General features: G+C 64.4%; 209 protein-coding genes, 1 tRNA gene, 1 pseudogene and 1 riboswitch (2 of these 212 only partly in view). Of the genes and pseudogenes, 122 read left to right on the top strand and 89 right to left on the bottom strand.

The window, feature by feature from the left end:
- Positions 1-72: riboswitch (cobalamin riboswitch) on the top strand (it extends 154 nt beyond the left edge of the window).
- A gap of 122 nt (positions 73-194) precedes the next feature.
- From N826_RS00255 to N826_RS00275, 5 genes are all read left to right on the top strand, one after another.
- The gene (locus tag N826_RS00255) at positions 195-857 is read left to right on the top strand and encodes an energy-coupling factor ABC transporter permease (protein WP_044425337.1); all 663 of its coding nucleotides are present in this window, start codon (positions 195-197) and stop codon (positions 855-857) included.
- A complete protein-coding gene (locus N826_RS00260; RefSeq protein ID WP_211099184.1) occupies positions 854-1,168 on the top strand; it encodes an energy-coupling factor ABC transporter substrate-binding protein in 315 nt (104 codons plus the stop codon). The genes N826_RS00255 and N826_RS00260 overlap by 4 nt, the downstream gene beginning before the upstream one ends.
- Positions 1,155-1,898 carry a cobalt ECF transporter T component CbiQ gene (cbiQ, locus tag N826_RS00265; RefSeq protein ID WP_044425339.1) on the top strand — a complete coding sequence of 248 codons (744 nt, stop codon included), beginning with the start codon at positions 1,155-1,157 and terminating at the stop codon, positions 1,896-1,898. Before N826_RS00260 ends, cbiQ begins: the two co-directional genes overlap by 14 nt.
- Before the next feature lie 34 nt (positions 1,899-1,932).
- On the top strand, positions 1,933-2,784 hold the full coding sequence (locus N826_RS00270) for an energy-coupling factor ABC transporter ATP-binding protein (protein WP_044425340.1): 852 nt from the start codon (positions 1,933-1,935) through the stop codon (positions 2,782-2,784).
- A gap of 83 nt (positions 2,785-2,867) precedes the next feature.
- Positions 2,868-3,392, top strand: coding sequence for an aspartyl/asparaginyl beta-hydroxylase domain-containing protein (locus tag N826_RS00275; RefSeq protein ID WP_044425341.1), 525 nt, complete (start codon positions 2,868-2,870; stop codon positions 3,390-3,392).
- Positions 3,393-3,553: 161 nt separating this feature from the next.
- Here N826_RS00275 and N826_RS00280 read toward each other — a convergent pair whose 3' ends face one another.
- On the bottom strand, positions 3,554-4,939 hold the full coding sequence (locus tag N826_RS00280; RefSeq protein WP_044425342.1) for an ATP-binding protein: 1,386 nt from the start codon (positions 4,937-4,939) through the stop codon (positions 3,554-3,556).
- 1 nt (position 4,940) lies between these two features.
- Positions 4,941-5,702, bottom strand: a complete 762-nt coding sequence (locus tag N826_RS00285; protein ID WP_044425343.1) for a response regulator — start codon at positions 5,700-5,702, stop codon at positions 4,941-4,943.
- A 192-nt stretch (positions 5,703-5,894) separates the two neighbouring features.
- Between N826_RS00285 and N826_RS00290 the strand changes: the two genes are divergently transcribed.
- The 6 genes from N826_RS00290 to N826_RS00315 all read left to right on the top strand — a co-directional run bounded on the left by N826_RS00290 (position 5,895) and on the right by N826_RS00315 (position 11,668).
- On the top strand, positions 5,895-6,455 hold the full coding sequence (locus N826_RS00290; RefSeq protein ID WP_044425794.1) for a Spy/CpxP family protein refolding chaperone: 561 nt from the start codon (positions 5,895-5,897) through the stop codon (positions 6,453-6,455).
- Between the two features lie 106 nt (positions 6,456-6,561).
- On the top strand, positions 6,562-7,119 hold the full coding sequence (locus N826_RS00295) for a septation protein A (RefSeq protein WP_084720368.1): 558 nt from the start codon (positions 6,562-6,564) through the stop codon (positions 7,117-7,119).
- A 16-nt stretch (positions 7,120-7,135) separates the two neighbouring features.
- Positions 7,136-8,047, top strand: a complete 912-nt coding sequence (locus tag N826_RS00300) for a heme-dependent oxidative N-demethylase family protein (protein WP_044425795.1) — start codon at positions 7,136-7,138, stop codon at positions 8,045-8,047.
- 145 nt (positions 8,048-8,192) lie between these two features.
- Positions 8,193-9,038, top strand: coding sequence for a PstS family phosphate ABC transporter substrate-binding protein (locus N826_RS00305; RefSeq protein ID WP_084720369.1), 846 nt, complete (start codon positions 8,193-8,195; stop codon positions 9,036-9,038).
- A complete protein-coding gene (locus N826_RS39550; protein WP_052830709.1) occupies positions 9,035-10,408 on the top strand; it encodes a sensor histidine kinase in 1,374 nt (457 codons plus the stop codon). The genes N826_RS00305 and N826_RS39550 overlap by 4 nt, the downstream gene beginning before the upstream one ends.
- Before the next feature lie 162 nt (positions 10,409-10,570).
- On the top strand, positions 10,571-11,668 hold the full coding sequence (locus N826_RS00315) for a CAP domain-containing protein (protein ID WP_052830710.1): 1,098 nt from the start codon (positions 10,571-10,573) through the stop codon (positions 11,666-11,668).
- A gap of 211 nt (positions 11,669-11,879) precedes the next feature.
- On the opposite strand, the gene ahcY is transcribed toward N826_RS00315, so the two are convergent.
- Entirely contained in the window at positions 11,880-13,184 is a 1,305-nt protein-coding gene (ahcY, locus tag N826_RS00320; RefSeq protein WP_044425347.1) for an adenosylhomocysteinase, read from the bottom strand.
- 270 nt (positions 13,185-13,454) lie between these two features.
- On the opposite strand from ahcY, the gene N826_RS00325 reads away from it, so the two are divergent.
- The gene (locus tag N826_RS00325) at positions 13,455-13,697 is read left to right on the top strand and encodes a hypothetical protein (protein ID WP_044425348.1); all 243 of its coding nucleotides are present in this window, start codon (positions 13,455-13,457) and stop codon (positions 13,695-13,697) included.
- 20 nt (positions 13,698-13,717) lie between these two features.
- Here the strand turns inward: N826_RS00325 and ptsP are convergent, their stop codons facing one another.
- The 6 genes from ptsP to N826_RS00355 form a co-directional block, all read right to left on the bottom strand.
- Positions 13,718-15,517: a phosphoenolpyruvate--protein phosphotransferase gene (gene ptsP / locus N826_RS00330; protein ID WP_044425349.1), complete on the bottom strand. Its 1,800-nt coding sequence runs from the start codon at positions 15,515-15,517 to the stop codon at positions 13,718-13,720.
- Entirely contained in the window at positions 15,507-15,818 is a 312-nt protein-coding gene (locus N826_RS00335; RefSeq protein ID WP_044425350.1) for an HPr family phosphocarrier protein, read from the bottom strand. Before N826_RS00335 ends, ptsP begins: the two co-directional genes overlap by 11 nt.
- A gap of 3 nt (positions 15,819-15,821) precedes the next feature.
- Positions 15,822-16,223 carry a PTS sugar transporter subunit IIA gene (locus N826_RS00340; protein ID WP_044425351.1) on the bottom strand — a complete coding sequence of 134 codons (402 nt, stop codon included), beginning with the start codon at positions 16,221-16,223 and terminating at the stop codon, positions 15,822-15,824.
- Between the two features lie 39 nt (positions 16,224-16,262).
- Complete coding sequence (rapZ, locus tag N826_RS00345) at positions 16,263-17,273, bottom strand: RNase adapter RapZ (RefSeq protein ID WP_244619406.1); 1,011 nt, start codon at positions 17,271-17,273, stop codon at positions 16,263-16,265.
- Positions 17,270-17,719, bottom strand: coding sequence for an HPr kinase/phosphorylase (locus tag N826_RS00350; protein WP_044425799.1), 450 nt, complete (start codon positions 17,717-17,719; stop codon positions 17,270-17,272). Before N826_RS00350 ends, rapZ begins: the two co-directional genes overlap by 4 nt.
- A 164-nt stretch (positions 17,720-17,883) precedes the next feature.
- Positions 17,884-18,147, bottom strand: a complete 264-nt coding sequence (locus N826_RS00355) for an usg protein (RefSeq protein ID WP_044425352.1) — start codon at positions 18,145-18,147, stop codon at positions 17,884-17,886.
- A gap of 342 nt (positions 18,148-18,489) precedes the next feature.
- Here N826_RS00355 and groES point away from each other — a divergent pair, with 342 nt between their 5' ends.
- The 6 genes from groES to N826_RS00385 all read left to right on the top strand — a co-directional run bounded on the left by groES (position 18,490) and on the right by N826_RS00385 (position 25,281).
- Positions 18,490-18,804 carry a co-chaperone GroES gene (gene groES / locus N826_RS00360; RefSeq protein ID WP_044425353.1) on the top strand — a complete coding sequence of 105 codons (315 nt, stop codon included), beginning with the start codon at positions 18,490-18,492 and terminating at the stop codon, positions 18,802-18,804.
- 52 nt (positions 18,805-18,856) lie between these two features.
- Entirely contained in the window at positions 18,857-20,491 is a 1,635-nt protein-coding gene (gene groL, locus N826_RS00365; protein ID WP_044425354.1) for a chaperonin GroEL, read from the top strand.
- Positions 20,492-20,707: 216 nt separating this feature from the next.
- A complete protein-coding gene (locus N826_RS00370) occupies positions 20,708-21,880 on the top strand; it encodes an acyltransferase family protein (RefSeq protein WP_280178415.1) in 1,173 nt (390 codons plus the stop codon).
- 92 nt (positions 21,881-21,972) lie between these two features.
- A complete protein-coding gene (gene epmA / locus N826_RS00375) occupies positions 21,973-23,028 on the top strand; it encodes an EF-P lysine aminoacylase EpmA (RefSeq protein ID WP_044425355.1) in 1,056 nt (351 codons plus the stop codon).
- A gap of 4 nt (positions 23,029-23,032) precedes the next feature.
- Entirely contained in the window at positions 23,033-23,371 is a 339-nt protein-coding gene (locus tag N826_RS00380) for a hypothetical protein (protein WP_147040085.1), read from the top strand.
- A gap of 566 nt (positions 23,372-23,937) precedes the next feature.
- Positions 23,938-25,281 carry a GntT/GntP/DsdX family permease gene (locus N826_RS00385; protein WP_044425357.1) on the top strand — a complete coding sequence of 448 codons (1,344 nt, stop codon included), beginning with the start codon at positions 23,938-23,940 and terminating at the stop codon, positions 25,279-25,281.
- Between the two features lie 91 nt (positions 25,282-25,372).
- On the opposite strand, the gene N826_RS00390 is transcribed toward N826_RS00385, so the two are convergent.
- The 3 genes from N826_RS00390 to N826_RS00400 all read right to left on the bottom strand — a co-directional run bounded on the left by N826_RS00390 (position 25,373) and on the right by N826_RS00400 (position 28,672).
- Positions 25,373-25,594, bottom strand: coding sequence for a hypothetical protein (locus N826_RS00390; RefSeq protein ID WP_044425358.1), 222 nt, complete (start codon positions 25,592-25,594; stop codon positions 25,373-25,375).
- A 121-nt stretch (positions 25,595-25,715) separates the two neighbouring features.
- Entirely contained in the window at positions 25,716-27,578 is a 1,863-nt protein-coding gene (locus N826_RS00395; RefSeq protein ID WP_044425359.1) for a DUF7024 domain-containing protein, read from the bottom strand.
- A gap of 353 nt (positions 27,579-27,931) precedes the next feature.
- Complete coding sequence (locus N826_RS00400) at positions 27,932-28,672, bottom strand: hypothetical protein (protein ID WP_147040083.1); 741 nt, start codon at positions 28,670-28,672, stop codon at positions 27,932-27,934.
- A gap of 139 nt (positions 28,673-28,811) precedes the next feature.
- Between N826_RS00400 and N826_RS00405 the strand changes: the two genes are divergently transcribed.
- From N826_RS00405 to N826_RS00425, 5 genes are all read left to right on the top strand, one after another.
- Positions 28,812-30,035 (top strand): putative DNA modification/repair radical SAM protein, encoded by a 1,224-nt coding sequence (locus N826_RS00405; protein ID WP_044425361.1) that lies wholly within the window; start codon positions 28,812-28,814, stop codon positions 30,033-30,035.
- A gap of 8 nt (positions 30,036-30,043) precedes the next feature.
- Positions 30,044-31,450 carry a UdgX family uracil-DNA binding protein gene (locus tag N826_RS00410; RefSeq protein WP_044425362.1) on the top strand — a complete coding sequence of 469 codons (1,407 nt, stop codon included), beginning with the start codon at positions 30,044-30,046 and terminating at the stop codon, positions 31,448-31,450.
- Between the two features lie 86 nt (positions 31,451-31,536).
- Positions 31,537-31,770, top strand: coding sequence for a hypothetical protein (locus N826_RS00415; protein ID WP_044425363.1), 234 nt, complete (start codon positions 31,537-31,539; stop codon positions 31,768-31,770).
- A 331-nt stretch (positions 31,771-32,101) separates the two neighbouring features.
- Positions 32,102-32,827, top strand: a complete 726-nt coding sequence (pcsA, locus tag N826_RS00420) for a phosphatidylcholine synthase (protein WP_044425364.1) — start codon at positions 32,102-32,104, stop codon at positions 32,825-32,827.
- A 47-nt stretch (positions 32,828-32,874) separates the two neighbouring features.
- On the top strand, positions 32,875-33,405 hold the full coding sequence (locus N826_RS00425; RefSeq protein WP_044425365.1) for a hypothetical protein: 531 nt from the start codon (positions 32,875-32,877) through the stop codon (positions 33,403-33,405).
- A 34-nt stretch (positions 33,406-33,439) separates the two neighbouring features.
- On the opposite strand, the gene N826_RS00430 is transcribed toward N826_RS00425, so the two are convergent.
- The gene (locus N826_RS00430) at positions 33,440-35,257 is read right to left on the bottom strand and encodes an IlvD/Edd family dehydratase (protein ID WP_044425367.1); all 1,818 of its coding nucleotides are present in this window, start codon (positions 35,255-35,257) and stop codon (positions 33,440-33,442) included.
- Between the two features lie 287 nt (positions 35,258-35,544).
- On the opposite strand from N826_RS00430, the gene N826_RS00435 reads away from it, so the two are divergent.
- On the top strand, positions 35,545-36,837 hold the full coding sequence (locus N826_RS00435) for a hypothetical protein (protein WP_244619405.1): 1,293 nt from the start codon (positions 35,545-35,547) through the stop codon (positions 36,835-36,837).
- 75 nt (positions 36,838-36,912) lie between these two features.
- Positions 36,913-38,589, top strand: coding sequence for a Na/Pi cotransporter family protein (locus tag N826_RS00440; RefSeq protein ID WP_244619404.1), 1,677 nt, complete (start codon positions 36,913-36,915; stop codon positions 38,587-38,589).
- A gap of 155 nt (positions 38,590-38,744) precedes the next feature.
- On the opposite strand, the gene N826_RS00445 is transcribed toward N826_RS00440, so the two are convergent.
- From N826_RS00445 to N826_RS00510, 14 genes are all read right to left on the bottom strand, one after another.
- Positions 38,745-39,122 carry an NUDIX hydrolase gene (locus tag N826_RS00445; RefSeq protein WP_244619403.1) on the bottom strand — a complete coding sequence of 126 codons (378 nt, stop codon included), beginning with the start codon at positions 39,120-39,122 and terminating at the stop codon, positions 38,745-38,747.
- A gap of 165 nt (positions 39,123-39,287) precedes the next feature.
- Positions 39,288-39,674 carry a hypothetical protein gene (locus tag N826_RS00450; protein WP_157599309.1) on the bottom strand — a complete coding sequence of 129 codons (387 nt, stop codon included), beginning with the start codon at positions 39,672-39,674 and terminating at the stop codon, positions 39,288-39,290.
- 160 nt (positions 39,675-39,834) lie between these two features.
- Positions 39,835-40,422: a glycoside hydrolase family protein gene (locus tag N826_RS39555; protein ID WP_169789264.1), complete on the bottom strand. Its 588-nt coding sequence runs from the start codon at positions 40,420-40,422 to the stop codon at positions 39,835-39,837.
- 276 nt (positions 40,423-40,698) lie between these two features.
- Entirely contained in the window at positions 40,699-41,388 is a 690-nt protein-coding gene (locus N826_RS00460) for a hypothetical protein (protein ID WP_044425371.1), read from the bottom strand.
- 79 nt (positions 41,389-41,467) lie between these two features.
- Positions 41,468-42,649 (bottom strand): polysaccharide pyruvyl transferase family protein, encoded by a 1,182-nt coding sequence (locus N826_RS00465; protein ID WP_044425372.1) that lies wholly within the window; start codon positions 42,647-42,649, stop codon positions 41,468-41,470.
- Positions 42,650-42,691: 42 nt separating this feature from the next.
- Positions 42,692-44,071: a glycosyltransferase family 4 protein gene (locus N826_RS00470; protein ID WP_244619402.1), complete on the bottom strand. Its 1,380-nt coding sequence runs from the start codon at positions 44,069-44,071 to the stop codon at positions 42,692-42,694.
- Positions 44,068-46,269 carry a glycosyltransferase family 2 protein gene (locus N826_RS00475; protein WP_044425373.1) on the bottom strand — a complete coding sequence of 734 codons (2,202 nt, stop codon included), beginning with the start codon at positions 46,267-46,269 and terminating at the stop codon, positions 44,068-44,070. Before N826_RS00475 ends, N826_RS00470 begins: the two co-directional genes overlap by 4 nt.
- Positions 46,266-47,585 carry a glycosyltransferase family 4 protein gene (locus N826_RS00480; RefSeq protein WP_044425374.1) on the bottom strand — a complete coding sequence of 440 codons (1,320 nt, stop codon included), beginning with the start codon at positions 47,583-47,585 and terminating at the stop codon, positions 46,266-46,268. Before N826_RS00480 ends, N826_RS00475 begins: the two co-directional genes overlap by 4 nt.
- Positions 47,582-48,448 (bottom strand): class I SAM-dependent methyltransferase, encoded by an 867-nt coding sequence (locus N826_RS00485; RefSeq protein ID WP_169789265.1) that lies wholly within the window; start codon positions 48,446-48,448, stop codon positions 47,582-47,584. The genes N826_RS00480 and N826_RS00485 overlap by 4 nt, the downstream gene beginning before the upstream one ends.
- Entirely contained in the window at positions 48,445-50,754 is a 2,310-nt protein-coding gene (locus N826_RS00490) for a glycosyltransferase (RefSeq protein WP_052830717.1), read from the bottom strand. Before N826_RS00490 ends, N826_RS00485 begins: the two co-directional genes overlap by 4 nt.
- An 82-nt stretch (positions 50,755-50,836) precedes the next feature.
- A complete protein-coding gene (locus N826_RS00495) occupies positions 50,837-51,712 on the bottom strand; it encodes a calcium-binding protein (protein ID WP_044425375.1) in 876 nt (291 codons plus the stop codon).
- Positions 51,713-51,981: 269 nt separating this feature from the next.
- The gene (locus N826_RS00500) at positions 51,982-53,238 is read right to left on the bottom strand and encodes a glycosyltransferase (protein WP_044425376.1); all 1,257 of its coding nucleotides are present in this window, start codon (positions 53,236-53,238) and stop codon (positions 51,982-51,984) included.
- A gap of 14 nt (positions 53,239-53,252) precedes the next feature.
- The gene (locus N826_RS00505; RefSeq protein ID WP_044425377.1) at positions 53,253-54,623 is read right to left on the bottom strand and encodes an HlyD family type I secretion periplasmic adaptor subunit; all 1,371 of its coding nucleotides are present in this window, start codon (positions 54,621-54,623) and stop codon (positions 53,253-53,255) included.
- Positions 54,620-56,356, bottom strand: a complete 1,737-nt coding sequence (locus tag N826_RS00510; protein WP_052830719.1) for a type I secretion system permease/ATPase — start codon at positions 56,354-56,356, stop codon at positions 54,620-54,622. The genes N826_RS00505 and N826_RS00510 overlap by 4 nt, the downstream gene beginning before the upstream one ends.
- A 497-nt stretch (positions 56,357-56,853) precedes the next feature.
- Between N826_RS00510 and galE the strand changes: the two genes are divergently transcribed.
- From galE to N826_RS00535, 5 genes are all read left to right on the top strand, one after another.
- Positions 56,854-57,879 (top strand): UDP-glucose 4-epimerase GalE, encoded by a 1,026-nt coding sequence (gene galE / locus N826_RS00515; protein WP_044425379.1) that lies wholly within the window; start codon positions 56,854-56,856, stop codon positions 57,877-57,879.
- A gap of 207 nt (positions 57,880-58,086) precedes the next feature.
- Complete coding sequence (locus tag N826_RS00520) at positions 58,087-58,782, top strand: MarR family transcriptional regulator (protein WP_308518100.1); 696 nt, start codon at positions 58,087-58,089, stop codon at positions 58,780-58,782.
- Positions 58,783-58,835: 53 nt separating this feature from the next.
- Positions 58,836-60,038: a DUF2336 domain-containing protein gene (locus tag N826_RS00525; protein WP_044425380.1), complete on the top strand. Its 1,203-nt coding sequence runs from the start codon at positions 58,836-58,838 to the stop codon at positions 60,036-60,038.
- 120 nt (positions 60,039-60,158) lie between these two features.
- Complete coding sequence (locus tag N826_RS00530; protein WP_044425381.1) at positions 60,159-60,848, top strand: gamma-glutamylcyclotransferase; 690 nt, start codon at positions 60,159-60,161, stop codon at positions 60,846-60,848.
- Between the two features lie 119 nt (positions 60,849-60,967).
- Positions 60,968-62,563, top strand: a complete 1,596-nt coding sequence (locus N826_RS00535; protein ID WP_044425382.1) for a GMC oxidoreductase — start codon at positions 60,968-60,970, stop codon at positions 62,561-62,563.
- On the opposite strand, the gene N826_RS00540 is transcribed toward N826_RS00535, so the two are convergent.
- A complete protein-coding gene (locus tag N826_RS00540; RefSeq protein ID WP_044425383.1) occupies positions 62,560-62,739 on the bottom strand; it encodes a hypothetical protein in 180 nt (59 codons plus the stop codon). The genes N826_RS00535 and N826_RS00540 overlap by 4 nt on opposite strands.
- Positions 62,740-62,936: 197 nt before the next feature.
- Between N826_RS00540 and N826_RS00545 the strand changes: the two genes are divergently transcribed.
- On the top strand, positions 62,937-65,423 hold the full coding sequence (locus N826_RS00545; protein ID WP_044425811.1) for a cation:proton antiporter: 2,487 nt from the start codon (positions 62,937-62,939) through the stop codon (positions 65,421-65,423).
- Positions 65,424-65,446: 23 nt separating this feature from the next.
- Here N826_RS00545 and N826_RS00550 read toward each other — a convergent pair whose 3' ends face one another.
- Positions 65,447-66,193, bottom strand: a complete 747-nt coding sequence (locus N826_RS00550) for an SDR family oxidoreductase (protein WP_044425384.1) — start codon at positions 66,191-66,193, stop codon at positions 65,447-65,449.
- A 100-nt stretch (positions 66,194-66,293) separates the two neighbouring features.
- Positions 66,294-67,250, bottom strand: a complete 957-nt coding sequence (locus N826_RS00555) for a helix-turn-helix transcriptional regulator (RefSeq protein ID WP_169789266.1) — start codon at positions 67,248-67,250, stop codon at positions 66,294-66,296.
- Between the two features lie 148 nt (positions 67,251-67,398).
- Here N826_RS00555 and N826_RS00560 point away from each other — a divergent pair, with 148 nt between their 5' ends.
- The 5 genes from N826_RS00560 to N826_RS00580 all read left to right on the top strand — a co-directional run bounded on the left by N826_RS00560 (position 67,399) and on the right by N826_RS00580 (position 70,649).
- Complete coding sequence (locus N826_RS00560; RefSeq protein ID WP_044425386.1) at positions 67,399-67,956, top strand: YbhB/YbcL family Raf kinase inhibitor-like protein; 558 nt, start codon at positions 67,399-67,401, stop codon at positions 67,954-67,956.
- Between the two features lie 173 nt (positions 67,957-68,129).
- A complete protein-coding gene (locus N826_RS00565) occupies positions 68,130-68,312 on the top strand; it encodes a hypothetical protein (RefSeq protein WP_147040077.1) in 183 nt (60 codons plus the stop codon).
- Between the two features lie 101 nt (positions 68,313-68,413).
- Positions 68,414-69,598: an acyltransferase family protein gene (locus N826_RS00570; RefSeq protein WP_169789267.1), complete on the top strand. Its 1,185-nt coding sequence runs from the start codon at positions 68,414-68,416 to the stop codon at positions 69,596-69,598.
- A gap of 181 nt (positions 69,599-69,779) precedes the next feature.
- Positions 69,780-70,235 carry a hypothetical protein gene (locus N826_RS00575; protein WP_044425388.1) on the top strand — a complete coding sequence of 152 codons (456 nt, stop codon included), beginning with the start codon at positions 69,780-69,782 and terminating at the stop codon, positions 70,233-70,235.
- Between the two features lie 108 nt (positions 70,236-70,343).
- Entirely contained in the window at positions 70,344-70,649 is a 306-nt protein-coding gene (locus N826_RS00580; RefSeq protein ID WP_044425389.1) for a hypothetical protein, read from the top strand.
- Between the two features lie 89 nt (positions 70,650-70,738).
- Here N826_RS00580 and N826_RS00585 read toward each other — a convergent pair whose 3' ends face one another.
- Complete coding sequence (locus N826_RS00585) at positions 70,739-74,467, bottom strand: vitamin B12-dependent ribonucleotide reductase (protein WP_044425390.1); 3,729 nt, start codon at positions 74,465-74,467, stop codon at positions 70,739-70,741.
- 487 nt (positions 74,468-74,954) lie between these two features.
- On the opposite strand from N826_RS00585, the gene N826_RS00590 reads away from it, so the two are divergent.
- From N826_RS00590 to N826_RS00605, 4 genes are all read left to right on the top strand, one after another.
- Positions 74,955-75,341: an NADH:ubiquinone oxidoreductase subunit NDUFA12 gene (locus tag N826_RS00590; RefSeq protein ID WP_044425391.1), complete on the top strand. Its 387-nt coding sequence runs from the start codon at positions 74,955-74,957 to the stop codon at positions 75,339-75,341.
- 50 nt (positions 75,342-75,391) lie between these two features.
- A complete protein-coding gene (mlaD, locus tag N826_RS00595; protein WP_044425392.1) occupies positions 75,392-75,961 on the top strand; it encodes an outer membrane lipid asymmetry maintenance protein MlaD in 570 nt (189 codons plus the stop codon).
- A 74-nt stretch (positions 75,962-76,035) separates the two neighbouring features.
- Complete coding sequence (locus N826_RS00600; RefSeq protein ID WP_147040075.1) at positions 76,036-76,809, top strand: class I SAM-dependent methyltransferase; 774 nt, start codon at positions 76,036-76,038, stop codon at positions 76,807-76,809.
- Between the two features lie 63 nt (positions 76,810-76,872).
- Positions 76,873-77,244, top strand: a complete 372-nt coding sequence (locus N826_RS00605) for a DUF2155 domain-containing protein (RefSeq protein WP_147040073.1) — start codon at positions 76,873-76,875, stop codon at positions 77,242-77,244.
- On the opposite strand, the gene aat is transcribed toward N826_RS00605, so the two are convergent.
- Positions 77,214-77,864 (bottom strand): leucyl/phenylalanyl-tRNA--protein transferase, encoded by a 651-nt coding sequence (aat, locus tag N826_RS00610; protein ID WP_044425393.1) that lies wholly within the window; start codon positions 77,862-77,864, stop codon positions 77,214-77,216. The two genes, N826_RS00605 and aat, sit on opposite strands and share 31 nt — an antisense overlap.
- A gap of 406 nt (positions 77,865-78,270) precedes the next feature.
- On the opposite strand from aat, the gene N826_RS00615 reads away from it, so the two are divergent.
- From N826_RS00615 to N826_RS00625, 3 genes are all read left to right on the top strand, one after another.
- A complete protein-coding gene (locus N826_RS00615; RefSeq protein ID WP_169789268.1) occupies positions 78,271-80,211 on the top strand; it encodes a methyl-accepting chemotaxis protein in 1,941 nt (646 codons plus the stop codon).
- Positions 80,212-80,382: 171 nt separating this feature from the next.
- Positions 80,383-81,879 (top strand): ATP-binding protein, encoded by a 1,497-nt coding sequence (locus N826_RS00620; protein ID WP_084720379.1) that lies wholly within the window; start codon positions 80,383-80,385, stop codon positions 81,877-81,879.
- Positions 81,880-82,010: 131 nt separating this feature from the next.
- A complete protein-coding gene (locus N826_RS00625; protein ID WP_044425396.1) occupies positions 82,011-82,787 on the top strand; it encodes a CatB-related O-acetyltransferase in 777 nt (258 codons plus the stop codon).
- Between the two features lie 18 nt (positions 82,788-82,805).
- Here N826_RS00625 and accC read toward each other — a convergent pair whose 3' ends face one another.
- From accC to N826_RS00650, 5 genes are all read right to left on the bottom strand, one after another.
- Positions 82,806-84,146: an acetyl-CoA carboxylase biotin carboxylase subunit gene (accC, locus tag N826_RS00630; protein WP_044425397.1), complete on the bottom strand. Its 1,341-nt coding sequence runs from the start codon at positions 84,144-84,146 to the stop codon at positions 82,806-82,808.
- Positions 84,147-84,158: 12 nt separating this feature from the next.
- Entirely contained in the window at positions 84,159-84,614 is a 456-nt protein-coding gene (gene accB / locus N826_RS00635; RefSeq protein ID WP_044425398.1) for an acetyl-CoA carboxylase biotin carboxyl carrier protein, read from the bottom strand.
- Position 84,615: 1 nt separating this feature from the next.
- Positions 84,616-85,080, bottom strand: a complete 465-nt coding sequence (gene aroQ / locus N826_RS00640; protein WP_084720381.1) for a type II 3-dehydroquinate dehydratase — start codon at positions 85,078-85,080, stop codon at positions 84,616-84,618.
- A gap of 157 nt (positions 85,081-85,237) precedes the next feature.
- Positions 85,238-85,729 carry a MarR family winged helix-turn-helix transcriptional regulator gene (locus tag N826_RS00645; protein WP_044425399.1) on the bottom strand — a complete coding sequence of 164 codons (492 nt, stop codon included), beginning with the start codon at positions 85,727-85,729 and terminating at the stop codon, positions 85,238-85,240.
- 284 nt (positions 85,730-86,013) lie between these two features.
- Positions 86,014-86,634: an HAD family hydrolase gene (locus tag N826_RS00650; RefSeq protein ID WP_044425400.1), complete on the bottom strand. Its 621-nt coding sequence runs from the start codon at positions 86,632-86,634 to the stop codon at positions 86,014-86,016.
- A gap of 130 nt (positions 86,635-86,764) precedes the next feature.
- Between N826_RS00650 and maiA the strand changes: the two genes are divergently transcribed.
- The gene (gene maiA / locus N826_RS00655; protein ID WP_044425401.1) at positions 86,765-87,403 is read left to right on the top strand and encodes a maleylacetoacetate isomerase; all 639 of its coding nucleotides are present in this window, start codon (positions 86,765-86,767) and stop codon (positions 87,401-87,403) included.
- Positions 87,404-87,493: 90 nt separating this feature from the next.
- Here the strand turns inward: maiA and N826_RS00660 are convergent, their stop codons facing one another.
- Complete coding sequence (locus tag N826_RS00660) at positions 87,494-88,249, bottom strand: DsbA family protein (RefSeq protein ID WP_044425402.1); 756 nt, start codon at positions 88,247-88,249, stop codon at positions 87,494-87,496.
- Between the two features lie 121 nt (positions 88,250-88,370).
- Complete coding sequence (locus N826_RS00665; RefSeq protein ID WP_084720382.1) at positions 88,371-89,756, bottom strand: M48 family metalloprotease; 1,386 nt, start codon at positions 89,754-89,756, stop codon at positions 88,371-88,373.
- A 76-nt stretch (positions 89,757-89,832) separates the two neighbouring features.
- Here N826_RS00665 and N826_RS42725 point away from each other — a divergent pair, with 76 nt between their 5' ends.
- Positions 89,833-91,203 (top strand): gamma-glutamyltransferase, encoded by a 1,371-nt coding sequence (locus tag N826_RS42725; RefSeq protein ID WP_044425403.1) that lies wholly within the window; start codon positions 89,833-89,835, stop codon positions 91,201-91,203.
- Between the two features lie 86 nt (positions 91,204-91,289).
- Positions 91,290-92,450: a pyridoxal phosphate-dependent aminotransferase gene (locus N826_RS00675; protein WP_169789269.1), complete on the top strand. Its 1,161-nt coding sequence runs from the start codon at positions 91,290-91,292 to the stop codon at positions 92,448-92,450.
- A 311-nt stretch (positions 92,451-92,761) separates the two neighbouring features.
- Here N826_RS00675 and N826_RS00680 read toward each other — a convergent pair whose 3' ends face one another.
- Entirely contained in the window at positions 92,762-96,502 is a 3,741-nt protein-coding gene (locus tag N826_RS00680) for an Rne/Rng family ribonuclease (RefSeq protein ID WP_084720383.1), read from the bottom strand.
- 4 nt (positions 96,503-96,506) lie between these two features.
- Complete coding sequence (locus N826_RS42735; RefSeq protein ID WP_157599310.1) at positions 96,507-96,644, bottom strand: hypothetical protein; 138 nt, start codon at positions 96,642-96,644, stop codon at positions 96,507-96,509.
- Between the two features lie 425 nt (positions 96,645-97,069).
- Between N826_RS42735 and N826_RS00685 the strand changes: the two genes are divergently transcribed.
- The 8 genes from N826_RS00685 (at position 97,070) to N826_RS00720 (ending at position 105,150) form a co-directional block, all read left to right on the top strand.
- A complete protein-coding gene (locus N826_RS00685) occupies positions 97,070-98,461 on the top strand; it encodes an N-acetylmuramoyl-L-alanine amidase (RefSeq protein ID WP_044425405.1) in 1,392 nt (463 codons plus the stop codon).
- A 161-nt stretch (positions 98,462-98,622) separates the two neighbouring features.
- Positions 98,623-101,115 carry a penicillin-binding protein 1A gene (locus N826_RS00690; protein WP_147040070.1) on the top strand — a complete coding sequence of 831 codons (2,493 nt, stop codon included), beginning with the start codon at positions 98,623-98,625 and terminating at the stop codon, positions 101,113-101,115.
- 149 nt (positions 101,116-101,264) lie between these two features.
- Positions 101,265-102,387 (top strand): peptide chain release factor 2 gene (gene prfB, locus N826_RS00695; protein ID WP_147040066.1). Its coding sequence is split into 2 segments (ribosomal slippage): positions 101,265-101,333 and positions 101,335-102,387, totalling 1,122 coding nucleotides; the frame shifts between segments, so codons are not numbered across the junction.
- Between the two features lie 31 nt (positions 102,388-102,418).
- Positions 102,419-102,916, top strand: a complete 498-nt coding sequence (locus N826_RS45145) for a peptidoglycan-binding domain-containing protein (RefSeq protein ID WP_244619401.1) — start codon at positions 102,419-102,421, stop codon at positions 102,914-102,916.
- Positions 102,917-103,079: 163 nt separating this feature from the next.
- A complete protein-coding gene (locus tag N826_RS00705; RefSeq protein ID WP_044425407.1) occupies positions 103,080-103,817 on the top strand; it encodes a class I SAM-dependent methyltransferase in 738 nt (245 codons plus the stop codon).
- 64 nt (positions 103,818-103,881) lie between these two features.
- Positions 103,882-104,196 carry a hypothetical protein gene (locus tag N826_RS00710; protein ID WP_044425408.1) on the top strand — a complete coding sequence of 105 codons (315 nt, stop codon included), beginning with the start codon at positions 103,882-103,884 and terminating at the stop codon, positions 104,194-104,196.
- A 129-nt stretch (positions 104,197-104,325) separates the two neighbouring features.
- On the top strand, positions 104,326-104,742 hold the full coding sequence (locus N826_RS00715) for an HRDC domain-containing protein (RefSeq protein ID WP_044425409.1): 417 nt from the start codon (positions 104,326-104,328) through the stop codon (positions 104,740-104,742).
- Between the two features lie 108 nt (positions 104,743-104,850).
- Complete coding sequence (locus N826_RS00720) at positions 104,851-105,150, top strand: hypothetical protein (RefSeq protein WP_044425410.1); 300 nt, start codon at positions 104,851-104,853, stop codon at positions 105,148-105,150.
- Positions 105,151-105,170: 20 nt separating this feature from the next.
- Here the strand turns inward: N826_RS00720 and N826_RS00725 are convergent, their stop codons facing one another.
- The 3 genes from N826_RS00725 to N826_RS00735 all read right to left on the bottom strand — a co-directional run bounded on the left by N826_RS00725 (position 105,171) and on the right by N826_RS00735 (position 108,424).
- Positions 105,171-106,295 carry an AI-2E family transporter gene (locus N826_RS00725; RefSeq protein ID WP_052830725.1) on the bottom strand — a complete coding sequence of 375 codons (1,125 nt, stop codon included), beginning with the start codon at positions 106,293-106,295 and terminating at the stop codon, positions 105,171-105,173.
- Between the two features lie 67 nt (positions 106,296-106,362).
- Complete coding sequence (locus N826_RS00730) at positions 106,363-107,463, bottom strand: AbrB family transcriptional regulator (protein WP_084720385.1); 1,101 nt, start codon at positions 107,461-107,463, stop codon at positions 106,363-106,365.
- A gap of 7 nt (positions 107,464-107,470) precedes the next feature.
- Entirely contained in the window at positions 107,471-108,424 is a 954-nt protein-coding gene (locus N826_RS00735) for a M14 family metallopeptidase (protein WP_211099185.1), read from the bottom strand.
- 275 nt (positions 108,425-108,699) lie between these two features.
- Between N826_RS00735 and N826_RS00740 the strand changes: the two genes are divergently transcribed.
- Together N826_RS00740 and N826_RS00745 are read left to right on the top strand one after the other, a co-directional pair.
- The gene (locus N826_RS00740) at positions 108,700-109,557 is read left to right on the top strand and encodes an N-formylglutamate amidohydrolase (RefSeq protein WP_044425413.1); all 858 of its coding nucleotides are present in this window, start codon (positions 108,700-108,702) and stop codon (positions 109,555-109,557) included.
- A 90-nt stretch (positions 109,558-109,647) separates the two neighbouring features.
- Positions 109,648-109,995 carry a hypothetical protein gene (locus N826_RS00745; protein WP_044425414.1) on the top strand — a complete coding sequence of 116 codons (348 nt, stop codon included), beginning with the start codon at positions 109,648-109,650 and terminating at the stop codon, positions 109,993-109,995.
- Positions 109,996-110,012: 17 nt separating this feature from the next.
- Here the strand turns inward: N826_RS00745 and N826_RS00750 are convergent, their stop codons facing one another.
- Both N826_RS00750 and moaA read right to left on the bottom strand, forming a co-directional pair.
- On the bottom strand, positions 110,013-110,795 hold the full coding sequence (locus N826_RS00750) for an NAD kinase (protein ID WP_186818056.1): 783 nt from the start codon (positions 110,793-110,795) through the stop codon (positions 110,013-110,015).
- A 48-nt stretch (positions 110,796-110,843) separates the two neighbouring features.
- Positions 110,844-111,887, bottom strand: a complete 1,044-nt coding sequence (gene moaA, locus N826_RS00755; RefSeq protein ID WP_084720386.1) for a GTP 3',8-cyclase MoaA — start codon at positions 111,885-111,887, stop codon at positions 110,844-110,846.
- Positions 111,888-112,210: 323 nt separating this feature from the next.
- Here moaA and N826_RS00760 point away from each other — a divergent pair, with 323 nt between their 5' ends.
- From N826_RS00760 to N826_RS00785, 6 genes are all read left to right on the top strand, one after another.
- On the top strand, positions 112,211-114,283 hold the full coding sequence (locus N826_RS00760; protein WP_044425416.1) for an AsmA family protein: 2,073 nt from the start codon (positions 112,211-112,213) through the stop codon (positions 114,281-114,283).
- Positions 114,284-114,333: 50 nt separating this feature from the next.
- Positions 114,334-114,693 (top strand): CidA/LrgA family protein, encoded by a 360-nt coding sequence (locus tag N826_RS00765; RefSeq protein ID WP_044425417.1) that lies wholly within the window; start codon positions 114,334-114,336, stop codon positions 114,691-114,693.
- Positions 114,690-115,418 (top strand): LrgB family protein, encoded by a 729-nt coding sequence (locus N826_RS00770; RefSeq protein ID WP_044425418.1) that lies wholly within the window; start codon positions 114,690-114,692, stop codon positions 115,416-115,418. Before N826_RS00765 ends, N826_RS00770 begins: the two co-directional genes overlap by 4 nt.
- 95 nt (positions 115,419-115,513) lie before the next feature.
- The gene (locus N826_RS00775; protein WP_244619400.1) at positions 115,514-116,515 is read left to right on the top strand and encodes a C-terminal binding protein; all 1,002 of its coding nucleotides are present in this window, start codon (positions 115,514-115,516) and stop codon (positions 116,513-116,515) included.
- Between the two features lie 55 nt (positions 116,516-116,570).
- On the top strand, positions 116,571-118,349 hold the full coding sequence (locus N826_RS00780) for a PHA/PHB synthase family protein (protein ID WP_044425419.1): 1,779 nt from the start codon (positions 116,571-116,573) through the stop codon (positions 118,347-118,349).
- 114 nt (positions 118,350-118,463) lie between these two features.
- Positions 118,464-118,937, top strand: a complete 474-nt coding sequence (locus tag N826_RS00785; protein ID WP_044425420.1) for a hypothetical protein — start codon at positions 118,464-118,466, stop codon at positions 118,935-118,937.
- Between the two features lie 201 nt (positions 118,938-119,138).
- On the opposite strand, the gene N826_RS00790 is transcribed toward N826_RS00785, so the two are convergent.
- Positions 119,139-120,938, bottom strand: a complete 1,800-nt coding sequence (locus N826_RS00790) for a PHA/PHB synthase family protein (RefSeq protein WP_044425421.1) — start codon at positions 120,936-120,938, stop codon at positions 119,139-119,141.
- Between the two features lie 316 nt (positions 120,939-121,254).
- Between N826_RS00790 and N826_RS00795 the strand changes: the two genes are divergently transcribed.
- From N826_RS00795 to N826_RS41440, 8 genes and pseudogenes are all read left to right on the top strand, one after another.
- Complete coding sequence (locus N826_RS00795) at positions 121,255-121,641, top strand: hypothetical protein (protein WP_147040062.1); 387 nt, start codon at positions 121,255-121,257, stop codon at positions 121,639-121,641.
- Between the two features lie 192 nt (positions 121,642-121,833).
- Positions 121,834-123,078 carry an LL-diaminopimelate aminotransferase gene (locus N826_RS00800; RefSeq protein WP_044425422.1) on the top strand — a complete coding sequence of 415 codons (1,245 nt, stop codon included), beginning with the start codon at positions 121,834-121,836 and terminating at the stop codon, positions 123,076-123,078.
- Positions 123,075-124,367 carry a homoserine dehydrogenase gene (locus N826_RS00805; RefSeq protein ID WP_044425423.1) on the top strand — a complete coding sequence of 431 codons (1,293 nt, stop codon included), beginning with the start codon at positions 123,075-123,077 and terminating at the stop codon, positions 124,365-124,367. The genes N826_RS00800 and N826_RS00805 overlap by 4 nt, the downstream gene beginning before the upstream one ends.
- A gap of 104 nt (positions 124,368-124,471) precedes the next feature.
- Positions 124,472-125,440 (top strand): class II fructose-bisphosphatase, encoded by a 969-nt coding sequence (gene glpX, locus N826_RS00810; RefSeq protein WP_147040060.1) that lies wholly within the window; start codon positions 124,472-124,474, stop codon positions 125,438-125,440.
- A complete protein-coding gene (recJ, locus tag N826_RS00815; protein WP_044425425.1) occupies positions 125,437-127,224 on the top strand; it encodes a single-stranded-DNA-specific exonuclease RecJ in 1,788 nt (595 codons plus the stop codon). Before glpX ends, recJ begins: the two co-directional genes overlap by 4 nt.
- A gap of 97 nt (positions 127,225-127,321) precedes the next feature.
- Positions 127,322-127,397, top strand: a tRNA-Glu gene (locus N826_RS00820).
- A 140-nt stretch (positions 127,398-127,537) separates the two neighbouring features.
- Positions 127,538-128,151, top strand: a pseudogene (locus N826_RS00825) (IS630 family transposase); the annotation flags it as partial.
- Between the two features lie 402 nt (positions 128,152-128,553).
- Entirely contained in the window at positions 128,554-129,501 is a 948-nt protein-coding gene (locus N826_RS41440; RefSeq protein WP_169789270.1) for a calcium-binding protein, read from the top strand.
- 112 nt (positions 129,502-129,613) lie between these two features.
- Here the strand turns inward: N826_RS41440 and N826_RS00835 are convergent, their stop codons facing one another.
- From N826_RS00835 to N826_RS00845, 3 genes are all read right to left on the bottom strand, one after another.
- A complete protein-coding gene (locus N826_RS00835; RefSeq protein ID WP_147040058.1) occupies positions 129,614-129,880 on the bottom strand; it encodes a hypothetical protein in 267 nt (88 codons plus the stop codon).
- Positions 129,877-130,902, bottom strand: a complete 1,026-nt coding sequence (locus N826_RS00840) for an aldo/keto reductase (RefSeq protein ID WP_044425428.1) — start codon at positions 130,900-130,902, stop codon at positions 129,877-129,879. Before N826_RS00840 ends, N826_RS00835 begins: the two co-directional genes overlap by 4 nt.
- A gap of 379 nt (positions 130,903-131,281) precedes the next feature.
- Positions 131,282-132,940: an acyl-CoA synthetase gene (locus N826_RS00845; RefSeq protein ID WP_044425429.1), complete on the bottom strand. Its 1,659-nt coding sequence runs from the start codon at positions 132,938-132,940 to the stop codon at positions 131,282-131,284.
- A gap of 216 nt (positions 132,941-133,156) precedes the next feature.
- On the opposite strand from N826_RS00845, the gene N826_RS44120 reads away from it, so the two are divergent.
- Complete coding sequence (locus tag N826_RS44120) at positions 133,157-133,399, top strand: hypothetical protein (protein WP_169789262.1); 243 nt, start codon at positions 133,157-133,159, stop codon at positions 133,397-133,399.
- A gap of 44 nt (positions 133,400-133,443) precedes the next feature.
- Here the strand turns inward: N826_RS44120 and N826_RS00860 are convergent, their stop codons facing one another.
- The 5 genes from N826_RS00860 to N826_RS00880 form a co-directional block, all read right to left on the bottom strand.
- Positions 133,444-133,944 (bottom strand): cyclophilin-like fold protein, encoded by a 501-nt coding sequence (locus N826_RS00860; RefSeq protein WP_147040055.1) that lies wholly within the window; start codon positions 133,942-133,944, stop codon positions 133,444-133,446.
- 155 nt (positions 133,945-134,099) lie between these two features.
- Positions 134,100-134,696: a (R)-mandelonitrile lyase gene (locus N826_RS00865; RefSeq protein ID WP_308518097.1), complete on the bottom strand. Its 597-nt coding sequence runs from the start codon at positions 134,694-134,696 to the stop codon at positions 134,100-134,102.
- 30 nt (positions 134,697-134,726) lie between these two features.
- Positions 134,727-135,956, bottom strand: coding sequence for an MFS transporter (locus N826_RS00870; RefSeq protein WP_244619399.1), 1,230 nt, complete (start codon positions 135,954-135,956; stop codon positions 134,727-134,729).
- Between the two features lie 159 nt (positions 135,957-136,115).
- Positions 136,116-137,024 carry a LysR family transcriptional regulator gene (locus N826_RS00875; protein WP_044425435.1) on the bottom strand — a complete coding sequence of 303 codons (909 nt, stop codon included), beginning with the start codon at positions 137,022-137,024 and terminating at the stop codon, positions 136,116-136,118.
- 39 nt (positions 137,025-137,063) lie between these two features.
- Complete coding sequence (locus N826_RS00880; RefSeq protein ID WP_052830727.1) at positions 137,064-138,044, bottom strand: LysR substrate-binding domain-containing protein; 981 nt, start codon at positions 138,042-138,044, stop codon at positions 137,064-137,066.
- 359 nt (positions 138,045-138,403) lie between these two features.
- On the opposite strand from N826_RS00880, the gene N826_RS00885 reads away from it, so the two are divergent.
- From N826_RS00885 to N826_RS00935, 11 genes are all read left to right on the top strand, one after another.
- Positions 138,404-139,255, top strand: coding sequence for a transporter substrate-binding domain-containing protein (locus tag N826_RS00885; RefSeq protein WP_044425436.1), 852 nt, complete (start codon positions 138,404-138,406; stop codon positions 139,253-139,255).
- 59 nt (positions 139,256-139,314) lie between these two features.
- Positions 139,315-139,986 (top strand): amino acid ABC transporter permease, encoded by a 672-nt coding sequence (locus tag N826_RS00890; protein WP_044425437.1) that lies wholly within the window; start codon positions 139,315-139,317, stop codon positions 139,984-139,986.
- 10 nt (positions 139,987-139,996) lie between these two features.
- Positions 139,997-140,713 (top strand): amino acid ABC transporter permease, encoded by a 717-nt coding sequence (locus N826_RS00895; protein ID WP_044425438.1) that lies wholly within the window; start codon positions 139,997-139,999, stop codon positions 140,711-140,713.
- Positions 140,714-140,796: 83 nt separating this feature from the next.
- On the top strand, positions 140,797-142,308 hold the full coding sequence (gene argH / locus N826_RS00900) for an argininosuccinate lyase (RefSeq protein WP_044425439.1): 1,512 nt from the start codon (positions 140,797-140,799) through the stop codon (positions 142,306-142,308).
- The gene (locus N826_RS00905) at positions 142,305-143,063 is read left to right on the top strand and encodes an amino acid ABC transporter ATP-binding protein (RefSeq protein ID WP_044425440.1); all 759 of its coding nucleotides are present in this window, start codon (positions 142,305-142,307) and stop codon (positions 143,061-143,063) included. Before argH ends, N826_RS00905 begins: the two co-directional genes overlap by 4 nt.
- A gap of 29 nt (positions 143,064-143,092) precedes the next feature.
- Positions 143,093-143,842 (top strand): amino acid ABC transporter ATP-binding protein, encoded by a 750-nt coding sequence (locus N826_RS00910; protein ID WP_044425441.1) that lies wholly within the window; start codon positions 143,093-143,095, stop codon positions 143,840-143,842.
- Between the two features lie 3 nt (positions 143,843-143,845).
- Positions 143,846-145,024 carry an N-methyl-L-tryptophan oxidase gene (gene solA, locus N826_RS00915; protein WP_044425442.1) on the top strand — a complete coding sequence of 393 codons (1,179 nt, stop codon included), beginning with the start codon at positions 143,846-143,848 and terminating at the stop codon, positions 145,022-145,024.
- 42 nt (positions 145,025-145,066) lie between these two features.
- On the top strand, positions 145,067-146,383 hold the full coding sequence (locus tag N826_RS00920) for an NAD(P)/FAD-dependent oxidoreductase (RefSeq protein WP_044425443.1): 1,317 nt from the start codon (positions 145,067-145,069) through the stop codon (positions 146,381-146,383).
- A gap of 358 nt (positions 146,384-146,741) precedes the next feature.
- A complete protein-coding gene (locus N826_RS00925; RefSeq protein WP_044425444.1) occupies positions 146,742-147,485 on the top strand; it encodes a metal ABC transporter ATP-binding protein in 744 nt (247 codons plus the stop codon).
- Positions 147,486-147,532: 47 nt separating this feature from the next.
- Complete coding sequence (locus N826_RS00930) at positions 147,533-148,357, top strand: metal ABC transporter permease (RefSeq protein ID WP_044425827.1); 825 nt, start codon at positions 147,533-147,535, stop codon at positions 148,355-148,357.
- 35 nt (positions 148,358-148,392) lie between these two features.
- A complete protein-coding gene (locus N826_RS00935) occupies positions 148,393-149,307 on the top strand; it encodes a metal ABC transporter substrate-binding protein (RefSeq protein WP_044425445.1) in 915 nt (304 codons plus the stop codon).
- 176 nt (positions 149,308-149,483) lie between these two features.
- On the opposite strand, the gene N826_RS00940 is transcribed toward N826_RS00935, so the two are convergent.
- Together N826_RS00940 and N826_RS00945 are read right to left on the bottom strand one after the other, a co-directional pair.
- Positions 149,484-150,524: a WD40 repeat domain-containing protein gene (locus tag N826_RS00940; RefSeq protein ID WP_044425446.1), complete on the bottom strand. Its 1,041-nt coding sequence runs from the start codon at positions 150,522-150,524 to the stop codon at positions 149,484-149,486.
- On the bottom strand, positions 150,521-151,480 hold the full coding sequence (locus N826_RS00945) for a CobW family GTP-binding protein (protein WP_044425447.1): 960 nt from the start codon (positions 151,478-151,480) through the stop codon (positions 150,521-150,523). The genes N826_RS00940 and N826_RS00945 overlap by 4 nt, the downstream gene beginning before the upstream one ends.
- 81 nt (positions 151,481-151,561) lie before the next feature.
- On the opposite strand from N826_RS00945, the gene N826_RS00950 reads away from it, so the two are divergent.
- From N826_RS00950 to N826_RS42755, 11 genes are all read left to right on the top strand, one after another.
- Positions 151,562-151,810: a hypothetical protein gene (locus tag N826_RS00950; protein WP_244619398.1), complete on the top strand. Its 249-nt coding sequence runs from the start codon at positions 151,562-151,564 to the stop codon at positions 151,808-151,810.
- Positions 151,811-151,839: 29 nt separating this feature from the next.
- Entirely contained in the window at positions 151,840-152,136 is a 297-nt protein-coding gene (locus tag N826_RS00955; RefSeq protein WP_044425449.1) for a hypothetical protein, read from the top strand.
- A gap of 267 nt (positions 152,137-152,403) precedes the next feature.
- Positions 152,404-153,387, top strand: a complete 984-nt coding sequence (locus N826_RS00960; RefSeq protein WP_052830729.1) for a C4-dicarboxylate TRAP transporter substrate-binding protein — start codon at positions 152,404-152,406, stop codon at positions 153,385-153,387.
- A 49-nt stretch (positions 153,388-153,436) separates the two neighbouring features.
- A complete protein-coding gene (locus N826_RS00965) occupies positions 153,437-153,955 on the top strand; it encodes a TRAP transporter small permease (RefSeq protein WP_044425450.1) in 519 nt (172 codons plus the stop codon).
- Positions 153,952-155,229: a TRAP transporter large permease gene (locus tag N826_RS00970; protein WP_044425451.1), complete on the top strand. Its 1,278-nt coding sequence runs from the start codon at positions 153,952-153,954 to the stop codon at positions 155,227-155,229. The genes N826_RS00965 and N826_RS00970 overlap by 4 nt, the downstream gene beginning before the upstream one ends.
- 360 nt (positions 155,230-155,589) lie before the next feature.
- The gene (gene dctP / locus N826_RS00975; protein WP_044425452.1) at positions 155,590-156,615 is read left to right on the top strand and encodes a TRAP transporter substrate-binding protein DctP; all 1,026 of its coding nucleotides are present in this window, start codon (positions 155,590-155,592) and stop codon (positions 156,613-156,615) included.
- A 75-nt stretch (positions 156,616-156,690) separates the two neighbouring features.
- Positions 156,691-157,254, top strand: a complete 564-nt coding sequence (locus tag N826_RS00980) for a TRAP transporter small permease subunit (protein WP_044425453.1) — start codon at positions 156,691-156,693, stop codon at positions 157,252-157,254.
- The gene (locus N826_RS00985) at positions 157,251-158,567 is read left to right on the top strand and encodes a TRAP transporter large permease (protein WP_044425454.1); all 1,317 of its coding nucleotides are present in this window, start codon (positions 157,251-157,253) and stop codon (positions 158,565-158,567) included. The genes N826_RS00980 and N826_RS00985 overlap by 4 nt, the downstream gene beginning before the upstream one ends.
- Before the next feature lie 181 nt (positions 158,568-158,748).
- The gene (gene gltS / locus N826_RS00990) at positions 158,749-159,957 is read left to right on the top strand and encodes a sodium/glutamate symporter (RefSeq protein ID WP_044425455.1); all 1,209 of its coding nucleotides are present in this window, start codon (positions 158,749-158,751) and stop codon (positions 159,955-159,957) included.
- Positions 159,958-159,969: 12 nt separating this feature from the next.
- Positions 159,970-161,475, top strand: coding sequence for a TAXI family TRAP transporter solute-binding subunit (locus N826_RS00995; protein WP_044425456.1), 1,506 nt, complete (start codon positions 159,970-159,972; stop codon positions 161,473-161,475).
- 198 nt (positions 161,476-161,673) lie between these two features.
- Complete coding sequence (locus tag N826_RS42755) at positions 161,674-161,889, top strand: hypothetical protein (protein WP_147040053.1); 216 nt, start codon at positions 161,674-161,676, stop codon at positions 161,887-161,889.
- 6 nt (positions 161,890-161,895) lie between these two features.
- On the opposite strand, the gene N826_RS01000 is transcribed toward N826_RS42755, so the two are convergent.
- The 3 genes from N826_RS01000 to N826_RS01010 form a co-directional block, all read right to left on the bottom strand.
- The gene (locus N826_RS01000) at positions 161,896-163,434 is read right to left on the bottom strand and encodes an alanine/glycine:cation symporter family protein (protein WP_084720390.1); all 1,539 of its coding nucleotides are present in this window, start codon (positions 163,432-163,434) and stop codon (positions 161,896-161,898) included.
- A 46-nt stretch (positions 163,435-163,480) separates the two neighbouring features.
- A complete protein-coding gene (locus tag N826_RS01005) occupies positions 163,481-163,912 on the bottom strand; it encodes a universal stress protein (protein WP_044425457.1) in 432 nt (143 codons plus the stop codon).
- Between the two features lie 206 nt (positions 163,913-164,118).
- On the bottom strand, positions 164,119-164,661 hold the full coding sequence (locus N826_RS01010; RefSeq protein ID WP_044425458.1) for a DUF421 domain-containing protein: 543 nt from the start codon (positions 164,659-164,661) through the stop codon (positions 164,119-164,121).
- A gap of 207 nt (positions 164,662-164,868) precedes the next feature.
- Between N826_RS01010 and N826_RS01015 the strand changes: the two genes are divergently transcribed.
- The 4 genes from N826_RS01015 to N826_RS01030 all read left to right on the top strand — a co-directional run bounded on the left by N826_RS01015 (position 164,869) and on the right by N826_RS01030 (position 173,136).
- Positions 164,869-165,987: an efflux RND transporter periplasmic adaptor subunit gene (locus N826_RS01015; RefSeq protein ID WP_044425459.1), complete on the top strand. Its 1,119-nt coding sequence runs from the start codon at positions 164,869-164,871 to the stop codon at positions 165,985-165,987.
- On the top strand, positions 165,984-169,094 hold the full coding sequence (locus N826_RS01020) for an efflux RND transporter permease subunit (protein WP_044425460.1): 3,111 nt from the start codon (positions 165,984-165,986) through the stop codon (positions 169,092-169,094). Before N826_RS01015 ends, N826_RS01020 begins: the two co-directional genes overlap by 4 nt.
- A 334-nt stretch (positions 169,095-169,428) precedes the next feature.
- Entirely contained in the window at positions 169,429-171,693 is a 2,265-nt protein-coding gene (locus N826_RS39560) for a PAS domain-containing protein (RefSeq protein ID WP_052830730.1), read from the top strand.
- A gap of 126 nt (positions 171,694-171,819) precedes the next feature.
- Complete coding sequence (locus tag N826_RS01030; RefSeq protein WP_044425461.1) at positions 171,820-173,136, top strand: short-chain fatty acid transporter; 1,317 nt, start codon at positions 171,820-171,822, stop codon at positions 173,134-173,136.
- 22 nt (positions 173,137-173,158) lie between these two features.
- On the opposite strand, the gene N826_RS01035 is transcribed toward N826_RS01030, so the two are convergent.
- Positions 173,159-173,455 carry a hypothetical protein gene (locus N826_RS01035; protein WP_044425462.1) on the bottom strand — a complete coding sequence of 99 codons (297 nt, stop codon included), beginning with the start codon at positions 173,453-173,455 and terminating at the stop codon, positions 173,159-173,161.
- 105 nt (positions 173,456-173,560) lie between these two features.
- On the opposite strand from N826_RS01035, the gene N826_RS01040 reads away from it, so the two are divergent.
- Positions 173,561-173,872, top strand: coding sequence for a hypothetical protein (locus N826_RS01040; protein WP_044425463.1), 312 nt, complete (start codon positions 173,561-173,563; stop codon positions 173,870-173,872).
- Positions 173,869-174,693 carry a hypothetical protein gene (locus N826_RS01045; RefSeq protein WP_147040051.1) on the top strand — a complete coding sequence of 275 codons (825 nt, stop codon included), beginning with the start codon at positions 173,869-173,871 and terminating at the stop codon, positions 174,691-174,693. Before N826_RS01040 ends, N826_RS01045 begins: the two co-directional genes overlap by 4 nt.
- On the opposite strand, the gene msrB is transcribed toward N826_RS01045, so the two are convergent.
- Both msrB and N826_RS01055 read right to left on the bottom strand, forming a co-directional pair.
- Entirely contained in the window at positions 174,675-175,121 is a 447-nt protein-coding gene (gene msrB, locus N826_RS01050; RefSeq protein WP_044425465.1) for a peptide-methionine (R)-S-oxide reductase MsrB, read from the bottom strand. The two genes, N826_RS01045 and msrB, sit on opposite strands and share 19 nt — an antisense overlap.
- Before the next feature lie 60 nt (positions 175,122-175,181).
- Entirely contained in the window at positions 175,182-175,808 is a 627-nt protein-coding gene (locus tag N826_RS01055) for a pyridoxamine 5'-phosphate oxidase family protein (protein WP_044425466.1), read from the bottom strand.
- Between the two features lie 348 nt (positions 175,809-176,156).
- On the opposite strand from N826_RS01055, the gene N826_RS01060 reads away from it, so the two are divergent.
- Entirely contained in the window at positions 176,157-176,630 is a 474-nt protein-coding gene (locus tag N826_RS01060) for a hypothetical protein (RefSeq protein ID WP_147040049.1), read from the top strand.
- A 69-nt stretch (positions 176,631-176,699) separates the two neighbouring features.
- On the top strand, positions 176,700-177,209 hold the full coding sequence (locus N826_RS01065; RefSeq protein WP_044425468.1) for a cupin domain-containing protein: 510 nt from the start codon (positions 176,700-176,702) through the stop codon (positions 177,207-177,209).
- A gap of 43 nt (positions 177,210-177,252) precedes the next feature.
- Here the strand turns inward: N826_RS01065 and N826_RS01070 are convergent, their stop codons facing one another.
- Together N826_RS01070 and N826_RS01075 are read right to left on the bottom strand one after the other, a co-directional pair.
- Entirely contained in the window at positions 177,253-177,573 is a 321-nt protein-coding gene (locus N826_RS01070) for a hypothetical protein (RefSeq protein ID WP_044425469.1), read from the bottom strand.
- Positions 177,570-178,421 (bottom strand): BtpA/SgcQ family protein, encoded by an 852-nt coding sequence (locus N826_RS01075; RefSeq protein ID WP_044425470.1) that lies wholly within the window; start codon positions 178,419-178,421, stop codon positions 177,570-177,572. The genes N826_RS01070 and N826_RS01075 overlap by 4 nt, the downstream gene beginning before the upstream one ends.
- A 183-nt stretch (positions 178,422-178,604) precedes the next feature.
- Between N826_RS01075 and N826_RS01080 the strand changes: the two genes are divergently transcribed.
- From N826_RS01080 to N826_RS01115, 8 genes are all read left to right on the top strand, one after another.
- Complete coding sequence (locus N826_RS01080; protein WP_044425471.1) at positions 178,605-179,492, top strand: substrate-binding domain-containing protein; 888 nt, start codon at positions 178,605-178,607, stop codon at positions 179,490-179,492.
- A gap of 70 nt (positions 179,493-179,562) precedes the next feature.
- Complete coding sequence (locus N826_RS01085) at positions 179,563-180,594, top strand: ABC transporter permease (RefSeq protein ID WP_052830731.1); 1,032 nt, start codon at positions 179,563-179,565, stop codon at positions 180,592-180,594.
- Positions 180,594-181,379, top strand: coding sequence for an ATP-binding cassette domain-containing protein (locus N826_RS01090; RefSeq protein ID WP_044425472.1), 786 nt, complete (start codon positions 180,594-180,596; stop codon positions 181,377-181,379). The genes N826_RS01085 and N826_RS01090 overlap by 1 nt, the downstream gene beginning before the upstream one ends.
- A complete protein-coding gene (locus tag N826_RS01095) occupies positions 181,376-182,572 on the top strand; it encodes a carbohydrate kinase family protein (RefSeq protein WP_044425473.1) in 1,197 nt (398 codons plus the stop codon). Before N826_RS01090 ends, N826_RS01095 begins: the two co-directional genes overlap by 4 nt.
- Positions 182,566-183,456 (top strand): phytanoyl-CoA dioxygenase family protein, encoded by an 891-nt coding sequence (locus N826_RS01100; RefSeq protein WP_044425474.1) that lies wholly within the window; start codon positions 182,566-182,568, stop codon positions 183,454-183,456. The genes N826_RS01095 and N826_RS01100 overlap by 7 nt, the downstream gene beginning before the upstream one ends.
- Entirely contained in the window at positions 183,453-184,355 is a 903-nt protein-coding gene (locus tag N826_RS01105) for a ribokinase (protein ID WP_044425475.1), read from the top strand. The genes N826_RS01100 and N826_RS01105 overlap by 4 nt, the downstream gene beginning before the upstream one ends.
- Positions 184,352-185,029 (top strand): TenA family protein, encoded by a 678-nt coding sequence (locus tag N826_RS01110; RefSeq protein ID WP_052830732.1) that lies wholly within the window; start codon positions 184,352-184,354, stop codon positions 185,027-185,029. Before N826_RS01105 ends, N826_RS01110 begins: the two co-directional genes overlap by 4 nt.
- Positions 185,030-185,225: 196 nt before the next feature.
- Positions 185,226-186,128 (top strand): hypothetical protein, encoded by a 903-nt coding sequence (locus N826_RS01115; protein WP_147040047.1) that lies wholly within the window; start codon positions 185,226-185,228, stop codon positions 186,126-186,128.
- Positions 186,129-186,173: 45 nt separating this feature from the next.
- Here the strand turns inward: N826_RS01115 and N826_RS01120 are convergent, their stop codons facing one another.
- Complete coding sequence (locus N826_RS01120; protein WP_044425477.1) at positions 186,174-186,917, bottom strand: sulfite exporter TauE/SafE family protein; 744 nt, start codon at positions 186,915-186,917, stop codon at positions 186,174-186,176.
- Between the two features lie 305 nt (positions 186,918-187,222).
- Here N826_RS01120 and N826_RS01125 point away from each other — a divergent pair, with 305 nt between their 5' ends.
- The gene (locus N826_RS01125; protein WP_147040046.1) at positions 187,223-187,420 is read left to right on the top strand and encodes a hypothetical protein; all 198 of its coding nucleotides are present in this window, start codon (positions 187,223-187,225) and stop codon (positions 187,418-187,420) included.
- A gap of 258 nt (positions 187,421-187,678) precedes the next feature.
- On the opposite strand, the gene N826_RS01130 is transcribed toward N826_RS01125, so the two are convergent.
- The 4 genes from N826_RS01130 to N826_RS01145 form a co-directional block, all read right to left on the bottom strand.
- Positions 187,679-192,136, bottom strand: a complete 4,458-nt coding sequence (locus N826_RS01130) for a tubulin-like doman-containing protein (protein WP_044425479.1) — start codon at positions 192,134-192,136, stop codon at positions 187,679-187,681.
- 40 nt (positions 192,137-192,176) lie between these two features.
- Positions 192,177-193,313, bottom strand: coding sequence for a hypothetical protein (locus N826_RS01135; protein ID WP_044425480.1), 1,137 nt, complete (start codon positions 193,311-193,313; stop codon positions 192,177-192,179).
- Positions 193,314-193,325: 12 nt separating this feature from the next.
- Positions 193,326-196,274, bottom strand: a complete 2,949-nt coding sequence (locus tag N826_RS01140) for a vWA domain-containing protein (protein ID WP_147040044.1) — start codon at positions 196,272-196,274, stop codon at positions 193,326-193,328.
- Positions 196,275-196,474: 200 nt separating this feature from the next.
- Positions 196,475-197,497: a sigma-54-dependent transcriptional regulator gene (locus tag N826_RS01145; protein ID WP_044425482.1), complete on the bottom strand. Its 1,023-nt coding sequence runs from the start codon at positions 197,495-197,497 to the stop codon at positions 196,475-196,477.
- A gap of 108 nt (positions 197,498-197,605) precedes the next feature.
- Here N826_RS01145 and N826_RS41450 point away from each other — a divergent pair, with 108 nt between their 5' ends.
- Positions 197,606-200,335 (top strand): metallophosphoesterase family protein, encoded by a 2,730-nt coding sequence (locus N826_RS41450; RefSeq protein WP_084720394.1) that lies wholly within the window; start codon positions 197,606-197,608, stop codon positions 200,333-200,335.
- A 48-nt stretch (positions 200,336-200,383) separates the two neighbouring features.
- Here N826_RS41450 and N826_RS01160 read toward each other — a convergent pair whose 3' ends face one another.
- On the bottom strand, positions 200,384-201,739 hold the full coding sequence (locus tag N826_RS01160) for an Nramp family divalent metal transporter (RefSeq protein ID WP_244619397.1): 1,356 nt from the start codon (positions 201,737-201,739) through the stop codon (positions 200,384-200,386).
- Positions 201,740-201,924: 185 nt separating this feature from the next.
- Here N826_RS01160 and mntR point away from each other — a divergent pair, with 185 nt between their 5' ends.
- On the top strand, positions 201,925-202,374 hold the full coding sequence (mntR, locus tag N826_RS01165; RefSeq protein ID WP_244619396.1) for a manganese-binding transcriptional regulator MntR: 450 nt from the start codon (positions 201,925-201,927) through the stop codon (positions 202,372-202,374).
- A gap of 57 nt (positions 202,375-202,431) precedes the next feature.
- On the opposite strand, the gene N826_RS01170 is transcribed toward mntR, so the two are convergent.
- The 9 genes from N826_RS01170 to N826_RS01210 all read right to left on the bottom strand — a co-directional run bounded on the left by N826_RS01170 (position 202,432) and on the right by N826_RS01210 (position 212,409).
- A complete protein-coding gene (locus N826_RS01170; RefSeq protein WP_044425487.1) occupies positions 202,432-203,196 on the bottom strand; it encodes a DeoR/GlpR family DNA-binding transcription regulator in 765 nt (254 codons plus the stop codon).
- A gap of 103 nt (positions 203,197-203,299) precedes the next feature.
- Positions 203,300-204,304, bottom strand: coding sequence for a 4-hydroxythreonine-4-phosphate dehydrogenase PdxA (gene pdxA / locus N826_RS01175; protein ID WP_044425488.1), 1,005 nt, complete (start codon positions 204,302-204,304; stop codon positions 203,300-203,302).
- Positions 204,301-205,554 (bottom strand): four-carbon acid sugar kinase family protein, encoded by a 1,254-nt coding sequence (locus N826_RS01180; RefSeq protein ID WP_044425489.1) that lies wholly within the window; start codon positions 205,552-205,554, stop codon positions 204,301-204,303. The genes pdxA and N826_RS01180 overlap by 4 nt, the downstream gene beginning before the upstream one ends.
- A 178-nt stretch (positions 205,555-205,732) precedes the next feature.
- Positions 205,733-206,332, bottom strand: a complete 600-nt coding sequence (locus N826_RS01185; protein WP_169789271.1) for a YoaK family protein — start codon at positions 206,330-206,332, stop codon at positions 205,733-205,735.
- 61 nt (positions 206,333-206,393) lie between these two features.
- Positions 206,394-208,268 (bottom strand): TRAP transporter large permease, encoded by a 1,875-nt coding sequence (locus N826_RS01190; protein WP_044425491.1) that lies wholly within the window; start codon positions 208,266-208,268, stop codon positions 206,394-206,396.
- Positions 208,265-208,915 (bottom strand): TRAP transporter small permease subunit, encoded by a 651-nt coding sequence (locus tag N826_RS01195; RefSeq protein WP_084720396.1) that lies wholly within the window; start codon positions 208,913-208,915, stop codon positions 208,265-208,267. The genes N826_RS01190 and N826_RS01195 overlap by 4 nt, the downstream gene beginning before the upstream one ends.
- Before the next feature lie 54 nt (positions 208,916-208,969).
- Positions 208,970-209,968 carry a dihydrodipicolinate synthase family protein gene (locus tag N826_RS01200; protein ID WP_044425492.1) on the bottom strand — a complete coding sequence of 333 codons (999 nt, stop codon included), beginning with the start codon at positions 209,966-209,968 and terminating at the stop codon, positions 208,970-208,972.
- Between the two features lie 72 nt (positions 209,969-210,040).
- Complete coding sequence (locus tag N826_RS01205; protein WP_044425493.1) at positions 210,041-211,177, bottom strand: iron-containing alcohol dehydrogenase; 1,137 nt, start codon at positions 211,175-211,177, stop codon at positions 210,041-210,043.
- A 143-nt stretch (positions 211,178-211,320) separates the two neighbouring features.
- Positions 211,321-212,409, bottom strand: a complete 1,089-nt coding sequence (locus N826_RS01210; RefSeq protein WP_044425494.1) for a TRAP transporter substrate-binding protein — start codon at positions 212,407-212,409, stop codon at positions 211,321-211,323.
- 144 nt (positions 212,410-212,553) lie between these two features.
- Here N826_RS01210 and N826_RS42760 point away from each other — a divergent pair, with 144 nt between their 5' ends.
- The 9 genes from N826_RS42760 to N826_RS01255 all read left to right on the top strand — a co-directional run bounded on the left by N826_RS42760 (position 212,554) and on the right by N826_RS01255 (position 221,307).
- Positions 212,554-212,757, top strand: coding sequence for a hypothetical protein (locus tag N826_RS42760; protein ID WP_147040042.1), 204 nt, complete (start codon positions 212,554-212,556; stop codon positions 212,755-212,757).
- Positions 212,758-212,896: 139 nt separating this feature from the next.
- Positions 212,897-213,913, top strand: a complete 1,017-nt coding sequence (locus N826_RS01220; protein WP_044425496.1) for an ABC transporter substrate-binding protein — start codon at positions 212,897-212,899, stop codon at positions 213,911-213,913.
- 62 nt (positions 213,914-213,975) lie between these two features.
- Positions 213,976-214,785, top strand: coding sequence for an ABC transporter ATP-binding protein (locus N826_RS01225; protein WP_044425497.1), 810 nt, complete (start codon positions 213,976-213,978; stop codon positions 214,783-214,785).
- A gap of 83 nt (positions 214,786-214,868) precedes the next feature.
- Positions 214,869-215,645 (top strand): ABC transporter permease, encoded by a 777-nt coding sequence (locus N826_RS01230; RefSeq protein ID WP_044425498.1) that lies wholly within the window; start codon positions 214,869-214,871, stop codon positions 215,643-215,645.
- Positions 215,642-216,580, top strand: a complete 939-nt coding sequence (locus N826_RS01235; RefSeq protein ID WP_044425499.1) for an acetamidase/formamidase family protein — start codon at positions 215,642-215,644, stop codon at positions 216,578-216,580. The genes N826_RS01230 and N826_RS01235 overlap by 4 nt, the downstream gene beginning before the upstream one ends.
- A 150-nt stretch (positions 216,581-216,730) precedes the next feature.
- Complete coding sequence (locus tag N826_RS01240) at positions 216,731-217,864, top strand: ABC transporter substrate-binding protein (RefSeq protein ID WP_084720397.1); 1,134 nt, start codon at positions 216,731-216,733, stop codon at positions 217,862-217,864.
- Between the two features lie 71 nt (positions 217,865-217,935).
- Positions 217,936-218,811 carry a branched-chain amino acid ABC transporter permease gene (locus N826_RS01245; RefSeq protein WP_044425500.1) on the top strand — a complete coding sequence of 292 codons (876 nt, stop codon included), beginning with the start codon at positions 217,936-217,938 and terminating at the stop codon, positions 218,809-218,811.
- Positions 218,808-220,589, top strand: a complete 1,782-nt coding sequence (locus N826_RS01250) for a branched-chain amino acid ABC transporter ATP-binding protein/permease (RefSeq protein ID WP_044425501.1) — start codon at positions 218,808-218,810, stop codon at positions 220,587-220,589. Before N826_RS01245 ends, N826_RS01250 begins: the two co-directional genes overlap by 4 nt.
- Entirely contained in the window at positions 220,576-221,307 is a 732-nt protein-coding gene (locus N826_RS01255; protein WP_044425502.1) for an ABC transporter ATP-binding protein, read from the top strand. Before N826_RS01250 ends, N826_RS01255 begins: the two co-directional genes overlap by 14 nt.
- Here N826_RS01255 and N826_RS01260 read toward each other — a convergent pair.
- Together N826_RS01260 and N826_RS01265 are read right to left on the bottom strand one after the other, a co-directional pair.
- A complete protein-coding gene (locus N826_RS01260; protein WP_044425503.1) occupies positions 221,277-221,864 on the bottom strand; it encodes a glutathione peroxidase in 588 nt (195 codons plus the stop codon). The genes N826_RS01255 and N826_RS01260 overlap by 31 nt on opposite strands.
- A 59-nt stretch (positions 221,865-221,923) precedes the next feature.
- Positions 221,924-222,667 carry a maleate cis-trans isomerase family protein gene (locus N826_RS01265; RefSeq protein WP_044425504.1) on the bottom strand — a complete coding sequence of 248 codons (744 nt, stop codon included), beginning with the start codon at positions 222,665-222,667 and terminating at the stop codon, positions 221,924-221,926.
- Between the two features lie 82 nt (positions 222,668-222,749).
- Between N826_RS01265 and N826_RS01270 the strand changes: the two genes are divergently transcribed.
- Positions 222,750-223,187 carry a DUF1810 domain-containing protein gene (locus N826_RS01270; RefSeq protein WP_044425505.1) on the top strand — a complete coding sequence of 146 codons (438 nt, stop codon included), beginning with the start codon at positions 222,750-222,752 and terminating at the stop codon, positions 223,185-223,187.
- Here the strand turns inward: N826_RS01270 and N826_RS01275 are convergent.
- The 7 genes from N826_RS01275 to N826_RS01305 all read right to left on the bottom strand — a co-directional run.
- Complete coding sequence (locus tag N826_RS01275; protein ID WP_044425506.1) at positions 223,138-224,328, bottom strand: amidase; 1,191 nt, start codon at positions 224,326-224,328, stop codon at positions 223,138-223,140. The genes N826_RS01270 and N826_RS01275 overlap by 50 nt on opposite strands.
- Before the next feature lie 37 nt (positions 224,329-224,365).
- On the bottom strand, positions 224,366-224,848 hold the full coding sequence (locus N826_RS01280; protein ID WP_044425835.1) for a GlcG/HbpS family heme-binding protein: 483 nt from the start codon (positions 224,846-224,848) through the stop codon (positions 224,366-224,368).
- A gap of 186 nt (positions 224,849-225,034) precedes the next feature.
- Positions 225,035-226,618, bottom strand: a complete 1,584-nt coding sequence (locus tag N826_RS01285; RefSeq protein ID WP_211099186.1) for an ABC transporter substrate-binding protein — start codon at positions 226,616-226,618, stop codon at positions 225,035-225,037.
- An 81-nt stretch (positions 226,619-226,699) separates the two neighbouring features.
- Positions 226,700-228,154: an amidase gene (locus tag N826_RS01290; protein ID WP_044425507.1), complete on the bottom strand. Its 1,455-nt coding sequence runs from the start codon at positions 228,152-228,154 to the stop codon at positions 226,700-226,702.
- A 53-nt stretch (positions 228,155-228,207) separates the two neighbouring features.
- On the bottom strand, positions 228,208-229,170 hold the full coding sequence (locus N826_RS01295; protein WP_044425508.1) for an ABC transporter ATP-binding protein: 963 nt from the start codon (positions 229,168-229,170) through the stop codon (positions 228,208-228,210).
- Positions 229,167-230,129, bottom strand: coding sequence for an ABC transporter ATP-binding protein (locus tag N826_RS01300; protein WP_044425509.1), 963 nt, complete (start codon positions 230,127-230,129; stop codon positions 229,167-229,169). The genes N826_RS01295 and N826_RS01300 overlap by 4 nt, the downstream gene beginning before the upstream one ends.
- Positions 230,126-230,686, bottom strand: the 3' portion of a protein-coding gene (locus N826_RS01305; protein WP_044425510.1) for an ABC transporter permease. 291 nt of this gene lie beyond the right edge of the window; only the last 561 of its 852 coding nucleotides appear in the window; its start codon lies beyond the right edge, outside the window; it ends in the stop codon at positions 230,126-230,128. The genes N826_RS01300 and N826_RS01305 overlap by 4 nt, the downstream gene beginning before the upstream one ends.

The raw sequence follows: 230,686 nt of genomic DNA on the forward strand, positions 1-230,686 counted from the left end.
CCGGGGCTGGGAAGGCGTGGCGACCGACTACGACCTGCGAGCCAGGAGACCTGCCGTCACCGGAAGAGCCGTATGTTCCGGGCGGGGTGCACCGGGAGGAAGGCCAGCCGGACCGGTAGCAGTTGAATGCCACCGCCGCCGGTTGTGCGCTTCATCCATGCATCCCCTTCATCGTCGAGGGGGAAATCAGTTTAATGCATATCATGGAAGGCTATCTGCCGCCCATCCATGCTCTGGCCTGGACGGTCGCCGCTGCGCCGTTCGTCGTGGCCGGCGTGCGCCGGATCGGGCGCATCGTAGAGGACCATCCGGAAACCAAGCTTCTGCTTGCCACGTCGGGCGCATTCGCCTTCGTGCTGTCGGCGTTGAAGATCCCGTCAGTCACGGGAAGCTGCTCGCATCCGACCGGCGTCGGGCTGGGCGCCGTGTTGTTCGGACCGAACGTGATGGCGGTTTTGGGCAGCATCGTGCTGCTGTTCCAGGCGCTTCTGCTGGCCCATGGCGGCATCACGACGCTGGGCGCCAACGCCTTTTCGATGGCGATCGTCGGTCCCTGGGTCGCGTGGAGCGTCTGGCGGATGACGTCCGGTTTCGGGCGGAGCGTCGGTGTGTTCCTGGCCGCGGCGTTGGGAAATCTTGCGACTTACTGTGTCACGTCGGTTCAACTGGCGCTGGCCTTTCCCGATCCGGCGACCGGGTTCGGCGGGGCGCTGGTCAAGTTCCTGTCGATCTTCGCCGTTACCCAGGTGCCGCTGGCGATCGTCGAAGGCATCCTGACGGTCGTGGTGGTCAACCTGCTGGCCCAATACAGCCGGGACGAACTCTCGGCCCTGGCCTTTCTGCGGGGGGCGAAATGATGGGGCGGAACGGCATACTGCTGCTGATCGCGGCGGCCATCGTGGTTTTGCCGCTGATCGTGAAAGGCAACGCGGAGTTCAGCGGTTCGGACGGTCAGGCGCAGGGGGTGATCGACGAAGCCGGATATCAGCCCTGGTTCGAGCCGCTGTGGGAACCGCCGAGCGGTGAGATCGAAAGTCTGCTGTTCTCGCTTCAGGCAGCATTAGGGGCCGGACTGCTGGGCTACTATGTCGGGCTGCGGCGCGGCCGCAGCGAAGTGCTGGGCGAGAAACGCGATCGGCAGCAGGGCGAGGTCCATGCTGGCGATTGACCGCCACGCCTGGACCAACCGCTGGAGCGACCGCCATCCCCTGGAAAAACTGGTCCCCGCCGGCGGCATGCTGCTGGCGGCCCTGGTCCTGCCGCCCTGGCCGGCGGCGCCGCTGATAATCGCCGTGATGCTGGTGCTTACGATCGTGGGAGCCAGGGTGCCGCCGAAGGCGGCGCTGGGGACTCTGGCGGTGCCGGTGGGCTTCCTGCTGACGGGAATACCGGTGCTGGCGCTGGCGGTGGATGTGTCCGTCGGGGTACATATCGGGCTGGCGCCGGACGGGCTGCGGCTGGCTGCGGAGGTCACGTCGCGGTCGCTGGCGGCGACGTCCTGTCTGGTCTTCCTGATCCTGACCACTCCGGTCGCGGAGCTTGTCCCGATGCTGGGCAGGCTCGGCGTGCCGAAGCCGGTGCGGGAACTTATCCTGCTGATCTACCGGCTGATCTTCGTCTTCCTGGAGCGGGCGGATGTCGGGCGGCAGGCTCAGGTGGCGCGTCTGGGCTACGACGGACCGCGCCGGAGCATCCGCTCGCTCGGCTGGCTGGCGGGAAGCCTGTTCCAGCGCTCGCTCGACCGGGGCCGGCGGCTTGAAACCGGCTTGGCGGCACGGGGCTTCACCGGTGACCTGCCGTACCTGGACAGCGACCGCGCGGCGTCCGGCGCGTTGCTTGTCGCGGGCGCCCTGCTGCCGGCGGCCGTCGTTGCGGTATCCATTGCATGGACCCTCTGAAAGTGCCGCTGCTGCGAATGGACGACATACGGCGATGGACGGCTTAGTCCTGGCGGCGGAAGCCGTGCGCTACGATTATCCCGGCGGGGTCGAAGCCTTGCGCGGCATTGACCTGACGGTGCGGCGGGGCCGCAATCTGGCGCTGCTGGGGCCTAACGGCTGCGGCAAGACCACGCTGTTCCTCCACCTTAACGGGACACTGAAGCCGCGCGGTGGCCGATTGCTGCTGGGAGGAGCGCCGGGCCGCTATGACAGGGCGGGCCTACGCGACTGGCGCAGCCGCGTCGGGCTGGTCTTGCAGGACCCGGACGACCAGATCTTCGCGGCGACGGTCGAGCGCGATGTCGCCTTCGGGCCGCTCAATCTTGGGCTTGGGCCGACCGAGGTCCGAGAACGGGTCGGCGGTGCGCTGGACGCGCTCGGCATATCCAGCTTGGCCGCCCGGCCCACGCATATGCTGAGCTTCGGCCAGAAGCGGCGCGTCGCCATTGCCGGAGCGCTTGCGATGCGGCCGGAGGTGCTGCTGCTGGATGAGCCGACCGCAGGCTTGGATGCCGATGGCGTGACGCGCCTGATGGCGGCACTTGAGTCGGTGGCTGCCCTGGGGACGACGCTGGTTCTGTCCACCCATGACGTCGATCTTGCCTATGCCTGGGCGGCCGAAGTCGCCGTCTTCGACAACGGATTGACGGTCGCGCAAGGGCCGGCGGCGGACGTACTGGCGGATTCTGGGACCTTGGCGAAAGCCCGCCTTCAGGCGCCGGTTCTCGCTGATCTGTCGCGCGCGATGGGTTTGCCCCAGCCATGGCCCAGGACGCGGGCTGACATGATCGCGGCGGTGGCGCGGGTAGCGGCGAACTCGGGGGATGGACTAGCGGTCAGATAAGGTTCGATCACGGGATCGTTTTTTGATATATGGTTTTCGCATAAAATTCTCCTTTCAGTATTTTAATTCTGTGAGGCGCAACCATGTTTCTCAACGAAGCGGACTTTCCCGCCGTCACCGCTCTGTCGGAGGTCTGGACGGACATACGGGCCGAACTGCTGGCATTGTCCGCCCGGTATTTCATCTCCTGGCCCGAAAAGAGCATCTATGACGGCAACTGGACCGTCTTTCCGCTCTACAAGTTCGGCGTGATGGACGAGGAGCACGCGGCGCTGTGCCCGAAGACGATCGCCGCGATCGAGCGCGTTCCGGGATTGCTCACCGCCGGCTTCTCCTCGCTGGCGCCCGGCACCTATATCGGCCCTCATTTCGGCTACACCAAGGAAGTGCTGCGGGCACATCTCAGCTTGCTGCCATCCGACGACAGCGCTATCCGCGTTGGACCGGAAACCAGGGGCTGGACGCCGGGCGGCGTGATGGTGTTCGACGACACCACGGAGCACGAGGCGTGGAACCGGGGCAAGGACACCCGCGTCGTGCTGCTGCTGGACTTCAAGCGCGATCCGGCAGCGGAAGTCCGCTATCCGGAGCACGTATACGCGTATTGACGGCGGCGTTGTAGAAGCGGCCTCCGGCCGCTTTCGAGGCCGCAAGTTGTTGGGCCACGGCCCAACCTACGAAGCAGAAGCCCGTAGGTTGGGCCGTGGCCCAACAAACACGTCCCCATAGGTCAACGTTTTAGGCCCTTGGTACTGCAAAATGACTGCCTTCAAACCTCCGCCAGGATCAGCGTGGCGCTCAGGCCGCCGTCCGGGCGGTTCACCAGGGTCACGTCGCCGCCATGGGCACGCGCAATCGTGCGGGCGACCGACAGGCCGAGCCCGGTGCCGCCGGTATCCCGGCTGCGGGAGCGTTCAAGGCGATAGAAGGGCGCGAACACCTTCTCCTGCTCCGATACGGGGATGCCGGGTCCGTCGTCGTCGATCCTGACGGCGACATATCCGGGTTCTTGCTGGTCGAGCAGCGCCACGCGGGCGCAGCCGCCGTATTTCAGCGCGTTGTCGATCAGGTTGCCGATCGCGCGCTTGAGTGCTACCGGACGGCAGGCGAAGGTCCGGTGCTCGGGACCGGCGTATTCCACGGTGTAGCCGGCGTCGCCCAGATCGTCGACCAGGCTCTGGAGCAGGGCCGCGAGGTCAATCGCGACGCGAGGCTCCTTCCTTGCATCGTCGCGGGCGAAGGCGAGGGTGGACGCGATCATCGCTTCCATCTCCTCCAGGTCGGCCAGCATCTTGCGCTGCTGTTCCGGATCGTCGACGAACTCGGCGCGCAGGCGCAGCCGGGTCAGGGGGGTGCGCAGGTCGTGGCTGATGGCGGCCAGCATCTGGGTCCGGTCCTCGACGAACCGGTGCAGGCGCGTCTGCATCTGGTTGAAGGCGCGCGTCGCCTGCCGAAGTTCGCGCGGGCCGGCTTCCGGCAGCAGGGGCGCCTCCCCGTCGATGCCGAGCCGCTGGGCGGCATCGGCGAAGCGCTTGAGCGGAGCGCTGAGCAACCGGCCGACCCAAAGCGACAGGCCGAAGATGATCAGGCCGACCAGCCCCATCCACAGCGCGAAGCGCAGCAGGCGGAAAGGGCCGTCGCGGTCGGGATCGGACCGGAAGACCAGCCACGTACCGTCGGACAGCGGCGTCGCCAGCTGGATCTGGTTGCCGAACATCCGGGCTTCCAGCGGCGCCAGCGGACCCGATGGAGCGGAGCGTGTCTTGCCGTGATGGACCTCGATCAGGATTTCGCGGTTGGGATCGTCCAGCGCCTCGCGCATGCGGCGGCGCAGCCCTTCGAACGGGAAACCGGTCTGGTTGTGGTGGAAATCGGGAGCCGTGGGCCGCCATTCGACTTCCAGCCCCGGTGCATCGACGGCGCGGACCACGCGCGGGCGGAACTGCGGCGGCGTCTCGTCGGCCAGCCGGATGATCGCGGAAACCCGCTCGACCATCTCTCTAGGGTTATGGCGCGGCGGCGGTTCTCCGCCCCTGTCGGTCAGGTAGACCAAGGCGCTGACGCCCTGGGTCAGCGCCAGCGCCATCAGGACGGTGAAGCCCAGACGGACAGCGATGCCGGACGAGAAGATGCGGGTTGCCAGGGCGGAGAGCATGTCAGGAGCCCGTATCTGCGCCCGTTGCAGCGCCCGCGACGGCCGGCGTGAAGATGTAGCCGCCGCTGCGTACCGTCTTGATGATCGTCGGCTCCTTGGGGTCCGGCTCGATCTTGCGGCGCAGGCGGCTGACCTGGACGTCTATGCTGCGGTCGAACGGCATGGCGCTGCGCCCGCGCGCCAGATCGAGGAGTTGGTCGCGGGTGAGGATGCGCTGCGGGTGCTCGACGAAAGCGACCAGCAGGTCGAACTCGCCGGCGCTGAGCTGGACCAGGACGTCGTCGGGCGACCAGAGTTCGCGCTTGGCGATGTCGAGCCGCCAGCCTTCGAAGGTCAGCCCCCTGTTTTGCCCCGGCTCGGCCGTGGTCCCGACCGGCAGGCCGGTGGAGCGGCGCAGCACGGCCTTGGCGCGGGCCAGCAACTCGCGCGGGTTGAAGGGCTTCGGCAGATAGTCGTCGGCGCCCATCTCCAGGCCGACGATCCGGTCGGTCTCTTCCCCCATCGCCGTCAGCATGATGATCGGGATCGCGCCGGACGGTCCGGACTGGGCGCGCAGCCGGCGGCAGAGCGACAGCCCGTCCTCTCCCGGCATCATCAGGTCAAGCACGATCAGGTCGATCCGCGACGTGTTCAACGTCTGCATCATCTCGGCGCCGTTGGCGGCGCTCGATACGCGATAGCCATGCTTGGTGAGGAACTGGGAGATCAGGGTGCGGATTTCCCGGTCGTCGTCTACCACGAGAAGGTGGGGCTGCTTGTCCATGAGCTTAATATCGTTCAGAGGCGGGAAGGGTGGTGAGAGAAATGTTGTAACGGATCGTTACATGGGACGGAGCGGTTACAGACCGTTACCAAATGCCCCCTCAACCGACATGAAGCGGCAACGGGGAGGACCCATTATCAGGTCATCGAAGCGGACGTTCCCGCTTTGGATGACGAAAATGGAGAGATGATCATGAAGCGTACCGTTTTGGCGACCGTCGCACTTGGCGCCCTGCTGACCGCCGCGGTTCCGGTGTTCGCCCAGGGCGGTCCGGGTGGACCGGGTGGAGACGGCCCCGGCCCGCGCATGGAGCGTATGTGCGAGAATCACGATGCCATGGTGGCCGGCGGCCTTGCCTTTGCCGAAACCCGGCTGAAGATCACCGACGCGCAGCGCCCGGCCTGGGACAAGTTCGCCACCGCCGTCAAGAACAGCGACGGCGCCATGGCGAAGCGCTGTGCCGATCCCGCGAAGATGAAGCCGCCGGCGAACCTTCCGGAGCGTGCCCAGCGCATGGAAGAGATGCTAACAGCGCGGCTGGAGCAGATCCGGCAGGTCCGTCCCGCCCTGGATGAGGTTTACGCCACCTTCACGGACGAGCAGAAGAAGACCGCCGACGAGATGGTCGAACGCTTCATGCGGCACGGTCCGGGGGGGCATGGCGGTATGGGTGGTCACCATGGCCGCGGCGACCACGGTCCCCGTCACGGTCATGGCCCCGAAGGCGGCCCCGGCGAGCGTCGCCCCGGCTGAAGTCCGAACGAATAGGCCAAGTGAATAGATCAAGCGAGTAGGCGGCGGCGCGCTGGGTTGCGGATTTTACTTTATGACCCGGCGTTCCGCCGCTATTTGTAGCAGCGTGAATCAATATACCCGACTCCTGATCGAAGCGGGACCGCTGGCGGTCTTCTTCGTCACCAATAGCCAGGCCGGCATCATGGCCGGCACGGGCGCCTTCATGGCTGCCACGGCGGTCGCCGTGCTGCTGTCCTGGCATTTCGAGCGCAAGCTGCCGATCATGCCGCTGGTCGGCTGCTTCTTCGTGCTGCTTTTCGGTGGCCTGACGCTGTGGCTCGATGACGACCTGTTCATCAAGCTGAAGCCGACCGTCGTCAACCTGCTGTTCGCCACCGTCCTGTTCACCAGTCTGGCGCTTCGCCGCAACGTGATGAAGCCGCTGCTGGGTACGGTCCTGAGCCTGACGGAAACCGGCTGGCGTATCCTGACGGTGCGCTGGGCCTGCTTCTTCGTCGTGCTGGCTGTTCTGAACGAGATCGTCTGGCGGACCATGCCGACCGATGCCTGGGTCAACTTCAAGGTGTTCGGCATCATGCCGCTTACCTTGGTGTTCAGCGCGCTCCAGATGCCGGTGATCCTGAAGCACCAGATCCCGGAAGAAACCGCCCAGGCCGAGTAATGGTCTGGGCCGAGTGATGACGTCTGAGCCCGATTTCGATTACCTGCCGTTCACCGGCGGTCCCTATCGCATGACCATGGGGCTGATGGCCCTGAAGCCGGCGGACTGGATCGAGATCGACAGCCGGTTTGCTACCGAGATCGCGCTGCGGAAGTCGCTGCTGGACGAACGGCGTTGCGATGTGCTGGCGGCGCTGCCGGGATCGGAAGCGGCCTGCCGCGAGGTGCTGGACCAGTTGGCGGGATTTCTGCCGGAGAGGTTCCCGGACCGGTTCGAACGTGCCGGGGCTGAACTGGTCAACCGGGACAGCGGTGAGCGCTGGACCGTGGAAGGCGATGTCCGCAACCCCCTGGATATCGCGGGCCGGCTCGTTCAGGAAGATCTGTGCATCCTTCAGGACGTCGAGGACGAGCTTCGGCTGACGGCGGCGGTCCTGTGCTTTCCCAACCGCTGGCGCCTGTCGGACAAGCTGGGGCAGCCGATGCTGGCGATCCATGCGCCGGTCCCGTCCTATGCCGAGCGTTTGGGCAAGCCGGTGGATCGCTTCATCGGAATGCTGGCGCCGGAGCGCCCGGTCTGGCGACTCAACTGGTCGCTGACGGACGATCCAGCGCTGTTCCAGCCGGTCGGGCACGGCCGGCGGGACACCGATCCGGACATCACGCCGGAGAATGCCGGCGCCCGGATCACCCTGCGGATCGAACGCCAGACGCTACGCCGGCTGCCGCGCACGGGCGCCGTCCTCTTCACGATCCGCACCCATCAGCGACCGCTGGAAGCTCTCGCGAACCGTCCGCAGGAACTGGGCCGATTGGCGGAAGCGGTGCGCGGGCTGCCGGAAGATACCGCACGCTACAAAAGCATCGCGCCGTTCCGAGACGCCTTGCTGGAATATCTGGACAGCGCGTCACCCAGTGCGATCAGCTAAGGGGTTGCGGCTGCCGTCGCTTGGAAATTACGATATATGAGAATGCCAACTAGGGTTATATCGCACGTCTGATTGAGCTACCGACAATTTTATTTAAAGATCCGATTTTGCAGATCCGCATACCTGTCTAGGGAAAGACGGAGCAATGCGTTACGACAGACACCTCCCCGCAGCAGTTTTGCCACTCGTTTCGCTGCTCGCCTGTCTCGCCGTCCCCAACCCTGCGCATGCGGGTGAAACGATCCGCATCGGCGGAACGGGGGCGGCATTGGGTGCCATGCGTGTCCTTGGCGCGGAAATCCAGAAGCAGGCTCCCGACACCCGTGTCGAGGTTTTAGCCAGCCTGGGCAGCACGGGGGGCATTGAGGCTCTGGCCGAAGGGGTGATCGACGTGGCGCTCGCGGCCCGTAAGCTGAAGCCGGAGGAGGAAGCAAAGGGCGTCCGGGAAGCTGTCTGCGTCACCACGGCTCTGGTCTTCGCCGCCAATCATCAGGCGCATGGCTACGGCATCCGCAGGGACGAGTTGCCCGCTTTGTTCCGCGATCCCCATCCGGTCTGGCCCGACGGCACGCCGTTGAAGATCATCCTGCGCGCACGTTCCGGTTCCGAATATCCCTTTCTCATCAAGGCAATTCCCGGGATGGCGGATGCCCTTGACGAGGCGCACCGGCGGCGCGGCGTTCCCGTGGGCGCCACGGACCAGGAGAATGCCGACCTCGCCCAGCGCACGGACGGTTCGCTGGCGATGACCTCCCTTATGCAGATCCGGGCGGAAAAGCTGAAGCTGCATCCGCTGATGCTGGATGGCGTGGAAGCTTCGCCCCAGACAGTGGCCGACGGCTCCTATCCGTTTCCGTTTCGGATATGTCTGCTGCTGTCCGCCCTGCCTTCGGCAGCCGCCCAGCGGTTCGTTGCCTTTGTCGCGTCACCGGATGGACGGGAGGTGCTGCTCTCGCTGGGTGCCGTCGAGGACGCGAAAGCCGTTCGTTGAAAGAGAATGCGATCTTCGCGCGGCTGGAATGGGCCGTCCGGACACTGGCCATAGTGATCGGCCTGACCACGACGGTCGCGGTGCCGGCCGGCTTCGGCACGGTCGCGTATTGGGATCAGGTCGCCTATCGTCAATTCCAGGCGCGTCTGGCAGCCGACAGGCTGTCGGAATATGCCTATATCCAGGGACCGGCCTGGCGCTTCGCGAAACACCGCCTGGAGGAGTTGATCGCCTTCGTGGTGCTCCCCGACGACGATGTCTGCCAGATCGTCTACGACATCAAGGGCAATCTGGTCTTCATGCGGGGAGAGCGGCCGTCCGGGCCGAAGCTGGTCCAGTCGTCACCGATCGTCATGGCTTCGGAAGAGGCCGGAAGTGTCGTCCTCGAGGTCAGCCTGTACCCTTTCCTGGGACGGCTGGGGGTTCTCGGTCTCGTCGGCCTTGCACTCGGCATTGGCGCCTATGTATCGGTTCACATCCTGCCGTTGCGGGTCCTCAGGCGTGCGGTCGCCCAGCTCGATGCGACCCAGTCGGACCTGCATGAACAGATCGCCATGACCGCGAATGCCCTGGCGACCGCGCGTGAAAAGACGCTGGTCGCCGAGGAGACCTCGCAGAAGCTCGTGGCTGCCCTGGAGCGGGCCGAACTGGCCAATCGTACCAAGTCCGAGTTCCTGTCGAACATGAGCCACGAGTTGCGGACACCGCTCAATGCCATCATCGGCTTCTCCGACATGATGATGGCGCAATGCTTCGGTCCGGTCGGCGACCAGCACTATGTCGGGTACGTCTCGGACATCCACCGGAGCGGCCACCTGCTGCTCGACATCATCAACGACATCCTCGACCTGTCCAAGATCGAGGCGGGCCGGATGGAGCTTCACCGGGAGACCGTCGACATCCGGGATGTGGTCGAGTCGTGCCAGCGGCTGATCGTCGGGCGGGCCGACGCCGCCGGTCTGATCCTCGGCGTCGAATGGTCCGTTCAGGGAGGGCTTTCCCTCCAGGCGGACGGGACCAAGCTGAAGCAGGTGCTGCTGAACCTGCTGTCCAATGCGGTCAAGTTCACGCCGCGCGGCGGCAGGGTCACGGTTGCCATCCGGTCTCTTCCCGGCGGTCGTCTGGAACTGTCGGTTGCCGATACCGGGATCGGCATGAGCGCCGCCGAACTGGAAATCGCGATGGAACCGTTCCGGCAGGTCGAGAACTCCCATACCCGCAAATACCAGGGAACCGGCTTGGGCTTGCCGCTGGTCAAGGCGCTGGTGGAACTGCACGGCGGGGAGTTCTACGTCGAAAGCGCGCCCGGGTTCGGCACCAAGGCGACGGTCGTTCTTTCGACCGAGGCAAAAGCATCGGCAGCGGCCTGAATGATCGATCTAACTAACCGTAAAAATCACTTGATGCAGCCACAGTATCTCAAGTCCGCACCGAACCCTTATGGCTGCAATATCGCCACACAAATATAACGGCTCCGATATGCCCGGACGGTCTATTCACTCGTCCATGAGCGTGTTATTTGAGGGACTGTCATGAGCGAACCGACTGCGCTCGACCAATATTTGATCGAGATGATCAATCGGGCACGAATGGACCCAACGGCCGAGGCCGCCCGGTTGGGTATCGACTTGAACCAGGGGCTTTCGCAGGGTCAGATCAGCACCGCGCCCAAGCAGCCGCTGGCCTTCGATCCGGAACTTGCCGACTCCGCGCGGGGGCATGCCCAATGGATGCTCGATACGGATGTCTTCTCCCATACCGGCGTCAACGGCAGCGATCCGGGCGACCGGATCAAGGCCGCTGGCTATGACCTGACCGGCGACTGGCGCTGGGGCGAGAACATCTCGTGGCGGGGATCGACCGGCGTCGCCGAGGATCAGGTGCAGTCGCTCGAGACCCAGAACGACGCGCTGTTCAAGAGCCCAGGACACCGCGTCAACGTCCTGCAGGACGGTTTCCGCGAGGTCGGTACGGCGACCGTCGCAGGCGACTTCAAGCAGTACGACGCCTTGATGGTGGCCGAAAACTTCGGCAAGACCGGGGACTCCGTGTTCCTGACCGGCGTTGCCTACGACGATCTCAACGACAACGACTTCTATACGCCGGGCGAGGGGCGGGGTGGCGTCAAGGTCGAGGCGACCTTGCAGGGCTCCGACAAGCCGGTCGTCCTGTCCGACACGACAGGCACCGCCGGCGGGTACGAGATCGCGGCGGCTCCGGGGACCTATTCGGTCAAGTTCTCCGGCGGCGGACTGACGGAACCGGTGGTCCAGACGGTCACCCTGGGCAATGAGAACGAGAAGCTGGACCTGATCGACCCGCAGGATGCCGGAACAGGGAGTGGAACAGGGGCCGGGGCCGAGGTGGCGGGATTGTCGGAAAGTGCTCCGGTCTCGGCGCTGCTCGACCTGATCAAGGAGAACGGCGACAGGCTCGACTTCTCCGCTCTCGCCGACCATGTGCGCGAAGGGACGCCGCTGCCGGATGCCTGGGTCGAGACGATCCACCAGGGCGAGGAGATCCTGAAGACCGTCGACGGCGGTGCGCTGGCCGACGACCTGATGAACTACATCGACCTGCTCGGCGTGCCCAACGACCATCACGGGACAGACGGACTGACCGGGGCGTAGGTAATATCAGGAGCCGAAGGGGTTGACCGGCACTCCGGAAATGTTGGGCCACGGCCCAACCTACAGGCTCCTGCTTCGTAGGTTGGGCCGTGGCCCAACAAACATTGTCCACACAGGTCGATGTTTTCGGCCCCCGGATGTAAGAACCGGATATAAGAAAAAGGCCGCGAGGTTGCCCTCGCGGCCTTTTCTCCGTTAACGGATGTTCCGCTTAGTAGCGGTAGTGGTCCGGCTTGTACGGGCCGGCCTGGGGCACGCTGATGTAGGCGGCCTGCTTTTCCGTCAGCTCGGTCAGCTTGGCGCCGATCTTGCCGAGGTGGAGGCGGGCGACCTTCTCGTCCAGGTGCTTCGGCAGGACGTAGACCTTGCGCTCGTAGTTGGCGTGGTTCTGCCACAGCTCGATCTGGGCCAGCACCTGGTTGGTGAAGCTGGCGGACATCACGAAGCTGGGGTGGCCGGTGGCGCAGCCGAGGTTCACGAGACGGCCCTTGGCCAGCACGATCAGGCGCTTGCCGTCGGGGAACACGACCTCGTCGACCTGCGGCTTGACCTCTTCCCACGCGTAATTGCGAAGGCTGTCGATCTGGATCTCGCTGTCGAAGTGGCCGATGTTGCAGACGATGGCGCGGTCCTTCATCTGGCGCATGTGATCCTGGGTGATCACGTCGACGTTGCCGGTGGCCGTCACGAAGATGTCGCCGACGGAAGCGGCGTCGTCCATCGTGGTGACCTGATAGCCTTCCATCGCGGCCTGGAGGGCGTTGATCGGATCGATCTCGGTCACGAGGACGCGCGCACCCTGGCTGCGCAACGAAGCGGCCGAGCCCTTGCCCACGTCGCCGTAGCCGGCGACCACGGCGACCTTGCCGGCCATCATGACGTCGGTGGCGCGCTTGATGCCGTCGACCAGGCTCTCGCGGCAGCCGTACAGGTTGTCGAACTTCGACTTGGTGACGCTGTCGTTGACGTTGATCGCGGGGACCTTGAGGGTGCCGGCCTTGACCATCTCATACAGGCGATGCACGCCGGTCGTGGTCTCTTCCGAGAGACCGCGAACGTCGTTCAGCATCTCCGGATACTTCTCGTGCATGATCTGGGTGACGTCGCCGCCATCGTCCAGGATCATGTTCGGCGTCCAGCCGTCCGGGCCGCGCAGCGACTGCTCGATGCACCACCAGAACTCCTCCTCTGTCTCGCCCTTCCAGGCGAAGACCGGGATGCCGGCGGCGGCGACGGCGGCTGCCGCCTGATCCTGGGTCGAGAAGATGTTGCACGACGACCAGCGGACGGTGGCGCCCAGATGGGTCAGCGTCTCGATCAGGACGGCGGTCTGGATCGTCATGTGCAGGCAGCCGACGATGCGGGCGCCCTTGAGCGGTTGGCTGGCGCCGAACTCTTCGCGAAGGGCCATCAGACCGGGCATCTCGGTCTCGGCAATGGCGATCTCCTTGCGGCCCCAGCCGGCGAGCTCGATGTCCTTGACCTTGTAATCAGTGAAACCACTGGCGACGGCCATCTGGAAAACTCCTGCGAAAATCTGTGTTCGGTTGACTGGGCAGGGTTTATCAAGACTCCGCCCAACAGGCAAGCATAAAGATATCTTTATGTATGCAACAATCAGGTGAAAGGTGGTTGCATGAAGCTGCGACGGCGCGCCGCACCGGGCTGCCGTCGGCCAAATGCCGCTAATGTTCCGGATGCGGAAAGAATCCGATTCATTTTACGGTAGATTTGTGTTGCTGCGCCGCGGTATCGGAAAAGAAGACGATCATCGGGGCGCAACGATATGACCCAGACAAGGACGACATCGGTCCGCACCAGGACTACCGGTACGGTTCTCCAGCTCCTGCTCGGTCTGGCTCTTGCCGCCGACATGGTTTTCCTGGGCTTGCTGGGCGTCAGGCTTTCCGACCGGGTGGAGCAGACCGGACTGGCGCTCGCCGGCATGCTGACGCTGGTGCTGATCGCCGTGCTGTTCCGCCTGACGCGGCGAATCGGTGGCGAGCCGCAGGCGGTCGAACCGGGCTGAGCCCGGTGCCATTACCCGACTCAGGCAAGAGCGTTGAAATCGTCGAGCAGGATCGCGATGCGGCCGCCGTCGCTCTGTTCCATGATGACCCGGGCGCGGCGTGTCGCCTCGACCAGATCGAGGTTGCGGATGCGTCGCTTGACCATCAGCAGCGAGGCCGGCGACATCGACAATTCCCGGATGCCGAAGCCCAGCAGCAGCGCCGCGTACCGGGGATCGCCCGCGATTTCGCCGCAGACGCTGACGGGGATGCGGGCCCGCAGCGCCGCTTCCGTCGAGAACTGGATAAGCCGCAGCACGGCGGGGTGCAGCGGATCGTACAGATGGGCGACCTGCTCGTCGCCCCGGTCGATCGCCAGCGTGTACTGCGTCAGGTCGTTGGTGCCGATCGCGAAGAAATCGCAAGCCGTCGCCAGGGCGTCGGCCGACAGGGCAGCACCTGGGACCTCGATCATCACGCCCAGCGGGGGCAAGGGATCGGCGATCCGGATGCCGCGCCGCTTCAGCTTATGGGCGACTCGTGTCAGGATTTCGCGGACCTTCCGGACCTCCGATACGGTGCAGATCATCGGCAGCAGGATGCGGAGTGGACCATGGGCGCCGGCGCGCAGCATCGCGGCCAACTGCGTTTCCAGCAGCTTCGGCTCGCGCAGCGAGAGCCGGATAGCGCGCAATCCCAGCGCCGGGTTGGCGCATTCCGCGAAATGGCCGCCGAGCGAGGTCGCCAGCTTCTCGCCGCCGACATCCAGCGTGCGGGCGGTGACGGTGCGGCCCTGCATGCCCTCGACGATGTTCTTCAGGCTTTCGTACTGCTCCTCCTCGTCCGGCAGGTCGTCCCGGTTCATGTAGAGGAACTCGGTGCGCAGCAATCCGACTCCGGCGGCCCCGGCGGCCATGGCCCCTTCGACGTCGCGCGGCAGTTCGATATTGGCGTTCAGGACGATCGATGTACCGTCGCGGGTCACTGTCGGCAGGTCGCGCAGCCGCTTCAGCGACTCGCGCTCGCGCGCCAGGTCCTGCTGGCGGGACTGGAAGCCGGTCAGCGTCGCGGCGGTCGGGTTGATGAAGACCCGGCCCGTGATGCCGTCCACCACCACCCGGTCGCCGGTCTTGACGCCGGGGATCAGCCCGGCGACGCCGAGCACGGCCGGCAGGCCCAGTGAGCGCGCCATAATGGCGGTATGGCCCTCGGCGCCGCCCAGCGTGGTCGCGAAACCGCCGATGCGGCCCGGTTCCAGCAGCGCCGTATCGGCGGGCGTCAGCTCCTCCGCGATGATGATGCTGCCGTCGGGCACCTGCGAGAAGGCCTGGAACTTGCGCTGCATCAGGACGCGAATCAGCCGGCTGCCGACTTCCCTCACGTCGCCGATCCGGGCGGCGATATAGGTGTCGTTCATCTCGGCGAAGCTATGGGCCAGCGCCGTGATCTCCGCCTGGACGGCGCCTTCGGCGTTGATCCTGTCCGTGACGATCCGCCGCTCCACCCCGCGCGTCAGGCGGGAGCCGGACAGCATGGCCAGATGGGCGTCCAGCAGGAAACCGACATCTTCCGCCGCCGACTCCGGCAGCAGAGACGCCTTGTCCTTCAGCTTGTGGATCTGGCGGCAGGCCTTGGCGGCGGCATTGACGAACCTGACCCGCTCGGCCTCTACCTGATCCTCGGCGATCGCATATTCCGGCACCTGGAAGTTGCCGGTCTCGACGACATAGGCTGGCCCGACCGCTATTCCGGCCGAAACGCCCAATCCCCGCAGCATCCGTTCAGGCGCCGGCGACCCAGGGGGCGCCGGCGGCCGCGGTGGATTATGATCAGTCTTCATCGAACTTGCGCCCGACGAGATCCACGAGAGCGGCGATGACCAGGGTAGCTTCCTTGCCCTTGGCCCGCAATTTAACGTTGCAGCCCTGGCTGGCCGCGAGCATCATCAGTCCCATGATCGACTGACCGGACACCACCATGTCGTTCCGCTCGACCTCGACCTCCGCGTCGAACTTGGCGACCAGCTTCACGAACTTGGCGGCGGCCCGCGCGTGTAGCCCGCGCTGGTTGCAGATAGTGACGGTGTCGCTGGCTTCGAGCGCAGCACCGCCGGAAGCGTTGTCGTTGGTGGCACCAGTCATCGATCAGGACTCGGACAGCAGGGTGGATGCGACGTTGATGTATTTCTGCCCGGCATCGCGCGCCGCCAGCACGGCGTTGGCCAGCTTCTCGGTCTGGCGGACGCTGGCGAGCTTGATCAGCATGGGCAGGTTGACGCCCGCGATCACCTCGACCTTGGCCTTGTCCATGATGCTGATGGCGAGGTTGCTGGGCGTCCCGCCGAACATGTCGGTCAGCAGTACAACGCCGCTGCCGTCATCGACCTCGGCGACGCTGTTGAGGATGTCGAGACGGCGCTGCTCCATGTCGTCGTCCGGTCCGATGCAGACCGAGGCGACCTGCTCCTGCTCGCCCACTACGTGCTCGAGTGCCGCGACGAACTCGGTCGCGAGACGCCCGTGGGTTACCAGAACCATTCCGATCATCGAATTTCCTTCTATCAACCGATCTGAGCGCCGGCTTCTTCAAGTGCCCGCCGGCTCTGGCGGGCGCCATTCCTGTGCGTGACTTCCCGTCCGGGACGACCGGTCCAGATCACGATGCGTCAACCCAACCTTGTACCCCTGTCCTCCGAGCCATCGGGCCAGGGTTTCCGCCACGAACACGGACCGGTGACGGCCTCCCGTGCAGCCGATCGCGATCGTGAGATAGCTTTTGCCTTCCTGGTTGTAGCGTGGCAGCAGCGGCCGGAACAGGGAAGTCAGATGCCGTATGAAGTCCTCGTAGTCAGGGTCCTCCGCTACCCGCGCCGCGACCGGCTCGTCCAGGCCGGTCATCGGCCGCAAACGCGGATCGTAATGCGGATTAGTTAAGAATCGCACATCGAATACAAGGTCCGCCTCGCGCGGGACGCCCTGGCGGAAGGAAAAAGACGTGACGAAGACATGCAGCGTCGGTTCGGCGCTGAGCTTGAAATGGCCGGCGAGGATGCGGCGGAGGTCGTGGATCGACAGCAGGGAGGTGTCGATCGTGACGTCGGCGCGGTCCTTGAGGGCGGCCAGCAGCGTGCGCTCCCGCAGGATGCCGTCGGCGACCGGCCGGTCCACCGCCAGCGGGTGGCGGCGGCGCGTCTCGGTATAGCGGCGCTGAAGGATCTCGTCGGCGCATTCCAGGAAGACCAGCCGGACCGCCAGGTCGGGACGGGCGGCCAGCCGGGCGATGTGGGCGGACAGGGCGTCGGAGCTGAAATGGCGCGTCCTCGCGTCGACCGTGATCGCGACGGGCCGGGACGCCAGATCGCCCTGCTCGACCAGGGCGTCGACCATGTTCATCGGCAGATTGTCGACCGCTTCGTAGCCGAGGTCTTCCAGGCATTTCAGGGCGGTCGAAAGGCCGGCACCCGACATGCCGGTCACGACGACGACCGAGCGCCTGCGCGGCGGGCCGATGAGGCGATCGGTCGCGCCCTCGTTTGCGGCGTCGTCCCCGGTGGAGGCGCCTCCCGGGATCTCGCCTGCGCTGTCTGTCGTCATCATGATGGATCCGGAACCGGCACCAGCGAACCCGCCGACAGCATCGATGCCGCCAGCCGCAATTTCGCGGGCGTGGAGTCGTTGAAGGGAGCGAGCGCCACCCGGCGGATCGGCCGGTCCAGCAGCACGCAGTTTTCCACTTCGGGCAGCCGCTCGACCTGATCGTCGGGCGTCAGGTCAACCACGAGACCGACCGGGGCGGTCCGCACCGCGTTCATCCTCAGGATTCCGATGCCGCGGACCTCCAGCAGGCCGGCCAGGGCTTTGGGCGCGCGGGCCATCACCCGGCCGGCTGCGTCCAGGGTCAGTTCGACCTGATCGTCGGAAACGAGTTTAGCTCCGCCGTCGATCAGGCGAAGCGCCAGATCCGATTTGCCGCTTCCTGAAGGACCCCGCAGCAGAACGCCGAGACCGGACAGCGCGACGCAGGTGCCGTGAATTCTCAACATGGTCTGCGGAGGGTGCTGCGCCCGTGCGCCGCTGTCAATGCCGACCCCGCGTGGCGGCATGGTCTTTCGGAGATTCCGGCCATAATCCCCTATGCGCCGTCGCGGGCTATCCGGATTAAGGCGTCAAGGGGCCGGCGGTCGGACCAGCCCCTTGGCGCTTTCGGCTATTGCAGGCGAAGGTCGGCGCCGACGAATCTGTAAGCGGCGGGGGTGATCAGGGGATTGGAGGCGACCTTGACCGAGTGAAGCTTGCCGTCCAGCTCGCGTTCCCAGAACGTCAGGAACTTGCGGAGCACCGGATAGCGCGGCGCTATGTCCATTTCCTGCCAGACGAAGCTCTGCAGCAGGCCCGGATGGTCGGGCATGTGGTACAGGATCTCGGCGACGGTCAGGCGATAGTCACGCAACTGAAGACTCAGACTTGCCATGCAGATCTCCTCCGCGGTTGCAAACTGTGGCGGCTCCTGGCTAACTCTTTAGCGTGAGCTTGATCGCATACAGTTCGCCTTGCAAGCAAAATTATCGTATTAGATCAGGGCTTTAGCAGCCAGGAGCGAAGGCTGCTGCCAAGGCGGTGCGGCGGGAGAAAAAATCCTGCAAAAACCCTCTTGAAAGAAAATCCGGCTTCAATTAGCTAGTTGGCACTTCCCGACGGAGAGTGCCAACGGGCTGAAACCAAAGGCCCAGGGCTCGTCGCCGGGACCCCATTGGTCAAATTGAGCCGGACTGGCCTTCGGGAGGTCCGACGCCGATTTTGGAGGCTTTTCGAAATGAAGTTCCGTCCTTTGCATGACCGCGTGGTCGTTCGCCGCGTCGAGCAGGAGAGCAAGACCGCCGGTGGCATCATCATCCCCGACACCGCCAAGGAAAAGCCGCAGGAAGGCGAAGTGATCGCCGTCGGTTCCGGCGTGCGCGACGAGTCCGGCAAGGTCCAGCCGCTGGACGTCAAGGCCGGCGACCGGGTGCTGTTCGGCAAGTGGTCCGGTACGGAAGTGAAGATCGACGGCGTCGACTACCTCATCATGAAGGAGTCCGACCTGCTGGGCGTTCTGGAAAGCGCCGGCGCCGCCGCCAAGGCCGCCTAAGCCGCTTTTCGCTTCACCGACCAACCGACTATATTCGAAAAGGTTTACGGACATGGCTGCAAAGGAAGTCAAGTTCAGCATCGACGCGCGCAACAAGATGCTTCGCGGCGTCGATATCCTGGCCGACGCGGTCAAGGTGACCCTCGGCCCCAAGGGCCGGAACGTCGTGCTGGAGAAGTCGTTCGGCGCTCCCCGCATCACCAAGGACGGCGTCACCGTCGCCAAGGACATCGAGCTTTCCGACAAGTTCGAGAACATGGGCGCGCAGATGGTGCGCGAAGTCGCCAGCAAGACCAACGATCTTGCCGGTGACGGCACCACCACCGCGACCGTCCTGGCCCAGGCGATCGTCCGCGAGGGCGTCAAGTCGGTTGCCGCCGGCATGAACCCGATGGACCTGAAGCGCGGCATCGATTTGGCCGTCGAGACCGTCGTCAACGACATCAAGTCCCGCTCCAAGAAGATCGGCACCAACGCGGAAGTAGCCCAGGTCGGCACCATCTCCGCCAACGGCGAGCGCGACATCGGCGAGATGATCGCCCGCGCCATGGAGAAGGTCGGCAACGAGGGCGTCATCACCGTCGAGGAAGCCAAGTCGCTGGAGACCGAGCTTGAAGTCGTCGAGGGCATGCAGTTCGACCGCGGCTACCTCAGCCCGTACTTCGTGACCAACGCCGACAAGATGCAGGTCGAGCTGGAGAACCCCTACATCCTCCTGCACGAAAAGAAGCTGTCGGGCCTTCAGGCGCTGCTGCCGGTCCTCGAATCCGTCGTCCAGAGCGGCCGCCCGCTGGTCATCGTGGCCGAGGACGTCGAGGGCGAGGCGCTGGCGACCCTGGTCGTCAACAAGCTGCGCGGCGGCCTGAAGATCGCTGCCGTCAAGGCTCCGGGCTTCGGCGACCGCCGCAAGGCGATGCTCGAGGACATGGCCATCCTGACCGGCGGCCAGGTCATCAGCGAAGACCTCGGCATCAAGCTGGAGAACGTGACCGTCGACATGCTGGGCACCGCCAAGCGCGTCGTCATCACCAAGGAAAACACCACGATCGTCGACGGCTCCGGGTCCAAGGACGACATCACCGCCCGCTGCACCCAGATCCGTCAGCAGATCGAGGAAACCACCAGCGACTACGATCGCGAGAAGCTCCAGGAGCGGCTGGCCAAGCTGGCCGGCGGCGTCGCCGTGATCCGCGTCGGCGGTGCGACCGAGGTCGAGGTGAAGGAGCGCAAGGACCGCGTCGATGACGCGATGCACGCGACCCGCGCCGCCGTGGAAGAAGGCATCGTCGCCGGCGGCGGCGTTGCCTTGCTGTACGCCACCAAGGCGCTCGACCAGATCAAGACCACCAACGACGACCAGCGCGTCGGTGTCGAGATCATCCGGCGCGCTCTCCAGGCTCCGGCTCGCCAGATCGCGACCAATGCCGGTGTCGATGGTTCCATCGTGGTCGGCAAGTTGATCGAGCAGACCGACAGCAGCTTCGGCTACAACGCTCAGACCGACCAGTACGGCGACATGTTCCAGTTCGGCGTGATCGACCCGACCAAGGTCGTGCGCACCGCCTTGCAGGATGCCGCCTCGGTCGCCGGCCTGCTGATCACCACGGAAGCGATGGTGGCCGAGAAGCCGGAGAAGAAGGCGCCCGCCATGCCGGCCGGCGGCGGCATGGGCGATATGGATTTCTGATCCGGACGCCCAATATAACTGATTGTTGCAATCGCCTTGGAGGCGGCCCGTCCGGGCCGCCTCCTTCTTTTTCGGATAAGCGGTTCGCGCCGGCGCCGTCATGGCCGGCGTAAGGCCGAGGCGTTCCCGAAGCGCCGTTTACACCGGGAATATCTGGAATAAAGCTGCCCTATAAACCGGGTCCTGGGATTGACCGGAGACCGATTCTCGGAGGCAGTGTTGCGTTTCCATACTCTCGACAGTTGGCGTGGTATCTGTGCGCTCTTAGTCGCTGTAATGCATCTTCCGGTTCTCAGCCATTTCTATGCCGAGCCCTTTTTCCGGAACAGCTACCTGTTCGTCGATTTCTTCTTCGTGCTGAGCGGCTTCGTCATCACCTTCTCCTATGGCGGCAAGATCGTCGACTGGCGCTCCGCCGGGACCTTCATGGTGCGCCGCATCGGCAGGATCTGGCCGCTGCACATGGTCATGCTGTTCCTGTTCTTCGATCTCGAACTCGTCAAGTTCGTCATGAACGGCTGGTACGGCGGCGCCCATCAGGTGCCCTTCACGGGAGAGACCTCGCCCGAGGCGCTGCTGACCAATACGCTGCTGATCCACGCCGCCGGCATTCACGACGTCAATACCTGGAACAAGGCGAGCTGGTCGATCAGCGCGGAGTTCGTCGTCTATGCCGGCTTCGCGCTGACGCTGATCGCCTTCCGGTCGCGGGCGACGCTGGCGCTTGCCCTGCTGGCCGCCGTCGGCGCGGTCGTGCTGCTGGACTTCTCGCCCCACTACATGGATACGCAGCAGGAGTTCGGCGTGCTGCGTTGCCTGTTCGGGTTCGCCGTCGGGCATCTCGTCTACCGGCTGTATAGGCATACCGCCGCCGGCGCCGATGGCGGTCCCCGCTTCGGTACGATGGTGGAAGCGGCCGCCCTCGTGCTGGTTGCGATCTTCGTCTCGCGCGCCGGCCGTGGACCGGTCACGATGTTCGCTCCCCTGCTGTTCGGCGTGGTCGTCTATATCTTCGCCTGCGCGGACGGTTTCTTCACCAAGCTGCTCTCCACACGGTTCTTCCGGCGGCTGGGGGAACTGTCGTTCTCCATCTACATGATCCATCTGTTCGGAGTGGAGATGCTGATGAAGGTCGCCAATGTGATGGAGAAGGTGACGGGCTGGACGATCAAGGCTCCCCATGTCCCCGGCGGCGACCAGACGGAAATCCTGGTGTTCGGCGGGCTGTGGGCGATGGACGCACTCACGCTGGTCTACCTGGCCATCGTCGTCGTGATCTCCGGCGTTACCTACCGGATGATCGAGAAGCCGGGCCAACGGCTGTTCAATACCGGCCTGCTGGCGCTCCAGGGCCAAACGGAAAAGGGTGTCCGCCCGCTGGCTCATTGAGGCGGCGGGGACTGCGGTATATGGTCGGTCGCTTGAGGCTGATCGGTTACCGCGAGGAGATGCCGGGCTTTCAAGCCCGTGCATGAGGAAGAATGACAGAGCAACCCTGGTGGCACCCGGAGCGGTTCGCCCGGCGGCGGCCTTTTCTGGAAGGCAGGGCGCGGGTGGCGTCCAGGGTCCGGGCGTGGTTCGAGGGGCAGGGCTTCATCGAGGTCGAGACCCCGGCGTTGCAGGTTTCGCCGGGGCTGGAGCCGCACCTGATCGCCTTCTCGACCGAGCTGGTCGGGCCGAACCCGGACGACCGGCGGACGCTCTACCTGCACACCAGCCCCGAATTCGCGATGAAGAAGCTGCTGGTGGCGGGCGTGCCCCGGCTGTTCCAGTTCGCCAAGGTCTTCCGCAACGGCGAACGATCGGGCACCCACAGCCCGGAATTCACCATGCTGGAATGGTACAGGGCAGGGGCCGGCTACCGTGACCTGATGACTGACTGCGAAGCGCTGGTCCGGACGGCGGTGCGGGCCGGCGGGCGCGAGGGCTTCGAGTGGCGGGACCGCACCTGCGATCCCTTCGCGCCGTGGGAGGTCCTGACGGTGGCCGAAGCCTTCGACCGCTATGCCGGGATCGACCTGCTGGCGACGGCTCCGGACCCGCAGGCGCCCGACGCCGGGTTGCTGGCGCGGGAGGCGGAGCGGATCGGCATATCTCCCCATGCGGGCGATAGCTGGGAAGACCTGTTCTTCCGGATCTCCCTGGACCTGATCGAGCCGGAGCTGGGGATGGGCCGCCCGACCTTCCTGACGGATTATCCCGTTTCCATGGCGGCGCTGTCGAGGCCGCGGGCAGACGACCCGAGGGTGGCGGAAAGGTTCGAGCTTTACGCCTGTGGGTTGGAACTGGCGAATGCCTTCGGCGAGTTGACCGACGCCGGGATCCAGCGCGCCCGGTTCCAGGCCGATATGGACCTCAAGGAGCGCCTGTACGGAGAGCGCTACCCGATCGACGCCGACTTCCTGGCGGCCCTGGAGTTCGGCATGCCGGAAAGCGCTGGAATAGCCCTGGGTTTCGACCGTTTGTCCATGCTGTGTACGGGAGCGCGGGAGATCGAGGATATCCTGTGGGCTCCCGTCGCAGGCCTCGAGGAGTGACGGTGTGGTTCGACGGATCGGAATGACGGTACTGCTGGCGGCGGCCGGGGCGATGCTGGCCTCCTGCGCCAGCTTCGAGCCCAACCCGCTGCTCGGCCGCTGGGCGATGGCGTCTCCCCTGGCGCCGGGATTGGTACTGGGGACCTACGAGTTCCGCCGCTACACCATGACGGCATTCGGCGTCACTCAGGATGTCGAGTACTCGGTCGACGGCAACAACGTCCTGGTCATTCCGGAAGGGATTGGCATAGGGATCGAGGTCACCATCGACGAAGACGGCAAAGCCCGGCTCAACGATCCGGTAACCGGCGGGCTGCTGACGCTGCGGCGGCTGCGGAGCTAAGAGGCTAGTGTAGAACTCGGATCACTGTTGCGTCCTGAGCGCGAAGCGATGATCGACCGCTCGCATGACCTGCCGATCGCCAAGACAGCTTGGGATGCCCAATGTCAGCCGGGACAGCGTCTATCACCTCAGACCTCAATCCAGCCTTCACCGGCAAACACCCGATCCGGCCTACTTCATCCCGCTTCCACAAATCGCGGCGGCCTGAACCCGGCAGCCCTTCCACTTCCATACGGGTGCAGGCCTTACTCAGCCGAAAGCGGATGATCGCGCTTATGCTTCTGAACAAGCAGCGCCTTGCACATCCAAGTCCTCTCGAAGGCGTAGCTGATTCGCGTGATGCATGACGAGAGGACTGGTCTGATTCCACTCCTCCACCCGCTTCAAAGATAGAGTGCCAGACGCATCCATGGCCGCGTGCCGGGGGCAACAAAGCGGCATGAAGGTCGGAACATGATTTCCCCTTCGAGGTTTCCGAAGCATCGCAGTCTTCGAAAAACTCAGCTGGGAGGAAATTAAATTGATGTATCTCGATCCAGATCCATGCCGCATCCAGGCCTGACGCGATGTCCGGCGCATATCTGATTCTTGTTGCAGCAGCAGGCATTTCGGCCCTGCTATTCCTCGTCATCAAAGTTCGTCTTCATGCCTTCGTTACGCTTCTGCTGGTCAGCCTGCTGGTCGGCGTCGCCGCCGGAATGCCGCTGGAAGGCGTCATCAAATCCGTCGAGAAGGGCATGGGAGGCACGCTGGGCTTCGTCGCCGTCGTCGTCGGGCTGGGCGCCATGTTCGGCCAGTTGCTCGAAGTATCGGGTGGGGCCGAGCGATTGGCCCGCACCATGGTCCGGAAGTTCGGCGACGACAAGGTGCAGTGGGCGCTGGGGCTGACCGGCTTCATCGTCTCGATCCCGGTTTTCCTGGACGTCGCCATCGTCATCCTGGTGCCGATCCTGTACCGCTTGGCCCGCGACAGCGGCAAGCCGCTGCTGTACTACGGAATTCCGCTGGTTGCAGGCGGGGCAGTGACCCACGCGTTCATCCCACCGACGCCGGGGCCGATCGCGGTCGCCGATCTGCTGGGCGCCGATCTCGGCTGGGTGATCCTGTACGGCGTGATCTGCGGCCTGCCGGCCATGGTGCTGGCCGGGCCGGTCTGGGGCAGCTACATCTCGCGCCGCATCACCAAGGGCGTTCCCGATTACGTAGAATTGGGCGATATCGACGAGAGCCGTGAGTTGCCGAGCTTCGGCGAGGTGCTGGCGATCATTATGACGCCGCTGCTGCTGATTCTGGTGAGCACGACATCCGGCATCATGCTTGACGAAGGGAATCCCCTGCGATCGTTCCTGGTGTTCATCGGCCACCCTTATGCGGCGCTCCTGATCGCAACCTTGCTGGCGATGTTCCTGCTGGGGTCCCGCCGGGGCTACGATAGGGAGGAGATCCAGAATATCGTCAACAAGGCGCTGGAACCTGCGGGCATCATCATTCTGGTGACCGGTGCGGGCGGCGTGTTCAAGCAAGTGCTGATCGACAGCGGCGTCGGTCAGGTTCTGGGCGACATGATGTCGGCCTCGGGCCTACCGTACCTGGTGCTGGCTTTCGTCATCTCGGCATTGATCCGGGTGGCGCAGGGCTCCGCCACGGTAGCCATGGTGACAGCGGCCGGTCTCATCGGCCCGATCCTGGAACAGAACAATGTCGAAGGCTCTCAATTGGCGCTTGCGACGATCGCGATCGCGGCCGGCGGCACCATCCTCAGTCACGTCAACGACAGCGGCTTCTGGCTGGTCAACCGGTTCTTCGGTCTGACCGAGAAGGAAACGCTACAATCGTGGACGGTGGCCACGACCATCGTGTCGCTGGTCGGCTTTGTCATGGTCTTGCTGCTGGGCGCCATGGTGGGCTAACGGGCCTGCCATCTAAAACCGCTCAGGTCTGGTGGAGGGACGGCTCGGCTTCGGACGGGCCGTTCCTTATGCCCGGTACGGGCAACGGTACTCAGCGCCGAGTGTTACCGAAGCAAGTGGGTGAATCACAAAAGACGAAGGGAGCGACGGCATGCAGGATGGCAACCCCAAGGATGGTGCGGATCGAGCCACAAGCCTGGCGGAGCAAGGACTTCACGAGCAGGCTCAGGGGCACGACGCCGAAGCGGATCGGCTGTTGTCCGAAGCGCTCTCCATCGACTCCGAAGCGGTCGATCAGGTTCTTCGGAAGCATGATGCCGGGCGCGCTCCGGATGCGCGGGATCAGGCTACGAGCAATCGGGACGTGGAACGGACACCGCCGCGATCCTGATCGTTCGACGGTGGGACCATGAGCGCTGTTCCCGGCAGGTGGATCAGCTTGCCGGCTTAACCTGTAGCAGCCTCAACCCCAGTCCCAACTGCCGGGTGTCTTCGGACAGAGTTGCGTCGGCGGGAGAGGCTGGATGTTGTATCCGGAAGACCAAGGAGGCGGGAGATTGCCGGGCGGCTACCGAGGCGGGTATCCGCGCGAATTTCGTCTTCTCTGAATCGCCAGCGGCAAAACTCCATTGGGCGACGGAAACGCCGTTTACGACGAGTTCCACCTGCTGAAGTCGATCTGCGGATCGCGAGAAGGCGTCGGCCGTAATCTGCAAATCGATGTCGACAGGATCACCGGAAGCCGTTTTGGGTGGGAACGGCAGCAGCAGTTCCGCTTTGGGACCAATGCTCCAGGTGCCCCAGGGCTCCGCGTCCGACCATCCGCCGATCTTGTAGAAGCTTGTGTTGCCGGAAGCCGAAAAGTTCAGGATGCCGTCTTCCGGCAGGGGCGGCACAGCGCAACTTGAAGTGCCGGAGAGTTCGGCGACGCCGTACTGGTAACCGGTCCGATAAAGGTCGTCGGGCTTGTCCATGGTTTGCCGAAGATCGACGATCGCCGTGTCCGGCTTGACGCGGTCGCTTCGCACGAGATAGCGCAGGCAGTATCCATTCGCCAGATACCGGCTCCGGACGATCCCCCATCCCATATCCATTTGAGGCGTCACCCACGCGGCGATCAGGTCGGGATGGCGAGCGAAGACGTAGTCGGGATCGGTCTTGCTGTGGCCAACGGCGCCGAAATCGCTTTTCTTCATCCCGATATGAGCGTCGTTGAGACCCAGCATATCGATCGTCGCCAACCGGGAATAAAACGGCACCTTGCCGGCGGCATCGATAGCGAGCGTGGCGCCCGGATAGCGCTCTCCAAGGAAGCCGCCTAGTTCCGCCCACATGTCGTATTCCTTGGGTCCGTAATCGAACCTTCCGTCATTGAAAAGCGGACTTAGCTGAAGCGCCAATGGGATTGCGGCCAGCGGCAGTACCCGGCGAGTTGCGTGCAGGCTGAGGCCGACCGCGAGCCAGGACATCACGGCGATGATCAGAAGGAACCGCTCGGCGAAGACGTCGCCGCCGATATAGATCCAGTAGGCAAGCCACGCACAGCCGAAGAATCCCAGGATGGCATAAGGTCCCGGCGGCCTTCGGCTGGTCAGATATATTATGAAGTCAATGCAGAGTACCGGTATGACGAAGGCGATTGCGAGAAGATGCGGCAGCATGCCGGTCGAGACCACCTCGCTACGCAACTGACCCAATCCGGCGGTCAGGCGCTGGCCGAGCGTGCCGGTGACCTTTGCGTAATAGGTCATCGGCAGCGGCAGCCCGTAATAGCTGAGCCGCCAGACCGTCAGAGCTGTCATTGCCGCCGTAATGATCGCGAGCAGCCGCAAGGATGTTCGTCTCCGGCCGCTTGCCAAGATTAAAAGGGCGGCCAGAACAGGAATGATGAAGCCATCGGGGCGGATCAGGATCGAGAGCACGGAGGCGACGATGACAAGGTGCTGCCAGTGCTCTTCCGAAAACGCGCCGGTGCGGAGCGACAAGGTGAGAGCGCCGACGACGATCATCGACTGGAGCAGCACGACGACCGGGGTTTCCAGGCCGGAGGCAACGGCCGCCCACAACGGCGGAAACAGGGACAGCCCGATCGTGCCTACAAAGGCGGCAGTCCGGCCGGCATGGCGCTGCAGCCAGACCCCCAGGAACAGAATCAGCCCGACCAAGGCAATCGTGTTGACGATCAATGCAGCGGGATAGAGCGCTTTGGCGGAACCGGCGAGAGCGACCAGTGTCAGGACGGCAACGTAAAGCAGGTTCGAGTAGCCTTCGACCCTTTTTCCCGGATTGAAGACCAAGCCGTTCCCTTCCGCTGCATTCAACGCATACCGGAAGCTTATGAAGGCGTCATCGCTGCCCCAGGCATGTCCTGAGGTATTTACCCAGCTATGGCCGTGGAAAATATGCAGAAGGCAACCCGCTATCGCTATCAGAACGGCCGGAACCAGAATCAGATTGGGATATCGCCGCAGGGTTGGATGCCTCCCTGATGGAACGGCAGCCGACGTCTGAAGTGAATTCGTCAACGGAATGCTACTCACGAAGTTGATCCAGGAAGCCGCCGATTTCCATGCAGGTCCAGGTGGCTCAGGGCATGAACAACTTCTCTGTTAACTTGTCCAGTCGGAACCGGTAAGCGGTGGCGGACGTCTCAGCTTGCCGGCAGGGCGGAGTAGCACAGGTCCGAGGTGTCGCGCTTGATGTCGAACTTCGGCGAGTCCAGATGAGCTTTGCCGCGCTCAGCCTCCGTCTCGGAGATCACCGTGCCGTGGAAACGTCCGAACTTGTCGTAGACGTTGACGACCTGCTCGGTCACGCCGGCGTCCATCGGAACGCCGGGGCGGGCGGTCTTGGGGCTTTTCGGAGAGACATCCGGCGTGTCGTTGTCCAGCCACTGCAAATGAACCAAGGCGACGATCCTGTCGCCGGCCGGACTCGCACGATCCAGCGCAAGTATCTGGACCCGATTGCCTAGCTGGGTCCGCATGGGTCGCGAAAAGTCGAGCGGAGGGCGAGGCGCGGAATACGTGATCCGCTCGGCCGATAGCGGCGCCGGCTCCGGCTTCGGGCCATTGACCAGACCGGTGAGGTCCCGCTCGTCAAGGGCGGCTAGGAATCCGGCGCGCACTTCGTCCATGCTCCAGAGGGTGCCGCCGAAAGCACCCGTCTTGGTGTAGATGCCGATCGCCTCGCCGATGTCGCCGCCACAGTTCACAGCCGCCACGATGGGATGGCCGTCGGAACTGGTTCGCTGGGAGGTCAGGATGCGTACGCCGTTTCCCTTGCGCGTCCTGATCGGTTCGCTCAGGTCGAGGCCCTGCTTGATCGCGGCCCAGAGAGCCATCGCTCCCGCAACCATCCCCCCTCCGATCAATACAAGCGGTGCGACCATGATCCCTCCCTGTTCGGCAGGCGCCAGCCTAAGGCAAGGAAATGCCGGCGGCAAGCCCGGCACCCTGGCGGAAGGTGCGGCTTGACCCCGGCCCCTTTCGCACTAGAACATAGTATGAACAATTTGCGCGGGCAGGATCATGGAGTTGTTGAAAAAGCTGGAGATTTTGGCGGATGCGGCCAAGTACGACGCATCCTGCTCCTCCAGCGGATCGGATCGGAAGAACTCGGCCGGGACCAAGCATGGGATCGGCTCTACCGAGGGCATGGGGATCTGTCACGCCTATGCCCCCGATGGCCGATGCATTTCCCTGCTGAAGATCCTGCTGACCAATTTCTGCGTCTATGACTGCCTGTACTGCGTCAATCGGCGGTCCAGCAATGTGCGGCGCGCCCGGTTCACGCCGGAGGAGGTGGTGGACCTGACGCTGGGCTTTTACCGGCGCAACTACATCGAGGGGTTGTTCCTGAGTTCCGGGATCATCCAAAGTCCCGACTACACGATGGAGCAGATCGTCCAGGTGGCACGGATGCTGCGGGAACAGCACGGCTTTCGCGGCTATATCCATCTGAAGACCATCCCCGACGCCTCGCCGGAACTGCTGGCGGAGGCTGGACGCTACGCGGACCGGTTGAGCATCAATGTCGAGCTGCCGGTGGAGGCGTCGCTGGGCAAGCTGGCTCCGGAAAAGGACGGCGCCGCGATCCGACGTTCAATGGGGCGGCTGAGGCTCAACATCGAGCAGGCGAAGGAAGAACCGCGAGGGCCGCGATTCGCGCCCGGCGGCCAGAGTACCCAGATGATCGTCGGCGCGGATACCACGGACGACAAGGGCATCCTGGCCACCAGCGATCGGCTCTACAACGCTTACCGGCTGCGCCGGGTCTATTATTCGGCGTTCAGTCCGATCCCGGACGCGAGTTCGGGGCTGCCTCCCGGGGCGCCCCCGCTGATGCGGGAGCACCGGCTGTATCAGGCCGACTGGCTGATGCGGTTCTACAGCTTCGAGGCGGGCGAGATCGTGCCCCAGGGCGGGTTGCTCGACCTGGAGATCGATCCGAAGCTGGCCTGGGCGCTGGGCAACCGGCACCGCTTCCCGGTCGATGTCAACAAGGCGGACCGGGAAAGCCTGCTTCGGGTACCGGGAATGGGCGTGCGTACCGTCGACCGGCTGCTGTCGATCCGGCGGCACAAGGCGGTCCGTATGGAAGACCTCGGCCGGCTGCGGGTGCAACTTGCCAAGGTGGCGCCGTTCATCGTCACGGCGGACCGGCAGATCGGGCAATCGGCACTGGACCGGCTCGACCTTCGGGCGCGGCTGATGCCAAAGCCGGCGCAGCTTTCATTGCCGCTGTTCGCCTGAGACGCGGCATGCACGCGGTCAACCTGTCCCATCCCGCCGACTTCGAGGCATGGCGGAGTGCGGCGCGCCGGATGATCCTGGCCGATGCCCGGCCGGAGGCTGTCGATTGGCGGGTCGGGAGCGATGCCGGTCTGTTCGGCGAAGCGGAACCCGCAGGCGGTGGGAGGGGGCCGGGCGGGCGCGGTTTCAGCGTGCCGCGCGGGTTCATGGATCTGGCGGAAAGCGTCGTCTGCCACCGCGACCCCGCGCGGTTCGCGGTACTTTACAGTCTGCTGTGGAGGCTTACTCATGGCGAGACCGGCTTGCTGGAGATCGTGTCGGACCGGGAGGTGTACCGGGCCGAGGCGATGGCGCGGGCGGTGCGCAGGGACATCCACAAGATGCACGCCTTCGTCCGGTTCCGCCAGCGGGACGGCCATTACCTGGCGTGGTTCGAGCCGGACCACTTCATCGTCGATCAGGCCGCTCCGTTCTTCGCGCGGCGCTTCGCCAACATGGACTGGTCGATCCTGACGCCGGACCGAAGCGCTCATTGGGACGGCGAGATGCTCCATCTGGCGCCCGGCGCCAGCCGGCGGGACGTGCCGGACGACGATGCGCTGGAGGAGTACTGGCGCAGCTACTACGCCAACATCTTCAACCCGGCCCGGCTGAAGATCGCCGCCATGCAGGCGGAGATGCCGCGTAAATATTGGCACAACCTGCCGGAGGCGCGGATGATCGCCCCGCTGATCCGCGAAGCAGGGAGGCGGACCGCCGGGATGATCGAGGCGGAGGGAACGGCGGCGCCGGCCAAGGCTACCCGCTGGGCGGAGGCCTTCGCGCGCGAACTGCCGCCTGTCCAGGACGACGGCGGTCTTGAGGCATGCCGGCGCTGTGGGCTTTGGCAGGCTGCGACGCAGGCCGTTCCGGGCGAGGGACCGGCCGGAGCGGCGCTGATGCTGGTCGGCGAACAGCCGGGCGACCAGGAGGATCTGGCCGGCCGGGCTTTCGTCGGTCCCGCCGGGCAGTTGCTCGACAGGGCGATGAAGGAAGCCGGCATCGAGCGGACGGAGTGCTACGTCACCAATGCGGTGAAGCATTTCAAGTTCACGCCGCGCGGCAAGCGGCGTATCCACCAGAGTCCCGATGCGGGAGAGATCGAGCATTGCCGGTGGTGGCTGACGAAAGAGATCGCCACCGTACGTCCCCGACTGATCGTGGCGCTGGGCGCCACCGCCGGGAGGTCCCTGCTGCGGCGTCCGGTGGCGGTCATGCGGGAGCGGGGCGCCGTGCTGGCGACGGGGAGCGACTATCGGGTGGTGCTGACGGTACATCCCTCGTTCCTGCTGCGGCTGCCGGACGCGGAGCGCAAGGCGGCGGAGTACGAGCGCTTTGTCGCCGACCTGCGTCTGGCAGCGGCCGCAGCGGCCTGAGGATGTAGCGTCATGGTCCACTAATACCTTTGCGATGCATCGAATCGCCGCAAGCGATGGCATTCTGCCCCTCTTGCAAGGGAGTGATGATGCGTCCACGCTTTGGACAGGCCGTCCTGACCGACGATGACCGGGAAAGGCTCCGCGATCGTCTGGAACGGCTCGGCGAACAGAAGGTCAGGCTGATGTCGGGCGTCGACTGCGTCCGTTACTTCGGCAACTGGCAGGCGGCCGAACTGGTCGACGAATGGCTGGAGTACAAGGATGCCGAACGCCAGCGGCAGAGCGGGCTGCTTCAGCGTCTGTTCGGAAAAAGATAATCTTGGGTAATCCTCCGCATTCCGGCCCTGTCCTTCCCGCTTGTTGAGTTTTCCCCTCCGAAAGGCTAATGGAGTACGGGGCGGGAACAGACAAAGTATGCTGCGGGAAGAAGCCGTGCCAAGCTCAAGCACGCCGGTGACTTTAGCGTGCCGATCGTTGAATTATCGGGTTATGGATGAACATAAGTGCCATGCTGCATGTTCCGGGGTGGGCCATGCCGATGATCCTGAAGACGATGTTCCCGAAGACCCTGGGCTCGCAGGCTTGAACACAGAGAAGCGCCTGGCTCGCGGCCGGGGCGGAGTATTGTAGGCGGAGATGACTTCCAGGATGACCCAATTGACCGAGCCCTATTCCCAGATCCAGAAGGTAGCGGCCTGGGTGGTGCATGCCGTCACGGCCAGCGGGGTGGTGCTCGGGTTGATGGCCTTGCTGGCGCTGGTCGACAACAACGCCAAGGGCTGCCTGATGTGGCTGGGTGCGGCACTTCTGGTGGACGGGGTCGATGGCACGCTGGCCCGCAAGTTCTCCGTCAAGACGGTCCTGCCCAATTTCGACGGGGCTACCTTGGATCTCGTCATCGACTATCTTACGTACGTCTTCATCCCGGCGATTTTCATCTATAAGTTTATTGCGCTGCCGGGGCCGCTGGAATTGGTGGCTGTCGCCTTCATCCTGTTGTCGGCTCTTTATTGTTTCTGCAACGTAAACATGAAGAGCAACGACAACTACTTCGTCGGCTTCCCCGCCGTCTGGAACGTCGTGGCGCTTTATCTCTACGTGCTGGACCTGGAGCCGGGGGTCACCTTCGCGCTGATCGCCATCTTCGCCGTGATGACATTCACGACGGCCAAGTTCGTGCATCCCTTCCGCGTGCCGCACCTGATGCCGATGAACATCGCGATGACGGCCGTCTGGATGATCAGCAGCCTGATGCTGGTGTTACAGCAGCCGGAGACTCCGATGGTCCTGATGGTGCCGTGGGTCGTTTCCTCGGCCTGGTTCGCCGGCATTTGCGCCTGGCGCACCGTGCGCGACTACACCCAGGGACGCTGATCTCCGCGCTCGATCCGCTCTGCTAGAGGCCTTTCTTGATACGTGCCGTGACCGTGTTTCTGGCGGGCGCCTTGGTCCTGCCGCTGGCTGGCTGCCAAGCTCCCGTCCATATGTTCAACATGATCGTTCCCGCCGAGGCGCCGATCGAGGGTTCCGCCGGCAAGGAATTGTCGGTAGAAGTCGGCAGCGCCGAGGGCGGCGAGGCTTCGGGCTTCCTCAACGACATCCGGATATCGGACCTCGACCTGCGGGAAGCCATCATCAACTCGCTGGCCGTACGCGGCGCCCTGGCGCGTGGGCAACCCGACTTCCGGATTGATGCCGAAGTGATCCTGGGTTCCACCGGAACCCAGGAAATCCTGATGGGGCTGAACGTGACGACGACGGTCGACATGCGCTGGCTGGTGACAGAGCCGGCCAGCGGCGACAGGGTCTTTTCCCGTACCCTGACATCGACCGGAACCGCATCGTCCAGTGAGTACTTCAACCCGACCGAGCGCATACAGGTGGCGACCGAGCGGGCGATCCAGGAGAACATCCGTATGCTGATCGCCACGCTCTACAGCCTCAAGCGATGAGGCGTATGCCTGGGACCCTTCAGTATCTTTCGGCTCAGTGAGAGTGCCGGGGCAGGCCGCTGGTGTGGACGACGTCCTGGTACTTCAAGGCCGGCTCCAGGCAGGCGCCGTCGGAAAGCTGGCCGACGAGGCTGCGGTAGATCTCCTGCCACGGCGTCTGGTTCTTCAGCACGGGCAGATTGAGAGCGGCTCGGCGGGCGGCGATTTCGTCGTCGGACGCGACCAGATCGACGCGCCGGGTCCGCAGGTCGATCCGGACCTTGTCGCCGGTCTTCAGCAGGGCCAGACCACCGCCGATGGCCGCTTCCGGCGAGGCATTCAGGATCGACGGGCTGGCCGAGGTGCCGCTCTGACGGCCGTCGCCGATGGTCGGGAGCGAAACGATGCCTCGTTTGATCAGGTGGTCGGGCGGCTGCATGTTGACGACCTCGGCCGATCCCGGATATCCCACGGTGCCGCAGCCGCGGATGAACAGGATGCAGTCCTGGTCGATGTCGAGGGCGGGATCGTTGATCCTGCCGTGATAATCCTCCGGTCCTTCGAACACGATGGCGCGGCCGACGAAGGCGTCGGGATCGTCCGGATTGGAGAGATACCGCTCGCGGAACTCCGGGCTGATGACGCTGGTCTTCATGACAGCCGAATCGAACAGGTTGCCACCCATCACCAACATTCCCGCCTCTTCCATCAGCGGCTTGTCGTACGGACGGATGACGTCGTTGTCGGGCGCCGGCGCCTTCGCGACGTTCTCGCCGATGGTCTTGCCGCTGACGGTGACGGCATGGGCTTGGATGCGTCCGACCTTCAGCAGCTCCTTCATGACGGAGGGGATGCCGCCGGCCCGGTGAAAGGCTTCTCCCAGGTAGAACCCGGCGGGCTGGCAGTTGACCAGCAGCGGAACTTCGTGGCCGACCCGCTGCCAGTCTTCCAGCGACAGGTCGACGCCGACATGGCGGGCGATGGCCGTCAGGTGCGGCGGGCAGTTGGTCGAGGCACCGATCGCGGACGCCACGGCGATGGCGTTCTCGAAGGCGTCCCTGGTCATGACCTTGCGCGGGGTCAGATCCTCCCGGACCATCTCCACGATACGGCGGCCGGTCAGATAGGCCATCTGGCCGCGCTCCCGGTAGGGGCCGGGGATCGCGGCGCAGCCGGGCAGGGACATGCCCAGCGCTTCCGCCAGCGAGTTCATCGACAGGGCGGTGCCCATGGTGTTGCAGTGGCCGACGCTGGGAGCCGAAGCGCATACCATGTCCATGAACTCGTCATAGCCGATCACGTCGGCCGAAAGCAGCCGGCGCGCTTCCCAGACCACCGTGCCGGAACCGGCGAGCCTGCCGTTGTAATGGCCGTCGAGCATCGGGCCCCCGGACAGGACGATGGCCGGAAGGTTGACGGTGGCGGCGCCCATCAGCATGGCGGGCGTGGTCTTGTCGCAGCCGGTCGTCAGCACGACGCCGTCCAGTGGATAGCCGTAAAGCACCTCGACCAGTCCCAGGTAGGAGAGGTTGCGGTCGAGCGCCGCCGTGGGGCGCTTGCCCGTCTCCTGGATCGGGTGGACCGGAAACTCGATGGGAACGCCGCCCGCTTCGCGGATGCCGTCCTTGACCCTGGAGGCTAATTCGACGTGGTGGCGGTTGCAGGGAGCGAGGTCGCTGCCGGTCTGCGCTATGCCGATGATCGGCTTGCCGGACTGAAGCTCCTGCCGAGTCAGCCCGTAGTTGAGGTACCGCTCGATATAAAGGGCGGTCATGTCCGGGTTCGACCGGTCGTCGAACCAAGCCTGGCTGCGCAGCCTGCCGGTGCCTTTCGCGTCCGGTGCGTCCGGTGTGTACGGTTTCTCCGTGGTCATGGTTTCTCCCCTCGATCCAACTCGCTTGTCCAACAGTTTGTCGACTGGAGGGACACCGAACAATATGACGGAGGCGATAGTATGTCGGGATCGCCGGCTGATCTTTTCATTTGATGAACATAAAGTTTTCATAAATTTATCTTTGCTATCCTGATCCAACGGGACGGCTGGCTTGTCTCGGCAGGGCAAGCTGTATCGGAGGCCAGCCGGCTGAAGCGGCAATCGGATGGAAACATGGTGGAAGAACGTCCAGTCTGGTCCGGTACCGCGCGGGAGCGCGTGCAGCTATGATGAACCGCCCGAGGCAGGAACGTCCGGTGCGCGACCGGCTATGGGTCAAACCGGGAGAGAAGGCTGCGGCTGTTCCCGAGAAGCCGCAACACGACGACGAACGGCTGCTGAAGCTTTTGCAATCGGCCAAGCGTGAACTCCAGGGATTGCGGCTGGTCCATCTGCACCTGTCGCTGCTCCAGGATAAGAACTACGGCGACATCATCGAGATCAAACGGGCTGTTCAGTCGATCGCCGACAATTCTGCCTACCTGCAAGTTTTTACCCTGTCGAACGAAGACGTTCTGATCCTCTACAAGGGCATCAAGTTTTCGACCATCACCGAAGCGTGTCAGAAGATCGAGAAGATGATGCTGGCCCGCACGAAGATGACGAAAATCAATCCGTATAAGGAACACACGCTCTATTCGATTATGGAACTGTCGCTGAACTTCGTGAACGTTATCCGGTTCATCGAAGGATTGGGAGACGATGGCGGGGGCATCGACGGTCCGAAGACGACGACGAAGGAGCCGATAAGCCTGGAGGAACTGGCAAAGATCGAACGTCAGATCGGGATGTTCGACCTGTCGCCGTTCATGCTGAACCAGCCGATCGTCAATCTCGATCCGGCGGCCGAAAATCTCCACGAGTATTTCGAAATATACATCGCCGTGAAGAACCTCGAGGATCGCTTGAGCCCCGAGTTCGACCTTACGGCCAACCGCTGGCTATTCAACTACTTCACATCCAGCCTCGACCATGCGGTGCTGAAGTCGCTGAACCATGGTGTCGATTTCATCCGTGGCCATAAGATCGGATTGAACCTGAACCTCAGCACGATCATATCCTCCGCCTTCGTCAAGTTCGATGAGCGCCTGACGGTGGATTTGCGGGGGAATGTCATCCTCGAAATCAACAAGGCCGATCTGGTCGAGAACATCGACACCTATCACGAGGTCATCGAATACGCGAGCACGCGAGGCTACTCGATCTGCATCGACGGAATCACGCCGATGTGGGTGGCGCACATGGACCTGGAATTCATGGCCTGCCATTACGCCAAGCTGTTCTGGACCAATGAACTGGCGGAAATGAGCGAAAGGGACTTGAAGACCTTTGCCGACAAGATCAAGGCGCAGGAGAACTGCCGTTTCATCCTGGGCCGATGCAGCACCGTCACCGGGCTGCTTTTCGCCCAGAAGCACGGTATCAATCTTGTGCAGGGACGGATGGTCGATACCATTCTCCGGAAAGGCATGACGGTCGCCAACGCCTTGAAAACGGCCAGTTCACTCGAGAACGATTGACGATCCGCCCGCCTGCCACTTACCGTTGATTCAAGGTCCGGTGCGGACCTGCGCGATCGAATCGGGAGTGTGACTATGGGGGCAATGCCCGCCACCCATGCGCTGATCGAGTTGCTTGGAGACGTCGCCCTGCTGCTTTGGGGCGTACACATGGTCAGGACCGGGATTCTCCGCGCATTCGGTGGAGACCTCCGCCAGTTGCTCGGCCGGGCGCTGCGGAACCGGCTGGCCGCCTGTTTGGCCGGCCTGGGCGTCACGGTGGCGTTGCAGAGCAGCACCGCCACCGGGATGATGGCGACGTCGTTCCTTGCCGACGGCGTGATCGGGCTGATGCCCGCACTGGCCGTCATGCTGGGGGCGAATGCCGGTACCGCCTTGGTCGTCTGGGCGCTTTCCTTCGACATCACCATCGTATTTCCGGCCCTTATCTTCGTGGGGCTGGTGATCTTCCGGACCGGGACCCGGACGCGGTCCCGCAACCTGGGGCGAGCGACGATCGGTCTCGGCCTCGTCCTGCTGTCCCTGCACCTGCTTGTCGGGACGATCGTACCGGACACCGTGGCGCCTGAGGCGCGGGAGCTGATTTCGGCCATCACGCGGGAGCCGCTGCCCGTCCTGGTGATGGCGGCGCTGATCACCTGGGCGATGCATTCCAGCATCGCCGCCGTGCTGGTGATCGTCTCGCTGGCCGACAGCGGGCTGGTGACGCCGCTGGCGGCGCTTGCCATGGTGCTGGGCGCCAACCTGGGAAGCGCGTTCAATCCCTTGCTTGCCGCAACCTCGGGCGACCGGAACGCGCTTCGCCTGCCGATCGGCAACCTGTTCAACCGGATCGCCGGCTGCGTTGCGGTGCTGCCGTTCCTGCCGGAAACCGCTGCGTATCTCAGCCAGATCGAGCCCGATCCGGGACGCATGGCCGCGGGGTTTCACCTGCTCTTCAATGTGGTGCTGGCGCTTCTGTTCATCCTGCCGCTGGCGTCGCAGGCCAAGCTGCTGGAAAAGCTGATCCCGGACCGGCCTCGGTCCGACGATCCGGCATCGCCCCGCTACCTGGATGCCGCTTCGCTGGATGTGCCAAGGGTAGCGCTCGCCAATGCCTCGCGCGAAGCGCTGCGGATGGCGGATGTTGTAGAAGAGATGCTGAAAGGATCGAGAGAGCTGCTGCGGCGCGACGACAACCGGCTGGCGGCGGAGTTGCGCCGGATGGACTACGTGCTGGACCGCCTCCACGGGTCTCTCAAGCGATTCCTGGGGGAGTTGAGCCAGCGGGAACTCAGCGAGGAGGATGCCGCCAGACTGGCCCATGTGCAGACCGTCGCCCTCAATCTGGAACATGCCGGCGACATCATCGACAAGGGCGTGCTCACCCTTGCCGCCAAGCGCATCAGGCGGCATCTGCGCCTGACGGGCCGGCAGGCCGCCGAGGCCGAGGCGATGCACGATCACCTGCTGGCCCAGCTCCGTCTGGCCGGCGCCGTGTTCATGGGCGACGACCTGCGGTCCGCGCTGCGTCTTGTCGAGGAGAAGGAACGCTTCCGCGAGTTCGAGCGCGCGGCGGCCGAAAGCCAGTTCGCCGAACTGGCGGAGGGACCCGATCAGGCGGAAACCAGCAGCCTGCACCTTGACGTCGTGCGCGACCTGAAGCGGGTGGACGCCCATCTGGCCGCCATCGCGCATCCCTTGCTCGAGCGCAGCAACCTGCTGCGTCCGTCGAGGCTGGTCAGGCTGCCCCGTCCGGGCGATGCCCAATGAGGGGCGGGACTAGGCATCATACCGGGGGCCTAAGACATACCCCTGTGGGGACGGAGTTTGTTGGGCCACGGCCCAACCTACGAAGCAGGAACCCATAGGTTGGGCCGTGGCCCAACACTTTCCGGAGCGCCGGTCAAACTCTTCGGCTCCTGGTATCAGACAGTCGGCAACCCGAGGCCGAGCAGAATGCCGACCAGGCCGCTCTCGCTGATCTGCAATGCCGCCTTCGACGGCGACATCCATTCCTTCTGGCGCTGGTCCTTTTCCGGCCAGTCCTTCAGGTCCTGATCGACCTTGAGAAGGAAGACGTCGACATTGCATTCGACCGACTTCTTGGCGCTGAGGCGCTTGGTGTAGATGTAGGAGCCGATCGGCTCCTTCTGTACCTTGCCCACCACCCCGGCTTCCTCGAAGGCCTCGCGGGCCGCCATGTCGTGCGGCTTAGTACCTTTTTCCAGCCACCCCTTGGGGATGATCCACCGGCCGGTGTCGCGGGACGTGACAAGCAGCACTTCGATCGCGTCATCCGACATCCGGACCGGCAGCGCTGCGCATTGGGATCTAGGTGATTGGGGTCTTGGTGATTTCGTTATCATGTTAGAGCAAGTCTATTGCCTGAGGCGTCGATTCGGCAACCCCTATGGATAAGTGCGGATACGATCGATGCCCCGGTAGCGTCCCGCTCGTTCCGTCGCGGTCTACCTGACCCGCTTGAGGATCAACAAGACACTGTCGAACCAGTTCATGGCGATGGTGTCGGAATCCATCTCGACGATCCATGAGCCGCGATCGTAGGACGGGCCGATATCGCCCTTGGCGCAGGTGATGAAGTGGGCCGGACGGTCCTTGCCGGCGGCGTCGACACCCATGTCGGCGGGTGAGGCCTCGTAGGTCTGGGAGATCAACGTCGCGAAGGCGAGCGTTTCGCTGGCGACACGAGGGGACTCGCAGACATGTCGATCCCCGTCTCCAGCCTTGTCCATGGCGAGGCGGTCGGCGGAGACGGCGAGGCGCAATGCCATGAGCGCCGGATCGTCGGGCGCATAGGCCGCTATCCCGGTGCTATTCACCTTGGCCGACGTCACCTTCCAGTCGCCCGTGAGGGTGGCCGGAACGGAATTGGCAGAGGGAGCAGCGGATATGCAGCTCGATATCAGGAGCGCCGCCATAAAGCTCGAGAGGGACCCTGCGGCGTTCCTGAATATCATAGTAAGCTTTCCGATATGCGTTCAGACGGTTATGCGCCTATACGGGCGTGTTGAACAAGGCTACTTCGAGTTCCCGCCTGTTGACGAGTCCCTGGACGACCTTGCCGCCGGACTTGTTCCAAAGCTTGAAGCTCTCGGCCGCCGCGGCGACATCGCCCTTGTTCAGGTTGGCGACGACCGAGCTGTTTTTGAAGTTGCCGCCGCCGATATTGTAATCCAGCGACACCATGGCGTCGAACTGGTTCTGATTGACCGGCACCGTGACATAGTTCTGCACGTGTTGCTGGTAGGTCGGCAGCACGAGCTTCAGCAAGGCTTCTTCCTGGCCCTGCGTCAGGCTGACGGCATTCGCGTTGGCCTTGGCGAATGTCTGGGCGTCGGTGCCGGTCAGCCCGGCGGCGTTGGACAGGGTTTCGGCGGCACCGGATGCAACGCCGATGCTGGTCAGATCGGCTACGATCTGAGCCGCCGTACGGTGTCCGAGATCGTAGCCAGGCCCCAGTGTCACGCCGCTGCCGCCGCCGGGCCAATGGGGCTTGTTGCTGACACCGGCCTGCGCCTCACGGTTATAAAGGAAGGTGAGGCCATTGGGCGACACGGACATATTTGCGTTGGGGCCTGCCATGACACACTCCAGTATTCGGATGAAGATCGATAAGCAATAAGGATCAGGCATAATCCTTATTAGTTATATCGAAAGCAACATGCCTGGAGGTGTACGGAACAGTTCAACTTTTCGTAGTTGGGTTACAGCAGCGGCACTGAAGCTGGTCTAGAACGTTAAATGTCGGGCTGAAGAGGCCCGACCTACGCGAGCGTGCTCGTTTATAATGACCAGGGCGTCAGTCAAAAAGAATGTGTGTTTTTGTAGGTCGGGCCTCTTCAGCCCGACATCTCTGCCTTACAGGTTCAGGAACGCCATCAGCGCGATCAGCCCGAGCGTGCTTGCCGTCAGCATTCCGACCGCGATCCTGAGCGGTTTGTCCACGGCGGCGGGGGCGCGTTGCTTGAGGCTGGTGTTGACTTCGTGCAGGTGCTCGTCGATGCGCATCAGGAAGACCTCGATGCCGCTGACCTGGGTTCTCAGCTCCTCCTGGGATGCCGCCAGTTCCTCCAGGCGCTTGTCGGCGTTGGGGGCGGCCTGGCCCTGCTTCATCAGCTCGCGCAGGCCGCGCAGGACCGTCTGCTGATTGCGCTGGGTGGCGTCCATCAGGGCCGACATGCGGAGCAGAGTGGGACCGAGGACGCTTTCGGTGACCGTCTCGACGTCGGAGGGCAGACGCAGCGGCATGACGTCGCCGGTGACCGGCGAGCGGGCGATGGCAACGGGCGTTTCACCGGGGGCGAGATCGACCGCAAGTTCGAAGGCGTGGCAGCCGTCGCCGACTCCGTTGGCCTTCAGGTCGTCGCGCGGCTGGTTGGCGAAGGCGGTGCCGACCAGCCTGTCGCCGACGCGGATTTCGACTTCCAGGTGGTCGGACGGGCGGACCCGGTCCCAGGCCCAGCCGTAGAGCCGGCCGCCAGTGATGGCGTCGATCCGGCCGTCGATGTCGGCCGGCTGCGGGGCGAGGGTTTGGAGCGCTGCGGACATGGGCATTCTTTTCCGGTGCGGACAATGAACAGCCGGCGCCGGGACCGTGATCCCGGCGCCAACGCGTCGGCTTTTGGCTTCAGGCGACCTGGAGTCGCCGCGGCTTGGCGACGCCGTGGTGCATCTTGTGGTCGATGAAGTTTTCGTCCAGGAAGGCGCGCATGTCGCGGAAGCGCTGGTAGTAGGTGCGGTTGAAGCGCTCGAACCGCGCCTGATCCCAGTAATCCTCCAGAACGAACGGCTTCTGCGAGAAGACGTCGTAGCAGGGGATCGCGAAGGTCTCGGCGAACTCGACCGTCCGGCTGTCATAGCTGAAGTAGATCGACGGTGTCCGGTTGGCGAGAGCCATCAGGTTGCCGTGGAGGCGATATCCCAGCACGAGATCCTTGGAGCGCACGAGGTCTTCGTAGTCGGAGACGACGTCCGAGTACCACAGGCGGGTCTTGTAGAGCTCCTCCATCTCCTCATCGAGGAACCACTTGCCGATCCAGCCATTGTTCTTCAACTCGGCCAGGGCATGGGCTTTCTGCTCGTCGGTGCCCCAGAGCAGCTTCTTCTCCTCGACTTCGCCCTGCATCATCATGACGATGTCGAACCGGCGGGCCATCTCCTTGACCACGTCGCGGTGGCGGGTCAGGTAGGTCTCGATGTCCTGGGCATAGGCGGCCGAGACCTCCCGGCGCATCGTGAAGCCGACGTTCTTGATCTGGTCGAGCGGCGGCAGGTCGATGCGAAGGTCCGGGTCGTTGTTGCGGAAGGCGGTCGGGCAGCCGACGATCCGGACGTTCTTGATGCCGAGGTCCCACAGGACTTCGGCGGTATAGGTGCCGCGCACGCCGAGCGAGGCCGACTTGTCGGCGATGATGCTCCAGATCCGCTTGCTCTGCTCGGAAAGCTGAAGCTTGCCTTCCTTGGGAGCCTGGGCGCCGACGCCGAAGGCGAGGATCGGAATCTTCAGCTTGGGCAGGACCTGCTCGGCGTTCTCCCATTCCATGTGGCTATGGATGTAGTTGGAGCCGCGCAGGAAGACGTAGTCGTATTCGGCGTTGTAGCGCTCGACGTCGCCCGGCTTGACGTTGCGGATCGTCAGCACGTCGAGCTTATCGTAGTTCAGGAGCTTCAGTGAGGAATCGAAGACGAAGGCGTCGCCGATGTTGTGATAGTGGTCGATGTGCTTCTGGACCTGCTGGTATTCGTACCAGCGGACGCAGTCATGATTATAGACTTCGCCCGACGGGATCATGACGAGGATTTTAGCCAAAGGAATCTCCCTGGGGTGTGATAGCGTCGGTTTCGGTTGAGGTCAGAGCGGCTGGGCGACGGCGCGGTCCAGGACCTGGGTGCCCTGGCCGGCGGTGGCCGGCGCCGCGTTTGCCGGTAGAGGAGTGCCCTGGCCGGAGGCTCCGGCGAGCAGGGCGTTGAAGATCTCGGTATGGCGGCGGGCGCATTCCTGGCGGTCGATCGGCCGCTTGATGCGTGCCCGCAGGCGGTCCCACAGGTCGGGGGTGCGCAGGACGTCGGTCAGGCGATCGATCAGGTCTTCCACGCTGGCGTTGCGGAAATGGATGCCGTCCACGTTGTGGGTGACCTTCTCGGCCATGCCGCCGATATTGCTGGCGATGATAGGCCGGCCGTGCAGGAAGGCTTCCTGGATCACGACCGGCGAGTTCTCCCACCAGATCGACGGAATGATCAGCCAGTCCACGTCCTTCATCAGGCTCGGCAGTTCCGCGGAACGGTAGCTGCCGTAGAAGCGGACGCGGTTGCCGGCCTTCTCCGTCAATTCGTTGAATTTCTTCTGGAACGCCTCGGGCTGCTTTTCCAGGTTGCCGCCGAAGATCATCAGCGCGCTGTCGTCGCCCCAGTCCTTGTCGGACACGCGGGAGACTGCTTCGACCAGCACGTGCAGGCCCTTGAACTCGCTGACCTGCCCGAAGAAGCCGAAGCGGTTGCGCCGGCCGCCCTTGGGAAGCGGGCGGGGCGGTACGATCTCCTCCACGGTCAGGCCGTTCTCGATCATGCGGAACTTCTCACGCGGGAGACCCCAATCGACGTAGCGGTCGATCAGGAACTCGCTCGGGCTGATGTAGAAGTCGGCCATCTCGAAGAAGGTCTTGAGGAAGGCTTCGCGCTTGAAGAACTGGCTTTCCGGAATGTGGGGGAAGCAGTTGGTGCATTCCGCCGGCGACGACCGGTAGCAGAGCGTATTGCGGCTGGTCTTGACCATCTGGCCATGGTGGTGGCAGATCGACAGGTATTCGTGGAAGGTGATGACGATAGGCACGCGCGGCAGCGCCTGCTTCAGGGCGAAGATCGTCTCCACGCCCAGACCGATGTAGTGGTGGAAGTTGATCACGTCGGGCTGGAGATCGACGACGTAGCGGACGAAGTCCTGCTGCAAGCCCGCCAGATTGCGGTTGGAGCAGCGGAAATGGTCGTAGTCGTTGGCGTAGTACAGGATCTCGCGCTCCTTCTGGCGAAGGCTCATCAGCGCGCTGTCCTTGTGGCGGTTGACCGGGGGACCGACACGGGCGAGATAGAAGCTTTCCCAGCCGGGCAGGTCGTGGATGCCGTTGAACAGGTTGTAGGACGCCACCTCGCCCCCGCCCAGCGAGAAGGTCGGGTGTCCGTGGCTGACGATGAGGACGCGCTTGTCCCGTTTGGCGATTTCCATGCCGGTCATCGGTCGATGCTCCCGAGCGATTGGGTGGTGTGGAGACGCGGCCATTTCCGCTCGAAGCCCCAGCGGTCAACGAGACCGCCGGTCTGAAGCCAGTATTCCTGGGCCTGCTCACGAGGCTGCTCGTCCAGGGCGATCAACTGGACGGTCGGCAGCCACAGGCAGACATGGCCGGCGGCCCGCAGCTTCAGGCAGAAATCGACGCCCTTGAAGTCGGTGCCGACGAAATCGGTGCTGAAGCCGCCGGCGCCGAGGAAGGCGGCGCGCGGGATCAGGGCACAGTCGGTCGAGGCCGCCTGGACGGTGGTCAGTTCCCGGCCCTTCAGCCAGTCGCGGGAATAGCCGGCGTACTGGGAAACGGCGGACTGCGCGCTGATCTGCTGGATGCCGGCGAAGCGGATAGAGAAATCTTCGTACAGCAGGGTCGGGCTGACCATGCCGGTCCTGCCGCTGGTCTTGTAGGCCCATTCCAGATCCGACAGCCAGCCGGTCGAGGTCGGCAGTACCGAAGGCGACAGCAGAAGCAGCATGTCGGAGGAGGCGTGACGCACCCCGGCATCCATCGCCTGATAGATGTCATGGGCCTGGGGACAGGGCACCAGCTTGATCGACAGGTCATAGAACTCGGCGAAGCGGCGCAGCGAGGGCGACAGGCGCTCGTGCGCTCCGGCGCCGGATGCGATGACGATCTCCGTGCCCTTGAAGTCGCGGTCCACCGCCAGCTTGGCCAGCGTCACGTCGATGTCGTCGCGGCCGTCGGCAATCGGGATGATGACGGAGACACGTGGGGCAACCAGCGCCTTGCCCATCGCGTAGACGGTGGCGGAGGATTCCGCCGACGCGCAGGCGCTGCCGGCGGCCTGGACCAGCGGGCCGATATGGCGGGAGATGATGGTTTCCGACGCCGGATCGTTCAGGTTGATGGTCGAGAGCAGGCGGCGCAGCGCTGGAGCTGCGGCCTTGCTTGTCGCGACCGGCATGAAGGCGCAGGCGTCGTCGGCCAGCGACAATTCCAGATACCGTTCGCACTGCTCGGGCGAATCGGCCGTTTCCGGAACGAAGGCGAGGAACCCGTGGGCGTCCTGGCCCGGTACGATCTTGCCGGCGAAGGGCGCGTCCTTGGCGAAGGCCTCGCTGACGTCGCGCCGGTTGGTGCGGCACCAGTCTAGGTCGATCCGGGCCGAGACGCCGATGCCCTTCAGCGTGATCGCGCTGACATGGTGGTCGGGGTCGAGCACCCAGCCGGTTACGAGCGTTCCGGCCCCGGGAACCCGGACGGCGGTGTCGAGGCCGACGCGGACCGGGATTTCCAGCCGGCTGACGGTTTCGAACCCTTCGTACTGGGCGTTGGACAGGCGCTTCAGCGTGCGAAGGACCGACGGCTCTCCGGTCAGGGTCGGCAGCATGGCGCGGAGATGCGGGACGGCGCTCTGGTCGTTGAGCAGCGTGCGGTTCTCGAAGATCTCGAGGTAGCACCAGCCCTTGGCCGCCTTGTAGTAGATCCGCCGGATGCGGCTGAGGTCGAGCGTGTCGGCCCCGGTCATGACGCCCAGCACGCCGCGCGCCGTCGATGGCAGGTCGGACCGTTCGAAGCTGCCGATGATGCTGGTGAAACTGCGGCAGGCGTCGGTCTCGATCAGGAGGTCGTGCTCTCCCGCGATCAGATTGAACGACCAGCCTTGGACCAGCGCTCCCAGTCCGGTCATGCAGCCGAAGATCTCGGCGAAGCCGTCCGGCTGCGCCATCGCCTGGAGAAAGGCGAGCATCAGGCGGGTGGTGCGCTCGGACTGTGCCGTGTCGCCGAGGCTCTTGTGCAGGAAGTCGAAGACGACCGGCATCGCTTCCGGCATGTCTTCCTTCAGCGTGGACAGCAGGGTCCAGGGGTTGATCTTGATGTTCTGGATCGGCGGGATCGTGTAGCGGGTGCCCCGGTCCGCTCCGGTGATGCTGAGTCGCTGCGGCCGGATCTGCGCTATGTTGTCGAAGCGCAGTAGCGCCACGAACCAGTAGGAACCTTCGTCGCGCGGCCAGAAGTGGCCGTCGTAGGTCCCTGCCGAATCGGCGCCTTCGGAGAAGCTGGCGGCGCCGGAGGACGGCAGCGCGCGGTCGATCCAGCCAAATAGCAGCAGGGTCTTCTCGTCCACCAGGACGGCAATCTGGATATCGGCCTTGGGGTTGATCTGGCTTACGGTCTTGGTCATCGTCCGGAACTCCGCAAGGATGCGGCCGTCGTCAGGTCGGCATAGAGGGCGCGGTGCTCGGCGGCGCTATCCGCCAGGGTCGGAACCCGCGCGATGTTGGAGGAAAGGCATTCCCACAGGCCCGTCTCGTTGATGGCTCGGCGCATGCTGCGGGCCAGATCAACTGGGTCGCCGGCGCGGAAATGCAGGCCGTCGTGGCCGTTGGTGACGGCTTCGGCCATACCGCCGATGTCGCTGCAAATGACGGGACGGCGCTGCTGGAAGGCTTCCTGGATCACCAGGGGCGCGTTCTCCCACCAGATCGACGGCGTGATGACCCAGTCGACAGCGGCGAGCAGCTTGGCCATCTCGTCACGGCGATAGGCGCCGTGGCGGATGACCTTCGCGCCGGCCGCGGTGGAAAGCGCTTCGACCTCCGCCTTGAAGTCCTCGGTCTGGAACGGCATCCCGCCATGGACGTGAAGGACGAAGTCCTGATCCTTAGACAACTCCTTCGCGGCCTCAAGGGCGACGCGGATACCCTTGTAGCGGCTGAGGTTGCCGAAATAGCCGAAGACGTTGCGGCGGGCGGATTTCTTGTTGCGGACCGCCATGGGAACGGTCGGCTTGGCGACCATGTCGTCCGCCGGGCGGCCGTTGCGCAGTACCGCGATCCTGTCGGCCGGCAGGCCCCAGGCGATATAGCGTTCGCGCAGGAAATGGCTGGGCGAGACGAACTGATCGACCAGCGACAGCATGCTCTTCAGGTGCTTTTCGCGCAGGACGAACTTGTCCGGCGTCCGGTCGGGAAAGCAGCGGTGGCAGGCGTCCGGCGAAGCGCCGGTGCAGAGCTTGTGACCATCGGTCGTGACCATCTGGCCGTCATTGGCGCAGATCGGATAGTAGTCGTGCAGGGTATAGACGATCCGTGCCTGCGGCACGATGCGCCGGATCAGGAACAGCATCTCCACGCCCAGCAGCAGGGTGTGATGGATGTGGACGATATCGGGGCGGAACGACTGGAGCAGGTTGGACAGGTCCGGCACGATGCCGTGCAGGTCGATCTGGCTCTGATAGAAGCGGTCGAAATGGCCGGCCCACAGGACGAGCTCGTCGGAACTGCGGCCAACGGTCTGGAAATTGGTGCCGGGCTTCTGTTCCCGGTGGACCTTGTTGGTGCAGGCGAGGAACATCGCCTCGATCCCGTCCACGTCTTTCATGTGGCGGAACAGGTCGTGGGCGAAGATCTCCGTGCCGCCGGGATGGAAGCTCGGATGGTTGTGGCAGACGAACAGGACACGGGGGAGTGCGGCCGGGCGGCTCCGGACTGCCGTCATGGCGAGCCGACCTTTTCCAGCACCAGGAGGTCCTGGTAGCTGACGGTATTGGGGCGGCCGCACCAGGTCCCGTAGACGACAGGCTTGGCGGGCTTGAGGCCGACGCCGGCGAACATGTCGAGCAGGGCTTCCTCGTCGTGGGCGACGGCGGCGGAGGGAACCTCCGGATTGGCGAGCCAGGTCGGGCCGACTTCATCCGGGTTGAAGGTCAGGCGGTTGTCGCCGGAGCGCAGCCCTTCCAGGGCCGTGTCGTTCATCAGGAACAGGCTGAGGAAGCAGCGTCCGCCCGGCCGCAGCAGTCGGCTGATCTCCCACGCATAGGCCAGCGTCTCGGCACCTTGGAGATGGGTCAGGACGGAGGTCAGCAGGACGAAATCGAAGCCCTTGTCCGGGAAGGGCAGGGCGACCGCATTGGGATCGATCCGGCCCTGCGGGTTATACAGATCGTTCGCCACGTCCATGTGATGGAAGCGGAAGGCGGGATAGGTCGGCGTGACGTTCTGGCCGCACCAGGTGATGCCGTCGGCGACCACGTCCATGCCGTCATAGGTGCCGGTGGTCAGGTACTGGGTCAGCGGGACCGCCATGCGGCCGATGCCGCAGCCGATCTCCAGTACCTTGTCGGTTTCGCGCAGATCGCCGAGCTTTACGAAGTGGCGCAGGAACTCGGCCCCGATGGCACGGAAATCCCCGTCGCCGACGAAGATGTTCTCCGACGGAGGCACCGGCAGGAAGCGGTTTCGCGCGATGTTCTCGCACAGCCAGTCGAGCCGCTGGGCATCGCGCACGTCCTGTCGGACCAGAAGCTTGATCACGCGCTGATTGGCGGGCAGGGCGGAGGAAATCGGTTGGGGCGTGCTCATGCTGCTGCCGGAGCCTTTCTGCTGCGGTTACGGCGTCTCGTGGCGATGCTTTTCTGGGCGATGGCGGGAAGCCCGCCGGCGGTCCAGTCGCGGTTCATCAGGTCTTCCATCAGGCCGGACCAGCGGCCGGCGTGGAGCCATGCGTTGTATTCGGAGGCGACGCCGCGCGTGTAGCCGGCATGCCGGCTGATCGACTGGCGTTCGAGGTGGTACAGCTCGACGGCCGGGACGTAGCGGATCTCGCGGCCGGCGGCGCGGATCTTGAGGCAGAGGTCCGAGTCCTCGTAGTCGCCGATGATATAGTCGCGGGTGAAGCCGCCGATCTCGCAGAACAGGCCGGCCGGCATCAGCAGGCAGGCTCCCGTGACGCCGGGGACGGCGCGCGCCTGGCAGGCGGGGGCGAAGTCGCGCGGCATGCCCTTGTGAAAGTGCTGGTTGATCCAGCGGCCCTTGTAGTCGCGGCCGAAGAACAGGCCGGCGTGCTGGAGCGAGTCGTCCTCGAACAGCAGCTTGGGGCCGACAGCGCCGGTGGTGGGCGAGGCTTCCAGTTCGGCGCATAGCAGCGGCAGCCAGCCGGAACGGTCGGGGATCACGTCGGAATTGAGGAACAGCAGGTGGCGGGCACGGGCGACGGCGGCGCCCGAATTGTTGGCGCTGGAGTAGCCGTGGTTGGCGGCGTGGACCACCAGGGTCAGCGGCATCGCGTAGAGGCCGAACAATCCGTGGAGGTAGTGCTGAAGCTCGGCCCGCTGCTCCGGGCTGTCGAGAACCAGGATGACCTCGGCGCCACCTGAGCTGTTGATGGTCGGATCGATCGCGAAGGCGGCAAGCTGGAAGCGCAGGAACTCGAGGTTCTTGTAGAGCGGGACGATGATCGACACGGCGGGGTCGGCAACAGGCTTGCCATAGTGGATCACTTCCGGCGGGGGCAGATCGGCAACCATCGACGCGTGGATCGGGGCAACCGCCGGGGCGATGCAGGTTTCCAGCGCCCTCTGGCCGACATGGTGCGGCGGCATGCTGCCGAGCACGGCGGCCCGCACGTCCGCCGGATTGAGCGGGCGGGGCGGCGGAACGATGTCGATCCGGCCACCGGAGCGCAGCAGCAACTCGCAGCGGTATTGCAGGACCGGAGCCGGGTCGAGGGCGCCGGGAAGGAAGGCGGCGAAGCCCGCGGGGGCGGATGATTTGTAGATCGCCGCAACGTCCTCGCGCGGGAAGCGGTGGGGCAGGTCCGTGATGGTGCGCTCGTCGCCGAAGGGCGACACGACGCGCAGGCCCTCGACCATGCCGTGCGGGTCGTGCAGCCAGCCGGACACGAACAGCCCGCCGTCGCCGGTGGAAACGGCCACGTCGACGTCGCCGCCGACGGGACGGTCGGGCGAGGCGACGTGACGGCGCGGAAGCGGCATCAGCACTTGAAGCTCACGGACGGCGGCTGCCGCCTGCGGCTCGTCGGCCGCCCGCACCGCGAGCGCGCGCATGACGTGGTCGCGGAGAGCGGTCGGGCAGGGTTTGCTGCGCTCCAGCCATTCCAGCAGCGTCGGCAGCTCGCCGGATGCACCGGAAACGGTGCGGCAGGCAAGACCGGCGCGGCCAAGCAGGACCACCAGGGTTTCCGAGCCGCACAGTGCACGGTCGATGACGAGGTGGAGCGGCAGCCGGCTCCGCTTGTCCGCGACCGTTCCTATCGTCGGGGAAACATCCAGGCGGCGCATCGCGGAGCCGGTCAGGACGACGGTGGCGGTGACCTCGCCGAAGCCGGCTGAAACGCTGCCGTCGCACAGGACCAGATGCCGGGTCGGTGCGCAGCGGGCCGTCAGGACGGTCGGCGTCGGCGAAAGCTCGAGGATCAGCCGGCGGCACAGACCGGCGAACACCGGATCGTTCTGAAGGCTGAAGGCGCTGCGGCAGAAATCCAGCAGCAGGCGGACGACCCGCAGCCGCGCCGCACCGTCCAGGCCGCTCAGCAGCAAGGCGGCGTCGAAGCTGGCGGGCGCCTTCGCCGGTGCGGTCGCGACGGCGCGGTTTTGTTCGTCATGGAAGCCGATGACGCCGGTGCCGGCCGGGCAGCGCAGGAACGCCAGCGTGCGTTCGCCGCCCCAGGAAGTCGGGACGGTGAGCAGGGTATAGGGACGGGGAGCCTCCGCGCCGTCGACCGACGGGACGATGCGGCCCTGATGCTTCCCCGACGCGGTTTCCCAGACCGCCATGACGAAATCGCTGCCGATACCATGGAGGCGGGCGGTGGGCACACCGGCGGATGTACCGGCATCGATCTGTATCGCGAGGGAGGTCGGGAGCATCGGCGTCCGATCGGGATTTGCGGTTGTCATGGAAGCTGGCGGCGATCCCCGGGCTGAAGCGGGGACCGCCGCCGGGTGACCCTTAGCTGATCACGAAGAAGGCGTTGGGGTTGTTCTGGACGTCCTGGGCGTTGACGTTCATCAGCGTCACGGTGTCGCCGTTGCCCAGATCGATGACCGCGTTGCCGCCGACATCGAGGACGCGGGCCGCCACGTCGGCTGCGTTGCCGATGTCCAGGCCGTTGATGTTGCGGGCGATCTGGAGGACGTCGTCACCCTGCCTGAAGTCCATCACGACGTCCTGGCCGCCACCGCCGGTGAACACGAAGGTGTCGTTGCCCGCGCCGCCGAACAGCGTGTCGTTGCCGGCGCCGCCGTCGAGGATGTCGTTGCCGGGACCGCCGAAGAGGATGTCGTTGCCGGCGCCGCCGTTCAGCACATCGTCACCAGCGTCGCCACTGAGGATGTCGTTGCCGTCGCCACCGAGCAGCACGTCGTTCCCGGAGCCGCCGGAGAGGGTGTCGTTGCCGGCGCCGCCGTCGATCACGTCGTTGCCCGAACCGCCGGAGAGCACGTCGTTGCCGTCGCCGCCGAAGATCACGTCGTCGCCCGACCCGCCGTCGATGACGTCGTTTCCGTTGCCGCCCGACAGGATGTCGTTGCCGGCGCCGCCGGACAGGATGTCGTCGCCGTCGCCGCCATCCAGGATGTCGTTGCCGGCGCCGCCGCTCAGCACATCGTTGCCGGCCCCGCCGAACAGCATGTCGTTGCCGGCGCCGCCGTTGAGGATATCGTTGCCGTCTCCGCCGAACAGGAGGTCGTCGCCCACACCGCCGACGAGCGTGTCGTCGCCGCCTTCACCCATCAGCATGTCGTTTCCAGCTCCGCCGAAGATCACGTCGGCGCTGGACGTGCCAACGTGGAAATCGTCGTAAGCGCCACCGGGAAGGGTTGCCATGTCAGTGCCTCCTATAAAGGGATCAGCAAGTTGTTTCCGTTTCTTCGGTAAGGGGAAACTAACGCTGCAAGTGTTAACCGGAAGTTAAAAATCAGGGTGCAATGCAAAATCTTGAGTGACATTTATGAGTAACACACAAATTGTAGCAAGTAAACTGCTCAGTTTGAAGCTCGATTACTTTGAATGAGGGTTGCTTGATCATTCTAAAGCATTTCTGAATTCGAAGCATTTTTCCGCAAAAAGTCACAGGCAATCGTTTGCCCTGCCGATCAGGCAGAAGCGGCAAGTTGCAGGTGATGTTCTTCAGCCGGCTCGGCGCTTCCCGCGAGATGGCGGATCAGTTGGAGATGGCGGGGCAGCAGGTCTTTCAGGGCGAAGCGCTCGATGACCCGCTGCCGCGCCGCGAGCCGGATCGTTTCCATGGCGGCGCGCCGGTCGAGCCCGGACGCGATCTTCAACGCGATGTCGTCCGGCGAGAAGAAATCCACCAGCAACCCGTTGGTTCCGGGATCGATCACTTCGCGGACGGCGGCATTGTCGGCGCCGACCACGAGGCAGCCGGTCGAGAGCGCCTCCAGGATGGACCAGGATAGAACGAAGGGCACCGTCAGGTAGACATGGACGTCGGTTGCCCGCAGCATGTCGCGGTACACCGGGTAATCGAGCGGACCGACGAAATGAAGGCGCGGATGGTTCGCCAGCTCCGGCAGCTCCTCCAGCAGCATCTGCTTGTAGGTGCGGCCCCTGGGTGGCAGCCGGCTGTAGGACACCGTATCGTCGCCGCCAACGACGATGTGCAGGTCGGGGCGCTGTTTCAACAGGATGTCGGCGGCACGCATGAACTGCGGAAAGCCGCGATAGGGCTCCATCCCGCGCGTCGCGTAGGTCACGATTTCTCCGGCCCCTGACAGGTCGAGGCCGGGCAGCACCATCGGGGCGCCGGGCTTGGGCGAGAAGAAGTCTGTGTCGATGCCGTCATGCATCAGCGTCAGCTTGTTCTGGAAGGCCGGCGGGAACTGGCCGCGCTGGAACACCGTGGGGCAGAGGCCCCAGTCGCAGTTCGCCAGTTCCATCATGATGGAGGCGTTGCGGCTGCGGATGCGGCAGGCGTCGTCGGCGCTGACCGGGCCGTCCAGGTAATCTGCGTCGCTGCCCTTGGCATGATAGAACCACTCGAAATATCCGAGCAGCGGCGAGTCGGGGAAGGCGTCCTTGATGAACAGGCTGGGCCCGAACCCGGCATGCGAGCAGATCAGGTCCGGCACGAAGCCTTCCCGCTTCAGCCGCTCGCACAGCCGGTAGACGGCCTGGCCGTGCAGCACGGCGTCCTCGAACGGGCGGACATAGTGGTGGGTCGGCTGGTCGGCTGAACGCGCCGGCGTGAACACCCGCTTGTCCACTCCAGGGATGCTGCCGGTCCGACCCCTGGTGATGAAAACTACCTGATTGCGCGGGTTCGCGGCCAGGGCCGCCGCCACGTGCTGGTAGTGGCCGGGGAAGTGATTGTGCAGGAAAAGGATGCGCATGGTTCGCCGTCCGGTCATTCCTCTCGGAACGCCCGCCTCATGCTGTCGGTGATTGGGCTTAGGAAGTAATCGATCGCCCGCCGCTTGGCGTTGACCATGATGACTTCCGCGGGCATGCCGGGGATCATCTCCACATGGTGGAGCGACTTCAGGGACTCTTCGTCCAGCTTGACCCTGGCGGTGAAATAGGACTGGCCGGTCCGCTCGTCGGTCACCTGATCGGCGGCGACATAGGTCACGTGCCCGTCGATGATCGGGACCTTGCGCTGCTTGTAGGCGCTCAGCCGCACATTGGCGACCTGACCGATCCGCACGCTGTCTATGTCGGCCGGGCTGACCTGCGCCTCGACGACGAGATCGTCGTCCACCGGGACCAGATCCAGGATCGGGGCGCCGGCGCCGATCACGCCGCCCGGCGTGTAGAAGCGGATATCGGTCACCTTGCCATCCTGGGGCGAGACGATGTCCTTGCGGCTGACGACGTCGGTGGCGCCGCGCGACCGTTCGGTCATGTCGGCAAGGGTCGATTGCGTCTGCTGGAGCTGATCGGCGATCTCGGTCCGGCGGGTGTGCTTGAGGGCCAGGATCTCCAGCTCGGCGGCGGCGATCGCCTGCTCCGCCTGCGACTGGTTGGCGGCAAGCTCGCCGACGCGGCCTTTCAGCTCGGCCGAGAGACGCTGCATCTCCAGCAGGCGCGGGCGGCGTTCGTAGCCTTTCTCGAGCAGCGACCGGATCGTCGTCAGCTCTTCGTTGGTGTAGCGGAGACGGTCGGCGGTGGCGCTCTCCTGCGCTTTCAGCGCCACGATCTGTTCGCGCAACTGGTCGATCTTGCGGCGGTTGATCGCCAGCGAGCCGTCGTAGCCGTCCCAGCGCGCGGAGAACAGGCGCAGCTCCGTCGCCATCGCGTCCGCCGCGACGGGGTTGCGCTTGCCGGCGGCGATCAGGTCTTCCGGGTAGACCAGCGAACGCTGCTCCGCCTGCTCGGCGCGCAGCCGCGCCGCACGGGCTTGGGCGGTCCAGAGCTGGCTTTCGATCTGGCCGAGTTGGGCGTTGGCCATGGTCCCGTCCATCCGGAGCAGGACCTGTCCCGCCTTGACCAGATCGCCTTCCTTGACCAGCAACTCGGCCAGGATGCCGCCTTCAAGATGGGACACTGTCTTGCGGTGGCTGTTCGCGATGACGGTCCCTTGGGCGATGGCGGCGCTGCTGAGATCGGCCGTCATGGCCCATCCGAAGAAGCCGCCGAACCCGATCACGACGGCCGCGACGCCGGCGAGCATGGTATTGCGGAGCGACGGCTCGGCAGGCTCCGCTTCCAGCGTGACGGTCCAGACGGCGTCGTGGGGGCTTAGCTTGTGGGCTGGGTTGGTCAGGAGAGATGTCATGACGCCTGCTCCGTCTTGACGAGCCGGGCGACATTGGGCGCGGTCGCGACCTGTCGGGCGCCGGGCGGCGCCGACATCGCCTTGAGGACGTCGGCGCGGGCGCCGAACTGGTCGATCAGGCCGTCCTTCAGCACCAGCAGCTTGTCCACCGCCGCCACCACCGACGGGCGGTGCGCGATCAGGACGACGGTCGTCCTGGCGGCCTTCGCCTTGCCGATGGCGGTCAGCAGCGCCTGTTCGCCGGCGTTGTCGAGATTGGAGTTGGGTTCGTCCAGCACCAGCAGGCGCGGGTTGCCGAACAGCGCCCTGGCGAGGCCGATGCGCTGGCGCTGGCCGCCGCTGAGGCTGTAGGCGGTGTCGCCGACATGGGTGTCGTAGCCGAATGGCAGGCGGCCGATCATCTCGTGGACATCGGCCATCTTGGCGGCGTGGACGACGTCGGCGGGGCTGGCGTCCTTCATGCGGGAGATGTTTTCCCGGATCGTGCCGTCGAGCAGCGAGACGTTCTGCGGCAGGTAGCCGACATTGACGCCGAAGCTTTCCCGTTCCCACAGGAAGGTGCTGTGGCCGTCGAGATAGATGCCGCCGGCGGTCGGCTCCCAGATGCCGACCAGCAGGCGGGCCAATGTCGATTTTCCGGCGGCGGAGGGACCGATGATGCCGAGGGTTTCGCCGGGTTCCAGCGAGAAGGAAATGCCCTTGAGGACGGGACGGTCGACCCCGGGCGGCAGATAGACGAGGCGGTCGATCGTCAGCCGGCCGTCCGGCCGGGGCAGGGGCATGCTCTGGCGGCGGCTCTGCGCCGTGTTGAGGAGGTCGCGGACGCGGCGGAACGCGGACAGGGCGAACACCCATTGCCGCCAGCCGTCGATCAGCTGCTCGAACGGCTGGAGCATGCGGCCCATCAGGATGCCGGCCGCCATGGCGCTGCCGGGGGAGGCCTCGCGGTCGATCACCAGCACGGCCGCCGCCGAGATCATGGCGATCTGGAGGATCAGCCGAAGGGCGCGGGACGCGGCGCTCAGCGCTTTGGCGGCGCTGTTTCCCCGGTTGAGCAGGTCGATCATATGGTACTGGCTGCGCTGCCACCGCTTGGCGACCGCCGGCAGCATGCCCATCGCCTCGATCACCTCGGCATTGCGGACGGTCGAGGCGATGTCGCTGAAGGAGCGAGCGGCGGCTTCGTTGGCCTGGGCCAACGGGCGGCGCGTCAGCACGTCGGTCAGAATGCTCATCAGGAACAGGAAGGCGGCGGCGCCCAGCGCCAGCCAGCCGTAGACCGTGTGCAGCAGGAACAGCACGATCAGGAACAGGGGCACCCACATCAACTCCAGCGGCACCGTGATGGCGCTGCCGGTGACGAACGACCGCAGGTCGTTCAGGTCGCGGATGGCCTGCGTCGAATTCTTCGAGGTGCCGTGCAGGGTGTCGATGACGGCGGCTTCGAGGGTCGGGACGTTGAGCCGGCGGCCGATCACGTCACCCATGATGAGGAAGACGCGCGTCCGGATGAAGTCGAGGACGGCATAAAGCATCAGTCCGCCGACCGCGACGATGGCCAGCATGATCAGCGTATCGGTGCTGCGGCTGGTCATGACGCGGTCGTAGACCTGCATCGTGTAGAGCGGCACGATCAACATGAGCAGGTTCACGAAACAGCTCAGCACTGCGGTAAAAACCATGCCCCTGCTGAGATGCCGCAGCGTGCTGCGGAAGAGTGCGTGGTCAGTCATGATAGGGAACAAGCTCCGGAACGTGCCGTGATTGTTCCTAAATATTGAGGCTATTCGTTAAACGGCGGTTAATCCGTGTGCACCTGCAAAATTGGATTAGTGCATAGGAAAAATCGATTGAGTTATTTGTTCGAATTTCAAAGCATAATGCTTTCGTAAAAAGCGATAAATCTGTGACATCGCCGGCGGCGCGTGTCTGTCTTCGGCTTCCTTGAACCGTTTGGAAATGCTGCTGTTTTCGAAACAGTTCTTGCCCAGTTTGAAAGCAAGTCAAACCCGGTTTTCACGCAATAAACAGCGCTATACTCGGGTATGGTATTTAAGCCAATTAACTGATGAGTAATAATCGATCTGTAATTCTGATACTCAACGGAGTCCGGAACCAACCGGCTCCAGAGTTTCCCGCATCATGACACGCCGAAATCACCGCGGAGCTGCGGCCACATCCCGCCGGGTGTTTCTGGATTTTTTCCGAGCGTGTCTATCAGGAGCTTTACATGCCTCATCAGAAAACAGTCCTGGTCACCGGCGGCGCCGGTTTCGTCGGCAGCCACTGCGTCGCCGAGCTGATCGCACGCCAGTACAATGTGGTCGTGTTCGACAATCTCCAGCAAGGTCATCGCGCCGCTGTTCCGGCCGAGGCGGAGTTAGTCGAAGGCGACCTTGCCAGCCATGCGGCCCTCGCACGCCTGTTCAGCACCTTCCGGTTCGACGCCATCCTGCACTTCGCATCGAACTCCCTGGTCGGCGAGTCGATGCGCAATCCGCACCTGTACCTCTACGACAACGTCGTCAATGCGCTGAACCTTATCCAGGCCGCGACCGAGAACGGCGTGTCCAAGTTCGTCCTGTCGTCCACCGCCAACCTGTTCGGCATGCCCGACCGGATGCCGATCGACGAGAACACCGAGATCGATCCCGGCAGCCCGTACGGCGAGTCCAAGTTCATGATCGAGCGGATCCTGCACTGGGCGGACAAGGTCCACGGCATGCGCTCGGCCTGCCTGCGGTATTTCAACGCAGCCGGCGCCCATCCCGACGGTCACCTGGGCGAGGACCACGATCCGGAAACGCACCTGATCCCGCTGGTTCTCGATGTCGCCGCCGGGAAACGATCGCATATCGAGATATTCGGCGAGGACTATCCGACCCACGACGGTACCTGCATCCGCGACTACATCCATGTTTCCGATCTGGCGGACGCCCATGTCAGGGTGCTCGCCATGCTCGATCACAAGAGCTGCCGCTACAACCTTGGAAATGGGCGGGGCTACACCGTTCGGGAGGTCATCGAGACGGCGGCACGGGTCACCGGACGCGACATCGCGGTCAAGACAGGGCCGCGCCGCCCAGGAGATCCGCCGGTTCTGATCGCATCGAGCGACCGCGTGCGCAAGGACCTGGGATGGGACCCGCGCTTTCCCGACCTGGAGACGATCATCTGCCACGCCTGGGACTGGCGTTGCCGCAATCCCGACGGTTATGCCAGTCATATGACGCGTGAGCTGGTCGGTGCTTCCTAGAACGGTAGGTACGCGGGCATTTACCGTTCTTTTACAACTCTCAGCAATGGTAAGTATCGAAAGTATGAGCGGTTAACTTTGTCGGGGACGGGAAAAGAGTGAGCGGGAGCGTCGCATTAAAAAAAGTATCCAATACCGCGATATCGTCCCGCTCGATTTGCCGCCGGCTGGAAGTCGCCGGGAACTTCCGGCGGCATTAGACTGCGAGTGAAGCTTTATTGCCTCGACGAGGAATACATCGTGCCCAACAACGGACTTGCCTTGAAGCACGGCGGACAGCCGGCTCAGCCGGGAAAGGTAACCCATGACGTCCCATCGATCCCAGACCGCATCGATTATCCACTGCGCGGCACGGGGGAGGGCGGCATGACCGGCCTTTCCCGAATGGAACCAGATATTGCCGACCATGGTGACGACCCCAGGCCGGGCCGCGCTTCCGGCACGGCGATCTATCACGACATCGCCCGCATCGTGGAACGGATGCACCGCCGTTTCCTCGATGTGGTCCGGGTGGAGTTGGGGCGTGTCGGGATCGACGACATCAGCCCCGTCCAGGTGCTGATGCTGATGAACATCGGCACCGAGGAGCTGTCGGTGCGCGACCTGATGGAGCGCGGCTACTATCTCGGCTCCAACGCATCGTACAACCTGAAGCAGTTGGTGGAGACCGGCTACGTCGATCGCGCGCCGTCCCTGCGGGACCGCCGGTCAGCACGGCTGCGCCTGTCGGAGAAGGGCATGAGCCTGTGCGGCGAGTTGCGGCGGCTGGAAGCGACCCAGGCGGATGCGCTGATCCGTACCGATGACGACAGCGGCGATTTCGATGTCACCTACCGTACGCTGCGCAAGCTCGAGCGGGCCTGGAGCGACATCATCCGCTACGACGGCCGGGAATTCGACTGACCGTCCAGCGTCCGATCGCGGCGACCGATCGTCTGGCTCAGGGAAGAAATGAGATGACCGCCACCGCCACCTCCTGCGCGTTGAGCCATTCCGACGTTCATCGTCTGCTGTCGGACCACTCGGCCGATGCGCGTATCGAGACTCTGACGAAGCTGGTTTCCAGCCTGGAAGGGGACACGCTGGCCGGGCCGGAAAGGGAGATCGCCACCGACATCCTCCATCGCTTCGCCGCCGACGCCGAGGCGGCCGTGAGGGAGGCCGTCGCGTGGCAGCTCCACAACAGCGCACTGCTGACCGACGCCCTGGCGACCAAGCTGGCACGGGATATCGGCAGGGTGGCGTTCCCGGTGCTGCGCAACACCAAGCGGCTGAGCGACGAGTTCCTGTTGCAGGTGATTGCGGAGCGCGACGCCGAGAAGCATATGGCGATCGCAAGCCGCTGGAACGTCTCGCCCCGGCTTGCCGACGCCATCGTCGAAACCGCCAACATCAAAGTGATCGCCTGCCTGCTGGGCAATGGCGGCGCGCGGATTGCCGACCCGACCCTGCACAAGGCACTGGACCGCTACGGCCACCTGAGCGTGGTCAACAAGCCGATGGCCGAGCGCGAGAGCCTATCGCTGCCGGTGGTCGAGAAGCTTGTCGCCTATGTCTCGGAGGACATCCGCAGCAACCTTGTCGAACGGCACCACCTGTCGCCCGTCCTGGTCGCGGAACTGCTGAAGCGCGGACGGGAAGCCGCCACCATGCTTCTGCTCAAGCCGCTCGCCGGCAATCTGGACGAGCTGGAAGTGGTGGTCCGGCATCTCGACCGTGACGCGCGCCTGACACCCTCGCTGATGCTGAGGGCACTCTGCGCCGGCGATGTCGAACTGTTCACGACGGGGCTGGCTGTCCGGGCGATGGTCGCGACGGAGAATGCCCGGCTGCTGATCTGGGACGACGGTCCGCTCGGGCTTCGGGCGATCTTCGAGAAGGCGCGTTTCCCAATCGCCCTGCTGCCGCCGTTCCGGGTCGCGATCGATGTCGTCAAGGAAACCGGTTACGACGGCGGCGCCGGCGGCACCGGGGACGGACGACACGACTACCAAGTCATGGCGCTGGCGCGTGTTTTCGAGGACTGCGGCGCCATCGAGGATCGGCTGGTGGACGACCTGCTGCTTCAGCTGTTCGATCAGAAATCGGACGAGGTGATCGACGCGGCCATGACGCAGGCGGGCATGCCGTTCCACCCGATTCGCGCCGTCCACCGATAGACGCTGTACCGCAGGCGCGAAAAACGCGATCTTATGGGGCGGTCAGGCCATGGCAGGTGTTCATGGCCGCCCGCGATCCTCATATGCGGCTATTACCGCCAGCGATATAGACCAAGGTTCATGCCTTACCAGGATTGCGACAGACATACCCCCCTGACCCGTGAAGAACTGCTCGACCACGACCGCCGCCGGATGATGCTGGAGGCGTATCCCTGGATGAAGGTGTGGAGCGACGAACAGCTCGACCGTTCGTTGGCCCAAACGATGCGCAAGCATCCGGACGGGGCCGACGTTTGGGTTTTCGCCTATGGCAGCCTGATCTGGAATCCGACCTTCGCCTTTGCGGAGCGCCGTGTCGCCCATATCCGGGGATATCACCGGAGGTTCTGCCTGCGCGCCGACATGGGGCGGGGCACGCTTGAATGTCCGGGCCTGTTCCTGGGCCTCGACCGCGGCGGGCAGTGCGCCGGCGTCATCTTCCGCATCCCGGCCGAACAGGCCAGCCACGAACTGACGCTGCTGTGGCGGCGCGAGATGCTGACCGGCGCCTATATTCCGCGCTGGCTGAAAGCCAGGACCGAGAGCGGAACGGTGCCCGCCATCGCGATGACGATCAACCGGAGCTATTCGCGCTATGTCGGCGACTGGGACGAAGACCGCATGATCCAGGCGATCGCGACCGCCGAAGGACGTTTCGGCCGCTGCTCCGACTACCTGTTCAACACCCTCGAGCATTTGACCGAAATGGGACTGCGCGACAGCATGCTGGAGCGGACGGCCGCAGGGGTACGCCAATTTCTTGACAGATAGCGTCGCGCGTTTGCCACACCTCCGAAAGAGGGGTGGACATACAGGCGGCTCAACTACTTATCTGATCTCATGCACCCGATTGGGCATTCCCGCAAAACGGTATCTGGTTAAGTCCCCTAATGATCACAGACGCGCGCAACCTGCCCGACGGGGCGGTGGTCGAGGCAGATATCTGCATTGTCGGCGCCGGCGCTGCCGGAATCACCCTTGCGATAGAGCTTCTCGGGCATGGTTTCCGCGTTGCTTTGCTGGAAAGCGGCGGGCTCGATTTCGAGGACGATATCCAGTCGCTGAACAACGGAGACTGCGTCAGCGAGCACAAGGTCGACCTGACATGGACCCGTCTGCGCTATTTCGGCGGCACGACCGGCCATTGGGGCGGCAACTGCGCGCCGCTGGATGCGCACGACTTCCAGGAACGTTCCTGGGTGCCCGACAGCGGCTGGCCGTTCGGCAAGGAGGAGTTGGCGGAATTTTATCCCCGCGCGCACCGGTATTGCGAATTGCCGTCGGACAACTACGAGCCCGGCTACTGGGCGGAGGTGTCCGATCAGTTCCATGCCAGCCGTATTCCGGTCAGCGGCGATCAGATAGGCGAAAAGATTTTTCTGAAGAGTCCGCCGACCCGGTTCGGCGATACCTATCGCGCCGCACTCACCAACCCCGGCAACCAGTGCACGGTCTTTCTGCATGCGAACGTCGTGGAAATCGAAACCGACGGTGACGCGACGCATGTTGAAGCACTGCTGACACGCGACCTGGACGGCAGAAGCCGCCGGTTCAAGGCGAAGAAGTTCATCCTCGCCAGCGGGATCGAGAACGCCCGGCTGCTGCTGCTGTCGGACAGGCTGCGTCCCAACGGGCTTGGCAACGACCATGACATGGTCGGCCGCTACTTCATGGCCCATACGACGATCCGGACGGGCCGCGCCCTGCTGTCGGTGCCGAAGGGAACGGCGCGGTTCTACGGGCTGGACAGCTGGGCGTCGCGCTTCGAGACGGGAGGCGCTCCCTTCGTCAACGCGCTTCAGCCTTCCTGGGAGGCACAGCAGCGCGAAGGGATGCTGAACAGCGTCGTCTTCTTCGACGAGACCTACGAGGGGGAGCACGCCCCCGGCTTCGTGGCGCTGAGACACATCGTCAAGCAGGTCATCCAGGGCCGGGTGCCCGACAACCTACGGACCGAACTGGGAAAGGTCTTCGGGGATCTCGACTCGGTCGCCAAGGCGCTTTATGCGCGGGCGACCGGCAACAGCAGTTACCGCGTCCTGGAACTGCGCTATTTCGCCGAGCAGGCGCCCAACCGCAACAGCAGGGTCACGCTGGGTATGGACCGCGACGTGCTGGGGCAGCGCAAGATGGTGCTGGACTGGCAGCTTCAGGACATCGACAAGCACACCATCCTGCGCACCCAGCAGCTGATCGCGAGGGAATTCGGACGGCTGGGAGCCGGCCGGCTTCAGGTGGACTTCGAGAATGAGACCGATCCGTGGCCGGCAGGCATCGATTCGTCGGCCCATTTCATGGGGACGACACGGATGCACGGCGACCCCAGGCATGGCGTGGTCGACGAGAACTGCCGGGTCCACGGCATCGCCAACCTTTATGTCGCCGGCGGCTCGGTGTTCCCAACCGCCGGTGCTACTATGGTCACGATGAACATCGTCGCGCTCGCGGTCCGGCTGGCCGATCACCTGATCGCCAAGCCCGCTTAGTCCGAAATCGGGTATGTGACGACATCGACGGCGGCGCCGGCCACCGTAGCCGCCGCCGATCCGGCGGCCGATACCGCCCCCACGGTGGCCCCCACTGTGGCCCCCACTGTGGCCCCGACCAGGCCGCAGCCTGAAAGAACCGCTAGCAGGCAAAGCAATGCGGCGGAACGGAGCATGAATGTGCTATCCTGGTAATAGGCCGGTACCTATTGGGTGCCGTCGCTACTTCCTTTGATGCACCATTCGGCGACGGGCCACAAGAGCGTCATGATCCGTCTGCAAACTGTCGCAGGTGCCCGGCAACGGGATAAGCAATCATGACGACCAACAGACCGTCCCTTGTTGGTTCGCCGCATTTTCGGGTTTCAGGCTCTTGCACGACCTCATCATCTTCATCCTGATCATCAGCGCTCTCCTGGTGGTCGCCAGCCTGCTCCAGCCCCTGGCGGAACGGCTGAGGCTCCCCCATTCCGTCCTGCTTGCGGCGGTCGGCGTCGCCATCGCCGCGGCCTCGGTGACGCTGCTGCAGGTGAGGGGGGTACCGATGCTGCGGGAAGCGGCAGAGGCGGTTTCGGGCCTGTCGTTCAATTCCTCCACTTATATCCTGGTCTTCCTGCCGGCACTGCTGTTCCAGGCAGCCCTGACGATCGACGTCCGCCGGATGATGGAAGACGCGGCCCCCATCCTGCTGCTGGCCGTCGTCGCGGTGTTCGTGGCGACGGCCGTGATCGGGCTGGCGCTGTGGCCGCTGGCGGGAGTCCCCCTGGTTGTCTGCCTGCTGCTCGGATCGATCGTCGCGACCACCGACCCGGCGGCGGTCGTCGCCATCTTCCGCGACATCGGGGCGCCGGCAAGGCTGGTCCGGCTGGTCGAGGGCGAAAGCCTGCTGAACGACGCCGCCGCCATCGCGATCTTCTACGTCCTGCTGGAAATCATCACGTCGGGAGACGAGCCCGACCTGCTGATGGGCGCCTGGGACCTGGCGATGGACCTTGGCGGCGGCACCCTGCTGGGCATCGTCGGCGCCCGGCTGGGCGTGGCCATGATCCCGCTGCTGCGCGGGCGGCGCACGGCCGAAGTGACCCTGACGCTGGCCCTGCCTTATCTGGTCTTCGTTTCCGGCGACCACTTCCTCGGCGTCTCCGGCGTGGTCGCCGTGGCGGTTGCCGGCCTGGTTTTCGGCGCGGGCAGCCGGTCGCGGCTGTCGCCGTCGGGCTGGGCCTATCTGGACGCGGTGTGGGAACAGGTGGCGTTCCTGGCGGGGTCGCTGGTCTTCATCCTGGCGGCCCTGATGGTGCCGAAACTGCTGGGGACGGTAAGCCTGCACGACGGCCTGCTGCTCCTGGTGCTGGTGGCGGCGGCGCTGGTCGCACGCGCCCTGGTGCTGTTCCTGCTGCTGCCGCCGCTGACGCTGCTGAAGCTGAGCGCCAAGATCAGCAACTCCTACAAGCTCGTGCTGACCTGGGGCGGCCTGCGCGGTGCCGTCACCCTGGCGCTGGCCCTGTCGGTGACGGAGGCGCGCGGGATCGGCGGAGAGGACCAGCGGATCGTCACGGTGCTGGCGACCGGCTTCGTCCTGTTCACCCTGTTCATCAACGGGACGACGCTGCGTCCCGTCATCAAGCTGCTGGGGCTGAACCGGCTGTCGCCGCTCAATCAGGCGATCCGCAACCAGGTGCTGGCGCTGTCGCTTGCCGACGTGCGCGATTCGGTTCAGCAGACCGCCACCGAGTACGAGTTTCCGCCGACCGTGGCGCGGGCTGTGCAGAAACCCTACGACGCCCGCATCCAGGAAGTCACCTCCGCCGGCAGCCTGGAGGAGCAGATTTCGGACCGCGATCGGATCGTCCTGGGCCTGATCGCGCTGGCCAACCGGGAGCGTCAGCTCGTGCTGGAGCACCATGGACTTCAAACGGTCTCCGGCGACATCATCGAAGGGTTGCTGCGCAATGCCGGCGAGATCTACGACGGCGCCAGGACGGCGGGGCGCATCGGCTACAACCGGGCGGCCCGCAAGATCCTCCGGCTGCCCCGGGCTTTCCGGTTCGCCTATGCGCTTCATCGCTGGGCGGGTATCGAAAGGCCGCTGGCCCGTCAGGTCGCCAAGCGGTTCGACAAGTTCCTGGTCCGCCGGCTGGTGCTGGAGGAGCTGATCCGCTTCAACAGCCGCAACCTCAAGCCGCTGCTCGGCGTCCGCGTGGCCGAGCTATTGGGAGAAGTGCTGAGCGGGCGTCTGGACGCCTCGACCAAGGCGCTGGACGCGCTTGGGCTGCAATATCCGGAATATGCGGAGGCGCTGAGCCAGCGCTTCCTCCGCAAGCTGGCCTTGCGCCGGGAAATGGTGCATTTCGAAAGCCTGTTCGAGGATGGGCTGATCGGCCAGGAACTGTTCGAGGACCTGCGGCGCGGCGTCGATGCCCGTCAGAAGGAAGCGGAGCGCAGGCCCAAGCTGGACCTGAAGCTGGACAAGGTCGCGCTGATCGCCCAAGTCCCGCTGTTCAACACGCTGGCTCCGGACGAGTTGAAGCGGCTGGCTCGCGTGCTGCGGTCGCGGCTGGCCTTGCCGGACCAGACCTTCATCCGCACCGGCGACCGCGGCACGGCGATGTATTTCATCTCGTCGGGCGCGGTCGAGGTGGTGTTGCCGGATCGCCGCATCCGGCTGGGGCGCGGCGACTTCTTCGGCGAGATGGCGCTGATCGACGGCGGTCCGCGCCGCGCCGACGTGGTGGCGCTGACCTATTGCACGCTGCTTGAACTGCGCTCCGGCGACTTCGAGAAGTTCCTGAAGGCCAACCCGGATATCAGCGGGCGGATCGACGAGGTGGCCCAGGAACGCGGGGTGAAGCGGGTGGCATAAGCCGCCCCTTCATCGTGGTCGCATCACCGTCCGCCCGATACCGGAATGAAGGCCCCGGCGACATAGGACGACTGTTCCGACAGCAGCCAGACTATCGCCTGGGCGACTTCCTCCGCCTTGCCGGTGCGCGCTTGGGGCACGCCGCCGACCAGCCGTTCCAGCCGGCCAGGGATGCCGCTGGCGTCGTGGATCTCGGTCTCGATCAGGCCGGGATTGACGGCGTTGACCCGGATTCCCTCTGGAGCCAGCTCCTTCGACAGACCAATGGTGAAGCTGTCGATGGCGCCCTTGCTGGCGGCGTAGTGGACGAACTCGTTGGGAGAGCCCAGCGCCGAGGCGCGAGACGAGACGTTGACGATGACGCCGCCCGGGCCGCCGCGGCTCTTCGCCATGCGGCGGGCCGCCTCGCGGGCGCATAGGAAAGGCCCGACCACGTTCAGGGTCATCACCGAACTGACGGTTTCGGCAGTAAGGTCCATCAGCTTGCCGGCGGGACCGGTGATGCCGGCGTTGTTGACCAGACCGGTAACGGTCCCGAGCTGATCGTCCACCGTAGCGAACAGGCGCAGGATGTCGCCTTCGCTCGCCATGTCACCCTGGACCGTGATCGCCCGCACGCCCTGCTGGCGGGCACCGGCGGCGACGGATTCCGCCTTTTCCCGGTCGCGGACATAGTTGACGCACACGTCCCATCCCGCCTTGGCCGCCAGATCGACCGTCGCGGCCCCGATACCCCGGCTGCCGCCGGTCACGATGAGAATTCCGGCCATCGTTTCCATTCCCCTAGTAATGTCTATTGGATTGGCGCGCAGCATGCCTCCGGTATGACCACTTGTAAATGCACCGCAGCACTCGGCACTCGACCGGCGCTCAGGGGGAGGAGGCGGCGGTGCCTGACCGGGAACCGGCGGCCGCCGCAATCAGCCCATGTGGCGACGCGCCATGGGCGGAGCGGAACGAGGCGGCGAAATGCGAGCGGGAGGAATAGCCGCACGCTGCCGCGATAGCTGCGATGTTGCGCTCACCGTCCTCGATCATGGCGCGGGCTCGGCGCATCCGCTCATCGGTGAGGATATGGCGCAGCGAGGTCCCCTCGTCGGCAAGGCGGCGGCGCAGGGTGGCGGAACTGACGCCCAGCAAGCGGGCAAGGTCGTGGGCGCGCCAGGAATCCATCGGGGCCAGCGCTATGTGATGACGGGCACGCTCCGAAAAGGTCGCTCCTGCATGTATCCGCATGATGGCCGGCAGGTGGCCGATCAGCAGCAGGATTTCCATGACCCGGTGTTCGGCAAGGCTGGCATCCAAGTCGGTGCGGCTCAGCGCCATGGCGGCATGGGAGATGGTGTCGACGGCCTGGGGCGTCAGGTCGATGCCCGGATCGTGCGGCTTGCGCGTCGACACGGCCACGGCCTTGCCCCGGCGCGGATGCGCTTGGGCGACCCGCCGCACCAGATCGCGCGGGAGGGTGATGAAGACGGCACGGTAGCGGCCCGATGCTTCGTCTGGCCGGTTGACGATGTCGAACGACTGCCCGGCGGGCAGGACGAACGGCTCGCCGGGATGGAACTCGAACATGTCGCCTGCGAGGTGGACCTCCTTGATGCCGTCCAGGACGACGATCAGCGCCGGTTCGTTGATCGTCATGTCGCGGATCGTTTCCACCGCGCGGGCGTGATACGTGGCGAGCTTGGTGATCGGCGTGCCGCCGTTCGGTCCGGCGAATTGGCTGTCATCGCCGCCTTGGAGGCTGCCGGCGATGCGCCGGCGCAGCTCGGCGGCGAGCGGTCGGGGCGGGATGCCGGCGTCGATAGCAGAGCGGCTGGCCATGGGGAGGCTCGTTCGGTCGTGGGCGTCCGTCATGATAGCGCAGTTCGGGATCATCATTGAGCGTTTTAGGACCATTTCCGCCTGTCCCCACTGGCATCTTGACGCAGCGAAACGGTCGTAACGATCAAGTGGATGACGGGGAAGATCGATGATGTTGAAAGCTGCGGCGACCGGCCTGTTGCTGGCTGGATTCATGAACGGACCGGCTCTGGCGGGGGACTTCGCGGTCACCAGCCCGAGCCTGTCCGACGGAGCGACGATCGGCGATAAGCATCTCTTTGCCGGTTTCGGATGCACGGGCGGCAACAAGTCGCCCGCGCTGGCATGGACGGAGGCGCCCGCCGATGCGAAGAGCTTCGCCGTGACCGTCTACGATCCGGATGCACCGACCGGCAGCGGCTGGTGGCACTGGGTCGTCTTCAACATTCCTGCCGGCACGGCGGAACTGAAGGAAGGGGCCGGCGACCCCAAGGGAACATCGCTGCCGGCCGGCAGCGTGCAGAGCGTGACCGATTTCGGCCAGCCCGGCTTTGGCGGTCCATGCCCGCCGGCGGGCGACAAGCCGCACCGCTACATCTTCACGGTTCATGCGCTGAAGCTGGAAAAGCTGCCGTTGGAGACCGGCGCATCCGGGGCGATGGTCGGGTTCTTCCTGGGTCAGAACACGATAGCCAAGGCGTCGGTAACCGGCATCTACGGGCGCTGATCTCAAATGGGGACGGGGAACCGCACGTCCCAAACGAAGTACCCGCCTTCCCGCCGAATTTCCCCATCTGGAAATCTGGCGGGAGACGGCTGAAAGTTGTTTTAAGACTATAGTTGACGATACGCGCGGAGCGACCGCGATCGTTAAAATATCCCTAAGTTGCAATGGATGGCATGCAGGTCTGGATTTACGGCTATCGACACAGTCTGGCTGTGCTGGGGCTGGAAGCGCTCGGCGCTCCCAGGCTGAGCACGTGCCTGCGTCTGGTGTCCGGCCTGATCGGCTGCCTTCAGGCGCTTGATGCGCCTGTCATCGGATATCGCGGCCAGCGCAGGCTGGCGGGGTCGCCGCCCTGAACCAAGGATTCGAGCGTAAGCCGCAGAGTTTCGCGGGCTTCCGCTTGTTCATCCGTCCCTGAAGTTTGGGTTTGTGGTTCTCGGTTCTCCCGGAGAAACAGGTGCGTTTTCAGTCGCTCGACAGCTGGCGAGGGCTTTGCGCCGTCCTCGTCGCGCTGCTTCACTACCATGCCGCATGGCATCTTTATGATTTCCCGCTGATTCGGAACAGCTATCTGTTCGTAGACTTCTTCTTCGTACTCAGCGGCTTCGTGATCGCGCACGCCTATGGACACCGGATCGGCGATCTGACGGATTTCGGCCGGTTCGTCGTTCTGCGGTTCGGCAGGCTCTGGCCGCTTCACGCAACGGTGCTTGGGCTTTTCCTGGTGGTTGAGCTGGCGGCATTCGCCCTCGAGCCGTGGCTCGGCGGAACCTATCCGCGGCCACCCTTCACCGAGTCCCGATCCGTCTTTGCGATCCTGACCAACATCCTGATGGTCCATTCTCTTGGTTTTCACCCCGATGTGACCTGGAACTTCCCGAGCTGGTCTATCAGCGTCGAATTCTACACATATCTCGTCTTCGCAACCGTTCTGCTGGTGCTGCCCCGCTACCGGATCGCAGCCTCGGTGGCGTTGATCCTCTTCGCCGTGGTGGTGCTGGTGATGATCGGACCCGGATCGATGGACGTCACCGTCCACTACGGGATCTTCCGCTGTCTGGCCGGCTTCTTCCTGGGTTGCCTGGCGTTTCGCGCCTACCGGGCGACTACGGCACGGTTGGGCCGAGGCGGGACGATGCCCAGGGCCGATCTGGTGGAAGCGGCCTGCATGGTGCTGGTGCTCGCCTTCATCGCGGTTGCGGGAACGGGGCCGCTGTCGTTCCTGGCTCCCCTGGTCTTCACGGTTGCGGTCTACGTCTTCGCGTTCGAGGGCGGCGTGGTGTCCCGGTTCATGAAGCACCCGATACTGCTCCGACTCGGAGCGCTTTCCTACTCGATCTACATGGTCCATGCCTTCGTCCTGCTGATCCTGGAAAATTTGGCCTCCATCGCCGGCAAGCTGCTGGGTGTGCCGCTGGAGACGGTGCGGACCGTCAACGGCAGCCGGATCGGCCTGCTGGACTTCGGCAATCCCTGGATCATGGACGGCTTGGCGCTCGTCTATCTGGCGGCGGTGATCGCCTTGGCGTCGCTGACCTACAGATACGTCGAAGTCCCTGGCTACGAAGCCGCCAAGCGCTTCGTGAACCGGAGGGGACAGGGGGTGCCACGGCTGCCGGGCCGTGCGATCTCGCGTAACTGAAAGCAGGTAAATGGACTGGTCAGGATTGGGTTTGATTTCACGACTAGCCCATTCGTCACCGGTTCCCGTCCAATTGGATTGCAGTGCCGCTATACCTCATTGCCCGTGCCACCTCGCCGATTTTGGGGATAGTCGCGGGACACGTCCGAATACAGGGGCGGGGCAATATGAGGAAACCGATATGGCGTTGAAAAGGAATTTGGCGGTTCTGGCCGTTACGATCATGATCGCCGGCTGCGCTTCGCAGCAGCAGGGAGCAGAGACCGCTTCGGGAGCGTCCTCCGCCGGTTCTGCGGCTTCGTCCAACTCCAATGTGCGGACGGTCAAGTCGCGGGACGGCTCCTTCGAGGGCGAGATGGTCGGCACGCCGGCTGCCAGGAGCAAGTTCGCCAAGCTTCAGATCGGCATGACGATGAGGGAGGTTTCCGGCCTGATCGGAGCGCCGGACGACATGATCCGCCATGAGACGGGAAAGCGCTGGATTCCCTTTTACTTCGGCAACGATGCGCAGCGATTGCAGGTCATCTACAAGGGCGAAGGCTGCCTGACCTATACGGGAGGCAACGTCTTCGGCGGAGGCGACAGCGAGTTGATCCGGATTACGGCGGCCCCTCAAGGCGGCTGCCTGGACACCTGAGGGCGTGTGTGCGGCCTGCCTCCTTATTTATGGGTAGGGTGATGCCGGTCACAGGGGATACCGTGGAGCCGGCGCATCTTGTGCGTGTCCTATCCACGAGGCGCTTAGATGACGATCAAGTTAGGTGCTGTTTCCCTGCTGGCCGGCTGCATCCTGGTGTCGGCCTGCACCATGAACCATGGGGAGCGGCGCGCCGCGACCGGCGGTGCGCTGGGCGCGGGTGCCGGCGCCGCGGGAGGCTACATGCTCGGCTACGATCCTCTCGGCGGCGCCCTTGTCGGAGGCATCGGCGGCGCGCTGCTCGGCGCGCTGACCACGCCCGACAGGGGCGGACGAGAGGTCCATCATCACTATCGCCGTGATAACGGCCACCATCACGGCCACAAGAAGCGGTGGCGCCGTGACTACGACTGAGGTCTTGCAGCCGGGTTGAAAAGAAAGGCGCGAGGGATTGCCCCCTCGCGCCTTTCCCATTCCGGACTATTTTTCAGCTCAGATGCGGCTTAGCTGCATCCGGTCGTCGAGCCGCAGGTGTCGCATTTCATGCAGGTGCCGTTGCGGACCAGCGTCATGTTCCCGCACTCGCCGCAGGGGTCACCCTCGTAGCCCTTGGCGCGGGCTTCGCGGATTCGCTCCATACGCTCGTCCGGCGCGGGAGACGAAGCGACGGCGACCGCTACGGCCGGCTGCGACTCGGCCGGTGACAGGGCGCGAGCGGTTGCCTCGCCGCCGCCGGCGTAGGCGGTGGCCTGGGCGCCCGCCGCTACCGCCATCGCAGCCACGGCGCGGGTGGACTGGCCGCCGGGTAGGACGCGAAGGTTCGACCGGACATAGCCCTTGCTCGCCACCTTCTGGACCGCGTCGAGCGTGTCCTTGGTGAAGCGGTCGGCCGCAGGCGGCAGGTTGCCCTCGCCGTCGCCGGTGCCGAGGCTGTCCGGGAACAGGTCGTCCGGAGTCGCATGCGACAGGTCGGTGCGCTGAAGGTAGCTGATCGCCAGTTCACGGAAGATGTAGTCGATCACCGAGGTCGCCATCTTGATCGCGTCGTTGCCCTGGACGGGACCCGACGGCTCGAAACGGACGAAGGTGAAGGCCTCCACGAACTCTTCCAGCGGCACGCCGTACTGAAGGCCGATCGAGATCGCAATGGCGAAGTTGTTCATCAGCGACCGGAAGGCGGCGCCTTCCTTGTGCATGTCGATGAAGATCTCGCCCAGGCGGCCGTCCTCATACTCGCCGGTCCGCAGGTAGACCTTGTGACCGCCGACGACGGCCTTCTGGGTGTAGCCCTTGCGGCGGTGCGGCAGCTTCTCGCGCTCGGCCTTCTCGCGCATCCGCTCGATGACCTTCTCGACGATCCGCTCGGCGACCATCGGGGCACGCTGGGCCGGGGGCGCGTCGATGATGGCCTGGACGGTATCGCTCTCCTCTGACTCGTCGACGCCTTCCAGGATGCTGCTGGACAGCGGCTGGCTGAGCTTGGAGCCGTCGCGGTACAGCGCGTTCGCCTTGGTGCCGAGGCGCCAGGACAGCATATAGGCGTCCTTGCACTGCTCGACCGTCGCGGCGTTCGGCATGTTGATGGTCTTGGAGATGGCACCCGAGATGAACGGCTGGGCCGCCGCCATCATGTGGATGTGGCTCTCGGTCGAGAGATAGCGCTTGCCGATCCGGCCGCAGGGATTGGCGCAGTCGAACACCGACAGATGCTCGTCCTTCAGGAAGGGAGCGCCTTCCAGCGTCATGGCGCCGCAGCAATAGGTATTGGCCGCGTCGATGTCGGCGCGGGAGAAGCCCAGATGCGCCAGCATGTCGAAGCCGAAATCGTCCAGCGCCGCAGCCGGGATGCCCAGCACCTCGGTGCAGAACTCGACGCCCAGCGACCACTTGTTGAAGGCGAACTTGATGTCGAAGGCGTTGCCGAGGCTCTGCTCGATCGTCTTCAGGGTTTCTTCGGTAAAGCCTTTCGCCATCAGCGCCGCATGGTTGACGCCGGGGGCGGTCTTCAGCGTGCCGTGGCCGACGGCATAGCGCTCCATCTCGCCGATCTGCTCCGGCGTATAGCCGAGCTTGGCAAGGGCTTCCGGAACGACCCGGTTGATGATCTTGAAGTAGCCGCCGCCGGCCAGCTTCTTGAACTTCACCAGGGCGAAGTCCGGTTCGATGCCGGTGGTGTCGCAGTCCATCACCAGACCGATGGTGCCGGTCGGGGCGATCACCGTGGACTGAGCGTTGCGGAAACCGTACAGCTCGCCCAGTTCCAGGGCGTTGTCCCAGGCGCGGCGGGCCGCTGCGACCAGATCCTGATCGGGGCACTGCTCGGCCTTGATGGCGACCGGCAGGACCGACAGGCCCTCGTAGTTCTCCGTCGTGCCGTGAGCGGCGCGGCGGTGATTGCGGATGACCCGCAGCATGTGGTCGCGGTTGACGTCGTAGGCCGGGAAGGTCCCGAGTTCCTGCGCCATCTCGGCCGAGGTGGCATAGGACACGCCGGTCATGACGGCGGTGATGGCGCCGCACAGGGCGCGGCCTTCATCGCTGTCATAGGACAGGCCGGCTGCCATCAGCAGGCCGCCGAGATTGGCGTAGCCGAGGCCGAGGGTGCGGAATTCGTAGCTGAGCTGGGCGATTTCCTTGGACGGGAACTGCGCCATCAGCACGGAGATTTCCAGGACGACGGTCCACAGCCGGCAGGCATGCTCGAACGACTCGATGTCGAACTGGCCATCCGGACGACGGAAGGTCATCAGGTTCAGGGACGCCAGATTGCAGGCCGTGTCGTCCAGGAACATGTATTCCGAGCACGGGTTCGACGCGTTGATCCGGCCAGAAGCGGGGCAGGTGTGCCATTCGTTGATGGTGGTGTCGAACTGCACCCCCGGATCGGCGCAGGCCCAGGCGGCTTCGCCGATCTTTTCCCACAGGTCGCGGGCCTTCAGGGTCTTGTGGACGTTGCCGTCGGTGCGGCGGATCAGCTGCCAGTCGGCGTCGTCCAGCACGGCTTCGATGAAGTCGTTGGAGATGCGGACCGAGTTGTTGGAGTTCTGGCCCGAAACGGTCAGGTAGGCTTCCGAGTCCCAGTCCGTGTCGTAGGTCTTGAACTTGATCGAGGTATAGCCCTGGCCAGCGAACTGGATCACGCGCTGGACGTAGTTCTCCGGGATCATGTCCTTGCGGGCGGCCACGATCGCCTTCTTAAGCGCCTTGTTCTCCTTGGGGTCGAGGCGCTTGGGATCGGTCGGGGAGAAGCCTTCGGTGGCTGCCAGCATGACCGCGTTCATGTGGCGCGACGCCAGCTTGGAACCGGCGACCAAGGCCGCGACCTTCTGCTCTTCCGTGACCTTCCAGTCGATATAGGCTTCGATGTCCGGGTGATCGAGATCGACCGTGACCATCTTGGCGGCGCGGCGGGTGGTGCCACCCGACTTGATGGCGCCGGCGGCGCGGTCGCCGATCTTCAGGAAGCTCATCAGGCCGGAGGACCGGCCGCCGCCCGACAGCTTCTCGCCGTCGCCCCGGACCTTGGAGAAGTTGGAACCGGTGCCGGAACCGTACTTGAACAGGCGCGCCTCCCGCACCCACAAGTCCATGATGCCGCCGTCGCCGACCAGATCGTCGCGAACACCCTGGATGAAGCAGGCGTGGGGCTGCGGGTGCTCATAGGCCGACTCGGACGCGGTCAGCTCGCCGGTGCGGAAATCGACGTAGTAGTGGCCCTGTGCCGGGCCGTCGATGCCGTAGGCCCAGTGCAGGCCGGTGTTGAACCACTGCGGGCTGTTGGGGGCCGCCATCTGGCGGCACAGCATGTAGCGCATCTCGTCGAAGAAGGCGCGGGCGTCCGACTCGGAGTCGAAATAGCCGCCGTGCCAGCCCCAGTAGGTCCAGGTGCCGGCCAGACGGTCGAAGACCTGACGGGCCGACGTCTCGCCGACCTTGCGGCTTTCCTTCGAGACGCGCTTCAGCGCGTCCTCGTCGGCGATCTTGCGCCACAGCCAGCTGGGGACGGTGTTTTCCTCGACCGCCTTCAGGACGGCCGGAATGCCGGCCTTGCGGAAATACTTCTGCGCCAGGATATCGCAGGCGACCTGGCTCCAATCGGCCGGGACATCGACGTTGGCGAGCTGGAAAACGACCGAACCATCGGGATTGCGAATCTCGCTGGTGGTGGTGCGGAATTCGATGCCGTCATAGGCGTCCCGTCCTTCGGTCGTAAAGCGTCGCTCAATCCGCATCTCAGTAATCCCTGTTTAGCTTGGCGCTGTGTCAGCCCGATCTCGATCCCTGCACCGGCTTGCGGCCTGGATGAGAGGCCGACCTTGTCGCAGCGCCGTTGGAGCAACGGGCCGCGATATCCTGTGCTTGGTGACGGAGTGTGCCACAAGTTCTGGTACAGGCAACAAGATTTTGGGGTTGACGTTCCACCCGGCACCAAATCGTGTGTGCCGGTGTGCTCGGGGAGCCACTGAATCGTCATGTCGGGGGGAATGTGGAAGACAGCGTAGCGGGCTGCCGGGGCTGCGTAAACCCATTGACAGGGGGGCGCGGAATCATGCGATTGGGCCTCCCGATTCGCGGATCGCCAGAGCAGCCTATCGGAGGGCGTTCCGTTATTCCGCGGCATTTGCGCTGTCCGGCTGGACGCGGACAAACCCAGGTGCCATATTCCGCCCCGACGAAAAAGTACGTAAATGGGGTTCGTCCCCGTGTCAGCGAGCGGCCATGAAAGAACGTATCTCCTTCAACACGTATATGTCGAACTTGCAAATCCGCCTGTTCACGTGGCGCCGCGGCGAGCTGGTCGGCACCGACCCGTTCGGCAACACGTACTATCGTGACAAGAAGGCGACCGGCCAGCGCGAACGCCGGTGGGTGCTCTACAACGGCGAGCCGGAAGCTTCCAAAGTTCCGCCGGAATGGCATGGCTGGCTGCACCACACGGTGAAGGAGCCGCTGAAGGAAGGCAGCGCCTTCCATAAGTCCTGGCAGAAGCCCCATTTGCCCAACGCAACCGGCAGCCTGACGGCGTACCGGCCGCCAGGACACACGCTGGAGGGCGGCGTGCGGGAGCGCGCCACCGGCGACTACGAACCCTGGACGCCGAGCTGACCGGCCGTCGGCGCCGGACCGGACCAGGGTTATCCACCGAGGGATTTTGAATGCGCAGGAATACCATTGAAACCGTGCTCGGCGGTGTCGTCATCGTCGTGGCGGGTTTCTTTTTGGTCTTTGCCTATACCAGCGCCGACCTGAGACGTGTCGATGGCTACGAGGTCACGGCCAACTTCTCCAGTGTCGGAGGTCTGCAAAGCGGCAGCGACGTGCGCATCAGCGGCGTCAAGGTAGGTACCGTCACGAGTCAGACGCTCGATCCCAGCACCTATCTTGCCGTCGTCCACATGTCGATCGATCCCAGCATCAAGCTGCCCAAGGACACCGTGGCGGTGATCGCGAGCGAAAGCCTGCTGGGCGGCAAGTACATGTCGCTCCAGCCCGGTGGCGATCCCGACGAGATCCAGCCGGGCGGCCGGATCGACTTCACGCAGTCCACTCCGGGCCTGGAGCAGCTGCTGGGACAGGTGATCTTCAGTATGCAGCAGGGTGGCCAGCCGAGCACGCAGCAGGGTGGCGGGCAGCAAGGCGATGGGCAGCAGGGGCAGCCTCCCCAGCCGGCGACGCCTCCTGCGGCACAGGGCGGCGCCGCTCCCGGCGGACTGCTCGGAAACTGAGGTTCGGAAACCGACGCCGGCGGTCTGCTGTTCGCACCTATGTCCAATCATAGATCAGGCGGGAGAGCGGACCCATGAGCATACCAACCGGAGAGCCGTCCCAGAAATGGGACTCCCACGGCTATGCCGAAAATGCACGATTCGTCGCCGATCTCGGCATGCCGGTGGTCGACCTGCTGGCTCCCAGGCCTGGGGAACGCGTCCTGGACCTTGGATGCGGCGACGGCGCCCTGACCGAGAAGCTGGCCGCCGCCGGCTGCGCCGTGGTGGGCGCCGATTCCAGCGCCGACCTGATCCGGGCGGCGCTGGCACGCAATCTCGATGCCCGCCTGATGAACGGCGAGGCGTTGGATTTCGACGGCGAATTCGACGCCGTGTTCTCCAATGCCGCCCTGCACTGGATGCTCCAGCCGGATAAGGTCATCGAGGGCGTCTACCGGGCCTTGAAGCCAGGCGGCCGGTTCGTCGGTGAGTTCGGCGGCGCCGGCAATGTCTTGACGATCGCCTCGGCGCTGGAGACGGCGTTGAACCGGCGCGGGATCGACGGCAAGGCTGCCAACCCATGGTATTTTCCAACCGCCGAAGACTATGCGGCGAAGCTGGCGGCGCACGGCTTCCGCGTGCGCTCGGCGGAACTTATCGAAAGGCCGACGCCGCTGCCGACCGGAATGGCGGGCTGGCTCGCGACTTTCGCCGGAGCCTTTCTCGCCAGGGTCCCGGTCAGCGAGCACGGGGCTCTGCTGAACGAGGTTCTGATCGAAATCTCGCCCGTCCTGATGAAACCGGACGGCACATGGTATGCCGATTACATCCGCCTCCGGTTCGCGGCGGAAAAGCCGGCTGTTTGATGGGGCAGGGTATTGGCGGAACAGGGTGAAGTGAGCGCGATGCGGCTTCTTGGCGGTAGGTTCATGGGTTTGGTCCTGGCGCTCGGCATGGGGGCTGCCGCGACCGCGCTTGCCCAATCCGGCGGATCCGAAGGCATGCAAAGCATGCCGGTGGCCGTCTTGCAGGGGTTGGACAAGGTGACGGCGCGGGTGGTGACGCTCGACGTGCCGGTCGGCGACACGGTGACCTTCGGCTCCTTGCGCATCGCGGCGCGGACCTGCCGGAAAGCGTCACCGGTCGAACCGCCCGAATCGGCGGCCTTCCTGGAGATCCAGGAGGCTCGTCCCGACGAGGCGGTGGAGCCCTTGTTCAGCGGCTGGATGTTCGCCTCCAGCCCGGCGCTGTCAGCCCTGGAACACCCTGTCTACGATATCTGGGTAATCGACTGCAAATAGGCGTCGATCACCTCGCCCTCCGAGCCGTTGGTGAAGTCGGGCGTGTATTGGAGCGCCTTGGCAAGCTGGTTCCGGTAGGTCGACCGCGGGATCTCCATCGCTCCGAACTGGCTCAGGTGGGTCGTGACGAACTGCGTGTCGAGCAGCATGAAGCGGTTGTAGCGCAACCGGGCCACGAGGTGGACCAGCGCCACCTTGCTGGCATCGGTCTGGCGGCTGAACATGCTTTCCCCGAAGAACGCGCCGCCGAGCGCCACGCCGTAGAGGCCGCCGACCAGGCGGTCGTTGTGCCATGACTCGACGGAGTGGGCGAAGCCCAGATCGAACAACGTCGAATAGAGCCGCATGATTTCGCTGTTGATCCAGGTCTTCGGCCGAATGTCGGTCGACTCGGCGCAGCCTTGGATGACGGCATCGAAGTCGCTGTCTATGCGGATCTCGAACCGGCCGCTGCGGACCGTTCGCCGGAGCCTGCGCGGCACATGCAGTCCGTCGAGCGGCAGGATGCCGCGCTGCTCCGGATCGAACCAGTAGAGCTCTTCTGATTCGGCGCTTTCCGCCATCGGAAAGATGCCGGCGGCATAGGCCCGCAGCAGAAGCTGTGCCGTCAAACCAGTCATTACGATAGCGCTGCCCTCCAGCCCGGACGAAACCCTCTTGAATGACTATACACTCCGCCCGCGCCATTGGGAGTGGCTGTGGCGGCCGCACATGGACGCCTTGAGCTTTCCGGTTATAGGAGAGCCCGCCAGTCGGACCGAAATATCAACGATTTCTTCATACTTTGCCCACAAGAGTGCGCCCGCTGATTGGATAATAACGATGCTGTCCAGCATGTGTATCCAAGCTCTTCAGAAGAAGACAGTTATGTGACTTTCTTGTTATAGGATTGTGAATGTCATGTCAAACTCGATCGCTATACAAGATAACTCTTCTGAACAGCTAACGGTCACCGATAAAGCATCCAACAACTATGGCAGCATTGCTGAAATGCTGTCGCGGCTTTCTATCGGATCAAGGATCGGCATGTTGATCCTGGTGGCTATCGTAACAGTCGTCGTGACGACGGGGCTATTCCTGCTGGCCGACCGCCGGCTGGACGACGCCGCCAGTGAACTCAGTTCCTACGGCGACCTCGTAGTCCTGGCCGCCTCCCTGGAGCGGCGCGCCGCCGACCTCCAGATCCTTGCCCGCGACTTTATTTGCAACCGGGACGAGGAGGCGGCCACGGCTTTCGGCGATCGGATCGATGAGGCTCTTGGCCTGCTGGACCGCATCGCCCATCACCCCGGCGCCACCCATGTCGGCGCACTGGTGGAAGGCTTGCGGACGAATATTCAGGCGGCAGCCGCCCGCTTCGCCGAGGTCGGCGACACCAGCCGGATCATGGGTCTCGACGAGCGCAGTGGGCTGCGGGGAAAACTTCGCGGTTCGGTAAACGCCATGGAATCGGAACTACGCAAGTGGCCGGTCTCTACGGTTGCGGAAACCTATGTCCGCATGCTGACCATGCGGGTGCTCGAGAAGGACTTTATCCTGTATGGCGACGCCGGCGTCATGGGCGCGCATCGCAAGGCATACCGGGAGTTCGAGTTCGGCCTTATGGGCTCGGGCCTGGACTCCTCCACCCAGCAAACCCTGACCCGGCTGGCCTCCGCCTACCGTGCGGACCTGACGGCGTATGTCGAGAACCAGGTGAAGCTCACCGGCCAGATCCAGACTTTCGATGGGGTGTTGAGCGCTATGCCGGGCCGGTTCGCCCAACTCTTCGGTGCGGCCAGCGCAGGCATGGAGCGTGCCCGGTCCGAGAGGGCCGAGGTCCGGAATGCCACGGGTCGCGCCGGGATCATGATGGGCGCCGTCGTCCTGGTGCTGGCGCTGATGGTGAGCCTGATTCTCGTCCGCAGCATCACCAGGCCGTTGCGCGCGATCGAGGGGGCCATGCAGCGACTCGCGAAAGGGGATCGAACCCGGCCGGTTCCGGGCGCACACCGGCGCGACGAGATCGGCGCCATGGCGCGCGCCATCGAGGTGTTCCGCCGCACTGCGGAGGAGATGGAGAGCCTCAAGGCAGCCGACGAAATCAGGGAGCGTCACCACAAGGAAGCTTTCGCGGCGCGTCTTGCCGGTCTGGCCGCTGCACTCGAGGCGGAGGTGCAGTCGACGGTGACGGCGGTAATGCAGCAGGCGGGCGGAATCGTGGATCTCGCCGAACACATGAAGTCGGCGGCGGCCCGTACCGGAGAGCAGTCTTCCGCGGTGGCGGAAGCGGCGCGGGAGGCGACCGCCGGCGTTCATTCCGTTGCGTCCGCCAGCGAGGAACTGGCGACTACATCGAGTGAGATCCGCAGCCGGATGACTGTGGTCGGCGGCATTATCCGAAGTGCGGCCGACAAAGGAGACGACACCCGCCGTATCGTCACGGCGCTGAACGAAGCGGCACGTGACATCGGCAATGCCGCCGGCCTGATCTCCGACATCGCCGGACAGACCAACATGCTCGCGCTGAACGCCACCATCGAGGCGGCACGGGCAGGCGAATCGGGAAGGGGCTTCTCGGTCGTGGCCGAGGAGGTCAAGATCCTGGCCGCTAGAACCGCACAGGCAACCGGCAGGATCTCCAGCCAGATCGAAGCCGTCCGAAATGCCGCAGCTATGGTAGCGGACCACGTCATCGAAGTTCAGGATGTCGTTCAACGCATCGACGGCATCGCCGAGGCGGTCATCGGTTCGGTTGCTGACCAGGAGGGCGCCACCGAGTCGATAAGCCGGAGCGCCACGATGGCCGCCGATGGCGCCGTCGAAGTGTCGAGGCGGATCACGGCCGTCGCCGAAGATGCCGGCGAAACCAGGAAACTGGCCGACACTATCGACCGGCACGCAGTCCAGGTGTCCGATCAGGTCGGCCGGCTGAAGGATAGGCTGACCGGCCTGCTGGCAGGTCCCTGCGACGTTCCTGCCCAATGATGCGGCTGCCGAAGGACATCGTAAACTTGAGGAATTCACTGTATTTTTCATTAACTGTATGAAAATTAGTTTCATCGTATTTTAAGTAGAATTATCGGGCCGCAGGTTGCGGAAATCGAGATGGGATCGCGTAGCCGGAAGCCGGGGCGCGGAAGGCGGACATGCTGAACTATGGCACCTTTGTTTGATCGCCTTTCCTTCCGCCAAGCTCGCAATACCGTCATAGTGGCGGTGCTGCTCGGCCTTTTCGCCAGCGGCCTCGATCTGGTCGACGATGCGCGGCGTGAACGCACCGTCCAGCGGCGTACGCTGGAGGAAGTCACCGAAATCGTCGCCGAGGCCGCTTCCAAAGCGGCATACGACCTGGATTCGCCTCTGGCGTCGGACGTACTCAAGGGGCTGCTGAGTTATCGCCCGATCTTCCAGGCCAGCATCCACGATGAGTTCGGCGCGCGTCTGGCCGCGCGTGAACGCTCCAAGATCGACAGCAACCTGCGCATGTTTTCCGAATGGCTGTTCGGTGACGAACTGGATCTGTCGGTCCCGCTCTATTACGAGCCGCTGAACCGGCCGCGTCTCCAGATCGGCAGGCTGTCCGTCTCCGTGGACAGCCACATAACGGCGACCGCTTTTCTGGAACGCGCGCGCTCCAACCTGATCAGTGGCCTCTTCCGCAATCTGCTGCTTGGGCTGGTCCTGACGGCCATGTTCCACGTCATGGTGACGAAGCCGATCCTCGCGATCAGCAAGGCTGTATCCAGGATCGAACCGGAGTCGCTGGATGGCTGTCTTATCGAAGTGCCGCGCGGTCATGACGGCGACGAACTTGGCGTGCTGGTCAGCAGGACCAACCATTTCCTGAAAGCCTTCGACGCGTCGCTGCGTGAACGCGCGCGCTATGCCGATGAACTGAGGGGGGCGCTGATCCGCGCCGAAGAGGGCAGCAGGTCGAAGTCACAGTTCCTCTCGACCATGAGCCATGAACTCCGCACGCCACTGAACGCGATCATAGGATTTTCCGAGCTTATCCGGGACGACCCGGCTGCACAGGCCACGGGTGAGGCGCTTGGCGACTACGCTCGCGAAATCCATGGCAGTGGGAGCCAACTTCTCCAGATCATCAACGACCTGCTCGACCTGACCGAAATCGATTCCGGCAACCACGCAATCCACCCGGAGCCGCTGGAAGTGGCTCGCCTGCTCGAAACCTGTGCTCGTATAGTGGCCGGTACGGCCCGGGAGCGTCACCTGCGGCTTACCGTCGATCCGGGACCCGAAGGAACCGCGCTGATCGCCGATGCCCGCGCCGTCCGCCAGATCATCCTGAACCTTCTTTCCAACGCCCTGAAATTCACGCCTGAAGGAGGCTGGGTGACGCTGAGCGGCGGCAGAACCGCTCATGGTGTCGTGCTGGCCGTCGCAGATAACGGGATAGGGATAGATCCCAGCGATATCGCCCGTGTCTGCGAACCCTTCTGGCAGGCGGAACCGGTGCTGTCCCGCCGGTATGGCGGCACAGGCTTGGGAATGCCGCTGGTTCAGGCTCTGGTCGACCTGCATGATGCGCGTTTGAAGATCGACAGCGTTGTCGGTCAAGGAACGCGTGTAACCGTCGAGTTTCCCATGGTATCCCACGTTGCTCACGAAGTAGTCTCATTGTCGAAATAACTCGACGGTATATTCAGGGTTCTTGAGACCAGGATGATTGTGTCTTACTTGTGATCGTATACTGTTTTTAAAGAATGATCTCCAATCATAACCTCGCTATTGACGGGGTTTTGAGCATTTGGAGTGACGTCGTGAGCATCGTAACAATTGATTTTGGTCCCAACCCCACGGCTAAACTGGCGACGTTGGGCCTGAAGCTGCCGCAGACGAAGGGCGTTCTGGCGCTCAACCGGATATCGTTCCTGGAAGGGCCGACCATGGTCCAGGCGCACATCGCCAGCAGGACGATTCTTCAGGTCGGTGCTTTCTGCTCCATCGCCGGCGGTAAGCTCGGTAACGTCAAGATCGGCCGTTACTGCTCGATAGCTCCCGAAGTCATGATCGGGTCGAACGAACACCCGGTCGACTGGCTGACCAGTTCGCGGGTTACCCACGTGGCGGACCTTCACGACTGGGCGCGCTTCGTGGCGCCCGACCGGGTGAACGAGCTGCGCAAGCAGCGCCTGCCGTTCAAGGACTCCTGCAAGATCACGACGATCGGCAACGACGTGTGGATCGGGCAGGGAGTCTTCATCAAGGCCGGCGTCACGATCGGCGACGGCGCGGTCATCGGGGGCCGGTCCGTGGTGGTGAAGGATGTCCCGCCCTACAGCATCGTCGCCGGCACGCCGGCCACCGTGAAACGCCTTCGCTTCCCCGAGAAGATCATCGAGCGGCTGAACTGGCTGCGCTGGTGGCGCTACTCGATCTTCGACCTGTTCGGCCTGCCGTTCGACCGGATCGAGGAGGCGCTCGACGGCATCGAGGAAAAGATCGCCAGCGGAGCCATCAAGGAATACGCGCCGGCCAAGACGACGCCGGACGACTTGGCCAGACTGTTCGAGCCCGTCGCCCTGGCGGCGGAGTGAGGAGCCTGCCGGGAAGGCCTACTTCCCGGCCATCAGGTGCTCCAGCCAGTGGATGTCGTAGTTGCCGTTGATGAAGTTGGGTTCCGCGATGATCCGGCGGTGAAGCGGCAGGCTGGTATCGATACCGCCGATCACGAACTCTTCCAGCGCGCGGCGCAGCCGCATCATGCACTCGTTCCTGGTCGTGCCGTGGACGACCAGCTTGGCGATCAGGCTGTCATAGTAGGGGGGCACGCGGTAACCGTCGTACAGCGCGCTGTCCACCCGGACGCCCAGGCCACCGGGCGCATGGTAGCCGTCGATCTTCCCGGGCGAGGGAAGGAAGGTTTCCGGATGCTCCGCGTTGACCCGGCACTCGATCGCATGGCCGTGGAAACGGATGTCGGACTGGCCGTAACCCAGCGGCGCTCCGGTCGCGACCCGGATCTGCTCCCGGACGAGGTCGATGCCGGTGATCATTTCGGTGATCGTGTGCTCGACCTGAAGGCGGGTGTTCATCTCGATGAAGAAGAACTCGCCGTCCTCGAAAAGGAATTCCATGGTGCCGACGCCACGGTAGCCCAGTTCCGACGTGGTGCGGGCGGCCAGATTGCCGATGAACTCGCGCTGCTCCGCGTTGAGGGCCGGCGAGGGGGCTTCTTCCACCACCTTCTGGTGGCGGCGCTGGACCGAGCAGTCGCGCTCCCCGAAATGGACGGCGTTGCCGTGCATGTCACCGAGCAGCTGGATCTCGATGTGGCGCGGCTTCGACAGGTAGCGCTCCATATAGACCTGATCGTTGCCGAAGGCGGCGCGAGATTCGCCACGGGCAAGCTGATAGGCCTCCCGGAGCTGGTCGGCCGACCATGCCACCTTCATGCCCTTGCCACCGCCGCCGGCCGCCGCCTTGATCAGCACCGGATAGCCGGTATGCTCGGCGACGGCGATAGCCTCTTCCAGCGTTTCGACCGGACCGGGCGAGCCGGGGACCACCGGCAGGCCCAGGTCCAGCACCGTCTTCTTGGCCGTGACCTTGTCGCCCATGATCCGGATATGCTCCGGCGTCGGGCCGATGAAGGTGAAGCCGTGCTCCTCCACCATCTGGGCGAACTGGGCGTTCTCCGACATGAAGCCGATGCCGGGATGGATCGCGTCGGCGCCGGTAATCGTCGCGGCGGTTAGGATCGCCGGTATGTTCAGATAGCTTTCGCGGGCGGACGCCGGTCCGATGCAGACCGCCTCGTCGGCCAGCCTCACATGCATGGCGTCGGCGTCAGCCGTGGAGTGGACCGCGACTGTCTGTATCCCCATCTCGCGGCAGGCGCGGTGGATGCGGAGGGCGATTTCGCCTCGGTTGGCGATCAGAACCTTTTCGAACAATGGGATGGTCCCTTATTCGATAGTCAGGAGGACTTCGCCGAACTCGACCGGCTGGGCATCGCCGACGAGAACCTGGGCGATCGTTCCGGCCTTGGGGGCCTTGATCGGGTTCATCACCTTCATCGCTTCGATGATCAGGACCGTCTGCCCGGCCTTGACCGTGTCGCCGACCCGGACGAAGGGCGGCCCGCCCGGTTCGGACGAGACATAGGCAGTGCCGACCATCGGGGAAGTCAGGGCGCCGGGGTGACTCGACACGCCGAGCGCTGCCGGCGGCGACGTCGTCGCAGCCGCTGCGGAAGCGGCGCCCGCAGCGGGGGCCTGGGCGTAGAACGCCGGGGCCGTGCCGCCCTTGGTGACGCGGATGCGCTTCTCGCCTTCGGCGAACTCGATCTCCGTCAGACCGGTTTCGTCCAGCAGGCCCGCGAGTTTGCGGACCAGATCACCATCGATGTCGAAAGTCGCCATATCAGTTCCCGTTACTCAAATCGGCATCGATCAGCCGCGCCAGCGCGTCCAGTGCGAGCAGATAGCCATGCGCGCCGAAGCCGCAGATGACACCCTTCGCGACAGGCGACACATAGGAATGGTGGCGGAAAGCCTCGCGCCGGAAGACATTGGACAAGTGGACCTCGATCACCGGAAGCTCCGCTACCGAGAGCGCGTCCATAATGGCGATGGAGGTATGCGTATAGGCACCCGCGTTCAGGATGATGCCGTCGTGCTCGCCCCGCGCCTGCTGGATCCAGGAGACCAGCTCGCCCTCCAGGTTGGACTGGCGGAAGTCGATCGCGATGTTCAGGGCTTCCGCCCGTTCCAGGCACAGCGCCTCGATGTCGTCGAGGGTTTCGGTCCCATAGATGGCCGGCTCACGCACGCCCAGCATGTTGAGGTTCGGGCCGTTGAGGACCAGGACTGAGGGCTCGATAGCCACGGTGCGGCTTTCCAGACTGCGGTTACGATGCCGCGTTTATAGCACGCGATGCCGGTAGGGCAATGCCCGTGGCTGGATGGCGGCAGGCGCGGACGGCGGGGTGCGGTGCACCTACGCCGCAACCTCCTGCCGCCGGCGTCCCGTCCCTTCCGCCGGCCTAATCCTCTTCCGGAGAACCGTGAAGCTCGCGCGCGCGGCTGTAGAGCCGGGAAAGCATGTCGTTGAGCCGGCAGTTCTCCTCCCCCGTCAGGGACCCCAGCAGGTTCGCCTGGAGATTGACGGCCAGCGGCACGATCTGGTCATGGATGCCGCGTCCCTTGGAAGTCAGCGTCAGGACCGAGCGGCGGCGGTCGAGTGCGTCGATGCCGCGGTCGACCAGCCCGTTGTCGACGGCGCGTGCGACGGCGCGGCTGACCTGCACCTTGTCCATCGCGGTCCGGTCGCAGACCGCATTGGCCGATAGCGGGCCGAAGCGGGCGAGTACCGCCATGATGCGCCACTCCGCCACCGTCAGGCCGAAACGCTGTTCGTACAGGCGCGCCAGCGTCCGGCTTACGAGGTTGGACAGCACGGAGAGGCGATAGGGCAGATAGTCTTCCAGCACCAGCGAGGAAGGGGGCGGCGAAGTCATCGGTTCGCGCTCGTCCATCTCAAGCCTTCCATCCGGGAGGCCTCCGTGCGCAATGCTCAGGTCGGCAGGATGAGCAGTCATGGGAAAATCCTTTGCCAAGGTTTCACCGGCAGCGGGCACGTGGTCAAAAAAGCCTTGGCATCCGTCTCCCAACCGGGAGAAAGGAGTCCGGATGCATCTGAAATTATTGCTCCTATATAACATTATGCCTCAAACTGCCGGCCAATTGAACATAATTGGCGTGGTTTCACGTGACATTCCGACAAAATCTTATCAAGCGGAGCCGGCTCCCGCTCTACGGACTACAACAGCCCGTAGCTGGCGAGATCACCGCGCAGGGTATCGGCGTCGACGAACCGGACGGCATGCATGCCGACGGCGCGGGCAGCCTCCACATTCCGCTCGACGTCGTCGATGAACAGGGTGTCCTCCGCGCGGAGATCGTGTTGGTCGAGCAGACGGCGGTAAATCGCCGCATCCGGCTTCAGCAATCCGACTTCACCGGAGACCACAATGCCGTCGAAGGCGTTCAGTTCCTCGAAGCGCCGACGGGCGCGGGCAAGCTTGTCCACGGAGAAATTGGTGATGCAGTAGACCGGAATTCCGGCACGCTTCAGTTCCCATAGAAGATCGGCGGTTCCCGGAATGGGGCCGGCAACCATCTCATCCCATTTCAGGTCATACGCGGCAATCAGTTCAGCCATTTCAGGGTGCCGGGCGGCGAGGTCTTCCACCGCCTCCTTCCAGGGACGTCCCGCGTCCTGCTGAAGATTCCAGTCCATCGTGCAGACGGTCTCGAGGAAATGCTCCATGGCGGTGGTATCTTCCGAGAACAGCTTGCGGTACAGGTATCGTGGGTTCCAGTCGATCAGCACACCGCCGATATCGAACACGACGATGCTGGGGTCGGCGAATCTCGGCATTGTGGAAACCCTTGTGGTAATGAGGGGTGCGACCGCGCGTTCAGGTGCGGCGGTGACGCGGATGGGGCATACCTAAACAAATGCGCGGGCGGGGGCCATCCCGTTAACGCGCGAGAGCGGAGTGTCGTGAATGAAACTTTTTGGTTATTACAGGTCGTCGGCAGCCTTCCGTGTCCGGATCGCATTGAACCTCAAGGGGATTCAGGTCGACCATCATTTCGTCCATCTCCGCAAGGGTGAGCAGTCGGCACCGGAATACGGCGCGTTGAACCCGCAGGGGCTCATCCCCCTCGTGCTCGACGGACCGCACGTCCTGACCCAGTCGCTCGCCATCATAGAGTACCTTGAGGAAACCCAGCCGGAGCCGGCTGTTCTGCCCAAGACTCCGCTGGAGCGCGCCCGTGTCCGGGCCATCGCGCAGTCCATCGCCAGCGACATCCATCCGCTGAACAATCTGCGGGTGCTGCGCTACCTCGTCGGTCCTCTCAAGGCATCGGACGAGGCCAAGAACGACTGGTACCGCCACTGGGTGGTCGAGGGCCTGACGGCTCTGGAACAGACGCTGACCCCGGCGGCGGGTACCGGAAAGTTCTGCCATGGCGACACGCCGACGCTCGCCGATATCTGCCTGGTTCCGCAGATCTACAACGCCGAGCGGGCCGATATCGACCTGTCGCCGTTCCCGCGGATCATGGCGGTCGTCGGCGCCTGCCGCGAACTTCGCGCCTTCCAGGATGCCGATCCGGCCAAGCAGGCGGACGCGGAGTAAGACTTCGCCCTGCCGAGCTGAAGAAAAGGCGCCGGACGGGAAGGTCCGGCGCCTTTTTCCGTTAACGGATGATTCGTCGGTGGACGGCGGTCAGCCGGCGCGGCCGGACGCGATCAGTTCCTTGAGCTTGTCCAGGCTGACCGCGCCGGGAACGATCTGGTCGCCTACCACGAAGGCCGGCGTGCCGCGAATGTTCAGTTCGCTGGCGAGGCGCAGGTTGCGCTGAAGCGCTTCGCTGATTTCCGGCGCCTGCATGTCTTTCTTCAACTGGTCCAGATCGAGCCCCGCCGACGTGGCGATCCGGAAGATCTTGTCGTCGTCGAGCTGGCCTCGATTCTCCATCAGCGCGACATGAAGCGCGTCGTACTTGCCCTGCTTCCGAGCGGCGAGAGCCGCGCGCGACGCGGTGATGGAGGCCGGTCCCAGGATGGGGAACTCCTTGTAGACCAGCCGGATCTTGGTATCGCTGTCGATCAGGCGGCGGACATCCGCATGGACGGCCTTGCAGTAGCCGCACTGGTAGTCGAAGAACTCCACCAGCGTCACGTCGCCCTTGGGGTTTCCCAGGACCGGCGAGGCCGGGTTCTTGAAAAGTTCGTCCTGACGCGAGACGAGCGCCTGGCGCTGGGCCTCCGCCTCCGCCGCTTCCTGCTTCTTCTGATAAGCATTCAGCGAGTCGATCAGGACTTCAGGATGGGCCATCAGGTAGTCCTTGACGATCTGCTCGATGGCTGCCTTGTCGGGCGTGCTCTGCTGCGCCGACGCTGGCGACAACGGCGCCGCGCAAGCGACGGCCAGTACGGCGGCAGCGGCGAAAGTACGGATCGAACGGGCGGGGCGCTGCATCTGGAGTCTCTCCGATAAAGGATGCCGGCACGATGTCAAAGCGGACGGCCGGCGGCAAGCCCCGGCTGGTGCCCGGCACGACAAATGACGCCGATGTGATCGAGGATGGCGGCGTCCGGCGTCAGCGCTTGGGCGGCCGGTCGGTCGCCGTCCGGATGTCCTGGGCACGAATCCAGCCCGGCGATCCGGTCGGCAACTCGTGCTCCGCCTTCTCCGCGTGGAAACGGGCGACGCCGCGGTCGCCGCGCGCCATCGCCTCCTCCGCCAGTGCGTAGGACAGCATGCCCTGCTGGTTCTGCCGGCCATAGACAGTCGCGATCAGCCGCCATGTGAAGGGCGTGCGAGGCTCCTCCTCGGCAGCGACCTTGAGGTTCCGGAGCGCTTCGTCCAGTACCCGGTCGTCGTTGGACTCGATCAGGGCATGGGCCAGCGAACTGCGCAGCAGGGCCGAGTCGGGCAGAAGTTCCACCGAGCGCCGGTACGGCGGGATCGCTTCGGCGACGCGGCTGTTCTCCAGCAAGACCTGACCTTTCAGCTCATGGAAGAAGGGGTTGTTCGGCTCCTCCTTGATCAACTGGTCGATCATGGGGAGCGCCTGCCTGATGTCGCCGCGCTGGTAGAGGGCTATCGCACGTCCATAGCGTGCCGGCAGTGCGGTATCGGATTCTCGGAAACGGTGGAGGGCGATCTGGGGCTGCACGAAACCCAGCAGCTTCGCGCGCATCCGTGCATGCATGTCGTCATAGCTGGCCGGCAACGGCTTGTCGGAGACCCTGGAATGCTCGACGTGGTAGCGCACGCTCTCGATGCGGTCGAGGGTCAGCGGATGGGTGCGGACGAAGGCGTCCTGCCTGTCGGTCGGGCGAAGGTCCTGGTTGCCAAGCTTTTCCAGGAAGTTCAGCAGCCCTCGTGCCGAGATGCCGGCCTGATCCATATAGCCGAGCGCTGCCTGATCGGCGGTGCTTTCCTGCGCCCTGCTATACGCCAGATAGGAGCGGCGCGCCATTTCCGTGCCGCCTCCCAGGATGGCGGCGCCGGCACCGGCCTCCCCGGTGGCGAGGGCGGCGCCGAGTCCGAGAAGCGCGCTGAGGATGGCCTGGGCCGAGGCACCTTCCATCGCTTCCTGTGAGCGGATCAGGTGGCCGCCGGCAATATGGCCTATTTCGTGGGCGATGACGCCGATCAGCTCGCCGGGGCTCTCGCTTTCCAGCAGCAGCCCGGTGTGGATGAACAGGTTCATGCCGCCGGCCACGAAGGCGTTCAGCGAGGCGTCCTTCACCAGCGCGATTTCGACGCTGTCGCCGTTGATGCCCGAGACTTCGAAGATTGGCTCCGCGTAAGTGCGGATGATATGTTCGATCTCGGCGTCACGGATGAACTGGAGGCGCCGCTGCTGCTGCTGCGCTTCCGCAGGTGCAGCCGACATACCCACCATTGCCACGGCTGCAAAAGCCACGGCCAGGATACGAACCTTGACCACCAGTTTCCGCGGTAAACGCAAAGCCATGCTTTCTCCCACACGCCGATTGCCGGCCAGTCGCCTAGCTTATACGCAAATCTGGCAACGGTTGGGCATTTTTACCATGGCCGCGGCAGCACTTGCCGGTTGCGCGTTCAATCAGCCGGTGCGAGTTGGAGCCCATCAGGTCAATGCCGGCATCGCCGCCGACGAGCCGCGCGCGGCTGCGATCGGCCGCGATATACTGTCGCAGGGCGGCAATGCGGTGGATGCCGCTACAGCCATGGCGCTGGCGATGTCCGTCACGCTGCCGACCCGCGTCGGCCTGGGCGGCGGCGGCGTCTGCGTCGTCCATGACGCGACCAGCAGCCAAACCCGCACGCTCGATTTCCTGCCGCATTCCGCTACCGGCAGCGACGACGCCGGTGTCGCGGTGCCCGGTCTGGTGCGCGGCATGGCCGCGCTGCATGCGGCCCACGGCAAGATGCGGTGGGAGCAGTTGATCGCTCCGGCGGAGGCAAAGGCGCGATTCGATACCCAGATCTCGCGGGCGCTGGCTCGCGACCTCCAGGTCTTCGGCGGCATCGCGGGTGAGGATCAGGCGGCCAAGGCCGTGTTCCTGCCGACCGGCGCCACCCCGCCGGCCGAAGGGCAGAGCCTTCAGCAGAACGATCTGGCTACTGTCCTGTCGCAGCTTCGGCAGCGCGGGGCCGGCGCCTTCTACAGCGGCCAGTTGGGCGAGAAGATCGCGGCCGGACTGGGGATCGATCCCGGGAAGCTGAGCGGCTATCAGGCGCAATGGCGGCAGACCGACGATGTGCAGCATGGCAACGACGTGATGCGTTTCGCCAGCGTGCCGCACGGTGCTCCGGCCGCCGGAGCGCTGCGGGACGCGACGTCAGCGCCGGATGGCCGGCGCAATGCCGGACTGATCAAGGCCCTGGAGAAGGTCGAACCGGAAGGGCCGCCGACCGCCGGTCTGGTCAGCTTCGACCAGTTCGGTCAGGCCGTCGCCTGCACCTTCTCGCTTGGCGGGCCGTTCGGTACCGGCAAGATGATTCCGGGCACCGGGATCATGCAGGCGAAGGCGACCGGAGCGCGGGGCGTCGGCGGTCCGGCCATCATGGTCAACCCAAGCCTCAACCACCCGCTGTTCGCTGGCAACGCCGGGTTGATCGGTGTCGGCGTGGGCGAGGAAGGGGCGGGCGCCGCACCGGCGGCACTCGTCAATGTCGCCCTGAGAGTGCTGGAGCAGGGCATGAGCGCTCAGGAAGCCGTTGCGGCTCCCCGGCTGGCACCCGATCCCGCCGGCGGCACGCTGATCGAGGAAACCGCCGAACGTTCCGCCGCGGGTGTCGAGGGCGAGATCTACAGCGTGCAGGCTCTTGGACGGGTCAATCTGGTCAGCTGCAAGGTCGACCGCAGCACCGGAGGCAGGTCCTGCGCCGCCGCTACCGATCCTCGCGGATTCGGCCTCGCCTATACCATCGACTAGGACGGCTTGGGAACGGGGAGCCTTGGCGAGCGCCAAGGCTTTCCGAAGTTCGGTTCAGGTTTACTGTTTTAATGTCAGGTCAGGCTATGTCTCTGAAAGTCGCCAAACGGGGCGCGATCTCCCCGTTCATCGTCATGGAAGTCATGCGGGCCGCGGCGGAGCGCGAAGCCGCTGGCGGCGACGTGCTTCATCTGGAGGTCGGGCAGCCATCCTCCAGAGCGCCGGCAGCCGTGATCGCGGCGGCGAAACGGGCTCTCGACGGCGACCGTCTTGGTTACACCGACGCCCTCGGCATTCCGCCGCTGCGTGCCGCGATCTCCCGATTCTATCATGACCGCTACGGTATCGTGGTGCCGGAGCGAAGGGTCGTGGTCACGACCGGTTCATCCGCCGGCTTTCTGCTGGGTTTCCTGGCGGCATTCGAACCCGGCGACCGGGTGGCGATGGCGGCCCCCAGCTATCCGGCTTACCGTAACATCCTGACCGCGCTGGGCGTGACGCCGGTGGAAATGCTGGCCGGCCCGGAGTCGCGCTTTCAGCCGACCGTCGAACACCTGGAGAACCTGGGGCATCCGGTCGAAGGACTGATCATCGCCAGCCCGTCCAACCCGGCCGGGACCATGCTTCGGGCGGACGAATTGCGGCGGCTGGCCGCTTACTGCCAGCAGAAGGGTATCCGGCTGGTCTCCGACGAAATCTACCATGGCATCAGCTATGAGGAGACGGCGGCCTCGGCACTGGCGGTGACGGAGCAGGCGCTGGTGATAAACAGCTTCTCCAAATACTTCTCGATGACGGGATGGCGCTTGGGCTGGATGGTGGTGCCCGACGATCTGTTGCGATCCATCGAATGCCTCAGCCAGAACCTGTTCATCTCTCCGCCGAGCTTGTCCCAGCATGCCGCCTGCGCCGCGTTCGACTGCACGGAGGAATTGGACGCCAATGTCGAGCGCTATGCGCAGAATCGGGCGCTGTTGCTGGAAGAGCTTCCGAAAGCCGGTTTCGACAGCCTGGCCCCGGCCGATGGCGCCTTCTACATCTATGCCGACATATCGGCGATGACGGACGACAGCGAAGCCTTCTGCCGGCGCATGCTGGTGGAAACCGGCATCGCAGCCACTCCGGGAGTGGATTTCGACCCGCAGCGCGGCCATCACTTCATGCGGTTCTCCTTCGCCGGGGCGACCGCCGATATGGCCGAAGCGGCAAGGCGGCTGAAGACTTGGCGCAGTACCGGCGGCATGTGATTTTGATTAAGAGAGTCGGGTAGTTCCGGCTCGTCGAGATCGTGCTTGTCGGGCTGAAGAGGCCCGACATCGACATCATAACCCAGCCACGCTCGACACCAGATATGAGCTTAATACCGGGAGCCGAAGAGTTTGACCGGTGGTCGGCAAGTGTTGGGCCACGGCCCAACCTACGAAGCAGGAGCCTGTAGGTTGGGCCGTGGCCCAACAAACACCTTCCACACAGGTCGATGTACTCGGCTCCTGGTATAAGGAGAAGCCGGGGTCATAGCCCCGGCTTCTCCTTACCTCAACCCTACGTCAGCCGGCGATCAGCCCCGGCTCCACCAGCCGCGGCGCGGCGGAGCTGCAGGCTGGCTCTCCGAATCTTCCTGATTCTCCGCAGCAGGTTCCGCAGCCTGCTCCGACTCCGGCGGCAGGTCCGGTTCCGGGGCCGGCTCGACCGGGCCGGGAGCTACGTCCATGAACAGGTCGTCGCCGGCGCTCGGCTCCTGAGGCAGCGGCGCCGGGACCGGCTCGGGAATCTGCTCCGACGGAGCGGGTTCCGCAGGCGCCGGTTCGGCCGCGACCGGGGCAGGGGCTGCCTCGGCTGCGGGCTCGACGACCTTCTTCTTGCGCGGCGCACGCTTGGCCTTCGGCTTGGCCGCAGGAGCCTCAGGTGCCGGTTCGGCTACGACCGGGGCAGGGGCTGCCTCGGCTGCGGGCTCGACCACCTTCTTCTTGCGCGGCGCACGCTTGGCCTTCGGCTTGGCCGGAGGAACCTCGGGTGCGGCTTCCGGAGCGGTCACTTCCGCGACGACGTCCGCCGGAATGGCCGGCTCGCCGACCGTGACGGGTTCGATCGACGCTGGTTCGATCGACGCTGGTTCGATCGTCTCAGCCGCGGCCGGCAGGGGTTCGGGTTCGGGCACAGGCGCCGGTTCCGGTGCTGGCACCGGTCTCGCTTCCAGTTTCTCTACCTGAGTCGGCTGCTGAGCGACCGGCTCGGGCTGCGATTCGGGCTGAGGTTCTGCCGGCGTGTGCAGCGGCGGCAGGTCGAGGTCCTCGAACGGATCGCCGAGATCGTCGATATAGACGGGAACGTTGACCGGTTCGGCAGCCGCAGGAGGGGCCTCGGATGCAGGCTCCACCGCGACCGGTGCAGGCTGGCCATCCTCCGACGGCTGCTCGCCGTCCTCGGCGTAGCCATTGTCGAACTCGCCGTCCAGCCGGCCGCGACCGCGCCTGCGTCCACCGCGCTTGCCGCGGCGGCGCTTCTTGCGGAGACCGTTGGCGTCGGTTTCGAACGCCTGGCCGTTCTCACCCTCTTCGCCTTCGTCACCTTCCTCGCCATCATCCTCGAAGGATGCATCGGCTTCGATCTGTTCGGGCGTAAGGTCCTCGCTGCCCTCTTCGGCCTGATCCTCGGAGGTTTCGTCCCGGTCTTCCTCGCCCTGCTCGTCGGTCCGGGCTTCCGGACGGTCGTCGAAACGGCGGCGGCGGCGCGACCGGCGGCGGCGGCGGTCGCCGCGTTCGTCCGTCTGTTCCGACGTGGCTGTAGCTGCGGCAACCGGAGCGGCAGGTTCGGCAACCTCCGCAACGGGTTCCGGCACGTCTTCGGCATCGTCTTCCTCGGCCTCCGCCTCGCGTTCGAGCAGGCGGTCGGTCTCGGCGAAGATCCGTTCGGTGTTGATGATCGGCGAGATCTCCTCGCCGGCCTGACGCGCCTTGATCCGCTCCAGACGGTATTCCGGCGGGATCAGCGTGTCGTCGCCGAACAGGAAGACGCGGAAACTATAGCGGCGCTCGATATCGGCGAGGGCGTCGCGCTTCTGGTTGAGGATATACAGCGCAATTTTGGTCGCGACATGGACCGTGATCTCGCTGGAGCGCTTGCGGATGCCTTCTTCCTCGATCGCCCGCAGGACATAGAGGGCGGCGGACTCGATCGAGCGGATCATGCCGGTGCCGGCGCAGTGCGGGCACTTCTCGAAGTTGGTTTCCATCAGGCTGGGGCGCAGCCGCTGACGCGACAGTTCCAGCAGTCCGAAGGGGGAGATGCGGCCGACCTGGATGCGCGCCCGATCGTTCTTCATCGCCTCCTTGATGCGGCGCTCAACCGACGCGTTGTTGCGCGCGTCTTCCATATCGATGAAGTCGATGACGATCAGACCGGCAAGGTCGCGCAGGCGGAGCTGGCGGGCGATCTCGTCGGCGGCTTCCAGGTTGGTCTTGTGCGCAGTCTCCTCGATGTTCCTTTCGCGGGTCGAGCGCCCGGAATTGACATCGATGGCGACCAGAGCTTCGGTCTGGTTGATGACGATGTAGCCGCCCGACTTCAATTGGCAGACGGGGCTATGGATCGCATCGATCTGCGTTTCCACCTGATAGCGGAAGAACAGCGGGATCGTCTCGTCGCGGTAAAGCTGGACCTTGCGGGTGTGGCTCGGCATCAGCATGTGCATGAAGTCGCGGGCGACGCGGAATCCGTTCTCGCCCTCGACATGCACTTCGTCGATGTCGTTGGTGTAGAGGTCGCGGATCGAGCGCTTGATCAGGTTGGCTTCTTCATAGATCAGCGCCGGCGCGCTCGACTGGAGCGTCAGGTCGCGGATGCTGTCCCACAGCCTGAGCAGGTATTCCAGGTCGCGCTTGATCTCCGGCTTCGTCCGCTCCATCCCCGCCGTGCGCAGGATGACCGCCATGCCTTCCGGGATGTCGAGATCCGACATCATTTCCTTCAGGCGCTTGCGGTCCTGCGGGTTGGTGATCTTGCGGGAAATGCCGCCACCCCGCCCGGTGTTGGGCATCAGGACGCAATAGCGGCCGGGCAGCGACAGGTATGTCGTCAACGCCGCACCCTTGTTGCCGCGCTCTTCCTTGACGACCTGGACCAGCAGGATCTGCCGGCGCTTGATGACTTCCTGGATCTTGTAGCTGCGCAGCGGACGCGGACGCCGGCGCTGGGCGTCGTCCGCCTCGTCGCCGCCGAGGTCGTCCACCGATCCGCCTTCGGCCTCGTTCCGGCTGCGGTCCGCGCGGCGGTGGCGGCGCGAGCCGTCGTCTTCATGGTCGTTCTCGGTATTCTCGCGGTCCTCGACGCTGTCGGACCGGTGCCGCCCGCCCTCGATAGAGGCGTCTTCGCTTACGGCCGGTTCGGTTCCGGCACCCAGCTCGGCGGCCGGTGCGGCCGGCGCTGATCCGGGCACCGGATGGATGACGGCCTCCACCGGGGCATCGAAGCGCGGCGCATCGTAGGAGGGGTGGCCCGCGTCGCTGTCCGACGGTTCGTAAGGTTCGCTCCGCTCGTCCCGCGGCAGGTTGGCGGGCTGATAGGTCGTCGGCTTGTCGCCGCCGTCACCGTTCTCGTCCGGACCGGCGTTCCCGCCATTGTCCTGGCCATCATCCTGATTGCCGCTGTCCTGAGCCGCTCCATCCTGGGATTGGGGCTCCTCCGGAGGGTTGGCTTCCGGTGCCGGCTCGTCGGGGGCGAACCAATCCAAGGGAACGTCGCCGATGTCGGGCTGGGGAGCCGGCTCGTGGTAGGGAGCCTGTCCGGCGGGGCCGCTCTCGTAAGGCGGCTGTTCGCCAGCGCCGGGGATGCCGGCTTGCGGCTCTTCGGCTACCGGCTCGTTCTGCTGGCCGGGCCGGTCTTGGCCGGAGTGCGACCCTGCGCCGCCGTTGTCGTCGCCGCGCGGGCCGCCCCGGAAGGAGCGGCGCTGGTTGCGGCCGGGGCGGGGATCGCCCATCTCCACATCGCCGCCGGCGCTTTCCTCGCGCTCTTCCAGGTCGCGTTCCTGGGCGAGCAGCGCTTCGCGGTCGGCGACCGGAATGCGGTAGTAATCGGGGTGGATTTCGGAGAAGGCCAGGAAACCATGACGGTTGCCGCCATATTCGACGAAGGCCGCCTGGAGCGAAGGCTCCACCCGCGTGACCTTGGCGAGATATATGTTGCCTTTTAACTGCTTCTTGCTGGCGATTTCGAAGTCGAGTTCGTCCAACTTGTTACCATTGACCACGACAACCCGAGTCTCCTCGGCATGTGTCGCGTCAATCAGCATGCGCTTTGCCATATGTTTACCCCATGACGCCGCCGGGCCCCCGCGCGACGAACGGGTGGCGGCGCGTCATCGTAAAAAGCGAAGCGTTCGATGCCGGCTCGACCTTGTCGTCTAACGGCGCTTTCCACAGCAGCCAGGACGGGTAGAGCATCATGCACCGGACTCCAGCCTTTCGGGGCTGAAGCCAGCTTCAAGGTTTTTCCTTCAACCGCATATTCCGTAAGCGTCACCCAACCGGTGCGCTGCCAGAAAAAAACCAAACGCGGCAGCGCGTTACCCGAGAGCGACGCCGCCGTTCCCAAAACGGGATTGGCGGAATGCGGTATGTCGCACCCCTACCATAATAGGGGGCGGGACTTTCCTCAATGATAGAATTGTCGTCGTCCGATCAAGGACCCTCAACCGTGATTACGCCGGGGAGGGGGCGGGGAGGGGCAGGAGGAGGGAGGGGGACCGCGATGTCCGCAAATGACGCTGAATCTCATCAACACGCTTGAACACTTTGATTCTCCTGGAGTATAGCTATCACAAAGTTTATCGATCGGCCCCTTTCGGAGAGCTACGCTGCGCGCGCTGTCCATGATCCTGGCGGTATTCACCCTCGTCGCGGCGCTGGCGTGGCCTGCGGCTGCGCGCCCCACGGTGGTCGACGTCAGGCTGGGCGTGCACCCGGACAAGACCCGCTTCGTGATGGAAGTGACTGATCCGGTCGATTTCCGGGTCTTCACGCTGCCGGATCCCTACCGCGTCGTCGTCGATTTTCCCGAAATGACCTGGAACGACCAGGCCAACCAGTCGAGCGGCACCGCGGGATCGGTCCTGAACTACCGCTATGCGCCGTATCGGCCCGGAACGATGCGCCTGGTGCTGGAGGTCGCCGGTCCCGTACGTGTCCGCGAAGCCTTCATGCTGCCGCCGCGAGACGGCAAGCAGCCGCGCTTCGTGCTGGACATCGAGCCTGTCAGCGCCGCTGTCTTCGCGTCAGAGTTGGGCAGAACCCAAGGTACTCACGTGGCGGAACAGACGCCCGGCTCGACGTACACGCTGCCTGTCGCTACCGGAGCCGCCGTCGTCAGCCGGGCCGTGCCGTCATTGCCCGAGTCGCCGATGGATACGGTCGCGGTCACGATGTCGCCGGTGACGGCGGCGGTGATCCCGCCGCAGATGCCGCCGGGGCTCCGTTCCGGACCCGACGACGGCTCCGCGTCCTCCACGACGCTGACGGCGCTGGGCGCCGTGCCGCTCCCGCCGAAACGTCCGGGATCGAGGACGGATGCGCGGCGGGTGGTCGTTCTCGATCCAGGGCATGGCGGCGTCGATCCCGGCGCCGTCAGCGTGACGGGCGCTTTCGAGAAGGACCTGACGCTGGCGATGGCCCGAGTCGTCAGGGACCAGCTCACCGCCACCGGGCGGTACCGCGTCGTGATGACCCGGGACAGCGACGTCTTCCTGCGTCTACGCGACCGGGTCGCCAAGGCGCGCGAAGCGGGCGCCGAGCTGTTCATCTCGCTCCACGCCGACTCGATCGGCAGCAGCGACGTGCGCGGCCTGTCGGTCTATTCCTTGTCGGAGAACGCGTCCGACCGGGAAGCGGCGACTCTGGCGGCGCGGGAGAACCGGGCCGATGCGCTGGACGGCATCAACCTGACGGCCGAAAACGACGAAGTCGTGAACATCCTGATCAGCCTCGCCCAGCGCGACACGATGAACCAGTCGCGCCGCTTCGCGAACATGCTGGTCGACGAGATGGGGCGGCAGACCCGGCTGGTGCCCCGCCCGCACCGTTCGGCCGGCTTCGCCGTCCTGACGGCCCCGGATATCCCGTCGGTGCTGGTCGAACTGGGGTATCTCTCCAGTCCGCAGGACGCGAAGTTGCTGGGGCAGACGGAACACCGCGGACGAATGGCGCGTTCAATCCTTCGGAGCATCGACGGGTATTTTGCCGCAAGGACTGGCATCAGCCGGTCATGACCTCAACATAGCCGCATTCGATCTGCTAGACTGCCGGCTGGACTTGATGACGGCAGATGGACAACTGCAACTGAGCGGCGGCAAGCAGGCGCTGGCCAGGGTCGAAACTCGCGGTGACGGACGGGCTACGTCCGGGCGCTGTTATTTCTCGTGGAATACTGATGCGAATTTTTCTTGGGATACTGTCAGCGCTTCTGCTCATCGTCGTGGTGGCCGCCGGTGGTGCCGTGTTCGCGATCCATCATTTCAGCCAGGGCTTGCCGGAGTATGCCCAGCTTGCCGACTACCAGCCACCCACGGTGACCAGGGTGCATGCCGGCGACGGCCGTGTGCTGGCGGAGTTCGCGACCGAGCGCCGGGTGTTCATCCCGATCGAGGCGATGCCGAAGCGCGTGATCCGCAGCTTCATCTCCGCCGAGGATCAGAACTTCTACAGCCATCGCGGCGTTGATTTCGGCGCCGTGCTGCGCGCCATCGTGGTCAATGTCGAGAACGTCGCGACGGGCCGACGGATGCTCGGCGCTTCCGGCATCACCCAGCAGGTCGCCAAGAATTTTCTGCTGACCAACGAAGTTTCGTTCGAACGCAAGATCAAGGAAGCCATCCTGGCCTTCCGGATGGAACAGACCTTCAGCAAGGACCGCATCCTCGAGCTGTACCTGAACGAAATATTCCTCGGCAACCGCTCCTACGGCGTCGCGGCTGCCGGCCTGAACTACTTCAACAAGCCGCTGGACGAGCTGACGATCGCGGAGACTGCCTATCTGGCGGCGCTTCCGAAGGCGCCCAACAACTATCACCCGGTCCGTCAGCACGATGCGGCGGTCGCTCGGCGCAACTGGGTGATCGGGCGCATGCACGAGGACGGCTACATCACGGCGGAGGAGGCGGAACAGGCCAGGGCCGAACCGCTGGAGGTGCGCCGCCGCGAAGAGACCGACTACGTCACGGCCGACTATTTCGCCGAGGAAGTGCGCCGCCAGCTCTCCTCCCGGTTCGGCGAGCAGCAGCTTTACGAGGGCGGATACTCCGTCCGTACGACCGTCGATCCCAAGCTTCAGGACGTGGCGACCAAGAGCCTGCGCGACGGGCTGGTCGCCTATGACCGCCGTCACGGCTGGCGCGGTCCGGTGGCGAAGCTGGAAAGCTTCGACAACTGGTCCAAGCAGCTCGCCGAAACGACCGTCCCCGCCGGCGGCGAGATCTGGCAGCTCGCCACCGTGCTGGAGGTAAGCTCCGATCGTGCCGAAATCGGCATCGCCGACGGCGGCCGGGGCCGCATCCCGCTGGCGGAGGTGAAGTGGGCGCGCAAGTGGATCGAAGGCGAGCGCCTGGGGCCGGAGGTCAAGCAGGTCGGCGACGTGCTCGCCAAGGGCGACGTCATCCTGGTCGAGCCGGTCGCGAAGGACGCCAAGGGCAAGGAGCTTCCGGCCGGGACCTTCGGCCTGCGCCAGATCCCCGCCGCCCAGGGCGGTCTGGTCGCCATGGACCCCCATACCGGGCGCGTCCTGGCCATGAGCGGCGGCTTCAGTTCCAAGATCAGCGTCTTCAACCGTGCGACCCAGGCGATGCGTCAGCCCGGTTCCTCGTTCAAGCCCTTCGTCTATATGGCGGCGCTGGACAACGGCTTCACACCGTCGACCCTGGTGATGGACGCTCCCTTCGCGATCCAGCCGGGGCCGGGACAGCCGCTGTGGCGTCCTCAGAACTACTCCGAGGACTTTCTCGGCCCGACGACGTTACGAGTCGGCATGGAAAAGTCCCGGAACGTCATGACGGTCAGGCTGGCGAACAGCGTCGGCATGGACAAGGTCGTCGATTACGCCAAGCGGTTCGGCATCGCCGACAAGCTTCAGCCCGTCCTGTCGATGTCGCTGGGCGCCGGTGAAACCACTGTGCTGAAGATAACCACAGCTTATTCGATGATCGTCAACGGCGGCAAGAAGGTGGTGCCGACCTTTATCGACCGGGTTCAGGACCATACCGGCAAGACGGTGTTCAAGCACGACATGCGGCCCTGCGACGGCTGCTCCGGCGTCTCGTGGTCGCCGGATATGGCGGTGCCGGACGTGCCCGATGCGCGGGAAACGGTGATCGATCCCCGGACCGCCTATCAGATGGTTTCCATCCTGGAAGGCGTGGTTCAGCGGGGCACCGCCAAGGCGGTGTCGTCCATCGGCAAGCCGCTGGCAGGCAAGACCGGCACGACCAACGACGCGAACGACGCCTGGTTCGTCGGGTTCTCGCCCGATCTGGCCGTGGGGCTCTATATCGGCTTCGACCAGCCCCGGCCGCTCGGCGGCAAGGAGACCGGCGGATCGATTTCGGCGCCGGTCTTCAAGGACTTCATGTCGGTGGCGCTGAAGAACGAACCCGCGACCCCGTTCCGCATGCCGCCCGGCATCCGTCTGGTCCGGGTCGACGCCGCGACCGGGCAGCTGGCCGAGCCGGGTCAGCGAAACGCGATCTGGGAAGCCTTCAAGCCCGGGACCGAACCGCAGCCGGGCGAACATTTCGTGCTGGACGGCAGCGACGTGGCATCCGGCGGAATCCCCAGCGGCGGCTATCTCCAGCCGCCCGGCAGCGTGCCGCCGCTTGGACAGGGGAGCGGGCCGCAGGAACCGGCATCGTCGGGGACGGGCGGGCTCTACTGACGGGCGGGCTCTACTGACGGGCGAGCGGCGGACAAGGGCCGGCCAAGCCGGCCGGCGCCAGCGATTGGGTCTTGGCGTCAGGACCGGCAGGGTCTAAGTAAGCGTCATCGAACCGACATCCCTGAAACTTAGCGACGAGGAGGCCCGCCATGCGAGCCGAGATCGAAGCAGCCGCTGAAGCGATCCGAGAGTCGCTGGCGCTGCTGAGGAGGCACCTTTGACTGGGAAAATGCAGTCAGGCGCCTCGACGAACTGAACGCCATTTCCGAAGATCCCAACCTTTGGAACGATAGTGAACGCGCGCAGACGGTGATGCGCGAGCGCACCCATCTGGATACTTCCGTCAACGGCTACCGCGCGCTCGAACGCGAGCTGAGCGACAGCATCGAGCTGATCGAGATGGGCGAGGCCGAAGGCGACGACACCGTCGTCAAGGACGCCGAGAACACCCTGCTGGCGCTGAAGGACAAGGCTGCCAAGCTGGAACTGGAAAGCCTGTTGTCCGGTGAGGCCGACGCCAACGACTGCTATGTCGAAGTCAACGCCGGTGCCGGCGGCACCGAGGCCCAGGATTGGGCCGAGATGCTGCTGCGGATGTATCTGCGCTGGGCGGAGGCCCACGGCTACAAGACCGAGTGGCTCGAAGAGAGCGCCGGCGAAGAAGCCGGGATCAAGTCCGCCACGGTCCAGATCAAGGGCCACAACGCCTATGGCTGGCTGAAGACGGAGGCCGGCGTGCATCGTCTTGTCCGCATCAGCCCCTATGACAGTCAGGCGCGTCGCCATACCAGCTTCGCCAGCGTGGCAGTCAGCCCGGTGATCGACGATAAGATCGCGATCGAGGTGCTGGACAAGGACCTTCGCATCGACACCTACCGGGCGTCCGGTGCCGGCGGTCAGCACATCAACAAGACCGACTCCGCGGTCCGCATCACGCATATTCCGACCAATATCGTGGTGCAGTGCCAGCAGGAGCGGTCGCAGCACAAGAACCGGGCCAAGGCCTTCGACATGCTCCGCGCCCGTTTGTATGAGGCGGAGCTGAAGAAGCGCGAGGACGCGGCGGCGGCTTTGGAGGCCACCAAGTCGGATATCGGATGGGGGCACCAAATTCGATCCTACGTGTTGCAGCCCTACCAGATGGTCAAGGATCTTCGGACCGGTGTCGAAACCAGCCAGAGCGGTGCCGTGCTGGATGGCGATATCGACGAGTTCCTGGCTGCCGCCCTGGCCCAGCGGATCAAGGGGCAGGGGGACAGCGAAGCGGCATGACGGTATGCCAACCGGAAATGAGGTGTCTCGAATGAAGGGTATGGGCTTGTGTGCCGGCGCGATGTTGCTGGCACTTACGGCGGGTGGTCCGGCATGGGCCGCCTGTGCGACGACCCAAACCCCCATGGTGGAGGGGATACAGCGCGAACTGGCCGTAAACGGCTTCGACCCCGGTGGAATCGACGGCCGTTTCGGACCGAAGACGTCGGAGGCGATCCGGAATTATCAGCGGGCAGCCAGGCTGCCCGTCACCGGTTGCCCCAGCCAGGAACTGCTCGACCATGTCAGCTTCCACCTTCCCAAGGTGTTTGCGCGCTCACGGCCGGCGACGCCGACGCCCGAAACCGAGGTTCAGGAAGGCCTGACCATGCGCGGCTTCTATGTCGGAGCCGTGGATGGCCGCATCGGCTCCCGTACCCGCGATGCCATCCGTCAGTACCAGCGGGAAGCCGATCTGCCCGTCGACGGTCAGGTCACGCCGGAACTGGCGCAACGTTTGCGGGACGATCATACGGTCAAAGCGCGGTAGAAGGCCCGATCGAAGATGCTGGCACCCTTAGGTTACAGATAAATTGCCGCACCGTTGCCGGATAGACATCTAAACCCGGTCCATGTCATTCAAAAGCGTACTAAGTGACAGGTTGCCCGACAGTTCCAATCGAGGGACGGGGCAGCCGGTCCGGAGCTTTTGGATGCCAGACCAGAACATCTACAACGATGCCTTGTTCTTTGAAGGTTATAGCAAGCTGCGGTGGAGCGAAACCGGCTTGAACAAGGTGATGGAAGAGCCCGCGATCCGTTCGCTGATGCCCGGTCTCAAGGGCAAGCGGGTGCTCGATCTCGGGTGTGGCTTCGGTCACGTGGCGCGCTATGTCCGCAAGATGGGAGCGGCCGACGTGCTTGCCGTCGACATATCCGACCGGATGATCGAGGCGGCCCGGCAAGCGAGCGACGATCCCGCGATCCTGTATGCGGTGACGGCCATGCAGGATATCGAACCGATGCCGGGTCGATTCGACCTCATCGTCAGCAGCATGGCGCTTCACTACATCGACGACTATGCCGGCGTCGTCGCGGTGATGGCGGAGTCGCTTACCGCCGGCGGCAGCTTCCTGTTCTCGATCGAGCATCCGATCTTCACATCGCTCCTCCAGGGCTGGGTGGTCGACAGTGCCGGCAAACGGCTTCACTGGCCGGTGGACCGTTATCATGAGGAATCCGAACGGCACTACACTTGGTTCGTCGATAACGTGCGGAAGTACCACCGCACAGTCGCGACCTATCTCAATACCTTGACGGACAACGGTCTGACGATCCGCCGCGTCCTGGAACCGGAAGCGCAGCCCGAATTCCTGGCTGAACGTCCGGCATTGACCGACGAAAGCCGCCGCCCGCCACTGCTGGTGGTGAGCGCCCAGAAGTTTGGATGACGTTGACCACCGGCTGTCGCGGGCGTAATGCTAGGTGCGGACACGATGGAGCGGGGAACTAGCGATGCATGAGGATCGTAGCAGGCGGGATGTCCTGAAGCTGGCGGGTGGCTCCCTGCTCGGGCTGGCAGTCCTTAGCCTCGCCAGACCGGCATCGGCGTTTCGTTTCGATCCGGCCGAGGATTACACCGGCGTTATCGAGGACAGCTGCGGCGCCGCCAACAAGGTCCACCGCGACATGGTGGCGGAAGTCGAGCGCAGGCTCGGCATCAGCCTTTCGGACGATCAGGCTCGGGAGCTTATCGCGTCGGTCCAGTGTCCCTATTGCGGATGCTCGATCCTCAAGGGAGTAGCGGACGCCGGTCAGGCCGCTTTTTAAGCCGATGCCGCCGGCCGTCCCAATATCTTTTGTGGCGAACTTTTCCTAATCGGGTTAATCCTTGTGCGGTGTTGGGTCTGTCGGCGTTTCCAAGCCCGGACCCAGGGCAAACCGTAACAAGGGAATGCTATGAGCAGCGAGATCCGCACGTTCAAGATTCGTGATGCCGCCGTGCATGAGGACGAACTGGCGCTGGGGGAATTCCTGCGTACCGTCGATGTCGCCAGGATCGAAACCACATATGCCGGCGACGCGTGGCACATCCTGGTGATGTTCGAAGAGCTTCGCAAGCGGGAGGAAACCGCGCAGATCCAGAGTGCTATCGTTGCGGCGCTCAACCACTGGCGGGCTCAGGCCGCAGCTGCCCACAACATCGACCGCGAAAGCATAATGCCGAGTTCCGCCGTGCAGGAGATCGCCCGCTACGCTCCGACGACGGAAATCGAACTGACCGTGGTCGGCAGCGCGCTCGGCATCGATACCTCGGTATTCGGAGCGGCGATCGTCCAGGTGGTCCGGCAGACCCTGGAAGAGCTGACCAGCTAGACCGGCTGGCTGGACCGGCCAGATTGGACCTGACGCCGCCGGGCCCGGCGGGGTATGCTGATGGCGCAATATAGGTCCCATCAGCAAACCGGCGGGGAGGTTGAAATCATGCGTATAGGCATCGCGGCGCTCGGCGTCTGCGCGTTACTGGCATCTTCCCCTGCGGTCGCCCAATCTTCCGAGGCTCCCGACCGCCGTGAGCCCAGCGGGACCGAGCTGACCCTGGAGGGATTGACCAAGCTTATGCTCGGACTCCAGCGGATGGTGGAAGAACTTCCACGCTACAATCTGCCGGAGATCAAGGAGAACGGCGACATCATCGTGCGCCGGGCCGATCCGCTTGAAAAGCCTGGACAGCCGATGCCGCCCGGGGTGCCTCTGGCACCCGGAAACGGCGTCGACCTGTAGCTGGGAGGGAGCAGCAGACTTCAGCCCCCGAGCAAGGCGCCTAGGGAATGCAGCGGCTTGTGGGCGTCGCACAGGATCTTGAACACCGCCAGGATCGGCACCGCCATCAGCGCACCGGGAATGCCCCAGAGCCATCCCCAGAACAGGATCGTCAGGAACACGGCGATCGGGTTCAGCGTCAGCCTGTGGCCAACGATCATGGGAGTGACGATGTTGCCCTCGATCGCGGTCACCGCCAGGAAGGACAGCGGCGGCAGGACGATCTGAAGCAGGCCGTCGAAGGTCAGGGCCGAGACGAGCGCGATGATGGTCAGGCTGGCCGCGGCGCCAAGATACGGGATGAAGTTCAGCAGACCGGCCAGGACGCCCCATAGGCCCGGGTTAGGCATGCCGAAAGCCGTCATCAGCCCGGCGGTGACGAGGCCCAGGGCGGTGTTGATCAGGGTGACGGTGGCCAGATAGGCCGCGATGTTCTTCTGCACAGTGCCGGCAATGGTCGCATAGTGGATGCGGTCTTCCAGGTTGGTCATCGTGCCCATCAGCTGCTCCAGCATGCTGCGGCCACGGGCCAGGAAGAAGAACAGCAGCACCAGAACGACGAACAACTGCGCCAGGATCACCTGCGTCTGGGTCAGCGCCTGTTCCGCCAGACTGGGGCCGCGCACCACGACAGCCTGAGCCTCGTCGTCGGCGGCGGCCGCCATCTGCTCGATCTGGTGGGAAGCCCTGCGGGCGCTCTCCACCGACTCCCGCAGGTCGCCCAGCTTCAACTCCAACTGGTTCATAACAACGGGAGCCCGCTTGATCCAGACCGTCGCCGGTTCGGTCAAGCTGAAGGCGGCGCCTGCAAGGCCCAATAGCAGAAGCACCACCAGGACGGCGGCGCTCAACGACTCCGGGACGTGTAGGCGGCGCAGGCCCTTGACGACGGGGCGAAGCAGAAGGCTGAGCAGCAGCGCCAGGAAGATCGGCAACAGCAGGTCTCTCGCCAGAAATAGAGTATACAGCACCCCAAGGCTGAACAGCCCGACAATGGCGACCCGCTCCGCTTTGCCGCGGCCATTGATGGCCGGGGCGCCGTCGGGGCTCGGTCCGGTAAGCCGCGGACGGCCTTCAAGGTGGGGAGCGGCTATGTTGCTGGTCATGCGACTGTAACGCTTGTTCAGCCCCGATGGTTCGCCGGCGCCGCGCGGTCAGTTGGCTTTCGGACGGTCAGTCGCCTTTCGGATGGCGGCGCTGCTCGAATTTCCGGAAGGCACGGAAGGTAAGGGGCACCAGCGAAACGATCAGGACGATGCGGACGATGTGGTGGGTCGAGACGAACGCCGCATCCACGCCCAGCGCCAGCGCCACGAGGCTCATCTCCGCGAGGCCGCCGGGGGAGAACGCCAGCACCAGGGCCGGCAGGGGAATCCCGGTGATCCAGTGAAGGACCAGCGAAAACGCCATCGTGACGACCAGCAGCATCGCCGTCAGGGCCGAAGCGATCGCCAGGGTATGAGCGATGCGGCTGACGCGGACACCGGAGAAACGGCTGCCGAGGGCCGCTCCCACGACGACCTGGGCGGCCGCGATCAGGATGCCGGGCGGCTTGCCGGTCGTCAGTCCGCCCAGGTGGATGGCTGCGCTGACCAGCATCGGCCCCAGCAGCATATAGGCGGGCAGGCGCAGCCAGCGGCCGACGACGGCTCCCAGCGCACAGGAGGCCAGCAGGGCCAGATCGATCGGGGGCACGTCTGCCAGGGCCGGCCCCAGAGGGCCCCGGCTTGCGGGGTCGTAACCCTGGAACATCTGGAAGAAGACAGGGACGGTCATGACCACCAGCATCACGCGGGCGCTGTGCGCGACCGAAATCGTCCTGTCGTCGCCGCCCATGGCTGATCCGACCAGCACCATCTCGTTCAACCCGCCGGGAGTGGCCGTGAAGAACGCGGTGACCGGATCGTAGCGTGCGACCTTGCGGAGAAAAACGATCCCGAGCGCCGCAGACAGGACGATGTAGAAGGCGAGACCGGCCAGACTGATCGCCCATTCGCCGAGACGGTCGGCGATATGCGGCGTGAAGGCGCTTCCCAGCATGATGCCCAGGATCATGATCATGCCCGAACGGAGACCGCCGGGGACCTGGATCGGCAGGCCGCTCATGGAGGCCGCTGTGCAGAACACCATCGACCCGATCATCCAGGCCAGCGGCAACTGGAACCAGGAGAACACGGCTCCGCCGAGGGTGCCGAGCAGCAGGGTAAACGCCAGCATAGGGGGATTTAGCCGGCGGACGGCAGCCCGCCAGGGTTTTTCAGGAGGTGTGCTCATCGGACGGTCAGCTTACGATACGGCCCAGCCGGACGGCCGTCTGACCGCGCCGCAGCCGGCGCGACGGCATGATCAGCACGCAGTTGTCATAAGGGGTCCGTATTTCGCTGCTGTCGTCCCGGGCGATCAGGGTGCCCTTGCGGCTGATGATCTCCATGCCGACATAGTCGGCCTCATAGACCAGATCGGAGCCCTTCATCGTGACCGCATCGGTGATCTCGATCACCTTCTGCTCCGGCCGCGGCTCCCGCTTCAGGTGGGGGGCCGCGAAGTCCGGATCGACGGTGCCGGTTGCGAGCAGGAACCGCAGAGTTGTCTCTATCGCCACGGATGCCGCGTCCCGCTCCCAATGCTGGCCGCACTCGGCCAGAAGGGCGGTCTTGCTCCCGGCGGGATCGGCGAAGCCCGCATAGTCGAGCAGCCGGCGGCCGGAGGCATGGCCGCTGTCGCTGACGATCCATTCCGGCACTCCGACCGCTTGAGCCAGTTGCCGCCCGCGCTCCGTCACGCCGCACAGCACCAGCGGCGGCGTCGCGTGCTGCATCGAGTGCAGGTCGAGCAGCAGGTCGGCGGTATCGTAGACCGGACGCAAGGTCCGGGCGCGGATCAGTTCGACCGAGTTCCGGGGGCCTTCCAGCACCTGCGGAGACCAGACCCGGTTGAAGTCCTCGTCGACGAAACGGGATGCGCCAGGACGTGCCGGATCGAAGCACCGATAGGCCGCAACATTGGCGAAACACAGCGTCAGCCGCCCACGCACCGGCCTGACGCCGTGGCGGAACAGGAAGTCGAGCGCGATGGCGCCGCACAGTTCGTTGCCATGGGTAAGGGCATTGACCAGTACATGCGGACCGTCTTTACCGCTGTCGAACGTCGTGACGAAATCGACCCCCGTATTGCCGGATCTGTAAGCGGTTATATCCGGCGGCTTCAGTTCGATCCGATAAGCGGTTTCAGTCAAGGGTATCGTTCCCCAAAGTGTTGGCTCGCTGGCCCGAACGCGGCGCCTACAGGACTATAGGCTTTCCGCCGCCATGGACAAACCGGTACGGTGCCGGACGGTGCAGATATGCGTCGGGTGTGTTACACGGCGCATCTTCGTGCATGGGCACCTTGCGATAAGTTTCCATCGACGGTTCCGGATAGCCGGGCTATACCGGAGCGTGTCACAATTTTGAAATTCGGCAGTGGAGCCGCCTGGAACGGCAGGAAACGTTCCCGGCAGACGGAGTGCTTATGAGCTTTGTGATCGAAGATGTTCTGGTCCGTGACGATCCGCAAGGTCGGCCCGTTCCTCTGGTCCTCGATTCACCGCATAGCGGCAACGTCTATCCGCGCGACTTCGGCTTCGTCTGTCCGTTCAGGGCACTCCGGCAGGCGGAGGACACCCATGTCGACGAGCTGATCGCAATGGCACCGGAGCATGGCGCCACCGTGATCAGCGCGCTTTTCCCGCGCAGCTATATCGACGTCAACCGGGCCATCGACGATATCGAGCCGGAACTGCTGGCATCTCCCTGGCCCGAACCGATCCACCCAAGCGAGAAGAGCTTCGCCGGCATGGGGCTGGTCCGCCGCCTGTGCCGGCCCGGCATGCCGATGTACGACGGGCGGCTGAGCGTCGCCCAGGTGGCGTGGCGGATCGATCGCTACTACCGCCCCTATCATGAGCAGGTCGGCACCGCGATCGACCGGCTCTTTGGCCAATTCGGGACGGTCTATCACCTCAACTGCCATTCCATGCCTACTTTCGGCAGGGACCCGTCGGCCCGTGCCGATTTCATCCTGGGCGACCGCGACGGCACGACTTGCGATCCCGACTTCACCCGCTACGTTGCTGGGTTCCTGAAAAGCTTGGGCTATAGGGTGAAGCTCAACGACCCCTACAAGGGCGTCGAACTGGTCCGTCGCTACTCCGATCCGAAGCGCGGGCTGCACAGCCTGCAACTGGAAATCCATCGTGGCCTCTACATGAACGAGGACACGCTGGAGAAGCATGACGGTTTCGGCAGTCTTCAGGCGCATTTGACGGCCTTGATCGGCCGGCTCGCCACCTATGCCCGCGATGCCGGGAAGCTGGATGCCGCCGAATAGGGCAGCCGATCCGACCAATGCCCCATTGCGCCCCAGTACCGCTCACCGGATAAACGGGCGGTTTGCTCCGATGCCGCTCCGGGTTCCGTGATGCCGACGCCTTTCCGCTTCCCGTTCTATGCCTTGCTGCCGTTGTTCATGGCTGTGTTGCCGTCCTGCGCCATGACGGGCAGCTCCGCCGACGACGAAGCACCTGCGCCGACGACCGAACTGGCGCGCGAAGGCCCGTTCCAGGTCGTGTGCATGGACGATGACAATCATGAGGTGACTAGCTACGGCCCCCTGTTCCGCGTCCTGCGCGACAACGGGCGAGAGGTCCGCTGGCAGTACGAAATGGAAGCGGGGCTGACCTTTATCGGGCGCTTCGACGATCTGCTGACCTGCGAATGGCAGGACCGGCGGCTGGAGCGGCGCAGGCTCGCCCTTCCCCGGAAATAAGCCAGCGTCGAGCCAACCTAAGGTGCGAACTGCTCCTTCAGGATGCGTTCTTCAAGGTTGTGCTCCGGGTCGAACAGGAGCGTCAGGGAAACGCTGCGGTCTTCCCGGATCTCGACCCTGGCGACGTCGCGGACTTCGGTGAAATCGCCGACCGCGCTGACAGGCCGCTTGGCGCTTTCCAGAACTTCGAAGACGATGCAGGCTGATTGCGGCAGCAGCGCGCCGCGCCAGCGGCGGGGGCGGAAGGCGCTGATCGGTGTCAGCGCCATGATGCTTGACCCCAGCGGCAGGATCGGGCCGTGGGCGGACAGGTTGTAGGCGGTGCTGCCGGCGGGGGTCGCGACAAGGCATCCGTCGCAGATCAGTTCGGGCAGGCGGACGACGCCGTCCACCGTGATGCGCAGCTTGGCGGCCTGCCGAGTTTCCCGCAGAAGCGAAACCTCGTTGATCGCCAAGCCCTCTATCCGCTCCCCGTCGACGCGCGTGGCGCACATGCGAAGCGGATGGAGCGTCACCTTTTGGGCGCGGTTGACGCGGTCGAGCAGCCCGTCCTCGCTGAACTCGTTCAGCAGGAACCCGACCGAGCCGCGGTTCATCCCATAGACCGGGACCGGGCGCGACAGGGTACGGTGCAGCGTCTCCAGCAGGAAGCCGTCGCCGCCCAGGGCGACCACCACCTCCGCCCGGTCGAGCGGCGTATTGCCGTAACGATGCGCCAGCCGCACCTGCGCGTTCCGGGCTTCGTTGGTATCGGCAGCGACGAAGGCAACCAAGGGGTGGTCCACCGGCATATCTCTCATGGTGCTCGTCTGTCGTTGCGGGAGCGCGTCGCCGGCAGAGGTGTTTCCTCAGCCGCCGGTAACGCTCATGTGCCTGGGAACGGGGGCCGATTTGCTGCGGCGGTCGATGATGAAGTCGTGGCCCTTCGGCTTGCGCCCGATCGCTTCATGGATGCGATCGATCAGCAAGCTGTCGTCGTCGCTCATCCGCACGGGTGTCCGGAGATCCGCCGCGTCTTCCTGGCCCAGGCACATGAACAGCGTACCTGTGCAAGTCAGCCGGACGCGGTTGCAGCTTTCGCAGAAGTTATGGGTCAGCGGCGTGATGAAGCCGATCCGGCGGCCGGTTTCCTTGACCTCGACATAGCGGGCAGGACCGCCTGTGTTGTAGTCGATCTCGTTGAGCGTCCAGCGCTCCGCCAGCCTGGATCGCACCAGCGACAGTGGCAGGTACTGGTCCAGCCGGGTTTCACCGCCGATGTCGCCCATCGGCATGACCTCGATGAAGGTCAGGTCGAAGCCCTCGTCGCCGCACCAGGCGACCAGCCGGTCGAACTCGTCGTCGTTGACGCCCTTCAGCGCCACGCAGTTGATCTTGACGGCAAGGCCCGCTTCGCGCGCCGCCTTCAACCCGGCGAGCACCTTGTCGAGCTTGCCCCAGCGCGTGATCGCCTCGAACTTGTGCGGGTCGAGCGTGTCGATGCTGACATTGATGCGCCGGACCCCGGCGGCGTAAAGCTCGGTCGCGTAGCGCTCGAGCTGGCTGCCGTTGGTGGTCAGCGTCAGCTCCTTCAAGGCGCCGCTGTCCAGATGGCGGCCTAGCGAGCGTATCAGGTTCATGATGCCCTTGCGGACCAGCGGCTCGCCGCCGGTCAGGCGAAGCTTGCTGACGCCGAGCCCGATGAAGGCGCTGCAGATGCGGTCCAGTTCCTCCAGCGTCAGCACTTCCGCCTTGGGTAGGAAAGTCATATCCTCCGCCATGCAGTAGACGCAGCGGAAGTCGCAACGGTCCGTCACCGAAACGCGCAGGTAGCTGACGCTGCGGCCGAATGGATCGACGATGGGAGAGAGTTTCGGCAAGTCGGAATTAGTAGCGGTCGCTGTGCTGCTCATGGTGTCCTGTTTTCCTCTCCCCCGCATTGCGGCCCGCCTTTTCGTGGGCTTGACCATCCTTGGATTCGTATCTTAGCAGGATAGATCATGGATGCCTGCAATTTCATCCTTGGAGGTCCCGTCGTAAGGGTGCATGACGTTTCCACATGGCGGGATTTTTGGAAAAGCGCCCTGAACGTCCAGGTTATGACCGTTCAAACTATGTCCGTTCAGATATAGCGATCGGAAAGCGGTCCGTAAACCAGCGCTCTGGTGTTCATTGGTCTAGGTCGATCATGAATTGAGCCTTCCGGGGGCGGCTTGCGAGCATAAGGAGATATTCGATGAGAAAGTTCCTGATCGGCATCGCAGTTGTCGTCGTGGTCTTGGTCGGGGCCGCGATAGCCGTTCCGTTCCTTGTTCCGGTTGAACAGTACAAGGGTCGAATCGAAGCTGAAGTAACGGAACGCACGGGACGCGCCTTCCGCATCGAAGGGCCGGTTTCGCTGTCGCTGCTGCCTAAGCTGGCGGTCGAACTGAACCAGGTATCCTTCGCCGGCCCGCCGGGCGCCCGGTCGGCCGAAATGGCCCGGCTGGGAAAGCTGGAACTCGAATTGAAGATCCTGCCGCTGCTGAGCGGCAAGGTCGAACTGGACAAGCTGGTCCTGCGGGAGCCGCACATAGCGCTGGAGGTTGATGCCCAGGGCCGTCCCAACTGGGTGCTGGAAAACCAGACTGCACAGGCTCCCGCCGAACCTGCTCCGGCTCCGTCGGAACCCTCCGGCCAATCCGGTGATCGGCAGGCCGGGAGCCTGCCCGAACTCAGCTTCGGCGAGGTCGAGCTTGTCGACGGCAAAGTCAGCTACTTCGACGCGCGCAGCGGCGCCGCATACGAAGCAGATCGCGTCAACGTCGAGGTGCTGGCTCCCGATCTGGAGCGGCCGGCGGAAATCAAGGGCAAGCTGGTCTTCCGGGATCGTCCCGTCACGATCGACAGCCGCATCGACAATCCTCGCGGTCTGGTCGAAACCGGCGCTTCGAAGCTGGCCGCCGCCGTCGCGGGGGACCTGATCTCCGTCAGGTTCGACGGGGAACTGGCGAACGGGCAGGGCGGTCCGGGGGCCCGCGGTGCCCTGGACCTGGGCATGCCGGCGCTGCGCGAGCTGGTGACATGGGCAACCGGCGCCGATCCAGGCGCGCTGCCGATCCAGAACGCATCCCTGACCGGAAGGCTGGAGGCGAACGGCCAGCGGGTGGATCTTACCGGCGGCACCTATAAGGCCGGCGACCTCGAGGCCACCGGCAATGTCGGGTTGGGGCTCGCCGGGCCGCGTCCCAAGATAGACGCCGTACTCAGTCTGGCGCGCCTGCATCTGGACCAGTACCTAAACAAGCCGGGTGGCGCCGGGGCACAGCCGGCACAAGGCGCTCAGCAGCCCCCAGCCCAGCCGGCTACGCCCAAGCCGCAGCAAGACGGCTGGAGCACCGAACCGATCGATCTCTCCGCACTGCGCAAGCTCGATGCCGACATCAAGCTGGCGCTCGCCGGGCTGACCGTCAAAGGCGTCGATGTCGGGGCGTCCGACATAGCCGTGCTGCTGAACGACGGCAGGCTGAAGACCACGATGGGCGAAACTGCCCTGTTCGACGGTACGATCTCCGGTCAGGTGACCGCCGATGCCGCAGCGGCTGTTCCGGCGGTCGGCATCGATTTTCGGATCAACGGCGTGCAGGCGGAGCCGGTGCTGACCCGTTTCGCGGAATTCGACAAGCTGGCGGGAACCGCCCGCGCCGTGGCGTCCCTCAAGGCTACCGGTGCGAGCCAGCGCGCCTTGGTCGAGGCGCTGAACGGGCAGGGGTCCATAACGTTCACCAATGGCGCCATCAAGGGCATCAATCTCGCCGCAATGGTCCGCAACGTCGGTGCGGCCTTCCAGGGGCAAGCCGTCGGCAATGAGCCGCAGCAGACCGACTTCGCCGAACTGGGCGGCACCTTTACGATCCAGAACGGCGTCGTCCAGAACAACGACCTGCGCCTTCTGGCGCCGCTGCTGCGCCTGGACGGCGCCGGCACGGTGTCGCTGCCGCCGAAGACGATCGATTACCGGCTTCAGCCGCGGCTGGCCGCGACCATCGAGGGGCAGGGCGGCAAGCAGGATGTCCAGGGACTTACCGTCCCGGTCCTGATCCGGGGCAGCCTGACCAGCCCGAGCTTCGCTCCCGACGTGGCCGGACTGGCGGAGGAGCTGATCCGCAATCCCGACGCGGCCCGTCAGCAACTTGAAGCCTTGAAAGGGAAAACGCCGAAAGATGCGGTCAAGGGTCTGATCGAAGGACTGAGCGGCGGCGGCAATCAGCCCCCCAACCAGGGCGCCAGCGATCCGGCACAGCAATTGAAAGGGCTGTTCGGACGCTGACTTCCCAGTCAGCTCGATCCGTCGGCTCAATTTCGGAGAAGCGCTGTCAAATGATAGCCGCCTTGATGGCCCTTCTGGCCTGCCAGGTCGCGGGTGAACTCGTGGCCCGGCTGCTCGGGCTGCCGATTCCCGGACCCGTGATCGGCACCATCCTGATGTTCGCGCTGTTGCTGGCGCGGGGGAAGGTCCCCGGCGCCTTGCGAGATGTCGCGCGCGGGTTGCTGACCAATCTGTCGCTGCTGTTCGTACCGGCGGGTGTCGGCATCGTCCAGCATCTCGACCGTATCCGGGGCGAGTGGGTCGGCATCCTTGCAGCCTTGGTCGGCAGCACCGTCCTGACGATGCTGGTCGCCGTCTTCGTGTTCCGCCTGGTGTCCCGCCTGAGCGGTGCCGACCGGGAGGACGCATGATCCCCATCCCGCCTGTGATCGAGGACGTCTGGGTCTATCTCAGCACCACGCCGCTGCTTTGGCTGACCGCGACCCTCGCGGCCTTTTTGGCCGGCCAGTGGCTGTTCGAGCGCTCGGGCCGCCGTCCGCTGGTCAACCCCGTCGCCATCGCGGTGGTGCTTTTGATCGTGCTGCTCAAGGCGACCGGAACGACATACCAGACCTATTTCGACGGCGCTCAGTTCGTCCATTTCCTGCTGGGACCGGCAACCGTCGCCCTGGCGGTCCCGCTGCACCAGAACTTCGGCGCCGTCCGGCGCGCGGCGCTGCCGATGCTGGCGGCTTTGCTGGCCGGGTCCGTGACGGCGGTCGTTTCCGCTGTTGCGATCGCCCTGGCGTTTGGCGTCAGCTTGGAAACGATGCGGTCGCTGGCGCCCAAGTCGGTCACGACGCCGATCGCCATGGGCATCGCGGAGAAGATCGGCGGCATTCCTTCGTTGACGGCCGTCATGGTCATCATCACCGGCATCATCGGCGCCATGACCGTCACGCCGTTGATGAACCTGCTCCGCGTCGGCGACTGGCGTGCGCGCGGCTTCGCCGCCGGTGTCGCGTCCCACGGGATCGGCACCGCTCGCGCCTTCCAGGTCAACGAGGTCGCCGGGACCTTCGCCGGGATCGCCATGGCCCTCAACGGCATCGCGACGGCGATCATGGCGCCGCTGCTGATAAGCCTGCTCGGCTAAGGCGAATTTATGCTGCAAGCCCGCCCGATTTGACGTCAAACTGAGGAGGCGAAGGTGCCGGGAAGGCACCGCTGGGAAAAGGGGGAGGGGACCGCATGGACAATCCCGAAGGTCGGATCATGGCGCCTTCACCGGCGCCCCTGGTCGTCGTCCTCGATGGCGGTTTCGGCAGCTACGACGCGGAACGCCGGGTGCTGGAACCCCTGGGCGCCACGCTGGTCGAGCGCAGTTGCCGGGGCGACCGTGACTTGATCCATGCCGCCCTTCGCCCGGCCGACGCGGTCCTGGTCCGGGAATGCGCGCTGGACCGGACCGCCTTCGACGCGATGGAGAAATGCCGCGTCGTCGTGCGCTACGGCGTCGCCCTTGACAACATTGACGTCGAGGCGGCGACGGCGCGTGGCATTCCGGTGGCCAACGTCCCCGAATTCGGCATCGACGAGGTCAGCAACCATGCCCTCGGTCTTCTGCTGGCTGTCGCCCGACGTATCCCTGCGCGCGATCGCGACGTGCGCGCCGGCCGCTGGAACGTCGCCCGGGCCGAACCGATGCACAGGCTTGCCGGCGGTACCCTGGGGCTGGTCGGCTACGGCCGCATCGGGGCGGCGTTCCACCGCAAGGCCGTGGTCCTGGGGTTCGCCCGGACGCTGGTCCACGATCCTGTCCTGACACAAGCGCCCGACGGCGCCGAACTGGCGCCGCTAGGGCGGCTCTGCCTTGAGTCCGACGTGATATCCCTTCATGCCAGTCTCAGCATCTCCACCCGCCACCTGATCAGCCGTGCGCTGATTGGTCTCATGAAGCCCAGCGCGATCCTGATCAATACTGCGCGCGGCGGACTGGTGGACGAGGCGGCTCTGGTCGAGGCTCTGGCTGAGCGGCGGCTGTTCGGGGCCGGACTGGATGTTTTCGAACGGGAGCCGCCGGGGGCGGACAATCTGCTGATGACGGTGCCCGGCGTGGTCGTGACCGACCATACGGCTTGGTATTCCGAGCAATCGGTGGCGGATCTTCAACGGGAGGCGGCGGAGGAAATCGCTCGCGTCTTCAGCGGGCAGCCACCGCTCAATTGGGTCAACCGGTGGCCGGTGAGTTGAGCAAAGCCACGATCGGTCGGGTCACCGCCCCATGCCGGCATTTAGGGGAACTATCTTGACGGCAAACGACGTGGCGGACAAGACCGGGACTGGCGCAAGCACAGGCGATGCGGACAGAGCGGGCGCACTGTCCACGGACCTGGAGGTCGTCGATCATCTGCTGAACGCGATGATGGCTCAGGTTACCGGCGGGGTATCTCCTGCCGCCGTCGCCTCCGCCTGGATCGACTGGGGCCTTCATCTGGCTTCGTCGCCGGCCAAGCAGGTGGCGCTTACGCAGCAGGCGCTCAGCAGTGTTTTCAACTGGAACGATTATTTCCTAAAAGCCGCGATGTGGTGGCACCCGGCTCCGGTCGCCCGGCCGGAGCCGGGCGACCATCGCTTTTCCGCGCGACAGTGGGATTTCTGGCCCTTCAACTCCTTTGCTCAGGGTTTTCTGCTGACGCAGCAATGGTGGGATGCGGCGACGACCGGTATTCCAGGTCTCAGCAGGCGGCATGAAAGCCAGGTGAAGTTCATGGCGCGGCAGTGGCTTGACCGCCGCGCACCGTCCAACTTCCTGCCGACCAACCCGGAAGTGCTGGCCTGCACCGTCGCGGAGGCTGGAGAGAACCTGGTGCGGGGTGCCCGCAACCTGATCGAGGACGTCCAGCACCAGATGCGCGGACAGGCGCCGGTAGGGACGGAAGCGTGGCGCGTCGGCCGCGACATCGCGGTTACGCCGGGTCGGGTGGTCTTCCGCAACCACCTGATCGAACTGATCCGGTACGATCCCGCAACCGCCGAGGTGAAGGCTGAGCCGGTGCTGATCGTCCCGGCCTGGATCATGAAGTACTACATACTCGACCTGTCGCCGGAAAACTCGCTGGTCCGCTATCTGGTGGCGCAGGGGCATACGGTCTTCATGGTGTCGTGGCGCAACCCGACGGAGGAGGATCGCGACCTCGGCATGGACGACTACCGCCGGCACGGCGTCATGGCGGCGCTCGACGCCATGTCGTCCGCCATGCCGGAGCGGAGGATCAATGCCTGCGGCTATTGCCTGGGCGGCACCCTGCTGTCGATCGCGGCGGCGGCCATGGCGCGCGACGGCGACGGCAGGCTGGCATCGGTCACCCTGCTGGCCGCTCAGACCGACTTCACCGAAGCCGGCGAACTGATGGTCTTCATCGACGACAGCCAGCTGGCCTATATGGAACACATGATGTGGGTTAAGGGCTATCTGGAAACCGGCCAGATGTCCGGCGCCTTCCAGCTCCTCCGGTCCAACGACCTGATCTGGTCGCGGCAGGTCGAGCAATACCTCAAGGGACGGCGCGAACCCGCCAGCGACCTGACCGCCTGGAACGCCGACCAGACCCGCATGCCCTATCGCATGCATTCCGAGTATCTTCGGCGCCTGTTCCTGGAAAACAAGCTGATGGGCGGGCGCTTCATGGTGGACGGCAAGCCGGTGTCGCTGAGCGACATCCGAGCTCCGATATTTGCCGTTGGGACGACCCGCGACCACATCGCACCCTGGAAGTCGGTCTACAAGATCAACCTCCCGGCCGATGCCGAAGTGACCTTCGTGCTGACTTCCGGCGGCCATAACGCCGGCATCGTCAGCGAACCCGGGCATCGGGGACGCAGCTATCAGGTGGGGACCCGCCAGCCGGAGGACCGCTACGTCGATCCCGATGCCTGGGCGGCCGCGACGCCGCGCATCGACGGATCATGGTGGCCGGAGTGGTCGAAGTGGCTGTCCGGCAAGTCCAGCGCGCTACCGGTGGCTCCTCCCGCCGGCGGTCCCGACCTCGGTCCGGCGCCGGGCAGTTACGTGTTTCAGGCCTGAACGGCGATATCGTTCGGGGACGGTATTGCCATCGGGAGACAGCATCCTGATCTCTAAGGGCAGGCGGGCTGGCAGGCGGGCCGTTAGGGCCCGTTCTTCGGAGATCGGAAAGCCATGAAGACGAAGTTCCCGGCGATGGTGGCCGGCGCCGCGTTCGGCGCCCTCGTCATCCTCGGCGCTACGACAGGGCAGGCGGCGGCTGGGGATTACCGTGACGGGGGTCACCGTTATGGAGGCCGCGGTGATTTCCATTGGGACGACCGCTACCACGGCCATGACCGCTACTGGGGCCGCCGCGATTGGTACGGTCCGCGCTGGTATGGACCGCCGCGCTATCGCGGCCCCCAAATCCGGCTCTACGTTCCGCCTCCGGTCGTCTATTATCCGCCTTATCCCGTCTATCCCGCTCCGGTACCGCCGCCGGTCGTACAACTCAGTTCATGCCAGCAGACGGTCGGCAACGGATTGATAGAGCGCTACGGACCGGGCTCGCTCGTCTTTTCCGGTGACGCCTCCGAGGGAACGGTGACGCTCGACCGCCAATCCTTCAACTATCGCTGCGCAGGCGGCCAGGTGAACATCTGGTAGTACCAAAAGGCCGAAGAGTTCGATCGGTCTGGAGCGTTAGATGTCGGGCTGAAGAGGCCCGACCTACAAAAATACGCTGGCGTAGGTCGGGCCTCTTCAGCCCGACATCTTTGCCGGAACTCACCGGTCAATCTCAAAGGCAACTTGTATAACACCGCCGGCAAAGGCGAAATTCTCGGCACGGAGGACCGAACCGCTCCGTTAGGTGATGCGGACCGCCACATACGAACCCGGTGCATCCTCGATTACCGGCAGGCCGCCGGTACCGGGAATGCGGGCCTCGACCTTGCCGCCGCCGTGTTTTTGAAGCCACTTGAACCACTCCGGCCACCAGGAGCCCGGCGACTGCTTGGCGGCTTCCAGCCACGCGTCGGGGGTTTTGGGCAGCTTGGTGTTGGTCCAATAGCAGTATTTGTCGGCGGCGGGAGGATTGACCACGCCGGCGATGTGGCCTGACGCCGAGAGCACGAACTTGACCGGCCCGTTGAAGATCTGCGTCGCCGCGTAGGTCGATTTCCACGGCGCGATATGGTCCTCGCGGGTGGACAGCATGAATGTGGGCGTCTTGATCAGCCGGAGGTCGATCGGCTGGTCCTTCAGCGAGATGCCGCCGGGCTGGGCCAGAAGGTTCTTCTGATACATGTTGCGCAGGTAGAAGCTGTGCATCCGCGCCGGCATGCGAGTCGAATCCGAGTTCCAGTACAGCAGGTCGAACGGGAACGGATCCTTGCCCAGAAGGTAGTTGTTGACGACGAACGACCAGATCAGGTCGTTGGCGCGCAGCATGTTGAAGCTGGCCGCCATGGTGCTGCCGTCCAGGTAGCCCTTCTCGTTCATCTTCTCTTCGAGCATCTGCAACTGCTCTTCGTCGATGAACACAGACAATTCGCCGGCTTCGGAGAAGTCGGTCATCGTCGTGAAGAAGGTGGCGCTGGTGATCCGCTCGTCGCCCTTGGCCGCCATATAGGCCAGCGTCGAGGCGAGCAGCGTACCGCCCAGGCAGTAGCCTATCGCGTTGACTTCCGGCTGGCCGGTGGCGAGCTGGATCTGGTCCAGGGCCGCCAGCGTCCCTTCCGCCATGTAGTCCTCGAAGCTCTTGGCCGACAGTTCCTCGTCCGGATTGACCCACGACACCATGAAGACGGTGATGCCCTGGTCGACCGCCCACTTGATGAAGGAGTTCTTCGGCCGCAGATCGAGGATGTAGTACTTGTTGATCCATGGCGGCACGATCATCAGCGGCCGGCGCAGCACCTGCCCGGTCGTCGGGGAGTACTGGATCAGCTGCATCAGGTCGTTCTGGAAGACGACCTTGCCGGGCGTCGACGCGATGTTCTTGCCGACCTGGAAGGCGTCGTAATCGGTCATCCGGATGCTGAGCTGGCCCTTACCACGCTCCAGGTCGTCCAGCAGGTGCTCCAGCCCCCTGACAAGGTTCTCGCCGCCCGACTCCATGGTGGCGCGCAGCACCTCAGGGTTGGTCATCACGAAGTTGCTCGGCGCCATCGCGTCGACGAACTGCCGGGTGTAGAAGTCCACCTTCATCGCCGACTTGTCGTCCATCCCGTCGACTTCGCGCACGCTCGCCTGAAGGAAGCGGGCGGTCAGCAGGTAGGATTGCTTGATGAAGTCGAAGACCGTGTTCTCGTCCCAGGCGCTGTCCTTGAAGCGGCGGTCTTCCTTGGAGGGGATGATCACCGGCTCGGCTTCCTGCCCCATCAGGCGCTGGGTCGTCCGCTGCCACAGCGTCATGTAGTCGTACCAGAGCGACATCTGAGCCTGTACGAGCTTGACCGGATCGGCCATGATCCGCGTCGTCATCTCGAGAAAGGCATTGCCGATATGCAGCGGGTCGGCCGAAGCATTGGCGTGGCCGTCGCTGGCCTGCCGCGCGAGGAATTCTGTCACCAGGTGCTGGCTGTGCTCGGCGATCCGGGCCATCGCCCGGCTTAACTCGACCGGATCAGGAAACTTCACGTCGGGGCCTTGCGTTTCGGCCATGTTTTCGGTCCTCTACGACTTATCGATACTGGCGTTCCGCCCCTGCCGCTTGGCGCATATGTCGAACGCGGGAATGCCGGGCTTGATGGACTGCGCACTTTGATACAACATCGGCGTAATTTTTTCAGCGCCGTGATGCGCGGGCGGCCCGATGTAGCCGGATCGGCCCGCGCCCAATCGACGCACGGGGATACAAAAATCCACCGTCAAGGGAGACTATGCCGGCTATGGGTGACAAAAACGATAAAACGGCACCAAAATGATGGCCGCAGGAATGATTCGTCGCACTGTGCGGCAATCTATGATCATTTTGACGATGACCATGGGTTTGGCCGGTTGTGCGGATAGCCCGGCTCTGGATCTGCTCGGCGGCGGGGCCGGACTGCCGCCCGAGGGGGCGGACCAGGGACTCATCCGCCGGGCTACGGACGAAGACAAGACCTGGCCCAACCTTGCCAGCGTACCGCCCCGGCCGACCGTCTTCAGCAAGCCGGCGGAAAGGCAGGCTCTGATGGACCGACTCAGGATCGAGCGCGGCGAGGACGTGGCGGCCGGCGCCGATCTGGATGCCCGCGCCCCGGTGGCTCCGGCCCGGCAGGCGCCGCCCTCGCTGCCGCCGATGGGAACCGACGTGCCGCCGCCGGTCGGCGCCATCCAGATCCCCAGCGCTCCCCCGGATCTTCAGCAGAGCGGCATTCAGTGACGTTTTGCCCGTTCCTGGCGGGCAATCCGGCGTATCCTTATCTTTAGGGTACTCGGGCTGCCGAAAAATCTCGATTCCGGCGCGGCGGAGCGGTACATACTGGCTCCCCGCTCCGATCCGGCCGATCGCCGTGTCGGCGTGGGCGGAGCGCATTTTTGAGAAGCGCCTGTATCTCCAGGTTTTGGGGCACCCATGACGGATAGCGAATTCCACCGAATCAAAAGATTGCCGCCGTACGTGTTCGCGGAAGTGAACGCCATGAAGGCGCGAGCCCGAGCCGCAGGCGAAGACATCATCGATTTCGGCATGGGCAACCCCGACCTGCCGACTCCCCAGCACATCGTCGACAAGCTGGTCGAGGCGGTGCAGGATCCCAAGACCCATCGCTATTCCAACTCGCGCGGCATTCCCGGCCTGCGGCGGGCGATCTGCTCCTATTACAAGAAGCGTTTCAACGTGACGCTCGATCCGGAGAGCGAGGCGATCGTCACGATCGGGTCGAAGGAAGGTCTGGCCAATCTGGCGCAGGCGATCACCAGCCCCGGCGACATCATGCTGGTGCCCAATCCCAGCTATCCGATCCACCCCTTCGGCTTCATCCTGGCCGGCGCCTCCATCCGCCACCTGCCGATCGGGCAGGGGCACAGCTTCCTGGAATCGCTGGAGCGGGCGGTCAAGCACAGCGTGCCGAAGCCGCTGGCGGTCGTCCTGAACTACCCGTCCAACCCGACGGCCGAGGTGGTGGACCTGGACTTCTACCGTCCGATCGTGGAGTTCTGCCTTAAGCACGGCATCTATATCCTGTCGGATCTGGCCTATTCCGAGATCTATTTCGACGACGTTCCGCCGCCGTCGATCCTGGAGATCCCGGAAGCCCGCGAGATCGCGGTCGAGTTCACGTCGATGAGCAAGACCTATTCGATGCCGGGCTGGCGCATCGGCTTCGCCACCGGCAACAAGAAGCTGATCACGGCGCTGGCGCGGATCAAATCCTACCTCGACTACGGCGCCTTCACGCCGATCCAGGTCGCCGCCGCGGCGGCGCTCAACGGTCCGCAGGACTGCGTCGCCGAGGCCCGCGCCATCTATAAGGCACGCCGCGACGTGCTGATCGAGGGTCTGGCCGCCGCCGGTTGGCAGGTTCCCAGCCCGCCCGCCAGCATGTTCGCCTGGGCGCCGATCCCGCCGCAGTTCGCCCATCTCGGCAGCCTGGAGTTCAGTAAGCTGCTGCTTCAGGAAGCCAAGGTCGCGGTGGCTCCCGGCATCGGCTTCGGCGAATACGGCGACGGGCATGTCCGTCTGGCGCTGGTCGAGAACCAGCACCGCATCCGGCAGGCCTGCCGCAACATCCGCCAGTTCTTCCAGGAAGCCGGCATCGCGCCGGCAACCACCGTGCGCCGTGCGCCGGTCGCCTCCAAACAGCGGGCGGCATCGTGAAGACGCCGCTCAGGATAGGCATCGCCGGACTCGGCACCGTAGGGGCCGGCGTCCTCAAGGTGCTGGAGACGCACGCCGACCTGCTGGAAATGCGCAGCGGCCAGCGGATCGTGGTGACGGCCGTAAGCGCCCGCTCGCGCAGCCGCGACCGCGGGGTCGATCTCAGCACCGTGCGCTGGTACGAGGACGCGGTAGCCCTCGCCTCCGACCCTGACGTGGATGTCGTGGTCGAGTTGATCGGCGGGTCCGAGGGCATCGCCCGCGACCTGGTCGTGACCGCGCTGGAGAACGGCAAGCACGTCGTTACCGCCAACAAGGCCCTGCTGGCCCATCACGGCAACGAACTGGCTGCCCTGGCCGAGCGCAGGGGTGTCGCCCTTGCCCTGGAAGCGGCGGTCGCCGGCGGCATTCCGGTCATCAAGGGCCTGCGCGAGGGCCTTGCCGCCAATGCGATCAAGGAAGTCCACGGCATCCTGAACGGCACCTGCAACTACATCCTGACGGAGATGCGGGAAACCGGACGGGAGTTCGGCGACGTGCTGGCCGAAGCCCAGAAGCTGGGCTATGCCGAGTCCGATCCCAGCTTCGACATCGACGGCGTCGATGCGGCCCATAAGCTGGCGATCCTGACCTCGGTCGCTTTCGGCTGCCCGGTCGATTTCGCCGCCGTCCACATCGAAGGCATCCGGCACATCTCCGCACTGGACATAGAGTACGCGAAGGAGCTCGGTTACAGGATCAAGCTTCTCGGCATCGCCCGGCGCAACAACGGCGGTGTCGAGCAGCGCGTGCATCCCGCCATGGTCCCGATCGATTCGCCCATCGCGGCGGTCGACGGCGTCTTCAATGCCGTGGTCGCGGACGGCGATTTCGTCGAGAAGGTGACTTTCGTCGGACGGGGCGCTGGTGCGGGACCGACCGCCTCGGCCGTCGTCGCCGATCTGCTGGATGTGGCCCGGGGCCGGATCGCCCCGGTCTTCGGGGTCCCATCCGGGCGTCTCGCACGGATTCATACGGCCTCGCCGGAGGAACGCCGAGGTGCTTACTACCTGCGCCTTATGGTGGTGGACCGTCCCGGCGTGATAGCAGATGTCGCGGCGGCGCTTCGCGACGAGAACGTCTCGATGGAGGCGTTTCTTCAACGCGGCCGTGCGCCGGGTGAAGCGGTACCTGTCGTCCTTACGACCCACGACACCGACGAGGCATCGATCCAACGTGCCTTGACGTCGCTGGAGAGTTTGGAGGCGGTGCTGGAACAGCCGCGTCTGATACGGATCGAGCAGTTCTGATCTACTTATCGGGCCGGCTGACGGCCCTGGACAGTAACTAGATTTTGGATGAAATGGGGTCGAACCCCAGGGGGAAAACGATGGTAGAGCAAGAAGCGCGTCAAATGGACCGCAACCTGGCCCTTGAGGTCGTGCGCGTGACCGAGGCGGCGGCGCTGTCGGCGTCGCTGCTGATCGGCCGCGGCGACGAGAAGCTGGCCGATCAGGCCGCCGTCGATGCGATGCGGCAGGCGCTGAACGGGCTGGCGATCGACGGTACGGTCGTGATCGGCGAGGGTGAGCGGGACGAGGCGCCGATGCTCTATATCGGTGAGAAGGTCGGCACCGGTGGTCCCAAGATCGACATCGCGCTCGATCCGCTGGAAGGCACCACGATCACCGCGACCGGCGGCCCCAACGCCCTGGCCGTCATCGCCATGGCGGAGGAAGGCGGCTTCCTCAACGCGCCCGACGTCTACATGGACAAGATCGCCGTCGGCGGCAACCTGCCGGACAACATCGTCGATCTGGACGAGACGGTCGAGAACAACCTGCGCAACCTGGCCAAGGCCAAGGGCGCCGACCTGTCCGAACTGCTCGTCTGCATCCTGGACCGCCCGCGGCATGCCGAACTGATCGCCAAGGTCCGTGAAGCCGGCGCACGCATCATGCTGATCGGCGACGGCGACGTGTCGGGCGTGATCGCGACGTCTCAGCCGGAAAGCGGCGTCGACATCTACATGGGCAGCGGCGGCGCTCCGGAAGGCGTCCTTGCCGCCGCCGCCCTGCGCTGCATCGGCGGTCAGTTCCAGGGCCGGCTGCTGTTCCGCAACGCCGACGAGAAGGCACGTGCTGCACGCTGGGGCGTCACCGACCTCAACCGCAAGTACGAGCTGAACGACCTTGCCAGCGGCAACGTGATGTTCGCCGCCACCGGCGTCACCAGCGGCAACCTGCTGCGCGGCGTGCGCCGTTTCGCCGGCGGCGCCGTCACCCACTCGATCGTCATGCGGTCCAAGAGCGGCACCGTCCGCATGGTCGAGGCTCACCACAACTTCGGCCGCAAGACCGGCTTCGGTCCCACCGATCGGTGACATCCGAGAACGCTTTTCTGAAGGTAAACCGCTCGTTCGGCGGCCGGCGCTGGATCGCCCGGCCCTCGGACGAGCGGACGGCCCTGGCTCTTGCCCAGGGCTACGGCCTGCCTGAACTGGTCGGCCGCGTGCTTTCCGCACGCGGTATCGATCTGTCCACGGCCGAGGCGTTCCTGACGCCGAAGCTGAAGTCGCTGCTGCCCGATCCCAGCCACCTGAAGGACATGGACGCCGCAGCTTCGCGGATCGCCCGTGCCATCATGGGCGGCGAGAAGGTAGCGGTGTTCGGCGACTACGACGTGGATGGCGCCACGTCGTCGGCACTGCTGCGCCGGTTCTTCCGCGCGGCCGGTTCCGACGTCACCGTCTACATCCCCGACCGCATCGCCGAAGGCTACGGCCCCAACGCGCCGGCTCTCCTGCGCCTCAAGTCCGAAGGCGTCAGCCTTGTCGTGACGGTGGACTGCGGCGTGACGTCGTTCGACCCCCTGGCCGCTGCGGCGGATGCCGGGCTGGAGGTCGTCGTAATCGACCACCACGCGGCTGAACCGCGCCTGCCGCGCGCTGTCGCCGTGGTCAATCCAAACCGCAAGGACGATGCGTCCCCCCACAAGACGCTGGCCGCGGTCGGCGTCACCTTCCTGCTGGTCGTCGCACTCAACCGCGCACTGCGGGAGGCCGGCTGGTGGAACGACCGCCGCCCGGCCCCGGATCTCCTGAACTGGCTCGACATCGTCGCACTCGGAACCGTCTGCGACGTGGTCCCGCTGATAGGCTTGAACCGTGCCCTGGTTACCCAGGGCCTCAAGGTCATGGCCAAGCGCGGCAATCCCGGCATCACGGCACTTGCCGACCTGTGCAAGCTGACCGAGAAGCCCGACGCGTGGCATGCCGGCTTCATCCTCGGGCCACGGGTCAATGCCGGCGGCAGGGTAGGGGCCTCTGACCTCGGCGCCCGCATGCTTTCGACCGACGACCCGCGCGAGGCGGCCCAGATCGCCAGGATCCTCGACCAGCACAACACCGAGCGGCGCGCCATAGAGGCCGAGGTCCTGGAAGAAGCCATGACCGGCGTGGAAGCGGCCCTCGAAGACCTCGGCGGCTTGGTCTTCGCCGTCGGCGAAGGCTGGCATCCCGGCGTGATCGGCATCGTCGCCGCCCGTCTGAAGGAGCGCTACAACCGCGCCGCCTGCGTCGTGGCCTTGGACAACGGCATCGGAAAGGCGTCGGGCCGCTCGGTACGGGGCGTGGACCTCGGCGCCGCCGTGATCGCGGCGCGCCATGCCGGCCTGCTGATCGCCGGCGGCGGCCATCCGATGGCAGCCGGTTTCACCGCTGCCGCCGACCGCCTGCCCGAACTGAAGAGTTTCCTAGCCGGTCGCATCGCGGACCAGCAGGTGGACGGCCCGCTGGCGCCGACCCTGGAACTTGACGGCATGCTTTCCGTCGGGGGTGCGACTCCCGATCTGGTTTCCCTGCTCAACCGCCTGGGACCCTTCGGCACCGGCAATTCGGAACCGCGCTTCGCTCTGGCCGATGCCCGTGTCGTCCAGGCCAGCGTCGTCGGGGAAAACCACGTTCGCTGCATCCTGAGTGGCCAGGGAGGGGAGCGCCTGAAAGCCATCGCGTTCCGCACACTCGACACCGACCTCGGCAAGGCGCTGCTGAAGAGCGGCGGCTCGCCCATGCACATCGCCGGCTATCTGAGACCTGACAACTGGCAGGGCCGCAACGATGTCCAGTTGATGATCGAGGACGCGGCTCCGGTCTGGGGCGCCGGCTAGCCCCCTGAATAAGCCCGCAAAAAACTTCCGCCGTCAGAAAAAACCTTCTTGCATCAACCCCGTCGCCCGGCTATCAACCATCTCACTTCAACGCCTCGTCCCCATCGTCTAGAGGCCTAGGACACCGCCCTTTCACGGCGGTAACAGGGGTTCGAATCCCCTTGGGGACGCCATCTTATCAAGCACTTAGCAGCCACTTCAAAGTCGTACGGCAAATATACGACATAGATTTGGTCGTACCGTCGATGTTCGGCTGGTGCATTGACACAGACAAGGGATTCACAGCGGATCGGCGTTATGCGAGTCTGAGCTCATGGCTCAGACAATCAGCGTCATCGTCAGCCCTGAAGACCGCGCGCGGTTGGCCGCCGTCATCGGGGATCGCAACCGCCCGCTCAAGCATGTGCAGCGGATCCGGATCGTCCTTCTTTCGGCGGACTGCCTGCCGGTGCTAGAGATCGCCCGGCAGGTCGGGGTGAGCCGGCCATTGGTTTGGCGCTGGCAGCGTCGCTTCGCCGAGAAAGGCGTGACGTCCTGCTGCGTGAACCCAGCCGCAAGCCGGGCAAGGCTCCGGTTCCGCAGGAGACGGTACGGCGGGTGGTCGCCCTGATCTGCGCGGAGCCGCCTGGAACGGCGACACACTGGACCGGACGGGCGATGGCCAAGGCCGTCAACCTGAGCCTGCGCACGATCCAGCGCATCTGGGAGGCGCACCGGCTCCAGCCGCACCGCATCCGTACCTTCAAGCGGTCCAACGATCCGGCCTTTGCCGCCAAGGTGGAGGATGTCGTCGGCCTCTACATGGACCCGCCCGTCCATGCGGTGGTCGTATCCATCGATGAGAAGTCTCAAATCCAGGCACTCGACCGCACTCAGCCGGGGCTGCCGCTGAAACCGGGGAAACTCCGGCGGCAATATCAGCGTGATTTTCGAGTGGGAATACTGAGACGTTGTCTTCTTTCCCACGCTCTTCTCCGGTGATCCTAAGCTTCTCGCCGACCCGACGGGCCGCAGTTCGTGGCAGGAAACGATCAAGCCGGCCGGAATGGCTTGTTGGCTTCATCGCGTCCTCGCTGCCGACATTGTTGGGAAAACAAGGCGGTGGACCAGGCGAGACGGGCAGTAAATCACTGCGAAATTGTTCCCGAAATTACAATCAAAAGTTAACTTAGATCAAGGACGACCGCACATCGATGCTCATACTCTTTACAGGTTCGAAATCTACCATTTCCGCCTGAGCACTTCATGCATCTTGGCAGTAAACGGTTGATAGCCAACGAAACATCCAGGGCCATCCAGACGGAAACAGTGTCAGAGGAGCAAAAATCGATGGCAACGTTCAATCTAACGGCCGGAAAAGACTTTTTCCCTACTGATCAAGACACTGCTGGTAATGACCTGATCATTGCCAATGCCGGGGACGATGTTGTCTTTGGGGGTCCTGGAGACGATCAAATATACGGCGGTGCCCAGGTAAACAATGCCGCCGGCAGTGGTAACGATGTCCTCATCGGCGACAACGGCGAAGATACGATCCGGGGCGGCGACGGTGATGATGTTCTTGATGGCGGCGGCAGCGCCGATCAACTGTTTGGTGAAGATGGAAACGATTTTATCATCGGCCGATCGGGAAACGACGGCATCTTTGGTGGGGCCGGCAACGACGAGCTTTGGGGAGGTGGCGATGATGATACGATCGTGGGAGGTGCCGGAAGCGACACCGTAGTTGGCGGCTCTGGCAACGACACGATCGACGGTGGCGCCGATGCCGACAACCTCGTCGGGGGCTCCGGCAACGACAGTATCCAGGGCGGCGCCGGCAGTGACACGATCGAGGGTGGCTCTGGCAGTGATACGCTGAACGGCGGTGCCGGCAGTGATACGCTGAGAGGCAATGCCGGCAGTGATACGCTGAACGGCGGTGCCGGCAATGATGCGCTGAACGGTGGTGCCGGCAGTGACATCTTCGTCTATAATATCAATAACGGGGGGTCGGATACCATCACAGGCTTCAACCCGGATCAGGACCAGATCGACTTGAATGGAGCCGGCCTTACCCAAGCCGAACTCATTGACACCGCCGGAGACTCGCCCCCCTTCGGTCTCCTTGAAGCCGGAGACGACAATCCGGGTAATAATCCGCAAATCGATGTAAACGTAGTCAACGGGACCGACCTTCAGATCGACTTCGACAATGGCAACGTCCTCACAATTCTCGGTGTCACCAGCTTGGATCCCACTGGGAGCCCAGGTGGGGCCGACATCTTCGTTGCTTGATCCATCGAAGTCGACGTGTACTGACAGTGGTTGAATTCTTCGTGGAAGCATCGTCCGGGCAACGGACATCTCGGCCTCACGCAAGGGGCTACGCACGAAACCACAAAAGGTCCTATTCCGGGAAAATCTGCGATGCCGATGGCAAGTAACTTGCCGGAAAAACAAAGCCCTGGATAACTGCTGGGTTGACCTCCGGCTCCTGTGAATAGGACCAAGACACAAAATTGAGAACCGGGCTGAGTACGTCGCGACGCTGCGGCGGCAGGACAGCCTGACGGTCTAGGGCCGCCTCAGCCTGTTCGGCCAGCCGGGCGTCGAGTTCCTCGAACCGCTGACCGGTGTCGCGTAGCTGGTCAACGGGACTGACCCGCATGCTCATCGGTTGCTGGTGCCACCGACGTGGGGAACCCGGCCTTCGACCGGGTGGCCGGGATCGGTGAATCCGTGGGTGGAAGTGTGTCCCGGCGCCACGAGTCGTTCGACCAGCGCCTCGTCCTCCGCCGTGAAGCGATAGTTCAGCGCCGATAGATAGCCGTCCCAGTGCTCCTCAGTACGGGGGCCGGCGATGGCCGATGTGATCAGCTTGTTGTTCAGGACCCAGGCCAGGGCGAAGTTGGCGGCCGTGGTGCCGCGCGCCTCGGCATGCGCCGTCAGTTCACGTGCGATGCGGATCGATTCCGGTCGCCATTCGGTCTCGAGGATGCGCTTGTCGGACCGGCCGGCGCGGGTGTCGGGGGGAGGGGCCGCGTCCGGTACATATTTGCCGGTGAGGACGCCGCGCGCCAGCGGGCTGTATGAAACAACGCCAAGGCCGTAGTGGGCCGCCGCCGGCAGTTGCTCGGTTTCGGCGGTGCGATTGACGATGTTGTAGAGTGGCTGGCTGGCAATCGGCCGATCGATGCCGACAAGATCCGCGATCCGGGAGATCTCGGCAATGCGCCAGCCCCGGAAGTTGGAAACGCCGAAGTAGCGCAACTTGCCCTGCCGGATCAGGTCGGCAATGGCCCGCACCGTTTCCTCCAGGGGTGAGTCGAACACCGCGCGGTGCAGGTAGATCAAGTCGATGTAATCGGTACCCAGCCGTTTCAGGCTGGCGTCCACCGCCTGATAGATCCATTTGCGGGACAGCCCGCGTTGGTTGACGCCGTCGCCCATTGGATTGGCGAGCTTGGTGGCGACGAACCACCAGTCGCGGCTATCCGCAATGGCACGGCCCACGACTTCTTCCGAACGGCCCTCGTTATAGACGTCGGCGGTGTCGATGAAGTTGACGTCGCGCTCGCGCGCCTTGGCGATGATCCTGTGCGATGCCGTCTCGTCCGTCGGACCGCCGAACATCATGGTGCCCAGCGTGATCGGTGACACCTTCACGCCGCTCTTTCCCAGGTACCGGTAGCTCATCTTCCGTCCCTTCCGCGTTTCTGAACGATTATTATCAACTTAAGCCATGGAGCTAGCCGATCATGTCTGGCGATGCCGCAGGGCGAAAACTCGCCAAGTTTGAAATTCCTCCGTGACGCATTGGTTCCCGGCCCGAAGTGCCGCCCATCGCAGTTTCCCTGTCCGGGGGATGGGGTGCAGACCTGTGGGGAGAATATTTCTATCGTTGCAAGTCGCTGAAGCAGTAAATGGGCACCGCCTTGACGAGGGACGAACCGGCACCGGAAGCCCTTGCCGTGATCGAGTCGATCGAGGAAGCCGACGCCCTTGTCGTCGGAACGCCGGTATCCAGCGTTCCAGACCGGTCAAGCTCTTCCGCTGCCGGTATGATATACCGCTCTCAATCCAGGCCGCGGGCCTCGTCGCGCAGGACCGTCTTCTGAATCTTGCCAGTGGATGTCTTGGGCAGCGGCTGGAACACCACGCGGCGCGGTACCTTGTAATGGGCCAGATGGTCACGGCACCATGCGATCACGTCGCGTTCATCGACCGGCGCCGCGTCGGGCTTCAGGGTGACGAAGGCGCAGGGGCTTTCGCCCCATTTCGGGTCCGGGCGGGCGACCACCGCCGCTTCGAGGACGGCGGGGTGCCGGTACAGCGCTTCCTCCACCTCCAGCGAGGAGATGTTCTCGCCGCCGGAAATGATGATGTCCTTGGAACGGTCCTTGACCTCGACATAGCCGTCCGGATGCCTGACCGCGAGGTCGCCGGTCCGGAACCAGCCGCCGCCAAGCGCCTCCACCGTGGCGGCCGGGTTCTTCAGGTAGCCCTTCATTACCGTGTTTCCACGCAGCACGATTTCACCGACCGTGATCCCGTCTGATGGAACCGGGCTGCCGGAGTCGTCGAAGACGCCGACCTGATCCATCGTCGGCAGCGCCACGCCCTGGCGGGCCTTCAGCTTTGATCGGTCGATATCGGGCAGGTCCGCCCATCCCGGCTGCTCGGCGCAGATCGTCGCCGGGCCGTAGCATTCCGTCAGGCCGTAGAGATGGATCACGTCGAAACCCAGCGCCGACATCGCCTGGAGCACGGCGCTGGGCGGTGCGGCGCCGCCGGTAGCGGCGCTGACCCGCTGGCTGAAGGTCCTTCGCTGCCCGGCCGGCGCGTTGGACAGCATGTTGAGCACGATCGGAGCGCCGCATAGATGCGTGACGCCATGGCGGGATATCGCGTCGAAGATGGCGGCGGCTTCTACCCGGCGCAGGCAGACATGGGTGCCGCCGGCGGCGGTCACCGCCCAGGTGTAGCACCAGCCGTTGCAGTGGAACATCGGCAGCGTCCAGAGATAGACGCTCTCGGGCCGCAGGTTCAGTGTCCAGCCGTTACCCAGCGCGTTGAGATAGGCGCCGCGATGGTGATAGACGACGCCCTTGGGATTGCCGGTGGTGCCGGATGTGTAGTTGAGCGCAATGGCGTCCCATTCGTCGCGCGGTTCGATCCAGGCCTCGCCGATGGTCGCCGACGGATCGGCGCTTTGCAGGAAAGCTTCGTACTCGATGCCGCCCAGGCTGACCGGGTGCTTTGCGTCTTCGTCAGCGATCTCGATCACCAGCAGGTCGCGTCCCAGCCGGTTCAACGCTTCCTCCGCGACGGCGCCCAGTTCCCGGTCCACGATCAACACGCGCGTTTCGCTGTGGTCCAGGATGAGGTCGATCGAGGCGGCGTCCAGACGGGTGTTGAGCGCGTTCAAGACGGCTCCCGCCATGGGAACGCCGTAATGCGCCTCCAGCAGTTCCGGAACATTGGGGGCCAGCACGGCGACCGTATCGCCGCGCTTGACCCCCGCTGCCACCAGCGCCGCCGCCAGACGGCGGCAGCGGTCGTAGAGTTCGGCATAGCCGATCCGCCGGTCGCCATGGATAACGGCCGTCTTGTCCGGATAGACCGTGGCCGAGCGCCGCAGGAAGCCCAGGGGGCTGAGCGGCACGTGGTTGGCCGGCTTGCGCTCCAGATCGTGGTCGAAGATGGACGTGTCGTCAGTATGGTGGCCGGTCATGAGCGGGGAGTCTCCGGTGCTTACCAGGTCGGCAGGATCGTGCCTTTGAAACGCGCGAGGACGAATTCACGCACCTCGGGAGAACGGTATATCCCGATGTAGCGCTTGATCCTAGCGTCGTCGGCACGGTCGCGGCGCGCGGCCCATACCAGATGCCACCTGGACTGGTCGGACGCACCGGCTTGCCTACTGGCTTTGGAACGACCAGGGAACGACGTGGCGCTGTATCTGCAAAGCCGCTCGTCCGACATGTTCCAGACCGACATCCATCCGGCGGCGCAATTCGGCGGCGGCATCTTCTTGGATCATGCGACCTGTCTGGTCGCGGGTGCGACCGCCGTGGTTGAACCGCGCCGGAATTACCGGAGGCCGATTTGGTCGGGTCATGCCGCCCTGGCTGCGCGCCTGCGCACCTCAGGGGAGTATTTGAGTGATGTCTGTCTCGTCATGATGACCTAAGTCGCTCAACAAATGGGGCTTCCGGTAATCCCGCTGCTGTTCAGTCAATCTGCCTCGGTGACGATGGTCTCGATCCTGACCACGACGGGATCCTTCCCGGCCAAGCCGCTGACACCGCCCTCGATCCGGCCGAGCCGGACAAGGCCGCTGGAGTAGCCGAAATCGCGGTAGTAAATCGCGATGTTCCCCCAAGGCGCGTAGTAGGCGATGTCGCCGATGGCAGGATCGGTCCCATCCGGCGCGCCTTCAGTCGACAGGCGGACCGGAAGGTCGGCGACCTTTTCTGTGCCGTGGTAGTCGCGGAGCGTCAACTCAAGCGGCAGCAAGGCAGCAAAATCCCGAGATGCGGCACCATCCTCCAGATCGGCGGTCAGTTGCCACCCCTTGGCAAGCATCCTGATCCTCATGGCGTTTCGCTCGACGTCCACCGGTGGTGAGACTGCTGCCATCGGTTCCGCCGCCAAGGCCCGAATTGCAAACGAGCAGGGGCAGATGCCGGCAAGCACGAGGACCAGGAGACATGTCCATCGTTCGAGAGTTGTCATCGGCAAGGTCGCTCCAGGGTCGGCCGCGGACGGAACGGTAGCATGAGCGATTGGCGCACTTTCATGGTGCGGTAGCCGTCGGGCAGACCGTCGACCCGGACATCCCTGTCCTTTCGCAGCTCTTTCACGCGCATCTTGCGGCTCCTGCCAAGTGGTTATTCGCTGCGAGTGCCGGCGAGATATTCGGCTTCCGAGACATGCTCCGCCCACCGGACGGGGCTGCCGTCCTTCGATGCCTGGATGGCGATATGGGTCATGACGGTCGTATGCGTCGCGCCGTGCCAATGGCGAACGTTGGGCGGAAACCGGACGACGTCGCCCTCCCTGATTTCCTCGACAGGGCCTCCTTCCACTTGGGTCCAGCCGGTGCCGGAGGTGACGATCAGACGCTGGCCGAGCGGGTGCGTATGCCAGACCGTGCGGGCTCCAGGCTCGAACCTCACCAATGCAGCCCCGACTTGCGACGGCCCTTCGGCATTGAACAGCGGAGTAATCGTGGCCTCGCCCGTGAAGTATTCCGCCGGCCCATGGTTTGGAGTCTGGGTGCCGCTGCGACTGATTTCCATCTGCTCCGCTCCCTGGTTCGATGAAGTATTCTGTGGTTGTGTCCTCGATTGCACTGGCGCGCAGGCGAGGAGCGACAATGGCAGGACGACTGCTCCGAACAGCCTCACCCCAGGTCGGCTGACCGTAGCGGTGACGGACGTGCGGTTGGACGGATCGCTGCCGTTCAGCCTGTTTTCGGTGTTCATCTGCATCCTCCCAAGGGTTCGGTCGAAGAACTAATGAACTGAACGCGCCGTGTCGGCTGTCCGACGTGCACAGAGGACGCCGAGTAGGGCAGAGGCGCCGAGCAATGCCGCGGCCATGGCAAAGGTCGCCCTGTAACCGGCCGCATCGAACAGGAACCCGCCGCCCGCCGTGCCTGTCGTGATCGCCAGTTGGATCACGGCGACCATCAAACCGCCGCCTGCCTCGGCATCTTCAGGCAGGGTCCGGCTCAGCCACGTCCACCACGCGACGGGCACCGCCGTTCCGACCAGACCCCAAGCCACGAGGAGAGTCGCGGTCGGTCCCGGCATCGCACCCACAAAGACGAGGCACAGCGCGATTGCCGCCAGGGCGAGAGGAGCAAGGATCAGCGTCGCGGAAAGGCTCATGGCAACGATACGGCCGATGAGCCAGGTACCGGCCAATCCGGCTCCGCCCATTGCCAGCAGGATCAGCGAGAGGACCGGCACGCTCACCTGAGTAACGTTCTCCAGAAACGGGCGGATATACGTAAACAGCGCAAACTGGCCCATGAAGAGCATCGCCACCGCTGCCATCCCGCCCTTGGCCAAGGGCCGGCGGAGTACGCCCAGCGCGCTCGCGCCGCGGCTTGAACGATCGGACGGCATCGCGGGGAGGGTCAGCCATTGCCACGCGAATGTAACCGCGGCGAGCGGGACCACCACGAAGAAGGCGCCGCGCCAGCCGATGAGCTGTCCAAGAAAACTTCCCAGTGGGGCGGCTAAAGTCGTGGCGAGCGCATTGCCCCCGTTCAGCATCGCCAGCGCACCAGGTACTTGGTCCTTTGGAACCAGCCGCATGACGGTCGCCGCCGACATCGACCAGAAGCCACCGATCACGATGCCAAGCAATGCGCGCCCTGCCATCAGGACCGCGAAGCTGGGAGCGAACGTCACCAGCAAGCCCGACAGCAGCATCAGCACCGTCAATCCCAACAGCACGACGCGACGGTCGATCCCCGCCGTAAGGGATGAAATGGTGAGGCTTGTCAGGACGGCGAAAAGGCCCGATACGGAAATCGCCTGTCCCGCAGTTCCCTCGGTCAAGTGGAGGTCCGACGCGATCGGCGTCAGGATGCTGACCGGCATGAACTCCGAAGCGATCAGTGTCGACACGCACAGGGTCAACGCCAGCACCGCTCCCCAGCCGCTGGCGGCACTACCTCCGCGCGGAAGCGGCGTCGTCCTGTCGATGGTTTCCGAATTGGCTCTACCGGTCATGCTCATCCTACTTGACGCCGACTGCATCACGACACCGGCCGTGATGGGATGATTATGGAGTTGATGTCCGGTACCGGTTACCCGTCGCGTCGTTGACGGGGCGATGAGCCGGGCTCATCGTCGAGCCTCTCGAAGCTCCGCTTTACAAGGTCCCGCCTTTCAGGGGCCGAGCGGGCGCATGTCGCGGATGAGATCGATCAGGAGCCGCAGGCCGGTCGGCAACTGCCGGCGTCCGGAATAATAGATGTGGAAGCCCGATCCGACGGGCGCCCAGTCGGCGAGCACGATGCGCAGCTCTCCGCGCCGGACCAGTGAGTCGACACAAGGTTCCGGGAAATAACCGAGTGCCGCGCCTCCGGTCGCAAGGTTCAGCGCAAACTGAGTCTCGTCTATGGTGACGGCTCCGGGCACGTCGACCGCCAGTTCCTCGCCATCCTTCTCAAATTCCCAGTGGTAGATGCTTTCGTCGCCGAGCCGTATCCGAAGGCAGCGGTGTGCAAGCAGGTCGCGCGGGTGCCCCGGGTCGCCGAACCTCTCCAGATATGCCGGCGATCCCACCACGACCCAGCGTATGTCGCCGGATAACCGCTGGGCGATCATGTCCTCGGGAACCGTCCCGCCATAGCGTATCCCCGCGTCGGCCCCTTCGCCGATCACGTCCACGAGATGGTTTGAAACCGCTACGTCCACCCCGATGTCGGGGTAGCGGTCGACGAAGGTCGGTAGGACCGGTGCGAGCAGGAGCGAACTCGCGTGTTCCAGCACGTTAAGCCTGATCCGTCCTGCGGGCTTCGCCCGATGGCGGTTCAGCGCCTCTGTGGCCGCCCCAATAGCCTCGAACGGACCATTGATCGCGGCATGCAACTCCTCACCGGCGGCGGTGAGCGTCACGCTCCGGTTCGTCCGGTTGAGCAGGCGGACGCCGAGCCGCGTCTCGAGGCCTTTCAGCGCGTGGCTGAGCGCGGACGCGCTGACGCCCAGTTCGAGGCCCGCGCGGCGAAAGCTGCGATGCTTGGCGATGGCGAGGAAGTAGCTGAAATCCGCCAGGTCGGCTCGGCTGGTGTGCATGGGCGGAGTATGACGATGTCGGTGGAGATCGGCAATCGATCACGTTGAGCCTCGCTCATCGCCAGGATACAGCTTGAACTTATCGTCGAGGCGCTGTTCACCACCGTCATCCAAATCTCCCGGATCGTCGATCAGGTAAAATTTCAAGCGTTCGTTCATACAGGCGATGAACTCCGCAAGGAGCGGGGACTCCTCCTTGCCCAGAGGCATGACCGTGGCGAAGCTGAAGTCGATCATGACGTTGATGGGACGCACCTCCAGACCCTTGCCGGCAAAGGACGATGCGGTGAACGGTTCGATGATCGACAGGCCCAGTCCCAGCGATACCATGTTGCAGATGACGGCCGACCACCGGGCTTCCATTTCCAGCCGGCGCTCGATGTTGGCGGCCCGGAATGCGGAATCGATCTTGAACCGGGTGGTGGTATCCTCGGCCAGCGAGATGAACGGCTGGTCCCGGAAGTCCTTGAGCGAGATCACGTCCTTTTTGGTCAACTCGTGATCCGGCGGCATGATGCAGACGCACCAGGACCGCAGCACCGGACCGACGATGACGCCGGCCTCGCTGGTCGGCGTCATCGTCAGACCAAGATCGTAATGCTGCGCCCGGACGAGGTCGGTTCCATCCGGGGAGTTGTGGGTGTGCAGTGCTATCGAGACGCCATCGTGCCGGCTGGCGAACTCTCGTATGACTTGAGGTAGAAACGTCAGGGTCAGGGCTGGAAAGCAGGCGATGCGGAGGGCGCCGGCCTGCTTGTTGCGGAACCGGTGAGCCGCGCGCCCGATACGATCGAGCCCGCTGAAGCTGTGCTGCACTTCGGCGTAAAGCGCCATCGCTCCGGCACTCGGGACCAGACCGCCCCGGCGCCGGGTGAACAGCGTGAACTTCACCTCTTGCTCCAGATCCTTCACGAGCCGGCTGATGGCGGGCTGAGTCACCGCAAGCATCTCCGCGGCTCCCGTCATGCTCCGGGTCAGCATCACCGCGCGGAAGGCCTCGATCTGCCGCCAGCTCAACATGCAAGTCTCCTAATATAAGGTTTGGTTATTTATACAGTAGTAAGTATGAGTTGACATGCTGTTGTTCCAAAGGTCCAATGGAAACAACAAATTTCCCGAAGCGGAAAAGAAAAATCTTCGACAGGTGAGTTTCGGGCGAGATTTGGATAAATGAAATCCGCTCAGAGTGCGGTTTGGCAAATCAGAAATACGAGTTTTATGAACTTGTATCCTGCCAATACTATGAGATAGGTGGCGGTTTCGGTTCTGTGAACTGATTCAAAAGCTATTTCATTAAATCAGTCCGTTCATTTCATGGAACGGTGCGCCAGAATCGCGCTCACTCCCAAAGGAAAACAAGGAAACAGGAGGTTCACGAGATGAAAATCTGGAACGGCGCGCTTGGCGTCTGCATGGCGATCGGTTTCACCGCGGCCACCTTCGGCATGGCTCCCGCCCATGCCGCCGATATGCCGCCCCTGCCTGCCGCGATCAAGGAACAGGGAGTGCTCCGCGTCGGCGTCCGCTGCGATTATCCGCCCGACGGATATTACGACGGCTCCGGCAAGCCGGTCGGCGTCGAGGTCGAGTTCGCGAAGCAGATCGCCAAGTATGCCTTCGGCGATGACGGCAAGACGGAGTTGGTCTGTGTCACCGCCGCGAACCGCGTTCCCACGCTGATCGGCAACAAGGTCGACCTTCTGATCGCAACGCTGGGGATCAGCGACGAGCGCAAGCAGGTGATCGATTTCAGCGAGCCGTACACCTGGAGCGCCAGTTCCGTGATCGTGCCCAAGGACAGCGCGGTTCAGAAGATGTCGGAACTGAGCGGCCAGACGGTGATCGTGTTGAAAGGCGCCTGGCAGATCCCGTGGTTCGAAAAGAACATGCCGGACACCAAGCTGATGAAGCTCGACACCGTGTCCGACGCCCTGCAGGCCATGGTTCAGGGCCGTGGCGCCGGTTATGCCCATGACTATGCGGCGCAGGTGGCTATCGCCGACAAGAACGACCGCGTCCGGATGCTCGACGACCGCTATCAGCTTGGATACCGCGGCATCGGATTGCGCAAGGGCGAGGAAGAACTGCGGACATATCTCAACGCCGCGATCGAGCGCGCCCGGCAGGACGGCGTCGTCTCCGGCTGGATCAAGGCCTACAGCGAACCCGAACTGGCGGAAGTCCGGAGCGATCTCTGGGACCTGTCAAAGGCTCCCACGCAGGGGCAGTGATCGCCAAGCGCGGGGCGGCCCCGGCAGGGGCCGTCCCGCATGACGGGAGTTCTTGAGACATGACCTACGATTTCCAGTTCGGCTATATCGTCGACACCATGCCGGCGCTGCTCGACGGGTTGCTGATCACCATCGAAGTCAGTGTCATCAGCATCGCGATCTCGGTGGTGATCGGCATCGTCGGGGCGGCGATCAGGCTTTTTGAAATACCAGTGCTGTCGCAGGTCGTCGGGGGATACGTCCATTTCATCAGGTCCACCCCGCTGCTGCCCCAGATCTACTTCGTATTCTACGGGTTTTCGGGCCTGGGCCTTCAGCTTTCGACCTTCTGGTCCGGGGTGCTGGCGCTTTCGCTGTGGGGCGGCGCCTATAACATCGAGAATGTCCGGGGCGGCTTCCTGGCGGTCTCCAAAGGCTTGCGCGAAGCGGCGGGATCGCTGGCGTTCCGTCCCATCCATTACCTCTGGCTGGTAGCCCTGCCGCTCGGCGTCCGCATCAGCCTGCCGACCATGCTGAACACGGCGGTATCGGTGCTGAAGAACTCCGCCTATCTCCAGGCGATCGGTCTTGCGGAGCTGACCTTCGTCGCGATGGACCGCGTGGCGCTTGACTTCCGCATCCTGGAAATGTTCGCCGCCATCGGCGTGCTCTACCTCGGCATCGTTCTTATCCTGTCGCTGTTCGTGCGCAGGCTCGAAGGCGTGCTTCAGCGCCCCTTCCGCACCTCGTAAGGGCAGGCTCATGACGCTAATCCTGGAAAACCTTCCGCTGTTCTGGACGGCGCTTCTCCAGACCTTTCAGCTCGCGGTCGTCACTCTGCTGTTCGCGACCCTCATCTCGGCCCTGGTCGGCCTCATGACCGTCACCAAGCGCCGCTGGGTCCGCTTCATCGCCTTCGCGTATATCGAGCTGCTGCGCGACATTCCGCTGATCGTCAACGTCATGTTCGTCTATTTCGGCGCGCCGCTGGTCGGCATCTCGCTCGATCCCTTCGCGGCGGCGACCATCAGCTTCTCGCTTTGGGGAGGCGCCAACGGCGCGGAGATCGTGCGGAGCGGCTTCGCATCGGTTTCCCGCCATCAGGAACAGAGCGCCATGGCGCTGGGCCTGAAACCTTGGGAGATCTTCTGGTTCGTGCTCGGGCCGCAGGCGCTGCTGCCGATGATACCGCCCTTCACTGGATTGTTCTCGCTGCTGATCCAGGCGACGTCGCTGGCATCCATCGTCGGCGCCACTGAATTCTTCCGGGCGGCTCAGATCGTGGTCGAACGGACGACCCTGATGACGGGGTATAGCCCGGCCTTCCTGATCTACGGCTTCGTGCTGCTCGTCTACTTCGTCATCTGCGCGTCCCTGGCGGCGGGAACGAAAAAACTGGAACGCTATCTCACGACCCGCCAATCCCGCCGAATGCCATCGGCCGCGACCGCCGTCCAGCCCGTCAGGGAAACGGTCTGAGCCGGAAGCGACGCCGCGACGGTGCGGCGCACCGTCCGAGGTGTGGCGCACCTTCATAAAAGATACTTGCAGGAGACGTTTCAATGGAATCGCAGGTCAGCGGCTTCCTGGCTGAAGCCATGGCTCCCGAGGTCCAGAAGGGCCTGATGGAGCCGGCGCTACGCCGGACATTCGCCCCCCAATTGCCGCTCACCACCGAGATCAACAAGGCCCACGTGCTGATGCTGCTCAACCGCGGCATCATCAGTGCCGACGTGGCCGGCCGTCTGGCACGCGCCGTCCTGGAACTGGAGGAAGCCGGACCAGGGGCTTTCACGCTCGATCCGGCCCTGGAAGACCCCTATTTCAACTATGAAGCCAAGCTGATCGGCATGGTCGGGCCGGATGTCGGCGGGCGCATCCATATCGGCCGCAGCCGGAACGACCTGAAAGCGACGCAGGACCGCCTGCGCGCCCGCAAGGTCGCCTTGTCCATCATGGACGAGCTGCTGGCACTGCGCCGTAACCTGATCGACCAGGGCGAGCGATACGCCGACGTGGTGATGCCCGGATACACGCATCTCCAGCCGGCGCAGCCGATCACCTACGGCTACTTCCTGCTCGGCCTCGCCCATGCGGTCGAGCGCGACTTCCGGCGCCTCGCGGAATGCTATGCCCGGGTGAACCTCAGCCCGCTGGGGGCGGCGGCGCTGGCCGGCACGTCCTTCGCGATCAGCAGGACCTCGACGGCGGAAGCGCTGGGCTTCGACGGCATCGTCCATCATGCCCAGGATGCGGTCGGGAACAGGGATGCCGTCATCGAACTGCTGTCCTCCGCGTCGCTGCTGGCGAGCAGCATCGGCCGGCTGGCGCAGGACTTCTACGTCATGACGACGTACGAGTTCCAGACGCTGCATCTGCCCGACTGCATCGCGATCACGTCGAGCATCATGCCGCAGAAGAAGAACATGGCGGCTCTGGAAAACCTGAAGGGCAGGGTCGCGATCATGACCGGCGCCCTGGTGACCGCGCTCGCCGCCTACAAGGCCGTGCCGTTCAGCCATGCCCAGGATGGCACCATGGACGGCATGCGCTGGACCTGGGAAGCGCTGGAGGAGTTCGCGGGAATGCTGCCGGTGGCGTCCCTGGTGGTCGCCAGGGCCGAGCCGAGGCGCGAGCGCATGCTGGAACTGGCCAAGGCCAACTTCTCGACCGTCACCGATCTGGCGGACGCGCTGGTGCGGGAAACGACGCTGTCGTTCCGCGAGGCCCATCACATCGTCGGGCGGGTGGTGAGGCTGGCGATGGCGCGCGGCCTGAAGGCGGAAGAGATCACGACGGACCTGCTGAACCAGGCGGCGCGGGAAACGGTCGGTCATGACATCCGGTTCTCCGCCGATGCCCTGCGCGACAGCCTCGACCCGGCACGGGCGGTCGAAGGCCGCGCCGGAACCGGCAGCCCGGCCAGAAGCGACGTGCTCGGCATGGCCGAGCGGCTTCGGCGTTCCCTTGAGACGGACCGCCAGGAACTCACCGCCCGTCAGGAACGCGTCGCCAAGGCCAAGGCCCGGCTGGAAGCGGACTTCGCCGACCTCGCGCGGAGCAATCGGGCATGACGGCGGCGGTATCTCCGTCTTCACCGCCGCTGATCAGCGTCCGGGGGCTGGTCAAGAGCTTCAAGGGCATGCGTGCCCTGGACGGCGTGGACGCCGACATCGCGCGGGGCGAGGTGCTGGTCGTCATCGGCCCGAGCGGGTCGGGCAAGAGCACCTTCATCCGCTGTCTCAACGGGCTGGAAATGCCGACCGACGGCCGCATCGAAGTGGACGGCGCGCCGGTCCAGACCCGCTCGAACCGCGACTGGCGCAGGGCGCGCCAGCGTATCGGAATGGTCTTCCAGGATTACTCGCTGTTTCCGCACATGACCGTGCTGAGGAACATCTGCCTGGCGCCGCAGCGCGCCGGTGTCGCCACCGCAGCCCAGGCGGAAGAAACGGCGATCAGACTGCTCCGCCGGGTCGGCCTTGCCCACAAGGCCGACTCATATCCGGTCGAGCTGTCGGGCGGGCAGCAGCAGCGGGTCGCGATCGTACGGGCGCTAGCGATGAAGCCGGATGCGATCCTGTTCGACGAGCCGACTTCCGCCCTGGATCCGGAAACCGTCGGCGAAGTCCTCGCGGTCATGCGGGAGCTTGCGCGCGAGGGAATGACCATGGTCGTTGTGACGCACGAGATGGGATTCGCCCGGGAAGTCGCCGACCGGGTGATGTTCATGGACCGCGGCCGCATCGTCGAGACGGGCACGCCCGCCCAGGTGTTCGGATCGCCGGCGGAACCGAGGACCCGTGAATTCCTCGACATGATCCTATAGGAGGCCGCACCTTGGACAACGGGACAGCAATGATTTCGGTGGAAGGCCTGAGCAAGTGGTTCGGCCCCTTCGCAGCACTGAAGGACATCGACCTGAAGGTCGACCGGGGCGAGAAGATCGTGATCTGCGGTCCTTCCGGCTCGGGAAAATCGACCCTCGTCCGCTGCCTGAACGGCCTCGAGGACCATCAGTCAGGCCGGATCACGGTCGCCGGGCTGGAGGTGATGAACGACAGGCGCCGGCTTGAACAGGTCAGGCTCAAGGTCGGCATGGTCTTTCAGAACTTCAACCTGTTCCCGCAGATGACCGTGCTGCGGAACCTGACCGTCGGGCAGACCTGGATACTCCGGAAGTCTCAGCGCGACGCGGAGGCGCTGGCGTTCGAATACCTGGAGAAGGTCCGGATACCCGAACAGGCCCACAAGTATCCGTCGCAGCTTTCCGGCGGACAGCAGCAGCGGGTGGCGATAGCCCGGTCCCTGTGCATGCAACCCGAAGTCATGCTGTTCGACGAGCCGACATCGGCGCTCGATCCCGAGATGGTCAAGGAAGTCCTGGGCACGATGACCGAACTTGCCGGATCGGGCATGACGATGGTCTGCGTCACCCACGAGATGGGCTTCGCCCGTCAGGTGGCGGACCGGATCGTCTTCATGGACGAAGGGCGCATCGTGGAGGAAGCGCCGCCGGCACAGTTCTTCCAAGCCCCACGCAGCCGGAGGGCCGCGACCTTCCTGAAGCAGGTGCTCCAGCATCACACCGCCATGGCGGAAGCCTGACCGATGGCCGGACAGATAGAAACCGCCGATCTCGTCGTGGTCGGGCTGGGGGCCATGGGCGCCGCGACGCTTTATCAGGCTGCCCGGCTGGGCGTGAAGGCGATCGGCATCGACCGCTTCACGCCGCCGCATGACAAGGGATCGAGCCATGGGGAGACCCGCATCACCCGGTGCGCGATCGGCGAGGGCGAGGATTACGTGCCGCTGGCGCTGGGATCGCACGCGATCTGGCGGGAGCTGGAGAATGAGACGGGCGAAAGCCTCCTTGTCCAGTCCGGCTGCCTGATCCTGGGTTCATCGGATGACACGGCGCTCCATCACGGCAAGCCTAACTTCGTCAACCGCACCGTCGACAGCGCCAGACGCTTCGGCATCCCGCACGAAATTCTGGATGCCACCGGGATCGGGCAGCGTTTTCCCCAGATCGCGGGGCTGCGCGACGAGATCGGCTGCTTCGAGCCGGGCGGGGGCTTTCTGTATCCGGAGCGCTGCATCCAGGCGCAGCTCGATCGAGCGAAAGCGCTGGGGGCACGGATCCGCACGGGCCGGACCGTCACGTCGCTGTCGCAGTCGGGCGGCTCCGTCACGGTGGAAACCGATGCGGGGACGATCCAGGCCGATCGCGCCGTGTGTGCGGCAGGCTCCTGGACCGCCCAGCTCCTGGGCGGCGAGTTCCGGCGGCTGCTGCGCGTCAACCGGCAGGTCCTGCACTGGTTCGAGGCCGACGAAACCATGCTATCCCCCGGCAGGTTCCCGGTCGTCATATGGATGCACGGACCGAAGGCGAGCGATTATTTCTACGGCTTTCCCGCCTTGCCCGGCTCGGGAAGCATCAAGGTCGCGACCGAACAGTACGAGGAATCGGCCGATCCCGACCGGGTCGACCGCACGGTAGCGGCGGCCGAGCAGATCAGCATGTTCCGGGACCATCTGGCCGGCCGCCTCGGCGGCGTCAAGCCGCGCCCGGTCGGATCGGCGGTCTGCCTCTACACCGTCACTCCCGATTCCGGGTTCATCGTGGACCACGATCCCGCCCGCGACCGGATCATGGTCGTTTCGGCTTGTTCCGGGCACGGCTTCAAGCATTCCGCCGCTATCGGCAAGGCGGTGGCCCAGCATGTCGTTCTCGGCCGGAGCGACATCGATCTGGCACCCTTCTCGCTGGCGCGCTTCGCGTGCTGAGGCGCCGTCATTTGCCGACCACGAACAACAGGACTGGATCGGATGAGGAAAGATAGAAATATCTTCACCGGCGATTTCATGACCGCACCCTACTGGTGGGATGCGGCGCCGCCGGAATCCTACCGCGACCCGCTGCCCGGGCAAGCCGACGTCGTCATCGTCGGGTCCGGCTATTGCGGGCTGTCCGCCGCCATCGAACTTGCCCGGAACGGCACCGATGTCGTCGTCCTGGACGCCGCCGAAATCGGCAGCGGAGCCAGCACGCGCAGCGGCGGCATGGTCAGCAGCGGTCAGAAGCTGGTGGTCGGCGGCGCGATCAAGGGCGTCCCTCCCGACCTGTTCGAGCGGCTGATCGAGGATTCGATAGCCTCGTTCCAGCATATCCAGGACCTCGTCGGCGTCGAGAAACTGGATGCCGACCTGACGATCTCCGGTCGCTTCTTCGGGGCGCATACCCCGCGTGCGTACGATGCCCTGCGGAGGATGGGCAACGTCCTGCACGACAAGACCGGCGTCACGGTCCACGAGGTTCCGCGCGGACGGCAGCGGGAGGTCGTCGGGTCCGACTACTATCATGGCGGCATCGTCATCGACGAGTACGGCGGGCTCCATCCCGGAAAGTACCACCGGGCACTGCGGGATCTCGCGGCCTCCAGCGGCGCCGCCCTGCGGTCGCACGCCCGCGTGCGGCGCATATCGCCGAGCGGCCCGGGCTTCGCCGTCGATACATCGAGGGGAGTCATCCAGGCGTCGCGCGTCGTCGTGACGACCAACGGCTATACCGATGAAGCGACACCCGATCTCCGGCGCCGCGTCGTCCCGGCCCGCAGCTACCAGATCGCCACCGAACGGCTGGAACCGGACCTGATGGCCGAACTGATCCCCCGCGGCCGCATGATTTCCGATACCAAGCGCGACCTCTTCTACACGAGGCCTTCGCCCGACGGCACACGGATCCTGTTCGGAACCCGCCCCGGCATATTCGAGGTATCCGACGAAGCGGCAGCCGGCGTCCTGCACTCCAGGATGTGCGAGGTGTGGCCGCAGCTTGCCGGACGAAGGATCTCGCATGTCTGGAGCGGCTATGTCGGGATGACCTTCGACAAGACGGCGCATATGGGCGAACGCGACGGTATCGTCCACGCCGTCGGGTGCAATGGCAACGGCGTCGCCCTGATGACCTATCTCGGCCACCAGACCGCCCTGAAGCTTCTTGGACGGCAGAACCGTCCCTGCGCCTTCGACCGCGACGCGTTCCCGTCCCACCCGCTCTACCGGGGTAAGGCGTGGTTCCTGCCGGTCGTCGGCGGCTGGTACCGGCTACGCGACCGCATGGACCGCCTGGCGGCGATGGTATGATGAGCGGCCGGCCGGAAACGAACTCGTAACTGGACCGGCCGCATCGCCTCCCCCCCACGGAGGGGCCGCGCCCGGCTATCTGGCTTCGGCGCGAACCGCTCGGCGATCAGCCTTGACAAAGCTTCCAAATCGGCAATGTTATGTTATAACATAACATACTTGATCGACTTCAACGCATGCTCAATCCCGTTCCAACCCGAAAGGCCCGCCATGGCCACGGCAGAGCCGCGCCGACGAGCGCATTTTTCAACGTCACCGCTCGCAACCGGTGCGGCTCATCGTTTGGTCCTGGCCGGAGTGGTGACCGTGTCGCTGTGGCTCGCGGTGGCCTGGGCGATGGACTGGCTCGGGTGACGCGGTGACGGTCCTTGTGCAGCTCGACAACCTGACACTTGGCTATCAGCGCCATCCGGCAGTCCACCATATCGCCGGAGCCTTCGGCGCGGGTTCGCTCACCGCAATCGTCGGTCCCAACGGAGCCGGCAAAAGCACCCTGCTGAAGGGCATCATGGGCCTGCTGAAGCCGCTGCAAGGAGGCGTGACGCTATGCGGCCTACCGCGCCAAGCCATCGCCTACCTGCCCCAGCAGGCCGAGATCGATCGCAGCTTTCCCATCTCGGTGCTCGATACCGTGCTGCTGGGCCACTGGCGGCAGGTCGGCGCCTTCCGGGCCATGTCTCCGGCCATGCGCGACGAGGCCCATGCCGCCCTGGCCGCCGTCGGCCTGTCCGGTTTCGAAAATCGGCCGATCGGCACCCTGTCCAGCGGCCAGTTTCAGCGGGTGCTCTTCGCGCGCACGCTGCTTCAGGACGCGCGCCTCATCCTGCTGGACGAGCCGTTCACCGCCATCGATGCCCGGACTACCGCCGACTTGCTGAAGGTCGTGCATCGCTGGCACGGCGAACTCCGCACCGTCGTCGCCGTCCTGCACGATATCGAGCAGGTCCGCGCGCACTTCCCGGACACCCTGCTGCTGGCGCGGGAGGTGGTCGCCTGGGACAGCACGGCCGAGGCGCTGTCGCCCGCGAACCTCCGGCGCGCTCGCGCCATGGCTGAAGCCTGGGACGACGACGCGATGGTCTGCGCGCGGGGTGCGGCTTGACCGGTCTCTACGATGCCTTTGTCTCGCCCTTCCTGGAGTTTGCCTTCATGAGGCGGGCTCTGGTCGCGAGCCTGGCCCTGGCGCTCGGCTGCGGTCCGGTCGGGGTGCTGCTGGTGCTCCGGCGGATGAGCCTGGTCGGCGACACCATGGCGCATGCGGTGCTTCCGGGTGCGGCGGTGGGCTTCCTGGTGTCCGGCTTGTCGTTGCCGGCGATGAGCGTCGGCGGCTTCGTCGCCGGCTTTGCGGTGGCGCTGCTGGCCGGCGTGGTCAGCCGGATCACCGACTCCCGGGAGGACGCCAGCTTCGCCTCCTTCTACCTGATCGCCGTTGCCGCCGGGGTGCTGATCGTGTCGACCCATGGCAGCAACATCGACCTGCTGCACGTGCTGTTCGGCACCGTGCTGGCGGTGGACGATGCCGCACTCCTGATGATGGCGTCGATCGCCACGGCTACGCTCCTGACATTGGCCGTGATCTGCCGTCCGCTGGTGGTGGAGTGTTTCGACCCGGGTTACCTGCGCTCGGCCGGAACCTGGGGCGGTGTGAGCCATCTCATCTTCCTGATACTGGTCGTCCTCAATCTGGTCGGCGGCTTCCAGGCGCTGGGCACCCTGATGGCGGTCGGACTGATGATGCTGCCGGCGACGGCGGCCCGCTACTGGACGCAGAACCTGTGGGTGATGGCACTTGCCGCCACCGGCATGGCCTTCCTGTCCGGCGCGCTCGGGCTGATCGTCTCCTTCCACTACGAACTGCCGTCCGGTCCGGCCATCATCCTGGCCGCCGGCGCCTTCTATCTGCTGTCGCTGCTGCTCGGGCCGCAGGGAAGTGTTCGCACCCGATTTTTCCCACGCCGTCACCTGACGGCGTGATCGCCTCATCCATCCGAGAAAAAGAGGTTCACTCCATGAAATCCTTTGTCGTCGCCGGCATCCTTGCCGCCGGCCTTCTGGTCAATCCGGCCGCGGCGGAGCCGCTGAAGGTCGTGGCGAGCATGAGCGTCCTGGGCGATCTCGTGCAGCGGGTCGGCGGTGCCGACGTACGGGTCACCACGCTGGTCGGTCCCGACGGCGATGCCCACGTCTTCGAACCGACGCCGACCGATGCCAGGACCGTGCAGTCGGCCGATCTTCTGGTCGTCAACGGTCTGGGGCTGGAACCCTGGATGCAGCGTCTGGCGAAGTCGACCGGCTACACCGGTCCGTTCGTCACCGCGACCAAGGGGATAAAACCCCGTCAGGCCGAGGAGGGACCGGAGGAGGAGCATGCCGGCCACGGGCATGCCGACCATGGACACGGGGGCATCGATCCGCATGCGTGGCAAAGCGTGGCCAACGCCAAGCTCTATGTGAAGAACATCTCCGACGGCTTGGCAAAAGCCGATCCTCCGCATGCCGACACGTACCGGGCGAACGCGGACGCCTACACGCAGGAACTCGATGCCCTCGACCAGCAGGTGAAGGCGGCGTTCGCCCGCATTCCGCGCCCTGAACGCAAGATCATCACCTCGCATGACGCGTTCCAGTATTACGGTGCCGCCTATGGATTGACGCTGCTGGCGCCGACCGGGTTGAGCACCGAGTCCGAACCGTCTGCCAAGGCGATGGCGGGGCTGATCCGCCAGATAAGGCAGGAGAAGATCAGGGCGATCTTCGTGGAGAACATCAGCGATCCGCGCCTGATCGAACGCATCGCCGCGGAGTCCGGCGCCAAGGTCGGGGGGCAGCTCTATTCGGACGCATTGTCTCCGCCGGATGGGCCGGCAGCCACCTATATCGACATGATCCGGCACAACACGACGCTGATCGCAAACGCCCTTTAGGGACAATCCTGACGATGGTTGCGCGCCCTCCCTCCCATGACCTCGCTCGGCTACACGATACGAGCTACACCGGCGATCGCATCGCGGTGTAACGTGATCCGCTGAAATTTGGTCGGCATTGGGATGAGAGGGCGCTGCACCTCCCGCAGGGAACGACCGTCAGGCGCCGGTTTCCGTCAGCGCCCCGCCGGGATCGGGAACCACGACAAGCGTCCGGCTTCGGTCCCGGCCAGCAGGTGTCGTCCGTCGTCGCTCCAGGCCAGGGCGCTGATCGGTGAGCCGTCCGGGGCGGCGATCGCCACCGGCGCGGTTCCGTCGGTCGGAGCGATCAGCAGGCGTCCGTCGTCATGACCGGCGGCGATTACGGGTTCCTTGGGATGCGGCGCCACGACGGTGATCAGACCGCCGGCGGTCCCCGCCAGTTGCAGGGGCTGCTTCTGCCACGGTCCCCCGCCGAAGAAAGGCCAGCACACGACGGACTCCGCTCCGCCCGTCGCCAGATAGCGCGAGCGGTTCGTCCAGCCCATGGAACGGACCTTGGTCGCATAGCCGCTCATCTGCATGTCGGCCTTGTCTCTCAGCCGCCAGCCGTGCAGTCCGGACTCCTGAAGGGTGGTCATCAGATGCGTGCCGTCGGGATGCCACAGCACGCCGAGGTGAGATCCCTTCCAGTCCAGCCGTGACGGGGGACCGGGCCGTCCCGTCCACCAGAGGCTCGCGCCACCGTAGTGGGCGACGGCCAAGCGCTTGCCGTTGGGCGCGAAAGCAAGGCTGCCCACAGTGCTCGGATGGTCCAGCGCCGGTGCGGACCCATGGCCGGAAAGGTCGAGCAGATGGACCTGCCGCCCGGCGGAATAGGCGCGCAGCCGGGAGCGCGGGCAGCAGTCCACATGCTCGATCCAGCGCCCCTTGACCTCCGCCAGGGTTTCCGCCGCCTGTCCCGGCGCGATCCGCCGTAGCTTGCCGTCGTCGCCGCCGGTCAGGAAACCGTTCCCGTCGATGTCGCGCGCCAGTGCAAGGCAGGCGCCGTCATGGGCATGGACGACGGCTGGAGCGGCGGAGCTGTCGGTCAGGTCGATCAGCCATGCGGCGCCGTCGCCCAATACCGCCGCCGCGTGGCTGCCGGCGCGGTTCACCTTGACCGAGACGACATAGGCGGCCGCATCCATATGGCGTTCCAGCGGGTGCAGCCGCGTGCCGCCTTCCGAACCGTTCATGGCGCGACGCAGGCGGCGAAGCCGGCGCGCAGCGCGCCGCCGTCCAGGTTTCGCCCGATCAGCACGAAGCGGCTGGTGCGGGGCAGTCCTGCCGGCCAGACGCTGAGATTGCCGCTGTCGGCCAGCATGTGGACACCTTGGACCACAGTCCGCCGGTCGCTCCCCTTGAAAGACAGGATGCCTTTGTAGCGGAGCAGATCGACGCCCTGGACTTGGATGAGGGTGCGGAACCACTGGTCGAAGGCCGCCGGGTCGAGCGCGCGGTCCTCCTGTAGCGAAACGCTGGTGACGGACTGGTCGTGCTCATGGTCGTCCTCGCCCAGGAACCCCGGCTCCATCGCCAGAACGCGGTCGAGGTCGAAGGCGCCGAGCCCGATCACCTCGTCCAGCGCCACGGAGCATCGTTCTGTCCGCCGGATGCGCGCGAACGGGTTCATCGACCGGATGCGGTGCTCCAGCACCACGATGCCGGCTTCGTCCACGAGGTCGATCTTGTTGAGCAGGATCACGTCTGCGAAGGCGATCTGCTCCTGCGCTTCGTGGCTGTCGTCCAGACGCTGGGCCAGATGGCGGGCATCGGCGACGGTAACGATGCCGTCCATCCGGGTGCGTTTGGACACGTCGGGATCGACGAAGAAGGTCTGCGCCACCGGGGCGGGATCGGCCAGGCCGGTGGTCTCGATCAGGATGCCGTCGAAGGCGTCCTTGCGCTTGAGCAGGCCGCCGATGATGCGGATGAGGTCGCCGCGCACGGTGCAGCAGATGCACCCGTTGTTCATCTCGAACACCTCCTGGTCCGCGCCGACGACGAGGTCGTTGTCGATCCCGATCTCTCCGAACTCGTTGACGATGACGGCGAAGCGCTTTCCGTGCGGTTCGGACAGGATGCGGTTCAGCAGGGTCGTCTTGCCCGCGCCGAGATAGCCGGTCAGCACGGTAACGGGGATAGCGGACATCGGCTCTTTCCCTTCCATCGACATCTGTTATGATATGTTATAACGTTACACATCGAATTGACAATCCTCTGCGAGCCGATGATGACCGAAGCCTTGAATTCGCCCGACATTCCCGACGGGCTTGGAGATGCACTCGATCTGGTGCGGACGCTCTGGGATGAGGATGCCGGGGGAGGGCTGCCGCAGCGGATCGTCGCCTGGGCCATGATGATCGAAGCCGTGGACCGTTTGACGGTCCTGCACGGCCCGGCCGCGATGGCCGGGATGCTCGATAAGCTCAAGCTTGCGGTGATCGAGACGCCCGGTTCGGCTCAGGGCACGATCCAGTGAACAGGCCGGAAATTGGGCCGGTGATTGGGGTGGCGAACAATCGGTTCTTCGGCGCGCGGTCCTGGCGCACGGCCAAGCCGGTGGTCCTTCATCCCAGGTTCTTCGAAGGTTTCCTGGACTTCGTCGGCGAGCGCCCCTTCGACTACCGCAAGATTGACGGCTGGCCGCTGCTGGACCAGCACCGATATGAGAACGGTCGCGAGCTCGCCGCGGAATGCCGGGCGGCTGGAATCGCCGTTCGGTGGCGTGACCGGACGCGAATTCCGCGCTTCCTGAAGTCGCTGGTGGCGGAGCGCGCCCGGAACCGCCACCCGGCCCGCCTCTAGGTCCGAGGTTTCAGCACGTCGGCGATCCATCGGGTGCTACGTCTCAACTTGAAAGTTCTATGGCCGCCGTCTTTGAAAGGGAGGGCGGCAGGGCCGTGTGCCGCGGGGCCTGCATTCGAGGATGCCGTAGCCGTACCGCGGAAGTCGAAGGCAGATCAGTACCGAACCGCTGCAAGATGATTGCCAGCACCATTCTTGCATACTACCATTCCAGTCGTTCATCAAAAGTAGCCTGCGGAAGACAGGCAAACCCTCGAGGGAGGAAGCATGGGCATCATCACTCGCACGTGGCGCGTGGCCACGCTCGGCATGGCACTGGGCGCCATTGCCGGAAATGCTCTGGCAGCCGATTATACGCTGAGCGTCAACACGGCGCTGGCACAGCAGGACCCATTGTACAGGGGCCTCGAGGAGTTCAAGCAGAACGTCGAGAAGCGTTCCGCTGGCAAGCTCGCCATCCGCCTTTTCCCCGGCTCGCAGCTCGGCAAGGATGAGGACGTGCTCGAGCAGGCGCGCGCCGGGGCTCCCGTCGCGGTCGTCGTCGACGGAGGGCGTCTCGCCGTCTTCGTCAAGGAGTTCGGCATCCTCGGCGGTCCCTATCTCGCCCAGGGCTATGAAGGAATACGCAAGGTCGTCACCTCGCCGCTGTTCGACCAGTGGGCGGAGAAGCTGCGCACCGCGTCCGGGCATCAGGTCCTTTCCTTCAACTGGTGGCAGGGCGAACGCCATGTCCTGACGAACAAGCCCGTCGCGTCGCCGGCCGATCTCAACGGCGTCCGCCTGCGCACGCCGGGCGCTCCGGTCTGGATGGAGACCATCCGCGCGATGGGCGCCACACCGACGCCGATGGGCTGGTCGGAGGTCTATACCGGGCTCCAGCAGAAGGTGATCGACGGCGTCGAGGCGCAGGACCCCGCAAGCTTCGGCTCCCGGCTGTACGAAGTCACGTCCCACTTGACCAAGACAGGCCATATCAACCTGATCACCGGCATCGTCACCAGTGCCGCCTGGTTCGACAAGCTGCCTGCCGAACACCGCCAGATCCTGCGCGAGGAGTCGCTGAAAGCCGGAGACAGCGCATCGCGCGCGACCGAGGCGTCTCTGGCCGACTACGAGAAGCAGATGCAGGAAAAGGGCATGACGATCGTGGAGATCGACACCAAGCCGTTCCGCGAGGCGACCCAGCCGGTCTACGAAAAGCTCGGCTACACGGAACTCCACAAGGAAGTCGAGAAGCTCCTCCAGAACTGACGCGCCCGCTGTCCGCCAAAGACACTGCCAAGTTCGAAGGGCTTCCACCATGACATCCTGGATCGTCAAGGCGGAGGGGCTGCTGGCATCGCTCCTTCTCGCCGTCATCGTGCTGCTCGTCTTCGCCGCCGGCATCATGCGCTGGTTCGGTCATCCCCTGGTCTGGTCGGTGGATCTGGCGCAGCTCCTGTTCGTCTGGGTCAGCTTCATCGGCGCCGATCTGGCGCTGAGGAAACGTGCCCATATCGGCATCGACTATCTGGTCAAGAGACTGCCGGGGCAGGCCCGGGCTGCACTCGATCTGGTGCTGGGGGCCGTCGTGCTAGGCTTTCTGCTCACCATGGCTGTAATGGGCTACCGGCTCACGATGCTCAACCTGGAACGGCAGTTCGGCGACAGCGGGATCAGCTATGGGTTCGTGACGGCGGCGGTGCCGATCGGGTGCCTGCTGCTCGCTATCACGCTGGCCGGCCAGATGCTGCGGACCGCCGCCACCCTGCGCAGCCGGCCGCAGCCCGTCTTCGCCGCCGCCTCGACGCCGGTCCATGCCGAAGAGCTCGTGCCATGACACTGCTTGCCGTCACCTTCTTTCTCCTGATGTCGCTCGGCGTCCCCATCGCTTTCGCGATCGGGATCGCGGGCTTCTCGTTCTTCGCCACCAACGAGATCATGCCGCTGTCGATCGGCGTGCAGCAGGTCGCGACCGCATCGCAGAGCTTTCCGCTGCTGGCGGTGCCGTTCTTCGTCCTGGCCGGCCACATGATGAACCGGACCGGCATCACCAGCCGGTTGATCGCCTGCTCCAGCGTGCTGGTGTCGTGGATGTCGGGCGGTCTCGCCCAGGTCTGCATCGTGCTGTCCACGCTGATGGGCGGGGTGTCAGGGTCGGCGGTGGCCGACGCGGCGATGGAGGCGCGCATCCTCGGTCCCAGCCTGATCGCTCGCGGCTACTCCCGTGGCTTCACTTGCGCGACTATCGCGGTCGGCTCCCTGATCACGGCGACCATTCCGCCGAGCCTTGGGCTGATCCTTTACGGCTTCGTCGGCAACGTGTCGGTCGGCCGCCTTTTCCTGGCCGGCGTCATCCCCGGCTTGCTGATGATGGCCGGACTGATGCTGACGGTGTGGCTGATCGCACGGCGTCGTGGTTACAAGGCCGAGATGACGGAACGGCCGACCATGGGCGCCGTCTGGCGGGCGGTGGCCGACGCCAAATGGGCATTGCTCTTCCCGCTGGCGCTGCTGCTTGCGATCCGCGGCGGCCTGTTTACGCCGTCGGAAGTCGGAGCCTTCGCGGTCATCTATGCGGCCGTCGTGGGGTTCCTGCTGCACAGGGAACTGACCTGGGCCAGCGTCATGGAGGCCCTGTTCGAAGCGGTCGTCGATACCGGACTGATCATGCTGATCATCCTGTTTTCCGGGATGGTCGGATACGCCATCATTTTCGAGCAGGCGCCGCAGAGCATCGCTGAGGCCATGACCGGATTGACCCGTGAGCCGATCCTGGTGGTGGCGCTGATCCTGGTCTTCCTTTTCATCGCCGGACTGTTCATCGAAAGCACGGTGCTGGTCCTGCTTCTGACGCCGATCTTCCTGCCCATCGTAACGCCGCTGGGCGTCGACCCCGTGCATTTCGGCATCCTGATGATGACCATCGTCACCCTGGGATCGATGACGCCGCCGGTCGGCGTCGCGATGTATACCGTGTGCAGTCTGCTCGACTGCCCGGTGGAGGAATACGTCGTGGAATCGCTGCCCTTCATTTTCACGATCCTGGTGCTGGTCGCGGTTCTCGCCCTGTGGCCCGGTCTCGTCCTGTTCCTGCCGAACGCGCTGATGTGAGGACCGGCATGCTCCGGGGGATATGCTGTGGAGAATTCCGGCTGAAGGTTTTGCGTCATAGCCGGAAGTTGCTTTCGGAGCTGCCAAGTACAGTAAAGAATAATGAACTGACAAAATTCACGGTGACCTTATGGCAATATTGATTATTGTAACTCAGCAATATGGAAAGCCGTAGAAAGAAGAGGATCTATAATGTCTGTCAGAGGTTGCGGATTTAAGTATCTGTCGATATTTCCATTGCAGCGGTGATGATTGTTTGTGTGCGTCGATGAGATGCTGTCTTGCGCGTCGATCGGTATCCGCGTATGAGGTTAGAGAATGACATGCGAAAAAGCATGCAAACAGCTTGGAGGAACGCTCATGAATCCGCTCAATCTTCTAGGTCGCTCGCTCCTGGGGCGTTCCGCGGCCGCGGCATTGTTTGCCGGACTGCTGGCGCTGCCATCCGTTTCGGCGACGGCGCAAACCTTGAAGGCTTCGCACCAGTGGCCGAGCGGGACGGGCGACTTCCGTGACGAGATGATCCAGATCATCGCCAAGGAACTGAGCGCCGCCAATGTCGGGCTCGATGTCCGGGTGTTTCCCGGCTCGTCCCTGGTCAAGCCGCGCGAGCAGTGGAGCGCGCTGTCCAAGGGCCAGATCGACATTTCGCTGTTCCCCCTGGATTATGCCGCCGGTAAGCATCCCCAGTTCAGCGCCACGCTGATGCCGGGGCTGGTCAAGAACCACGAGCACGCCGTCCGGCTTTCCAAATCGCCGTTCATGGACGAAATCAAGAAGATCGTCGAGGGCGAGGGGATCATCGTGATCGCCGACGGCTGGCTGGCAGGCGGCTTCGCGTCGAAGAAGAAGTGCATCCTCACTCCGGAAGATGCTCAGGGGCAGGTAATGCGCGCCGCCGGTCCGATGTTCGAGCGGATGCTGGCGGGAGCGGGCGCCTCGCTGGCATCGATGCCCAGTTCGGAAATCTACACGGCGATGCAGACCGGCGTGCTCGACGCCGCCAACACCTCGTCGGAAAGCTTCAGTTCCTATCGCCTTCAGGAGCAGGTCAAGTGCATGACGCCGCCGGGCGATCAGGCCCTGTGGTTCATGTACGAGCCGCTGCTGATGTCCAAGCGCAGCTTCGACCGGCTCAACCCGAAGCAGCAGGAAGCCTTGATGGCCGCCGCGAAGAAGGCGGAGGACTTCGGTTTCAAGAAGGCCGCCGAAGCGGATGCCCAGATGGTCGACCTGTTCAAGAAGGCGGGCGTCGAGATCGTCTATATGGACGCTGCACAGGCCGATGCCTGGCGCAACCTTGCCAAGGAAACGTCGTACAAGACCTTCGCGGCCGAGGTGGCCGGCGGGCAGGCGCTCATCGACAAGGCCCTGGCGGTTCAGTAACCCCCTAACCGCAAACCCGTCACGGCCCTGCAATCCGGGTGCGCACACCCGGATTGCAGCGGAAAGGGAACCCTCATGGATATATTCATCCGGAGCGTCGCGATGGTATCGCGGGCCTGCGGCTTCGTCGCCGGCCTGCTGATCCTCATCTCCATCCTCGTCGTCACCCACATGGTGTTCCAGCGCTACGCTCTCGGCCAGCCGACCATCTGGCAGACCGAGTTCGTGATCTACGCCCTGGTCGCGTCCACGCTGATCGGCAGTCCCTATGTCCTGCTGCTTCGCGGCCACGTGAACATGGACATCGTTGCGATCTATGCCGGTCCGCGCTTCCGCTTCTGGCTGGCGATGGTGGCCTCGGTCGGCGCGCTGGGCTTCTGTCTGCTGCTGTTCTGGTTCGGCGCGCACTACTGGTACGAGGCATGGTCGAAGGACTGGCATTCCGACACGCTCTGGCGGGTGCCGCTCTGGATTCCGCATCTGTCCCTTCCCGTCGGCATCGGGGTCCTGTCGCTGCAATACGTCGCGGAGATCCTGAGCCTCGTTACCGGCAGGACTCTTCCCTTCGGCCTGCCGCCGACGACCGGCACGGAAGCGCTGACCCAATCCTTTCCCGCCCATGCGGATACGCTGACATGAACCCGCTATTCATGGGGCTCTTCGTGCTCTTCGGCACGCTCCTGGTCATGATGACCGGGATGCCCATCGCTTTTTCGCTTGGCGTCGTCTCGGTGGCGGCGCTGGTGGCGTTCGAGGGACCGCGCAGCCTGGACTTCATCGCGGAAACCTTCCTGGGGGGTCTCGACGACTTCACGCTGGTATCGATCCCGATGTTCGTCCTGATGGGGGCGGCCGTCGCGTCGTCCCGCGCCGGGCGCGACCTCTACGAAGCGCTGGACCGCTGGCTTTACCGCGTGCCCGGCGGACTGGTGATCTCCAACCTGGGCGCCTGCGCGCTCTTCGCGGCGCTGACCGGATCGTCGCCGGCGACGTGCGCCGCGATCGGCAAGATGGGCATCCCGGAGATGCGCAAGCGCGGCTATCCGGACGAGATCGCGACGGGATCGATCGCCGCGGGCGGCACGCTCGGCATCCTGATCCCGCCCAGCCTGACCTTCATCCTCTACGGTATCGCCACCGAAAGCTCCATCGGCCGCCTGTTCCTGGCCGGAGTGGTACCGGGCATCATGCTGACCGTGCTGTTCATGGTCTGGACATGGTTCGCCGTTCGCCGCAGTGGCCACCGCGCCTACGATCCCGCCTTCCGCTGGACCTGGAAGGAGAAATTCTCCGCCCTGCCCAAGGTGCTGCCGTTCCTGGCGATCATCGGCGCCGTGATGTGGGCGCTGTACGGCGGCGTCGCCACGCCGTCGGAAGCAGCGGGGCTGGGAGCGCTATTCTGCCTGCTGCTCGCCATCGTGATTTACCGGATGTGGCGTATCCAGGATCTCGTGGCGATCTTCCGCGACACGACCAAGGAGTCGGTGATGATCCTGATGATCATCGGCACCTCGATCCTGTTCAGCTACATGCTGACCAACCTGTACCTGACGCAGTCCCTGGCGGAGTGGATCGCCTCGCTCGACGTCAACCGGTGGGTGCTGCTGGCGGCGATCAACGCGATGCTTCTGCTCGCCGGATGCTTTCTGCCGCCGGCGGCAATCATCCTCATGACGACGCCGATCCTGCTGCCGATCATCACCGCCGCCGGCTTCGACATCATCTGGTTTGGCGTCATCCTGACCATCAACATGGAAGTCGGCCTGATCACGCCGCCGGTCGGCCTCAACCTTTACGTCATCAACGGCATCGCCCCGGATGTGCCATTGTCCCGCATCCTGTGGGGCTCGCTGCCATACGTTCTATGCATGCTGCTGGCCATATTGATCCTGTGCATCTTCCCGGGCATCGCGACATGGCTGCCGGACATGCTGATGGGGCCGGCGATGTGATCTGCTCCATCCAAGCCTGAAGACGGATCGGAACCGAAAAGGGGAGGGGAGGCGAATAAGGCTATTCCGGGTTGAAAATAGGGCGGCTTCGGTGCGGCGGCTGCCACTTCTTCCCGCATCCGGGGGTTAGCAGGAGGTCATACGACCTCCTGAAAGCCTATGATCTGCGGAAGAGGGCGGGATGAAACTGGAAATCGATGTCGTGTCCACGCTGGTTGCCGCCATCGTGGTATTGCTGATCGGCCGCGTGGTCATATCCAAGGTCGGCTTTCTTCAGCGCTACAATATCCCGGAACCGGTCGTCGGCGGCCTGCTCGCGGCGCTGGTCATCACCGCCCTGCGGTTCGGCGGCGGCATGGAAATCACCTTCGACATGTCGCTCCAGACGCCGCTGATGCTGGCGTTCTTCGCCACCATCGGCCTGAGCGCCGATGTCAGGACACTGATGCAGGGCGGTCGCAGGGTGCTGATCTTCTTCGTGGTCGTGGCCGTCATGCTGGTGATCCAGAATGCGGTGGGCGTCGCCGCCGCCCTCAGTCTCGACATGCATCCGCTCACGGGCCTGCTCGCCGGATCGATCACCATGTCGGGCGGACATGGCACCGGCGCCGCCTATGCGACCCGCTTCGGGGAAGACTACAATCTGCAGGGCGCAATGGAGATCGCGATGGCATGCGCCACCTTCGGTCTCGTCCTGGGCGGGTTGATCGGCGGTCCCCTGGCGCAGCGCCTGATTACTCGGCACGGACTAACCGCGAGCGCCGATGCCGACAAGGACGGCGCGCCCGGGGAACTGGGCGGTGACGAGCGGCGGACGCTCAGCCCGGAGAGCTTCTTAGAGACGCTGTTCATGATCGTCATCTGCGTCATGATCGGGACGTATCTCGGCCAGATCCTGAAGAACGACTACCTGACGCTGCCGGCCTTCGTCTGGACCCTGTTCACCGGCGTCATCCTGCGGAACGGGCTGAGCCTTTCCGGTCTGCGGCAGGTCGACACCGCGACCATAGACCTGCTCGGAACTGTTTCGCTGTCGCTTTTCCTGGCAATGGCGCTTATAGCGTTGCGGCTATGGGAACTGGTCTCGCTGGCCCTGCCGATCCTGATCATCCTGGGTGCGCAGACTGTCGCCATCGCATTCTATGTGTACTTCGTGACCTTCCGGGTCATGGGGTCGAACTACGACGCGGCGGTCATGTCGGCGGGGCATTGCGGCTTCGGCATGGGCGCCACGCCCACCGCAATCGCCAACATGCAGGCGGTCGCGGGGCGCTACGGCCATTCGCCCCAGGCTTTCCTGATCATCCCGATCGTTGGGGCTTTCCTGATCGATCTGGCCAACGCGCTGGTCATCCAGGGTTACATGAGTCTGCCCCAGCTGGGCTTCTAGCAGGAGAGTACCATGATCGGCCGACTTCTCCGCATTGCTGCGGTCGTCCTGGCGCTGGGCGTCACGGCGGCGTGCGAAAAGACGCCCGACGAGGCGGCGGTACGCGACGCGCTTCAAGGCGCCATCGGCACGACCTTCGCGGAACCGGTGGTCGAAATCGCCTCCTTCGAGCGGGTCGGCAGCGGACCGCTTCCGGCCGGAGCCGATGGGACGGAGCGCAAGATCGTCTATTACAACGCGGATCTCAGGCTGCTCCGGGATTACTCCTTCAACGACTGGGAGGCGCTGAACGTCTCGGCTCTCGCCAGCCTGCTCGGCGCCACCGAACATGGCCTCCAGGGCATCCGGCGCGACGGCAACGCCGCCGGCGACACGCTGCGGGTACGTGGTTCGGTGGGGTTCGAGCGGATGGACGGCGACTGGCAGCCGGTCGTGGTGGCCCAGTCTCCCGTCAGCGAACCGCCGACATTGGACAATACGGGACCGCCCGCCGTCGCGCGCGGGTTGGTCGACCAGATCATGGCGCTGTTCGAAGGACCGCCGGCCGACGATGCCAGCCAGGCCCGCGCGATCATCACGGAGGAACTGGACGACGCTTACCGCCAGATCACCCTTCGTCTCGACCGGCTTCAGCGCGCCTTCGTCATCGCGGGCGGACCAAGCGGCGGCGAGTACAACCTGATCGCCCGGACCATCGCCGCCACGATCTCGGCGAACGGCATCCGCTCGGCCGGCGTCGCCACCGACGGCAGCGTCGAGAACCTCCGGCTGGTCCGCGACGGCTCGGCTGACGTCGTGCTCGCCCAGAACGACATCGCGGCGATGGCGGCGCGCGGCGAGGGACTGTACCAGGATGCCGGCGCCGATCCCGATCTTCGGGCGTTGGCCAGCCTGTTTCCGGAGCCGGTGCATATCGTCGTCCGGGCAGACGATCCGATCCGGACGGTCGCCGACCTGCGGGGCAAGCGGATAGATCTGGGGCTGCCGAGTTCCGGATCGGTCCTGACGGCCCGTTCGGTGATGGACGCCCACGGACTTGGCCTTGCGGATTTCGCGCAGGTGACCGACATGGGACCGGCCCGCGCCGTCGAGGCATTGACCGCCGGAAACATCGACGCCCTGGTCAGCGTCATCAATGCGCCGGCACGCCTGTTCCAGCGGCTGTCGGCACAGTCGGACATCCGCTTCCTGCCGCTCGACCCGCAGGCTATCCGGACGCTGAATTCATCCAGCAGCCAGCTCGTGCCGTTGACCCTTCCCGCCGGGATATATCCCCGCCAGACGGAGCCTGTCCCGACCGTCGCCGTCACGGCGCTGCTGGTGGCAAGGCGGAGCATGCCCGATGTCGAGGTCACCACGATGCTCGACACCGTGTTCAAGGACATCGACTTCGTCGCCGCCGGAAGTGCCGCGGGCGCCCTGATTTCCCGCAACCGGGCGGAAAGCGGTCTGTCGATCCCCCTTCATCCCGCGGCCGAGACATGGCTCGGCGATGCGCCGACCGCTGCGACGCAGTGACTGCCTCGCAACAAGCGCCGTGGCCCTCAGACGCTTGGTCGATCCCCGTTATCCGCATCGGCGGACCGGGAACATGAGAAATCCTAATGACCGGAATTAGATTTGCCCGTTTGTCACCAGTCCTGGGCGGAGGCACGCTGGGGTAACGCTGAGAACCGATTTTCCAGCGGTCGTTCAAAACCGGTTGGAGTGAAACTCATGGCCCACAGCGTTCACCTTAGGGAACGTCCCACCCGGCCTGGAAGGACCGGCATCGGCATGCCGGTCCTTCTGGCGGTCTTCGCATTGGCGGTGCTTGGCTTGTTCATGCTCGCCAAGCCGGCGGACCGGGCAGCTCCGCGCCCGGCCCAGGAAACCGCGACGACACCCCCTCAGCAGGACTGGCACGGCAACTACAACATGGTCCGGCGGTAGGAACCGTCATGAGCGCGCGTGGCGGAAGTTGCGGATGATGCCGGCGTCGAGCTTGGACCAGTACGCCTCGGCCTCGCTTCGCACCACGGGCATCAGCACGTAGAGCCCGATGATGTTGGGGATCGCCATCGCGAAGATCATGCTGTCGGAGAAGTCGATAACCGGACCCAGGTTCATGCTGGCGCCCAGCACGGTGAAGCAGCAGAAGATCAGCTTGAACAGCAGGTCCATGGCCCGGCTCTCGCCGAACAGATAGGTCCAGGCCTTCAGCCCGTAATACGACCAAGACATCATCGTGGAGAAGGCGAACAGAACGACGGCCACGGTCAGGACGATGGGGAACCACGGGACCACCGTGGCGAAGGCGGCGGAGGTCAGTTCGACGCCGGTAAGGCCGGTGGACAGCGTTCCGCTGATGGTGATGACCAACGCAGTCATCGTGCAGATGACGACCGTGTCGATGAAGGGCTCCAGCAGGGCGACGTAGCCTTCGGTGATCGGCTCCTTGGTGCGGACGGCGGAATGCGCGATGGAAGCGGACCCGATCCCGGCTTCGTTGGAGAAGGCGGCGCGCTTGAAGCCCTGGATCAGGGCGCCGACCACGCCGCCGGCCACGCCGGCGCCGGTAAACGCGCCGTTGACGATTTCGCCGAAGGCCCAGGCGATCTTGTCGCTGTTCACCGCGATGATGATCAGGCAGGCGCCGATATAGATGATCGCCATCAGCGGGACGATCTTTTCCGTGACGCGGGCGATGGACTTGATGCCTCCGATGATGACGACGCCTAGTGCTATCGCCATGATCAGGCCGAACAGCCAGCCGTTCCCCGCCAAGATGCTGGACTCGCCGCCGGTCACGTTGACGACCTGCTGATAAGCCTGGTTGGACTGGAACATGTTGCCGCCGCCGATCGAGCCGCCGACGCAGCACACCGCGAAGATAACTGCGAGGACCCGCCCGGAACCGGCCATTCCACGTTCCGCGAAACCCTTCGACAGGTAATACATCGGGCCGCCCGAGACGGTGCCGTCGGGATATTCGTTGCGGTATTTGACGCCCAGGGTGCATTCGGTGAACTTCGACGCCATGCCCATCAGGCCGGCGACGATCATCCAGAACGTAGCGCCCGGCCCGCCCAGCGAGACCGCGACGGCCACGCCAGCGATATTGCCGAGCCCGACCGTGCCCGACAGGGCGGTCGCCAGCGCCTGAAAGTGCGACACCTCCCCGGCATCGTTCGGATCAGAATAATCGCCACGCACGAGCGCCAGCGCATGGCCGAATTTACGGAACTGCACGAAGCCGAAATAGACCGTGAAGATGGCGGCGGCTACCACCAGCCATCCGACGATGAGGGGGAATTCCGTACCCGCGAAGTCGACGGAGTAGAAGATCACCGAGGAAACCGCGCTGGAAACCGGAGCGACGGCGGAGTTGACCCACTCGTCGATGGTTGCGGCACCGGCGGCTTCCGCCGCATCCTGCGCGTGCGCGCTGCCGTTGGAAATAAGCAAGGCCGTCAGGCCGAGGATATAGCGCTTCATTCGTGAATGCCTTCCCTGCTTTTCTTGGTTCGGCGGCCGTGTCCGGTCAGGGCACCACCGTTACCGGGACGGGCGACGCCTGGATCAGGGCGAGCGCCATGCCGCCCAGTATCCTGCGGGCTACTGAGAAGCCTCCGGTGCGCCCGATGACGATCTGCGCATCGGGCTTCTGCTCGGCGATCTCACAGATCAGTTCGGCCGCATGCCCGTAGCGCACGTCGCTGGTGACGGCGATGTTCTGGGCCTCCAGGCTCTGGATCGCCGGTGCTATCAGTTCCGCCGCCCGCGACAGTTCCTCCGTTCGCCGTTTATGGCGTTCCTCCAGTTCCTGAGCAGTCAGAAAGCTGTAGGGCGACCACTCAAGGATATGGACGACATGGATCGTCGCTCCGGTCGCCTTGGCCGCCGCCGCTGCAAAAGCGAGCGCCCGTTGCGATGCTTCCGTTTTGTCGAAACCTACGATGAGAGTTCCAGGCACGCATTGATCTCCTTTCCATGAAAGGGTTGCTTCCTGGCAACGTCTGAAATCCTTCTTTGTCATTATGAAAAATAGCCACGAAGTCTTTTTTATCCCGCCTTCGGCATAGGATGAAAGGTGTGCCGGAGCGATTGACGAAGATAGACTTGCGTGCGGTCGACTTAATGCCCGGCTCAGGAATAGCGTTCCGCGCCGATCAAAATCGGTCAGGACGCCAGATCGGCCAATCCGGCGGCTTTGGAGGGCAAGGGCACATCGCTGAGCGCTGACGTCGATCCATCGCTCGACGGACCGACGACGCTGAGGCTGCCATCGGTCTCAAGCACGACCGCTTCGACTTGTGCCAAGCTTGCAAAGCCGCTGGAGCGGACGGCGGCCATCACCTCTTCCGGCGCTACGCGAGCATCGATGAGAGCGTCATGCAGGAATTCTCCCCGGTGGAGGAGCATCGTCGGTTCGGCCTTGATGAGATCCTTGAAGAACTGCGACCGGACCGACGTCCAGGCGACGATCAACTGAAGACCTATCAGCACGCAGAAACCCAGCACTCCTTCCGCCAGCGCCACGTCCTTCGACAGCAGGACCGTCGCCAGTGTCGATCCCAGCGCAACAGTCACGACGAAATCGAATGCGTTCATCTTGGAAAGTGTTCGCTTGCCGGTGACCCGAATGAGCGCAACGATGGCGATATAAGCCAATACGCCCACTACGAAGGTCCTGAGCAGTCCGTCCCAATTATCGAAAAACATGAACTTTCCTGTCGAGTTTCGGTATTTCGTGAAGACTGCAAGTAGAGCCTTCGAGATTCTCCGCGACGATTACAGAACCTGATAGCGGCGGTACGGTTCCCTTATGCTCGTTCCTGCCGATTTGCCCTTGTTTCGAGGCGTCCGGCGGCAAGCTTAATGGCGTTGCGCCAACGTCTTCGGGATATCGCCTATGCTTCGAGCCGCTCAATGACCATGGTTCGCCAGATCGTCATCGTCGTGGCGCTTATTGCCGCCGCCGGAGCTATGTGGTGGTTCTTCGCCTCATCCCAGGAGGAGGGAGGAGCGACCGAAGCCCGATCCTCCCCATCGGCGGTAAAAGTGGAGGTAGCCGAAGCGCGGCTGGGTGAGATCGCGGAAGTGATCGAGGCGGTCGGCACGACCCGGCCCATCCAGTCGATCGACGTGATCGCCGATGCCAGCGGCCGGATCGACGAAATCCTGTTCGAGACCGGACAGCGGGTCGAGCAGGGCCAGCCGCTTGTCAGGCTTGATCGCGGCATCCAGGAGGCCAATCTGGCCGGGGCGGAAGCGGAACTGGCGGATATCCGCGTGCAGCTGGAGCGGGCGCGGCAGCTCGTCACCAGCCGGGCCGTGTCCGAGGCGCGCGTCGATGAGCTGGAAGCGGCATTCCTGGCTGCGGAAGCGCGCGTCGCGGCCGAACGGCAGCGCTTGCGGGACCGCACCACCAACGCCCCCTTCAGCGGCGTGGTCGGACTGCGGGAGGGCGATGTCGGCGCCCGCATCACCGATACCACCGTCCTGACCCGGCTCGACGACTTGTCCGTGATCGAACTGGAGTTTCAGGTGCCGGAACGGTTCTTCGGCGCGATCCGCTTGGGCCAGACGGTCAAGGCGACCAGCACCGCTTTCCCCGATACCGTGTTTGCCGGGCAGGTTGCGGCCATCGACACCAGGATCGATGCCGTGTCCCGGTCGTTCCGGGTGCGTGCGGAGCTGCCCAATTCCGACGCCGGCCTGCCCGGTGGCCTGTTCATGCTGGCCCGCATCACCCTGACGACCCGGCCGGACGCCGTCCTGATACCTGAGGAATCCGTCATGGCGGAGGGCCGCACCACCTTCGTCTACCGGATCGCAGGCACCCCGGCTGAACCGAAAGCCGAGCGGATCGAAATTCGCATCGGCCAGCGCCGCGTCGGCGAGGTCGAGGTGGTGGAAGGCTTGGCCGCCGGCGACCGCGTGGTGACGGCCGGGCTGCAACGGCTGCGCTCCGGCGCTCCCGTCCGCCTGTCGGAGCCGCCCGGCAATCCACCTTCCCAGAGGAACGTGGCGGAGCGGGCGCCATGATCTCCGACTTCAGCATCAGGCGTCCGGTCCTCGCCATCGTCCTCAGCGCGTTGATCGTGGTGATCGGCATCGCGGCCCTGCTGCGGCTGCCGGTCCGTGAGCTTCCCGACGTCGATACCGCCGTTGTCACCGTCACGACGACCTATGAAGGCGCAGCACCCGAGATCATCGACACCGAAGTCATCGAGGTTCTGGAAGGCGCCATCAGCGGTGTGGACGGCATTCGCAGCATCCGATCCTCAAGCAGGCTGGGGCGCGGCCGGATCGTGGTGGAGTTCGTCACGTCGCGCGACATAGATCAGGCCGCCAACGACGTCCGCGACGCGGTCGGCCGTGTCCTGGTCGATCTGCCGGACGAGGCGGATACGCCCGAGATCGTCAAGACAGACAGCGACGCCCAGCCGATCCTGCGGATCGCGGTCACCAGCGACCGCATGACGCCAGCCGACATCAACGACTATGCCAGCCGCTTCATCGTCGACCGCTTGTCCGTCCTGAATGGCGTGGCGCAGGTCGAGATTTTCGGCGAACGGCGCTATGCTATCCGGATCTGGCTGAACCGCGAAGCCCTCGCTGCCCGGAACTTGACGGTAGCGGATGTCGAGGCGGCGCTCCGGCGCAACAACGTGGAACTGCCGGCGGGCGAACTGGAATCGATCTCCCGGCAATTCACGGTGCGCACCGATACCCGGCTGACCAGCCCGGAGGAGTTCCGCGACATCGTGGTGGCCCAGGCCGCCAACTATCCCATCCGCCTTGGCGATCTGGCGGAGGTCGAACTGGGAGTTGAGGACGACAACTCGATCGTCAGGTCCAACGGCGAAGCCGCCGTCGGCCTCGGCGTCCTGCGGCAGTCGCAGGCCAATACCATCGAAGTCAGCAATCAAGTCCGTGCGGAACTGGAGGCGCTGAGGCCGACGCTGCCGGAAGGCATGTCGATCATGGTCAGCTCCGACGACGCCTTGTTCATCTCCAAATCCATCGAGGAGGTGGTGGTAGCGCTCGGCATGTCGGTGCTGCTGGTCGTCGCGGTGATCTTCCTGTTCCTGCACTCCGTGCGGGCGACGATCGTGCCCGCCGTCACCATCCCGGTCGCCGTGATCGGTACGCTGGCCTTCATCTATGCCTTCGGCTTCTCGATCAACATCCTGACCCTGCTGGCATTGCTGCTCGCCATCGGGCTGGTGGTGGACGACGCCATCGTGGTGCTGGAGAACATCCAGCGCCGGGTCGAGGCTGGTGAAAAGCCGCTGGCCGCGGCCTTCCTGGGCACCCGGCAGGTGACATTCGCGGTGATCGCGACCTCGCTGACCCTGATCGCGGTGTTCGTGCCGATCTCCACGCTGGAAGGGCAGGTCGGCCGCCTCTTCGCGGAATTCGGGCTGGTCATGGCGGCGGCCGTCGCGATCTCGACCTTCGTGGCGCTGTCGCTCTGCGCGATGCTGTGCTCCAAGCTGCTGCGCGGCACCGAGAAACCGGGGAGGATCGGGCGGTCGCTGGAGAGTGCCTTCAACGGCATGGCCAACGGCTATCGCCGCCTGCTCGACCGTGCGATCCGGGCGCCGGTCGTCGTGCTGGCGGTCGCCGGCGTGATCTCCGCCGGCACGGTCTTTCTGTACGATATCCTGCCGCGTGAGCTGACACCGACCGAGGACCGGGGTGTCTTCTTCATTCCGGTGACCTCTCCCGAAGGCGCCACCGCCGGCTACACCGACGCCAACGTTGCCCGCATCGAGGACGTCCTGGCCCCGCTCCGAGCTTCCGGGGAGGCGGAGCGCGTGTTCGCGATCGTGGGTTTCCGCAACCAGCCGGGCCGGGGCTTCGTCGTCGTCGGCCTATCGGATTGGGACGAACGGGATCGCAGTCAGCGGGAGATCGTCAACTCGATCATCCCCGATATCGCCGGCATCCCCGGCGTCCGCGCCTTTCCCGTCAATCCGGCGGCTCTCGGCCAGCGGGGCAGCAGCGCGCCGCTCCAGGTCGTGATCGGCGGGCAGGACTACGAAGTCATCCAGGAATGGGCCGACCGGATCGTCGAACGCGCGGCGGACAATCCAGGACTTCAGAACGTCGAAACCGACTTCGAAGCGACCCGGCCACAGTTCAACGTGCGGATCGACCGGCGCAAGGCCGACGACCTGGAAATCGGGATCGAGCAGATCGGCGGCACGCTCCAGACGATGCTGGCATCGCGCGAGGTGACCGACTTCATCAACAGGGGCAGGGTCTATCCGGTCATCCTCCAGGCCCGCGACACCGACCGGCAAACTCCCGCCGACCTGACCAACATCTTCGTCCGCTCCGGCGAGGACGGCGCGCTGGTGCCGCTCAACGCGCTGGTAACGCTGGACGAACTGGCGGCGCCTCCCGAACTGCTGCGCTACGACCGGCTGCCGTCGATCACCGTTTCGGCCTCGCTGGCCGACGGCTACGACCTGGGTTCGGCGATAGACTACATCAACGCGATAGCGGAAGAGGAACTGCCGCCCGAAGGACGCCTCAGCTACACCGGCCAGAGCCAGCAGTTCCTGGAGACGTCGAGCGGGATCGCCATCACCTTCGGGATCGCACTGCTGATCGTCTTCCTGGTGCTGGCCGCCCAGTTCGAAAGCTTCATCCATCCGCTGATCATCATGCTGTCGGTGCCGCTGGGGCTTGCCGGCGCTCTTGGCGCACTGGCGCTGGCGGGGCTGTCGCTCAACATCTACAGCCAGGTCGGGATGGTCCTGCTGATCGGCCTGATGGCCAAGAACGGCATCCTGATCGTCGAGTTCGCCAATCAGCTCCGGGCGGAGGGGATGGACATCCGGCAAGCGATCACCGAAGGCTCGGCCCTGCGCTTCCGGCCGATCCTGATGACCGTCCTCTCGACGGTCCTGGGATCGGTGCCGCTGATACTGGCAAGCGGCGCCGGCGCCGAAAGCCGTGTCGCCATCGGCACCGTCATCATCGGAGGGCTGAGCGTCGCCTCGCTGCTGACGCTGTTCGTGACGCCCGTGCTCTACGATCTGCTGGCCCGCTTCACCCGCCCCGCCAATGCGGTGGCGGAAGAGCTGAGCGGTCAGCTACGGGAGCTTCGGCAAACCAAACATCAGCCTGCCGAGTGATTTGGATCAACCTATAACTCTCTGCATCGTGCCACAAAGCCTGGGGTTGAGGTGCTGCCGCCGGTACAACGGCAGGATCGCTTTTCCATCGGCGGCAGGATAAGGTGCCGCTGGAAATCTCCATTGCAGGAGCGCAGAAGCCTTGAATGGCCACGGAGACAGGCTGCCCCCCAAAGCTTTGCCTGAAGACGAAAAACCGGGGGACGTATTGCACACAGCATTGAGCCGTCTTCCTCTCAGGCTTGTCATAGTCGCCGGTCTTCTTCCGCTCATACTTCTCGGGGCCGCGTTCCTGAGAGTGCTCAGCGTCGAGAGGACGACCGCTATTGAGGAGATGCTCGAACAGAGCGCAGTCGCCGCCGAGATGGCAATCAGCCTGTATGTCGGGCAGGAAACCGGACGTCTCGAAGGGTTGGCAGCCTCATCCTCCCTCGATTCGGGAAACTGGACCTCCTTCCGGATCGAGGCCCGGCGTTTGATCGACCGGCATCCCCATTGGCTGAACATCATCGTTACGGACGACAGCCGGCAGGTCTTCAACGAGCGCCTGGGACCTGAACAGCCGATTCCTCCCGTGCGCGATCTGGACAGCGTGCGCACTGTTTTCGAAAGCGGCCGTCCTGCCGTCGGAAACCTCGCTCCCGGTGCCAACGGTACGCTTGGGGCGGCATTCCGCGTCCCTGTCTTTCGCAATGGCCTTGTCCGATACACCCTGGTTGCTCCGGCTGCGCCAACGCTTTTCTCACGGGTACTCCGCGAACAAAAGCTGCCGGCCGGCTGGACCGCCTTGGTCGTCGACGCGAACGGTATCGTCGCCGGGCACTCGTCGGATGCGGAAACCACGGTGGGAAAGCCAATCGGCACGCCTTTGGCGGACCCGCTGCCGGGGGCGGGGACCATGACCGGCACGGTCAGCATGCCCGATGGCACGGATTACCGCATCGCCGTGGCCGCGGCCATCGCACCGGGATGGCGCGTGGCCGTCATGGCGCCGGCGTTGCTGGTCGGAGCACCGGCGCGCTTCGGCGAGTATGCGGTCTGGGGGGCGGTCGCGAGCGGCGCCGTCCTGGCGGTCGTCCTGATCGGGGCACTGCTCAGCGCAGCGACGAGCCGCCGGACGCTGGACAACCTGTCGCGCCTTCACGCCCGGGCAGTGGCGGGCGACGCGGCCCTGGCGCGGAGCGAGGCACAGTTCCGCACGCTGGCGGAATCGATGCCCGCCCTGTTGTTCGTAACCAACTCGGCTGGCGAGAATATCTACACCAATCCACGGTTTCAGGAATACTGCGGTTTGAGAGCGGAGGACTTGCTCGGCACCGGCTGGCATGCCGTGGCCCACCCCGAGGACAGGGATCGAGCTGCCTGTCTTTGGGACCGCGCCGTGCGATCCGGAACGATATACGAGGCGGAGTACAGGTTCCGGCGTTCCGACGGCGCCTGGCGCTGGTTCCTGGGCCGTGCGATACCGCAACGGAACGATGACGGCAATATAGAGCGGTGGGTAGGCACCTGTACCGACATCCAGGCCATGAGAGAGGCCGAGGAGCGGCTGCACCTGCTGATGCGGGAGGTGGACCATCGGGCCAAGAACGCCCTGGCGGTTGTCCAATCGATCCTGTACCTGTCCCGCGCCGACGATCCGGCCACCTTTGCGGAAGCGGTTGAAGGCCGTATCAACGCCATGGCGCGGGTCCATTCGCTGCTTTCGGCCAGCCGCTGGTCGGGCGTTATGCTCGGCGAACTGATCACTCGTGAACTGGCGGCGTTCTCCACGCGGCGCCGCGTCGATATCCAAGGTCCGGCAGTGGCGCTCAGGCCGGAAGCGGCCCAGGCGGTGGCACTGGTGCTCCACGAACTCGCGACCAACGCCGCCAAGTACGGCGCCCTGGCGGCGGACGGAGGCCGGCTGGCCGTCACATGGTCTCTCAGAGAAAATCCGCGGGAACTCACCCTGGTCTGGCGCGAGGAGGGCGGACCGGCGCTTGTGGAACCGCCCAAGGGCAGGGGCTTCGGCATGGTCATGATCGAGCAGGTGGTGGGGCGTCAGCTGAACGGGCGGCTCGACTTCGACTGGCGCAGCATTGGCTTGTGCTGCACCATGGCCTACCCGGAGGACTGTTTCACGGTGGGCGGCGTGGTCGGCGCACCCGCGGAGCCCGCCCCGGAGGATGCGAACAGCCTGCCATCTCCCGGCGGCCGCTCCATCCTGGTGGTGGAGGATGAAGCGATCACGGCATTGGCTGCCGTGCAGACGTTGGAGGAGGCCGGTTTCACCGTCATAGGTCCGGCGGCGCGTGTCGGTGAGGCGATCGATCTGCTGCGGACAAGCCTTCCCGACGCGGCCATGCTCGATATCAACCTGTTCGGAAGTCCGGCGTATCCGATCGCCGAGGCGCTGAAAGGCCGGGGCATCCCCTTCCTGTTCTGTACAGGCTATCAGGACCTGAACCATGTCGATGGCATCATGGAAGATGTACCGGTCCTGTCGAAGCCGGTCGCAGCAGGCAAGCTTGTCCGCGAACTGACCAAGCTGATCGCGGACAACGCCGCTTCTCAGGTTGGACAGCCGGCGCACGGTGCCGATGCCCGGCAGACATGATCGTAAAACACAATCCCCGCCCTGAACTTCCGCTGCCCCAAAGGGTTCATTGCCGACGAATGACTGTATCGACCGGCCGTATCGACGCGGCGGCATAAAGATCGAAAAGGCGATGGGGAGACTTGAATGCTTGGCGCACTAACCAACTGGTCGACAAACCTGGTCGAGCGTTATCTGCCCGATCCCTTCGTTCTCGTATTGCTTCTGACCCTGCTCGTCTACGCCGCCGGCATCCTGTTCGAGGGTGCTTCGCCGCTCGCCATGGCCCGCTATTGGGGCAGCGGGTTCTGGCAACTCCTGGAATTCGCCATGCAGATGGTGCTGGTGCTGGTGACCGGCTTCGTGCTGGCCAGCACGCCCTTCTTCCGGCGGATACTCTCCGCCATCGCAAGGCTGGCGAAGACTCCGGGACAGGCGATCGTCATCGTCACACTGGTGTCGCTGGCGGCGAGCTGGATCAACTGGGGCTTCGGCCTCGTCATCGGCGCCTTGTTCGCCCGGCAGCTCGCCCGCGCGGTTCCTCAAGTGGACTACCGGCTGCTGATCGCCAGCGCCTATTCGGGTTTCGTGATCTGGCACGGCGGCCTGTCCGGCTCGGTTCCACTGACCATCGCCACCCCCGGCCACTTCACCGAGAAGCTGATCGGGATCGTGCCGACCAGCCAGACGATCTTCAGCAGCTATAACCTGATCATCGTCGGTGCCCTGTTCATCCTGATCCCGCTGACCAATCGCCTGATGCTGGGCCATGGCGGCCGGCCCGTGCACGTCGATCCCGGCAAGCTTGTCGACATGGAACCGGAGAACGCCGGCCGTATCGCGCGTCCGGCCGACTGGCTGGAGCAGAGCCGCGTAATCTCCTGGACCGTCGGGCTGCTCGGGCTGCTGTTCATCGGCCTTTACGTGGCCGACAGGGGCTTGGCGCTGAACCTGAACATCGTCAATTTCATCTTCCTTTTCCTGGGGATACTGCTCCACGGCACGCCCTACCGTTTCCTGCACAGCCTGGAGGAGGCCGTGAAGGGGGCTGCCGGCATCGTCATCCAGTTCCCGTTCTATGCCGGCATCATGGGGATGATGGTGGAATCCGGTCTGGCGAAGAGCTTGTCCGAATGGTTCGTCTCGTTCTCCACCGCCGATACGCTTCCCCTCTTCACCTTCTGGAGCGCCGGCCTGCTGAATATCCTGATCCCATCTGGCGGCGGCCAGTGGGCCGTCCAGTCGCAGGTAATGTTGCCGGCCGCCATGGAACTGAAGGCCGATCTGAACAGGGTAGCCATGGCTGTCGCCTGGGGCGATGCCTGGACCAACCTGATCCAGCCTTTTTGGGCGTTGCCGGCTCTGGCGATCGCGGGATTGAAGGCCAAGGACGTGATGGGCTTCTGCCTGATAGTCCTGTTCGTATCGGGAGCGGTGATCTCGGCGGGGTTGCTATGGGCGTGATGGGACGGACGGAGGCTGAGCTTTATCCGTCTCCCGCAGGAGCACCTTGATCGGGCGCGACCGCATCGGCATCGCCTTCGTCGCCAGAGGGCTCGTGTTCCGTATTCACCACGACCCACCAGCACTCTTCCGCCTGCAGGATGAACACCGCGTCCGGAGATTGGCCGTTGATCGACACGTAGAGATCGTCGTCCTCCTCCCCGGCGCCGGTCAGGTGCAAGGCCATCTGGCTGGAGGCAGGGTCCACTTCACCCGATGCTTCGAGCCATGTCACGTCGCTGCGCCAGAAGCGGCTGCCTCCCAGTCGCGCTATTTGCATACGGAACTGTCGCTTGCTGTAAACATCCGGATCGTCCGATACTGGGTTCGATGCCCGCCACTCCGGAGGCTTACGCTTCCGAATGGACGCATGTGGAGAAGTCCCATGAACACCTTCAAGGTCGTTACCGGCGTCCTGTTCATCGCCTGCGCGGCATCGACATCCGCCCGGGCGGTGCCGTTCATCAAGCCGGTCTTCGGAACCCCGGTCGTGGGCATCGACTTCGCCAACCCCCTGTTCAACGTCTCCGTAAACAGCAATCTGTCGGCGTTTTCCGACGGTCTGTATGGTTCTGCCACCCTTGATCTTGCCGAGCCGGCGCCCGCAGCCCTCATCGTTCTATCCCTGATCCTGCTCCTGATCGGCCTTCCGTGGAGTGCGGGACGCCGGCAAGTCCTTCGGGGCGAAGCGCCATGAAACGCCCCCGGCCCATGGGTTTGGCCCTGCTGGGTATCATCGCCGGATCTGCCTCGGCCCAGGCGGTGCCGGTCGCGAACCCGATTGTCATCGGTGCTCCGACGATCGCGGTCACCTTTGCGAACACTCCTCCCGGTTTCGTCGTCTTCAACGAATATCTGATGGAACCAAGCGCGATCGTCGCGACGACCGGCGGCGGCGTAGGGCAGGCGCAGATCTTCGCCCCGGAAGGCATCGCGCAGCCCCTTCCGGGTCCGAACCTGTCGGCGTTCGGCGGGATTCAGATCCCTTTCGCGCTCGGCCTCGATGGGCCGGGGACCGTCGAGTTGACTATGAGCGGAAAGGTGCGGACGACCGCCACGACGACGACATTACAGGAAGGCCCGCCCTTTGCCGCATCCTTCATCGACATAGGACCGAACACGCAGATCAGCGGGATGGCGTCCGGCCCCATCAGGTTCGTCCTGGACTGGGATCTGTCGATCGTCCTGACGCAGGAGGGTCGAGAGTCCGAGACGCGGCGGACTGCACGGCGGGTCGTGTGTCCTAACAGTGTCGGGATCGTCTGCGAACAAGCCTATGACATCAGCGTGCTGGACAACACCTTCCTGCCCCGTCCGGGAGTGCCGTCGATCATCGAAACGACGATGAACTACGTCGTCACGCTGGAGAGCCGGCCGGTGACGGTTCCGGAGCCCCCTGGCTGGCCGCTGATGGCGGCCGCATCGCTCGTGATCGGGTTCATGGCGACACCCTGCCGGCGGAGAGTTCAGTCGAGTACCTGCGCGGTCTCGGCCGCTCCTCAGATATCCTCGACCTGATCGAGATAGGCGCCGTAGCCCTCGTTCTCCATGTCGGTGCGTGGCACGAACCGCAGCGAGGCGGAATTGATGCAGTAGCGGAGGCCGCCACGATCGGATGGCCCATCGGGGAAGACATGGCCGAGATGGCTGTCACCGTGTGTCGAGCGGACTTCGGTGCGGATCATGCCATGGCTTCTGTCGCGCAACTCGTTGACGTTGGCCGGTTCGATCGGCTTGGTGAAACTCGGCCAGCCGCAACCCGACTCGTACTTGTCCGAGGACGCGAACAGCGGCTCGCCCGATACGATGTCGACGTAGATTCCGGGCTCCTTGTTGTAGAGGTACTCGCCCGTTCCCGGCCGTTCGGTGCCATTGCCCTGAGTCACCCGGAACTGCTCGGGCGACAGTCCGGCAATGGCTTCCTCGGTCTTCTTGTAACCGGTCATACACGATACTCCATCGTTTCACGATGGCACGGCATCCCGCGCCGACGATTCATATAGTGCCTATCTGGTGAGATGCTCTGGTCCGGCACGTAGTTCATCGTTCTCGGCTTCCAGCTGCGCGATACGCTCCCGAAGCGGACGGATCGCCTCGGCGATTTCCATTTCCGTGAAGCGCGGGGTGATGTGCTGCGGACAATTCCAGTCGAAGGCTTCAAGACGCAGCCGGAAGATGCGTTCGAGCTTCGCCCGGTAACCCGCGATCGTGACGAGCTTGGTCAGCGCCGGATCGGCATCCAGTGCTACGACCTCGACATGCGCATAGATCTTGAGGCGGGCGCGGCGGCCGTAGTCCATCAGGAATAGGCAGACCCTGTCGTCCGCCGCAAGGTTGCCGACGCTGATGTACTGGCGGTTGCCGCGATAATCGGCAAAGGCCAGCGTCCGGTCGTCGATAAGCTTCAGGAAGCCGGGCGGGCCGCCGCGATGCTGGACATAGGGCCATCCGGTTTCGGAAACGCTCGCCATGTAGAAGCTGTCGCGCTCCGCTATGAACGCGGCCTCGTTCTCCGTGAAGCGATCGAAATCACGGTGGCCGGCAAAATCGCGCCAAAGATGGTCGGCGCCCATTTCGGCCTGCGCCGCCCGGACGCTGGGTGTTATCGCGATGTCGAGAAATCCGTATGACATGATCTATCTCCAATCCGTCGGAGAACGGCAGGTGCGGAAGCGTTCGGACAGGCGCGACACTGCAATCTCCCCCGGGGTGCGGGCCGATCTCGGACTCGGCTGACCGGAAGAATACCGGTTTTCATTTCCTCGCATAATGTGGTGCATCTGAAATTGAGCCTTCCACAAATCGGAAAGGTGCGGGCTTCGGCCCCTGGCCGGGAAATGGAGCTTGATTTCGGGGTGCCTCGAAAGACGGGATGACAGATCCCAGTTGCTGTGCGGAAGTGCGGCATGCGCTATCTTGTTCTTATCCTGGCCTTAATCCTCGCCGCCTGTCAGACGAAGTCCGGTGAGGTACATCCCCGAATGCCGCAGATGGTGGTTCCCGTCGATCCGGCCGAACCTCCGCAACCGCGTGACGGAACCCTTCAACAGGGCATCGAGGTCGGCGAGATCACGCTTGACGGCAGTGCCGCCGGACAAATCGGGGAAGTCGGTGCGATTTCGCGCAACGACCTTCGGGAAGCGCTCATCAACACGCTGGCGAGCCGCGGGTTGCTGGCGGCAAGCAGGCCTGCCTATCGGCTGGACATGAGGATCGACGGCGCGAGGACGCCGACCATACCGGGACCATTCGAAACCGAAGTCTCCGTCGCCGCCACCTATGTTCTGACCGATGCCGCGACCGGCAGCGAGGTCTGGCGCACCACTGAGGAAACGAGCGTCCAGCGGAAGATCACCGCCGGCTTTCCGGAGCCCGTGCTGATGGAGAGGGATGCTCTGGAGCAGGCGATCCGCGACAGCATTGCCCGGATGCTGAGCCAGCTGTACCGGCGCTAAAGGCCGCGCACGCCTGTTGCAAGGTGGACCCGGCGGCCGTGTCCGCTGGGGTGAAAGGAAAGGACCGACATGTCACCGGAAACCCTTCTGTTGCCTTCCAGCGCTTGGGTGCCGAACAACCCGATTCTCCCGGTCCTGCTTTATCGCGGCGTCGTCACCGGCCGGGATCAGGACGCCATGGCCTCCGCCTTCGAAGCGCTGTTCGGCCGCAACGGCTGGCCGGCACAGTGGCGGAACGGCGTTTTCCCATACCATCACTACCATCCCGCCGCCCATGAAGTGCTTGGATTTGCCGGCGGTTCGGCCCGGTTGATGCTCGGCGGTCCGGGTGGCCGGGAGGTCGAGGTCGGCGCCGGAGACGTCGCGGTGCTTCCCGCCGGCACCGGGCATTGCCGCCTGTCCGCTACTCCGGACTTCCTGGTCGTGGGTGCCTACCCACCCGGACAGGACTGGTGCATCAGGAGAGAGGCGCCATCGGATGGGATGATGGAGCGCATAGCGCGGCTCGGCTTTCACGACAGCGATCCCGTCACGGGCAAGGACGGACCCCTGCCCAAGCTTTGGAAACGTCCCGAATAGCCGGGAAACGACGACCCGCATCGTGGGTCGACTTATTCCGGCATCAGTTCTCCGCCCGCTCCGGGGAAGGAGCCGTCTGCCCGTTCCGATACGATTGAAGCAGCCGGAGCGCCCGTTCGGCGAGGTCGGCGCAGTCCTCGTTCCGACCTGCCGCCCGCAAGGTCTCCGCGTCCAGCCGCATCCACATGACGCCGGTCGCAAGTTCCTCCTTCAGCACGGGTTCGGCGGTCATGAGCCGGTGCGACTGGGCAAGTGCGCCGTCGCAGCGCTCGCCCGCCGTCGCGGCGAGCGCCGGCCCGCCGTGGCCGCACAGAAGCACCGCCGGAAGCAGTGCCAGGATCGGCGCCGCCGCCTTCCTGATCACCGGTGGCGCTCCCGCACGGCGCGCACCAGTTCCATAAAGCTGGCGACGCGCTCCTTCTCGACCGCGTTCCACCACACGCCGCCCGCTTTCAACGAACTGCCGATGATGACGCCTTCGGCGACATCCAGCAGGCTTTCCACATTGCCTTCGGTGACGCCGCTGCCGATCAGGACGGGCAAGCTGGTCGCGTCCCGGATCGTGCGGACCTCATCCGGGTCGGCGGCGTCTCCCGTGCGCTGGCCGGTCGCGATGACGGCGTCGGCGTGGAAGAACTCCAGGTCCCGGGTCAGTTCCGGGATCGACCGGTCGGCGACGATGGAATGGGAACCGTGCTTGACGTGGCTGTCGGCGAAGATCGCCACATCGGCGGCTCCGAGCGAGGCCCGGTAGCGCAGGGTCTTGCCGGCCTCGCCTTCGATCAGTCCTTCGTTGGCGACATAGGCGTTGGCCCACTGGTTCACCCTGACGAAGCGGGCGCCGCCCGCCACCGCCACCGCCAGCGCATGGACGGGAGCATTGGCCAGCACGTTGATGCCCAGCGGCACGTCGAACTCCCGCCGGATGCGGTCGGTGATCACGGCCATGCATGCCGCGGTTTCCGGCCCCAGGTCGGCAGGTTTCACGAAGGGGATGTCGCCGTGGTTCTCGACGATCAACCCGTCGATGCCGCCCGCTACATAGGCTTCGGCATCGGCGCAAGCCCGGTCGCTGATCGCCCTCATAGGCTGGCCGCGATGGTCCGGGGTACCGGGCAAAGCCGGGCAATGGATCACGCCGATCGCCACCTTCCGCTTGCCGAAGATGTCCGTGACGGCGCTCCCGCGGTTCCGCGCGACACCAGTGCCCATCGACCTGTTCCTCCGTCCTCGATCCAGGATCGACCCTATCAGGCGAGCCCCGACGGATCGCATTAACCTATTTACGTTCTTGCACAGGATGCCGAACTTTGAAAGGTTTCAACGTGAAGACAAACATAAAAAACAGGGTGCTTCATGATTTGGAAGGGGTTAATCCATGCGGCGGCCGGCCTTATGGTCGCCTTGCCGCTCATCTCCGGGGACGCGGCCGCCCAGAAGCGGCCGACCGTCTGCTTCGTGACCTTCAGCCTGCAAGTCAAATATTTCCAGAGCAGCGTCGCGGGCGGCCAGCGCGCCGCCGACGAGGTCGGCGCCGATCTGGTCGTGCTCGATCCGCAGGCGGATGCCGGGCGTCAGGTGACGCTGGTCGAGGACTGCATCGCGCGCGGCGCCAACGCGATCGTGATCGATCCGATCGAATCAGGCTCCCTGATGGGCGTGATCGACGAGGCCGGCTCGCGCAACATCCCCATCGCCGTGCTCGACACGCCGGTCAACAGCCCGCATGTCGTGACCCAGATCGGCGTACCGCAGTTCGAAGCGTCCCGCGAGTTCGGGCAGTTCGTCGCCGGCTACGTCATCGGCAAGATGGGCGGCAAGGCCAAGGTCGGGATCATGCTCGCCTCGACCGAGGTGCAACTGGCGCGGCGCGACGGCTTCATTGAGGCGATGAAGTCGGTCCCCGGTGTCGAGATCGTGGCGACCGGCGACGGCCGCAACATCCTGGAGCGGGCGACGTCCGAGGCGGAAGACATGCTGACCGCCAATCCCGGTATTGACGTGATCTACGCGACCGGCGATCCCCAGCTTCAGGGCGGTCTAGCCGCCGCGGCATCCCAGGGCCGCAACATCGCCTTCTTCGGCTGGGACGACATCCCGCAGCCTTTTCTGAAGCCGTTGGAGGAAGGCAAGATCGTCGGTTTCCTCAAGCAGTCGCCCGATATCGGCGGCGCCACGGCCGTCAAGCTGCTGGTCCAGCACTTGGCGGGACAGAAGATCCCGGCACGCTTCAGCTACAATCCCAGCGTCGTGACCCAGTACAATCTGGATAAGTTCCGGTGAGGCGGCATGGCGGCAATCCGCAGCAAGGAAGGCCAAGGCAAGCAAGGCCAGGGAAAGCAAGGAGAGCGTCATGACGCAAAGTTCCAGCCTCCTGCGGCGCGGTTCCCGGATGGGCATGCCCGACGGCCGGAGATTGGCCCTGCTGGCGGTCCGTTACGGCATGCTGGCGGCCCTCCTGATGTGGATCGTCGCCATGTCGATCCTGTCCGAGCACTTCCTGACCATTTACAACTTCCTCAACGTCGCCCGTCAGGCGGCGCCCATCATCATCATCGCCGTCGGCATGACGCTCGTGATGGCGACCGGCGGCATCGACCTGTCGGTCGGGTCCCTGGTGGCGCTGGTTTCCGTCAGCTCGGCGGCCCTGCTCTCGGCCGGGCTGCCGATCTACGCCGTCTTGGCGATCGTCATCCTGATCGGGGCCGCCGCCGGAGCCGTCAACGGAAGCTTCGTCTGCCTGGGCCTGCCGCCCTTCGTGGTGACCCTGTCGGCGCTTGTCTACCTGCGCGGCATCGCCTTCGTCGCCAGCAACGGCTACGCGGTTCCGGTGTCCGATCCGGTCTATCTGGAGATCGGGCGCGGCAGCCTTGCCGGCATCCACCTGCCGATCGTGATCGCCGCCGTCGTGGCGGTGGCCGGCTGGTACGTCCTGAACCGCACCCGCTTCGGCCTGCATTCGCTGGCTGTCGGCGGCCGGGAGGAAGCGGCCCGCGTCATGGGCCTGCGCATCACGCGGATCAAGATCGCGGTCTATACCCTGACCGGCGCACTGGCGGGACTGGGCGGAGTGGTCGCGACCGCCAGGCTGGCCAACGGGTCGCCCAACGCCGGCATGATGATGGAACTGGACGTGATCGCCGCCGTCGTGCTCGGCGGCACCAGCTTGTTCGGAGGTGTCGCGACCGTCGGCGGCACCGTGATCGGCGCCCTGTTCCTGAACTTCGTGCGCAACGGCCTCAACCTGCAAGGCGTCAATCCCTTCTGGGTTCAGGTCGTTTCCGGCTTTATCCTGCTGCTCGCGGTGCTGCTCAACACGGTGGCGAACCGCAGGATCGAGGAATGGGCGCGCACCCGCCCCGCCGCCGAGGAGGACGAGGCGTGATGAGCCAACCTATTGCCGGCCAGCCACTGATAGACCAGCCGCTTATAGAGATGCGCGGCATCGCCAAGAGCTTCGGCGCGGTCCGCGCCCTCCACGGCGTCGATCTCAGGCTTGATCGGGGCGAGGTGCTGGGGCTGGTCGGCGACAACGCCGCCGGCAAGTCCACCCTCATGAAGATCCTGGCGGGAGCCTACAGCCCCGACGACGGCGAGATCCGAATAGACGGTGTGCCGGTCAAGTTCGACGGCCCGATCTCTGCCCGCGATTCCGGGATCGAGATGATCTACCAGGACTTCGCCCTGGTGCCGCAGTTGACGGTCGCCCAGAACATCTTCCTGGGCCGCGAACTGATGACCCGGCGGTTCGGCCTGCCGGTCCTCGACCGGCGGAGCATGGCCGACCGCTCGCGCGACCTGTTCTCGGCGCTGGGCTTGCGGGTGCCGTCGGTGGACAGTCCCGTCCATGCCCTGTCCGGCGGGCAGCAGCAGGCCGTCGCCATCGCGCGCGCCACCGGTTTCGCCGCCAAGCTGGTGATCATGGACGAGCCGACCGCCAACCTGGGGGCGCCCGCCATCGCGAAGGTGCGGGAGACCATCTCGCGGCTGAAGCGGTCGGGCGTCGCCGTCATCGTCATTAGCCATCGGCTGGAGGACATCTTCGCGGTCGGCGATCACTTCATGGTCATGAAGCATGGCCGCCTGATCGCAAGCCGGGCCGTCGACGACACCCATGCCGACGAGATCGTCGAGATGATCGTCAGCGGCCGCGACCGGCGGGTTTCGTGACCCAGCGGCGCGCCACCATTCCCGATGTGGCCCGGCTGGCCGGCGTTTCGATCGGCACGGTGTCGAACGTGCTGAACGACACCGTCCCCGTCGCGGACGAGACGCGCGCGCGGGTCGAACGCGCCATCGCCAGACTCGGGTTCGTCCGCAACAGCCACGCCCGATCGCTGATCCGGACCAGCCGCCCGGCCCGGCGCGACGGCGACGTCAGGACCCCGCGTCTGGTCAGTGTCGGGTATGTCAGCGCCGACTACACCGCCAAGGTGAATGCCTTGCCGCACCGCGACGAGCGCGCCACTGCCCGGACCATCGACAAGTCACTGGGCGGTCCCGCCGCCAATGTCGCGGCGCTGGCCGCCGGCCTCGGCGCTCCCTTCGCGGTGCAGGCCGACCTGATCACGGTGGTTGGCCTCGATCCGGAAAGCGACTGGGCGATGGCGGAGATCGTTGAGCGCGGGGTAGGGACCTCCTTCATTCGGCGAACTCCCGACCGGCGCCTCAGCCGCTGTCTGGTCATCGTCGAGCCGAGCGGCGGGCGCACCATCGTCAACGAACCGTTCCAGTTCGACAAGAGCGACCTTGACCCGCTCGATGGTCTCGACGATCCGCCGGATCGCCGCCGCTGCATCCATATCGAGGGCTATCAGGTCGACTCCCTGCGGTCACGGGTAGCCAAGCTTCGCGCCGCCGGATGGACCGCCAGCATCCAGGCGACAGGGTTGCCGGCCTCGCGCCTGACCGAAGCGGGGCTGGCCGGTCTGGCGGACTCCTTCGACGTCGTGATCGTCAATCGGGAGGCGGTACGGACCGCCACCGGCTGGCGCGGCAGTGAGGCGATCCTGTGCGACCGCTTCGCCGCGATCTTCTCGCAGCGCCGGGCCGGTCCCGTCGTGCTGACATTGGGAGAGAAGGGCGCGCTGGTGCTTCCGCCGGATCGCTCCGGGCCGGTCGCGGTACCGGCCCTGCCGGTCGAAGCGGTCGACACCACCGGGGCCGGCGACGCCTTCACCGGGATATTCCTCGCCGTCTGGCTCAACACCGGTGACGCGGTCATGGCGGCTCGCCACGGTTGCATCGGGGCCAGCCTCGTCGTCACCCGGCCGACCGCCCAGGGGCTGGTTCCCTCGGCGAAGCGGATCGGAGAGATGGCGGAGGCCGAAACCATGGAAAGGGAAGGGACGGGAGCATGCTGACGCCGGACATGAAGAACGCCTTCGACACCGACGGATTTCTGGTCGTCCCCGATTTCATCGACCGGGAAACCTGCCGCCGGCTGCTCGACCATGCCCATGGCTTGGCCGACGAACTAGCACCGGAAGCCGCGCGCACGGCCTTCTCGACGGCGCTCCAGCGCGGCACCGAAGACGCATGGTTCCTGGACTCGGGCGGCAAGGTTCGCTGTTTCTTCGATAGCCGCGCCTTGGCACCCGACGGCAGTCTGCTGTGCCCGCCGCGCGAGACCGTCAACAAGATCGGTCACGCGCTGCACGACCGCGACCCCATCTTCGGTCCTTTGTCGCGCGACCCAGGACTGGCCGCGATTGCCGCCGGCCTGGGCGTGTCCCAGCCGCTGCTGGTCCAGTCCATGGTGCTGTTCAAGCAGGCCCATACCGGCGGCGAGGTCGTCAGCCATCAGGACGCGACCTATCTGATGACCGACCCGCCGAGCGTGCTGGGCTTCTGGCTGGCGCTGGAAGACGCCACCGTGAAAAACGGCTGCCTCCGCGTGCTTCCCGGCGGACACCGGTCGCCGCTCGCCTGCCGCTATCGCCGGACCGGCAACGTCGTCGCCTACGACCCTCCCGATCCGCCCGCCTTCGACGAGACCCGCTTCATTCCCCTGGAGGCCGAGGCCGGCACCCTGATCGTGCTGCACGGCCTGCTGCCCCACAGCAGCTTCGCCAATACCTCCGACCGCTCTCGGGGAGCCTTTACTCTCCATGTGGTCGACGGGACCTGCAAGTGGTCCGAGGACAATTGGCTCCACCCCGATCCAGACATGCCGATGCGTGGGTTCGACCACACGGGCTCAGGCTTTCCCGTTCAGGGCATTCCCGGCCGGAGCGTTCCGGCATGACGGTGTTCGTGTTCGGCAACTGCACCGTCGACGTCTTCTTCAAGGTCGATAGGTTCCCTATCGAGGGGGAGACGCTTCTGGCCTCGTCACGTTACGTCGACCTCGGCGGCAAGGGCGCCAATCAGGCCGTTGTGGCGGGACGCTGCGGCTCCCGCTGCGTGCTGGTCGCGCCGCTGGGGGGCGATCCGGAAGGCGCGCTGGCCCGCTCCAGGCTGGACCTGGAGCCGCTGGACACCGGCCGGCTGATCTCCGTCCCAGCGCCGACCGACCAGTCCATCATCTATATCCGGCCGGACGGCGCCAACTGCATCGTCAGCAGCCACGACGCGGCCGCCAGCCTGACGCCATCCCACTGCGCGGCAGCCCTGGCGGAGGCAGTTCCCGGCGACATCGTCCTGCTCCAGGGCAACCTGTCGCTGGAAACGACCCGCCACTGTCTGGCCGAAGCCCGCGAATGCGGAGCGACGACGCTGCTCAACCCCGCGCCCGTGGCGTTTCCCTGCGGTGACCTGTGGCCGCTGGTCGATCTGGCGATCCTGAACGAGGTCGAAGCCGCCGAACTGGGCGGCGACGCCGATCCGGCCCGCGCCGCCGCCGCCTTGCGCGCCGCCGGCGCCCGCGAGGTTATCGTGACGCTGGGATCGCGGGGGGCCACGTTCGCTGGCCCCGAGGGAGCGCACTACGTCCCGGCCCCCGTCGTCGAGGTCGTGGATACGGCAGGCGCCGGCGACGTCTTCTGCGGCGTCGTCGCCGGATGCCTGGACCGCGGCCTCCTTCCGGCTGACGCGCTCGCTCGTGCGGTATCGGCCGCCAGTCTGGCGGTCACCCGATCCGGCACTCAATCCTCGTTCCCGGATGCCGGGACACTGTCACGCCTGCTGTCGGAACCAGCCCCATGATCCCTGCCGAGACCACGCCCCCCGCCGCCGAAGGCTTCAGCCTGACGATCCGTGCGCGCAACAAGGATGCCTGGGACGCCATGGTCGGGCACCGCTTCGTCCAGGACGTCAGAGCCGACCGGCTGCCGGACGCCGTGTTCCAGCGTTATCTGCGCTACGAACATGCCTTCGTCGAAACGGCGGTGACGGTGTTCGCCCAGGCGCTGGCAAAGGCGTCCACCACCGACCAGCGCCGCCGTCTGGCGACGGTGCTGCACGGCCTAGTTTTCGACCAGATCGACTACTTCGAAGCAGTCTTCCGCGATTTGCGCATGGCGCCGACCGACGAGGCCGGTGCCAGCCTTCCAGATGGCGCGAAGGGCCTGCGCGACGGTGCCCTGGCGCTGGCCGCCAACGGCTCGCTTCCCGAAATCCTGGCGGGAATGCTGGCGGCGGAATGGGCCTACGAGACATGGTGTACCGAAGCGTCGAGCCATCCGATCAGCCATCCCTCGCTCAAGGCCTGGGTCGATCTCCATGTCGGCGGCGCCTTCGCCGAACAGGTCGTCTGGCTTCGCGCCGAGATCGACGCCGCCGCCCTCACGGCCTCGCCAGCCCTCCTGACCGCTATGGAAACGGCGTTCCGCCGCACCCTGGAACTCGAACTGCCCTTCCACGACGCGCCCTACCGATGAGACTTGGGAGCCTGCGGCTTCGGCAACCGCATAGGACAGGAAAGTGTTCATCGTTCTCGGATCTTGATGTGGCGGCGGCACGGTCTTGACAGTGAACCGGACGTTCTGAATTGTATCCGGCATGACCATGAATGCCGCGCTCCCGATTGCCGTTGTGGCCACAATCCTGCTCTGCAACGCACCGGCGATTGCACAGGTGACCGGACCTCAACTTCGGGACATCATCAAGAGCGCGGCGGTAACCAGCGATCTTGCCAGCGCCTTTCAGGCCCTGACCATCTTCGGAGCGACGCCCGGCATCAGTACGGCGAGGCTTCACGTCGATGAAGCCGGTCCCGATGGCAGGTTCAGTTCATACAAGCTGGCCCCATCCTACGCTTTCGCTTCTGAAGTTCCCGGCATCCGGCCCTACGTAGAGATGACTGTCGGCTACCTGAACAATACGCAATCCTCGTCCCTTGCCGTCAACGCGCCGGTACAAACCGCCATCGATCTGGACATCGACACGTTCACGGCGCTCGGCGGCGGTGGATTGGAGATCGACATAGCGGAAGGAACCGTTCTGCGTCCAATCCTGCTTGCCGGCTACTCCCGGACCAGTGGGGGCGGAGTGACCAACGGACCCGAGGGCGACCTCATCCGCGAGGCCGGAAGCGGCATATTCTTCGATGTCGTGTCGAATAACTTCCTGATCGGCGGCGCGCTGGCGCTGGATCATGCACGGACTTTGGGAGAAGACGCCAACCTCAAGCTGAGCCTCCGCTACAATCAATTGCTGGACCGCAGCTTCGACGCCAGTGCGGACGAATTGGAGGGCATCAACTCCTACGGTGTCCTGACCGGTTCGGCACGGATCGACGGACCGCTGCCGGTCACGCTGGCGGGCCGATCCCTGCGCTGGATCGGCTTTGCCAGCAATACCTTCCTGCCCGGATCCAAACGTGACCTCGGCTTCAGCTTCTTCTTCGAGCTTGGCGGCGGCGTCGAGATCGTCGACCCATCGATCGTCGAGGGAGTGGAAGGTATCAGCCTGCGGACCTCCGCCATTGCCGGTGACGGTGTCTATGGCTGGAGCATCGGACTGGCCATGGAGTTCTGATCGGCCTCGCACGGGCACCACCGGCACCGGGCTGATAAGTCAGCATCAGGTGGCGAACAGCCCATAGATGCTGATGGCCGCCTGGCTCGATACCACGAGGCCAACCAGCCAGAGCGCCACCTTCTGGGGCATGATCCGGATAAGGTAGCCGGCGAGGGGGGCCGCCACGGCTCCCCCTATCATGAGACCCAGGACGATCCTGCCGTATTCGGCAAGGTCGAGGTGAAACAGGAACGTTACCGAGATCGCCACGGTGACGAAGAACTCCGCAAGGTTGACCGAACCTATGGCGCGGCGCGGTTCGTCGCCGGTGGCGACCAGCGACGAGACCACGATCGGTCCCCAGCCGCCTCCGCCGACCGCGTCGAGAAACCCGCCGCCGAGACCGAGCATCTGGGGCGGCGGCTTGATCCCACGGTGCGTACGGCCGAGCACGCGGCTGATGATGAGCAGCGCCATGCCCGTCAGATAGACCGCCACGAAGACCTTAACGGTCGCTTCCGGAAGTCCGGTCAGGACGTAAGCCCCGGCAATGCCTCCGAGGACGCCGGTAATCACGATCTTCAGGAACAGGACCTTGTCGACGTTCCGGTGATAGACGTGCGATCCGCCCGAAATTCCGGTCGTCACAATCTCAGCGGCATGGACCGAAGCGCTTGCGATTGCCGGGTGCAACCCGAAGGCGATCAGGCTCGACGTACAGATGACGCCGAACGCCATGCCGAGGGCACCGTCGACGATCTGGGCCAGGAACCCGATCGCGACGTAGAGAAGGATATCCACTTCCATCAAAGGCTCCGATCGGTGCCGTCAAGCTTCGGACTTACGCAATCCGACCTTGTATCGGTTCTTGCAAACACCTGGATACCAAGTCCGTTGCCCGTAGCCCGAGGACCTGCCGCGGATCAACCACAAAATGTCTATTGACTCACTGGGCAAACCGACAAATCTTAAACGGGTGCGGTGTACAACAGAAGCGCCGCGAGATCGCCGGAGAATTCAGCGCTCCGGAAACCAGGACCAAGGCGCGAACCGGCAGAGTTCCGGACCGGCGCCTGGATGCTTCATCTTCAATGAAACATTGGGAGACGATCATGGCTGTCATACCGAAGCCCTATGGCAAGGCATCCTATCAACTTGTCGATCACGGCGTCGTCGTCGGACTGATCCTGCAAACGCCGGAGGTTCAGTGGGGCGTCTACGACCTCGATCGCAACCGGATCGGCCGACTTTCCTTCGATGCGCCGGAACAGGCCGCAGCCCATTTCGAGGCATTCCGCTCGGCATCATGAACGCCGTCCTGGAAGAGCCGCGCGATGGATAAACTATTCTCGGACTTCATGTTGCTCCTCGGCGTCTCCATGATCGCCGGGGGGCTGTTTCGAAGCGCTCGGGATGCCTTGATCCTCTGGAATATGCGGCAGGATCTGCGGCATCGGCGCCTTCCTGACGGGAGTAGGCGCTAAGGAAAGTCGCCGCATCTTCGGTGCTCTCGCCTCTGCGGAAGCGAGAACGCCGAAGATGCGGCGCGCTTCATGCGCCATGTCCGATCAGTGCATGGCACGGCCCTCGACGCGTGCCCGGATATCGTCTTCGATGATCGCCAGGGCCTTCAATCTCTGTACCGCCTCCCGGGGAGCAACTCCCTTGCCGATGAACAGCCGGCGCATATCCTTCTCCAAATCGGAAAAGCGCCGGCGCGGGCTGACGATGCCGGGAAGCGCCCTGACTGCATCGAACAGGGCCCTGTCCTCCGGATGGCGCCAGATAAGTTCCAGCAGATCCATGCCATTGTGTGCATCTATCTTCGGCAAGGTGTAGTCGCCGGGCACGCGGGCCGTCAGATCCGGGATCGAATGGGGCAGGAGTTCGGCGGCCGCATCGTCGAAGAAGTTGGTGTCGATCATCCAGCGCAGGACCGCCGACGGCTGCGTGCCGCATATCACGCAGGGCTGGTCCGGTTCCGGATCGTCATGTTGCAGGAAATGGGTGACCAGCTCAGCAGGCGAGAACCGGTGGATCTGACCATCCTTGGGCAGTCCGACCAGCGTCAGGCATACGGGGCACCGCGTGACGCAGGTACGCAACTCGTCCCAGGGCAGGAGCAGGGCCGGGTGTCGACGGTCGTAACAGCTTTCGCAATGTTCGTGTTCGTGCATCTCCGCCGCCGTGCTCCAGGGCCGTCCACCCGCCGGACAACCGAATAGGTTTCGGCAGAAGCCGGCCTCCGCCAATCCGTCGGTGGACGCCGTTTCCACGTCGGGCAAATGGCGGTGCATGACATTGGTGCAGCGCGGGCACCGTTCCGGCCCGGAATGGTCCGGCAGCGGCTGGAACAGGGTGCCGTCGCGATGCGAGCAATAGGAACACTCGCGCAGGACACGCTGGCACCGGGGGCAGGCGACCGAACGGCCGTCGCGAATGGCGTCCAGCTGACGGGGAGAGATCGGGAAGCTGCAATGGAAGCATGAATGGGAGAACCGGCTTCCATCGCGGCTGGACACGAAGTGCTTTCCGTCACGGTAAAGGGGAACCAGGCTGGATGCGCCGTTGACCGTAACCGGAAGGCAGGGAAAGACCAGATGCTGGCCGCCCTTGCGTTCCGGATGCGCAAGGCCCAATCCATTGTGGTCGAGCAGCCGCTCGAACCGTTCCAGCTCCTGGGGCCTCACGCCGTCCCAGAAATACGGCTGCAAGGCCGCCGGTACCGTGCGGCGCCGTGCTGCGGGCAAGCCCAGGACCGCTCCTCCCGGGATCTCGAAGGGAGCGTTCTCCGGATTGCGGCGGACGGCGACGAGCGGGCGGGTTCCGCGCAGATACTCGTCGAGGCACCGGGGGCAGGCGCTTTCGCCATGCGGGATGGCGGTATCCTGGTGGGCCGCATCGGAGCAGGTCCACAAGGCCCGCTGAGACCGGGGGAAGTTGTCGAGAAGCTCCGGCAATGCCACCGCCGCAGGCGTGATGTGGAACCGTCCCCGCCGCTCTTCCGGCAGTTCCTGATAGCGGCGATAGTAGCGCTCGATATCCAGGATCTCCGCTCCGGCCCGGAAAAGCTGCTCGAAGTAGACGACCGGCCGGGGTGAGTCGCCGCAGAACATCGGCGTCTGGTTCAGGGCGTTCTGTGCGGAGAAGGAGATCGCCTGCATCAGCCGGTCGCCACGAACCGCCGTGCGGCCGCCCGTCAAGCGACCGCTCACCGGCTTGGCGATGACAAGCTTATCCTGCTGGATCGACGACACGACCGCGCCCTTGCCGAACACGCGGCTGCGGCATCGCCGCATGATCGCCTGAAGTCCCTCTTCCCCGCCCATGCGTTGCAGGACGAAGTCCTCTTGCTCGGCCCAGAAACCGACGAATGCCCGCAGGGCGATACGTGCCCGCAGGAGCCGGCGGTTGAAAAGTTCCTCACTGCGGATCTCGGTGCCGGGCAGGCCGGTACCCCGCCCGCAGAACTGTCCCTCAATGGCAAGCGCCAGTTTCAGGGCGAAGGGCCGCCGCTCGTCCGGCTGCTTGCGTTCCTCTTCGCGGAAGCTGCGGTCCAGTGTCTCCAGCAGCGCGGTCCAGCCGTCTATCCAGGTGATCTTGACGCTGAATTCCTCGATCATTTCCCGCGCGCCTTCGGCGCGGGCGACCAGCAGGCACCGTTCGGCCAATGCTTCGGCTGTCGCCTTCAGGTCTTCTTCGGTCGGGTCCTCGAACAGCCGCCGGACCACCTGGGCCAGCGGCGCCATCGCCTTGGCGAATTCGTCCGCATGGCCGCCGCCGGTATCCGTGAATACCTTCCGCAGTTGGACGTAACCGCGGTCGTGAATCTGGCGGGTGCGTTGCTTGCGCAGCGTCTGGTTGACGTTGCTGATTTCGATCAGTTCGGAAAAGTGCCCCATGATGGCATGGCGATGGGTATGCGCATAGGAACGGAACGCGTCGCCGAACTGGTTGCGGACACTGTGCCGCTGCCCCAGTTCGTCAAGCGTCGCGCCGAGAGTCGTGGCGAAGGCCTTCATCATGATGTCCATCGGACCGCAGCCGTGGATCGCCTTCAGTCCGATGAGCGACTGCTCGTGGGTATCCGCGGGGTCGCGCAGCATTCCCAGCGCGACCCGCATCTGGATCAGCGACGCCGGTGCTATGACCATTTCGTCCGCCAGCGGATTTCCTTGCGGCAGCCGGGCAAGCCGTTCGATCAGCGTGTCGAGTGCGCGCCGTGCCTCCTCGTCCAGCAGCGGAAGCTCGTCCGCCAGTTTGTCCTTGACCCGCTTGATCCATTGGTAGATGCGCTGCCAGCGCGGCTCGATATCGTCCTTCAGGATCTCGATCAGGGGAATGGCGGCTACGGGCGGCTTCTGATCGCCCGCCTTCCAGGCGCCCGTGGCGATCTGCGCCCTCCAGCCTTCACGCAATGTCTGCGGCACATGACTGTCGAACAGTTGCCGGGCAAGGTCCGTCTTGCGGTCCTCATTGCCCTTGATATCGGGCGCGGCCAGACGGTCCGCTTCCTCCTCCAGCTTCTTCAAGACCTGACGCATCCGCTCGACCGTGGTGACCTTCGGCAGCTTGAGGCTTTCCGCCTCTGTTTGAAGGGAATTCACGGTGACGATCCAGTCTCCCGGCGCTTCAGGACGAGAGACGGCGGCCGGCGGAGCCGGAGGGGCAGGCAGGCGCGGGTCCACCGGCACCGGCAAGTTCTGGACCTCGTTGCGGTCGGCATCCATTACATCCGCCAGCAAGGCGTCCAGGTCACGCCGGGTCAGCCGGGGTACATCCGCGCCGCTCAGGCGCCGCTCGACATCGAGCAGGAACTGAGCTTCCAGGATATCCGCGAGATAATCGGTATCGACAAGATCGAGCGGCACCATGGCGGAGGTGCAGAAGACGAATCCCGCCTCTTGGTTGCCGGCGCCGGCATTCGCGTCGCTGCGCTCGTTGTTGGCGCCCTCGTCTATGCGGGCACGGATGTCGGTGCGGATCTGCGTCAGCGCGTTCTGGGCAAGGCGGAAGCAACTCGTCTCGACTGCGGCCGAATTCACGTCGGCCAAGGTGGACGGATCGCCATCCGGCACGAAAGACTGGTAGACATAGACCAGATCGAAGACCGGGCGTCCGCCGGGTTCCCGGCGGAATCCTACTCCCTGTGAGCCGATGGGATAGCGGACTTCGAACGTCTCCTTCTGCCGCCAGTTCTTGTATCCCGCCAACTCCTTGAGGGCGGCATAGGCGTTCAGTTCGATCCGCTCGGCCCGGTCCGATCCGGAGAACGGATCGGCCATCAGGAAGCAGCCGGTGACGTTGCAACCGGGATCGATGGACTTCAGCATGAAGGCCGAATCCCAGAACATGCCGCTGCCGCTGCCGCCCGATAGCGATGCCACGATATGGGCCCGGACGGGACGGTCGTGCGGAGTGGCGTCGCGGATGCGCCGGTGCCCATCCCGCAGTTCGTCCATGATCGTACGCGATTCCAGGAAGAGGCCGAGGCGGCCGAGCGGCCGCCACTGCCCCGCTCCCTCGTGGTGAGCCTGGCCGACGCCGATCTCCTCGCCGGTGCGGGTATCGTCCTGGGGGAACCAGAGCCGGGAGGCTTCCATGTCGATATCGGACATCTTCGACAGCGGATCGGCGGTTTCCGCAGCGTCCGATCCGTTGGAGCGTCCTCCGCTGCGCCGCTGGCGGATGGAATCCACGGCACGGGTTATGTCCTCGGTCTGGATGGTGACCAGACGCGGCAGGCGCGGAAGGTCACGGAAAGCATCCGTCTCGCCGCTTTTCTTTGAGGACATGCGCGGATAGACATAGTCCGGGACGGTCAAACCGGGCCGGTTGGCCTTCCAGTCGGTATCCACCGCGACGAAATGGAGCTTTCCTGCAGCCAGCATCGCCGCGAGGTCCGGGTCCTGGCCGTTCTGGGCCAACCACAGCATGTAACGCAGTGTCCGGACGCCGGTGCCGCCCAGCCCGATAAACAGCGTCGGCAGGCGGCTGTTAAAAGCGGATTTTACGGTGTCGGCCATGATTTCTTGTCCTTACCTATCCATTCAGTCTCGATGGTGCTTAGTTCTGCTGGCAGGAAAGGCCGACGCAGATTTCATGGATGCCTGTTAAATTTTCGTATGGATTTATAAGTATCATCCAGAAGAAAATTGCAAGGATGAAAAATCCAGCGGCAGATCCATAGATGGTGAAAAAGACAAACCTCAGCTTACGTTCGATAAGTTCTTGAAATTCTATACAGATTACTCCGTTCTGAAGAGTTTTTGCTATTGAACGATTTATCAATACTGAACTTGATAGACTGATTACGCAGCCAATCAATGCGCATATAAAGACATTCTCAGCAATGAGTACTCCAATGCTATTAGTCAGCCAATTATGTAAACCGCCTGCGCCAGCTTCCTCGGTGAACCATCTGACAACACTCGGCGTAATCGACAAGCCACCGAATATTGTCGTGAAGTTGGCTGCGTTCGTCAGGATGTGGTTCAGCGAACCACCCGGCAGACGAAGCTTCTGGAGGAAGCGTATCTTTTGACGAAGCCAGCGGGTTCGAAGCAACAGGCCGGCCCCCAGGATGCCGGCTCCAAGGATGAAAAGGTAGGTGCAGGCTTCATTCATCCAGCCACGCCATTGATCCACCTCTACCGGTGCGTCCGCTGCGCTTGGGCGTTTTCCGGCGATGCTGGCATGGGCATCGGCGATGCTGCCAGTGATGGCATTGGCGTCCGGCTCGATGACCCACACAGGGGCAACCTCCGCCTTCTGCCCATTGAAGGTCAGGTCGATTTCCTTTTCGGTGCCGGGAAGTTTGCCGCCGCTGGCATCGGCCAGCCACAGCATGACCTTCTGGTGGTCCCCATAGCCCAGGCTTTGCCGCGTCACCTTGATATGTGCGATGACGTTGGCTCTTCCGCCCGATCCGTAGACCACATGGCGCTTGGCGTCGGTAACCTTGATTTCATAATGGTTGGTTTCCAGCACCGCCTCGGATGTGGCGATCCGGCTGTCGGGCGAAGCCATGCGGTTGAGCATGTCCACGAACGCCACCTTGGCGGTCCCGGCAGCTTCCAGCCGCGTGACGTCTTCCGCCGACAGGGGAACCTGGACCGGGATCGATTGGCCACGGTTGACCGTTACCGGCGCAGGCAGGTTGATCAGCAGCGGCTTGCCGCCGTCTGCAGGGTCTACCGCCACCGCGAAGATCTTTTACGGCAAAGCGCCGTCATTGGCAGCCCGTACAGTCAACCGGCGGGCTTGCCGCTCGAAGGCGTTCTCCGGATTGATCACCGGCTTGACGGCGCTGCGGTTCCCAACCGGCACCGCCAGCCAAGGTTGACGGCAGTTGAAGGACTCCGCCAGGGCGTCGGCATCGTAGGCGCCGACCACGCACAGGAATATCTGCTCGCCTCCCAAAAGCCCCATGGTTTCCTGTCCGAAGGCGACAGGCAGCTTGAGTTCGCCGGGCCGTTCGGGAACTCGCGGCCGTGCGGCACCGGCATAGTTCGTGACAAGCATGGACTGCCTGCCGGTTTCGTCGGCAGCCAGCCAGACGGATTTGACCGGTTGAGGAAATCCCAGCGGATTGCGCACGGTGATGGTAACGGATGGCGCCGCCCCGTCCACTGTCCACGAGACGCCCTCCTTCGACATGATGAGAGCTGTTTCGGGCAGGGCAGGGACCTCCCGCTTTACGCCGGTGCAGTCGACCTGTTTGCATTCCGGAACCAGCATGACCCTGTCGCGCGGATGGGCCTGTTCCCATATTTCCTCGCGATACACGACCGATACCCTGACGGTCTTCTGGTAACCGACGTCCACCGGATTGGGGAGCGGCAACTGGAGGCGGCCGGCCGGGTTGCCGGGACGCTCCACAAAAAGCCTCTCCAGCGTCACGCTGATCCCGCCGGGATTGAAGAAATCGAGGGCAAGGGTCGGGTTTCCGTCCTTTGGTTCCCCCCAAGCCGCCGAGCGGATCTGCAAGGGCGTAGGTCTCAACGAATTGGCAATGGTGATCCGGTTGGCGCATTCCTTGCCCAGGCCGTCGATGCACCCGGCTTCGAGTCCACGCGTTTCCACCACGTCGCGGTCGCTTTCTTCGGTCAAGGGGAAGATGACGGTCTGGCTACGGCGGCCACCCACGGCCCTTCTGGGCGCAGGCACGACAAGCCGCTTGAACAGCGGGCCGCCTTGTCCCGAATGCAGGCTGATCTCCATTACGCTGCTGTTGGCGCCACCCGGATTTTCGACCACGGCTTCCAGCTCGAACCGCCCATCTTCCGCCGCCGGTCGGATTTCAGCCTTGGTCAGGCGCAACTGGGCCAAAGTAGGGGGAGCCGTTGCCGCAACGATGGCCGAAGGCTGGCCGGTCTGGCTATCCACCACCGCGACATAGAGGCTTCCCGTGACGAGCTGGCTGACGCTGCTGGGTAAGCGTAGACGCAACGGAACCGGAAGTGGGCCGATTTCCTGCCCTTGCGGGACGACGATGCTGCCGACAGGCGGCTCGCCCTCGGATTTGGAAAACAGCCTGATCTCGGTGACGCGCTTCGACGGTCCGCTGGGATTCTGAACATCGATCAGCAGGTCGAACTCGGTCTGCGACCCTTCCGCCGACTCGACCCGCGCCTTGGAAACGATCAGGGGAGTGAGGTTAGGAATGCCGACCCGAAGCCTTTGCGACTCGAGCGGAGTTTCACTGTCAGGCATCATGAAGCCAGCGGTGGCGTAGACAGGTTCGCTGCGCAGCAATCTCTGCTGCGCCATCAGCGGAGCCGCAACCGTCAGAGCGGCGCTGCCTCCCGGTTCGAACGCAGCGGCGGTGTCGAGCAGCGATTCACCCAAAGGATTGCCGGCTGTCTCAGCGTCGAAGAAGCGGAGCGCCTTCGGCACGATCGGTTCGCGGTTAGGGTTCTCGACCATCGCCGTCACCCTCAGCGGTTCGGTCGCAAGGGTGCGTGAGGACTCGATGGATCGCATGATCGGAGCGCTCGGGATGTTGAGCCCGATCTCCTTGCGAGCCGACGTGCCGACGCCTTCGTCTTCAATGGCGACAACGATCCTGCCAGCCGCAAGGCGCGCCGCTTCCGGGGCCGGAATCGGTAACGTCAGGGTGCCTGCCTGGCCTGGGGCCAGCCGGATGTTGGCGGAAACGTCGAACGGAACCTGATCCTTGCCGTCCGGAAAGAAGCGCACCCGCGACACCGCGTTGGAAACCCTGGCGCTGTTCCGCAGGGCAAGGGTGCATTCGATACCTTGCCGGCGCTGCCGGCACTCTCCGCCCTCGATCAGCAGGCGCGGCAGGGTCGCACGGAATACGGCATCCACGAACCGCTTGGCGAAAGCGTCCGCATCGTTTGCGACCTCGTCGTAGCGGATGGGCTCGGCGCCGATATTCTCGGCCAGGGTGGTCGGTATGGCGGCGGCGGCAACGGTCTGCAACACGCAGTTCAGGTAGTTGTCCTTGTTGTCCGCAAACAACTTCAGACCCGGATAATCCTCCTTCTTGGGCTCGACGATCAGCATCCCGACATAAGGGCGGACCGATCCGCCGGCCGCCGACTGCTCCAGAAGGTCTGCCAGGGACTTGATCTGCGGATCGAGCCGGGTCTTCTTGCCGTTCCTGTACTGGTCGAGCAGATCGCAGACGCCCAGCTTGTCCTTGGTGCGGCGCGCGTTGTTGAACGGATCGTCGACGAAATCGCTGGCGATCATCACCAGCTTCAACCGGTTGTCCCGCGCATTGAGGACCGGATTTTCCGTTACAGCCGTCAGCAGACGGCTGAAATCCGTATTTTCGTCACCGGCGACATCGCCGAACCGTCCCACGGCGGCGTTCAGGGCCTCGCGGCTGCCGCCGTCGACCCGCTCGGCGATCGTCTTGACGTCCGATCCGAAGGTGTAGAGGTTCACCCGGTCACCGGCCGCGACGAAGGTCCGCCTTCCACCGTCGATCTGGCGTTCGAACACGGTGCGCAGCATCTCCGCGACCCGTTCGTTGGGCGCCCCGGCGCCGGCGCCCGTGAAGATCGTCTTGGACCGGTCGAGAAAAACGAGGAGATCGAAAGGCGGCAGCGACTGATCGCCCGCGCCTGTTCCCTGGACCATCGCCGGTGCCTGACCGGCTGTCTGCGCCAGCGCTCCATGAGCAGCCAGCATGATCCAAATCATGGCCATAGACAGTATCGCGCGCATCTGCATCCGCCTTAAATTCGTCCCTTACGGGCAAAAACCCTTGCAAGGAGGAATGGCAAATTCGATGCCAGAGCGGTGGACGCTGATTCAAAAGGGATTTTCGACTAAAGCGCAGAGCAGCACCTGTTCAACGGACACAGGTGCGGCGAACTTTGAACAGCTTGTCAGGGGCGCTTCCACCCCTTCGCCGTTATGCGGGAATGCAGGGTCCCGCGCGAGCATCCGGCGATGCGGGCGGCCTTGCTGATGTCCCAGCCCGTAAGCTTCAGGGCGTGCTGGAAACGGGCGTCTTCGGTCAGGTCGGGAGAAATGACCATGCGGGTCGTGGTCGGCGCATTGCCTGGAACGAACAGCACCTGGATCGCCACCTCCTGGGTGATGGTCCCGTTCTTCGTTTCACCGAACAAAGCGAGGTTACGCACAACTTCCTCGAGTTGACGGATATTGCCGTCCCAGGGCAGGGCGCACAGCAGTTCCATCGCTCCGTCGTCGAACATCAGCGGCGATGCGTCGCTTCCGGAGTTGTCTTCCTGGAATTCCGCCAGCAGGCAGCGCGCCAGCTCCGCGATGTCCTCCGGCCGGTCACGCAGGCGCGGGACCACGAGCCGCCACTGGTCCAGCCGGTGCAGCAGGTCGAGACAGAACAGGCCCTTCTGCACCAGGGCTTCCGGGTCTTTGTTGGTCGTGGCGATGATCCGGACGTCGACCCGTCGTCCCTCGCCTTCGTCATCGCCAAGCCGGGTCACCGTCTGATCGTCGAGAAAGCTCAGGAGGCGCTGCTGACCCAGCAGGGGCAGCGTGTCGATATCGTCCAGCAGCAACGTCCCGCCATTGGCGGACATCAAGGTTCCGCGCCGGTCGGTCAAGGCGTTGGTATAGGCGCCCTTCCGATGTCCGAACAGGTCGGACAGCATCGTGCCGTCCGCCAGGACCGCACAGTGCTTCTTTATGAAGGGACCGTTGCAGCGCTTTGAAAGGCGATGAATTTCCTGTGCCAGCCGGGTCTTGCCGGTGCCGGTCGGCCCGCAGATCACCACCGGTCCAGGCTGCGGTGCGATCTTGCGGACATAGCTTAGCAAGCGTTTCATAGCCTGGGATTCGGCTACCAGTTCCCGCGCGCCGCCGGAACCGCCTTCACCACCGGCCGAAGCCGCCGAATTACCGGGAACAGATCTGATAATCTTCATCGCCACGATTCCTTGACGTCAGCAGCATCAAAGGTAGTATAACTTGAGCTGTAAAACGAATCAAAATCCACTGCGTCGTAGTTGCATGCATAGGTGTGCAGGTGAAAGATGGATGGTGTCTTAGTTGACTTGATAAAACCGAAGTTTGATTTGAAAGAAACCACACGGATTCTGCATTTGAGTGATGCACACGTGGGTATGATTGATTCATCTTCACCGAATCAAGAAAAACGTATAGCAAGATTTATCAACTCCCTCGCGCAGGATGTCGAAAATCAATCCATCGATATAGTTGCTGTAACCGGCGACATCGCCTGCAAGGCAAAGGAAGCGGAATACGCCCTTTTCCGCCAGTGGATTGTCCAGCCTTTGTCGGCAATGCCGGCGTTTGGGAATGCGCGGTGGTACGTGGTTCCAGGAAATCATGACGTGGATTTCACCGCCGACTATGCAAATCAGGAGACCATCGTTAAATACAGCGAGGGCAGGATGGGGCTCCCCGGCAGCGAAGGTCTCGCCGCCCGTAGCAACGTCATCAATCGCTTCAAGCCTTTCATTGCCTTCGCCGGTTCCCTTGCACCGTTTCCTGGCCCGGCCGGTCCACACTGGATGACGGCGGACGGTTATCATGTCGACCTCCTGCCCGCTCCGGCTGGTCGGGTGCTGCGAGTCATCAGCCTCAACACCGCTTGGTGCGAGGACCGTCCTGGAAAAGATGCCCAGAAGCATGCCTGGCCCGGCGCTGGATTGCTGCGGCAGGCCCTCACCCACGAGCCATCCGCTGCCCTGACGCTGGTTTTGGGTCACCATCCGCTGTACTTTGTCGAAAATGGCGAAAGGCAGAATATCCGCGATCTGCTGGCCGAGAACAGGGCCATCTATCTCCACGGCCATAGCCACATACCGGATATCACCGATGAAAATCGCAAAGATGCAAGCCGTTTCCTGGCGCTTATGGCGCATGCGATCGATTCTCCATCACATGGAAACAAGGAAAGCAAGGTACGCATCGTCGGATACAATCTGATCGAGTGGAACACGGGTGACGATTTCCTTAAGTTTTCTCCACGTGTCTGGTCGGCAGGGGGCTTTATTCTCGCTGACACTTTGGGCAATTGGCCAAGGGATGGGGATTGCTACCGCATAATTCTGCCCTCTTCGGCTACCGGGTCGAATTCCGGTTCCTGGGAACTGGGATGGAAAACACTGTGTGCCTCACTCCAGCCACCTCCCAGCTCTGCCGACCGGCAACGGTTTGCGAATTTTGGGCAGCCGACCCTGCCGGTTGCCGCTGAACTGGACATAGACTGCGCCCCTGTTGTCGAAGCGACCCAAAGATTGATGGCTATCAATCGTCGGCCGGCTACGGTGGTCCGACTACAAGCTCCGCTTGGCGAAGGTTCATCCACGGCGTTCCTCCAAGTGTGCCATGCAATGGCGGTCGCGGGTTGGACCGTGCGCATACAGGATGAGCATGATCCCATTCCAGCCAACTTGCCGGGAGAGCTCAGAGAAATCGGCAGCCTCCCTATTCTTCTCGCCCTCCGCACCCCGCGCGACTCTCAGGATCTTTTGAAGGTCATCAGTCTGGTCGAGCAGGCGCAGGCAAAATCCAACAGGCAGCTGGCCTTCCTGCTTGAAGGCAATCATCTGCACTGGAACAGGCTGCAAGCGAAACTCATCGATGAGCACTGGAGGTTCTTCGACCAGATAGTAGTTGTTGAATGGGGCCTTCCGGACAGAAAGGAACGATGGTTCCCGCAAGCGACGTTCCCGCAAAGCGATCAGCCTGGGGAACCAGGACAGGACACCACCTTTCCCGACAATCCCTGCTGGTCCTTGCTGGGAGCCAAAGCTGTCCTGGACGAGCGGGAAGGCAGGTTTTCGGAGGCGTTGATCGAGCGTCTGCGAACCTCGATCCATGGAAATCTCACACCAAGCATTCAAACGCTTCTGGGTGTCGCCGGCGCCGTGCATGGCGAGGGCAAGGCGATCCTGACGATCGAGACGCTGGCTTCCATTTTTTGCCCGGACAAATCGCCCGAGATCGCACTCGACAGGCTGGAAAACAATCCTGAATTCCTTCACCTACTCAGGTTCGAGTTGAGATCATTGGAACGCGATGGGCGCAAGGTCGTCCTGACGCGCCATCCTGCCGTCGGGAGGGCCATCGCCCAAGCAACAGGGCACGGTTCCAGTATCGCGGTAGATGCCATCCTGGCTTCCCGGCGGCGCGGACATGATGTTCCATTCTGGGATGAATGGATCGGATTGGCCTCCACCCCTTATCATATCGCGGGCTTCCTGGATTGCTGCGATCCGGGGACCACGGGCTTGGAGGAAATGACAGCCTTGGCCGATGCCTGGGAACGCTGCGCCCTGCCTCGCCCAAGCTCAACCTTCCCAGGGAGCCAACGGGACTCACTCTGGCGTAATCTGTATCTGAACCTCGCTGAGAGGCACCTTGAGCAGGACGATCCGGTGCTGGCATGCCTCGCCGCGCTGGCCGGGTTGCGGAAAGGCCCTGGCGATCCCCTTCACCAACCCCTGCGCCAAATTGCCGAGGTATTCGAGCGCGCTGGCACGATGTCGCGAAACAGCGTCCTTGCCGGTAAGGCATCTACGGTCCACTCGATGCTGACGGCAATTGAAAAAGGCGTGTCGCCGAAAGCCGCAAAGACAAGGCCGTCGCAGGGTGCCGTGAACAACAACGGTTCTTCGGCTATCGCGGATGCCCGGAAGGCTCTTGCCGATCTTGCTTCGTCACTCCCGGCATCGAGAAACACTCCCGCGTGGGCAAAAGATCTCCGCACCGGCGGTACGGCCCGCTTCCTGTAAGCCTCCACGTCCAGCGGGGACATGTTCCCGCCGCCGCCGCCGCCACACTCACCCCAGCGCGAAATCGACCAGCAGCTTGACGTTGAGCGCCACGATCACGGCGGCGATGACGCCGGCGAAGATCACCAGCCATCTGGGTGCCACCAGTGCTCCCATCTTGGCGCGGCTCGACGTGAACGTCACCAGCGGGATGACGGCGAAGGACAACTGCAAGCTCAGGACGACCTGACTGAGGATCAGCAGTTGAGCCGTACCGGACTCGCCGTACCACAGCGTCACCACGGCGGCCGGCACGATCGCCACCAGCCGGGTGACCAGCCGCCGCAGCCAGGATGGCAGCCGGATATCCAGGAAGCCTTCCATGACGGCCTGACCCGCAAGCGTCGCCGTCACGGTCGAATTCAGCCCGCAGCACAGCAGGGCGATGCCGAACAGGGTCGGCGCAATGGCGGCTCCGAGCAGCGGGGCTAGCAATCCGTGCGCCTCGCCGATCTCGGCGACTTCGGTACGTCCCGTGCCGTGGAACGCCGAGGCGGCTAGGATCAGGATCGAGGCATTGATCAGCAGGGCGAACATCAGCGCCACTGTGGAATCGATGGTCGCGTATTTCAGCGCCTCACGCTTCTCCGGGATCGATCCGCCATAGGCCCGCGTCTGCACGATGGCGGAGTGGAGGTAGAGATTGTGCGGCATCACCGTCGCACCCAGGATGCCGAGCGCCAGATACAGCATCTCCGGATTGGTCACGATCGCCGTGGTCGGCGCGAAGCCCTTGATTACCTCGCCCCATTGCGGATCGGCCAGGGCTACCTGCACGCCGAAGCAGATCGCGATGACCGCCAGCAGCGCCACGATCAGGGCTTCCAGGTAACGGAACCCGAGCCGCTGAAGATACAGGATCAGGAAGACGTCCAGCGCCGTGATCAACACGCCGATTTCCAGCGGAATGCCGAACAGCAGGTTGAGGCCGATCGCCGTCCCGATCACCTCCGCAAGGTCGGTCGCGACGATGGCGAGTTCGGCCAGGAACCAGAGGACGAGGGACACCGGGCGCGGGTAGGCGTCCCGACAGGCCTGCGCAAGGTCGCGCCCCGACGCGATGGCAAGGCGGGCGCACAGCGATTGCAGCACGATGGCCATGATGTTGGAAACCAGCGCCACGACCAGCAGCGTATAGCCGAAGCGCGATCCGCCGGCGATCGACGTCGCCCAGTTGCCCGGGTCCATGTACCCGACTGCGACGAGGTAGCCGGGGCCGATGAACGCCGCGAGCTTGCGGGCCCCTGGTCCGGAGCGCGGTATGGCGATCGTCCGGTTGACGTCCGCGAGCGGGGCATCCCCGCGCTCCCGGCGCCATCCGGTAAGCCTGTCGCCGAACCGCTCGTCCTCGACAGGTTTGCTCACCGCCCATGAATCCATTGGATCTTCCACGCTTGCGCTGACACCGGACCGACGATATTGCCTGATGCAAAACATATAGCCTGGGCTATAGTTCATTAATTCGCACCTGCGATCAACATTTCGATGGGGTAGGGTGCGCCGATGCCGACCGACGGTGACAGAGGGTGGCGCGGGAATTGGATGGAGAGGTGACAAGCTTGGGAATGGGCCGGGGACAGGCAATGCCGGATGCGGACAAACAGGCCGCCAATTTCCAGCGGGTCCGCGAAGCGCATCAGGTGGAGGTGGCCGAAGACTATGTCGAACTGATCGCCGACCTGATTGAGGCGACGGGAGAGGCGCGCGCGGCCGACATCGCCCGGCGTCTCGGCGTCTCGCATCCGACGGTGGTCAAGGCTATCGGCAGGCTGCAACGCGACGGGCTGGTGGAAAGCCTGCCCTACCGGTCGGTCTTCCTGACTGAAAGCGGCCGCGCGATGGCCGAGCGCTCCAAGCGTCGCCACGAAGTCGTCCTCGGTTTCCTCAAGGCCCTGGGTGTCGCTGACGAGACGGCGGAACGCGACGCCGAAGGCATCGAGCACCATGTCAGCGACGAAACCCTGTCCGCTTTTGAGCGCTTCATCCGCGACAGCCGGTAGCCGGGCCAGCAGCGCCGTACCACAACACCGACGGCGCCCGGCTTTCCGCGTAACCGGTCAGGCGTCGGCAGCGGCCCGGATGACGCTCGCGCCGCATGCGGCGAAAGCCTCGCAATCCTCGTCGCTGGCGCGCCAGTCCGTGACCAGCGTCCAGCGGCACGGCAATTGAGCCCAGGCCGACTGGTTGGAGCGCGACAGCTTGGTCGCATCGGCCAGTACCACGACTTCGCGCGCCTGTTCCATCATCAGCGACTTCAGCGCCACCTGATCCAGGCTTGCCTCGCACAGCCCGCGCCCTGCGACCACGCCGTCGGCGCTCAGGAACGCCTTGTCCGCAGTCAGCCGCCGCATCGCATCCATCGCCAGCGGACCGACGGTGCTCATGCTGGTGGTGCGCAGGGTGCCGCCCAGGACGACCAGTTCGGTCTCCGGTGAATCGGACAGGGTCGGCAGCAGGGCGAGGTTGTTGGTGATGATCCGGTGACGGCGTCTCTTCAGCAGGCAGCCGAAGGCGGACACGGTAGATCCCGCGTCGAGGATGACGATGTCGTCCTCGGCGAGAAGCGCCAGGGCGGCTTTGGCTATCGCCGACTTCTGCTCGCCGTTGACCGACTGCCGCTGGTTGAGGCTCTCTTCCGCGACGGGATGCGCCAGCATGGCACCGCCATAGGTCCGGCGGACACCTTCGGTGCTCGACAGGTGCTGGAGGTCGCGGCGGACAGTGGATGCGGAAACGCCGAAGCGGCTTGCCAGGTCGTCAACATCGACCTCCCCCGTCCGCAGCGTCTCCAACAGGAGCGAACGCCGCTCTTTGCTGCGCATCGTCAAGCTTTCCCTATCGGATCGGGCTACAAGTCCGGCGGGTGTCTATCATCGCACCGCGGCTTTGGGAAGCTTGCCGCGGCGCGGCGGTCACCGGAAAAGATCAGGCGGCGGCGAGCCGCTTGGGCGCCAGATCGACCGCCTGCCTCAACGCTTCGATCAGGCTCCGCTCGTCCGCGATGCCCTTGCCCGCGATGTCGAATGCGGTGCCGTGATCGACCGAGGTGCGGATCACCGGCAGCCCGACCGTGATGTTGACGCCGGCTTCCAGCCCCAGCACCTTGATCGGGCCGTGACCCTGGTCGTGGTACATCGCCACGACGATGTCGTAGTCGCCGCGCCCAGCCAGGAAGAACAGCGTGTCGGCGGGCAGCGGGCCGTGGACGTTCCAGCCTTTGGCCTTGCAGGCTTCGACCGCCGGGATGATCTTGGCCGCTTCCTCGCCCCGGCCGAACAGGCCGTTCTCGCCGGCATGGGGGTTGATCGCGCAGACGCCGATCTTGGGAGAGGCGATGCCCGCCTTGACCAGGGTGTCCTGTGCGCGGCCGATCACCCGCTCCACCAGCCCCGGCTCGATGCGCTCGATCGCGTCGATCAGCCCGACATGGGTGGTCACGTGGATCACGCGAAGCTTCGGCGACACCAGCATCATCGACACTTCCGGCGTGCCCGTCAGCATCGCCAGAAGCTCGGTATGGCCGGGATACTTGTGTCCGGCGGCGTGCAGCGCCTCCTTGCTGAGCGGCGCCGTGCAGATCGCGTCGGCCTGGCCGGCCTCGACGATCCTGACCGCCCGCTCGATGTACCGGAAGGCGCCTTCGCCGGAGATGGGCGAGACCTGCCCGAAGGGATGATCGGCTGGGATCAGCTTGAGGTCGATGCACTGCACCGCATCGGGTGCGAAGCGGGCCTGCGCCGGATCGTCCAGGCTGTCGACCCGCAGCGAAGCGCCGACGATCTTGCCGGCGGTCCGGAGGCGTTCGGCATCGCCGACCACCAGCGGGTTGCACATCTCCTGCACCTGCGGCTGCGCCAGCGCCTTCATGATGACTTCCGGCCCGATGCCGGAGGCATCGCCCATGGTGATCGCGATCGTCGGACGGCTCATGCCAGTTCTCCCTTTTGTCTGATGGAACGCAGTCGTTCCGTTATCCGGCTCAAGCTTCCCCGGTCGCCGAACGCTCCCGCCTTGGTGACGACGGGCAGCGAAAAGTCGCCGAGTGTCAGCCCCAGGGAAACTCCGGGTTCGATTTCATCGACAAGGCGGATGCCGTTCACCCCAAAACGGTCGAGCAGGGCCGCCGCCGTTTCGCCACCGGTTGCGGCCAGACCGCTCATATAGGGCGCCGCGGGCTTCAGCGTCTCCGCCAGGGCCTCTGTCAGCTGCGGACCGATGCCAAGGTCCGGCTCGTCGCCCATGAGGATTTCGACCAGGACGTCGTCGCCGCCGTCCAGTGCCTCGGTTACGGTGCGCGCTAGAGCTGCGCGGCCGGCCACCGCTGCGGCATCCAGCAGCAGCGCCGGCTCGACCGGGACACGCCGGACCCCCGGCATCGCCGCAAGGTCCCGTGCGGCCGCCCGCGACGCCGCCGCCAGTGAGCCGACCACGATCAGCACGCCGCCGGTCGTGACGGACAGTGCGACCGGAGCGGCCCGCTCGCCGGGCGTCGCATCGGCCAGCGCATGGGCAAGGCCGGCGCTTCCGATGAAGAACACGGACGGCTGGACGGGCAGGCTCGCCTGCGCGATCCGCGCAAGATCGTCTTCAGTCTGCGCATCGCAGACGGCGACGATGTCGCCTTTGGATGCCAGTTGCGCGAAAGCCGCCCGCAACGCATCCGCGCCGCTCCGGATCGTGGAGAGCGGCACCTTCTCCACCGCTATGCCGACCGACCCCAGCACCTCGCCAAGATCGGCGTTCGGATAGCTATGGTCGCGCCGCCAAACCTCCGCTTCCTCAAGCGGCTTGCCGCCGACCAGGATGCGGCCCTGATCGGTGGTCCTGCCGGTGGCGGGAAAGGCCGGCGCGAAGATCCCGAACGCCGAGCCCGAGCGATTGCGGACGGCTTCGATGGCCACGACCGTCTCGGCGGCAGGCTGGCCGCGCAGGGTGGAGTCGATCTTCTTGAACAGGACGCTGTCGCGGTCGAGCAGCCTGCCGAGCGCCGCTCGATGCGTCTCGGCCGCCCGCGACGCCGTCAGTCCACGGCTGTCGGAATTGTAGGAGAACACGGCGGTCCCCGATCCCGCGCCGTCGCCCCAGCCGACCACCGACGCGACGCTCTGCTTGGCGAAAGCAATCGCGCAGTCGGCGGCTCCCGTCAGGTCGTCGGCCAGTATCAGCCAGCGGGAGGCCATGCTATCGGCTCTCCGGCGTTGCGGCGCCGGCCGCCGTATGGGCGAGGATCTCCTGCTTCATGAACTCTCCTCATGCGCAATCCGCGCAGTCATCGACACTGTCAACGCGTCAAAATGCGCATTTTGCACGAATATGTCAATGTACTATGCGCAAAATGCGCAACTTTGGGCAAGTCGCCTAGGAACCGACTGGGCGCGACCGGAGCATGATGAAGGGCAGGATGAAGGCCGGGACGAACAGCGGCTTCTCGAAATGGTTCACGGCGACGGCGCCCGAACCGGCGCCGACCGCATAGGCCAGCCAGACCAGGGCGAAGATCAAGGCGCCTTGGCGCGCCGCGCCCTCCTTGCCCGGCCACAGCCATGTGACCAATTCCTCGCCCAGCTTTTGCAGGTTGCCGGTGATGAAGACGGTGTTGAGCGCGACGCCGTTGAAACGGTTGGCGGCCGAGTTCTGCATGCCCATGGCCAGCGACAGCAGGACGGCCGCGGTGGTCTTGTCGATGAAGCTGCAAGCGATCAGAAGGCCGCTGGCGGTGCTCATGGCGAACAAGCTGTTGATGCCGACTTGGATCATCAGGCGCGCGGCGATGACGCCGAACAGGAACGCGAGGATGATGATGCCATGGAAGACCGCCGCGCCATATTGCGCGGTCGCGAGTTCGATCCCCATGAAGATGGTGTTGCCGGTCATCAACCCGGCGAACGCGTTGAAGTGCAGGTAGCCGACCGTGTCCACGTAGCCGGCGATCAGCGCCAGAACGATCGCTCGAACCACTTCGGCCTCCTGCACTCGAGTTCCGGGCGCCAGTTGCGGGGGTTTGGGCGGAACTGCCGCGTTACTCGATCTTAGGCGGTTCCAGGTCGAACGACGGCAGGTCTCCGTCTCCCGGAGCGGGGATGAGGTTGTCGAACTGACGCTGTACTTCGGCCGGGTCCAGTTGAGTTTCCGAAGCCTTGTAGTGCATCACCATGTCGGGGAACAGGATCAGCAGCCCGACCATGATGCACTGGATGACGACGAACGGCACGGCGCCCCAGTAGATCTGGCTGGTCTCCACCGGCTCCATCCGCCTTTTCGTGACCCTGTCGATATAGGGAATCTTCGGCGCCACCGACCGCAGGAAGAATAGGGCGAAGCCGAAAGGCGGATGCATGAAGCTGGTCTGCATGTTGACGCCCAGCATCACGCCGAACCAGATCAGATCGATGCCGAGCTTCTCGGCTGCCGGCGCCAGCAGCGGAATGACGATGAACGCCAGTTCGAAGAAGTCGAGGAAGAACGCCAGCAGGAACACCATGATGTTGACCACGATCAGGAAGCCGGTCTGGCCTCCCGGAAGCGAAGTCAGCAGATGTTCGACCCAGACGTGGCCGTTCACGCCGTAGAACGTCAGCGAGAACACGCGGGCGCCGAGCAGGATGAACAGCACGAAGGCGGACAGCTTGGCGGTGGATTCCGTCGCCTGTTTGATGATGCTCATGTTGAGCCGGGCCGGGTTGCGGTCGAGGAAGCGCTTGCCGCCAGCCAGGATCACCGCGCCCAGCGCGCCCATCGCGCCGCCCTCGGTCGGCGTCGCCAGTCCGATGAAGATCGTGCCCAGCACCAGGAAGATCAGCAGCAGCGGCGGCACCATTACGAAGGTAACCCGCTCCGCGATCGTGGACATGAACCGGATGCCCGTCAGCCGCTCGCCCAGACCGGCCAGCAGCGCGTAGATCCCGGCCGCGGCGACGATCTCGGCGAGGATGCTTTCCGTCATGCCGCCGTTCTGGCTGAAATACAGGTAGGCGCCGATCATCACGGCCGTCAGCAACACCGTGGCGACCAAGTGCCGGGCGCCCAGAAAGCGGTTTATCAGGGCGCAGGTCAGCGCGACGACGACCGCGATGGAGATCAGCAGGATGACGAAATCGGCACCGGCGCCGATGCCCGTCCGGCTCATGGCATAATAGCCGACCAGCCCGGAAAACACGGCGAGCAGCCCGAGCTGCCAGACGCCGCGCGTGCCGTTCGGTTCGTGATAGCCGATGGCGGCCAGCGGCAGTCCAGGAGCGGCATCGGGCTTGATCAGGGTGACCAGGAAGACATAGACGAGATAGAGGCCCGCTAGCGCCAGACCCGGCAGGAAGGCCCCCTCGTACATGTCGCCGACCGAACGGCCGAGCTGGTCGGCCATGACGATCAGCACGAGCGAGGGCGGGATGATCTGCGCCAGCGTTCCCGATGCGGCGATGACGCCCGCTGCCAGCCGCCTGTCGTAGCCGTAGCGCAGCATGATCGGCAGCGAGATCAGTCCCATCGAGATGACGGATGCGGCGACGACACCCGTCGTCGCCGCCAGCAGCGCTCCGACGAAGATCACCGCATAGCCAAGGCCGCCCCGAATAGTACCGAACAGCTGGCCGATCGTGTCCAGCAGGTCTTCGGCCATCCCGGAGCGTTCCAGGATAAGGCCCATGAAGGTGAAGAACGGGATCGCCAGCAGCGTCTCGTTCGCCATGGTTTGGAACACGCGTTCCGGCATGGCTTGGAGCAGCGGCCAGGACAGCGTGATCTCACCGCCGGAATAGGGTGCCAGTTCGACGCCGATCACGAAGAACAGGAGGCCATTCGCGGCGAGGGCGAATGCGACGGGATAACCCAGAAGCAGGAAGAGGACGAGCGCCACGAACATGATGGGCGCCATGTTCTGCGCGATGATTTCCGTCATGGGCGGCTCCTGGGAGATGTTGGCGCCGGGGCGCCGCCGGAATCGGCGTCCGCCGGTATTCCGACCGCGCTTTCCTTCTGGATCGACAGCAGGCGCTCGACTTCGCCTTCGATATCGTGATGACCGCCGATACCGGGGTCCGGAAGGACACCGCGCATGATGGCGATGCGCTTGATCAGCTCGCTGACCGCCTGGAGCGCCAGCAGGATGAAGCCGACCAGGATCGCGAGCTTGGCCGGCCAGATGATCAGGCCGCCGGCATTGGTCGAAACCTCGCTCGAAGCGTAGGAGTTCAGGAAGAAGGGAATCGACGTATAGATCAGGACGGCGCAGAAGCCGCCCAGGAAGAAGACGTGGCCGATTACGTCGATCCAGTTCCGGACTTTCCGCGAGAACCGGTTCGCCACGATGTCGATGCGGATGTGCTCGTTCTCGATCAGCGTCCAGGCGGCGCAGAGCATGAAAACGGCGCCGAACAGATACCACTGAAGCTCAAGCCAGGCATTGGACGAGGTGCCGATGACCTTGCGCACGATGGCGTTGAGCGCGGAGACGAGGATGGCGATCACGATGGCCCAGGCGGCTATGCGGCCGACCCACCTGTTCATGGCGTCGATGCCGCGGCTTATGCCCAACAATGCTTGCAACGGGTATCCTCCTGGGGCGCAGACAGCCGGAACGGCAAGGCCCCGGGGCAAGGTTTATCCAAGGTAGCCGTGCTCCGGCAGCGCCGGGAAACGTCCGGTCAGATCGGCCGCCGCTTCCAGCAGTTCCCTCGGCAGTTCGTTGCCGGAGATCGTCAGCGGGGCAGGGGCCCTTTCCCATCCGGCCCCGTAGGCCCATAGATGGTCGACGGCGCGGTTGGCATTGGAGAAGGGGTTGCCGAACGGCAACTTGGCGGCGGCAGCGAACATCTCGGAAACCACGACGCTCAGCACGCGGGAAACCGCCTGCGCTTCCTCGCTGCGGCCGGCTTCGAGCAGGTCGAGCATCCGCCGGAGCTGGGAGCCGAAGGCGTTGCCGGTGCTGAGGAGCCATCCCTGGTAGAGACCGGTTGGTTTCAGCATATCGACATAGTCGCCCTCGGCGCCGCGCACCATGATGGGGCCGGTGAAGCCGGACAAGGCCACCGCATCCTTGCCGCTGGTGTCCTTGAACATCGTGACGCGTGGATTGGCGACGAGTGCGCGCATCGTCTCGGGCTCGATCGAGCAGTGCGTGACCTGCGGAAGCTGGTAGACGGCGATCTCGCTTCGGGTCTCCGCGAGGACCCGCTCATAGTGGCGGACGATGTCCTGCTGGCTGGCCCCGGCGTCGACCGGCGGGCACACCGCAAGCCCGCAATACTCGCCGGCGGGCGTCTTCATGTCGGCGAGCGTGTTCTCAACGGCCCGAGCCCACTCGATGACGCCCTCCGTCGTGGGGCGAAGCGCTCCGACCAGGAACCGGGCGCCCCGAAAAAGGTCGGCGCGGGCGGTCAGGCGGACCAGCACAAGCAGTTGATCGAGGCTCATTTCCCAGCCGTCGCCGGTCGATCCCGCCAGCAGGAACTGGCGGACCGAAGGCCGGATGAACGAGAGATGCGCCGCGATCCGTTCCGGGTCGATCTCGACCGACGCTCCCTGCCGCCGATAATGGGTGAGAAGGGGGACCCACAACCGGTCGTGTTGCGGGCGGTCGTCCTGCGGGGAAGTTGACATCACGATCTCCTGTCCGCGAGTAAAGGAAGAGGCTGCCGCGGGCTGGTATCCAGGCGCGGCTCCGGACCCGGATCAGCCGGCGATGGCTTCGTTCAGCATGCGCTCGTAGTCTTCGACCGTGGCCGGCCGGGCGTTGGTCGCGTGCGAATGGTCCTCGACGGCGGCGCGGGCTATGGCCGGGACCAGGCTGGCGGGAACGCCCATGTCCCCAAGGTTTTTCGGAAGTCCCAGCCTGCCGCTCAACTGCGCGAAGTAGTCGGCCAGATCGGCATCCGGCCCAAGACCCAGCGTGGAGCGGATGACGGCGTATTTCGCTTCGGCATCGCTTTGATTGAAGCGGAGGGTGGCCGGCAGGATAACCGCGTTGAGCGTGCCGTGATGCAGCGACAGATCCTTCTGTCCTCCCAGCGGATGGGACAAGGCATGGACCGCGCCTAGACCTTTCTGGAAGGTCAGCCCGCCTTCCAGCGCCGCCATCATCATCTGGTACCGGGCGTCCCGGTCCGAGCCGTCGGCAACGGCCTTCTCGATGTTGTCGACCGCGCGCTTCAGCCCGTCCAGGGCTATCGCTTCCGCCGGAGGATTGTCGCGCGGGCTCAGATAGGTCTCGACGCAATGGGTGATCGCATCCATGCCGGTAGCGGCCGTCAGCCAGCCCGGCAATCCGAGCGTCAGTTCGGGGTCGCAGACCGCCCGCTTTGGGATCAGGTGCGGGGAAATGAAGCCGAGCTTGCGGCCGTCCTTCAGCGTTATCAGCGATGCCCGCCCGACCTCGCTTCCGGTTCCGGCCGTCGTCGGTACTGCGATCACGGGAGCCACGGCGGCGGTGATCCTGGGGATGCCCCCAAGGATGGCGGCGTACTTTTCAAGCGGACCTTCATGGGTCGCCAGCAAGGCTACGCCCTTGGCGAGGTCGATCGGCGATCCGCCGCCGACGGCGATCAAGCCGTCGCAGTTCCGCTCCCGGTACAAGGCGAGCGCTGCTTCGACCGCTTCTTCGGTCGGGTTGGTTGGAGTGCCGGTGAAGACGGGCAGATCGGCGCCGGAACCGATCACCGCCGTAATTTTCCCGACCAGCCCGGCCTTCGCCACGCCTTCGTCGGCGATTATCAGTGGCTTGCCGATGCCCAGTTCGGTGAGGTCCTGCTGGATGCCGCCGATGGCGCCGAACTCGAAGCGGATGGTGGTCAGGTATGAGATCAAAGACATGGGGATGCACCGGCTGAATGAAGAGTTAACATGACGGCTCGGACGGCCGCCCGACGCGGTGACGGCGGGAAACAGTGAGCGAGCGACGGGACTCCTGCCGGAATACCGTCGCTCATCCTTTCCCGGTCAAGGATGACGGCGCGTCAGAGCTTCGAACGCGAGCGAATCATGAAGTTGTCGAACGTGTACTCGGCGACCTGCCACCACTGGTATGAATCGTTGCGCAGGCTTGCCATGGAGTCGTAGATCTTCTTGAAGTCCGGATTCTTCGCCGACAGGTCGGCATAGACCTCGCTCGAAGCTTTCAGCGCCGCTTCCAGGATTTCCTGCGAGAACGGGCGCAGCTGCGCGCCGGATGCGACCAGTCTTCTCAAGGCCGCCGGGTTCTTGAAATCGTATTTCGCGACCATGTCGACATTGGCGTAACCGGCCGCCGCCTGGATGATCGCCTTGTAGTTCTTCGGAAGCTCTTCCCATTTCTGCCGATTGAAGAAGAAGTGCACCATGGCGCCTCCTTCCCAGAAACCGGGATAGTAATAGTAGGGCGCTACCTTCTGGAACCCGAGCTTCTCGTCGTCATAGGGGCCGACCCATTCGGCGGCATCGATCGTGCCGCGCTCCAGCGACGGATAGATGTCGCCGCCCGCGATCTGCTGCGGCACGACCCCAAGCTTCGACAGGATTTCGCCGGTCAGTCCGGCGATGCGGAACTTCAGGCCGTTGAGATCCGCGACCGTCTTGACTTCCTTGCGGAACCATCCGCCCATCTGGGCGCCCGTGGCGCCGCCCGGAAGCATGTAGATGTTGAACTTCTTATAGAATTCGTTGTAGAGATCGAGGCCGCCGCCATAATACATCCAGGCGTTCTGCTGCCGTGTATTCAAGGCGAAGGGAGCAGCGCTCGCGAAGGCGAAGGTCGGATCCTTGCCGACATAGTAATAGGAAGACGAGTGCGCCATCTCCACGGTGCCGTTGCCGACGGCATCCACCGCCTGGAACGTTCCGACTATTTCGCCAGCCGAGAACGGCTGGATCTGGAACTTGCCGTCGGTCGCTTCGGAAACGAACTTGGCCATGACATCGGCGGCGCCGTAGATGGTATCGAGCGACCGGGGAAACCCCGATGTCAGGCGCCACCGTATCTCGGGCATGCTCTGGGCAATGGCCGGGGCGGCGAGAGTGCTGGCGGCTAGCCCCACTCCGCCTGTCGTCAGGAACTGGCGGCGCTTCATGATGTCCTCCCCCTTCGGAGTGTTTTGTTCGTACTTCCAGCCGAAGCTCCCGCCGAGCGGCAGGAAACTTGTAGGTGGCTGAAAATACTGCGCTTTATTCAACTCCTTATCCGGCTAAAGCTTTTCCCAATGATAGTCAATACCATGAAGGACAGTATGCCGTTGGTGGAGCCTGGGGTTAAGCTGACAGTATTAATCTTTTTAGTCTTCCTGATTTCTTCGATTTCGGAGTGTGCCGCACCCTTATTTCTCATCGCCATCGTTGCAATCGAAGACTATCCGGCATTTGATTGGTTGCCGTTTCAAGCATATGCCCAGATGCTCGGCACATACCTGACTATTTATTAACCATAAATGCTGGTAAGCTCCGGTGCTGCCGACCGGGGCGCCCATGGCTTCTTCCCGCTCTGCGCTGGCCTTCGCTTTGCATTCAAAATACCTGATGCCGGCGATCGCCGGTGTGCAGACAATGACGGGAGGTTGGACAATGCTTGAAGTATTGGCGCCGGTAGCTCGGCGCGGCATGCTGCGCTTCGGGGCAACGATAGGACTGGTGGCGCTGCTGGGAACCGCTGCTCTCCCGGTCAAGGCTCAGACGCCGACCGAAATCAACTTCGTTGAAGCGGTTCATAACCTTGGCTACATCAACCTCTATGTCGGCATGCATGCCGGGATCTTCGAAAAGCACGGCCTGAAACTGAACGTCAGCGCCGCCGGCGGCGATACCCAGGCCTTCGCCGCGGTCCTTGGCCGTTCGGCGCAGTTCGCCATCGGCGACGCCACGATGGTCCAGATGTCGCGGGAGGCCGGCGGTCCGGGGATCGTTGTCGGGACCGTAGTGCAGCGAGCCCACTACTTCGGGGTCTCCAAGAACCTCGACACCATCACCGATCCGGCTATGTTCAAGGGCAAGACCATCGTCACCTCGCCGGAGCCGAACACCAACTTCAGCGTGACCAAGCGCATGCTGGAGAAGTCCGGACTTAAGATCGGTACGGACGCCAAGATCCTCGAGGTCAATCCAGGCACCGAGATCGGCGCCATGCTGGCGGGTCAGGCCGACATCGCCATCGCCTATCAGCCCAGTGTCGCCTCGGCGGTCAACCAAGGAGCCAAGGTCGTATTCGACTTCGCGTCGTACATGGGGCCGTTCTGCAATACCGGGATCATGGTGCTGCCGGACTACGCGCAGCAGAATCCGCAGATCGTACAGGCGCTGGTCACCGCTTTCGAAGAGTCGTCGCGCAAGACCTACGCCGATCCCGATTACGCCAAGGAAGTCGCCCGCAAGGAATTTCCCGATCTGCCGGCCGACGTCGTCAATGCCGCCATCGACGCCCAGCTCAAATACAAGATCCCGGCGGAAACCGTGAAGGTCGACCAGGACCAGTGGAAGAACCTGATCGACATGCAGGTCTACTTGAAGAACATCAAGGGGACGATACCGTTCGAGACGGTGATCGACAACTCCTTCGCCGACAACGCCGTCGCCGCCGTGCAGTAACGGCCGCTTCGGTGAGTATTTCTGAGAAGACCAGGCCTGAGAAAAGCCAGAGAGGACGCACCATGCCGTCATCGGCCCTGGCGGTTGCTGCGGGACACGACGTCCCGCCGCTGCGCGCCGAAGCTTTGCGCAAGGTGTTCGGGGAGGAGGACGAGAATCCCGTCGAGGTCGTTGGCGACATCTCCTTCGCCCTGGCCGAGGGGGAGATCGTCAGCATCGTCGGGCCGTCCGGCTGCGGCAAGACGACCTTGCTGAACCTGCTGTGCGGCCTGATCCCGGCGACATCCGGAACCGTCCACTGGTACGGGCAGCCGGCGGCTGGGACGCCAAAGGCGGTCGGCTACATGCTTCAGAAGGATCTTCTGCTGCCGTGGCGAACCGCCCTAGACAATGTCACTCTCGGGCTGGAGATCCGGGGCGTGCCGGACGGGGTGCGGCGGCAGCGCGCCCATGTGCTGCTCGACCAGCTCGGTCTGCACGGTTTCGCCGACCACTACCCGGCGACGCTGTCCGGCGGAATGCGCCAGCGCGTGGCGCTGGCCCGTACCCTTGCCCACGATCCGCACGTCCTGCTGCTGGACGAGCCGTTCGCCGCCCTCGATTTCCAGACCAAGCTGCTGATCGAGAGCGATACGGCGCGCCTTGTCCGTAAGGAGCGTCGCGCCATGCTGCTGATCACCCACGACATCGAGGAAGCCGTCTCGATGTCGGACCGCGTGCTGGTCCTCAGCCACCGGCCGACCCAGGTCAAGTCGGTCTACACGATCGAGCTGGAAGGCGACCGCATGGACATGATGGCGGCGCGTCACGACCCCAGGTTCGGCGATTACGTCGCCGCGATCTGGGGAGACCTGGAGATCCGCCCTCAATGACCACTCGTCCCGAAACGATTGAATCGCGACCGTTCGCGCGGACGGGACCATCCGGCTCGAAGAGGTCCCGCTGGGACCGTGCCATGCGCCGGTACCGGTTGCGCGAAACCGCGCTGATCCTGGTCTGCCAGATCGGCCTGCTGGCGGGACTGCTCGCCGCGTGGGAATATGCGACGTCCAGCAGCAAGCTCAGCGCCTTCCTGTTCGGCTCGCCCAGCGCCATCTTCGGCTTCCTGGTGCAGATGTGGAACGATGGCAGCCTGATCCACGATACCTATGTGACGGGCCTGGAAACGGTGCTGGGCTTCTTGCTCGGCAACGTCATCGGCACCGTGCTGGGGCTGTCGCTCTGGTATTCTCGCTTCTTAGCACGGGTCATGCAGCCCTTCATCATCGCGCTAGGCTCGATCCCGATCATAGCTCTGGCGCCTATCATGATCATCTGGTTCGGCACCGATCTGGCGTCCAAGGTCGCCATGGCGACGCTTTCGGTCGTCGTCGTGGCGCTGGTGACTTCCTACAAGGGCGCCATGAACGTCGATCAGGACCAGATCAACCTGATGCGCACGCTGGGCGCCGCCAAGCGTCACATCTTCACCAAGCTGGTCGTCCCGTCGTCGCTCGGCGACATCTTCGCCGGCTTCAAGCTGACCGTCGGTTTCGCGCTGATCGGAGCCATCATCGGCGAGTTCATGTCGTCTAAGGAAGGGCTCGGCCACGCCATCTTCAAGGCCGGCAGCCTGTACGTCATTCCCAAGGTGTTCGCGGCCCTGGTCGCCACGATAGCCCTGGCGCTCGTCCTCAGCTTCATCGTCGGCCGCATCGAGCGCCTGCTTACTCCCTGGAGGCAAGTTCCATGACCGGTTCCACGTCATCGATCCAGGTCATCCGCAAGGGCGACCTGAAATACGCCCTCGCCCGGACCGACAGCCTGGTCGCCGAGGTCCAGCCCGGCGAAATCTTCGAGGTCGAGACCGAGCTGAATATCGGCGGGCACCTGATCCACAATCTGGACGACGCGCTGCACGAACACGACGTCACCTTGCCTTTCGTCAATCCGGCGACCGGTCCGATCCGGGTCGTCGGCGCCCGTCCGGGACAGATGCTGACGATCGAGGTGCTTGAAGTCGGCGTCCACGGCCTGGGTTATACGGCGCTCTGGCCGGGGATCGGCATCTTCCCGGACTGGGTCCGGCGGAAGGAGTTCGGCATCCAGAACCGCAACGTCCGGGTTGAGGACGGCATCGTCCACTGGTCCGACACGCTCAAGCTGGATGCGAAGCCAATGATCGGGGTGATCGGCGTAGCTCCGGTCGCCGGCGGCACGCTGACCATCGACAACGGGACCCATGGCGGCAACCTCGACATTCAGGAAGTGACCAACGGCAACCGCCTGATGGTCCGGGTCTACCACGAGGACGCCTATCTTTACTTCGGCGACGTCCATGCTCTTCAGGGCGATGCGGAATGCAACGGCATGGGCGCTATCGAGATCCGGGGCCATCTGCGCCTGCGCGTCAGCCTGTCGGACGCGCCGCCTCGCCTGAACTGGCCGCGCATCGAGACGCCGACCCACCTGTGTACCGTCGGCTGTGCCCGGCCTTTGGACGATGCGCTTCGCATATCGTTCGAGGAAATGGTCTACTGGCTGGAGGACGATTACGGGCTGGGTGGAGCCGAAGCCTACATGCTGCTGGGCCAGATCGCCGAGGCGCGCTGCACCCAGATGGTCAATCCCAAATTCACCTATGTCTGCAAGGTGGACAAAAAATACTTGGCGCAGCTTAGAAAATAACGCTTCTGAAAAGTAGCGGTACCCCCAGGACCGTTGATCTTTTGGAGAGTCCAGGTCGGCGTCTTGGCAAAACGTTAATCATACTTGCCAGGGCGCTGAACCTGTCTCAAACTCAAAGATAACAAATAAAAATAGACCCTGGGGGAAACGATGACCAAGTACGGGCTGACGGCGCTGCTGTTGTGCGGCGCACTGACACTTGCCGCATCGCAAAGTATCGCCGCTGAAACCCTGAAGATAGGTGTCGTGGCGCCGGTGACCGGACCGGCGGCGGAATCCGGGCGTTTCCAGGTCAACGGCGCCAAGCTGGCCGCTGAAGAAGTCAATAAGGCCGGCGGCGTGCTCGGCAAGCAGCTCGAGCTGGTGATCGAGGACGACCAGACCACCAATCCCGGCGCCGTCCTCGCCTTCAGCAAGCTTGCGGGCGACAGCGACATCCCCGCCTTCATCGGCTCGATCCGCTCGACCCAGGTCCACGCGATGGCGCCCGATGTCATCAAGACCGGCAAGCCGATGATGATCGGCGGAACCGATCCCAAATTGACCCATATGGGCAACCCGTGGCTGTTCCGCTTCCGCCCCAACGACACCTATTCCGCCAGGGTCATCGCGGAGTATGGCGTCAACGTTCTGAAGCGCAAGAAATGGGCGATCGTCCATTCCACCGACGCCTTCGGTACGGCGGGCAAGAACGCATTGGCCGATCAGCTCAAGGCGCTGGGCGCCGAAACGGTTATCACCCAGGGCTACACCAACAACTCGCAGGACTTCACGCCGGTAGCCCTCGCGGTGAAGGCGGCCGGGGCCGAGATCCTTTCCAGCTACGTCACGTTCGAGACCGACCAGGGCATCCTCGCCAAGCAGATGCGCCAGCTCGGCGTCGATCTGCCGTGGATCGGCTCGACCACCATCTCCACGACGTCGGCCCTGCGTCTGGCGGGACCCGCCCTCAACGGCACCTGGGGCGTCACCGACTTCGCGGAGAAGTCCAGCCCGGCGTCCGAAGCGTTCTCCCAGAAATACATGGCGGCCTACAATACCAAGGCCGATGTTTTCTCAGCCTGGCCCTATGACGCGGTGACGGTGCTCGCCAAGGCGATCAACGACGCCGGCAGCACGGACCCCGAGAAGATCCGGGCCGCGCTGATGGCGATCAGCGGCTTCGCCGGGGCGGAAGGCACCTACGACTTCGACCAGAACGGCGACGGGCTGCACGGCTACAACATCGTGCACAACGACAACGGCACCATCGTCTTCGAGCGTCGGATCGACTTCAAGGACTGAGCCGTCACGTACCCTGCGCTGGATCGCTATCGGCCCGGCTTATCGTCGGACTGGCCGCTGAAAGGACGCTCATGTCCATTACTCTGCAATTGCTCTTCACGGGGCTCGGCATCGGCAGCATCTATGCGCTGGTGGCGTTGGGCTTCGTTCTGATCTACCGCGCCACCAACGTCGTCAACTTCGCCCAGGGCGACTTCTCGATGATCGGGGCGTTCCTGATGGTCGTCTTCGCCGTCGACATGGGGCTGCCCTACTGGCTGTCGGCGGTCATCGCCATCGCCGCCATGGCGGGTTTCGGCATCCTGTTCAATTACGGCGTCTATTACCCGCTCCGCCACCGGACCTTCCTGCCGGTCGTCATCAGCACCATCGGCGCCTCGATCCTGCTCCAGAACGGGGTGCTGGCGGCCTATGGCCCGCATCCGCAAAGCCTGCCGGCCATGCTGCCCTTTCCCGGCATCGCCGTCGGCGGCGTCTTCCTGGATAGCCAATACCTCCTGATCCTCGCCGTCACCGGCGCAATGGTCGTCCTGCAATACCTGTTCTTCGAGCGGACGATGCTCGGCAAGAAGCTTCAGGCGACCTCGCAGGACAAGGAGATGGCGTCGCTGCTCGGCATCCCAGTGGCATTGATGATCGGGATCACCTTCGCCTACAGCGCGGTGCTCGGCGGGCTGGCCGGCATCCTGGTGGCGCCGCTGCTGTTCGTCTCGATCAACATGGGCTCGACCATCGCGCTGAAGGCATTCGCGGCCAGCATCATCGGCGGGTTCGGCGACGTGACCGGAGCCATCGTCGGCGGGCTGGCGCTGGGTGTCGTCGAGACCTTCGGCGCAGCCTATATCTCGGTTCCCTACAAGGACGGCTTCGCCTTCCTGGTGCTGTTCCTGTTCCTGATGGTCCGGCCGCAGGGCGTATTCGGCGAGAAGGTGGCGGAGAAGGCATGACCGACGCAACCCTCTCCCATCCCGCTCCGGCGTCCAACCGGGGTGCTATCGCCGGCGGCATCGTGCTGGCGGTGCTGGCCGCGGCACTCGCGGTCCTGCCGCTGACGATGACGCTTTCCGCCTACGTGCTGAACATGCTGATGCAGGCCGTGACCTATACGGTCGCGGTGCTCGGCCTTACCGTCGTGCTGGGCTATACCGGCCAGCTCTCGCTGGCGCAGGCCGCCTTCTTCGGCATCGGCGCCTACGCCGTGGCGCTCGGCACCGTCGATTACGGCCTGGGCTTCTGGCTGTCGATGGTGCTGGGCCTTGCCGCCTCCGCCGTGGCGGGCGCCGTGCTCGGGCTGACCTCGCTGCGGATCGGCGGCCATTACCTTGCGATGGTCACCATCGCCTTTCAGCAGATCGTGACGCTGGTCCTCGTCAACTCGATCGATGTCACCCATGGTCCGGACGGCGTCTCCGGCATCGCGCGGCCCAACCTGCCCGGCGTCTCGCTGGCCAATGCCAAGGCCTACCTGACCTTCTGCATCGTCGTGCTCTACGCCGTCGGCCTGGCCGTCTGGTATCTGCGGCGCACCCGCCTCGGCCGCGCCATGCAGGCGGTGCGCGACAACGAGCTGGCGGCCGGAGTGGTCGGCGTCAACACCTACCGGACCAAAGTCGTCGCCTTCACCATCAGCGCCATCCTCGGCGGTCTCGGCGGAGCGCTGTTCGCGTCCGGCTTTTCCTATATCAGCCCGGACCAGTTCAGCTTCGCGGAATCCGTGGTGTTCCTGACCATGGCCCTGATCGGCGGCGTCCAGTCCGCCTTCGGCACGGCGCTGGGTACCGGACTGCTGATCCTCCTGCCGGAATGGCTGCGCTTCCTGAAGGAGATCTATCTAGCGATCTACGGCCTCTCCGTCATCCTGATCATGGTGTTCATGCCGGAAGGCATCTGGGGCCTGCTGGAACGGATCGCCCATGTCGGCGGCGGACGCCCTGCAGTGGTCACGCCAAGGCCGTTCCGGCTCGACATCCCGGATTCCGGCCCGGCCGACATCCTGGAGACCCGCGGCCTCGCCAAGCACTTCGGCGGCCTGCGGGCGGTCGACGGCGTCGACCTGAAGGTCGAGCGCGGCAGCGTCCATGCCCTGATCGGCCCCAACGGCTCGGGCAAGACGACGCTGCTGAACGTGCTCAGCGGGCTGTACCGGCCGACCGGGGGCAGCGTCTCGCTGGCCGGCCGCGATATCACCCGGCTCGCTCCGCACGAACGGTGCGCCGCCGGTGTCGGCCGGACCTTCCAGAACATTCGGCTGTTCAGGTCGCTCTCGATCCTCGACAACGTGCTGATCGGCGCGCAGCGTCCGGGCGCACCTGCGAAGGGGGAGGCGGCCCTGCGCGAACGCGCCTTCGAAGCGCTGGGCTTCGTCGGCCTCGCCGACAAGGCGTCCGAGCTGGTCGGTAGCCTGCCCTACGGCCACCAGCGTCTAGTGGAGATCGCCCGCGCTCTCGCCGGAAACCCGACGCTGCTCCTGCTCGACGAACCCGCCGCCGGCCTCAACCCGACGGAAAAGCAGGAGCTGGTCGAACTGCTGCGCCGCCTGAAGGGGCATGGTCTGACGATCTTCCTGATCGACCACGACATGGCGATGGTCGAGCGCATCGCCGACCACATCACCGTGCTCAACTTCGGCAAGCGCATCGCCGAAGGCACTCCGCGCGACGTCCTGCGCCATCCCGCCGTGATAGCGGCCTATCTCGGAGAGGTGCCGACCCATGGCGCTGCTTGAACTTATCAGCGTCACCGCCAGCTACGGGGCGGTCGATGCGCTGAACGCCGTTTCCCTCAGGGTGGAGGAAGGAGAGATCGTGACCCTGCTCGGCGCCAACGGCGCCGGCAAGACCACGACGCTGCGCACGATCTCCGGCCTGATGAAGCCCCGGTCGGGCTCCATCCGGTTCCTCGGGAAGGAAATCGCCGGCGCTTCCGCCAACTCCATCGTCCGGCTGGGGCTGTCCCACGTGCCGGAAGGACGGCGGATCTTCCCAGGATTGACGGTCCGCGAGAACATCCTGCTCGGCAGTTCCAACCGGAGCCGGGTGCCCAAGGCTGAACTCGACCGCGACCTCGATGCGGCATTCGGGATCTTCCCCGACATCCTGAAGTTCGCCGACGCGCCGGGTTGGACGCTGTCTGGCGGCCAGCAGCAGATGGTCGCGGTCGCGCGCGGCCTGATGGCCCGTCCGAAGCTGCTGATGCTGGACGAGCCGTCGCTGGGCCTCGCTCCGATCATCGTGCAGCAGGTCTTCCGCACGATAGCGGCCATCAGGGAGCGAGGGACAACCGTCTTGCTGGTCGAGCAAAACGCTCATATGGCGCTTTCCATCGCCGACCGGGGCTATGTGCTGGAGACGGGCCGGCTGATCGTCGAAGGACCCCCCGCCACCCTGTTGAACAACGAGGAAGTCCGCGCCGCCTACTTGGGAGGCAGGGTGACCGCCGGCTGATCCAGCGCCGCTTCCACCGCCTTGACCACCTGACTGGATTGCGGCGAGGTGGCGGTCGGGAACCAGCCGGCCAGCTTGCCGTCGGGGCCGACCAGATACTTGTGGAAGTTCCAGCGCGGCCGGGCCTCCTGGCCCAGCTCGCTGGCCGCCCACTGGTAGAAAGGATGCGCCTTCGGGCCGATGACGATCTGCTTCTCGGTCAGCGGGAAGTCGATCGCGAAGTTGACCTCGCAGAAGTCCTTGATCTGCTCGGCGCTGCCCGGCTCCTGCCCGCCGAAGTCGTTGCTCGGCACGCCGAGGACGACCAGTCCCCTGTCGCGGTAACGCTGCCACAGCGCTTCCAGGTCGGCGTATTGCGGGGTATAGCCGCACATCGACGCCGTGTTCACGACCAGCACGGCCTTCCCGGCATATTGCGCCAGCGGCAGCGGAGACCCGTCGATCGACTGGAAACTGAATTCATGGGCGCTGGTCGGCATGACGGCCCTCCCTTGCGATGAGACGACGACGGCGCCCGGCATCAGGAGCACCAGGATCGACACTATCAAACGACGCATGGCGGCAACTCCTTCTTTCCATCATCTATGTGGATCAGCCGTCGCCCGCGTCCAGCGCCTTACGCAAGCTCCCGGAACAGGCTGCCCCATCCCCGGACCCGTGCCGTATCCACGCCCGTCATGCGCAGGGCCTTCCAGACGACGGTGGAGATCGTGTCGTAGACGGGTATGCCCAGCGCCGCCTCCACCCGCTCGGCGATCGGTGCGCCGCGCATGTTGGTGCAGACGATCGCGATGGCCTGTGGCCTGGCTTCGGCCACCTCGGCGCACATCCGTTCCAGCTGTTCCTCGGTAACCTCGGAAAAGGAGAAGTTGCCCCGGTCGTTCAGGTGCCGTTCGGCCACCACGTCGAAGCCGGCAGCCCGGTAGTTTCCGACCATCTTCTCATGTATCTCGTCCAGATAGGGGCTGACGAGGGCGATCCGCGTCCGGTCCGTCGTTTCCAGGATCTCGTTCAGCGCCAGCATGGAGGTGCAGGCGGGAATGCCGGTCTCCTCCAGCAGCCGGTCGCACAGCCGTTCGTCCGCGTCGAACCCCAGCCACCCCGCCGAGGTGCCGTTCCAGCCGATCGCGTGCAAGCGGGCATCGGCCAGCAGACGGGCGGCTGACAGGAAAGGCTGTTCGTCGAACTGGCCGAGAGCAGCAGGACGCAACGAGATCTCGGTCACCGGGAACCGCCCGAAATGGGCGGAGACTTCCGGCAGGCCGCTCAGCATGGCGGAGGTTATCGGCTCGACCACCGTGTTGGACGACGGCGTCAGCATGCCCAGCAGCACCCGGTCATGAGGCGAAGGATTGTTCATCGGGATCGTTCCTTCATTATAGATTGTTCAAAAGCCGGCCGCATCGCCAGCAGAATGGAAATCAAGCCCTCGGGAGGGAGCAATGACGGACCAACACGATCTGGAGCGTTTCGTACGGGCTCAGGAGCCCGTCATCGCCCAGGTCCGGGAAGAACTCGGCGCCGGACGGAAACGCAGCCACTGGATGTGGTTCGTCTTCCCGCAAATAGCCGGACTTGGTCACAGCGCCATGGCCCAACGCTATGCGATCGCATCGCTGGAAGAGGCGCGGGCCTATCTCGGCCATCCCGTACTCGGCTCCCGTTTGATCGAACTCACGGAACTGGTCAATCGGGCGAACGGCCGCTCGGTCCACGACATCTTCGGCAGGCCGGACGACCTCAAGTTCCATTCCTCCATGACGCTGTTCGCTCAGGCGAAGCCCGACACGCCGGTCTTCCAGGCGGCGCTGGACAAGTATTTCGGCGGCGTCATGGATCAGGGAACCCTCGGGAAGCTAAAGCCTGAGCCATCGCGATGAGATCGGCGTCGCCGCCATGCCAGCCGATCAGCGAAAGCCCGACGGGAACGCCGCCGGACCGGCCCAGTGGCAGGCTGATCTGCGGCGATCCCGTCAGCCCGGCGATGGCCGTCAGGTCGATGATCCGGCTGACGGCGTTCCGCATTTCGGACACACGCGCATCGCGCCGGATCGGCAGGATCGGCATCGTCGGCAGGCAGAGCACCCGCCGGTCGCCAAGCAGTTCCTCCATCCGCTCCCGCGCCCGCTCCCGGAACGCCTTGGCGACGTCGATCTCCGCCTGTGGCACCTTGCCGTCGCTGGCGAAGGCGCCTGCGACCTCGCTGGAGAAGCGGGGGTTGACCCGGTCGATCCAGTCGCGGAAGGTGTCCTGGAACTCGGTCGATTGCAGCACCCGCTGATGGCGCGGCCAGTCCGCGATATCGCCATCGGCAAGCCTGCACTCCCGCACGCTCGCGAACTCCGCCTTCAGCCGGTCGAGCACGGGACGCAAGGCATCCGCGACAGCAGCGTCGGCGATCCCGAAGCAGTCGGTGGCGACCAGAATTTCGGCCGGCAATGCGTCGCCGATCCCTTCCTGCAACAGCACGGCTCCGACCCGCCCGAACATCTCCGCATCGCGCGTGAAGTACCCGACCGTATCGAAGCTCGGCGCCTGGGTCATCAGCCCGGCAACGGGAATGCGGCCATGGGTCGGACGCAGCCCGTACAACCCGCAGAAACTCGACGGCGTCCGGACCGACCCGCCGGAATCCGTACCCAGCGCGAAATCCACCAGACCGCCGGCGACCGCCGAGGCCGATCCGCTGGACGATCCACCGGGCACCAGATCAGGCGCCTGCGGATTGACCGGCGTCCCATGATGGCGGTTGATTCCTAGCAACCCGAGCGAGATCTCGTCCGTGATGGTCTTGCCCGCGACGCCGGCTCCGGCATCGAGCAGGACCTGGGCCGCCCAGGCATGGCGTTCGGCCGGAGGATGGCTGGCGGCCCAATCGGGATTGCCGCAGCCGGTGACATGGCCTGCGACATCGAACAGGTCCTTGACGGCAAAGGTCAGCCCGGCCAGCGGCCCATCGGCCGAGCCCTCGACCCGGACATCGGTTCCGGGAACGAAGGCTCCCAGCAGTTCCTGCGACATGCGTATCTCTCGGCTTATGAAAAACTCTGGCCTCCGGTCAGCGCGGCGTCTGTCCCCGGATGATCCCGGTGTCTTCGGCCCCCATCGGCACGAAGTCTTCGAAAGGCGAGGCGCCCGGTATCGCCGCAACACCCGCCCGCGCCACTTGGAGGTCTTCGGCCCCGGTCCCCGATCCGGCCCCGACCGCCCCGACCACCATCCCCTCGACCAGGATCGGCAGACCGCCGATCAGGTTGGTCCAGCGCCCTTCGGACGCCAGCGCTATCTGCAACTCGACATCCGCATGCGCTCCCCCCGTCGGCGTGCCGGAGAGAGCCGCCGTCACCGCCTTGGCGCGCGACGACAGGACGCTCAGCGCCTTCGATCCGTCCATCCGGGCGAAGGAGAGCAGGTTGCCGCCCAGATCCACCACCGAAATGCACATCGGCCGCTCCATCCGCTCGGCTTCGGCGATGGCGGCATTCAGCACCGCCATCGCTCCGGACAAAGTAAGATTTCGGGCCGGCTTGGTCAGGTCCATGACGAACAACCTTCTGATAAACTCCAAAGGATCGAAGACATTGACCGGTCAGTAACGTTAGGTGTCGGGCTGAAGAGGCCCGACCTACGTCAGCGTGCTTTCGGCCGAATATCTTTTTGTAGGTCGGGCCTCTTCAGCCCGACATCTTTGCCGGAACTCACCGGTCAATCTTAAAGGCTACCGGCATCAATTCTTGTAGATCTGCCGGAAATCCGGATGGGTGTGGAACCAGTACTCGAAGCCTTCGACGTTCTTCTGCATCGCATAGTCGGCATAGCGATTGTAGAGCGGGATGCGCGGCAGCTCGGTCATCACGATGTCCACCGCCTTCTGCATGCTCGCCTTGAACACGGCCGGGTCGGAAGTGAAGCGCGCGGTGTCGATTTCCTTGTCGAGCACCGGGTTGACGTAGTTGGCCGTGTTGAACACGGAGTTGTTGCCGCCGTAATAGGTCCAGAAGAAGTGATAGTCGGGATAGTCCAGCCAGCCGTAGAACTCGGCGATCACCATCGGCATCTTCTTCGACGCCATCTGGGCGAACCAGTTGGAGCCCGGAACCTTCTCCAGGCTGACGTCGATGCCGATCTTTTTCAGCGCTTCCTGCACCAGGATTGCGGAAGGCTCGCGGACCGTCGCTTCCGACAGATCGAACGACAGGGTCGTCTTGAAGCCGTCGGGGAATCCCGCCTCGGCAAGCAGCTTCTTCGCCTTCTCAAAATCTTGACCATGCTTGATCGGCACCGGCCACGTCGGCTCATAGGGAGTCGAGGGATCGCCGTCGTACATCGGCTTGGCGCGGCCATAGAGGGCCGAGGAGAAGATCTCCTTGTAGGGCAAGGCGTACGAGATAGCTTCGCGGACCTTCGGATTGTCGAACGGCGGTATCTTGACGTTCATGTCCAGGAAGACGAGATCGTTCTGCACCGGCACGCCGATGACTTTGACCTTGCCGTCCTTCGCCAACTCGGCATAGTCCTTCGGCGGCAGGCCGACCGACATGTCGACGTCGCCCTTCTCAAGCAGCGCGCGGCGGGTGCCGGCGGACGGGATCTGGCGCCAGACCACCTTCTTCAGCTTGGGCAGCGGGCCGGACTTCCACTCGTCGAAGCGGACGAAGACCGTCTGCTGCCCGGGCGTCCAGGTTTCCACCTTAAAGGCGCCGCCGCCGGCGTCGTTCCGCGATACCCAGTCGAAGGCCCAGGGATCGGCTGCCGTCGCATGCTTCTTGGCAAGTTCGGAATTTACGATCACGGGCACCGGAACCGCAAGGTCCGGCATGATCAGCTTGTTGACCTGATCGAAGGTCGCCTTGAACGTGTAGTCGTCCACCACGGAGAACTGCTCGGGCTTGACCAGCGACCCTGCGGCCATCTGGATGGTCGGAAATCCTCCGGCCGCGATGGCGCGGTCGAACGACCACTTCACGTCCTTCGCCGTCACCTTCGTCCCGTCATGGAAGGTCGCGTCCTTCCGCAGGTGGAAGATATAGGTCAGCCCGTCCTCGCTGATGTCCCAGCTTTCCGCCAGTTCCGGGGTCATCACCTTGGCGTCGTAGGAGATCGTGCCGTCGGGAAGCGTCTTCTCGCCGTGGCTGACCAGCCTGTCATAGGCATGCCAAGTCACCATGCGGCTGTGGTCGTTGGCGGTCGGGACCATCGTGTCCAGGCCGTTCGGCCCCATCTCGGAGACGATGACCAGCGTGTCCTTCGGCGCCGGCGCCGCCGACGGTCCCGATACCGGCACCAAGACGGAAGCCGTCAGCATCGACATAATCAGTACTCGTCGAGTCACCTTCATGGAACTGAGACTCCTATGTTGGACTGCCAGTAACGGTTACGAAATGCACTGCGATCAGAGGCCAAGGTCGCCGACCAGCTTCGGCCAGACATGCGCCCAGGGCTTGGCGCGCTCGAAGGCACCCGATGCGGCGAGCACGGTACGGTCGGCCAGATGCCGGCCGATGATTTGAAGGCCGACCGGCAAGCCATCCTTGGTGAAGCCGGCCGGGATGCTGGCCGCCGGCTGGCCGGTCAGATTGCAGATGAAGGTGAAGGCCAGCCACGCCGCCGAGCGCACCATCTTGCCCTCGATGATCTCCGGCCCCTGCATGTAGAGGGGGAAGGCCGGAACGGCCAAGGTCGGCGTCAGCAGCAGGCCGTAGTTGGCCATCAGCCGCCACATCTTGTTGCATACGCCCTGGCGGACGAACTTGGCGTCGGTGAATTCCTCGGCCTTCCAGTCGCGGAACACCAGGTCGAGCAGATGGGGCGAGATCTCGTGCTCGCGCCCCTTCATCAGGCGGCGCATGCCGGTGAGGTCGGTATCGGAGGCGACCATCGTCCAGAAATGGGGAAGCGGGTCCTCCCAGCCGGGATCGACGCGCTCGACCGTGCAGCCCAAGTCGGTCTCGAACACTTTAACTGCTTCCGAGACGACGCGACGGACCTCGGGATCGACCGGCGCATAGCCCCAGTCCTCGCTATAAGCGATCTTCAAGCCCTTGATGCTCTCACCGGCCGCCTCGACGTAATCGAAATCCGCCGCCGGGATCGAGTAGCGGTCGCGCGGGTCCGGTCCCGTGATGACCTTCAGCATCAGGGCGGAATCCGCCACCGTGCGGCTCATCGGGCCGACATGCTCAAGCGATTCCCAGCTCGACACGCCGGGATAACGTTCGTCGCGGCAGCCGGGATAGAGCGGCACCCGCCCCATCGACGCCTTGATGCCGTACAGCCCCGACAAGGCCGACGGTATCCGGATCGAACCGCCGCCGTCGCTGCCGATGGCGAAGGGGGCAACGCCGGTCGCAACCGAAGCCGCCGACCCGGCGCTCGACCCGCCGGAGGTCAGGTCCAGGTTCCAGGGATTGCGCGTCGCCTCGAAGACCGGGTTGTGGCCGACGCCCGAATAGCCGAACTCCGGCACGTTGGTCTTGCCGATGATGACGGCGCCGGCGTCCTTCAGCCGCTCGACGACGATGTCGTCCTCTTCGGGGACGAAGTCGCGGTACAGATGCGACCCCATGACCGTCAGGATGCCCTTGGTGGCGACAAGGTCCTTGATGCCGATCGGTACGCCCGCCAGCAGTCCGGGATCTTCGCCGGCCGCGATCTTGGTATCGACTGCCTTGGCCGCCGCCCGCGCCACGTCGGGCGTCGGCGTGCAGAAGGCGTGGATATGCGGTTCCAGCACATCCATCCGCTTCAGCGTCGCTTCCGTGACTTCGGTCGCCGATAGTTCCCTGGACTTTACCTTGGACGCGATGGTCACGGCGTCCATGCGGCAAATTTCGTTATCCGTGCTCATGGAAAACCTCCCAACTGTTTTTGTGCCCCGCAGCCTTCAGGCTCCGTCGGCATTTAGGCAAAATGACAGGCGGCGGACTGTCCGCCGCCGAGTTCGCGGAGTTCGGGCATGATCGTCCGGCATTCGGCGCTGGCGATCGGGCAGCGGCTTTGGAACCGGCAGACGTTCGGATTGGGGGATATCGGGCTGGTCGGGTTTCCGTCCAGCCGGGGTCTTGCCTCCCCGCGTCGGGCGGGATCGGGGATCGAGGCGATCAGGGCCTTGGTATAGGGGTGGCGCGGATTGGCGAACAGTTGCTCGACCGGCGCCACCTCCACCACCTTGCCGAGATACATCACGACCACGCGGGAGCAAAGCAGGCGGACGACGTTCAGATCGTGCGACACGAACAGGTAGCTCATTCCCAAGCGTGCCCGAAGATCGGCCAGCAGCCGCAGGATGACCGCCTGCACCGAAACGTCGAGGGCGGATGTCGGCTCGTCCAGGATCAGCAGCCGCGGTTCCACCACGATGGCCCGCGCGATGCCGACGCGCGCCCGCTGTCCTCCCGAAAGCTGGTGCGGATAGCGCTGCACCAGTTCGCGCGGCAATCCCACCAGCATGGCGGCCCGGTAGACCTTGGCGGCGATGTCGTCGGCGTTCCTCAGCTTGAGCAGCCGCTTCAGGGGATCGGCGATCGTCTGGAAGACGCGGAACGACGGGTTGAGACTTTCGGTCGGGTCCTGGAACACGACCTGGATGCGGCCGCGCTCGGGCGAAGCGACGAACTGCGACTGGGTGACGGCGGTCACGTCGCCGCCGTCCAGGAAGATCCTGCCGGACGTCGGATCGATCAATCGCGCCAGCAGCCGGACCATCGTGGATTTGCCGCAGCCGCTTTCCCCGACCAGCCCGACGCATTCCCCGGCTTCGATCCTAAGATCGACGCCGTCGACAGCGTGGAGCAGCGACCCCTTGGCGCCGCCTTTCACCGGGTACAGCTTGCTGAGGTTTTGGGCATCCAGGAGGGCGGTCATAGCGGCACCCTGCACCGTACGAGGTGGTCGGACGACAGTTCAGTCCAGGGCAGCGGCGGCAGGTCGCATTGCGGCATCTTCCGGACGCAGCGCTCGCTGAACCGGCAGGGCGGCAGCTCGCGCCGCAGGTCCGGCAACTGGCCGCCGATGGAGGAAAGCGTGTCGATGGTCGAATCAGGCGTCGGCGTCGCCGCTAGCAACTGGCGCGTATAGGGGTGCGCCGGGTGCGCCAGCAGGACATCGGTCGGTGCGATCTCCACCACATGGCCCGCATGCATCACCGCGATGCGGTCGCAGTACTCGCCGGCTAGCCCAAGGTCGTGGGTGATCAGCAGCGTGGACATGCGGCTGTCGCGGCTCTTGTCGCGGATCAGGTCCATGATGACGGCCTGCGTCGTCACGTCGAGGCCAGTGGTCGGCTCGTCGGCGATCAGCAGCGACGGCGAGCAGGCAAGTGCTATGGCGATCATGATACGCTGGCACATTCCGCCGGAAAGCTCGAACGGGTAGGCGTTGTAGCGGCGTTCCGGATCGGGGATGCGCACCCGCTCCAGTGCCGCGATGGCCGCCTTCTTCAAGTCCCGGCGCGGGATCGCCGCGTGCTCCAGCAGCACGTCCTCGATCTGGCGGCCGACCTTGCGGATCGGGTTCAGCGCGGTTCGCGGGCTCTGGAAGATCATCGCCATCTCGCGTCCGCGGATGGCGCGCATCGCTTCGCCCCTGGTCGTCAGCAGGTCCATGCCGCCCAGGACGATCGACCCGCGCTTGATGTCGGCCGCCGCATCGCTCAGCCCCATCACGGAATAGGCCATGACCGATTTGCCGGAGCCGCTTTCTCCGACCACCCCGACGATCTCGCCGCGCCGGACGGTCAGGCTGACATCTTCCAGCGCCCGTACCGTCCCGTGGCGTGTCCGAAATTCCAGGTTGAGATCGCTGATCGTGAGATGGTCGCTCATACCCGCTTCCTCGGGTCGAGCAGGTCGCGTAAGCCGTCGCCCAGCAGGTTGAAGCAGAAGACAGCGAGCACCAAGGCGGCGCCGGGGAACACGAAGGCCCACCATTCGCCGGAGACGATGAAGCTGGCCCCTTCCGACACCATGATCCCCCATTCCGGCGTCGGGGGACGCACCCCCAGGCCGATGAACGACAGGCCCGCCGCGTTCAGGATCGCCCAGCCCATGTTAAGGGACGCCTGCACCATCATCGGCGGCAGGATGTTGGGGATGATATGGACGGCCAGGACGGTCAAAGTCCGGTTGCCGCCCATCCGCGCCGCCTCCGCATACCCTAAGTCGCGGCGCATGTTGACCTCGGCGCGGGCGAAGCGGCAGTAGAACGGCAGGTTGATTATCATCGTCGCGATGATGATGTTGGCGACGTTGTTGCCCAGTGCCGCGACGATCCCCATGGCGAGCACGAACAGTGGGAAGGCCATGATCGTGTCCATCAGCCGGCCTACGATCCTGTCCGTCCAGCCGCCGAGATAGCCGGCGGCGGAACCGAGTGCCAAACC

Origin of the sequence: Skermanella aerolata KACC 11604 (assembly GCF_000936425.1) — a bacterium.
Lineage (GTDB): Bacteria > Pseudomonadota > Alphaproteobacteria > Azospirillales > Azospirillaceae > Skermanella > Skermanella aerolata.

Bases quoted from the DNA above. Each gene is read 5' to 3' on its own strand.
- N826_RS00255 (WP_044425337.1), top strand. From the start codon at position 195: ATGCATATCATGGAAGGCTATCTGCCGCCCATCCATGCTCTGGCCTGG.
- N826_RS00260 (WP_211099184.1), top strand. From the start codon at position 854: ATGATGGGGCGGAACGGCATACTGCTGCTGATCGCGGCGGCCATCGTG.
- cbiQ (WP_044425339.1), top strand. From the start codon at position 1,155: ATGCTGGCGATTGACCGCCACGCCTGGACCAACCGCTGGAGCGACCGC.
- N826_RS00270 (WP_044425340.1), top strand. From the start codon at position 1,933: ATGGACGGCTTAGTCCTGGCGGCGGAAGCCGTGCGCTACGATTATCCC.
- N826_RS00275 (WP_044425341.1), top strand. From the start codon at position 2,868: ATGTTTCTCAACGAAGCGGACTTTCCCGCCGTCACCGCTCTGTCGGAG.
- N826_RS00280 (WP_044425342.1), bottom strand. From the start codon at position 4,939: ATGCTCTCCGCCCTGGCAACCCGCATCTTCTCGTCCGGCATCGCTGTC.
- N826_RS00285 (WP_044425343.1), bottom strand. From the start codon at position 5,702: ATGGACAAGCAGCCCCACCTTCTCGTGGTAGACGACGACCGGGAAATC.
- N826_RS00290 (WP_044425794.1), top strand. From the start codon at position 5,895: ATGAAGCGTACCGTTTTGGCGACCGTCGCACTTGGCGCCCTGCTGACC.
- N826_RS00300 (WP_044425795.1), top strand. From the start codon at position 7,136: ATGACGTCTGAGCCCGATTTCGATTACCTGCCGTTCACCGGCGGTCCC.
- N826_RS00305 (WP_084720369.1), top strand. From the start codon at position 8,193: ATGCGTTACGACAGACACCTCCCCGCAGCAGTTTTGCCACTCGTTTCG.
- N826_RS00315 (WP_052830710.1), top strand. From the start codon at position 10,571: ATGAGCGAACCGACTGCGCTCGACCAATATTTGATCGAGATGATCAAT.
- ahcY (WP_044425347.1), bottom strand. From the start codon at position 13,184: ATGGCCGTCGCCAGTGGTTTCACTGATTACAAGGTCAAGGACATCGAG.
- N826_RS00325 (WP_044425348.1), top strand. From the start codon at position 13,455: ATGACCCAGACAAGGACGACATCGGTCCGCACCAGGACTACCGGTACG.
- ptsP (WP_044425349.1), bottom strand. From the start codon at position 15,517: ATGAAGACTGATCATAATCCACCGCGGCCGCCGGCGCCCCCTGGGTCG.
- N826_RS00335 (WP_044425350.1), bottom strand. From the start codon at position 15,818: ATGACTGGTGCCACCAACGACAACGCTTCCGGCGGTGCTGCGCTCGAA.
- N826_RS00340 (WP_044425351.1), bottom strand. From the start codon at position 16,223: ATGATCGGAATGGTTCTGGTAACCCACGGGCGTCTCGCGACCGAGTTC.
- rapZ (WP_244619406.1), bottom strand. From the start codon at position 17,273: ATGATGACGACAGACAGCGCAGGCGAGATCCCGGGAGGCGCCTCCACC.
- N826_RS00350 (WP_044425799.1), bottom strand. From the start codon at position 17,719: ATGTTGAGAATTCACGGCACCTGCGTCGCGCTGTCCGGTCTCGGCGTT.
- N826_RS00355 (WP_044425352.1), bottom strand. From the start codon at position 18,147: ATGGCAAGTCTGAGTCTTCAGTTGCGTGACTATCGCCTGACCGTCGCC.
- groES (WP_044425353.1), top strand. From the start codon at position 18,490: ATGAAGTTCCGTCCTTTGCATGACCGCGTGGTCGTTCGCCGCGTCGAG.
- groL (WP_044425354.1), top strand. From the start codon at position 18,857: ATGGCTGCAAAGGAAGTCAAGTTCAGCATCGACGCGCGCAACAAGATG.
- epmA (WP_044425355.1), top strand. From the start codon at position 21,973: ATGACAGAGCAACCCTGGTGGCACCCGGAGCGGTTCGCCCGGCGGCGG.
- N826_RS00385 (WP_044425357.1), top strand. From the start codon at position 23,938: ATGTCCGGCGCATATCTGATTCTTGTTGCAGCAGCAGGCATTTCGGCC.
- N826_RS00390 (WP_044425358.1), bottom strand. From the start codon at position 25,594: ATGCTTCCGAAGAACCTGATCGACCGCTTCGGAGTCGATGGAGAGCGC.
- N826_RS00400 (WP_147040083.1), bottom strand. From the start codon at position 28,672: ATGGTCGCACCGCTTGTATTGATCGGAGGGGGGATGGTTGCGGGAGCG.
- N826_RS00405 (WP_044425361.1), top strand. From the start codon at position 28,812: ATGGAGTTGTTGAAAAAGCTGGAGATTTTGGCGGATGCGGCCAAGTAC.
- N826_RS00410 (WP_044425362.1), top strand. From the start codon at position 30,044: ATGCACGCGGTCAACCTGTCCCATCCCGCCGACTTCGAGGCATGGCGG.
- N826_RS00415 (WP_044425363.1), top strand. From the start codon at position 31,537: ATGATGCGTCCACGCTTTGGACAGGCCGTCCTGACCGACGATGACCGG.
- pcsA (WP_044425364.1), top strand. From the start codon at position 32,102: ATGACCCAATTGACCGAGCCCTATTCCCAGATCCAGAAGGTAGCGGCC.
- N826_RS00430 (WP_044425367.1), bottom strand. From the start codon at position 35,257: ATGACCACGGAGAAACCGTACACACCGGACGCACCGGACGCGAAAGGC.
- N826_RS00435 (WP_244619405.1), top strand. From the start codon at position 35,545: ATGATGAACCGCCCGAGGCAGGAACGTCCGGTGCGCGACCGGCTATGG.
- N826_RS00440 (WP_244619404.1), top strand. From the start codon at position 36,913: ATGGGGGCAATGCCCGCCACCCATGCGCTGATCGAGTTGCTTGGAGAC.
- N826_RS00445 (WP_244619403.1), bottom strand. From the start codon at position 39,122: ATGTCGGATGACGCGATCGAAGTGCTGCTTGTCACGTCCCGCGACACC.
- N826_RS39555 (WP_169789264.1), bottom strand. From the start codon at position 40,422: ATGGCAGGCCCCAACGCAAATATGTCCGTGTCGCCCAATGGCCTCACC.
- N826_RS00460 (WP_044425371.1), bottom strand. From the start codon at position 41,388: ATGTCCGCAGCGCTCCAAACCCTCGCCCCGCAGCCGGCCGACATCGAC.
- N826_RS00470 (WP_244619402.1), bottom strand. From the start codon at position 44,071: ATGACCGGCATGGAAATCGCCAAACGGGACAAGCGCGTCCTCATCGTC.
- N826_RS00475 (WP_044425373.1), bottom strand. From the start codon at position 46,269: ATGACCAAGACCGTAAGCCAGATCAACCCCAAGGCCGATATCCAGATT.
- N826_RS00480 (WP_044425374.1), bottom strand. From the start codon at position 47,585: ATGACGGCAGTCCGGAGCCGCCCGGCCGCACTCCCCCGTGTCCTGTTC.
- N826_RS00485 (WP_169789265.1), bottom strand. From the start codon at position 48,448: ATGAGCACGCCCCAACCGATTTCCTCCGCCCTGCCCGCCAATCAGCGC.
- N826_RS00490 (WP_052830717.1), bottom strand. From the start codon at position 50,754: ATGCTCCCGACCTCCCTCGCGATACAGATCGATGCCGGTACATCCGCC.
- N826_RS00495 (WP_044425375.1), bottom strand. From the start codon at position 51,712: ATGGCAACCCTTCCCGGTGGCGCTTACGACGATTTCCACGTTGGCACG.
- N826_RS00500 (WP_044425376.1), bottom strand. From the start codon at position 53,238: ATGCGCATCCTTTTCCTGCACAATCACTTCCCCGGCCACTACCAGCAC.
- N826_RS00505 (WP_044425377.1), bottom strand. From the start codon at position 54,623: ATGACATCTCTCCTGACCAACCCAGCCCACAAGCTAAGCCCCCACGAC.
- N826_RS00510 (WP_052830719.1), bottom strand. From the start codon at position 56,356: ATGACTGACCACGCACTCTTCCGCAGCACGCTGCGGCATCTCAGCAGG.
- galE (WP_044425379.1), top strand. From the start codon at position 56,854: ATGCCTCATCAGAAAACAGTCCTGGTCACCGGCGGCGCCGGTTTCGTC.
- N826_RS00525 (WP_044425380.1), top strand. From the start codon at position 58,836: ATGACCGCCACCGCCACCTCCTGCGCGTTGAGCCATTCCGACGTTCAT.
- N826_RS00530 (WP_044425381.1), top strand. From the start codon at position 60,159: ATGCCTTACCAGGATTGCGACAGACATACCCCCCTGACCCGTGAAGAA.
- N826_RS00535 (WP_044425382.1), top strand. From the start codon at position 60,968: ATGATCACAGACGCGCGCAACCTGCCCGACGGGGCGGTGGTCGAGGCA.
- N826_RS00540 (WP_044425383.1), bottom strand. From the start codon at position 62,739: ATGCTCCGTTCCGCCGCATTGCTTTGCCTGCTAGCGGTTCTTTCAGGC.
- N826_RS00550 (WP_044425384.1), bottom strand. From the start codon at position 66,193: ATGGCCGGAATTCTCATCGTGACCGGCGGCAGCCGGGGTATCGGGGCC.
- N826_RS00555 (WP_169789266.1), bottom strand. From the start codon at position 67,250: ATGGCCAGCCGCTCTGCTATCGACGCCGGCATCCCGCCCCGACCGCTC.
- N826_RS00560 (WP_044425386.1), top strand. From the start codon at position 67,399: ATGATGTTGAAAGCTGCGGCGACCGGCCTGTTGCTGGCTGGATTCATG.
- N826_RS00565 (WP_147040077.1), top strand. From the start codon at position 68,130: ATGCAGGTCTGGATTTACGGCTATCGACACAGTCTGGCTGTGCTGGGG.
- N826_RS00575 (WP_044425388.1), top strand. From the start codon at position 69,780: ATGGCGTTGAAAAGGAATTTGGCGGTTCTGGCCGTTACGATCATGATC.
- N826_RS00580 (WP_044425389.1), top strand. From the start codon at position 70,344: ATGACGATCAAGTTAGGTGCTGTTTCCCTGCTGGCCGGCTGCATCCTG.
- N826_RS00585 (WP_044425390.1), bottom strand. From the start codon at position 74,467: ATGCGGATTGAGCGACGCTTTACGACCGAAGGACGGGACGCCTATGAC.
- N826_RS00590 (WP_044425391.1), top strand. From the start codon at position 74,955: ATGAAAGAACGTATCTCCTTCAACACGTATATGTCGAACTTGCAAATC.
- mlaD (WP_044425392.1), top strand. From the start codon at position 75,392: ATGCGCAGGAATACCATTGAAACCGTGCTCGGCGGTGTCGTCATCGTC.
- N826_RS00600 (WP_147040075.1), top strand. From the start codon at position 76,036: ATGAGCATACCAACCGGAGAGCCGTCCCAGAAATGGGACTCCCACGGC.
- N826_RS00605 (WP_147040073.1), top strand. From the start codon at position 76,873: ATGGGTTTGGTCCTGGCGCTCGGCATGGGGGCTGCCGCGACCGCGCTT.
- aat (WP_044425393.1), bottom strand. From the start codon at position 77,864: ATGACTGGTTTGACGGCACAGCTTCTGCTGCGGGCCTATGCCGCCGGC.
- N826_RS00615 (WP_169789268.1), top strand. From the start codon at position 78,271: ATGTTGATCCTGGTGGCTATCGTAACAGTCGTCGTGACGACGGGGCTA.
- N826_RS00620 (WP_084720379.1), top strand. From the start codon at position 80,383: ATGGCACCTTTGTTTGATCGCCTTTCCTTCCGCCAAGCTCGCAATACC.
- accB (WP_044425398.1), bottom strand. From the start codon at position 84,614: ATGGCGACTTTCGACATCGATGGTGATCTGGTCCGCAAACTCGCGGGC.
- N826_RS00645 (WP_044425399.1), bottom strand. From the start codon at position 85,729: ATGGACGAGCGCGAACCGATGACTTCGCCGCCCCCTTCCTCGCTGGTG.
- N826_RS00650 (WP_044425400.1), bottom strand. From the start codon at position 86,634: ATGCCGAGATTCGCCGACCCCAGCATCGTCGTGTTCGATATCGGCGGT.
- maiA (WP_044425401.1), top strand. From the start codon at position 86,765: ATGAAACTTTTTGGTTATTACAGGTCGTCGGCAGCCTTCCGTGTCCGG.
- N826_RS00660 (WP_044425402.1), bottom strand. From the start codon at position 88,249: ATGCAGCGCCCCGCCCGTTCGATCCGTACTTTCGCCGCTGCCGCCGTA.
- N826_RS00665 (WP_084720382.1), bottom strand. From the start codon at position 89,756: ATGGCTTTGCGTTTACCGCGGAAACTGGTGGTCAAGGTTCGTATCCTG.
- N826_RS42725 (WP_044425403.1), top strand. From the start codon at position 89,833: ATGGCCGCGGCAGCACTTGCCGGTTGCGCGTTCAATCAGCCGGTGCGA.
- N826_RS00675 (WP_169789269.1), top strand. From the start codon at position 91,290: ATGTCTCTGAAAGTCGCCAAACGGGGCGCGATCTCCCCGTTCATCGTC.
- N826_RS00680 (WP_084720383.1), bottom strand. From the start codon at position 96,502: ATGGCAAAGCGCATGCTGATTGACGCGACACATGCCGAGGAGACTCGG.
- N826_RS42735 (WP_157599310.1), bottom strand. From the start codon at position 96,644: ATGATGCTCTACCCGTCCTGGCTGCTGTGGAAAGCGCCGTTAGACGAC.
- N826_RS00685 (WP_044425405.1), top strand. From the start codon at position 97,070: ATGATCCTGGCGGTATTCACCCTCGTCGCGGCGCTGGCGTGGCCTGCG.
- N826_RS00690 (WP_147040070.1), top strand. From the start codon at position 98,623: ATGCGAATTTTTCTTGGGATACTGTCAGCGCTTCTGCTCATCGTCGTG.
- N826_RS45145 (WP_244619401.1), top strand. From the start codon at position 102,419: ATGAAGGGTATGGGCTTGTGTGCCGGCGCGATGTTGCTGGCACTTACG.
- N826_RS00705 (WP_044425407.1), top strand. From the start codon at position 103,080: ATGCCAGACCAGAACATCTACAACGATGCCTTGTTCTTTGAAGGTTAT.
- N826_RS00710 (WP_044425408.1), top strand. From the start codon at position 103,882: ATGCATGAGGATCGTAGCAGGCGGGATGTCCTGAAGCTGGCGGGTGGC.
- N826_RS00715 (WP_044425409.1), top strand. From the start codon at position 104,326: ATGAGCAGCGAGATCCGCACGTTCAAGATTCGTGATGCCGCCGTGCAT.
- N826_RS00720 (WP_044425410.1), top strand. From the start codon at position 104,851: ATGCGTATAGGCATCGCGGCGCTCGGCGTCTGCGCGTTACTGGCATCT.
- N826_RS00725 (WP_052830725.1), bottom strand. From the start codon at position 106,295: ATGACCAGCAACATAGCCGCTCCCCACCTTGAAGGCCGTCCGCGGCTT.
- N826_RS00730 (WP_084720385.1), bottom strand. From the start codon at position 107,463: ATGAGCACACCTCCTGAAAAACCCTGGCGGGCTGCCGTCCGCCGGCTA.
- N826_RS00740 (WP_044425413.1), top strand. From the start codon at position 108,700: ATGAGCTTTGTGATCGAAGATGTTCTGGTCCGTGACGATCCGCAAGGT.
- N826_RS00745 (WP_044425414.1), top strand. From the start codon at position 109,648: ATGCCGACGCCTTTCCGCTTCCCGTTCTATGCCTTGCTGCCGTTGTTC.
- N826_RS00750 (WP_186818056.1), bottom strand. From the start codon at position 110,795: ATGAGAGATATGCCGGTGGACCACCCCTTGGTTGCCTTCGTCGCTGCC.
- moaA (WP_084720386.1), bottom strand. From the start codon at position 111,887: ATGAGCAGCACAGCGACCGCTACTAATTCCGACTTGCCGAAACTCTCT.
- N826_RS00760 (WP_044425416.1), top strand. From the start codon at position 112,211: ATGAGAAAGTTCCTGATCGGCATCGCAGTTGTCGTCGTGGTCTTGGTC.
- N826_RS00765 (WP_044425417.1), top strand. From the start codon at position 114,334: ATGATAGCCGCCTTGATGGCCCTTCTGGCCTGCCAGGTCGCGGGTGAA.
- N826_RS00770 (WP_044425418.1), top strand. From the start codon at position 114,690: ATGATCCCCATCCCGCCTGTGATCGAGGACGTCTGGGTCTATCTCAGC.
- N826_RS00775 (WP_244619400.1), top strand. From the start codon at position 115,514: ATGGACAATCCCGAAGGTCGGATCATGGCGCCTTCACCGGCGCCCCTG.
- N826_RS00785 (WP_044425420.1), top strand. From the start codon at position 118,464: ATGAAGACGAAGTTCCCGGCGATGGTGGCCGGCGCCGCGTTCGGCGCC.
- N826_RS00790 (WP_044425421.1), bottom strand. From the start codon at position 120,938: ATGGCCGAAACGCAAGGCCCCGACGTGAAGTTTCCTGATCCGGTCGAG.
- N826_RS00795 (WP_147040062.1), top strand. From the start codon at position 121,255: ATGACCATGGGTTTGGCCGGTTGTGCGGATAGCCCGGCTCTGGATCTG.
- N826_RS00800 (WP_044425422.1), top strand. From the start codon at position 121,834: ATGACGGATAGCGAATTCCACCGAATCAAAAGATTGCCGCCGTACGTG.
- glpX (WP_147040060.1), top strand. From the start codon at position 124,472: ATGGACCGCAACCTGGCCCTTGAGGTCGTGCGCGTGACCGAGGCGGCG.
- N826_RS41440 (WP_169789270.1), top strand. From the start codon at position 128,554: ATGGCAACGTTCAATCTAACGGCCGGAAAAGACTTTTTCCCTACTGAT.
- N826_RS00835 (WP_147040058.1), bottom strand. From the start codon at position 129,880: ATGAGCATGCGGGTCAGTCCCGTTGACCAGCTACGCGACACCGGTCAG.
- N826_RS00840 (WP_044425428.1), bottom strand. From the start codon at position 130,902: ATGAGCTACCGGTACCTGGGAAAGAGCGGCGTGAAGGTGTCACCGATC.
- N826_RS00845 (WP_044425429.1), bottom strand. From the start codon at position 132,940: ATGACCGGCCACCATACTGACGACACGTCCATCTTCGACCACGATCTG.
- N826_RS00860 (WP_147040055.1), bottom strand. From the start codon at position 133,944: ATGACAACTCTCGAACGATGGACATGTCTCCTGGTCCTCGTGCTTGCC.
- N826_RS00865 (WP_308518097.1), bottom strand. From the start codon at position 134,696: ATGAACACCGAAAACAGGCTGAACGGCAGCGATCCGTCCAACCGCACG.
- N826_RS00870 (WP_244619399.1), bottom strand. From the start codon at position 135,956: ATGACCGGTAGAGCCAATTCGGAAACCATCGACAGGACGACGCCGCTT.
- N826_RS00875 (WP_044425435.1), bottom strand. From the start codon at position 137,024: ATGCACACCAGCCGAGCCGACCTGGCGGATTTCAGCTACTTCCTCGCC.
- N826_RS00880 (WP_052830727.1), bottom strand. From the start codon at position 138,044: ATGTTGAGCTGGCGGCAGATCGAGGCCTTCCGCGCGGTGATGCTGACC.
- N826_RS00885 (WP_044425436.1), top strand. From the start codon at position 138,404: ATGAAAATCTGGAACGGCGCGCTTGGCGTCTGCATGGCGATCGGTTTC.
- N826_RS00890 (WP_044425437.1), top strand. From the start codon at position 139,315: ATGACCTACGATTTCCAGTTCGGCTATATCGTCGACACCATGCCGGCG.
- N826_RS00895 (WP_044425438.1), top strand. From the start codon at position 139,997: ATGACGCTAATCCTGGAAAACCTTCCGCTGTTCTGGACGGCGCTTCTC.
- argH (WP_044425439.1), top strand. From the start codon at position 140,797: ATGGAATCGCAGGTCAGCGGCTTCCTGGCTGAAGCCATGGCTCCCGAG.
- N826_RS00905 (WP_044425440.1), top strand. From the start codon at position 142,305: ATGACGGCGGCGGTATCTCCGTCTTCACCGCCGCTGATCAGCGTCCGG.
- N826_RS00910 (WP_044425441.1), top strand. From the start codon at position 143,093: ATGATTTCGGTGGAAGGCCTGAGCAAGTGGTTCGGCCCCTTCGCAGCA.
- solA (WP_044425442.1), top strand. From the start codon at position 143,846: ATGGCCGGACAGATAGAAACCGCCGATCTCGTCGTGGTCGGGCTGGGG.
- N826_RS00920 (WP_044425443.1), top strand. From the start codon at position 145,067: ATGAGGAAAGATAGAAATATCTTCACCGGCGATTTCATGACCGCACCC.
- N826_RS00930 (WP_044425827.1), top strand. From the start codon at position 147,533: ATGAGGCGGGCTCTGGTCGCGAGCCTGGCCCTGGCGCTCGGCTGCGGT.
- N826_RS00935 (WP_044425445.1), top strand. From the start codon at position 148,393: ATGAAATCCTTTGTCGTCGCCGGCATCCTTGCCGCCGGCCTTCTGGTC.
- N826_RS00940 (WP_044425446.1), bottom strand. From the start codon at position 150,524: ATGAACGGTTCGGAAGGCGGCACGCGGCTGCACCCGCTGGAACGCCAT.
- N826_RS00945 (WP_044425447.1), bottom strand. From the start codon at position 151,480: ATGTCCGCTATCCCCGTTACCGTGCTGACCGGCTATCTCGGCGCGGGC.
- N826_RS00950 (WP_244619398.1), top strand. From the start codon at position 151,562: ATGACCGAAGCCTTGAATTCGCCCGACATTCCCGACGGGCTTGGAGAT.
- N826_RS00960 (WP_052830729.1), top strand. From the start codon at position 152,404: ATGGGCATCATCACTCGCACGTGGCGCGTGGCCACGCTCGGCATGGCA.
- N826_RS00965 (WP_044425450.1), top strand. From the start codon at position 153,437: ATGACATCCTGGATCGTCAAGGCGGAGGGGCTGCTGGCATCGCTCCTT.
- N826_RS00970 (WP_044425451.1), top strand. From the start codon at position 153,952: ATGACACTGCTTGCCGTCACCTTCTTTCTCCTGATGTCGCTCGGCGTC.
- dctP (WP_044425452.1), top strand. From the start codon at position 155,590: ATGAATCCGCTCAATCTTCTAGGTCGCTCGCTCCTGGGGCGTTCCGCG.
- N826_RS00980 (WP_044425453.1), top strand. From the start codon at position 156,691: ATGGATATATTCATCCGGAGCGTCGCGATGGTATCGCGGGCCTGCGGC.
- N826_RS00985 (WP_044425454.1), top strand. From the start codon at position 157,251: ATGAACCCGCTATTCATGGGGCTCTTCGTGCTCTTCGGCACGCTCCTG.
- gltS (WP_044425455.1), top strand. From the start codon at position 158,749: ATGAAACTGGAAATCGATGTCGTGTCCACGCTGGTTGCCGCCATCGTG.
- N826_RS00995 (WP_044425456.1), top strand. From the start codon at position 159,970: ATGATCGGCCGACTTCTCCGCATTGCTGCGGTCGTCCTGGCGCTGGGC.
- N826_RS42755 (WP_147040053.1), top strand. From the start codon at position 161,674: ATGGCCCACAGCGTTCACCTTAGGGAACGTCCCACCCGGCCTGGAAGG.
- N826_RS01000 (WP_084720390.1), bottom strand. From the start codon at position 163,434: ATGAAGCGCTATATCCTCGGCCTGACGGCCTTGCTTATTTCCAACGGC.
- N826_RS01010 (WP_044425458.1), bottom strand. From the start codon at position 164,661: ATGTTTTTCGATAATTGGGACGGACTGCTCAGGACCTTCGTAGTGGGC.
- N826_RS01015 (WP_044425459.1), top strand. From the start codon at position 164,869: ATGACCATGGTTCGCCAGATCGTCATCGTCGTGGCGCTTATTGCCGCC.
- N826_RS01020 (WP_044425460.1), top strand. From the start codon at position 165,984: ATGATCTCCGACTTCAGCATCAGGCGTCCGGTCCTCGCCATCGTCCTC.
- N826_RS39560 (WP_052830730.1), top strand. From the start codon at position 169,429: ATGCTCGAACAGAGCGCAGTCGCCGCCGAGATGGCAATCAGCCTGTAT.
- N826_RS01030 (WP_044425461.1), top strand. From the start codon at position 171,820: ATGCTTGGCGCACTAACCAACTGGTCGACAAACCTGGTCGAGCGTTAT.
- N826_RS01035 (WP_044425462.1), bottom strand. From the start codon at position 173,455: ATGCAAATAGCGCGACTGGGAGGCAGCCGCTTCTGGCGCAGCGACGTG.
- N826_RS01040 (WP_044425463.1), top strand. From the start codon at position 173,561: ATGAACACCTTCAAGGTCGTTACCGGCGTCCTGTTCATCGCCTGCGCG.
- N826_RS01045 (WP_147040051.1), top strand. From the start codon at position 173,869: ATGAAACGCCCCCGGCCCATGGGTTTGGCCCTGCTGGGTATCATCGCC.
- msrB (WP_044425465.1), bottom strand. From the start codon at position 175,121: ATGACCGGTTACAAGAAGACCGAGGAAGCCATTGCCGGACTGTCGCCC.
- N826_RS01055 (WP_044425466.1), bottom strand. From the start codon at position 175,808: ATGTCATACGGATTTCTCGACATCGCGATAACACCCAGCGTCCGGGCG.
- N826_RS01060 (WP_147040049.1), top strand. From the start codon at position 176,157: ATGCCGCAGATGGTGGTTCCCGTCGATCCGGCCGAACCTCCGCAACCG.
- N826_RS01065 (WP_044425468.1), top strand. From the start codon at position 176,700: ATGTCACCGGAAACCCTTCTGTTGCCTTCCAGCGCTTGGGTGCCGAAC.
- N826_RS01075 (WP_044425470.1), bottom strand. From the start codon at position 178,421: ATGGGCACTGGTGTCGCGCGGAACCGCGGGAGCGCCGTCACGGACATC.
- N826_RS01080 (WP_044425471.1), top strand. From the start codon at position 178,605: ATGGTCGCCTTGCCGCTCATCTCCGGGGACGCGGCCGCCCAGAAGCGG.
- N826_RS01085 (WP_052830731.1), top strand. From the start codon at position 179,563: ATGACGCAAAGTTCCAGCCTCCTGCGGCGCGGTTCCCGGATGGGCATG.
- N826_RS01090 (WP_044425472.1), top strand. From the start codon at position 180,594: ATGAGCCAACCTATTGCCGGCCAGCCACTGATAGACCAGCCGCTTATA.
- N826_RS01100 (WP_044425474.1), top strand. From the start codon at position 182,566: ATGCTGACGCCGGACATGAAGAACGCCTTCGACACCGACGGATTTCTG.
- N826_RS01105 (WP_044425475.1), top strand. From the start codon at position 183,453: ATGACGGTGTTCGTGTTCGGCAACTGCACCGTCGACGTCTTCTTCAAG.
- N826_RS01110 (WP_052830732.1), top strand. From the start codon at position 184,352: ATGATCCCTGCCGAGACCACGCCCCCCGCCGCCGAAGGCTTCAGCCTG.
- N826_RS01120 (WP_044425477.1), bottom strand. From the start codon at position 186,917: ATGGAAGTGGATATCCTTCTCTACGTCGCGATCGGGTTCCTGGCCCAG.
- N826_RS01125 (WP_147040046.1), top strand. From the start codon at position 187,223: ATGGCTGTCATACCGAAGCCCTATGGCAAGGCATCCTATCAACTTGTC.
- N826_RS01130 (WP_044425479.1), bottom strand. From the start codon at position 192,136: ATGGCCGACACCGTAAAATCCGCTTTTAACAGCCGCCTGCCGACGCTG.
- N826_RS01140 (WP_147040044.1), bottom strand. From the start codon at position 196,274: ATGCTGGCTGCTCATGGAGCGCTGGCGCAGACAGCCGGTCAGGCACCG.
- N826_RS01145 (WP_044425482.1), bottom strand. From the start codon at position 197,497: ATGAAGATTATCAGATCTGTTCCCGGTAATTCGGCGGCTTCGGCCGGT.
- N826_RS41450 (WP_084720394.1), top strand. From the start codon at position 197,606: ATGGATGGTGTCTTAGTTGACTTGATAAAACCGAAGTTTGATTTGAAA.
- N826_RS01170 (WP_044425487.1), bottom strand. From the start codon at position 203,196: ATGCGCAGCAAAGAGCGGCGTTCGCTCCTGTTGGAGACGCTGCGGACG.
- pdxA (WP_044425488.1), bottom strand. From the start codon at position 204,304: ATGAGCCGTCCGACGATCGCGATCACCATGGGCGATGCCTCCGGCATC.
- N826_RS01180 (WP_044425489.1), bottom strand. From the start codon at position 205,554: ATGGCCTCCCGCTGGCTGATACTGGCCGACGACCTGACGGGAGCCGCC.
- N826_RS01190 (WP_044425491.1), bottom strand. From the start codon at position 208,268: ATGACGGAAATCATCGCGCAGAACATGGCGCCCATCATGTTCGTGGCG.
- N826_RS01200 (WP_044425492.1), bottom strand. From the start codon at position 209,968: ATGTCAACTTCCCCGCAGGACGACCGCCCGCAACACGACCGGTTGTGG.
- N826_RS01205 (WP_044425493.1), bottom strand. From the start codon at position 211,177: ATGTCTTTGATCTCATACCTGACCACCATCCGCTTCGAGTTCGGCGCC.
- N826_RS01210 (WP_044425494.1), bottom strand. From the start codon at position 212,409: ATGAAGCGCCGCCAGTTCCTGACGACAGGCGGAGTGGGGCTAGCCGCC.
- N826_RS42760 (WP_147040042.1), top strand. From the start codon at position 212,554: ATGAAGGACAGTATGCCGTTGGTGGAGCCTGGGGTTAAGCTGACAGTA.
- N826_RS01220 (WP_044425496.1), top strand. From the start codon at position 212,897: ATGCTTGAAGTATTGGCGCCGGTAGCTCGGCGCGGCATGCTGCGCTTC.
- N826_RS01225 (WP_044425497.1), top strand. From the start codon at position 213,976: ATGCCGTCATCGGCCCTGGCGGTTGCTGCGGGACACGACGTCCCGCCG.
- N826_RS01230 (WP_044425498.1), top strand. From the start codon at position 214,869: ATGCGCCGGTACCGGTTGCGCGAAACCGCGCTGATCCTGGTCTGCCAG.
- N826_RS01235 (WP_044425499.1), top strand. From the start codon at position 215,642: ATGACCGGTTCCACGTCATCGATCCAGGTCATCCGCAAGGGCGACCTG.
- N826_RS01240 (WP_084720397.1), top strand. From the start codon at position 216,731: ATGACCAAGTACGGGCTGACGGCGCTGCTGTTGTGCGGCGCACTGACA.
- N826_RS01245 (WP_044425500.1), top strand. From the start codon at position 217,936: ATGTCCATTACTCTGCAATTGCTCTTCACGGGGCTCGGCATCGGCAGC.
- N826_RS01250 (WP_044425501.1), top strand. From the start codon at position 218,808: ATGACCGACGCAACCCTCTCCCATCCCGCTCCGGCGTCCAACCGGGGT.
- N826_RS01255 (WP_044425502.1), top strand. From the start codon at position 220,576: ATGGCGCTGCTTGAACTTATCAGCGTCACCGCCAGCTACGGGGCGGTC.
- N826_RS01260 (WP_044425503.1), bottom strand. From the start codon at position 221,864: ATGCGTCGTTTGATAGTGTCGATCCTGGTGCTCCTGATGCCGGGCGCC.
- N826_RS01265 (WP_044425504.1), bottom strand. From the start codon at position 222,667: ATGAACAATCCTTCGCCTCATGACCGGGTGCTGCTGGGCATGCTGACG.
- N826_RS01270 (WP_044425505.1), top strand. From the start codon at position 222,750: ATGACGGACCAACACGATCTGGAGCGTTTCGTACGGGCTCAGGAGCCC.
- N826_RS01275 (WP_044425506.1), bottom strand. From the start codon at position 224,328: ATGTCGCAGGAACTGCTGGGAGCCTTCGTTCCCGGAACCGATGTCCGG.
- N826_RS01280 (WP_044425835.1), bottom strand. From the start codon at position 224,848: ATGGACCTGACCAAGCCGGCCCGAAATCTTACTTTGTCCGGAGCGATG.
- N826_RS01285 (WP_211099186.1), bottom strand. From the start codon at position 226,618: ATGTCGATGCTGACGGCTTCCGTCTTGGTGCCGGTATCGGGACCGTCG.
- N826_RS01290 (WP_044425507.1), bottom strand. From the start codon at position 228,154: ATGAGCACGGATAACGAAATTTGCCGCATGGACGCCGTGACCATCGCG.
- N826_RS01295 (WP_044425508.1), bottom strand. From the start codon at position 229,170: ATGACCGCCCTCCTGGATGCCCAAAACCTCAGCAAGCTGTACCCGGTG.
- N826_RS01300 (WP_044425509.1), bottom strand. From the start codon at position 230,129: ATGAGCGACCATCTCACGATCAGCGATCTCAACCTGGAATTTCGGACA.